Here is a 222,782-nt window from a genome sequence, read left to right as displayed (position 1 = left end):
GTTCCATTCGCTCCACCCCGCCGGGAACTGCCCCACGCGGTAGCCGCCGGGGCCGATATCCCACGGCTCCGCGATCAGCTTCACCCCGGCCAGCACCGGGTCCTGACGCATCGCGTCCAGGAAGCCCGATCCGCTGTCATAGCCGTGCGCTTCCCGCGCCAGTGTCGTTGCAAGATCGAAACGGAACCCGTCCACATGCATGTCCGTCACCCAGTGGCGCAAACTGTCCATGACCAGTTGCAATACACGCGGATGCGACAGATCCAGGGTATTTCCGGTACCGGTATGATCCAGGTAGAAGCGCTTGTCATGCGGATGGAGCTGATAGTAGCTGGCATTGTCGATCCCGCGGAACGACAGGGTCGGCCCCAGATGGTTACCCTCGCCCGTGTGATTATAGACCACGTCGAGGATCACTTCGATCCCGGCATCATGCAGGCGGGCCACCATGTTCTTGAATTCCCGCGTCGACCGGCCCGTCATGTAGCGCGGTTCGGGCGCGAAGAAGCAGATGCTGGCATAGCCCCAGTAATTATGCAGCGACCGTTCCACCAGGTGCCGGTCGTCGGTGAAGGCATGGACAGGCAGCAGTTCCACGGCCGTCACGCCCAGCGCCTTCAGATGATCGATCATGGGCTGGCTGGCCAGGCCTGTGAAGGTGCCCCGCAGGCCGGGCGCGATATCGGGATGGCGCAGCGTCTGGCCGCGCACATGCGCCTCGTAGATGATCATGTCGGTCCAGGGCACGCGCGGCCGGCGTTCCAGGCCCCAGGTGAAGGCAGGGTCGATCACCCGGCATTTCGGCATGCCGCGGGCATTGTCGCGCCGGTCGAAGGACAAATCCTCCTTCACCGCGCCGACGCGATAGCCGAAATGCGCGTCGGACCAGCGCAGCGGCCCTTCCAGCGCCTTGGCATAGGGATCCAGCAGCAGCTTGTTGGGATTGAAGCGGTGCCCGCGCGACGGATCGTAGGGCCCATGCACGCGATAGCCGTAGAGCAGGCCCGGCCGCGCCTCGGGCAGATAGGCATGCCAGACATCATCGGTGCATTCCGGCAGGGCGATGCGCTCGATCTCCCGGCTGCCCTCACTGTCGAACAGGCACAGTTCCACCTTTTCGGCATGGGCGGAGAACAGGGCGAAATTGACCCCCAGCCCGTCCCAGGTCGCCCCCAACGGGTCGGAACGTCCTGGCCAGACGATGGTGCGGGCGGCGCCGGTGGATCGCATGGGGGCGTGGATACCTTCCTTGCCAAATCATCGCCAGCAGCATGCCAACGATATTGCGTCGCGCCAAGAGGTTGCAGACGCTATCAGACCACACAAATTAACGAATCGGCTCCCCATCCGCCGCGATCGGCGTCACCGCCTTGCGGTGCAGCATGGTTTCCCGGTGCAGGATGTAGAGGCCGCTGGCCGCCACCACGGCGCACCCGGCCCAGATGGCCCGGTCAGGCACCTCGCCGAACAGGAAATAGCCGAATCCGACGGCCCAGACCATGGCCACATATTCGAACGGCGCCAGCAGCGACGGGGCAGCCAGCCGGAAGGCCTGGGTGAACAGGATCTGCGCCAGACCGCCGACAATGCCGATGAAGGCCAGCAGCAACAGCCCCGGCAGGTCGGGCGCTTTCCATTCCGGCAGCATGAACAGGCCGCTGACCACGGCCAGCGTCACCACGAAATAGAAGGTGATGGCGGCATTGGTTTCCGTCCGCGACAGGATGCGGACATAGAGCATGGACAGCGCATAGAAGGCGGCGGCCACCAGCGGCACCAGCGCCATGGCGCTGAACATGCCCTGGCCAGGCCGCAGCATGATCATCACCCCGCCGAACCCGACCAGCACGGCCAGCCAGCGTCGCCAGCCGACCTTTTCCTTCAGCACCGGCACGGACAGGGCCGTCATGAACAGGGGTGCCGCGAAGCTGATGGCATAGACATCGGCCAGCGGCATGCGGGCAAACGCATAGAAAAAGCCGAAGGCCGCCACCACCCCCATCAGGGACCGGCCCGCATGCGACAGCAGGCTGTCGGTGCGCAGCGCCCGCACCCCGCCCGACCGCGCGATCAGCAGCCCGATGGGCAGCATGGAGAACACGGCCCGGAAGAAGATGATCTGCCAGGTCCCGTAATCGGCTGAGACATACTTGATGGCGGCGTCCATCACGCCGAAACACAGGGTCGCCAGGACGAAGAAACCGATACCGGCCAGCGCGCGCCTGTCCATCGCCTATTCCACCCCGCGCCGCGAGGTCACCTGCCGGCCCAGCACGGTTTCACGGTAAAGGATGTAGAGCCCGCTGCCGATCACGATGGCCAGGCCGACGAACAGCGTCCGGTCCGGACGATCGCCGAAGATCAGGTAGCCGTAAAGGACGCCCCAGATGATCTGGGTATATTGGAACGGCGCTGCCACGGCGGCCGGCACCTTGCGGAACGAGGTCAGCAGGCAGACGAAGGCGATGCCGCACAGCGTGCCGCCCAGCATCGACAGCCCCAGGTCCGGCAGCGTGGGCATGCGCCCCAGCCAGGGCATCATGCCCCCGAACACCACCCCCGTCGTCAGGGTGGCATAGAAGGCGAAGGACACGCTGCTTTCGGTATTGCGGGCAAAGCGCGTGACCAGCATGCCGATCGAATAGAAGAAGGATGCCGCCAGCACGGCGAAGGAAGCGGTGGTGATCAACCCGCCGCCCGGCCGCAGCATGACCAGCACGCCGATGAAACCGACGCCAACGGCCGTCCAGCGCCGCCAGCCCACGGGCTCCTTCAGCATGGGCACGGCCAGCGCCGTGATGAACAGCGGCGCGGTGAAGGCCAGGGCATAGACATCCGCGATGGGCATGCGCGAATAGGCCCAGAAGGACAGGAAGCTGCTGATCACGCCACAGCCGGACCGGATGGCGTGATAGATCGGCTTGCGGGTGCGCAGGTTGTTGTAGAGCCCGCCCGTGATGGCGGCATAGATCAGGATCGGCCACAGCGCGAAGAAGCTGTTCAGCGCGATGACCTGCGGCACGCTGTATTCCCGGGCCAGCAGCTTCACCGTCACATCCATGACGCTGTAGAGCGCGAACGCCACGAAGGCGAGCGCGATACCCAGGGGGAAATTCTCCTCCCCGGACCGGTCCGACGGAACGGTGGCGGCAGTGGGCGGAACGGCGGTCATGAAAGGGCTACCGGGATCGGAAGGCAAGGAGACCGCAGGTTAATCCCACAGCCGCCACGCCCGGCAGCAGCACTTGCGCATGGCCCGCCTGCGTCGGCCGGAGAGAGGCGGCGGCATGACCCGCCGCCCCGGCGTCAGTCATCCAGTTCCGGCAGCTTCAGGTCGCGGGCCCCGGCATCCCGCACGTCGGTGGTGTTGGCACCGTCCAGGGCCAGGCCCGTGCAGACGGCCCCCGTCAGATCGGCGCTGATCAGTTCTGCCCCGCCCAGATCGGCATGGATCAGCCGCGCCTGCGCGAAGATGGCCTGGATGGCCTTCACCTTGCGCATGTCGGCGCCGGTCAGATCGGTCCGGTCGAAACGGGCCCGGCAGAGATTGGCCGGCCACAGGCGGACGGCATTGCTTTGTATCTGAACCGGCCCCATGTCGGCGCGGACCAGCACGCCCCCCGTCAGGGTGGCGCGTTCCAGCGAGGCACCGCGCAGATCAGCCGAGGTCAGGTCCGCATCCCGCAGATCGGCCAGCGACAGGTCGGCCATGGGCAGGGTGGCCCCGGACAGGTTGGCGCCGCGCAGCATGGTCCGCTGCATCAGCGCCGCCGACAGGATGCGGCCCGACAGGTCGCAGCCCGACATATCCACGCCCGACAGGTCGGCCCGGATGCCGTCGCGCCCCTGGCTGTCCACCCACACACGGTGGTCGGCCAGGATACGTTCCAGGTCGCGGCCGTCGGTCGACAATTCCCGCGCCAGGATGGCGCCCTCCAGATTGGCGGAACGGCGCGTCGCCTCGTCCATGATGACGCCGATCAGGTCGGCACCCAGGAAGCGGGTGGCATTCAGTTCCGCCCCCGTCAGGTTGGCCCCCGACAGCTTTGCCCCCGCCAGGTTCGCCTCCCGCAGGTCGGCACCCTGCATGTCACAGCCCGTCAGGTTGGAATTGGACAGGTTGGCCCGCACGAACTTGGTCCCGCGCAAGATGGCGTCGGTCAGGTCCGTCTGCATCACGAAGGCGTTGGATATCTTGGCGCGTGACAGGTCGGCGGCGCGGATCGTGGCCACCGACAGTTCGGTATTGACGGTGATGGCCTCGAACTCGTGCATGGCAATGTCGCCATTCTTGCGCACATGCATGATGGTGCCGTCGCGCAGGTCGCTGTCGGAAAGGATCGCCTCGGTCAGGACGGCACCGCGCAGGCACGCCCCGCGCAGGTCGGCCCGGCGCAGGTCCGCCCCCTCCAGGTTGGCCAGGCGCAGGTCGGCAGCATAGAAATTGGCCCCGACCAGGTTGGCCCCCTCCAGCCGCGTGCCGAACAGCTTGGCCCCCGACAGGTCGGCATCCGACAGGTCATAACCCGACAGATCCATGTGCGACAGGTCACGCAGCTTCAGATTGGCGCGCGCGCCCCCGGCCTGCCGACGCAGAAAGGCCCGGTGCCGGCTATGGACACCCTGCAATTCAGCAATCGTGATCCGCGACCGGTCCGGCCCGCGCCCGATCTCGCCGCTCATGTTCCCCCACTCCCCGAGACGGGAATATTGATAGCATGACCGACACGATCCGTCTCACCATGTCAATAGTCATGGACCATCGGCGTTCATGCTATCGGGTTCGCGACGAGTATTGGCGGCACAACCCGTTTGCCTGACCCTCGTCATCGGGCCTTCTTGTCCGGCCCTTGTCATGAGCAGCGCGGGACCCCGTCCCCCAGAGACGAAGGCCCCCGCATGGATTGACTCATTCCCCCACCGCCTGTATCTACCTGCCAACCCATGATGGGTGATCAATTCGGCACCGAGGTGCCCCGCCGGTCCGCGAGTGTCGCGCACTGGCGCTTTTGCGTTTGGGCGAAGCCCATCCGGAAAGGCCGCGGGGGACGGCTCGGCGCCAGAATGGAAGGCTGGCAATGTTCGACGGACTGACGGGACGGCTTGGCGACATTTTCGACCGCCTGCGCAAGCGCGGGGCGTTGTCGGAGGATGACGTCAACGCGGCACTGCGCGAGGTGCGCATCGCCCTGCTGGAAGCCGACGTTGCCCTGCCGGCCGTGAAATCCTTCATCCAGGGGGTGAAGGAGAAGGCCATCGGGACGGAGGTGCTGCGCGGCATCAATCCGGGCCAGATGGTCGTCAAGATCGTGCATGACCATCTGGTGGAACTGCTGGGCGCCCAGGTCGAGGACCTGGACCTGAACGCCGCCCCGCCGATCCCCATCCTGATGCTGGGCCTGCAGGGGTCGGGCAAGACCACCACATCGGCCAAGATCGCCGTCCGCCTGAAGAAACGCGACAAGAAGAAGGTGCTGCTGGCCTCGCTGGACACGCGCCGGCCGGCGGCACAGGAACAGTTGCGCATCCTGGGCGAACAGACCGGCGTGGCCAGCCTGCCGGTCATCCCCGGCCAGCAGCCGGTGGAGATCGCACGGCGCGCCATGGAGGTGGGCCGCCTGGAAGGCTATGACGTCGTCATCCTGGACACGGCCGGCCGCCTGGCCATCGACGAGGAGCTGATGGCCGAGGTCGTGGCCATCCGCGACGTGGCCCGCCCCGTGGAAAGCCTGCTGGTCGTCGATGCCATGACGGGCCAGGACGCCGTCACCGTCGCCACCAATTTCAACGAGCGTGTCGGCATCACCGGCATCGTCATGACCCGCATCGACGGCGATGCGCGCGGCGGTGCCGCCCTGTCGATGCGCCATGTGACGGGCAAGCCCATCAAGCTGATGGGCATGGGCGAGAAGACCGACGCGCTGGAGCCCTTCCACCCCGACCGTATCGCCGGCCGCATCCTGGGCATGGGCGACGTGGTCAGCCTGGTGGAAAAGGCCGCCGAGAGCATCGACAAGGAAGAAGCCGAGAAGCTGGCCCGCAAGCTGGAGAAGGGCGGCTTCGACCTGGATGACATGCTGTCCCAGATGCGCCAGATCTCCAAGCTGGGCGGCATGGGCGGGATGCTGAACCTGCTGCCCGGCATGGGCAAGATCAAGGATCAGCTGAAGGGCGCCAATATCGACGACAAGGTCCTGAAGCGCCAGGAAGCCATCATCCTGTCGATGACCAAGAAGGAACGCAAGAAGCCCGACATCCTGAACGCATCGCGCCGCCGGCGCATCGCGCTGGGGGCCGGGGTGACCGTTGCCGACGTGAACCGCCTGATCAAGCAGTATCAGGACATGTCGCAGATGATGAAGAAGATGAAGAAGCTGGGCCAGAAGGGCCTGATGCGCCAGGGCCTGGGCGCGCTGATGCCCAAGGGCATGCGGTGATGAGCGCCACCCTGGACATGGCGGCGGCGGACATGGCGGCGGCACGCCTGTCGCTGGACAGCCTGTGGTTCGATGCCACGCTGGCGGCCCTGCTGCATGCCATGAACAATGCCCTGTTCCCGGCCTTCCACACCGACGGGCCGCGCGTCCGCCGGCTGCTGGTGCTGGCCGGGTATGTGGCGGTCACGGTCCTGCTGTCGGCCCTGGCCGGCCGCGGCTGGGCGCTGGGCTTCCTGGCCGGCTCTGTGCTGCTGGTCTTCTATGTCCATGCCGTGTGGCTGCCCAACCATGGGGTCAATGGCTGGACGGGGGAGCCGCGGGAACGTTACCTGGCGCTGCTGCGCCGCAGGGAGCGCCCATGAACGCCCCTGTTGCGCACCGGCCTGCCCCCGACCATGCCACGCTGCTGACGCCGCGGCTGACGCTGCGCCCGCTTTCCATGGCCGATACCGGTGCCATGCACGCCATCTTCACCGATGCCGACAGCATGAAATACTGGTCGCATCCGCCGTTGACGCGGATCGAAGAGACGCGCGACAGCATGGAAAAGGCGCTGCTGGACGATGACACGACCCGGACATGGGCCGTGACCACCGACGGACAGGAATGCCTGGGCTGGGTCAGCCTGTTCGGCGTGCAGGACCGCGTGGGCTGGATCGGCTATATCCTGGCGCCTGCCGCGCGGGGCCGTGGCCTTGCCGAAGAAGCCGTCACCGCCGCCCTGAATTACGGTTTCGGCGCCTGGAACCTGCACCGCATCGCCGCCAATATCGATCCGCGCAACCACCGGTCCGCCGGCCTGCTGCTGCGCCTGGGCTTCACCTGGGAAGGCCATCAGCGGCAGGATTTCCGCTATGCCGGGGAATTCATCGATACGGGCATCTTCGCCATCCTGGCGGCCGACTGGCAGCAGCGGCGGGAAAACCCGCCGGCACCGCTGCCCGTGCTGCGCCACGGCCCGGCCGTGCTGCGTCCGCTGAAGGCGGGTGATGCCGATGCACTGCACGCCGCGTTCGGCGATGCGGACAGCATGCGCTACATGCCGCACGCCCATTACACCGAGATCGGGCAGACCCGGGACAAGATCCTGTCCATGGCCTCCGGCGCGCGCGGCGGCTGGCACTGGGCCATCACGACCGATGGCGGCACGGCACTGGGCTGGGCCCTGCTGCTGAAGGAGACGCCGGCACAGGTCAGCCTGGGCTACATGCTGGTCCCTGCCGCCCGCGGCAAGGGCCTGGCCAGGGCCGCGACCGCCGCCATGCTGCACCACGCCTTCACGGTTCTGCGGAAGAACCGGGTGGAGGCGGAGATCGACCCGCGCAACCATGCTTCCGCCGCCGTGCTGGAGGCGAACGGCTTCCTGCGCGAGGGTATCCGCCGGCAGGGCTATGCCCGGTCGCATGGCGAACTGGTCGATAATTGCCTTTACGGAATCCTGGCGTCCGAATGGACGGCAGCGAATGGCGGGGAGAACCCATGACCCGCCGTCACGAAATATCGTCGCCCGGCCCGATCTGGACCGCGACGGTTGCTTCTCATCCAGATCACATCCACATCATGAACAAGGAAGATTCCCATGTCCGTTAAGATCCGTCTGGCCCGTGGTGGTTCCAAGAAGCGTCCGTTCTACGCCATCGTCGTGGCCGACAGCCGCGCCCCGCGCGACGGCGCCTTCATCCAGAAGGTCGGCACCTACAACCCGATGCTGCCGAGCGACAACCCGGCCCGCGTCACCCTGAACGAGGAAGCCATCAAGGGCTGGCTGGCCAAGGGCGCCCAGCCGACCGACCGCGTCGCCAAGTTCCTGGGCAAGGCCAACCTGATCGAGGCTCCTGCCATCATCGAAAGCCCCAAGAAGTCCGCCCCGAAGGCCAAGGCCCAGGAGCGCGCCAAGCTGGCCGCCCAGGCCGCCGAGTAAGGCGCAGGGCTTTCCCGACGGACATGGATCGTTCCGCCCCCCTCATCCCGGCGCCCGCGCCAGGATGAGGGGGGAACGGGCCCTGTCCCGCGGGAGGGCATTGGAGCATCAAGATGACCGATCGCATTTGCGTGGCCCAGATCATTGGATCGCACGGGGTTCACGGCCGCCTGCGGGTGAAGAGCTTCACCGCCGACCCCGAGGCCGTGTTCGATTACAACCCGCTGACCGACGAGCCGGGCACGCGCAGCTTTACGCTCCGCATGACCGGTATGGGCAAGGACCATTTCCTGGTCGAGGCCGTGGGTGTGAAGGGCCGCGACGCCGCCGACGCACTGAAGGGCGTCCGGCTGTTCGTGCCGCGCGAGCGGCTGCCGGCGCTGGATGAGGAGGACGAGTTCTACCATGCCGACCTGATCGGCCTGGAAACCGTCACCCAGGGTGCCGATGGCGACGCCGCCTTCGGCACCATCAAGGCCATCCATGATTTCGGCGCCGGCGATGTGCTGGAACTGGTGCATGTGTCGGGCAAGACGGTGTTCATCCCGTTTTCCGCCACCTGCGTGCCCGTGGTCGATGTGAAGGCCGGCCGCATCGTCGTCGACCCGCCCGTCAACCTGTTCACCCCGGCCCGCCCGGACCCGGAAGAACTGGCGGAGATGGGCGGCAAGCTGACGCTGGACGATGAACCGGCGGACGACGAACCGGCGGACGACGAACCGGCCACCGAGGGCGGGCAGCCCGAAGGCCCGGAAACCGGCCTCAGCCGCTGATCCCATGACCTTGTCCCCCGCCCCTTCCTGGCACGTCACCGTGCTGACCCTGTTCCCGGAGATGTTTCCCGGGCCGCTGGGGCTCAGCCTTGCGGGAAAAGCGCTGGAAAAGGGCACCTGGACGCTGGAAAAGCTGGACATCCGATCGTTCACGCGCGATAAGCACCGCTCCGTGGACGATACCCCGTTCGGCGGCGGCCCCGGCATGGTCATGCGCCCGGATGTGCTCGATGCAGCCATCCATGATGCAAAGGCCAGGCAGGCGGCAGCCGGACTGAAACCGGGCCGGATCGTCTATCTTTCACCGCGTGGGCGCGTGTTGGACCAGGCGTTGGTGCGAGAGATCGCCAGCGAAGGGGCCCTGACATTGCTGTGCGGGCGGTATGAGGGGATCGACGAACGGGTGATCGAGGAACATCGCCTGGAGGAGGTCTCCTTAGGTGATTTCGTGCTGTCCGGTGGTGAACCGGCGGCCCTCTGTCTGATCGACGCCGTGGTCCGGCTTCTGCCGGGTGTCATGGGGAACGTCGAAACGGCGGGGGAAGAGAGTTTTGAACGGGGGTTGCTGGAATACCCCCATTATACGCGGCCACCCGTCTGGAATGGCCGTGCGGTGCCGGAGATCCTTTTATCCGGTCACCATGAGAAGGTCCGGGCATGGCGGCTCGAACAGGCGGAAAAGATCACACAGGCCCGACGGCCCGACCTGTGGTCCGACTACCTGGCAAGCCGCCCGGCCCCAAAGGTGAAGAAACGCCGAGCCCGCCGGGCATCGGCCGAGCCAACCAAAACCACCGAAACCCCGGACGGGAACGGTGGCAGTATCGAAGGATGAGTACCATGAACATTCTGCAGAAGCTGGAAGCCGAACAGGTCGCCAAGCTGTCCGAAGGCAAGACGATCCCGGCCTTTTCCCCCGGCGACACCGTCAAGGTGAACGTGAAGGTCGTCGAAGGCACGCGCGAGCGTATCCAGGCCTATGAAGGCGTGGTCATCGCCCGCAAGAACGCCGGCATCAATTCCAGCTTCACCGTCCGCAAGATTTCCTACGGCGAAGGCGTGGAGCGCGTGTTCCCGCTGTACAGCCCGCGCATCGATTCGATCGTGCTGGTCCGCCGCGGCGCCGTGCGTCGTGCCAAGCTGTATTACCTGCGTGGCCTGACCGGCAAGTCCGCCCGTATCGCCGAGCGCACGACGGGCCGTGGCATGCGCAATGGCCGCGCCATCGTCGATTGATCTCCAATCCCTTGGGATTGAAGGCAATGCCCCGCCGGTTCGCCCGGCGGGGCATTTTGTTTCAGCCCCACGGAGGGTCCGCCAACAGCCCCCCACACCCGATGGAATGGGGAACAGGGGTGGACAAGCGGGGTTGGTTGGTTGCACCATGACGCCCCGCGCAACCCTTCCGGCGTACTCCCATGTCGCTTCGCCATGGCGTCAGCATGCCACCCGCCACCGCCGCCGAATGCCGCAAGGATCTGCCGATCATGCTGCAGCCGTTGCTGCCCTGGTGGCGGGCCCTGCCGCGCGAGGGGCTGATGCCCCTGTGGACCGGCGAACTGGTGTTCGACCTCAAGCCGTGGCTGGCCTATCTGCTGATGGCCCGTTTCCCGCGTGACGGGCGGCCGCCCCGCTACACGCTCTACGGCACCGAACTGGTCGCCTTCGCCGGGCGCGACCTGACCGGCCTGGACCTTTACGACAGCGGTGATGTTCCCGGATTCCGCGAAACGGGGGATTCCTACATCACGGCACGCACCACGGGCCGCCCGCACTGGAGCCGGGTGCGCGTGGACCTGCCCGGCGCGCTGAAGGTGCGCTATGATCGGCTGCTGCTGCCATTCGCCTGTCTGGATGGCGACGCACGGGTGCTGGGCGCCATCCGCTTCGACCAGCACCTTCCCCGGCTGTGGGAAAGCGACGACATGGCCCTGACCATCGAGCAGGAAGCCCTGCTGGCCTGAACCCAAGTCCCGGTGATCACAACCGATCACCGGTATCTCAATCGCCACCCCGGTGAGTTGCTCTCACCGGGGTTTGGCATGAACCCCTTTACATCCGATATCGGATGTGTTTTCATCCGGCATCCTGTCTGCCGGAGTGCCCCGCCATGGAAATGAACCAGCCGTCCTGACCGCCGCCCCATCGGGGCTTGACTGGTTTGACCGGGGTTTCATCCATGCCGGATTGGCTTGTGGCCGGGGGGCTGTGCTTCACGCATGGCGGCGCCCGGCCCCTTCTCGACAACATCTCCCTTCGTATCGCATCGGAGCGCATCGCCCTGGTGGGCCCCAATGGCAGCGGCAAAAGCACGCTGCTGCGGCTCCTGTCGGGCAGCCTGCATGCCGAACGGGGGTCCGTGTCCAGACGCGGGCGGCTGTTCCACTGGCCACAGCATCCGCGCGGCGGGAAACGGGTGGGCAGCCTTCTGCCCGACGCCGGTGCGGGCCGCGCCGCGGCACTGGCCCGCCATGGGCTGCCTGCGGACCTGGCCCCCGACCTGCCGCTGGCCTGTCTGTCGGGCGGGCAGGTGGCGCGGTTGCGGCTGGCGGCCATCGCGGTGACGCAACCGCATCTCCTGATCCTGGACGAGCCGGGCAACGATCTGGATGCGGCGGGGCAGGTATTGCTGTCGGACCTGGTGGCGGGCTGGCGCGGCGGCCTGCTGCTGGTCAGTCATGATCGCCGCCTGCTGGCCCTGGCCGACCGCATCCTGGAACTGACACCCGGAGGGCTGACCAGCCATGGCGGCGGCCTGGCTGGCTTCCTGGCAACGCGGGCCGCCCAACGGCAGGCGGCCGAACGCGCGCTGGCCGATGCCACGCGGCAGGTCCGCCAGGCCCGGTCCGCCGCCCGCGAGGCCGAAGCCCGCGCCAGCCGCCGCAGCCGCGGCGGCCGGCAGGAAGCCGCCCGGGGCGCCAATGCGCCCATCCTGATGGGCCTGCGCCGCGACCGGGCGGAGAAGGCCGGATCGGCCCGCCGCATCAAGGCCGAACGGCAGACGGCAGCGGCGGCGCAGGCGCTGGACGCCGCCCGGGAAAGGCAGGAAAGGCCGCCCGCGCCGCTGGACATGGCCATCGCCCCCACGGGCCTGCCCCCGGGCCGCATGCTGTTGCGGGTGGAGGGCCTGTCCCTGGTCCGCGCCGGCCGCCGGCTGTGGCAGGATCTGTATTTCGACCTGACGGGACCGATCCGGCTGGCCGTGACGGGGCATAATGGTGCCGGCAAGAGCAGCCTGCTGGCCTGTCTGACCGGCACCCTGGACCCGGATGACGGATGCATCATCCGTGCGGCTGACCTGCGCCTTGCCTGCCTGGACCAGCGTCTGGGCTCTGGGGAAAGCGGCACACCCCTGTCGCTGGTTCGATCCCGGCATCCCGACCGGCCGGAAGGGGACATGCGTGCCGCCCTGGCCCGGTTCGGCTTCCGGGGGGCGGCATCGGAACAGCCCCTGGAACATCTGTCGGGCGGCTGGCGGGTCCGTGCCCATCTGTGTGCCGCCCTGGGTGGGCCCCGCCCGCCAAACCTGCTGCTGCTGGACGAGCCAACCAACCATCTGGATATGGAGGGGATGGAGGCCCTGCGTGATGCGCTGCTGGCCTATGATGGCGCGCTGGTGCTGGTCTGCCATGATGCGGATTTCCGGCGATCGGCCGGCATCACCCGGGAAATCGCCCTGGACGCCGTCACCCGGTAGCCGGCCGCGCCGCACATGGGCGTGGCGTCAAGTAGGCGTGGTGCCCGGTGGGCATGTCCAGGCAGAACCCAGTTCAGCGAGGGATACCCGGCGCGTGCCGGCTCCCTGGGATCAGGCTCCCCACCCGGCCGCGCTGGCCCCCTCCTGGCTGACGGCCTGGTCGCGGGCGGTCCGCAGGGTGGCGGTCAGCCGCCGCAGCCATGCATCCCCCTGCGTCCTGGCGGCCGGCAACTGACGGCGGCGGCGGGCAACGGCAAGACGCGCAACGGCGCATTGCATCCGCAACCGTTCCGCCCGCGCCCGGCGCAACACCCGTTGGAGACTATCCTCCCCACCTGCCAGCGCCACCGCCCGCGCCCGGCGCGGCGGGCGGCCGTCGTAACGGGCATGCAGGTCGGCCAACAGATCGACCGCGGAGAGCGGGAAAGCGGGGTCAGGGCTGGACATGCGGGGCGACTCCGGACGGCATCAGGGGCAGTACACGCAGCCTAGGCGCCGGACACGCCCCGCGTCAACGATTTAATTCCTAGGATTGCGATTCCAGCCATCCGACTCCCGGCCTGCCCATGCGACTCGGGTCGCCTGGAGCGACTGTCTCCGGACGGGGCGGCCGGAACCGGACATCCCGGGGTCGCACGGAGGCGGAGACGACGGACGCACGCGGAGGCTGCGCCCATGCCGCTTACTGGCTGGCCCACATGATGCGGGCGATCCAGGCGACATCCGCCATGGGCAGCGACCGGTCGGGGTGGGAGCGGTTCAGCGAGACCAGTTCCAACCGGTTGGCGGTCTGCCGCGCCAGTTGCTTGGCCATCACCTCCCCATCGCGGGTGCGCACGACGACCCGGTCGCCCCGGCGGACCGATGCGGCGGGAGAGACGATGATGATATCGCCGTCGCGATAGACCGGTTCCATACTGTCGCCCGAGACTTCCAGCGCATAGGCATGGTCGTCGGCGACATGGGGAAATTCAAGCTCGTCCCAGCCATTGCCGGCCGGATAACCCGCATCGTCGAAATAGCCGTCATTGCCGGCCTGGGCATAGCCGATCACAGGCACCCGGCGCATGGCGGCCGCGGACATGCCGGCCCCACCGCCCGTGCCGTCCCCTTCCTCCCCCGTCATGGCGACGAAGTCGGTGAAGCTGCTGCCCGTCGCCTCCAGCACCTTGGCGATGCTTTCCGTCGATGGCCAGCGCAGCTTGCCATCCGGCGTCATGCGCTTGGACTTGTTGAAGGTGGTCGGGTCCAGACCGCCGCGCTTGGCCAGCCCGGAAGCGGATAGGCCGTGCCGATGCGCCAGCCGGTCGATGGCCCGCCATATGTCGGAATGCTTGAGCATGGGAGAGTTATCCCAGAAACACCGACGCCTGTCCTTAGGATGATTTTCACATTGTTCTTGACATAGGAATTTAAACATGGAGTGATAAGGGAAACTTTCACACCCTCCCCTCGACCTGCCACGAAGGATGCTGCCCATGCCAGAGATCATCCCGCCCTTCCGCCCCGCGCGCCATCCGCCCGCCCCCCTGATGGGAACAACCCCCTTCGACAGCGCGGAGGAGGCCTGGTTCTGGTTCATCCTGGCCAATGAGGCACGGCTGGCGGGTGCGCGGGTCCGGGCCGGTCAGGGATTGTACAGCCGCCCGTGCGAGCCGCTGGACATCCTGCGCGTGACCGACCGGCTGCATCGTCAGCGCCGGCTGCTGCGCGACCATCTGCTGGTGCTGGCCCATTATGGCCGGCGCCAGATGGCCCCGGACCCGCACAGCCGGCGGGAGGCGCGCGACCATACGCTGTGGCGGGAAGCCTTCATGGCGCTGGCGCCGGTGCTGCGGGCCAAGGGCATCGTGCGATGACGCCGGCCCTGCTGGTTTTCTGCGCCGATACCGAGATCGCCTGGCTGCGCCGGCTGCTGCGGCCCGGTTTCCGGCATGTGTTCGTGGCCCTGCCTGTGCCCGGCGGCTGGATCACGGTCGATCCCCTGGCCACGCGGCTGGAGGTGGCGTTCCACCCCCTGGCCACGGACATGGACCTGGCGGGATGGTTCCGGGCACACGGCCATCTGGTGCTGCCCGTGCCGCGCCAGGCGCCGATACCGTCGCGGACGCTGCTGGCCCCCCTGACCTGCGTAAGCGTGGCCAAGCGGATTCTGGGCATCGACGCCCCGCTGGTCCTGACCCCCTGGCAGCTTTACCGCCATCTGGGCGGCGGCCGGCCCGTCCAGCCCCGGTCCCAGACCGGAACACCAAACACGATACAGGAACATCCGATCATGGCGCGTCTCGTCTCCACCCCCAAACCCCGTGCAACGGCCACCCCCGCTGTCGCCGCCCCTCTGCCGGCTGCCCCTCCCGTGCTGCCCGCCGCCGCGCCCGCCGCCGCCATCCCGGCGGCCACGGCGGGAGAGCAAAGCCTGCTGCGCCGGGCGACGGGCCGGGCCGGCACGGTCCTGACCGGCTGGCAGGGCGTACTCACGCCCGGCACGCTGGCGCCGACCCGCAAGACGCTGCTGGGGGAATGACGCATGGCCATCCCTCCCCCCTGAATATCGCCCCCGGCGACATGTCCAACGGCAGGGCCATGCCCGAAGGCGGCGCCATGCCCGAAGGCGACGTCTTGGCCGCCGCCCTGCTGGACCGCCATGACCGCGCGGCTGCGCGCCGGGCGGCGTGGGAGCCGCTGTGGCGGGAATGTTACGAACATGCCCTGCCCCAGCATGCCGCGTTCGAGACGGGCGGCGGCCCCGGCACGCGCCGGGGCGACCGGCTGTACGATGCCACCGCGGCCGACGCGGTGGACCAGTTGGCTGCCGCCCTGCTGGCCCAACTGACACCACCCTGGTCGCGCTGGACGGGCCTGGCCCCCGGCCCGGCGCTGGATGCGGATCTGGCAGCGGAACTGGCACCCCTGCTGCTGGCCGCGTCGGAGGAATTGCACGCCCAGATCGACCGTTCCAACTTCGCGGTGGAGGCACACCAGGCCTTTCTGGACGTGGTCACCGGCGGCACGGGCTGCCTGCTGGTGGAGGAAGCACCGCCGGGCGCGCCATCCGCCCTGCGCTTCACCGCCGTGCCGCTGGCCGACCTGGTGCTGGAGGAGGGGGAGGAAGGGCGCCTGGACCGCCTGTTCCGCCGCCAGCACCTGACCCTGGACGCCTTGCTGTCCCGCACGGCCCCGGACCGCCTGCCCGAAGGCGTGAAGCGCGACGGCGCCATAGACCCGGCCCGCCGCTTTCCCATCGTGGAAGCCATGACGCCGGAGGGCAACGGCTGGCGCTGGCGCCTCCTGCTGACGGGCGAACAGCCGGCCATCCTGGCCGACGGCCGTTTCACCGACATGCCCTTCATCACCTTCCGCTGGCTGAAAGCCCCCGGCGAAACCTATGGCCGCAGCCCCGTGATGAAGGCCCTGCCGGACATCAAGACGGCCAACAAGGTCGTCGAACTGGTCCTGAAGAACGCCTCCATCGCCGTCACCGGCATCTGGCAGGCTGATGATGACGGGGTGCTCAATCCCGGGGCCATCCGGTTGGTGCCGGGTACCATCATCCCCAAGGCCGTGGGGTCGGCCGGGCTGACGCCGCTGGCCAGTCCCGGACGGTTCGATGTCAGCCAGCTTGTGCTGGAAGATCTGCGCGCGCGCATCCGGCAGGCGCTTCTGGCCGACCGGCTGGGGCCGCTGCACGGTCCGCGCATGACGGCGACGGAGGTGCTGGAGCGCAGCGCGGAGGTGGCGCGCCTGCTGGGGGCGACGTTCGGGCGGCTGCAATCGGAATTGCTGGTGCCGCTGGTCCGGCGCTGCCTGTCCATCCTGCGCCGCCGGGGGGCCATCCCCGATATCGCAGCCGACGGGCGGCAGGTGCAGATCCGCATCCTGTCCCCGCTGGCCCGTGCCCAGGCCCAGCGGGATGCGGAGGCGACGCTGCGCTGGCTGGAAAGCGTTGCGGCCATGGGCACAGATGCGCTGGCCGTGGTGGACCTGCCCGCCTGCGCCCGGTTCCTGGCCGACGCCGCCGGGGTGCCGCCCACGCTGGTCCGCGCACCCTCTCCGGCCCCCGCCGGGATGGAGGTGGCCGATGGCTGATCCCGGCTGGCCCTGGGCCGGGATCGACGGCCCGGCGCCCGGCGACACCCGGCCCGCGGGGGATGCCCCGGCCGCGGGCGATGCCCTGGCCGCCGCCTGCGCCCGGCTGTTCGCCGGGGCGGACGGGCGGCTGCTGATGGCCCATCTCTGCCGGCTGACCCTGACCACGGCGCTGCCGCCCGGTGTGGACGGGGCCCGGCTGCGCCATCTGGAGGGCCAGCGGGCGCTGGTCCTGTCCCTTCGCCATCTGGCCGCACGCGGTGGCCTGTCCCCCCTTCCCCCCTCCCCTGAAGGACGATCATCCATGGAAACGACACCCCCGGCCGAAACCAGCGCACCCGCCGCGACCGATACCCCGCCCGAGCGCCCCGCGCACGTGCCTGTCAAGTTCTGGGACGCGCAGGCCGGAACCCTGCGTGTGGAGGCCCTGCTGAAATCCTATCTGGAACTGGAGCGCAAGCTGTCCGCCCCGCCCCTTGCCGAACCCCTTGCGGAAAAGCAGCAGGCGGGCGCATCACCGAGCGCACCGGCAGACGCCCCTGAACGGGTCGAGGATTATTGTATCCAGTGCGACCACGGGCTGTTCGAGCCGGACAGGGCGATCAACGAGCGTCTGCTGGCCGCCGGATACACGCCCGCCCAGGCCCAGCTTCTTTATGACCTGGCGGCGGAGCGGATGCTGCCGCTTCTGCGGGAGATGGCGGCCGGGTTCGAGGCGGACCGGGAGATGGAGAAGCTGGTCGCCCATTTCGGCGGGCCGGAGAAATGGCAGGACCTGTCCGGCCAGATCCTGGCCTGGGCCCGGCGCAACCTGCCGCCGCCGCTGGTGGCCGCCCTGTCCGGCACGGCCGATGGCGTGCTGGCCCTGCACCGGCTGATGGCCGATGGCGGGGGAGAGCCGAAGGTGCTGCGCCCCGGCGCCGGCGATGCCGGCGGGGAAGGTGACGACCTGAACCGCATGATCGCCGACCCACGCTACTGGCGCGACCGCGACCCGGCCTTCATCGCCCGCGTGACCGACGGGTTCCGGCAGAAATACGGGTGATATCAATCCGCCTTGACCCTCATTCGCCGGGCGCTGCCATCCGGCAGCTTGGCTGCGCGCCATGTGGCGCGCGGCGGCAGTCGCCGCCGTTGGTGTGAAAAGGACCGGCGGCGGGAAGGGGCACCCCCGCCGCCGGTCAGAACTGCCAGGTCACGGCCACGGCGCCATATTCATCGCCCTCGTCCTGACCCGCGAATTCCCGCGTGCGGAAGACATGGGTATAGGTGATGCGGGCACTGTGGATATTGACGGCGATGCCGGCCTGCAGGTCCGCGACCCAGGTCTTGCGGTCCACGGACCGGCTGTCGCGGAAGGTGTTGCCGTCCAGGAAGATGTTGCGGGCAACGGCCCGGCCCGAGATGCCCAGAAAGGCGTATAGCCCCACCGGATGGTTGGCATCGGGTTCGAAAAAGCCGCTGCCGGGCAGCGAGGGCTGGATGCGGGCCGGGCCGAAATCGGCCGGCAGGTGCCAGCCGGCGCGGAACATGAAGCCGGCATCGGCATAGGTCGCGATATTGCCCACCGCCCCGCCGATATGCGGCATCACATCCAGCCCGAAGCCTGTGCTTTCCAGCAGTTCGGACCGCCAGGCCCGCTGATAGGTGATGACGATCCCCGGCTCGTTATGGAGCTGGGTATCCCAGCCCATGGGCCGGGGCGCATCGGTCAGCCGGTGGACCAGCTTCTGCGCCGGCTCGGCCAGCGAGGCGGGGCCGACCATGCCCAGCGTCAACTGAAGCTGGTCCATGCGCCGGTTCGTCTCGTTGATCAGCCCGGCCGATCCGTGGAGCCAACCGGCATAGGGCCGTTCGCCGGGCGGCGGGTTGACCGCCTCGATATCGCTGGGCGTGTACATGTTCTGGCCCAGGGAGAAGACGGCCCGGACATGGCCGTCCTGGGCGAAGAAAGGCACCAGCCGCGCCCAGCGCCGCGTCCAGTCCGGCACCTCGTCCCGCGCCGTCGTCCAGACCGCCTGGACGCCGTTCGTGTAATGCCGGTCCAGATTGTAGAAAAGATCGTTTTCCAGGATCAGCGTCAGGGTACCCGTTTCCGCGCCGGCCGTGGGGCCGGTGATCTCCGCCGACGCCGGCAGGGCCAACAGCAGACCGGACAGCAGGACAGGCAAGCATTGAAAGGCACGCCGGAAGCGTGCCCGGGGACAGGCACGCCGGGAGCGTGCCCGGAAACTTGCGCGAAAGGCGGACATGGCGGGAACCGGTATGGTTAAGCGTTTCCTGAAGGAGGCTTTGGCCCCACGTCCCGCCCGCCGCAGTGATGCGCCTCACAGTGGCACCACGGCGCCGGCGCGGATTACACCCGCATGAACCGCCGGATCAGGGCGAAGGTGGTGGCCGGATCGTCGCGGAAGGTACCGTGGCCGCAATCGGGCAGGCGGTGCAGGCGGCTGATGGCCGCCGGCAGCAGGGCGATGATCTCCTCCGCGCATTCCCACGGCGTGATCGGGTCCTGGTCGCCGCACAGCGCCAGGACGGGGCTGGCCGCGGCCGGCAGGCTGTCGCGGAAATCCATGTCCCACATCTCTCCGCCCCGGCCTGAGAAATGTTCCAGCACGGCCGGCTTCATGATGGAACGGGCGCGGCCCGGCCCGTCCAGCGGTGCCTGCACCGTATAGAAGGGCATGACCCGGGCGGCGTAGCCGGCAACCTTGTCCGCCGTGAGGTCGGACCAGAAGGCGCGCGCCAGCGCCCCGACCTCCGGCCCTGCCCGCCGCGCGAACGCCCTTTCGATCAGGTCAAGCCGCATGCGCGCGGCCGTGGAGGACAGGATCACACCCGCCGCATGGCCGGGATGGCGGCGCATATATTCCTGCGCGACGAAGCCGCCGAAGCTGTTGCCCAGCACGAAGGGCTTCTCGATGCCCAGTGCATCGCAGAAGCCCTTCACGTCATCGGCCCATTGCGCCAGGGTCCAGGTGGAACGGTCGATGCCGCCGCTGCGCCCCTGGCCGCGATGGTCCAGATAGATCACCTGGGCATGTTCGGCCATGGCGGCGAAGGCGGGCTTGAAACTGGCATGGTCGAAGCCGGGGCCGCCATGCAGCAGCAGCAGGGTCGGCTTCTTGCGCAAGCTTCCACCGTCCGCCACCAGTTCCGCCCCTTCGACATCGAAATAGAGCGGCACGCCGTTTACCATCACCCGCATGGGTCGTATCTCCTGAAAAAACGGCCCGCTGAAAACGGCCGTCAATCAGGCATCATAGGCCCAGAAGATCGGGAAGATAATAGGTGCTGCTGCCGACCGTCAGATATTCGATGGCACCCGCGCCAATGATCGATCCGTTGAAGAAGTTGTTGATCTCGATGAGGTTGTTGAGAACACCATCATCCGCGTCAACCTCATCATATACACGAAGCGAATTTCCCACTCTCTCAAGGGAGATGTCACCAAATGTTCCAGTAATAATGAGTTTATCTGCCACACCCGACAAGTCGGATATAACATCATACCCACCATTTGTCAGGTTATGGTAGTAGGTGTCATCTCCTGCCCCACCCAGCAAATCGTCATTTCCACTTTCCCCATGAATGAAATCATTCCCTGTACCACCGGCGATGAAATCATTTCCGCTACCGCCATACATGGTATCTGATCCATCATCACCATATATGAAGTCATTTCCGTTCTCACCCATTATGAAATCATTACCGGTTCCGCCAAAAATTGTATCGGTACCGTTCCCACCATAGATGTCATCATCCCGGTCTCCCCCTATCAGGCGTCATTTCCATCAAGTCCTTGTATTATATTATCTTCTCCATTGTACCCGTAAAGCGTGTCACTACCGCTCCCGCCCTGGAAAAGCGCCATTTTTACCCTCCATTTGAGTTGAGTTGCAAAACTGAGTGTATTTTCCTCGTAGAAACCACTTTTATGGGTGATATCTTGCTGAGTCAATTCTAACTTGGAGACGGAAAATGATCGGAAAGATGGAACAAGGAAACAGCATTCAAGAAAATGCAAAAAACATTCTTGAGAATTCAGAGATGAATTCGAAAAATAATCCGGCAGTTTTTTTTAAAAAAACCTCTGATAACGACACCATACTTAAGAGTGTTATTGCAAACGGGTTGTCCGAAAATGCCATCGGATTGATCAGCCGATTGAGCGACGAGACACGCAACCTGATCGCCAAGGCATTGGATACCGGCACGCTTCAGCAGGACACGGTCATGCACGCGCTGAATTATTTCGCCAAGCTTGAGGTGAACCGGGAAGTCAATCCGTCTCACTCCCCGTCAGCGGCGGAGAATGGATTGACGGCAGCGACACAGGCGCTTGGGGCGGCCGAAGCGACGGGTAGCCACATGGCGATGGAACTGGCACAGGCCGGTTATGATCCCGAAGAGTATCGCAGGCAGTCCCATGAGCGCTGGGCGGAGGGAAGGCGTAACGGCGCGAGAGGCTACACGCTGGAGGAGTTGGGCGCCGGCGCCGCGCTGCGGGAGAGCGGGCTTGGCGCGATGATCGCCCGGGATGCCGGCATCGACCTGTCGAAAGGCGCATTGTAACAGGAATATCAGGGCGCATGAAAAGCGGACTTGCGCAAGCCCGCCAATGATTGAAGCAGCGCCAAGGGCCTGCCAGCTATTGCCGCAGAACCGATGCCGGTCGTACAAGCAGACAGCCGGATGAAGCCGGCGGACAGGGAAACGGGGCGAAGACCCGATCCATGCACGAGGAAGGCAATCGGACAATGCGACAGAAGATCCGGCGCGGGTTGGCCGCGCTGCTGCTGGGGGCGCTGACTTTCATGCCGATCATGACCGAAACGGCCGATGCGGCCGATATCCCGGGCGAGGCGCAGCCGGGCCGGGGCGACCGCCTGGTGGGGGCGAATTTCGCCGGCCGGTCGGAGATCATCGCCCGCAACGGGGCCGCCGCCACCAGCCAGCCACTGGCCACGCAGATCGCCATTTCCATCCTGATGAAGGGCGGCAGCGCCGTGGATGCGGCCATCGCCGCCAATGCGGCCCTGGGCCTGATGGAACCCACGGGCAGCGGCATGGGCGGCGACCTGTTCGCGCTGATCTGGGACCCGGCACAGAAGAAGGTTCTGGGCCTGAACGCCTCGGGCCGCGCGCCGGCCGGGCAAAGCCTGAAGGCGCTGACCCGGCGCCTGGGACCGGGCAAGCCCATCCCGTCGCACGGGTCCCTGTCCGTGACCGTGCCGGGGGCCGTGGATGGCTGGTTCGAGCTGCATGCCCGGTTCGGCAAGCTGCCGATGGCGGAGGTGCTGGCCCCTGCCATCGCCTATGCCCGCGACGGCTTCCCCCTGTCGCCCTTCATCGCCAGGGGCTGGGCCAACAATTTCCGCCGCTTCGACCAATTGTCCGACATCATCGAGGAAGGGGAGAATGCGCGGAAGACCTTCCTGATCGACGGCAAGCCGCCCGTCGCCGGCCAGATCTTCCGCAATCCCGACCTGGCCAATACCCTGTCCCTGCTGGCCGCGGGCGGGCGCGACGCCTATTACAAGGGCCAGATCGCCCGCACCATCGACGCCTATATGAAGCGTATCGGCGGCCCGCTGCGCTATGAGGATTTCGCCAGCCACAAGAGCCAGTGGGTGGAGCCGGTCTCCACCGGCTATCGCGGGTACGATGTCTGGCAGATCCCGCCCAACGGCCAGGGGCTGGCGACCTTGCAGATGCTGAACATCCTGGAAGGCTATGACCTGAAATCCATGGGCCATAACAGCGCCGATTTCATCCATGTCTCGGTGGAGGCCAAGAAGCTGGCCTTCGCCGACCGGTCGCGCTGGTATGCCGATCCCGATTTCGTGAAGCTGCCCATCGCCACCCTGGTTTCCAAGGATTATGCCGCCACACGCCGCGCGCTGATCGACATGGGCCGGGCCGGCACGCCGGAAACCGGCATCATGCCGGAAAGCCATGACACGATCTTCCTGTCCACGGCCGACAAGGACGGGCTGATGGTGGCGCTGATCCAGTCCAACTATCGCGGCATGGGGTCCGGCCTGGTGCCCGACGGGCTGGGCTTCATGCTGCAGGACCGGGGGGAGCAGTTCGCCCTGGACCCCGCGCATCCGAATGTCTATGCCCCCGGCAAGCGCCCGTTCCACACCATCATTCCCGGTTTCGTGACCAGGGATAACCAGCCCTTCGCCGCCTATGGCGTCATGGGCGGGGCCATGCAGCCGCAGGGCCATGTGCAGGTGCTGGTCAACATGATCGATTTCGGCATGAATGTGCAGGAGGCCGGCGACGCCGCCCGCTGGCAGCATGAGGGGTCGGCCGAGCCCACGGGGGAAAAGGGCGACGGGGCCGGCACCATCTATCTGGAACAGGGTGTGGCGCCCGCCGTTGCCGACGCCCTGCGCCAGCGGGGCCATAAGGTGGAGGTCAAGCCCGGCCTGCATTACGGCAGCTACGAGGCCATCGTGCGCGACCATGCCAACGGCGTGTACCGGGCCGGCACGGAAATGCGCGTGGACGGGCACGCGGCCGGCTACTGACCGGCCCTTCAGCCCCCGGTCACCCGGCAATCTGCCGGAGTGGCCGGGCCAGCGGGCCTCCAGCCCGGCCATGGCGGCCCGCCCCGGCCGGGGCCAGCGTCAAGGTTCGATCCTGCGGCCCCTGGGTCCCGGCTTTCGCCGGGATGCCGGGCGGGACGATCTGTTAGAAAACATCCGACATCTCCCATCCGAGCCGATCCCATGACCATCGATCCCGTCGCCCTGACCCAGGACCTGATCCGCTGTCCCAGCGTCACGCCCGCCGATGCAGGCGCGCTGGGCGTGCTGCAGGCCGTGCTGACGGATATGGGCTTTGCCTGCCGCCGTCTGGTGTTCGAGCAGGAGGGGACCGACCCGGTCGACAATCTGTATGCCCGGCTGGGCACGGCTGCGCCGAATTTCTGCTTCGCCGGCCATACTGATGTCGTGCCCGTGGGCGATGCCGCTGCCTGGACGGTCGATCCCTTCGGGGCGGAAATCACGGGCGGCAAGCTGTTCGGCCGCGGCACGGCCGACATGAAGGGCGCCATCGCGGCCTTCGTGGCGGCCGTGAAATCGTTCCTGGACCGCAATGGCACGCCGGACGGCTCCATCTCCCTGCTGATCACGGGGGACGAGGAGGGGCCCAGCATCAATGGCACGACCAAGGTGCTGGACTGGATGCGGGCAGAGGGGGAGGTGATCGACGCCTGTCTGGTGGGCGAACCCACCAACCCCCGCGCCCTGGGCGACATGATGAAGATCGGCCGGCGCGGATCGGTGACCATGACGCTGACCGCCTATGGCGCGCAGGGCCACGTCGCCTATCCGCATCTGGCCGACAATCCGCTGCCCCGCCTGACGCGGGCGCTGACCATGCTGGCCGAAAGCCCGCTGGACGAGGGGACGGCCCATTTCCAGCCCAGCACCCTGGCCCTGACCAGCATCGATGTCGCAAACCCGGCCAGCAATGTCATCCCCGCCAAGGGGACAGCCCGGTTCAACATCCGCTTCAACGACCTGCACACGCCGAAAAGCCTGGAGGCGCATGTCCGCGACGTGCTGGAGGAGGTGGGTGGCGCCTGGGACCTGAAGGTGCATGTCTCGGGCGAGGCCTTCCTGACCCCGCCGGGTGCGCTGGTGGCCACCGTGGCCGGGGCCGTGAAGGCCGTGACGGGCCGTGATCCCGAACTGTCGACGAGCGGCGGCACCTCCGATGCCCGCTTCATCAAGAATTTCTGCCCCGTCGTGGAATTCGGGCTGGTGGGCCAGACCATGCACAAGGTGGACGAGCATGTGGATGTCGCCGACATCCGCACGCTCGCCGCCATCTATGACCGGGTGCTGGCCGATTTCTTCGGCAAGGTGGCGGCGTGAACGCGCTGAAGGGCGCCCTGCGGCTGGCGGCACTGGATGCGCGCGGCATCGCGCTGATCGACCCGTCGGCGGCAGCGGCATGGCGCAGCCTGGTGCTGCTGGTGCCCGTGCTGCTGATCCAGGGCATGGTCGACCTCATGGCACCGCCGGCCAATGTCGATACGCAATCGAACATGCTGCTGTCCGCCATGGCCACGCTTGTGCAGATGACCGGCTATCTGCTGGCCGTTTCCAAGGTGCTGGAGGGGACGGGTCGCGGGGAACGGTTTGCCCTGTTCATGTCCACCTATAACGGCTGCAGCGTCATCTCCAGCGTGGTCTATGCGCTGGCCATCACGCTGGCCCTGCAGGCAAGCGACGCCGTGGCCGGTGGCATCGCCTTCGGCCTGATGTGCTGGGGGCTGTTCTATAGCTGGTTCAGCACGCGCGCCGCCCTGGATTGCCCCGGCACCACGGCCGTCGGCCTGGTGATGCTGGAGGTGCTGATCGCCATCCTGGTCCAGGGCACGGCCCTGCAACTGGTCATGGCCGCCGGGAAATAGGGCGTCACGTCCCCGGTGCGGGTTCCGGCGCCACATAGCGGAAGCTGATGCTGTGCGCCTGGGTGCCGTCACGCTCCGGCATGCGGGACTCGAACTTTGTCGTCTGGTTGGGGAACAGGCGGCGGACCGGCGGGATGATCCGCCAGGCGTACAATTCCTTGCCATCCTCCCCCAGGGCCACGGCCTGGATGTCGGGCACGCTGCGCTGACCCTCGGATTTATTGGCGATCTCCCCGGTCACGAACAGCAGGTTCACGCCCTCCACATCGCGGACCTCCACCTTCGTGGTCGCCGGATCGCCGGGGTCGGACAGGCCCGTGCCGGGCAATTCCGCCAGCCCCACCATCTCATACAGCAGGAAGGAAGCGGGCCAGGCCTGGATGATGCTGTCGCGCGCCATCACGATGCCGGTCCCCGCACCGCCCACGGCCAGAAGAACGGCGCCCCAGGCGATGATGGCCGCGCGGCGGACCTTCCCCCCCTTGCCCGGCAGGGCCGGCAGGTTGCTGCCCTTGGGCAGGGGACGGGGGCGGAAGGGCCGCGCCATGCCCAGATCGTCGGCGTCGGGCTGGAAATCCGCGGACTCGAAACCGCGGCTCAGCAGGTCGTCGCCTTCCGCGCCACCGGTCGCGGGCCTGTCGTCGAACAGGCTGGGCCGGGCGGGGGCGGGCGGTTCCGGTGGCGGGGGGGGCGCATTGCGGGCCGCGGGACGGGCCGGGGACCGGGCACCACCGCCACCCGGCCGTTCCACAATGGCCTTTGCCGGCGCTGGGGCCTTTGCCGGCGCGGGCGCGCGTTCGGCCCGGGCGGGGCGGGGCGGGGGGGCGGCCGCGTCGGGTTCGGCGAACCAGACATGGCCGCATTGCCCGCACTTGACCCGCCGGCCCTCTCCCAACAGCCGCGCGTCGAGCATGAAGCGTTTGGCGCAGGACGGGCAGGACAGGATCATCGCAAACGGGCGCCGGACATTGTTGCAGCAAGAGGGTGCCGGGCCGGATGGCCGATAGCACCCCATCCCTTCCTTATAGGCGGGTGCCATGGTCGGGCGCAAGGATGGGGGCGACGCCGGCCCCTATCTCCATCGGATGGGGGGGCTGCCCATCCCATCCTTTACGCCACGCGCGCCCCATGCCATTCCTGTGGGCACCCATCAAGATGGCGGCCCGCCCGCCGCTGCCAACCGGACAGGGGGATGATGAGCCGCCGCGCCCATTTCGACATTCCGTTGAGCCAGGACGCCACCGGCCGTTTCCTGCCCTGGATCATCGCGCTGATGGTCTATCTGGCGTCGCTGGCCCTGGCGGCCTCGCTGGTCCTGTCGGGACTGGCCCAGCGCTGGGACAGCGAATTGTCGTCCGGCGTGACGGTGCAGGTGGCGCCGACCGGCACCAGCAGCCCGGCCGAGCATGAGGACAGGGTGCGCCGGGTCATGGACGCCCTGGCGGCCAGCGCCTTCGTGGCCGACGCGCGGCGCGTGTCGAACGAGGATGCGCGCGCCCTGGTCGAACCCTGGCTGGGGGACGGGGCGCTGGTGGCCGAACTGCCGCTGCCGGCGCTGATCGATGTGCGGCTGAACGACGGGGCGGCCATTGCCGACCTGACCGGACAGCTCGACCGCGCCGCGCCGGGCGTGACGGTGGAGGACCCGGCCCGCTGGCTGGGCGACCTGCGCCGGCTGGCGCGCACGGTCCAGGCCCTGTCCATCGGCATCATCGGGCTGATCGGCGGGGCGGCCGTGGCCTCCATCATCTTCGCGGCCAGTTCCGGCTTCGCCGTCCACCGGGCGGAGGTGGAGCTTCTGCACGTCATGGGGGCCACCGACGGCTATGTCGCGCGCCAGTTCCAGTCCCACATGCTGCGCCAATCGCTGCTGGGCGGCGGGCTGGGGTTCCTGCTGGCGCTGCTGACCCTTTGGGGCCTGCAGCAGGCGGGGCGCGGGCTGGATGCCTCCCTGCTGCCCAACATGGCGCTGGGCGTGCGGGACTGGGCGTGGCTGCCGATGGTTCCCGTCGTGGCCTGTCTGCTCGCGGCGGGGACGGCCCGCATGACCGTGCTGCGCGCCCTGGGCCGGCTGCCGTGATCGCACGGGCCGTGCCGCGGGCAGCACTGGGCCCCCTGCTGACGATCACCCTGGCCTTCCTGCTCTGGCTGGCCGGGTTGTTCCTGTTCGCGGCCGCCCTGCCCCGCCAGGCACCGGAGGACGACATCACCACCGATGGCATCGTCGTGCTGACGGGCGGCAGCGAGCGGCTGACCGTGGGCTTCGACCTGCTGCGGGCCGGCAAGGCCCGCAAGCTGCTGATCAGCGGCGTCTATCGCGGGGTGGAGGTGCGGGAGCTGCTGGCCCTGTCCTCGCGCAGCGGACGCGACCTGGAATGCTGCGTCGATCTTGGCTACGACGCCGACGATACGGAGGGCAATGCCGTGGAGACGGCGCGCTGGATGGCCCAGGAAGGGTTCCGCAGCCTGCGCGTCGTCACGGCCAATTACCACATGCCACGCAGCCTGGTGGAATTCCGCCGCGTCTTGCCCGGCATCACGCTGGTCCCCCACCCCGTGACACCGCAGAAGGTGCGGCTGGACGGCTGGTGGGGCTGGCCCGGCACATCGGAACTGATCGTCAGCGAATACAACAAGTATCTGCTGGCCGTGGCGCGGGCCGCCCTGACGGGGTCGAACCCGCCCGACCCCTGACCTGCCGTCCCCCCTCGGGCCGCCCCCTCTGCGGCACGCCGCTGGACAGGCCCGGCGGCTTGGCGTTAATCCTGCGGGTGATGCCGTCCATACCGGGGCTTTACCGCATGCTGGCTCTGCGCTCTTTACTGTTCAACATCGCCTTCTTCACCTGGACGGCTATCTACTGCTTCGCGATCGTCTGGACCCTGCTGGCACCGCGCAAGGTGATGCTGGCCGCGATCCGGGCCTATATGCACAGCCTGGTCTTCCTGGAACGCACCATCATCGGCCTGCGGTACGAGGTGAAGGGGGCGGAGCATCTGCCCGTGGACGGCTGCTATCTGGTCGGGGCCAAGCACCAGTCCATGTGGGAGACGATGAAGCTGCACATCCTCTTCCACGACCCCGCCATCGTGCTGAAGCACGAACTGCTCTACATCCCCATCTGGGGCTGGTATGCGTGGCGGGCCGACCTGATCCCGGTCAAGCGCGGCCGGCGCGGGGCGGCGATCAATTCCCTGGTCGCCGGCGCCCGCCGGATGCGCGACATGGGGCGGGAGATCGTGATCTTCCCGCAGGGTACCCGCGTGGCCGTCGGCGAATACCGGCCCTACAAGGTCGGCATCGGCGTGCTGTACGAGGATCTGGGCGTGCCGCTGGTGCCCATGGCCGTGAATTCGGGTGTCTTCTGGGGCCGGCACAGCTTCATCAAGCGGCCGGGCCTGATCACCATCGAATTTCTGCCGCCCATCCCGCCCGGCCTGCCCAAGGATGTGGTCCTGTTCGAACTGGAAGCAAGGCTGGAAGCCGCCAGCAACCGGCTGGCCCTCGCCGCCGGCGGCCCGGCCACGCTGAACCCCCATGCGGCCGATCCGCGCGGTGCCGCCGGGCGTCCCCCCGCCGAGAACGAGGAATGACGGGAAGCCGCGCACCGGCCCTTATCCGCGTTCCTTGAAGCTGCGGAGCTGGGTGTTCATCTGCACCGCCAGATTGCTCATCCGGTTCGTGGCCTCGTTGTAGCGGGCCGTCAGTTCCGGTGTGAAATTGCCCTTGGCTTCCGCCTCCAGGCAGGTCAGGAATTCCTGCGTTTCCACGATATAGGCCTTTATGGCCTCCTGCGCGGCCGCCATTTCGCCGGCGGCGGCCGTCACCCCATCCGGCACGGTGGGCGCATCGCCGATATGGCATTCCCCCGCCGCCGCAGGCAGTGGCAGCAGGAACAGGGCATAGGCCAGCAGGGTGGCACGGATCGGCTTGGACGACATGCGGACACCTCCGGACGCGGTGGCATCATGACGGGTGCTTCCCGTCATGCGGTTGCAAGGTTCCTTGCGCAATGCGCCTTGCTGCACTGCGGCAATTCATTCCGATTTCCTGTATAAAATCATGACATGACCGGCCCGAAAATCAACAATCGCGGCCATTACTTTTGTGCATCGCAACCAACCCAAGCCATGCACGAAATATTGTCACAATCGGGTTTGATTTTTTCTCAAGCCTTGCCTGGATTTTTAATATTCTTTCCTGCAACGCCAGTCTGCGCGCGCTGGCCCGTCGCGCTGCCGCCCCTGTTACCGGGAACCGCTGCAGCGGCGACGGCCACCGCGCGCCACAGGGGCGCTGGCGATTGATACCCGGTGAGCGGTGGCGATCACCGGGAAACGGCATAGCTGTGGCGCCAATGCGGGCGGGACCGGCGGCACCATGCCGGGGATGCGCATGTTTTCCCTTGTCGCCGCCGCGCGGGAGCGCTTATCAAGCCGGCACAGGGGCGAACCGCATCTAACGTCAAGGATTGAAACCCGTGAGAAGGATCACTCTGCCGGCAGTGGCACTGCTGGCGGCTGCCGGTGTCGCCCACGCCGAGGACAAGCCATATCAGGACGGCGCCTATGTCGCCTCCTCCGTCGGTGCCTATCTGGGCAACGATTATGCCCGCAGCCCCCTGTGGGCGTTGGCCAAGGGCCAGGCGGACAAGAAGTTCAACGCCACGCTGGCCGCGGGCTACCGCCTGGACGATTTCCGCTTCGAGATCGAGGGCGGGTTCGGCCGCCTGGCCGATGTCAAGAGCACGCAGCCGGGCTTCTCCACCATCCCCGGCTTCCCCACCAATGGCGATGTGACCATGTGGACGGCACTGGCCGGCGCCTATGTCGACGTGCCGGTGACCCGCACCTACCAGCCCTATCTGGGCCTGGGCGGCGGTGTGGCCAGGCTGGACAGCGACAGCCGCCTGGTGCTGGTCAATGACGGCACCCATGCCGCCGCCTTCGGCGAGGTCGGGTTGAACATGGTGGTGTGGCGTGGGCTGACCATGGCCCCCGGCTACCGCTATCTCTGGGTCAATGCCAAGGGTGGCGGGGCCGACAATGTCAGCAGCCACATCGTCAAGCTGACGGCACGGGCCCGTTTCTGAACACCCGGCGCGATGCAGAGCGGCGGCGGGTTCGCACCCCGTCCGCCGCCGCACGCGGCAGGGATGCGCGACCACCCGGCCGATTCCCCTTTTCACGCGGGGCGAACGGGTCTATATAGCCATCATCTTTATCCCATACGGACCGGCCAGCGACCGACGTTGGCAGGCTGGTCTGCTTTGCGGGTGGGCCTTTGGCCCGCCTTTTTGTTTATCTGGGCTCCGCTTATCCGGCATCGGCCGGTGTGGCGGGTGGAGTTGGAACGCGAATGGACGTGCTGGAGCGCATCAGCGGCATCATCACCCCCCCGGTCGAGGCCATGGGGTATGAGATCGTGCGCCTGCAGATTTCCGGCGGGCTGCGCCCGACCCTTCAGATCATGGCCGACCGCGCCGATGGCGGGGCCATGACGGTGGAGGATTGCGCCGACATCTCCCATGCGGTTTCGGCCCTGCTGGACGTGGAGGACCCGATCACGGGTGCCTATACGCTGGAAGTGTCGAGCCCCGGCATCGACCGCCCGCTGACCCGCCTGAAGGATTTCGAGCGGTTCAAGGGGCTGGAGGCCCGGCTGGAGACGATCGTTCCGCTGGACGGGCGCAAGCGTTTCCGCGGCACCCTTTATGGTGTGGAGGGCGGAAACGTCCTGATCGCCCTGGATGCCGGCACCGCACAGCCGCCCAAGCGCAAGCCCGGCGCAAAGGTATCCGCCAAGGCCAAGCCGGTGGAGATCGACCCCGGCATGGTGGAGGTGGCGGAAATCCCCTTCGACCAGGTGGCCAAGGCCAGGCTGGAACTGACCGACGCGCTTCTGCAGGCCGCTGCGGCCGAACAGGGGCTGGCCGCCGGGACCGAGGGCGGACAGATGGATGTGGATGACACGGCCAAGCCTGTGAAACGCCCCAAGCCCGTGCATCCGGGGCCGAAAGCCGATCAGGCCCCCAAGAAGAAGGGTCCGGGGCGCTTCGCCCGCAAGGGCCCGGACGATGAGCAGCATATTGAGACCATAGATGGCCCGACCGACGCCGATACCGGCGCCGGAACGGTCTGACGATCAGGAATAGAAGGCAGGGTTCGCCAGGATGGAACTGCTTCAGGTAGCCGACGCGGTCGCCCGCGAGAAGAACATCGACAAGGAGCATGTGCTCGAAGCCATGGAGGAGGCCATCAAGAAGGCTGGCCGCTCCAAATACGGGCACGAGCATGACATCCGCGCCCGCATCGACCGCAAGACGGGCGATATCCAGCTGACCCGCCACATGGAAGTGGTGGAAGAGGTGGAGAACGAGGCGACCCAGGTCCCGCTGGCCAAGGCCCGCCGCAAGAATCCGCGGGCCGAGATCGGCGATTTCATCGTCGACCCGCTGCCCCCCATCGATTTCGGCCGCATCGCCGCCCAGACGGCCAAGCAAGTCATCGTGCAGAAGGTGCGCGAGGCTGAGCGCGAGCGGCAATATAACGAGTATATCGACCGCAAGGGCGAGATCGTGAACGGTCTGGTCAAGCGCGTCGAGTACGGCAATGTCACCGTCGACCTGGGCCGGGCGGAAGCCATCCTGCGCCGTGACGAGTGCCTGCCGCGTGAGCATTTCAAGGTCGGTGACCGGGTGCGCGCCTATATCTATGACGTGCGCAAGGAACCGCGCGGGCCGCAGATCTTCCTGTCGCGCACCCATCCCATGTTCATGGCCGGCCTGTTCAAGGCCGAAGTGCCGGAAATCTACGACGGCATCATCGAGATCAAGGCCGTGGCCCGCGATCCCGGCAGCCGCGCCAAGATCGCCGTCATTTCCAAGGACAGCTCGATCGACCCCGTGGGCGCCTGCGTCGGCATGCGCGGCAGCCGCGTTCAGGCCGTGGTGGGCGAGCTGCAGGGCGAGAAGATCGACATCATCCCCTGGAAGCCCGATCCGGCCACCTTCGTCGTCAACGCGCTGGCCCCGGCCGAGGTGGCCAAGGTCGTGCTGGACGACGAGGGCAACAAGATCGAGGTGGTGGTGCCCGACGACCAGCTTTCGCTGGCCATCGGCCGCCGTGGCCAGAATGTGCGTCTGGCCTCGCAGCTCACCGGCTGGACCATCGACATCATGACCGAGGCGGAGGAGCGCGAGCGCCGGCAGGCCGAGTTCTCGTCCCGCTCCTCGCTGTTCATGGAAGCCCTGGATGTCGACGACATGATCGCCCATCTGCTGGTGAACGAAGGCTTCACCTCGGTGGAGGAGATCGCCTTCGTCGATCTGGACGAACTGACCCGGATCGAGGCGTTCGACGAGGATGTGGCCGCCGAGCTGCAGAACCGTGCCGTCATCTTCCTGGAACAGCAGAACGAGATCCTGGACGGCAAGCGCCGCGAGCTGGGGGTGGAGGACGATGTCGCCGCCATCGAGGCGCTGACGCCCGCCATGCTGGTCAAGCTGGGTGAAAAGGACGTCCGCACGCTGGACGACCTGGCCGACCTGGCCGGCGACGAGTTGCTGGACATCATCGGCAAGGATGCCATGACGCTGGACGAGGCCAATGAGGTGATCATGGCCGCCCGCGCGCATTGGTTCGCCGAGGAGGAAGGGGCGGAGGGCTGAGGCCTTCCCTCCCTTCATGTGTGAGGTCATGGGGATCGGGGTCATGAGCGGCGGCAGTGAAGCGACGACCGGCTATCCGCCGGAACTCGATGCCGAGGCACAGGCCGACGAGCCGGAGGCCGTGGCGGGACGCAAAAGCCCGCTGCGCCGCTGCATCGCCAGCGGGAAGGTCCAGGACAAGGCGGGCATGGTCCGCTTCGTCATCGGGCCGGACCAGCAGGTGGTGCCCGACGTGGACGAAACCCTGCCCGGGCGCGGGCTGTGGTTGACGGCCGAGGTGGGTTTGGTTGAAAAGGCCCTGGCCAAGGGGCTTTTCGCCAAGGCAGCCCGCCGCGGTGTCAAACCCGTGCCGGACCTGTTGGCGCTGACGCGCCGGCTGATCCGGCGCCGCGCCCTGGGACTGGTCGGTCTTGCCCGGAAGGGCGGGGGCGCCCTGGCCGGGTTTGAAAAGGTACAGGCTGCATTGCGTTCCGGTTTCATCGGCCGGGCGGGCGGTGCGGGCCAAAAGAGTGTAGGATTGTGGTTGGAGGCATGTGACGGGTCCGACGATGGCCGGACCAAGTTGTATGCCTTGGCACAGGCGCGGGGCGTGCCGCTGGTCGATGTGTTCGATCGGGCGGAACTGGGTGCGGCCCTGGGTCGGGAAGAGGCGGTGCATGTTGTGCTGGCGGCCGGGCCGCTGGCAAAGCAGGTCCGCCGCGAGGTTGCACGGTTTTCCGCGCTTGGCGGGGCAGATGCCTGAGTTCTTGGGCATCTGGATAGGTTTCAACGGCTTACTGTCGGATTAGGGATGAGCGATACCAACGACCAGAACCGCGACAAGAAGGTGCTGACCCTGGGTGGTCGCGGCACGCTTGGACTGGGTGGGGCCAACAAGCCGAAGCAGGCGGCGGCCCCCGCACAGCAGGCAGGCGGCGCAGCAGGCACCGTGCGCCAAAGCTTTTCGCATGGGCGCGGCAAGGAAGTGGCGGTCGAGGTCAAGCGCAAGCGGACCTTCGAGAAGGGCGCCGTGCCCGGCGTGGCCGATGGCGGCGCCGCTGCCCGACGCGCGGCAGAGGGTGCGGCCGGTGGCCGTGGCCCGCAGCCGCGTGGCAACGCCCCCCGGCAGTTGAGCGACGCCGAGCGTGAAGCGCGCATCCGCGCCCTGCGGTCCGCCGCGGAGGCCGAGGATCGCCGCGTCACGGCCGAGGAGGAACGCGCCGCGCAGGAAGCCCTGGAGGCCGAAATCCGCGCCGCCGAGGAGGCCGAGGCCCGCGCTGCCGCGGAAGCCGATGCCGCCGTCGCGAGGGCCGCCGCCGATGCCGCCGCCGCCGAGCCGCTGGACGAGGACACGGTCCGCCGTCGCGAGATGGAGGAGCTGCGCGCCATCCAGGAGGCCGAGAAGGCCGCCGCCACGGAAGCCGAGCGCAAGCGCAAGGAAGCCGAGGACGCCCGCAAGGCCGAAGCCGCCAGCCGGTCGGAGACCAGCCGGTCCCGCCATGCCGCCCCGGCCGCCGGCAAGGAGGAGGAGCGCACACCCCGTCCGGCCGCGACCACGGATGCCGGCGGCGCTGCCCGTCCGGTGGCCCCGCGCCCCGCGGGCGACTTCGAGGATGAGGACGGTCCCCGCCGCGCCAAGGTCGCCGGCCCCGGCAAGGCCCCGGCCAAGGTTCCCGCAGCACCTGTCAAGGCGAAGGGTGACGACAAGCGCCGCGGCGGCAAGATGACCATCTCGCAGGCCCTGTCCGATGATGATGGCCGCCGCGGCCGGTCGATGGCCGCCGCAAAGCGCGCCCGCGAACGTGAGCGGCTGCGCCAGTTCGGCCGGCAGGAAACCCAGAAGGTGACGCGCGACGTGATCGTCCCGGAGGTCATCACGGTGGGCGATCTTGCCAACCGTATGGCCGAGCGCGGGGCCGACGTCGTGAAGACGCTGATGCGCATGGGCGTGATGGCCACCATCACCCAGACCATCGATGCCGACACGGCCGAGCTGGTCGTGCAGGAGATGGGCCATCGTCCGACCCGCGTGGCCGAGAGCGACGTGGAAATCGGCGTGAAGGGCGAGGTGGACCGCACCGAGGATCTGGTGTCGCGTCCCCCCGTCGTCACGGTCATGGGCCATGTCGACCACGGCAAGACCTCGCTGCTGGACGCGCTGCGCAAGACCGATGTGGCGGCCCGCGAGGCCGGCGGCATCACCCAGCATATCGGCGCCTATCAGGTGACGCTGGCGTCGGGGTCGAAGATCACCTTCATCGACACCCCGGGCCACGCCGCCTTCACCGAGATGCGGGCCCGTGGCGCCAACGTCACGGACGTGGTGGTGCTGGTCGTGGCGGCCGATGACGGCGTCATGCCGCAGACGATCGAGGCCATCCGCCATGCCAAGGCGGCGGGCGTGCCCATCATCGTCGCCATCAACAAGTGCGACCTGCCGGCCGCCCGGGCCGAGCGCGTGCGCCAGGAACTGCTCCAGCACGACCTGGTCGTCGAAAGCATGGGTGGCGAGGTCCTGGATGTGGAAGTGTCGGCCAAGGTCGGCCTCAACCTGGACAAGCTGGAAGAAGCCATCCTGCTGCAGGCCGAAATCCTGGAGCTGAAGGCCAACCCGGACCGCACCGCCGATGGCGTGGTGGTGGAAGCCAAGCTGGACAAGGGCCGTGGCCCCGTGGCCACCGTGCTGGTCAAGCGCGGCACCCTGCAGGTCGGTGACATCGTCGTGACCGGTTCCGAATGGGGCCGTGTCCGCGCCCTGGTCAATGACCGCGGCACCAATGTCACCGATGCCACCCCCGCCACCCCGGTGGAGGTGCTGGGCCTGGGCGGCGTGCCGCTGGCCGGTGAGGAAATGGTCGTGGTCGACAGCGAGAGCCGCGCCCGCGAAATCACCGAATATCGCGCCCGCAAGAAGCGCGAGGCCGAAAGCGCCAAGTCCGGCCGCGGTTCGCTGGAGCAGATGTTCAAGCAGATCCAGGCGGGCGAGGCCAAGGAACTGCCCATCGTCATCAAGGGCGACGTGCAGGGTTCGGTGGAGGCCATTTCCGGCGCGCTGGAGAAGCTGACGGCCGAACATACGGAAGTGAAGGTGCGCGTGCTGACGTCCGGCGTGGGCGCCATCACCGAAAGCGACATCACGCTGGCCAATGCCTCCAAGGGCCTGGTCGTGGGCTTCAATGTCCGCGCCAACCCGCAGGCCCGCGACATGGCCAAGCGCGATGGCGTGGAAATCCGCTACTACTCGATCATCTACAACATCATCGATGACGTGAAGCAGATGCTGACCGGCATGCTGTCGCCGACGCTGCGGGAGAAATTCCTGGGCAACGCGCAGATCCTGCAGGTCTTCAACATCACGAAGGTCGGCAAGGTTGCCGGCTGCCGCGTGAGCGAGGGCATCGTGAAGCGTGGCGCCAAGGTCCGCCTGCTGCGCGACAATGTGGTGATCCACGAGGGTACGCTGAAGACCCTGAAGCGCATGAAGGACGAAGTCCGCGAAGTGCGCGAAGGTTTCGAATGCGGCATGGCCTTCGAGAATTACGACGATATCCGCGAAGGCGACATCATCGAAGCCTTCGAGATGGAAGAGATCGCCCGCGCCCTGTAACCGGGTTCGGACGGGATATCGGAAAAGGCCGGCGGCCCGAACAGGGGCGCCGGCCTTTTCCTTTTCGCCCGGTGCCGCGAAGGTAGCGCCGTACAAGAGTGGTATGCCAACTCGCGATGAGGAGAACGCATCGCGCGTTGGTCCGGCGGCGACCGCGGCCGCGCCGCTCGTGCGGGGTAGCCAAGCCGATGAATGTTGGGGCCGGCGTGAAAAACCGGCGCCATAGGCCGTTCCCATTTCGATTTCAAGATGAAGGCCTCGCCATGGCCTCCATGTTTTCATCGCATGGCTTGTGTGATGAAACGCACATCGAACACCGTTCAAGTTCGGCTAAACAGTCTTCACCGCGATGACGTGGCTAGGTTTCAAACAAGAAATCGCCACAATTGCAATAACGAGTGAAGAAAGTGGTTCCAGGAATGCGCCATGAATTGGCGCCACAGGAAAGCTGTGTCACTGGAAACCTGAATGGAGAAATAAATGTCCCGTATTGCTTCTGCTCTGCTTGGTGGTGTTGCTCTGGTCGCCGTTGGCGCCGCTCCGTCGCTGGCGCAGTCGCCCTTCGATGGGGCCTATGTCGGCGCCTATACCGGCTACACCGACAATAACGCTTCGGCCGCCTCCGGCGCCGCGAATGCCAAGTTCGACAGCGACGGCTGGCTGTATGGTGCCTATGCCGGCTATGGCAAGACCTTCGACAGCTTTTATCTGGGCGGTGAAATCGACCTGGGCAGCGCCGACATCTCGGGCAAGGGCACCGTTGCCGGCCTGCCGACCTCGCTGTCGATGAATGAAAGCTACGGCATCTCGGCCCGTGCCGGCTATCTGATCAGCAATGACGCCCTGCTTTACGGCCGCGTCGGCTGGCAGCGGACCAATTATGAGGTTTCGGTCGGCTCCGGCGCCACCCGCATCAAGGCCGATGACACGCTGGACGGGCTGCGCCTGGGTGGTGGTCTGGAATATGCCCTGACGCAGAATGTCCTGGCCCGCGTGGAATACAACTACACGGACTATGACAAGACCAGGTTCGATGAGAACCAGATCCGCGTCGGCGTCGCCTACCGGTTCTGACGAGCCCCCGTCCCGCCCGCTCCCCACACCGGGCGGCACGCCAGGGCAGGCCCGGTAACGCCCTCAACGGACCTGCCCTTTTCAAGCCCCCGGCGCCAATCCCCAGGCGCCGGGGGTTTTTACATCATCCGCTTGGCCGGCCCGCACCCGTCAACCCCGGCCGGCCACGGCCCGGTCCCCGACATAGGGGTTGGATTGCCGCTCGCGCCCGAAGGTGGACAGGCCGCCATGACCCGGCAGGAACGTGATGTCATCGCCCAGCGGGAACAGCTTTTCGCGGATGGACCGGATCAGGTCATCCATGTTCCCGCCGGGAAAGTCCGTGCGGCCGATCGACCCTTCGAAGATCACATCGCCGACAATGGCGAACCGCGACGGCTCGTGGAAGAACACGACATGGCCGGGCGTGTGGCCGGGGCAATGGAAGACCTGCAGGGTCAGGTCCCCCACCGTGACGCTGTCGCCTTCCACCAGCCAGCGGTCGGGCGTGAAGGGACGGGCATAGGGCATGCCATAGCCGGCCCCGTGGTCCTTCAGCGCGATGATCCAGTAATTATCCTCGATGGCCGGACCTTCCACGGGCACGCCCAGCGCATCCTGCAGGTCGGCCACGGCCGCCGCATGGTCCACATGCCCGTGGGTGACCAGGATGCGCTCGACGGTCAGCCCGTTCTTGGCCACGGCCTGGCGGATCTGGTCCACCCCGCCGCCGGGGTCGATCACGGCGGCGCGCAACGTGCGCGTACACCAGATGATGGAGCAATTCTGCTGGAACGGGGTGACCGGAATGATCACAGCCTTCATCGGGGGTGTCGCACTCATTCCTTCACGCCTTCCGCCATATGGATTTCAGCACCGGATGCGTGGGTGACATCCGGCACCCCGGCTTGTCAACCACGTCATCCCGCATCACGCCCGCTATCACACAAGGCATCACACAAATTATCACACCCGGGCCGCCAGTTCGCCCAGGCCCCGGTCGCGGATGCCCAGTTGCGCCAGATGATCGATCAGGCTGGTCAGATAATCGATATTGCGGCCGGACATGCCGACCCCCTGGCGGATCAGCGCCGCCGTGCCATCCAGGCCCAGCCGGCCGCAATACTGTTCGTGCCGTGGGTTGGCCGTGAAAGCCAGGGCCTGCACATCGCCCCCTTGCGTGCCGACCCGCAGCCGGCGGGGGATATAGACGCTGTAGGCCATTTCCCGCTGCCACAGATAATCCAGCACGCCCGGCACCGCGTCGCCCGCCACGCGATAGACGCGGCCCCGGCAGGACCCGCCCCGGTCCAGCCCCAGCACGGCCCCCGGCCGTTCGGGCGTGCCGCGATGCTGGTGGCTGTAGATGCAGAAACCCCGGTGCCAGCCCCGCAGCAGCCCTTCACGCTGTTCCACGAAGGCGAAGCCCGGATTCCACATCAAGGAACCATAGGCGAAGACCCACAGGTCCGCACCGGGCGGGTGGTCGAAATCGGGAATGGGGGCCGTGTCGTTCATTCCAGGTTGCCGGTTCCATCTCGCAATCGCAAAATGGTACCGCAAGCCGGCGGCGGGCGGAACCGCCCTTGATGCCGATCAACCTTTCGCCAACGGAATCACCGCCATGCTGCGCCGTTACCGCCCGTTGTTCCTGGCCCTGTCAGTGGCCATCCTGCTGCTGCTGGCCTATACGGCCTTCTGGGCCACGGCCGCCGGCCGGCTGCGCACCGCGCTGGCCACCGCCCCCGAACAGGCGCTGGCCGGACAGGGCGTGGTGCTGGCCCTGGGGGACCCGGTGGTGGAGGGCTTCCCCCTGCACCTGACAGTGCGGCTGGCGGGCATGCGGGCGCAATGGCCCAGCGGCACCGTGGTGGAGAGCGGGCCGCTGGAACTGACGGCCTGGGCCTGGGCACCTTCGGATATCAAACTGGCCGGCAAGGGCCCGGTGCGGCTGGACCTGGCGGGGTCTTCCCGCCACGCGCCCGTGGCGGGTCAGGCCGCCGGCCTGACGGGCGCACTGATGCTGGGCACCGGCGGGCAAATCCGGTCCGCCACCTTGATGCTGGAACAGCCGCACACGGCCGCCGCCGGCGATCTGGGTCCCCTGGCAGCGGCCGCCGCGACCGTCACCTGGACAGCCCCTTTGAGGGCACCGGCCGGCCCGACCGATCCGCAGGGCCGGACCAGCCTGCTGATCCTGGGGCTGGACCTGCCGGGCGCCGTGCCGGCCCCGCTGGGCCGCCGGGTCGACCAGATCGCCCTGTCCTTCGAACCGCGCGGCCCCCTGCCCGCCGGGCCCGGTGCGGCGGGACTGGCGGCCTGGCGCGATGGGGGCGGAACCCTTGAAATCCTGGCCCTGCGCCTGTTGTGGAGCGGGATCGACATGCGGATGGAGGGCACGCTGGCCCTGGACCGCACCCTGCAGCCCGAAGGGGCCGGCACGGCCGAACTGTCGGGCAGCGACGCCCTGGTCGACATGATGGTTCGAAACGGCAGCCTGGAAGCAGGTCAGGGCGACGCCGTCAAGGCGGCCCTGGGCATGATGGCGCGGCGGACCGTCGACGGGCGGCATGCCGTGGCCGTGCCCGTCAGCCTGCAGGAAAGCAAGCTGTTCATCGGCCCGATCCCGGTGGCGACAGTGCCGCCCCTGTCATGGGATTGATATGCCGCTCCCCTCAGAGAATCCCGGTAGAGACCTCATATTTTCCTTTATTTTCAGATACTTAAACAAGAGATTTCGGGGATTCTCTGGTCATTTGGGTGTACCATCAATCATGGATGCCCCTTGTATGTCGGATTCAGCTGATCCGTGCGATGGTTTGGCTACGCCGCACGAAGGGCGCAGCGGCGGCCGCCGCATCACCCCAGCGGCGGAGTGACGCCACGGGGCAGCAGCAGCCAGTAGCGGCCCTGGCTTTTCATGAGGCCGGCGCGCTGCTCGGCTTCCGGACCGTGGCCCCAGAACACATCGCCGCGCACCGGGCCGCGGATGGCCCCGCCCGTATCCTGTGCCACCATCAGGCGGCGGATGCGGGTGTCGGCCGCCAGCGGGTCCTGTGCCTCCAGCCAGACGGGCACGCCATAGGCGATGAAGCTGCGGTCCACGGCCAGCGACCGGCCCGGCGTCAGGGCCACGCCCTGCGCACCCACCGGCCCCTCCCCTTCCAACTGGCGGAAGAAGACGAAGGACGGGTTGGTGTCCAGCAGCGCCTTGGCCTCGCCCGGATGGGCCTCCAGCCAGGCGCGGATGGATTGCATGGACACTTCCTCGCGGGTCAGCGCACCGCGCGCCACCAGTTCGCGGCCGATGGCGACATAAGGGTGCCCGTTCTGACCGTCATAACCGATGCGGATCTGGCTGCCGTCAGGCAGCGTCACGCGGCCCGAACCCTGTATCTGGACAAAGAAGGCATCCACCGGGTCATCGACATAGAGCAGTTCCAGGTTGCGGCCCGCCAGGGCCCCGCCCTCGATCGCCTTGCGGTCGGCGAAGGGCTTCAACTGCCCGTTCACGACCCGGCCGGCGATACGCTCCCCCTTCAGGTTGGGCCGGAATTCGCCCAGGTCGACCATCACAAGATCGCCCGGCCGCTTGTAGAGCGGGGTCTGATAGCGGCCCTGGCGGCGGAAGGAACCGCGCAGCGCGCTTTCGTAATAGCCCGTGAACAGTCCCTCGGCAGCACCATTGTCGCTGGCTGCCCAGGGCTGGAACAGGCTTTCCAGCACCTGGCGCGCAGCGGCATGATCACCGGCCGGCAACCGGGCCAGGGCGGCACAGGGCGCCGTCCAGTCGCCGATCCGGCCCATGGCCCCGTCGGGTCCCAGCGCGCGATCCGCGGGCTGCCTTCCCAGCCGCTCGCAGGATTTCAGCAGGGCTGGCAGGGCATCCGCCTGCCGGTCAGCCGTCCAGCCTGGCAGTTCGGCGAAGCTGGCGGGATGCAGCACCAGACGGGCCGGCGGCTTTTCGGGTTCCGGTGCCGGAACCGCCGGCAGGCGGGGCGGCTGGGCGCAGGCGGCCAGCAGGGCAAGGGCAAGGATGGCGGCGATACGGGAGATGGAACGATGCATCGATGGCGGCCTGTGGTCGGTGCGCACAATGAAAAGGGCGCCCGCAAGGGGGCGCCCTGGAAGATCGGTTCGCTGACAGCCCCCGTCAACCGCCGCTGCGCGTTTCGCTGAGCAGCCAGTTCGGGTCGCCGGAACGGGTATTGCGGCTGAAGGTCCAGATATCCGTCACTTCCTCGGGCTGGTTCTCGTCCCCGTCGACGATATTGCCCTGCGCATCGCGGGTGACATGGGTCTGGCGCGTCGTGAAGGTGACGGTACACAGCGCCGTGCGCCCTTCCATCCGGGCGGCCGACAGGTCGACCGCCTCGAAGCTGTGGATACGGCTTTCCAGCGTCTCCCCCGCGGCCTGACGGTCGCGGATGGCGCCGGCGAACCGGTCATAGACATCATCGGCCAGCAGCGGCCGCAGCGTCGGTGTATCACCCTGGGCATAGGCGTTGACGATCATTTCGAATGCCGCGCGCGCGCCCTGCAGGAAGGTGCGCTCGTTGAAATCCGGGTCGGCCGCACGGATCAGGCGCAGGCCATCGACCAGCGACACGGGCCCCGACGGATCGGCCGGCAGGGGCTCTCCCTCCGCCCCGTCGCGGCTGCGCGGCGGCAGCGGAATGACATTGTCGCTGTCCGGGCCATTGACGGTGGGTCCCGTCGACGAGCTGTCATTGCGCTGGGCGAACGGATTGGGGCGTTCCCGCTCCTCCCCATGGCGGCGGCCAAGGACATTGCGCAGGCGATAAATGAAGAACGCCGCGACCATCCCGAAAATCAGAATTTCCAGCCAGACGGCACCCATCGCATCACCCAATATCTGCCCTTGCACACGGCCCGGTGCGATCCCCATCTGACAGTCAGGCGGTCCTCGCCATCCGTCCGTCCGGGCGCTACCATTAACGAAGCCTGTTCGTTAGATAGGCCCTCAATCCGTAAAGAGCAAGGACAGCCATGCGTTTCCTGGTGCCATTACTCCTGTTGCCCCTGATCGAGATTGCCGGTTTCGCCTGGGTCGGGTCCCAGGTGGGCGCGGTGAGCACGGTGCTGCTCGTCGTGCTGTCGGGCATTGTCGGGGTGCTGCTGATCCAGCGCCAGGGGCTGGAAGGCGTGCGCCGGGCCCAGATCGGCCTGCAGACGGGCGAGGTGGCGCCCATGCGGGAGATGTTCGACGGGCTGTGCTTCGCCTTTGCCGGCATCCTGCTGGTGATCCCCGGCTTCTTCACCGACCTTCTGGCCCTGATCCTGTTCATTCCGGGGGTGCGGCGGGCGCTTCTGTCGCGCATGACCATCTTCATGGAGGTGAACGGCGCCCCCGTCCGGCCCCGCCCCGCCCCCGGCCGCACCACCATCATCGACGGCGATTTCCAGGATGTCTCCCGGCCGGAAGGCGGCGATGGCGCCCCGGTGGATGGCGCCCCCGTCATCGGCGACAGGGCCGGTGAGCTGCCCCCACCCGACAGCAAGTGGCGTCCCCCCGGTTCCCCCACCTGACGCGCAAAAGAAAGGCGCGGGTCCCGGGGTGGGAACCCGCGCCTTCTTCGGCCCGATGGGAGGCCTTGTTCAGAAGCGGACCAGACCGACCAGATCCTTCACCTCGTTCATGGTGCGGCCGGCGATCTCGCCCGCACGCTCCGCCCCGCGCTTCAGCAGCCGGTCCAGTTCGGCCCGGTCACCCAGCAGGCGGTTCATCTCACCGGCGATGGGGGCCAGCCTAGCAACGGCCAGATCAGCCAGCGCCCCCTTGAAGGCGCTGAACTGCTGCCCGCCGAATTCCGACAGCACGGCGGCCTTCGTCGTGTCCGACAGGGCGGCATAGATCGTCACCAGATTGGCGGCCTCCGGCCGGCCTTCCAGCCCCTCGGCCGCCGACGGCAGCGGTTCCGGATCGGTCTTGGCCTTGCGGATCTTCAGGGCGATCGTGTCGGCATCATCGGTCAGGTTGATGCGGCTGTACTCGCTCTCGTCGGACTTGGACATCTTCTTGGTGCCGTCGCGCAGGCTCATGACGCGCGTCGCCTCGCCCAGGATCTGCGGTTCCGGCAGGGGGAAGAAATCGTCCGCCTTGTAATAGCGGTTGAAGGCGCCGGCGATGTCCCGGGCCAGTTCCAGATGCTGCTTCTGGTCCTCGCCCACCGGCACATGCGTGGCCTTGTACAGCAGGATGTCGGCCGCCATCAGCACGGGATAGGCGTAAAGACCCAGGACGGCATTGTCCTTCTGCTTGCCCGCCTTCTCCTTGAACTGGGTCATGCGGTTCAGCCAGCCCAGCGGTGTATGGCAGGTCAATATCCAGTTCAGTTCGGCATGTCCCGGCACGGCCGACTGATTGAACAGGATGTTCTTCTCCGGATCGATGCCGGCGGCGATATAGGCCGCCGCGACCTCGCGGATGTTGGACCGCAGGGTTTCCGGGTCGTGGGCGATGGTCATGGCATGCATGTCGACCACGCAGAAGATGGCCTGCGCATCATGCTGCAGCTTCACCCAGTTCTTCAGCGCGCCCAGATAATTGCCGAGATGGAGCTGGCGGGTCGGCTGCATGCCGGAGAAGATAAGGGTCATCGCTATTCTCGAATGCTCGCTTGTGGAAGGCGAAATGCCGGGGAGCCTGTATCGCGTGCCAGCCGATGCCCGGTCAAGCGGCGGGAGGTGGATGGCTGCGCAGTCCTGGTGACCGCGACCCGCCGGCCGGTCCGCCATCATCCCGATGTCAGGATTTCCGATGTCAGGGTTTTGCGCCACCCCGCCGCAGCAGCCCCCTGATCTCTGCCGGGCGCGCCGCCCCCAGCAGGAAGCACAGCGCGAAATAGGTGACCGACGCGCCCGTGACGATGAGCGCCAGGGCCGCCACCTTGACCAGCCCCTGCCCGTCATAAAGCCACGGATGCAGCAGGCGGGCCAGGCCCCAGCCCGCCACCGCCAGCCCGGCGGCCGCCACGCCCATGCGCCACAGCCGCGCGGTCAGCCGCGCATCCAGCGCCAGCAACCCCCGCCGACGCAGACCGATGGCCAACAGCGCCACGTTCAGCCAAGCCGTCAGGCCCGGTGCCAGCGCCAGCCCCACATGGCCCAGCGGCCCGATCAGGGCCAGCGAGACGGCGATATTGCCCAGCAGGACGACGATGGCGATACGCACGGGCCCCTTCGTGTCCTGGCGCGCGAAATAGGCGGAAGACAGGATCTTGGCCGTGATGAAGGCCGGAATGCCGATGGCATAGGCCTGCAGGGCCGCCGCCGTGGCCGCCGTCGCCTCGGCCGTGAAGGCCCCGCCCTCGAACAGCACATGGATCAGCGGCCCGGGAATGGCCAGCAGGGCCACGGTGGCCGGCAGGCCCAGCAGGCCGGCGAATTCCAGCCCGCGCGACAGGCTGGCCTTCGCACCATCATGGTCCCCCGCCGCCATCTGCCGGGACAGGAGCGGCAGCAGGGCCGTGCCCACGGCAACGCCGATCACCGACATGGGCAACTGGTTCAGCCGGTCGGCATATTGCAGGTAGGATACGGCACCGGTCGGCAGCCAGGAGGCCAGGTTCGTGCCGATCAGCAGGTTGAACTGATAGACGCCGGCCCCCAGAATGCCCGGCGCCAGCAGGGCGAACAGCCGCTTCACCCGCGGCGTCAGGCGCGGCCGGCGCAGCGCCAGCCCCATGCCGGCCCGCCGGCAGGCCAGGATCATCCAGGCAAGCTGGGCCAGACCGGCCACAGGCACGCCATAGGCCAGCATCCAGTGCGCCTCCACCCCCAGCGGCCGCGACAGCAGCAGGCCGGAAATCTGGATGACGTTCAGCAGCACTGGCGCCGCCGCGAAAGGCCCGAACCGCCCGACGGCATTGAGTATTGATCCAAGAAGCGCCGTCAGAGAAATCAGCGCCAGATAGGGAAAAGTGATATAGGAAAGAGAGATGGCAAGCCGGAATTGTGCCGGATCATCGGTAAAGCCCGTGGCCAGTACGGCCACGACCCAGGGCATGGAAATCGCCATGATGATTGAGAAAACCATCAAGACAATGACCATGATGGCCAATGCCTCCTCCGCCAGGCCGCGCGCGCTGTCCTGCCCCTCCTTTTCCAGCGTGCCGCTGAACAGGGGCAGGAAGGCGGCCGTGAAGGCGCCCTCAGCAAACAAGGACCGGAACAGGTTGGGCAGGCGGAAGGCGACGAAGAACGCATCGGCCGCCATGCCCGTGCCCAGATAGCGGGCCATCAGCATGTCGCGCACGAAGCCCAGCACGCGGCTGACCATGGTGATGCCGCCGACGGTGGCGATGGCGCGGGCAAAGTTCATGGGGGTCGCTCAGGCTCCGGTGCGATGGAAATGCACCGTTTCAGCCCTTGAGACCGTCACCCCGGCGAAGGCCCGGGGTCCAGTATCGTGAAGCATGGTGCCTGGCAAACTGGACCCCGGCCTTCACCGGGGTGACGGTTGATGATTGGAGGAAGGAAGCTCCCCGCCCTCAATCCTTCAGGTCGGCCCAGAGTTCCTTGACCTTGGCGAAGAACCCCTCCGACTCGGGATTGTGGCCCTTCTCGGCGGCTTCCTTCTCAAACTCCCGCAGCAATTCCTGCTGGCGCTTGGTCAGGTTCACGGGCGTCTCGACCATCACATTGATGTACATGTCCCCCCGCGCCGGGCTGCGCAGAACGCTCATGCCCTTGGATTTCAGGCGGAACTGATGGCCCGTCTGCGTGCCGCCGGGCACGTTCACCTTGGCGCGGCTGCCATCGATGGTCGGTACCTCGATCGTGCCGCCCAGGGCCGCCGTCGTCATGGGGATGGGCACGCGGCAATGCAGGTTGGCGCCATCGCGCTGGAAGAACCGGTGCGGGCTGATCGACAGGAAGATATAGAGATCGCCCGGCGTGCCGCCACGCAGCCCCGCCTCTCCCTCCCCGGCCAGGCGGATGCGGGTGCCATCCTCCACGCCGGCCGGGATCGTGACCTGCAGGGTCTTCTCCTTGCGCACGCGGCCCTGGCCGCCGCAATGGCGGCAGGGGTCCTTGATCACCCGGCCGGCCCCGCCGCAGGTGGGGCAGGAACGCTCGATGGTGAAGAAGCCCTGCTGGGCCCGTACCTTGCCCGCCCCGTTGCAGGTGCCGCAGGTGGTGGGGCTGCTGCCCGTCTCCGCCCCGGACCCGCCGCAGGGATCGCACATGACGCTGGTCGGCACGCGCACCTGCGTGGCGGAGCCCTTGAAGGCGTCCTCCAGGCTGATTTCCAGGTTATAGCGCAAGTCCGCGCCGCGGTTGTTGGTCTGGCCGCCACGGCCGCCACGGCCCATGAACTCCCCGAACATCTCGTCGAAGATGTCGGCAAAGCCGCCGCCGAAATCGAAGCCGCCGGGCCCCGCACCGGGCCGCCCGCCGCCACCGCCCTCGAACGCGGCATGGCCGAACCGGTCATAGGCGGCGCGCTTCTGCTCGTCCTTCAGGCAATCATAGGCTTCGTTGATTTCCTTGAACTTCTGCTCGGCCGTCTTGTCACCCTGGTTGCGGTCCGGGTGGTACTGCATGGCCAGCTTGCGGTACGCCTTCTTCAGCTCATCGGCGTTGGCGGACTTGGCAACGCCGAGAACTTCGTAATAGTCGCGCTTGGACATGGGTGGCCTCTGTTCCTTCTCGCATCCGATCCGGCCGCCCTGTCACAGGCGCAGCCCCCGGACCTGAAGCCAATCCTCACAATTCCACGCCGGTGCCTGCCATGCAACAGGCCCGCCCGGGGAAACCGGGCGGGCCCGCACATGTTCCGGACCGGCGGTCCCGCCCCCGTCGGGGGTCAGGTCATCAGTTCTTCTTGCGGTCGTCGACTTCCTCGAAGTCGGCGTCCACGACCTTGTCGCCACCGGCCGCGTCATCGTCGCCGGCAGATGCCTGCGGACCATTCTCGGCGGCGCCGTCTTCCTGGCCGGCCTTGTACAGGGCCTCGCCCACCTTCATGCTGGCCTGGGCCAGCGCGTCGGTCTTGGCCTTGATCTCCGCGGCGTCATCCCCCCCCATCGCGGCCTTCAGGTCGGCGATGGCGGTTTCCACCGCGGCCTTGTCGGACGGGGAGATCTTGTCCTCATTGTCCTTCAGGGTGCGTTCGGTGGAATGGACCAGACCGTCGGCATGGTTCCTGGCTTCCACCAGTTCCTTGCGCTTCTTGTCTTCGGCCGCATGCTCCTCGGCATCCTTGACCATCTTCTGGATATCGGCGTCCGACAGGCCGCCCGACGCCTGGATGCGGATCACCTGCTCCTTGCCGGTGGCCTTGTCCTTGGCGCCGACATTGACGATGCCGTTCGCATCGATGTCGAAGGTCACCTCGATCTGCGGGACGCCGCGGGGGGCGGACGGGATGCCCATCAGGTCGAACTGGCCCAGCATCTTGTTGTCCGCGGCCATTTCGCGCTCACCCTGGAAGACGCGGATGGTCACGGCCGACTGGTTGTCCTCCGCCGTGGAGAACACCTGGGACTTCTTGGTCGGGATGGTCGTGTTGCGGTCGATCAGGCGGGTGAAGACGCCACCCAGCGTCTCGATACCCAGCGACAGCGGGGTGACGTCCAGCAGCAGCACGTCCTTGACGTCGCCCTTCAGGACCCCACCCTGGATGGCGGCACCGACGGCCACCACCTCGTCGGGATTCACGCCGCGGTTCGGCTCCTTGCCGAAAATCTGCTTCACGGTCTCGATGATCTTGGGCATGCGGGTCATGCCGCCGACCAGGATCACCTCGTCCACTTCCGACGCCTTCAGGCCGGCATCCTTCAGGGCCGCCTGGCAGGGGCCGACGGTGCGGCGCACCAGATCATCCACCAGGGCTTCCAGCTTGGCGCGGGTCAGCTTGATGTTCAGGTGCTTCGGGCCGGATGCATCGGCCGTGATGAAGGGCAGGTTGACTTCCGTCTGAACGGAGGAGGACAGCTCGATCTTGGCCTTTTCCGCGGCTTCCTTCAGGCGCTGCAGGGCCAGCCGATCCTTGCGCAGGTCGATGCCCTGCTCCTTCTGGAACTCCTCTGCCAGGTAATCGATGATCTTGCTGTCGAAATCCTCACCGCCCAGGAACGTGTCGCCGTTCGTGGACTTCACCTCGAACACGCCATCACCGATTTCCAGGATCGACACGTCGAACGTGCCGCCGCCAAGGTCGTACACGGCAATGGTGCCGGCGCCCTTCTTTTCCATGCCATAGGCCAGTGCGGCGGCCGTCGGCTCGTTGATGATGCGCAGCACTTCCAGACCGGCGATCTTGCCGGCATCCTTGGTGGCCTGGCGCTGGCTGTCGTTGAAATAGGCCGGAACGGTGATCACGGCCTGGGTGACCTTCTCGCCCAGATACGCCTCGGCCGTTTCCTTCATCTTCTGCAGGATGAAGGCGCTGACCTGGCTGGGGCTGTACTTGTCGCCCTGCGCCTCGACCCAGGCATCGCCATTGCCGCCCGACACGATCTTGTAAGGAACAAGGGCGCTGTCCTTCTTCGTCACCGGGTCGTCATAGCGGCGCCCGATCAGGCGCTTGATGGCGAACAGCGTATTGTCCGGGTTGGTGACGGCCTGGCGCTTCGCGGGCTGTCCCGTCAGCCGTTCACCGCTCTGGGTGAAGGCGACCATGGACGGCGTGGTGCGGGCACCTTCCGTATTCTCGATAACCTTGGCCTGCGTGCCTTCCATCACGGCCACGCAGGAATTGGTGGTGCCCAGATCGATACCGATAACCTTGCTCATGACGACCTCTCTTTTCCGGCAGACCGCCCGCGGCCCAAATGCCCTCCGGCACCGCGATATGGTCCCCAATGGTTCTGACTGCCGGGTCCGGCCATCCCTGGCCGGGGAACCCAGCCGGCACCGGAAGACCTTCCATGCCGACGCACAGCAGATATAGGCAGGCCCGCGACCATGCGCAACTGTCCTGCCTTCATCCCAAGTTCACAGTTTACGGCAGGGCTGCCTTTCCGTGCGCACGTATCCTTTCGATTCGCCCTGTCCGGAAGGGGTAAGCACCTCCCTACCCTTCCGATGGACCGGCGTTGCGGGAAGGCAATGCCCTTTTATCGCGCACTTTAAATAATCATCCAACGCCAATAGTTGTGAAAGACATCTTACAGCCAGTTGAACCAGCATATGTACTGCCTAAGGTGGTGTATATTTATTAATTCAAAATATTAATACGTTTACATATCCCTTTCCCTCCGGAAACGGTCTAATGTCATCCCTAACAAGATCAAATGATGCGGCATATGCCGATAATTGCTTGTGGGGGCTTGGGATCATGAGCTGTTTAACGGAAGATTTCGACAGTTCCACCCTGGCGGCCGCAGAGGAAGGCGGACCGGAAACGGCATTGGCCATCCGCCGCTGCCTGGAAAGCCTGGTCCAGGAAGCGAAGCGGGGACAGATGGAGGATCTTGCCGAGTTCCTGGCGCTGGCCGTTCTGGCCGCCGACGACGCAGCCCGTGCCCGGCGCAAGCGGCTGATGCGGGCGGCCCCCCCGGAAATGGGCGATCTCGCGCGGCGCAAGGTGGCGGGCACCTGCTGACTGACGCAATATGCCGGTGACGATGTGCCGGTGACGCTGGCATCACCCCGGCGACATGCCGGGAGGGGGCATCACCCCGGCGACATGCCGGGAGGGGGCATCACCCCGGCGACAGGCCGGGAGAGCCGGAACGCCGGGGTCATGCCACATATCAGAAGGCCGGTCAGAAGGCGGCGTGGAGCCGGTCCAGGTCCTGGTCGGTGAAGTCGTAGGTGGCGTTGCAGAACTCGCACGTCACGGCCACCACCCCGTCGATCCGCATGTCATCCAGCTCGGCGCGGTCCAGACTGCGCAGCACGTCGCCCACCCGCTCGCGGGAGCAGCGGCAGCCGGGCCGCAGGGCCGTGCGCGGGTGGATGCGGGGCTGTTCCTCATGGAACAGCCGGTAGATCAGCTCATTGGCGCCAAGCGTCGGGCTCAGCAGCTCATCCGCCGTCACTGTGTCCAGCAACAGGCCGGCGCGGTTCCAGTCCTCTTCCCGCACGCCGGCCTGATGCTCGGTGAAGATACCGGCATCCTCCGGCGGCAGGGCCTGCAGCATGATCGCCCCGCCCACCCAGCGCCCGTCGGCATCCTTGCCCACGAAGCTCTTGATGCTGGCCGCCAGTTGCTCGCTCTGCCGGAAATAATGGCGCACGGCCTCGGCCAGGGTGGCGCCGCGCAGTTCCACGATGCCCTGGTAGCGCTCGGTATGCTCGCCCTGGTCCACGGTGAAGGCGACATAGCCCGACCCCAGAAGGGAGCCCAGGTCGGGCTTGAACCCCCTGTGCCCGCGCTGTTCGGCCAGCCGTTCCAGATCAACCCGGGCATAGCCGCGCAGATCGCCGACGGAGGTGACGTCGGCAACCGTATAGGCCACGGGCCCGTCACCCTTGGTCTGCAAGGTGAAGATGCCGTCATATTTCAGGGAGGAAGCCAGGGTGGCCGCCAGCAGGATGGTGTCCGCCAGCAGCGGCGCCAGTTCCTCCGGATAGGCATGGCGGGTCAATATCTCGTCCAGCGCCGGCCCCAGCCGGATCAGCCGCCCGCGGAAGGAGCTGCTGTCCAGCTGGAACGGCTGGCAGATATCGAACTCGGCCGTCACTTCATCGGTGTCGTGGCGGGGCTGGCCCGCCACGGGGGGTACGGAATTCATCGGTTCAGACACCAGGTCAGGATGCCCTTCTGGGCGTGCATGCGGTTTTCCGCCTCGTCCCACACCGCGGATTGCGGGCCGTCGATGATGGCCGACGTCACCTCTTCCTCGCGATGGGCGGGCAGACAATGCATGAATATGGCGTCTTTTTTCGCCAGGCCCATGATGCGTTCGTTGACCTGGTATGGCTTCAGCAGATTGTGGCGGCGATGCGCATCCTTGTTGTGCATCGACACCCAGGTGTCGGTGACGATGGCATCGGCCCCGGCGGCGGCCGTTTCCACATCGCGGTGGATGGTGACACGGCCATTATGCGCCTTGATCCATTCCAGCGTCTGGTGGGTGGGCGACAATTCCGGCGGGCAGGCGATGCGCAGTTCGAAATCGAACAGCACGGCGGCATGCACCAGGCTTTCGCAGACATTGTTGGCATCGCCGGTCCAGCAGAAGACCGCATCCTTGATCGGGCCCTTGCGTTCCTCGTAGGTCAGGATGTCGGCCATGATCTGGACGGGGTGCGAGCTGTCGGTCAGGCCGTTGATGACGGGGACGGTCGCCGCCTCCGCCATTTCATGCAGCTTCGCCTCATGGTCGGTGCGCAGCATGATGATGTCGACATAGCGCGACAGGACGCGGGCCGTGTCGCCGATCGTCTCGCCATGGCCAAGCTGGATTTCCTTGCCGGTCAGGCAGATCACCTCGCCGCCCAACTGGCGCATCCCCACCTCGAACGACACGCGGGTGCGCGTGCTGGGCTTTTCGAAGATCAGCGCCAGCGTCTTGCCCAGCAGCGGGCGTTCCGATCCCTGGCCGCGCTTCATGAAGGCGGCGCGGTCCAGCATCTCGCGCAGTTCGTCCAGGCTGTGCCGGTGGATGTCCAGGAAATGGCGGGGGGTCTTGTCGATGGTCATTGCGCCAGCTCCTGGCAGGTCTTGTCGATGATGGCGACGGCTTCGGCGATTTCCGGCTCGCCGATGGTCAGCGGCGGCAGGATGCGGATGACATTATCCGCCGCGGGCACGACCAGCAGGCCGTTGCGGCGCAGGGCCGTCACCACGTCCCCGTTCGGTTTGACGCATTTCAGGCCCAGCATCAGGCCCTTGCCGCGCACATCGGCCAGCACGGCCGGATGGCGGGCCACCAGGGCGGCCAGGGCGGCCTCCAGCCTGGTGCCGGTCTCCGCCACCTTCTCCAGGAAGCCGGGGGCGGTGACCACGTCCAGCACGGCGTTGGCGACAGCCATGGCCAGCGGATTGCCGCCGAAGGTGCTGCCATGGGTGCCGGGCACCATGCCGGCGGCGGCCTTCTCGCTGACCAGGCAGGCGCCGACGGGAAAACCGCCGCCGATGCCCTTGGCGATGCACATGACATCGGGCGCCACATCCGCCCATTCATGGGCGAACAGCTTGCCGGTCCGCCCGACGCCGGTCTGGATTTCGTCGAAGACCAGCAGCAGGCCGAACTCGTCCGCCGCCTGGCGCAGCGCCCGCAGATAATCCGGGCTGGCGACGCGGATGCCGCCTTCGCCCAGGATCGGTTCCACGATGATGCCGGCCGTCTGCGGCGTGATGGCGGCGCGCAACTCGTTCAGGTTCTCGAACGGGACCTGGTCGAACGCATCCAGCAGCGGGCCGAATCCGCCCGTCATCTTTTCCGACCGGGCGGCGGCGATGGCTGTGGTGGAACGGCCGTGGAAGGCGCCGCCGACCACGATGAAGCGGGTCTTTTCCGGATGGCCCGTGTCATGATGGTACTTACGCACCGTCTTCACGGCGCATTCCCACGCTTCCACCCCGGAATTGGTGAAGAACATCGTGTCGGCGAAGGTCAGTTCCGTCAGCCGCCCGGCAAGCTGCTCCTGCCCCGCCACGCGGAACAGGTTGGATGTATGCCAGAGCTTGCCCGCCTGCTCGGTCAGCTTCTGCACCAGGTAAGGATGCGCGTGACCCAGGGCGTTCACCGCGATGCCGGCGGTGAAATCCAGGAATTGTCGGCCGTCCGTATCCCAGATATGGGCGCCTTCACCCCGCTCGAACACAATGTCGACGCGGGAATAGGTGGGCATCACGGCAGGGATCACGGCCTCAACTCCATTGAGCCATAGGGTTCGCAACGTGTCGGGCCCTATGCCCGCACGCCGGAACCGCGGACTATTGGGTGGGAGTGTCCGCCTGTCAACTTACCCCCATGCATCCCTCACGTGTCCTGGGCAAGAGCGTTGCGGTTTTAACCCTTTCAGCTTATGAATGAACGCGAAAGAACGGGCTGGTTAACACGCCGCCCATGGAAATCCGACCCAACCGGTCAGCCTCTGGCGGAGAGTATTGAGCCGATGCCCAACGATATCCTGGACCCGCGCAGTTTCCAGCGTCCCGGTTTGAGCGGTGCAGCGGAGGCGGCTGCGGATACGGGACCGTCGGCCGGCGGCATCACCACCATCGCTTCCGAGGCCCGGATCGAGGGGGCGAAGATTTCCCACTGCCATACGCTGCATGTGGCCGGACGCCTGGTCGACGTGACCCTGGTCGACATCAAGATCCTGGAAATCGCCGAGGGCGGCCATTTCGAGGGCACCGCCAATGTCGAGCAGATGCGCGTCAACGGCCGCGCCACGGGCACGATCGAGGTGTCGGGCATCCTGTCGGTGGGCGAGACGGGGAACCTGGAAGGCACCATCCGCTATGGCCGCATCAACATTGCCGATGGCGGCAGCGTGACCGGCTCCCTGCAGACCGGCAAGCCGCAATCCTGATCACCGGCGCGGGGTCGGTCGGCCCCGCGTGATGCACCCGCTTTTTTGGTGCGGCCGGCTTATCAGGGCCGGTCGCCACCCGTGCGGGCGGGTACGGCGAATTCCGGCCATTCCCGCGCCACGACCTCCCCATCGGCCGCCCAGGCGTGGCAGGTATCGATCATGGGCGGGCGCCGCGTGCGGGGTGGCGGGGTTTCCCCCCGGGCCGCCTGGGCGGCGCGCCGTTCCTGATCGCGGTCGTCCATCCAGGTGGCGATGGTCTGGAAGGCCGTGGTGGCCATGGGGCCCAGCAATTCCACCAGATGCGTGCAGCCTTCCGTTCCGCCCAGCCGTTCCTTCACGGCCGCGGTCCAGCCGCTGGCAATCGACAGGCCGACCAGACGCTGGAAATTGTCCGTGATTGCGGGACAAAGGCGATAGGGCGCGGCATCGGTGACCGCCACCACCGCCTGCACCGTCAACCGGCTGTCGAGTGTCAGGCGCATCCACATTTCATGCACGAAGGCGCCGGGCGGCAATTCCCCCCGGTCCCCTCGGAAAAAGGGATAATCCTTGGCATCCGTGATGTGGCCTTCGATGTCCCAAAGCCCGTCGGATCGCCGGTAGCCCTGGCAGGTCACCCGGCGCTGATGCATGCGTTCGCGCGGAACATCGGGCGGCGGCAAGGGCATGGGGTCACTCCCTTTATGGTGTGATGGGCGCTTTGCGCACAGCCGGCGGCAGGCGCCCGGCACCATTCTGGCGGCGGGAACGGGGCAGGGTCAAGGGCTTCCCTTTACGTTCCGGGAAGGTGGTTATTACCAACTTGCGATGAGTAGAACGCATCGCAAGTTGGTCCGGCGGCGATCGCCGCCGCGCCGCTCGTGCGGCGTCGCCAAGCCAACGAATGTTGGCGTCGGCGCAAGCCAACGAATGTTGGCGTCGGCGCAAGCCAACGAATGTTGGCGTCGGCCATTGAGTGCGGTGATCAGAACCAACAGGTTCTGATCACCGCAAAATAGTATAAGGCCATGCCGATCCCCCCGCGTATGGCACTTCTGCCGGATCGGCCCTTCGCCGTGGCCGCGATCCGCGATAAACAGGCCCATCGGAACAGACCCAGCAGGAGCCCCGCGCCATGCGCCCCACCGACCGCGTTTTCGTTGCCCTGGACATGCCGGAGACGGAGGGGGCGAAGGCCATGGCGGCACGTCTGGCCGGCCTGGTCGGCGGGGTGAAGCTGGGGCTGGAATTCTTCATGGCCCAGGGGCCGGCCGGCATCCGCGCGGTGGTGTCGGCGGGCGACCTGCCGCTGTTCCTGGACCTGAAGCTGCACGACATCCCCAATACGGTGGCGGGTGCCGTGCGTTCGGTGGCGCCGCTGGCCCCCACCTTCCTGACCATCCATGCCGGCGGCGGCCCGGCCATGGTCCGGGCAGCGGCCGACGCCGCGGCGGAGGAAGCCGCGCGGCTGGGCCTGGCCCGCATGCGCATCCTGGCCGTGACGGTCCTGACCAGCCTGTCGGATGAGGATCTGGCCGCCGTGGGCCAGGCCCTGCCCGCCGCCGATCAGGTGCGGCGCCTGGCCGCCATGGCCCATGCCAACGGGGCCGATGGCGTCGTCTGCTCCCCGGCGGAGGTGGCGCTGCTGCGCGCCGACCTGCCCGCCGATTTCACGCTGATGGTGCCGGGCATCCGCCCGTCCTGGGCCGCCGTCAACGACCAGAAGCGCGTGATGGGGCCGGGACAGGCCGTGGCCGCCGGGGCCGACCATCTGGTCATCGGCCGCCCCATCACGGCCGATCCCGATCCCGCCGCCGCATCCCGCCGCATCGCACAGGAACTGGGCGCATGAACATCCGGGCCAAGATCTGCGGCATCGGCACGCCGGAGGCGATGCAGGCGGCACTGGATGGCGGTGCGCGCTATGTCGGGCTGGTCTTCTTCCCCAGATCGCCGCGCAACGTGTCCATCGCCACGGCGGCGGAACTGTCGCGCATGGTCCGCACCGGCACGCGCGTCGTCGGCCTGTTCGTCGATCCGGCCGACGACATGCTGGCCGATGTGCTGGCCCAGGTGCCGCTGGACCTGATCCAGCTTCACGGGTCGGAGACGCCGGAACGGGTGGCCGCCATCAAGGCGCGCTTCGCCCTGCCCGTGCTGAAAGCCGTGAAGGTGGCGGAACCGGCCGATCTGGATGCGGCCAGGGCGTTCGAGGGCGTCGCCGACATGCTGCTGTTCGATGCCAAGCCGCCCAGGGGGGCCCTGCTGCCCGGTGGCAACGGGATCCGTTTCGACTGGTCGCTGCTGACGGGACGGCGCTGGGACTGTCCCTGGATGCTGTCGGGCGGCCTGGACCCCGACAATGTCGCCGACGCCGTCCGGGCAACGGGCGCCACGGCTGTGGATGTATCATCGGGTGTGGAGGATGCGCCCGGGCGCAAGAGCCCGGCCCGCATCCGCGCCTTCCTGACGGCTGTGGCCGGAATAAGGGGAACAGCATGACCGGCGCCGGTTTCACCCCGCCGCCGGGCGGCACCGTGGCCGGCTTCGGCCCGCCCGGCCTGTGGCTGCGGGCCCGCCGGCTGGACGATGCCGACGCCATGGCCGCCATGGCGTCGCTGCCGAAATTCAGGTACGGCACCCTGCGCCCGCCCTTTCCCGGTGTGGAGGGGACGCGCGCCTGGATGGAGAAGGGCGGGCCGGACGATCTGCACATCGTCGCCATCCTGGATGACCGGCTGGTGGGTGCCGCCAGCCTGGTGCGCCAGGGGGGCCGGCGCCGGCACGTGGCCGATTTCGCCATCGGCGTGCATGATGATGTGCAGGGGGCCGGCGTGGGCAAGGCCCTGACCCATGCCCTGGTCGATGCGGCGGACCGCTGGCTGGACCTGCATCGCGTGGAACTGACGGTCTTCGCCGACAATGCGGGCGCCATCAGCCTCTACCGGCGGTTCGGCTTCGTGGAGGAAGGACGCCTGCGCGACTATGCCTTCCGCGACGGCCGCTATGTGGACGCACTGTGCATGGGCCGTATCCGGTCCTGAATCCATAATACCGGCGGCCATGAAAAAAACCCCGCCGGCGAGACCGGCGGGGCGTCCTTTCAAGGCGGCCGCGGGGGGAGAGGTTCAGTCCTCCTCGCTGCCTTCCTCGGCATCGGCCTCGATCTGGTCGGCCAGGTCGCGCAGCATGTCGGCCACGTCTTCGTGGCTGGTTTCTTCCACGGCCTGGTTGACGGCCGCCTCGATCATGGCGATGGCCACATAGCCGGAAAGCGCGCCACCTTCCTTCATGGCCGCTTCAAGGTGCTTTTCCGCGACGTCGAGCGCCTTGTCGAAGAGCTGCTCTGCGGTGCTGGTTGGATCGGACATGGATGGTTCCCTTCCGGGCAAGATTGGTCGTTCGGTCCTTCTATCACCGTTTCGTCCGTCCGGCTTGCCAAAATCTTCGTCACCTCCTATGCCCCGGAAGAAGATTCCGTGAATGTCACGCCGGTGCCACCGGCCCAGGAAGAACCCCCATGGCCAGCCCCGCCCATACCACCTTCGAGCGCACCCGCCTGACCGATCCGGACCTGTTCCGGTTCTGGCAGGAGGATCGCGTGCGCTATGCCGACCTGGACCCGGTGGGCCATGCCAACAACAACGCCATCGGTACCTATTTCGAAAATGCGCGCGTCGGCCTTGTCTCCCATCTGGGCCTGCACGCCGCGGCGGGCACCTTCGCCGTGGTGCTGCGCCGGACCGATTTCGAATTTCTGGCGGAGGTGCATTATCCCTCGCCGTTGCGCACCGGCATGGGCATCATCGCCATCGGCAACAGTTCCATCACGGTCGGCGGTGGCCTGTTCGTGGAGGGCCGGCCCGTGGCCACCCACACGGCTATCCAGGTGCTGATCGATCCCGAAACCCGGCGGCCCGTGCGCGTGCCGGATGCGATGCGTGCCAACCTGGCCCCCTATCTGTTTTGACCCCCAGCGGAAAAAATCCCATGCCCCCCCGCAAGCCGCACGCCCGCCGCCCCGGTTCCCGTCCCGCCCAGCGCCCGGCACCCGAGCCGCCCACGCGCGGCCCCGTGGAGGTGGCGATCACGCGCCTCGGCGGCCGGGGCGACGGGCTGGCCGAATGGCAGGGCCACCGCCTCTATGTGCCGCAGACGCTGGTGGGCGACCGGCTGATGGTGAAGTTCGGCGCCCATCGCGGCGACGGATGGGAGGGGGTGCCCGTCTCCCTTCTGGCAGAGGGGCCGGGGCGGGCCGAACCGCCCTGCCCGCATTTCGGCAGTTGCGGCGGCTGCGTCGCCCAGCATATGGACGATGCGACCTATGCCACCTGGAAGCTGGAGGCGCTGACCACGGTGCTCGGGCGCTGCGGCCTGCTGGGGGACGGCGTGACGCTGCACCCGATGGCCCGGACCGAACCGGCCCAGCGCCGCCGCGCCGTGATGAATGCCGTGCGGCGGGGCAGCCGCGTCTGGCTGGGCTTCAACGAGGCGCATTCCCACCGGCTGGTCGATCTGTCCGCCTGTGCCGTGCTGGCCCCGCCGCTGACGGCCCTGATCGCCCCGCTGCGTGAGGCTCTGACACCGCTGCTGGCCGACGGGCAGTCGGTCGACGTGGCCCTGACCCTGCTGGATGACGGGGTCGATATTGTGCTGGAAGGGCTGGCCGCACCGGACCTGCGGACCCTGGAACATCTGGCCGGCTTCGCGCAGGCACAGGATCTGGCCCGCCTGTCCTGGCGCGCCCGGGACGGACAGCCGGCCGAGCCCGTGGCCCTGCGCCGGTCCGGCCTGCTGGGCTTCGGCGATGTCACCGTCTCGCCCGCGCCCGGCGCCTTCCTACAGGCCAGCCGGCAGGCAGAGAGCGCACTGGTCGCCGCCGTGCTGGGGGGTATCGGCCCGGCGACAGCGGTCGCAGACCTGTTTGCCGGCAGCGGCACCTTCACCTTTCCGCTGGCCGCCCACCTGTCGCCGGCCGGACATGTGCATGCCGTGGAGGGTGATCCGGCCGCCTTCGCCGCCCTGTCGGGCGGGTCGCGGCAGACACAGGGCCGGGTGACCGCGGAACGGCGCGACCTGTTCCGCGATCCGCTGGTGCCGTTCGACCTGGACCGGTTCCAGGCCGTTGTCTTCGACCCGCCGCGGGCCGGGGCCCAGGCACAGGCGGCACAGCTCGCGGCATCCGCTGTGCCCCGCGTGGTCGGCGTGTCCTGCAACCCGCTCAGCTTCGCCCGCGACGCCCAGATGCTGATCGATGGCGGCTACCGCCTGACCGACATCCTGCCCGTGGACCAGTTCCTGTGGTCGGCCCATATGGAACTGGTGGGCTGGTTCCAGCGCTGATCCCTGCGAACGGGGCGGGATGGCGGCATCAGGGGGTGACAACGATGCGGCCTTCCACCTTCCCGTTGCGCAGGCGGGTCAGCACGCTGTTGATATCGTCCAGCTTTTCGGTGGCCACCGTAGCCTTCACCTTGCCTTCCCCGGCAAACATCAGGGCCTCGGCCAGATCGGCGCGGGTGCCCACGATGGAGCCGCGGATCGTGATGCGATTCAGCACCACATCGAAGATGGGCACGGGAAAGTCGCCCGGCGGCAGCCCGACCAGGCTGATCGTGCCGCGGCGGCGGGTCATGCCGATGGCCTGGGCGAAGGCCGGGCGGCTGACGGCGGTGACCAGCACCCCGTGCGCCCCGCCGATACTGGCCTGAATCTCCTTCACGGGGTCGACCGTCGCGGCGTTCACGGTCAGGTCGGCGCCCAGCCGCCGGGCCAGGTCGAGCTTGCTGTCGGCCACGTCCACGGCCGCGACATGCAATCCCATGGCCTTGGCATATTGCACGGCCACATGGCCAAGCCCCCCGATACCGCTGATCACCACCCACTGGCCAGGGCGGGCATCCGTCTCCTTCAAGCCCTTATAGACGGTGACACCGGCGCACAGGATGGGCGCGATCTCCGCGAACCCGACATTGCCGGGCAGATGGCCGACATAGCCGGGATCGGCCAGCACATATTCGGCATAGCCGCCATTGACGGAATAACCCGTGTTCTGCTGTGCGGTACACAGCGTTTCCCAACCGGTCGTGCAATGTTCGCAATGACCACAGGCGGTATAGAGCCACGGCACGCCCACGCGGTCACCCTCGCGCACCTGCGTCACGCCGGCCCCGGCCGCCACGACGGTGCCCACCCCCTCGTGACCGGGGATGAAGGGCAGCGGCGGCTTGACGGGCCAGTCGCCGTCGGCGGCATGCAGGTCGGTATGGCAGACGCCCGACGCCGCGATCTTCACCAGGATCTGGCCCGGACCGGGACGGGGCACCGCCACCTCCTCCAGGTGCAGGGGTGCGCCATAGGCATGGACAATGGCGGCTTTCATCTTCTGCGGCAGCATGGGATCGCTTCCCCCTCTGGCTCAAGGCGGCTTGTGTCCGCCCGTTGCGGGATGAAGGCAGCATAGGGACCCCGCATGGCATGGCCATGATCCAGGTCAAACCCCTTCCTGAAGGAAACGGTTTTCCACGCACCGGGGTCCACCGGTGGGGCAAACGGGGGGTATGGCGGGGGAAAATGTGGCGCGCCCGGCAGGACTCGAACCTGCTGCCTCCAGTTTAGGAAACCGGCGCTCTATCCTGATGAGCTACGGACGCCAACCACGCCCCCCATATAGCGGCAATCGCGTGCAGGGGAAAGCCCCAAGCGTGGCCCGATCATGCCAGAAGGGCAGCCAGCACGCCGTTCAGCCGTTCCCGTCCGTCGGTGGTGGCGGCAAGCACGGCGCCGGCGCCATTGCCGCGCCATTCCAGCATACCATGGCGGATCAGGCCATCCAGCCGGCCGGCCGGCAGCCATTGGGCCAGCGGCCGGCCGGTTTCCGCCGCCACGCGCGCCAGGGGCACGCCTTCGGACAGGCGCAGGCCCATCATCAGCATTTCCGTCAGCCGGTCGGCGGCGGACACGGGCTCCAGGGGCTTGGCGCCCGTGCCCGCCGCCAGCGTGCGTTCCAGCCAGATTTCCGGCGCGCGGTGGGTGCGGGTGGCAACCTTGCCCTGGCCGGGCAGCGTCAGCCGCCCATGGGCGCCTGGCCCGATACCGGCATAATCGCCATACCGCCAATAGGTCAGGTTGTGGCGGCTCTCCTCGCCCGGCCGTGCATGGTTGGACACCTCGTAAGCAGGCAGGCCGGCGGCGTTCAGCACCTCCTGCGTGGCGGCATAAAGGTCGCCCTGCACCTCCTCCTCCGGCAGGACCAGGGCGCCGCGCGCATGCAGGGTGTGGAACTGCGTGCCCTCCTCGATGGTGAGCTGGTAGAGCGACAGGTGCCCCACGGCATGGTCCAGCGCACGGGACAGTTCCTGGCGCCAGGCTGCCACGGTCTGGTCCGGCCGGGCATAGATCAGGTCGAAGCTGTAGCGGGGAAAGATGGCGCGGGCCAGACCGATGGCGGCCAGCGCCTCCCCGGCCGAATGCCGGCGGCCCAAAGCCTTCAGGTCGGCATCGTTCAGGGCCTGGATGCCCAGGCTGACACGGTTGACACCGGCCGCGCGGAAGGCGCGGAACTTGTCCGCCTCCACGCTGGTCGGGTTGGCTTCCAGCGTCACCTCGGTGCCAGCCGGCAGGCCCCAGCGCTCATCCGCCCGGCGCAGGATGGCTTCCACCGTCGATGGCGGCATCAGGGATGGCGTGCCACCCCCGAAAAATACCGATGTCAGGGTGCGGCCGGGCGTCAGATCGGCGAAATGGTCCAGTTCGCGCAGCAGGGCTTCCGCCCAGCGCGGCTGGTCCACCTTTTCCCGCACATGGGAATTGAAGTCGCAATAGGGGCATTTGGACGCGCAGAACGGCCAATGCACATAAAGCGCGAAACCCGGATCGGGCGGGGTCGTCATTTCATATCATCCTGGGGGCCATCCTGGGGGGCCATCCTGGGGGGCCGGCCGCCTATTCCAGCACCTTGCCCGTGAAATCGCAAAGGTCGCGGACGATGCAGGCCGGGCAATCGGGCTTGCGCGCCTTGCAGACATAGCGGCCGTGCAGGATCAGCCAATGATGCGCATGCAGCCGCCAGGCGCGCGGCACCCGCTTCAGCAGCCCCTGTTCCACGGCCTCCACATCCTTGCCCGGCGCCAGGCCCGTCCGGTTGGAGACGCGGAAGATATGGGTATCGACGGCGATGGTCGGTTCCCCAAAGGCCACGTTCAGCACGACATTGGCCGTCTTGCGCCCGACGCCCGGCAGTTCCTCCAGCGCTTCGCGCTGACGCGGAACGGCACCGGCGTGCCTGTCCAGCAGAATCTCCGACAGCCGGATGACATTGGCGGCCTTGGTCTTGTAAAGGCCGATGGTCTTGATGTGGTCGCGCACCACGGCTTCGCCCAGCGCCACCATGGCCGTCGGGTTGTCCGCCTTTTCAAACAGGGCACGGGTGGCCTTGTTCACGCCCACATCGGTGGCCTGGGCCGACAGGACCACGGCGACCAGCAGCGTATAGGGATTGGAATATTCAAGCTCCGTCTTCGGTTCCGGGTCGCGTTCGGACAGGCGGCGGAAGAATTCGTCGATGGCGGCGCGCTTCAAGGGGAAAACCTGGACAAGGTGGGGGCGCCCCAGCATAGCGGGCCGCAGCGGCCACCGCAATCGGGCGCCCCTTCCCGGCCACCCTGCCCCGTCCGGCTCCGCCTGTCCTGTTTCTCCTGTCCGGCTCCGCCTTCCGGGCGCGCACACGCCCTTGCCGCGACACAGGCGTCGACCATATCGTAGCAGGCATGAATGATTTGGCCGTATCATCGCCGGATCCGCCGGCCACAGCATCAGCGCCGGAAATCCCGGCGGTGATCCTGTTCCGCGCCGTGATCCACCCGCATCGCAGCCTGAGCCCGGCCGGGTTCCGGCGGCTGATGTGGTGCGTGGGCGGCCTGAGCCTGGGCACCGGCCTGATCTTCTTCCTGAACGGCGCCTGGCCCGTGGTGGGCTTCATGGGGGTCGACGTGGCGCTGCTCTACTGGGCGTTCAAGGCCAGCTACCGCAGCGGGCACGCGCAGGAGACGGTGGAACTGACTGACAGGGCGCTGACCGTGGAACGGGTGGACCCGGCCGCCCGGCGGCAACGCTGGACCTTCCAGCCCACCTGGCTGCGCGTGCATCTGGACGACCCCATCCGCCCCGGCAGCCAGATCACCCTGTCCTCCCACGGGCGGCATCTCGTCGTGGGCAGCTATCTCTGCCTGGATGAACGGCAGGATTTCGCCCGCGCCCTGCGTGCTGCCCTGGATGATTGGCGGGGGCGGCGGCCGGGTGACCTGCCCGTCAGGTGATCGCGTCCAACTGCTCGTCGGAGAGATAGCCCGGCACCACGGTGACGGGGATGCGCAGGTTGCCCGACATCTGGCCCACCACGTGGCTGATCAGCGGCCCCGGCCCGCCGCGTCCCGTGCCCGCGGCCAGCACCAGGATGGAGATGCTGGGCTCCTCCTGGATCAGCTTGATCAGTTCCTCGCTGGTCTGCCCGTCGCGGATATAAAGGGAGGGGACGGAGCCGGCGATATCCACGACATCCTTGGCCAGGCGCTGCATCAATTGCTCCGCCTCCTCCCGCTGCTCCTGCTTCATCAATTCCTCGATGGCACCCCATTGCTGCAATTCCCCCGGCGGGATCACGTTCAACAGGGCGACGTGGCCGCCGGAATTGCGGGCGCGCCGGGCCGCGTAATGCAGGGCCACGGTCATTTCCTCGGTCTCGTCCACGACGACCAGGAAGATGCGGGCCTTTTCGCTCTGGCTCATCGGGTCCTCCAGGGGGAACAGATTCTGTCGGGTCTCAGGCATAAAGGGAATGCGTCAGGGTTTGCGGAACACGATGCCGGCCAGCCAGCCGGCCGTCACGGCCAGCATCACGCCCAGCACGGCATAAAAGACCGATTGCCGCTGGGCGAATTCATAGACATTGGCGGAAAAGCCGATCTTGGATACCAGCAGCGGCGTGGTCTGCGCACTGACCACGTCGCCATTGCGGATCAGGAAGACCGACGCCGTATAGGTCCCCGTGGCCACATTGGCCGGGAAATGGATGCGGGTGCGGAACAGGCGCTGACCCAGAAAGGAGACGGTACCCGTCTCCGTCGCGTAAAGCCCGGCCCGCTGCTTGTTGCGGATCAGGGCGGCACGGAACTCCGCCAGCATCTCCGGCGGCAGCTTGGCCCGTTCGGGCAGCAGGCGGACATAATCCAGCCCGATCTCGTGCCGCAGCAGCACGGGCGGCGGCACCACCCCGTCAAGCGGCGAGGTGACGGCGACCATGTAATAGGCCGGCACGCGCAGGAACACGACATCCTCGGTATTCACCCAGATGCCGGCCACCCGGTCCTTGCGCCGGACCGTCACCTCCCCCTCCGGCCCCTGCACCACGACCGCCACGTCGCCATCCCCGTCGACGGCGCCGAACAGCACGACATCGGTGCCCGTGAAACCCGTGGTGATGGCGATCAGGTGGCTGGACAGGTCGGCCACCAGCGACTGCCCCCAGGCCGGCCGGATGGCCAGCCACAGGCAGAGGCCCGCCAGCAGGGCGACGGGCAGGGCCGACCAGCGCCGCGCCGTCATGTCGCCACCGGCAGGGTGATGGAATAAAGGTCTTCCGGCCGGACGATCAGGTCCACGGCCAGCTTCACGGCCACGGCCAGCACCATCAGCGCCAGAAGGGCGCGCGCCTGCTCGCCCCGCAGCCTGGCCCCGGCGCGCGTGCCGAACTGCGCCCCGACCACGCCGCCGACCAGCAGCAGCAGGGCCAGGACGATATCGACCGTCTGGTTGCCCACCGCCTGCAGGAAAGCGGCAAGGCCCGTGGTGAAGATGATCTGGAACAGCGAGGTGCCGGCCACCAGCGCCGTCGGCATGCCCAGGACATAGATCATGGCCGGCACCAGCAGGAAGCCGCCGCCGATCCCCATGATGGCCACCAGCACACCGCCCACGAAGCCGATCAGCGCCGGCAGCAGCGCGGAGATGTAAAGGCGGGAACGCGGGAACCGCACCTTGAAGGGCAGACCGTGCAGCCAGGTATGGTGATGCAGCTTGGACCGGACGGGCTTTCCCCGGCCCTTCAGCATGGCGCGCACGCTTTCGGCCAGCATCAGGCTGCTGACCGTGCCCAGGAACAGCACATAGGAAAGCGAGATCACCAGATCGATATGGCCCAGCTTCTGCAAAAGCCCGAAAAGCCAGACGCCCAGACCCGTGCCCACCGTGCCGCCGGCCAGCATGACGCTGCCCAGCTTCACATCGACATTGTTGCGCCGCCAATGGGCCAGCACGCCCGACACGCTGGCCCCGACAAGCTGGTTGGCCTGGGTCCCCACGGCCACGGCCGGCGGCACGCCGATGAAGATCAGCAGCGGCGTCATCAGAAAGCCGCCGCCCACACCGAACAGCCCGGACAGGAACCCGACACCGCCACCCAGCATCAGGATCAACAGGGCGTTGACCGAGATTTCGGCGATCGGAAGGTAGATCTGCATGATCCCCAAGGGGCCGGTGGCGAGACGTCTTCCAACTTAACGCCCAAAGGGGCCGGAACCCAAGCGGCAAACGCTCATGCCGCCCACCCGCATGCCCATCCGCTATGCCGGCTGGGCCGCAACGCGCGCCAGGATAAGGCGCGCCGCCCCCTCCAGCCTTTCCGGCGTCATGCCCGTGCGGTGCCCCCTGTCGGCCTCGCGCACCTGATCCGGGAAGGGCGGGACATGGATGAACCCGGCCGGCAGATGGGGCCGGGCATGGCGGATGCCGAAGAAAAGATGGTTGCAGATATAGCCGCCGGCATCGCGGCTGGTCCTGACCGCAATGCCGGCGGCCCCCAGATCATCGATGATCGCGTCCAGTGGCAGCGACGACCAATAGCCCATGGGACCCGCCGGATCGATGGGACGATTGCGGCGCACCTGTCCGTCATTGTCGGGCGCCGTGCTGTCATCCAGGTTCAGGGCCAGCCGTTCGGGCCGGATGGCATCCGTGTCGTAAGCCAGGCCGAACATCACGACGGCATCCGGCGCCGTTGCCGCCACGGCGTCCAGCAGGGCCGGCACGGCCCCGTCGAATGTCACGGGCAGGGTGATGCCCGTGACATCCGCCCCGCCGATGCGCGCACCGTCAAGCCGTTCCGCCAGCCAGGCCGTGGGATTGGCCGCATGGTCCAGGAAAGGCGCGAAGCCGGTGACCAGAAGGCGCGTCACGGCCGGTCAAAGGCCCAGATCGGTCAGGGCCGACAGCAGGTCGCGCGGCTGCGCCAGACCGGCATGGGACTGGTCCGACGCGCCCACGACCAGCAACCGGTCGGCGGCGGCCGAAACACCCAGGCGCTGACCGAAGGAGGCCATGTCGTCGCGCGACGGCAGGACATCGATGCTGCCATGGCCATAGACCAGCACGGGCAGGACGCGCGTCCCGGCCGCCTGCTGTTCGACCAGCGCCGCGGCGGACAGCAGGGCCCGCCAGCAGGGGGTGCGGATGGCGGCCGGCTTGTCATCCGTCGCGTCCGCCCGCATTTCCGCGCCGGCGGCGCCCAGGCCCCAGCGACGGCCGCACAAATCCTCCGTCGCGACCAGGGCGACGACGGGCGTGGCGCCCCGCTGGTCGCTGGCCACGGCGATGATGCCCGACCCCTTGGCCACGGCCGGCGTGCGCACCGTCTGGCCGAACCGGCGGGACAGGGTGGACAGCACGGCTTCCACGGTCTGGGCCAGGGCCACATCGCCGGCCGGCTGGGCCAGACGGTTCCACGACCCGAAGACCAGGGCCGCCACATCCGCCGAGCCGGCAGCGGCCGGCGTGACGGCGGCCGGTGACGGCGCCGGGACCGGCCGCTGTTCCAGGGCGGCGATGCGCCGCGACAGATCGGCAATGGAAGGGGCCGGATCGGTGATGGCCGGACCCGCGGCCGGCCGGTCTTCCAGGGCCGCCAGACGGCGTTCCAGCGCCGCCAGGGCCGGGGACAGATCCACGGATGCCGGGATGGGGCCGGCAGGTGCCTCCCCATCGGTGACCGCCGGTGCCGGTGCCGGTGCCGGTGCCGGTGCCGGTGCCGGTCCATCGCGCAGGTCGGTGCGGATGTCACGCACATCCAGTTGCAGGTCGCGCACGGCACCCACCACCCGCATGATGCTTTCATGCACCTGGCTGATGATGACGTTGAGCTGGTCCTGCCCCACGAAGCCGCCCGTGGGCATGGGCAGGCTGGGCCCCTCCCCCTGCGCCATGGACTGACGCGCCGCGGCGATCCAGCTTTCCAGCCCGGCCACCCGGTTCAACAGGTCGCCCGTGGTCTTGGAGACGCGGTCCAGTTCCTCCGGATAGCGGGAGACCTGCTGACTGACCACACCCGTCAGGTGGGCCAGCCGTTCCCGCAATTCCTGGATGCTCTGGCCCAGGGCGTTGATCTTCATGGTTTCCGGCAACTGGACGACGGCGGAATGCATCGCCGCCAGGTCGGACCGGAAATCGCGCAGCCGCGAGCCCACATGCAGCGCCAGGTCACGGACGATGGTTTCCGCGTAATCGAACGGGTCGACCGATTCCTGGACCTGTCCCACCAGGGGGCCGCCGGTCTCCCCGGTTTCGACCGGCCGGCGCTCATCGGTGGTGTCGCTGGACGGCATGCTCATGGGGCGGCCTCGCTGGAGGAGAGTGTATCGTTCAGGGAAGCCAGGAGGCGGGCGCGGCGCGCTTCGGCATCCTGGCGGCCAAGGCGGGGAACGGCACCGCCAGGTGCCGCAGCGGCCGGCGCGGCGGCGCGCGGCGGGGGCAACGGTGCAGAAACGGGCTTCGCGCCATCCCCGTCGGCGGCATCCGGCCCGTCACCAGCCGCGGGCGCCGCGGCCGGCCGCGGTGATTCGGCCGAAAGGGGGGCAGGGAAACGCTGATGGGCGCGATCGGCGGACCGCCGACCGGCTCTGCCACGGAAGCGGGTTCGGCGGCAGGGGACGGGGCAGGCTTGCGCGGCGGGACAGCCGCCGCCGGCTGAGGCGGGGAAACCGCCGGGGACGGGCTCGGGCTCGGGGCCGGCGGCGGGACCAGATTTCCCGCCCGCGGCTGCAGCGACGACAGGGGCGGCACGATCGGCCCCTTGGGGATGACCAGCGCGCTGGCCCAATTCAAAGGCTCGGGGATGGCCCCGCCGGCCAGGTCGGTCAGCAGCTTGCGCAGGGCGGCCGCCTTGGTGCCCTTCATCGTCTCCACCCGGGTCTGTGCCTGATGGATCAGGCCGGGTCCGGCCGATAGCTGGAGGAAGTTCACCTGTTCGTGGGTCAGGCTTTCCAGCCGCCATGTCAGATCGTCCAGCAGGTCCTGGCCGCCCACGAATTGGTTCAGAAGCTCGATGATCGCCGTGACGACCGTGGCGTCACGCACGGCGCGGGAGGAAAAGACCGGACCGTTGACCGCCGGACCCGGCAGCGCTTCCAGGCTTGCCAGCGGGAAATCGGCCTCCGGCGGTGGCAGGGCGGTTTCCTCCACGACGCTGTCCTGACGCGGCGGTTCTTCCACCGGTGGCGGAGCCACGGGCGCCGGAGCCGCCGGCTGTGTCACCTCCGGCCGGGCGCCGGTCAGACGGCGCAGAAAAGAGCCAAGCATCGTGTTCTCCGCCATCCCAGGATCAGGGATGGGACCTCTTTGCCGACTTCCCGCACGACGCTGTCCGCGCCCTCGGGCAAGGAAGGCACAACGCATTTCATCCGCATGGCCCGGCGCTTCTCCACCCAGAACGTTCTCTTAGCCGTTATCGTTAGCACGTTCGGTCATATCGATGCAATTTCGCTACCTTGCCGGAGGCATTTTCCCGACAGGTGACGCGACGCGGCCGATGAGTGACACTTGTGTGAAATGCTTCACACTGGCGGCCGGACTGCGCCGCGTATGGGGTTGCCAATCCGGAGACGGCGGGCGCATCTTCGTCCGGATGAATGTTGTTTTGATCCACCGCAATTGGAAAGCCGGGACAACGCAATATTAACGACCGACGGAAGATAGTGCGACCAGCCCTCGGGCCGACCCATTCCATCATCGACAACCGGTGCCCTGTCCCGATGCCATTTCCCACTGCCCCCCATTGGACAGCCCCCGTCACGCCCGGCATTCCGGCCGAAGGCGCACCGGTCAATGGCGCATCTACCGAAGACGCAGGGACCGAGCAGATGGACATGATCCAGCCGCATGGCTGGCTGATGGTGCTGGATGCGCGCAGCCGCCTGCTGCTACAGGCCGGCGCCAACCTGCCCGACCTGCTGGGCCGGCCGCTGGACACGGCGCTGGGCCACCCCGTTGCCGACCTGCTGGGCCCCGCCGCCGCCCGGTCGCTGGACCGGGCCATCACCCAGGCGGGGCAGGATGCCATCGGGCCCCTGTCGCTGCGCGTGATGCGCAACGGGGTGCGGCAGCGCCTGATTGCACATGGTCATTGGGACGCCGCCGGCCTGATCCTGGAGATCGAGGCCACGCCGGCCGCCGGCGATGGCGCCATGCTGACGGCTGGTTTCGGGGCCTCATTGCGCCGGTATCGGCACATGGCCGACCTGGACAGCCTGGCGCAGGCCGCCGCCCATGACCTGCGCCGCCTGACGGGGTACGAACGGGTGTTGCTGATCCGCCTGGCCGACCGGCCGGAACCCGTGATCCTGGCCCAGGATGCGGCACCCGGCATTCCCGATCCGTCCGGTGTGGGCTTCGGCCCGCCGAGCGAGACGGAAAGGATGCTGCTGGAATTGAACCGGGCGCGTGTCATCCGCGACATGGCGGCCCCCGCCATCCCCGTCCTGCCGGCCGACAGCCCGCAGACAGCCCGGCGGGTGGACCTGCGCCGGGCCGCCCTGCGGGCACCGGCATCATCGCTGCGGACACGCGCGGCCTTGCGCGGCATGCGCGGGGTGATGGTGGTCGCCCTGTCGGTGGGCGGCCGGCTGTGGGGCTATCTCTGGTGTGAAAGCCGCACGCCGCGGGCGTTGACGCCCGCCATGCGCGCCCTGTGCGAAGGGCTGGGGGAGATTGTCGGCGCGCAGATCGCGGCGCTGGAGGAACGTGCGATGGCCGCCGCCCGCACCCGTGCGGCGCGGGGGATGGCCCGGCTGGGCCGGCATCTGCGCGAGGCGGTGGAACTGGCCGACGGCCTGCTGGTCGCGCGGGCCGACCTGACCGACATCATCCCGCATGACACGCTGATCATCGGGATCGACGGGGTGCAGCATGGTGGCGAAGGCGGTCCGCCGCTTTCCCACTGGCTGGATCTGCTGGCCTCCGATCAGGTGCTGCGGCGTGACGGCATCGCCTGGTGCGGCGGCCTGCTGGGCGTGACGGTCCCGGACGGCCAGGTCGTGCTGCTGCGCGACACGGGCATTCCCTGGACCGCCGCCGAGCTGGAGGCCGGGCAGGAACTGCACCATCTTCTGTCGGAACGGCAGGCGGAGATCTATCGCCGGCGGACCGAGCAAAGGCTTCATGTCCTGGCCCATTTCGACCCGGTGACAGGGCTGGCGAACCGCGCGCATCTGTTGCGGGCGCTGGATCAGGCATTGGGCGTGGACAGCGACGCCGCCATCACTGTCATCGGACTGGACCGGTTCCGCGCCATCAAGGCCGCCCTGGGGGAAGCCGATGCGGATGCGCTGCTGGCTGCCATCGCCAGCCGGCTGCGCACCTGCGTGCCGCCGGGCGACCTGCTGGGCCGCATCGACACGGGCGAATTCGCCGTCATCTCGTTCGAGAATGGCATGGACCGGGCCGACCGGCTGGCCCCGGCCGTGCGCGACGCGCTGCGCGCACCCCTTTCCGTGGCCGGACGCGAGATGTTCGTGACGGCCAGCCTGGGCGTCGTGTTCTGCGACGGCCGGGGCAACGACGCCCCCGCCCTGCTGCGCGACGCGGAGATCGCCAGCGCGGAGGCGGAAACGGCGGGCGGCAGCGGGCGGCGCGTGTTCGACGACGCCATGCGCGCCCGGCTGACACAACGCAACATCATCTATGACCGCCTGCGCCAGGCCATCTATTTCAGCAATGGCGTGCGCCCCGCCTTCCAGCCCATCGTCCGCCTGTCCGATGGCGAGCTGGTCGGGTTCGAGGCGCTGGCCCGCTGGACCGACCCCGAACATGGGCCCATCCCGCCATCCACCTTCGTGACGGTGGCCGAGCAGACGGGCCTGATCGTGCCGCTGGGCAACCAGATCCTGGTGCAGGCCTGCCGGCAGGCGGCCAAATGGAACCGCGACCGGACGGAGAAGCCGCTTTACGTATCCGTGAACCTGTCGCCCTATCAGCTCGACCCGTCGCGGCTGGATATCGTGCGCTGGGTGGCCGGCGTGCTGGACATGACCGAATGCAGGCCGGAATGGCTGCAGCTCGAAATCACGGAAAGCGGCCTGATCGGCCAGGGCGGGGAAGCGGTCTCCATCCTGAAGGGGCTGCGCGATCTGGGGATCGGGCTGGCCATCGACGATTTCGGCACGGGCTATTCCTCCCTGGCCTATCTTCAAAACCTGCCCGTCGACACGATCAAGATCGATCGCAGCTTCGTGACGGCCATGACCAGCGATCCCAAGGGCGTGGAACTGGTCAGCGCCATCCTGCACATCGTCGGCATCATGGAATTCGGCGTCGTCGCCGAAGGGGTGGAGACGGAGGAGCAGGCCCGGCTGCTGACGCAGATGGGCTGCGAGCGGGGCCAGGGATACCTGTTCTCCCGCCCGCTGGAAGCCGATGCGGCCCTGGCCATGGTGCATCACATGCCCGTCCTGTCCACGGCGCGGCCAAGGGCACCGATATTGCGGGCCGGCCGCTGGGGTTGAGCGCCGGCGGGGCTTGTCCTGGATCAAATGATGGCGCAAATCAGCGCAGGCGGCATGCCCGCCGGTGTGAAACCGGCCGGGCGCGTGCTACATAGGGACCACCATGCATCGTTTCGCCAATCCCGCCCGCTTCCTGCGCCTGGCCGCCCTGGTCCTGCCCTGGGCTTCGGTCCTGTCCGTCCTTCTGTTCGCCGCCGGCCTGTATCTGGGGCTGGTCGCCAGTCCCGGCGACTATCAGCAGGGTGACACGGTGCGCATCATGTATGTGCATGTGCCGGCCGCCTGGACCGCCATGTTCGCCTACAGCTCCATGGCCGTCGCGGCGGCCTGTGCCCTGGTCTGGCGTCATCCGCTGGCGGAGGTCTATTCCAAGGCCGCCGCCCCGCTGGGCGCCGGCTTCACCCTGCTGTGCCTAGTCACGGGCAGCCTGTGGGGGGAACCGATGTGGGGCACCTGGTGGGTGTGGGATGCGCGGCTGACCTCGGTGCTGATCCTGTTCTTCCTGTATCTGGGCTATATGGCGCTGGTCGATGCGTTCGATGATCCGCAGCGCGGCCACCGGGCGGGCTCGATCCTTCTACTGGTCGGCGCCATCAACGTGCCCATCATCAAATTCTCGGTCGACTGGTGGAACACGCTGCACCAGCCGGCCTCCGTCCTGCGCCTGGGCAAGCCGACCGTGCATCCCGACATGCTGTGGCCGCTGATGATCATGGGGGCAGCGTTCCTGACCTATTTCACGGCGACCGTCATCCTGCGCATGCGTGCCGAGCTGGCTGAACGGAAAATCCAGACCCTGCGTCTGACCCAGGCCGGGGGGGTGTGACATCATGGCCGAGTTCTTCCAGATGGGCGGTTACGCCATCTATGTCTGGTCCAGCTATGGCCTGGCGCTGGTGGTGCTGGGCGGATTGCTGGGCTTCAGCCTGGCCGGCCTGCGCCGCAAGGAACGGCTGCTGCGCATGCTGGAGGAAAGCCTGCCGCGCCGCCGCCGCCGCACGGACCGGCAGGACGCCGGTGGAGGGGACACGCCATGATGACGCGCAAGAAGCGCCGGCTCTATATGCTGCTGCTGGCCCTGGCCGGCCTGGGCACGGCGACGGCCCTGACGCTGACGGCCTTCGACGAGAACGTGGCCTTCTTCTTCTCCCCGTCCGATCTGGTCACCCGCCCGCCGGGCGACAAGCTGGTCCGTGTCGGCGGGCTGGTGGAAGGCGGCAGCGTCACGAAGCTGGATGATGGTGTGACCACGAACTTCATCATCACCGACACGGCCCACAGCGTGAAGGTGAGTTTCAGCGGCGCGCTGCCTGACCTGTTCCGTGAGGGCCAGGGCGTGCTGGCCGAAGGCCGGCTGGGCCCCGACGGCACGTTCCAGGCCCGTGAGATCCTGGCCCGCCATGACGAGAATTACATGCCCAAGGAAGTGGCCGACGCCCTGAAGGCATCGGGCGAGTTCCGTCCCGAGGTGCCGGGCCGTCCGGTCTACGGACCGGAAGGGAAGTAACCCGCACCCCGCCCCGCCCTTCCTTCCCCGGCCATGGGTTGCCGGATCGATGGGGAACGGGGAATGGCGGCGAAGCGCCAGGATGACGGCAGCCGGCCGCCACAAGGCAAAGCCCCCGAGCAGCGAGAAGAGCATGATCCCGGAGATCGGACATTACGCCCTGGTGCTGGCCCTGCTGCTGGCCATCGTCCAGTCCATCCTGTCGCTGGCCGGTGCGGCGCGCCGGGATACCGCCTGGATGGAAGCGGGGCGGATGGCGGCCTTCGCCCAGCTCGGCGTCGTGACGATCGCCTTCCTGGCCTTGATGCAGGCCTATGTCGTCTCGGATTTCTCCGTGCTGAACGTGGTGGAGAACAGCCACAGCCTGAAGCCCATGCTCTACAAGGTCTCCGGCGTCTGGGGCAATCATGAGGGCTCGATGCTGCTCTGGGTGCTGATGCTGGCCCTGTTCGGGGCGGCCGTGGCCTCCTTCGGCCGCAACATCCCGCCCACGCTGAAGGCCCGCGTGCTGGGGGTACAGGGGCTGATCGGCTTGGGTTTCCTGCTGTTCATGCTGCTGACCAGCAATCCCTTCGTCCGGATCGATCCGGCACCGCTGGACGGCAACGACCTCAACCCGCTGCTGCAGGACCCCGGTCTGGCCTTTCACCCGCCCTTCCTCTATCTGGGCTATGTCGGCTTTTCCGTCGCCTTCAGCTTCGCGGTGGCCGCCCTGATCGAGGGCCGGGTCGACCCGGCCTGGGGCCGCTGGGTCCGGCCCTGGACGCTGGTGGCCTGGGCGTCGCTGACCATGGGTATCGCCATGGGGTCCTGGTGGGCCTATTACGAGCTGGGATGGGGTGGCTGGTGGTTCTGGGACCCGGTTGAAAACGCTTCCCTGATGCCCTGGCTGGCCGGCACGGCCCTGCTGCATTCGGCCATCGTGGTGGAAAAGCGCGATGCCCTGAAGACCTGGACCATCCTGCTGGCCATCCTCACCTTCTCCCTGTCGCTGCTGGGCACCTTCCTGGTGCGTTCGGGCGTGCTGACCTCCGTCCATGCCTTTGCCGTCGATCCGCAGCGCGGCGTGGCCGTGCTGATCCTGCTGGGTCTGGCGACGGGCGGCGCGCTGCTGCTGTTCGCCCTGCGCGCCCATTCGCTGAAGGTGGGCGGCCTGTTCGCCCCGGTCAGCCGGGAAGGGGCGCTGGTGCTGAACAACCTGCTGCTGTCCGTGTCGGCGGCCGTGGTGCTGATCGGCACGCTGATGCCGCTGCTGCTGGATGTGTTCGGGCACAAGATTTCGGTCGGCGCGCCCTATTTCAACTTCATCACGCCGTTCCTGGCCATTCCGCTGGTCCTGTTCATGGCGGCGGGGCCCTTCCTGTCGTGGAAGCGGGCGGACCTGCCGGGCGTGCTGGGCCGGCTTTGGGTGGCGGGGCTGCTGACCGCCATCGTCGTGCTGGCGGCCCTGTGGCAACAGGGTGTGCGGCCCGTCATGGCCCTGGTCGGCATCGCCATGGCGGGCTGGGCCGTGTTCGGCGCGGTCTGGGAGATCGCCGACCGCGTGAAGCTGTTCCGCGTGCCCGCGCGTGACAGCCTGTCGCGCGCGCGCGGCCTGCCGCTGGGCGCCTGGGGCACGGCCACGGCCCATGCCGGCATGGGCATCGCCATCGCCGGCATGGTCGGCACCAGCTTCTGGCTGACCGAGGATGTCCGGGTGATGGGGATCGGCGATAAGGCCGCCATCGCCGGCTATGAATTGACCCTGGACAAGGTGGAGGATCTGCGGGTCGCCAATTACACGACCGAGATGGGCCATTTCACGGTCCGGCGCGACGGCCAGACCATCGCCACCCTGACCCCGGAACGCCGCTGGTATCCCGTCGCCAAGATGCAGACGACGGAAGCGGCCATCTACACGACCTTCGCCGCCGACCTCTATGCCGTCCTGGGCGAGCCCAATGGCGACGGCAAGGGCTGGGTCGTGCGGCTCTATCATCATCCGCTGGTGCCCTGGATCTGGATCGGCTCGCTGGTCATGGTCCTGGGCGGCCTGCTCAGCGTATCGGACCGGCGGCTTCGGGTCGGCGTGCCTGCGCGCCGGGCTGCCCCCGCCGTCTCCAACCTGCAACCCGCCGAGTAAGCGCCCATGAGTGCCGCCACCCGCCACCGCCTGCTGTTGCTGCTGCCGCTGGCCGTCTTCCTGGTCCTGGGCGGTTATTTCGCGCTGGGGCTGACCCGCGACCCGTCCAAGCTGCCTTCCGTGCTGATCGATAAGCCCGTCCCCGTCTTCGCCCTGCCCGGCGTGACGGAAGGGGGGCCGGGCCTGGCCAGCACCGACCTGACGGGACAGGTGCGGCTGGTCAATATCTTCGCCTCCTGGTGCGCGCCGTGCCGCGTGGAACATCCCCTGCTGATGCGCCTGGCCAAAGAAAAGGGCGTGGCCATCCACGGCATCAACTACAAGGACAAGCCCGAGGCGGCCCGGACCTTCCTGGCACAGTTGGGCGACCCTTATGTCAGTGTCGGCGCCGACCGCGATGGGCGCGTCGCCATCGATTTCGGTGTCTATGGCGTGCCGGAAACCTATGTCATCGACAGGCAAGGCCGCATCCGTCACCGCCATGTCGGGCCGCTGATGCCCCATGACCTGGAAGAGACGATCCTGCCCCTGGTGCGGGAATTGTCCAGATGACGGGCCGGTCCCTGTTCCGCCGGCATCGGACGGGCCTGATGGCCGCTACCCTGTGCCTGTCGCTGGCCCTGCCGGCCCTGGCCGTGCGGCCTGACGAAAAGCTGTCCGACCCGGCGCTGGAGGCGCGGGCGCGGGACATTTCCAGGGAACTCCGCTGCCTGGTCTGCCAGAACCAGTCGATCGACGACAGCGATGCCGATCTGGCCCGCGATCTGCGCGTGCTGGTGCGCGAACGGCTGGTGGCCGGCGACAGCGACCGGCAGGTGCTGGATTTCGTGACGGCGCGCTATGGCGATTTCGTGCTGCTGCGCCCACCCGTCACCAGCTACACGGCGGTATTGTGGGGCGGGCCCTTTGTGCTGCTGGTTCTGGCCGGGCTGGGCACGGCACTTTACCTGCGCCGAAGGCGGCAGGAGGTGGAGCAGACGCCGCCGCCCGCCCTGACGGCGGAAGAAGAGGCGCGGCTGCGCGCCCTGTTGGCCGATGACGAGGCGGGGGGGCGTAAATGATCATGTTCTGGTTGGTGGCCGCCAGCCTGACGGCGCTGGTCCTGCTGCCCCTGCTGCGGGCCCTGCTGCGGCCGGCACCGCCACCGGAAGGGGCGGCCGGCTTCGCCCGCTCCGTCTACGCCGCCCAGGTGTCGGAAATCGAGCGGGACACGGCCCGCGGCATCCTGACACCCGATCAGGCCCGCGCCGCGCGGGCCGAGGTGGGCCGCCGCCTGCTGTCCGCCGCCGACGAGGCGGAAAAGGCCGCGGCCGTGCGCACGGCGGGTCCGGCGGCGCGCACCGCCCTGCTGCTCACCCTGCTGCTGCCGGTGGGGGCCCTGGCCCTGTACCTGTCGGTGGGCAATCCCACCCTGCCCGGCCAGCCATTCGCCAGCCGCCCCGCGGAACGGCCCGTGCCGCCAGAGGTGCTGGAGGCCGTGGCCAAGCTGGAAGCCGCACTTGCCGCCAATCCCGATGATGCCGGCGGCTGGGGTCTGCTGGCCCAGACCTATGCCGCCATGGGCCGGACAGAGGAGGCGGCACAGGCCTGGCGGCATGTGTCGCGGCTGGCGCCCGATGATGTTTCGGTAAAATCCACCCTGGCAGAGGCGCTGACCCTGGCCGCCGACGGCATGGTGGGACCGGAAGCCGTCGGCCTGTTCACCCAGGCGGCCGACGCGGACCCGATGGATGCCCGCGCACGGTATTATCTGGGTGTGGCCCGCCTGCAGGCCGGGGACATCCGCGGGGCGCTGGACCGCTGGACGGCCCTGGTCGCCGACAGCCCCGCCGATGCGCCCTGGCTGCCGACCGTGCGGGACCGCATCGCATCGGCCGCCCGCACCGTGGGACTGGACCCCGCCGCCATCACGCCCGCCCCCCGCCCCGCCGCCAGCGCCCCGCAGGCCGCCGGCGGGTCCGGGGGATCGGCCCCCGCCCTTTCCCCGGAACAGATGCAGGCCATGGCCGGCATGGGGGAAGCCGAACAGCAGGCCACCATCAATGCCATGGTCGATGGGCTGGAAGCCCGCCTGCGCGATGAGCCGGGTGACGTCGAAGGCTGGCTGCGCCTGGCCCGCGCGCGGGAAGTGCAGGGCGACCTGGACGCCGCCCGCGCAGCGCTGCGCGGGGCCACCCGCGCCGATGCCGCCAACCTGCAGGCCTGGCTGGACCTGTCCCGCCTGACGGCACCGGACGATGGACAGACAGAAGGCGGGGCGGAATTCCTGGCCGCCATGGCCCGTGTCCTGGAGCTGTCGCCCGGCAATCCGCAGGCGCTGTACTATCTGGGCCAGCAGGCCGCCAACCAGGGGGACACGGCCCGCGCCCGCGACCTGTGGAACCGATTGCTGGCCCAAATCCCAGCCGATGCGCCGCAGCGGCCCGAATTGCAACGGCGGCTGGACCAGCTTCCATAGGCGGGGGCCATCGTGCCCCCGCCGGCCGAACCCAAGCCCAAGCGGCAAATGTCCGCGACATTCGCCGCATAATATGCGGTGAATATTTAACTTCGGGGCAAATTCGGGGTGAAAGCGCCAGAAGCCTGCGGATTCCGACGAAATCGGCCACCTATTCCGATTTGAAGTCGGGCCAGCGTTCCGATTTCAAATCGGTCCATTATTCCGGTCGATTTCGGCCGGTTGGATGAGATGCCCCTCGTGTCGAAATTGGTGATGTCACGGGGAGGGATGGGTGGTCAAGGTCGATAGGCCTGCTTGCCCTCCGGCCGCGCGTTTGCGCAGGCTTTCGCCGGCGAGGTCGAGGCGGTGGGCGGCGTGGATGACGCGGTCGAGGATGGCATCGGCCAGGGTGGGGCTGCCGATCAGGTCGTACCAGCGATCGACCGGGACCTGGCTGGTGATGAGCAGGGGCCCGCGCCCGTAACGGTCCTCGACAATCTCCAGCAGGTCCCAGCTCTGCTCCGGCGTCAGCGGCTCGGGTCCCCAATCATCCAGGATCAGCAACTGCACCCTGGCCAACGCCTGGAGGAGCTTGGCATAGCGGCCGTCGCCCCGGCCGAGCGCCAGGGTGGCGAACAATCGCGGCATGCGCTGGTAGAGGACAGACATGTTCTCCCGGCAGGCCTTCTGACCCAAGGCGCAGGCCAGCCAGCTCTTGCCGACCCCGGCGGGCCCGGTGATGATCAGGTTCTGGTGCTCGCGGATCCAGCTGCTGGTTGCCAGATGCAGGAACATGCTGCGGTCCAGACCGCGGGCGGCGCGGTAATCGACATCCTCAACGCAGGCATCATGGCGGAGCTTGGCCCGCCTGGCCCTTGCCTCGAACCGTTTCTGGTTGCGGGCGGTGATCTCCTGGTCGAGCAGCAGGCCGAGCCATTCGGCATGGCCGAGCGTGGCCGCCTCGGGATTGGCCGACAGGGCCTTGAACCCTTTCGCCATGCCGGGCAAGCCCAGTTCATGCAGCAGGTCGATGGTGGGATGGGACAGCATCAGGTATCTCCTCAGTGGTAATAGCCGGGGCCGCGCAGATTGCTGTGCAGCAGCGGCATTGTGTCGTCGGCCGGCTTGGCCGCCGGACGGTCGAGATTGTTGTCGAGGATGGAGGCGATGCTCCGGTAGGCCAGGGCGCCGATCTCCAGTGCCCGGGCGGAGACCGCCTCGGCCCGCACATTTCCGGCCCCGCGGTAAAGCCGCAGGATGCCCAGGCAATTGCGGAACGCCTGCTCGGGATGGCGGCGCTGCGCCAGGATGGCGGTGAACAGCCCGGCCGTGTTCGGCCCGATCCGGCCGGCCTCGGTCAGGAACCGCTCGGCCGACCAGTCGGCATAATGGCGATGATGGGCCGGCATATGGTCGGGGTCGGTCCCATGCCGGGGGCCGCCATAACGGCGGGCATGGGCAGCGATCCGCCGGCCACCGCGGAATATCTCTACCGTCCGCGCCGTCAGACGCACATCCACCTGCTGGCGGATCAGCATATGGGGGACCGAGTAATAGAAATGCTCGATGTCGACATGGTAATCGACCCCGACCCAGGCCAGCTTCCATTCGGCATATTCATAGGGCTCGGCCGGCAGGGGCGTCAGCGCCGGCCGCTCCACCGTATCGAACAGGTGCCGGCGGCTGACGCCGATCCGGCGCATCATATGGCCGTTCATCCGATCCAGCATCTCGCCGATCGCGGCATTGGCCTCGGCCAGCGAGAAGAATGTCCGGTGGCGCAGCCGACCCAGGATATAGGTCTGGGCAAACCGCACCCCGGCCTCCACCTTCGCCTTGTCCTTCGGGCGCGACGGCCGGGCCGGCAGCACGCTGAACCCGTAATGCGCCGCCAGGCAGCCATAGGTGCGGTTGATCTCCGGATCATAGAATGATGCCTTTTGGACGCCGGCCTTCAGATTGTCGGGCACCAGCCGCCGCGGCACCCCGCCCAGGAACGACAGGAGCCGGACATGCGCCCCGATCCAGTCCGGCAAAGCCTGGGTCCAGCAGGCCTCCGCATAGGTGAAGTTCGAGGCGCCCAGCACCGCCACGAACAATTCCGCCTCCTTGATCTCCCCCGTCACAGGATCGGCGATCGGCACCTTCTTGCCGGAGAAATCCACGAACAGCTTGTCGCCGGCCACATGGTGCTGGCGCATCGTCGGCGCCAGCCGGCGCTCGAATTCCCGGTAAAGCTCGCAGAACCGGCTGTAGCCGTACCCGGAGGGTTCAGCCCCACGGTACTCCTCCCACAGGATCAGCAGCGTCACACCCGGCCGCCGCATCTCCCGGGCCAGATGCGCCCAGTCCGGCTCGACACGCCGCCGCGCGCCAGGCTTGAAACCCGCCCGCACGAACAGAAGCTGCTCCAGGATCGCGTCCGTAATCTCATCCGGCAACGGCCAGCGCAGTCCCGCCGCCGCCAGCCGCTCCAGATAGTCCGTCATCGTGCTGCGCGCGACGCCGATCCGCTGGGCCAAGGCCCGGTCACTCATGCCGCCGGCAGACTTCAGCCGCAGCAGCTCTCTTATCTTCCGCATCGTCAGCCTCTTCGCCGGCATCCAAACCCTCCAATCCAAAAGGGCAAGGATGCGCCAGGGGTGCTGACACGGGGGGAATCTCAACCCAGCAAAACCGCCGCCTTCACGTCGGAAAATGGCCCGACTTCAAATCGGAACGCTGGACCGAATTCATCTCGGAATAGGTAGCCGATTTCGTCAGAATCCGCAGCTATCATTCAGCCTATTCCTGGCCAATCCGCCATGCGTTGCCGCTGGACCGCGATCTCTGAGCGGCTATCATACCAGCATGTATCAGACCTTTTGGCGACCCGTTGCCGCTGGACCGCGATCTCTGAGCGGCTATCATTGCTCGGCCAGGATGGCGGCCTCGATGCAGTTGCCGCTGGACCGCGATCTCTGAGCGGCTATCATTGTCGGCGCGCACCTGGTGGCGGCGTTGGGTTGCCGCTGGACCGCGATCTCTGAGCGGCTATCATCCGGCCGAAGGCGTGCCGGAGGACCCGCCGGTTGCCGCTGGACCGCGATCTCTGAGCGGCTATCATCAGCAGGTGGAGGCACCGTGGGGCGCCGGCGTTGCCGCTGGACCGCGATCTCTGAGCGGCTATCATCAATGACATACGGACCCATGGGCTTCTTGGGTTGCCGCTGGACCGCGATCTCTGAGCGGCTATCATTTTCAACTTCTTAGCCATGCTGTGTCCTCTCGTTGCCGCTGGACCGCGATCTCTGAGCGGCTATCATTCAGCGCCAAAGAGCATAGCGAACGGGTGAGTTGCCGCTGGACCGCGATCTCTGAGCGGCTATCATGGCTTCCTCCCCCGTATTGATGGCCATCACGTTGCCGCTGGACCGCGATCTCTGAGCGGCTATCATCGGGGACGCGACATCTGCGAGCCTTGGTGCGTTGCCGCTGGACCGCGATCTCTGAGCGGCTATCATTTCACGGGCTTCCGGTGCGGAGAACATTTTGTTGCCGCTGGACCGCGATCTCTGAGCGGCTATCATGTGGGGTGCAGCGTCTGCTCCCCCGGCTGCGTTGCCGCTGGACCGCGATCTCTGAGCGGCTATCATCCTCTGGGCGATTTCCGGCCGCAAGATGTGTTGCCGCTGGACCGCGATCTCTGAGCGGCTATCATTCGTCCGCGCCGGTAGCGCCGCCTTGGATCGTTGCCGCTGGACCGCGATCTCTGAGCGGCTATCATATGCCCCTTTGTAGGGCTAGCCGAAGAGCGGTTGCCGCTGGACCGCGATCTCTGAGCGGCTATCATCGAGTGGCGGTCGCTTCGCCGCCGGATGCGTTGCCGCTGGACCGCGATCTCTGAGCGGCTATCATACAGCGAAGGCCCGCACAACCGCCTGTGTGTTGCCGCTGGACCGCGATCTCTGAGCGGCTATCATCAACACACCCTTGTCAATGTCATTTGTACCGTTGCCGCTGGACCGCGATCTCTGAGCGGCTATCATTCATTGGGCGTTGGGTCAGTGCTGTGGACTGTTGCCGCTGGACCGCGATCTCTGAGCGGCTATCATCGCGCGGCGCGCTCTACCTGATCAGGCGAGTTGCCGCTGGACCGCGATCTCTGAGCGGCTATCATCATCGCGTTCGACGGCGCCGCCCCGCCCTCGTTGCCGCTGGACCGCGATCTCTGAGCGGCTATCATCAAGGCCGTGATGCTGCCCCGGCCGCCGGAGTTGCCGCTGGACCGCGATCTCTGAGCGGCTATCATGTGGCCGCGCGGTGGCGCGATTTTCTGGCCGTTGCCGCTGGACCGCGATCTCTGAGCGGCTATCATTTGACCGAGGAACTGATGGTGGCCTGTTTCGTTGCCGCTGGACCGCGATCTCTGAGCGGCTATCATTTCGCTTTTTGTCGTAGATGCGAGCAATTCGTTGCCGCTGGACCGCGATCTCTGAGCGGCTATCATCACCTCCGGGATCGGGGCGCTGACGGCATCGTTGCCGCTGGACCGCGATCTCTGAGCGGCTATCATATCACTCGGACAGCACGGTGCATTGCACGGTTGCCGCTGGACCGCGATCTCTGAGCGGCTATCATCCTTGCGTGTTGAAACCGGTGGCGCCGTGCGTTGCCGCTGGACCGCGATCTCTGAGCGGCTATCATAGATTCCAGGCCGCAAGACAGTAGACTACAGTTGCCGCTGGACCGCGATCTCTGAGCGGCTATCATTGCGAACGTGACGCCTAGATTGGCTCTTACGTTGCCGCTGGACCGCGATCTCTGAGCGGCTATCATTTGGATATGCTCTGGATCGTCTTGCTCAGTGTTGCCGCTGGACCGCGATCTCTGAGCGGCTATCATAGATGAGCCATCATGTCCTTGATGTTAAAGGACATGATGGCTTTTCTGCATCTGGAAACCTGGCCATATCCGTCAAAAAAGAGCGAGTTGGTCAGGGTTTTTCCTCGGTTTGCGGCGGCGCTGGCTGGAGAATCGCACGATATTCTCGTATTGCCGGTCGGTAAAAGTGAGTACATGCACCTCTCCCTGGGTTGGAAGGTTGCTCTCGATTCGCCGCATATAGGTCTCGAACTGCTCCTTGCCGCTGCAAAATCGGGCATAGACAGAGAATTGGCTCTTCTCAAAACCCTCGTCCAGAAGGAATTGCCGGAATTTCGTGGCGTCACGGGATTGCGCCTTCGAGGCGACGGGCAGGTCGAACATCACGAAAATCCACATGAGCCGATATCCGCTGAGTTGTGTGGCGGTCATGGCACCAGCCTGCCTAGATCGGCCACCGCTGCCGGCAGCGGTGGCGGCGGCAGTTCCAGCACATCCGCCCGGCCCACCGTGAAGGCGTTGGCCAGACTTTGGGCGGCGCGGGTGGCTGCCATTGTCACGGTGGTGGTACCGCCCGCCCCAGGCAGGTCGAATGCGATAAGGCTGGCATATGCGCGCTTTGCCACCGGGTCGACCGAGACGACACCCTTGTCCAGAAGCCGCAACGTCAAGGCATCTACCAGGGGCCGGAATGGCTCCACCAGGTCGTCCGCCAGGGTGAAGGCGTTGCCGCGATTGGCATGGTGGATACCGATTGATGGGTGCAGCCCCGCCGCGACGGCGGCGCGGGCACAGAGCGAGCGCATGACCGTATAACCGTAATTCAGCATGGCGTTGGCATCCGCCGCCTCCCGGTCACGCCGGAAATCCTCGCCCATCAGCAGGGGCCAATAACGGCGGGCGGCCTGCGCTTCGACATTGCCGGCATCGCCCGAAGTGACCTTGCGTATCAGAAGGTCGAAGGCGTCGGCGGGCTTGTCGTGGGCAACCAGCACCGCCCGTTGCCAGTCGATCTTGGCTACCACCACCCGCCGCCACAATTGCTTGACCAGGGGACGGCCTGCCTCCCATTGCGCGCGGAAGCGGGCGTTCTGAGCATGGTGCCCGTCGATAGGCAGGCAGAGTGCCACCGGCGCATGGTTGGAACCACACACCACCATGATGGCGCCCCGTTCCGCCAAGGCCACCAGCACGCTGGTGGTCCAGGTGACGCCATGGGCATGGACGATGACGGCCGCCACATCGTCCAGCGGGATGCGCCCCACTTCCTGCCTGTCCTCGCTGACCACCATGAATCCGCGATGGGCCGACAGGTGTCTTCCATCGGTGGCGATGTCGACGATCCGTTCCAGACCCATGGCCCACCTATCCCGTCAGCCTTCCGGCTTCGGCCGCGTCCGACGGCGGGTTTTGCGGGCGGGGAAGCCAGGATCCTGGACGCGCCCCAACTCGTCCACCCGCACCTGCCGCGCCTTCTGCCGCGACAGGCTGCCTGCGGCTGCAAAGACATAACGGAACGGATCACTATCGTTGGGCAACCCGTGGCGTTCCTTCAACTTGCCAGCCTCGTTCGGCTCGGCCAACACGATCTCCCCGCCCTGCCCGAACTTCACCACACGCAGCAGGCGCCGGCCACCGCCATCGGGCTCGATCGCAATCAGGTCGTCCTGCCGCAGGCTCAGCACCTTGCGCGCTGTCGGGCAGTCGCGGCGGATGGTGGATATCCATCCGGGCTGGTGGGCGTTGAACATGGTGACGACGTCGGCCTTCCAGCTTCCGTCCGGCAATTCCCAAACATCGTAGCGATAATTGCTGTCACCCTTGTAAGCCTTGTAGGGCACGCCATCGGGTCCGGCGATGGGAATGACCTTCAACCGCCCCGTCAACCGAAGACGCCGGATGCCCCGAAAATGCAGGGGGCCGAGTTCGGGAAAGCGCGAGAGCGCCTTCTCGAACTCCTTGCCTTCCTTGCCTTGCGTGAATTGCCGCAGGGCGGCACGCAGGTCCGGGTCACGGACATCATCGATATCGCCCGGCTTCAGGCCCATCAAGGGCTTGCGGACGACCACCAGATACCGCCCCTCCTTGTCCGCCGGACCGGCCAGCCCATAGGCCGTATCATTATGCAGCTTGCCCGCCGTCTGATCGCGGCCCTTGGCAAGACCCGCCTTGGAGGCCGTGCCATGGTCGGGACGGTGCCAGACGGTGATGAAAGCCAAGGTGCGGCGCAATTCCTCCCGGAAGCCTTCCCACGGGTCCGGGACGATCACCCGTTCCCGCCCCTCCCCTCCTTCCAGGGCCGAGGCGCGGGATATGCCCTGCAGAAGCGAGCGGTCGGTGACGGCTACAACGAAGGCGTCAATCGTGTGGTGGCGATGGTCCAGGCGGTTCTTGGTGCCGGCGAAATTATGATCGGGCAACAGTTCGTTCAGCCCCAGTTTGCGCCGTATCAATTCCGTCAGGCGGCCAGGGGAGACCCAGACATGGCCGCTGCCCTCCCCCTTCTCCGGGTAGAGCGCCTCCAGATATTCGCGCGCCAGCCGCGACATGTACTGGGTATCCACCAGGTGCCGGGCAATGAAACCACCCTTCTCGTCGAATTGCTTCATCGCGTCGGGTTCAAACCGCCAGCGCTTCTCCTTGGGCAGGCGCGCGGCACGCGCAGCGATGTCTGGCCAAAGGTCGGTATGGCCCCAAGCCTCATAGGGCGACATTTTCCGTTTGCGCCGGTTCCATTCGCGCAAGCACAGGATCTTGTTGCCGTTGCCATCGTCCCAGGTGGCGTCGAAGGGCAGGATATGGTCCACCTCGACCGCGTCGGAAAACAGCATGGAGGGTGAAATTTGCACCCCGCTATAGATGCAGCGGCGATCCAGGCAATTTTCGTCGTTTAACTCCTCCCACAGTTTCAGCCGCGCGCGGTTGGCGCCGGTGTTGGGCTGGCCCAGTTCGGCCAGCTTCTTCGACCGTGCCTCCGCCTTGACGCGGTTGCGATTGTTTTCCCGTGACAATCGCTGCTTCTCCTCCTCGGTCAGCTTCAGTTCCCGCCCCAGTTCGATAGCGATCTGTTCCGGCCGGCCATAGGTCTTGATCAATCGGTTGACGATGCGGCGTAGGCGGTTCAGCGCGATATGCACGGTGGGGTTGGTCAGACGGCCGATGCGCATTTCCTCCGGATCATTCTTCTCACCAGTGCCGGGCAGCAGGTGGCGTTCCAGGGTGACGCCGTAATAAGGCAGATCGGCCAGCACTTCGCCCGTGCGCATATCGCTGTGATGGCCCAATCCCGCCACCTCCACCGCCTCGCTATAAACAATCACGTTGGCCTGCAGCGCCTCGATCAGCCGCCGCGTCGCCGTTTCCCCGAAACGGCCGAAGCCCGACGGCAAGTGGGCCGCCGCAACCGCCCTGGCTTGCTCCGCGTCCAGCCCGTGCTCTTCGCGCAGCCAAGCATCCAGAAGTGTACCATCCTGCTCGTCGATCAGGCGGGACAGGATGGACCATTGCTTTTCCAGCGAGAAATGCGCCCAACGCGATCCGAAGCGGGTCTTGGCCGCCATCTGGGCAAAGACCTCGTCCCCCGCCAGATCCTTGCGGTTCTCCCCTTCCTTGTTGAAGCGGGCCTCGGGTTCCAGTTTCAATACCTTGCTGCGCAAGCTCTCGAAGCTGACCTTGGCCTTATCCTTCAGCTTCAACAACAGCAGGTCGCGCTGCTCGCACGTCAGCTTCGTCGCCACCTCTCCGGCCCGGACGACCCGCAACGCGTTCACCTCTTCCAACAGCCGGCGGCGCTGAAACAACGGATGGGCCTTGGGCAGGCGCGGCTCGCTGTTGAGCAGGGTGCATTTGCCGATCCGTGGCTCCTTCAATGGGCGCTGATGGAAGATAGCCTCATGCAGCAGCGCCCGGTTCTCCGGTGTCAGCAGGCCGGGATGATACGGAGCCTGCGCGTCCCAGATGGCCTCGAATTCCTCTTCCACCAGTTCGCGGCCGGGATAGAAATCATAGCCGTTACCCTTCGCCTCCTCCCCGGTTTCTGGACGCAGACGGGTGCGCACGCTGGGGATTTTGTTCTCATCCGGCGCCGACTCGCGGCGTCCATGTAGGAACTCACCCATGGTACGGGCGCCATCCTGTTCGATGGCTTCGCGCAGCCGGTTGATGCCCAGGGCGACCTTGCCCGCGTCATCGTCCGTGCCCCGGTCGGTCTTGCGATTCGACTTGAAGCCGCGGCGTTGGTTCAGGTGAAAGAAGGCACGGCCCAGATGGTGGGGCGGCAGCGCCTCGTCCAGGGCGCGGGTGCGCAGGGCATAAGGGTCCAGCAACTCCAGCGCCTTCGCCCTGGCGGGATCGGCGGGGAACAGGCCCGCCAGGGTCAGCCGCGCCAGCAGCTTGACCTGCCGCCCCAGAAACCGGTCGCGCCGCCGCCGCATGGCCCGCGCCGCGCGGCGTTCAACCCCCAATGGCGTTCCCTGTTGGTCGCCACGCGACGGCGCCCGGCCGTCACCGAAAATATGGCTGCCCGCGGCCAGGATACCGCTCGGAAAACCCTGTTCATCCAACAGGATAGCACACCACCCCAACGACCCCGCGCCCATGTCTAAGCCCAACCGCCAGCGCATTTCCCCTCCGGTTGTAAATTTAAGTTCTATGTGGGAAGATGCCATCCTTGACTTTGTCAATTTTAACCATAACGTCAAGTCTCAGCTTGATTGAGTGACATCCCCTCCAAAGGAAGAAACGAAATCAAGGTAGGCGTCGCTCACTATTAGAGTATTATTTCCTTCCACCGAAAGATACCCGACCATCGCGCAAACGATGGTCGGGTGACGCACTTCAATAAGCTGTGTTACTGGGAACACAAGCTCTATGTGTTGCAGCTTGACAAGTTCCTGATCTTATGTCTATGTACATTTTATCAGAGATCGCGGTCTGGCTGTTAACAAGCAGTCATCTGCACCAGATAAGGGCGGCGCTCCGGCGCCGCCTTTTTACTTTCTGACGTCGCCTTGCCCGTACCGCAACGCAACCTCCCCGTCCATGCCCCCCAACGGGTGGTGACAATCCAAGTATCCGGCGGGCATCTTCACGCGAAGTAGGATCTGCACAGGCCGCAGATTGCCGGTCAGTTTGTAAATGAGGGCAGCCTTGGTTTGTCGCAGGGAATGGGCTCATAATCCTCCCGGCGCGGGCCGATCCCTATTACCCATTCCTCGACGAGGCGCGCCTGCTGACAGGTGCTGATAGGCTTTGCGTGCGACCCGGCTGGGGAAGACGTAATCAGCAAGCGTCCCGCCCCGACGTTCCAGCCAAGCCCGGAGGCTCTTGCGGGCCGTTTCCATCAATTCGAACTGAACTGGCCGGCCTGTTTTCTTCTGAACAACCAGGGCACGAGACCGGATTTCCCCACCACGAACGATATCGCCGATCTTCATCCGGACAAGGTCGCAGCCACGTAGCTTGCTATCGATGGCCAGATCAAATAAAGCGCGGTCACGCAGCCGCTGCTGGTGGTCGAGCCAGAAACGGATGGTCTAGACCTGCTGTGGTTTCAGGGCCCGCTTGGCACCGATCCGCCTGCCAGCATTCCAAGGCTTGTTTCCTTTCGCGCCAGGATCAAACGCTGAACGTCCCATGACATCCTCCATCGCGGCCGTGTTTGACCCAACGGAAAGGTACGTCCATTGTCCGCCGTCAGCCCCCTATGGGACGGGCCACTTCTGTCCCATAGGGGCTGACGGCGGACAGGTCGGCAGCAACGTCTCGCTGTTGGCCGATCCGGATGGTGATGGCGTTGCCGACCTGACTATGATCATGGCCGGCATCACCAGTGCCGAACTGGTCTTGTAGTCAACGGAGGAGAGCCGACGGAAATATCGGCTCTCCTCCAGATTCTGTCAGACAAACTGTCCTTCGCCGGGCGACTTTGCATCCGTCCGGAATGTGCGTATACCATAGCAACCTGGACGAGTTGTTTGCCGGGTGGCTTTGCGAACAAGACACTCGTCCCAATGTCTGCTTACCGGGCGACCATTGCGACGGCGGAAAGGCTATAATGGGCGCGCAAAGCGCGCGGCGCCTAGGCCCGGGTCACCCAGCCCTAGTTCGGCATAGGGTGTGCCCTTCTTGCGCAGCAGGTCACGCACCGGAATGCCCATGCTGGCGATCAGCCCGACCAGCGTCTCCCGCACGGGCGGGGTCTTCAGGTACTCAATGATCGCCGGTTCCACCCCGCTGTTGCGGACCATGGTCAGGGGCTTGAGAGTGGTGAGGCTCACCTTTATGAAAGATCGCTCCGGCCCCACGCCCCACACGAGTCGAGGGGCGGGCCGACAGCCATGCAAACCTTGTAAAGCGGTGTCCCGTGGGATGTGGGGCCATCGGGGCATCACGGGCGATGGAGGGGTGATATAGATGCCGTCTTCGCCACTGGCCACCGCGCGGGTACACGACGTCCGGCACTTGGCCACCAGCGTGACCCAGGTTTTACCCGGCTTTTGTAGGGTGGGATGCTCAACCGTGGGGATGGCGTGGGGCAGGCCCAGTGGCTTGCCAGGGCGTTCGGCCCGGTAGGGCAAAAACACCAATGATTTCAAATGGTTGGCTGGCGCGCCCGAAAGGATTCGAACCTCTGACCCCCAAATTCGTAGTCTGGTGCTCTATCCAGCTGAGCTACGGGCGCATCGCCATGATCGACCGGGCTGGTGAAGATATTCGGAAATGGCGCGCCCGAAAGGATTCGAACCTCTGACCCCCAAATTCGTAGTCTGGTGCTCTATCCAGCTGAGCTACGGGCGCGCTGTCTTCCGATTTCCGGTTCCCGGGAAGGGCACCAGCCGGTGAGGTGCGGCTTTTATCCGATGCTGGCGGGGATTGCAACGGGATTCTGCGTCGCATGGGTGAGAGGCGGGCCGGCGTGGATTGCCGGGAAGCGTGTCATGGGATATTCCTGCCCGAAACCATGAAAGCAGGCCCGCCTTGAGCAACAAGATCCAGAACCCCGAAAAGAATTTCCCCGTCACCTGGGAGGAGTTGCACCGCAACGCCAAGGCCCTGGCCTGGCGGCTGGCCGACCATGCCAAATGGAAAGGCATCATCGCCATCACCCGCGGTGGCCTGGTGCCGGCCGCCATCATCGCACGCGAGCTTGATATCCGCGTGGTGGAGACCATTTCGGTCAAAAGCTATGACCACCAGACCCAGGGCGAGATCCGCGTGCTGAAGGCCGCATCCGCCGTGGAAGATGGCGGCAAGGACTGGCTGCTGATCGATGATCTGGTCGATACCGGAAAGACGGCGGCCCATGTGCGCAAGCTGCTGCCCCACGCCCATTTCGCCACCATCTATGCCAAGCCGGCGGGCCGGACGCTGGTGGATACCTTCATCACGGAAGTCAGCCAGGATACCTGGATCTTCTTCCCCTGGGACCTGCTGCCCGTCAGCTACCTGCAGATCGAGCGCTGAGCGGCCGGGCGAGACCAGCGGATATTGACGACATCCCCGTCGGGGGGCGCTGCCCGGTGGGCAGCGTTCCCGGTTCCCACCGGAACCGGCCCGGCCGTGTTCCGGCTCAATCCGGGCTCCTTCAATCCGGGTTCAGTTCAATCCGGGTTCAGCGTGTCGCGCAGGCGCGGCGCGCTTTCGATCATCTGCCGGGCGTCGGACCGGTCATTCGGCGATGTCATGGTACCGCCCATGCCGAACACCTGGTCCCCGCGCGGCGGCAGGGATGGCGGTGCCCCGAACTTGGCTTGCAGGCGCCGGTATTCCTTTTCGTGATATTCCAGCGATTCCTGGAAATCCGGCTCGCCATTGCGCGGTGCGGTCACGATCACCTCGTCCGTCACCTCTGCGGGCGGGGACGTCGGTTGCTGTGCCCAAGCCGGCATGGCCGGCAACAGCAGCAAACTGGCGAACAGGATGGGACGGACGACGGCGTTCATGGCGTGCCTCATCATTGTCAACCCATCATAGCAGAGATGGGCCCAAGGCGCGCGGTTTCACACCCGTCCAAAAGGCCAGACCCGGGCCGGATGGCCGAGACCGGCCGCCACCCCCTATTCCCATCCGCCTAGAAGAGGCCGCATACGCAGGCTTTCCTTGTTGCGCACGCGCACCTTGCCATGCACATGGTCCGGCATGGCATCGCGCGGCCCGCCGACGCGCACGGGGCGTTCGGCGAAGCGGCCGAGCGAGATCATGCGGTCATAGGTGACGATGGCCGCCGCCACCGAGACATTCACGCAGAACTTCGTGGGGATCTTCACGACATGGTCGCAGCGGGCCAGCATGGCGGGTGACAGGTTGCCCCGTTCCGGTCCGAACACATAGGCGGCGCGCAGCGGATGGCGGAAGCTGGGCAATTCGGCCGCATCATCGGTCAGTTCACAGCCGACAAGCTGGCATCCGGCCGGCAGCGCCATGTCGTCGATCGACCGCCAGCCATAATAGGGCACATGATCGACGCCGCCCGACGTGTCGGTGACGCGCAGCGCACCGGCATCGACCACGGCATTGACGGAAAAGACGAAGCTGGCACCGAACGCATGGCCCGTGCGCATGATGGTGCCGAGATTGCCGGCCTTGCTGATGCCTTCGGCGCCCAGGGCGAAATAACCGCGCATGATGATCCGATGCCACTGCGATGGAGGGGATGAAAAGGGGATGGAGGGTTTAGCGGGGATTCCTTGCACAGATCGGCCGGGCACGGCAAGGTTCGCCGCCCTGCCACCACCAATGTCCCCCCGTCATGACCGGTCCCGCCGATCCAAGTCCGCCCCATGTCCATGGACCCGGGTGCGGCCACGCGCCCCGCACGGGCGACGGGGCCGATCTCGCCGTGATGCTGCCCGACAACCGCACCAACCCGATCCTGGTGCAGCTCACGCGCGGTCCCATGGTGGAAAGCCTGCATCGCGGCCGCGCCGTGGCGGTGGGGGCCGACGGCGCGGTGCTGGGCGCCTGGGGCGACGTGAAGGCACTGGTCTATCCGCGATCGGCCAACAAGGCGATGCAGGCGCTGCCGCTGGTGGAAACGGGGGCGGCCGATGCCTTCGGCCTGGGGTCGGAGGAACTGGCCCTGGCCTGCGCCAGCCATGGCGGGGAGCCCATGCATACCGACCGCGTCAGCGCCTGGCTGGCCCGCCTGGGCCTGACGGCCGGCGATCTGGAATGCGGGACCCACACCCCCTACCACCCGCCCACGGCAGACGCGATGCTGCGCCGGGGCGAGGCGCCGACCCCGCTGCACAATAATTGCTCGGGCAAGCATGCCGGCATGCTGACGACGGCCCTGCACCGGGGCGAGACCATCCGGGGCTACGTGTCCTACCAGCATCGGGTGCAGCAACGCATCCTGGGCACGATCGAACAGGTGACGGCACAGGACCTGACCCGCGCGCCGTGGGGCACGGATGGCTGTTCCATCCCCACCATCGGCCTGCCACTGGAAGCGCTGGCCTTCGGCATGGCCCGGATGGCCGACCCGCAGGACCTGCCCCCGGCCCGCGCCGATGCCGCCACCCGCCTGCTGGATGCCTGGGGCCGGCATCCGGAACTGGTGGGCGGCACCGACACGTTCGACACGGGCTTCATGCGGGCCCTGTCGGGGCGCATCCTGTGCAAGGCCGGGGCGGAAGGTGTGTGCGTGGCCGTGATCCCGGACCAGGGCATCGCCGTGGCCGTGAAGATCGATGACGGGGCCGGCCGCGCCGCCGGCCCGGCCATGGCCCATGTGCTGCGCCGCCTGGATCTGGTGACGGCCGCCGAATGGACCGGGCTGGAAGAACTGGCCCACCCCGCCATCCGCAACCGGGCCGGTGCAAAGGTCGGGGGCCTGTCAGCGGGGTTCTGATACCCACTTGCGATGAGTAGAACGCATCGCAAGTGGGTCCGGCGGCGACGGCCGCCGCGCCGCACATGCGGCGTCGCCAAGCAACTGTTTTCATGCGGCGTAAGTTCTCTGATCGCGGATGATGGCATTGGCGAGGACGACGATCTTTCGCATGATGGCAACGAGGGCAACCTTTGGCTTCTTTCCAGCGGCGATGAGTTTTTTATAGAAGGCGGCCAAGGGTGGATTTCGCCGACTGGCGACGACGGCAGCCATGTAAAGGACGGTTCGGACAACGGGCCTTCCACCGTAGATGCTGCGCGGGCCATCGCGTTTGCCGCTCTGGTTATCCATCGGGGCAACGCCGGCCAGGGCGGCGACCTGATGTCGTGTCAGTGTGCCCAACTCCGGCATATGGGCCAGCAGGGTGGCCGCCAGCACCGGCCCGACAGCAGGAATGGACTGGAGCAGGTTGTCGTTGACCTTCAAGGTTTTGGATGCCGCGATCTGCTCGGCAATGCGCTTGTCGAGGCGCAGGATCAGCAGGGCGATGGCATCCAGGCGCCGCTTGGCCAAGCGGCGCAGTTCCGGATCCGCCAGGGTCTGGGCCTGGTTCCTGACCATGGTCTGCTCGTCGAGCAACTGGCGCCGGTAGGTGGCCAGTTCCGCCAGGACCTCCCGTTCCGGATCGGGTTGGTAGGCGGCTCCGGGGATCGCCTGGGCATAGGCGGCGATCATCCGGGCATCCAGCCGGTCATTCTTGGCCCAGCGTCCATGCGCCCTGGCAAAATGCCGGACCTTGCGAGGATCGACGAGGCGGACGGGAATGCCGGCTTTCGATAAAGCCTCCATGACCGGCCGCTCATAGCCACCACTGGCTTCCAGGACGACCTGCACGGCGCGCTTGCCACACCGTCGCCGAAGGAGACTGTAACCAGCCTCGGCATTCTCGACTTGGAAAGCCTCTCCTGTCTCGGCATCCAACCCGTCCAGACGGGCCTTGCTGACGTCCAGGGCGATGATAGAGTCCTGTTGTGCCATCTTCATACTCCCTGCCTTGCACGTACGGGGCTGCAACCCCAAGCAACTGTTCGGGTCAATGAAGGGGCCGACCGGAGAACCATGCTTGGCTACGGTGTATGATCTACCTTTCCACGGAGCGGTCTTCCGGACGGATCGCCGGCCGGGGCATGCCCCGGCCGGCGATCACACATCTTACTGACATTTCGAAAACACAAGCCAACGGATGTGGGCGCCGGCGCACGCCCACGGATGTGGGCGCCGGCGATTGAGAGCGGTGATCAGAACCAATAGGCTCTGGTCACCGCAAAATAGTATGAGGTCGGGGGCGCGGGCGCGTTACCGGCGTCCGCCGGCGGCGCGGGCCGGCGCGGCGCCCCAGCCGCGGCGCGTATCCTCGTCGAACAGCTCGGCCAGCTTCTCCATCATGGTGCCACCCAACTGTTCGGCATCGATGATCGTGACGGCCCGGCGGTAATAACGGGTGACGTCATGGCCGATGCCGATGGCGACCAGTTCGACGGGGCTGCGGGTCTCGATCCATTCGATGACGCTGCGCAGATGCTTTTCCAGGTAGGAGCCGCTGTTGACCGACAGCGTGCTGTCATCCACGGGGGCGCCGTCGCTGATCACCATCAGGATGCGGCGCTGTTCGGAACGGCCCAGCAGGCGGTTATGCGCCCACATCAGGGCCTCGCCGTCGATATTCTCCTTCAGGATGCCTTCGCGCAGCATCAGGCCCAGATTGCGGCGCACGCGGCGCCAGGGGGCGTCGGCCCCCTTATAGATGATGTGGCGCAGGTCGTTCAGGCGCCCCGGTGCCGGCGGCTTGCCGGCGGCGATCCAGTTTTCCCGCGATTGCCCGCCCTTCCAGGCGCGCGTCGTGAAGCCCAGGATCTCCACCTTCACGCCACAGCGTTCCAGCGTGCGTGACAGGATGTCGGCGCTCATGGCCGCGATGGAGATGGGCCGCCCACGCATCGATCCGGAATTGTCGATCAGCAACGTGACGACGGTATCACGGAAATCGGTCTCGTTCTCGCGCTTGAACGACAGGGGCATGGTGGGGTTGATGACGACACGGGCCAGCCGCGCCGCATCCAGCATCCCCTCCTCCAGGTCGAACTCCCAGGACCGGGTCTGCTTGGCCAGCAGGCGGCGCTGCAGGCGGTTGGCCAGCTTGGAGATCACGCCCTGCAGGTTCTGCAATTGCTGGTCCAGCATCAGGCGCAGGCGCGTCAGCTCGTCGGCGTCGCACAGGTCGGCGGCGTCCACCACCTCGTCGAAGGCGGTGGTATAGGGCTTGTAGGCCCCGGCGTCGGGCTCGTTTCGGCCGCGTTCGGCCCGCGGCCTGGTGCCGGGGGGACCCGGTTCCTCCGATCCCTCGCCCTCGCCCAACTCGCCTTCGGCCTGCTCCCCCTCCTCCCCGGCGCCCGCCTCCTCCGACCGGCGCTGCTGCTCCTGGTCCTGCATGTCCTGGGACTGATCCTCGCCGGACTGCTGCTGCCCGCCCTGGCCGTCCATCTCCTTGTCGTCGTCGCCGCCGCTGTCGGGGTTGTCCGGTGCGTCGTCCTGCTCCCCGTCCTGGCTGTCGGGCTCGGCCCCCACATCCATATCCATATCGGACAGCAGACGGCGCACGGCCCTTGCATAGGCGTCCTGGTTCTCCATCACGGCGGCCAGCCCGTCCAGCCCGTGGCCCAGCTTCTCCGCCACCTTGCCGCGCCAAAGATCGATGGCGGTCCGCGCGCTTTCCGGCGGCCTTGCGCCGGTCATCGCCTCGCGCGCCAGAAGGCGCAGCACATCGGGAACGGGCACCTGTTCGGGATCGTTGAGCCGGTCGAAGCCCAGGCGGCGATATTTCTCCTCCAGCGCGGCGGCAAGGTTGCCGGCCACGCCGGCCATCTGCGTGGCGCCGATGGCTTCCACCCGGGCCTGTTCCAGCGCATCGAAGGACAGGCGGGCCTGTTCGCTGACAGGCATGCGGTTGGCATGCACGGCCGCATCATGGTGGCGCAGGCGCAGGGCCGCGGCATCGGCGGAACCCCGGACATTGGCCACCTCGCGGGGGTTCAGGTCGCGCGGCGGCAGGGGCACGCGCACACGCGCACCGGCCAGCCCCGGCGGCTCCGACGAGAAACCAACCACCAGATCCTTGCGGTCGGCCATGGCCCGCAGGGTTGCGGTGGTCGCGCGCTTGAAGGTCTCGACGGGGGATTCCTGGGTCATGGGTCCGCTTCGATGCTGGTCTGCTGCCGATGGCGGCCATGCCGCCGGCACAAACAATAACGGATGGGCAGCTTCCCGCCCATCCGTTTCACCCGGTCGCCCCATCAACCCGGTACTGCGCCGATCAGCGGTCAGTTGCCCGACTGGATTCGCTCATTCAAGGCCTCGTTCTGGACGCGCTGCGTGTCCTCACGCTGCTGGCGGACGAATTCGGCCCATTCCGTGCGGGTCTTGCATACTTTCTTGGCACCCACGCGCGTACCCGTCGGGTTGTCGGTGCGGCAGATCAGCTTGCCGTCATCCGGCTTCACCTCTTCTGTCTTGCCCGTCGGCTTGTCCTGCGCCATCACCGGCCCGGACAGCAGCGGAAGGGCGGTCAACATGGCCGCCGCGACCGCCAAAAAGCGCTTCGTCATCCTCGCATTCTCCCAAAGTCCGAAATTTCAGCCCCGTGGGTGACGGTAACGGAAATCGGGGAAGCGGACAATTGGCTGTTTTCCAGGCAATCGCGCGGAAAAAAGGGGGTAGAAGGGGGAAACCGGCCCCAGCCGGCACGGGCCGAACATCGGGGTCCCCCGCGGCCGACCGGTACCCGGGCACCGGCCGGCCCTCCGGCCGGCATCCGGTGCTGCCCCGCGCAGACCCCCTGCGTCAGACCAGCGTGCCCTTGAAGGCGCCCGTCGGCAGTTCCTGGCCGAAACAGCGCTGGTAATATTCGGCCACCGTCGCGCGTTCCACCTCGTCGCACTTGTTGAGGAAGGAGACACGGAAGGCGAACCCGACATCACCGCCGAAAATGGCCGCGTTCTGAGCCCAGGTGATGACGGTGCGCGGGCTCATCACCGTGGAAATGTCGCCGGCGATGAAGCCGCTGCGCGTCATTTCCGCGAGGCGCACCATGGCGGCGACGGTGCCGCGCTGCGCGTCATTGTCGTAATCCGGCACCTTGGCCAGGATGATCCGCACCTCGTCGGCATGCGGCAGATAATTCAGGGTCGCCACGATGTTCCAGCGGTCCATCTGGCCCTGGTTGATCTGCTGGGTGCCGTGATAAAGGCCCGTCGTATCGCCCAGGCCCACGGTGTTGGCCGTGGCGAACAGACGGAAGGCGGGGTGCGGGCGGATGACCTTGTTCTGGTCCAGCAGGGTCAGCTTGCCTTCCACCTCCAGCACGCGCTGGATCACGAACATCACGTCGGGCCGGCCGGCGTCATATTCATCGAACACCACGGCGCAGGGGTGCTGAAGCGCCCAGGGCAGGATGCCCTCGCGGTATTCCGTCACCTGCTTGCCGTCGCGCAGCACGATGGCATCCTTGCCGATCAGGTCGATACGGCTGATGTGGCTGTCCAGGTTGACGCGGATGCAGGGCCAGTTGAGGCGGGCGGCAACCTGTTCGATATGGGTCGACTTGCCCGTGCCGTGATAGCCCTGGATCATGACGCGGCGGTTGTAGGCGAAGCCGGCCAGGATGGCCATCGTCGTCTCGCGGTCGAAGCGATAGGCCTTGTCCCGTTCCGGCACATGCTCGGTGGCGACCGAGAAGGCGGGAACGCGCATGTCGCTGTCGATACCGAAAACCTCGCGCACGGACACCGTGATGTCGGGCAGTTCGGGATGGGTGGCCGTGCTGTTGGATACCATGTCAGAAGCCATTCTTCACGTTTCGATCGGATGCCGGTTCAAGGGGATCGGGGGGGCTATTGCGCGCCGCCGCCATGGGCGGCCTTCAGCGTGTTATAGGCCAGGTTGATGGATTTCAGCTTTTCCTCCGCCTCTTTGGCGCCGCCATTGGCATCGGGGTGATGCAGCTTGGCAAGCTGGCGGTACCGCGCCTTGATGGTGGCGAAATCGGCATCGGGCCCCAGGTCCAGGACGGCCAGCGCCTCTTCCTCCGGGGTGCGCGGCCGGTGGCGCGGGGGACGGCGGGCTTCCCCCTCCTCCCCCGACCATTCGGCGCCGAAGGCGAAGCCGCCATTGAAGACCTTGTCGCGCATGTTGCGTTCGCGCGTGCGCCAGTCGCCCATGGGCCAGGTCGGTCGCTGCCAGGTCGTATCCTGCCGGACATGGCTCTCGATCTCCGTCTGGCTCATGCCGGCGTAATAGTCCCAGGACTTGTTGTATTCGCGCACATGCCCCAGGCAGAACCAGAAATATTCGTTCAGCCGGTTGCGCCCCTTGGGGGCACGGTGCTCGCCCGCCTCCAGACAACCGGGATGATCGCACGTCCGCACCTGCGTGCGTGACGCCTCCCGGAAATCGAAACTGAGGTCGGGCCTGTTCTTATGCATCGGCGAAGTATGGGGGGACGCCCCGCGCCTGACAAGCGAGACCCGACGAAAAGCCGATGCGCAGGAAGCGCTATTGTCAGGCGCGGCGCGTGTCGGCCAGGGCCACGGCCGCCAGGCCGGCGCCGATCAGGCCCAGCCCCGCTAGGTTGGTCAGGGTCAGGGGTTCCCCTAGCCAGAGCGCCGACACGACCAGCCCCACCACGGGCACCCCCAGCATGGCCAGCGAGGTGGTGATGGCCGGCAGGGCCCGGTTGACGGTGACCATGGCCCAGAAACAGAAGGCCGTGGCGATAGGACCGTTATAGACCAGCAGCACCACCAGATGCCCCGACCAGTCGATGCGCGACACATCCTCCAGCGCCAGGGCCACGGCCGTGGCCAGCAGGGCGGCCATGCCCATCTGCCAGGGGGCCAGGGTCAGGGGCGTGCCGATCCAGCGGTGGGCACGCACATGCACGATGTTCACCGCCCAGATCAGGGCCGCCAGCATCAGCAGCCCGTTGCCCAGCAGGACCGGCGGGGCGGCCCAGTCGAAGGCCGACGGGTTGAACAGCACCAGCACCCCGGCCAGCCCCACCAGCAGGCCCAGCGCCTTCAGCCAGCCGACCCTTTCCCCCAGGAAGACCAGGGCCAGCGGCACGACCCACAGCGGCGTGGTATAGGCCAGGATGCCGGCCCGGCCGGCCGGCACATGCTGCACCGCGACCGTGACCAGCAGCGTGAACACCGTCATCTGCATGAAGCCGACCGACAGCAGCAGCGGCAGGTCGCCCCGGTGCGGCACACGCAATTGCCGCGTGGCCGCCGCAAAGGCCAGCAGCGACAGCGCCCCCAGCAGCAGGCGGGAGGCGGCGAAGGTCAGCGGCGGCATATGGCCCACCACCTCCTTCATCACGGGCCAGTTGACGCCCCACAGCAGAATGACCAGCAGCAGCAGGACCAGCGCCGTGGACCGCGGGACCGGGCCCCCGCCCTGCCCGGCATCCCCGTCGGCTGCGGTCTTCGGCAGGCTGGTATCCGGCATGATGTTCCACTACCTCTTCAACCATGACGCCATGAAGGCCCCGCCGCGCGGGGCCGCACCCGAACCAGACGCCGAGGACCAGGATGACGACCTATGCGACCCGCATGCGGGACAAGCTGACACAGGCTCTAACCCCGCACAGCATGACCATCAAGGATGTCTCCCACCAGCATGCCGGCCATGCGGGTGCCGACCATCCGGGCGGGGAGACGCATTTCGATCTGGTGATCGTGTCGGACCGGTTCCAGGGCCTGTCGCGCGTGGCACGCCAGCGCCTGGTCTATGGCGCCGTCGCGGACGAGCTGGCCGAGCGCGTGCATGCCCTGTCCGTCCGGGCCCTGACACCGGCGGAAGCCGGGGCCGGCTGACCAGGGTGCTGCTATCCCTGCCGCGATCCTTGCCGCGACCCCTGCCGCGGTCGGTGCCGCGGTCGGTGCTGTGACCGAGCGTCGCAGGGTATTTTGCAGCGCAACATGACACTCTGATCCCTCAGACGAAGGCGCCCGGTCATCGGGGCCGGCGCCGAAGCGATGAGGGGACGGCCATGGCCCGCAGGTCCGCACCACCCTTGGCTATCCGCGGCGTGGAAGTCGCCGCGGAAATCGCCACCACCGGCCTTGTCATCGGGGAGACCCTGTGGGCGGCGCAGCAGACCATGTGTCTGCGCACCATCCGCCTGGCCGCCGCGGGCTGCGACCCGGCACGGCTGAAGGACCCCGAATTCACCACCATGGTCTGGGAAAAGATGGAAGCGGCGCTGGAGGCCCAGCGCGCGCTGACGGCCGGCATGTGGTCGCTTTGCGACATCTGGCTGGAATGGGCGGCCCAGCAGGCCATGGCCCAGGCCAAGGCCGGCATGTCCCTGGCGGCACCACCCGATCCCGTCCGCTATGGCGGGGCGGCCGGCAATTATGTGGAGACCAGCCTGAACGCCGCGGAGATCGCCTGTGGCCGCATGGCGCTGGAAGCCAGCCGCCTGGGCGGGCGCGGCATCGCCCCCTATCACCGTGCAACCAACCAGAACGCCCGGCGCCTTCTGGCGGGCGCCATGCGGAGGTGAAGGCCCGTCCGGGGCGGGCGCAAGCAGGGTTTCGATAAAAATCAATGCAGGGAGAGGGTATATGGGGCTTCTCACATACGGAAGGACAAAGCCTTTCAGCATGTTTCGTGGCATGATGTCGCGCAGGGACATGCCCGGAAATGAAGAGATGCCCGATACGATCCCGTCCGCCAATCCGCCCGGCACCACCGGCCCGGTCAAGCTGCACCCCGCCTCCGCCCGCCGGGGCGATGGCGTGCGCCATCCCGCCATCCCTGGCCGTGGCACCGTCACCAAGCGCCTGAACGCCCTGGTCGAACAGCATGATTGCAGCATCGACCGGCTGCGCCCGCCCGTGCTGGCCCTGCTGAAATCCGTGCTGGAGGAAGGGCGCGCCGCCATCCGGTCCCGGTTCGAGGCACGCCATCGCGGCGATGATTGCGTCCATCAGACGGCCAGGCTGACCGATGCCATCGTGCAGGCCCTGGCCGATTTCACGCTGGACCATGTCTATCCCACGGCCGAACTGACCAAGGGGGAACGGCTGGCCGTTGTAGCCATCGGCGGCTATGGCCGCGGGGAGATGGCGCCTTATTCCGATGTGGACCTGCTGTTCCTGCTGCCCTACAAGCGCACGCCGCGCGTGGAACAGGTGGTGGAGTACATGCTCTACCTGCTGTGGGACCTGGGCTGGAAGGTCGGGCATGCCGTGCGGTCGGTGGATGAATGCATCCGCCTGTCGCTGGAGGACATGACCATCCGCACCAGCCTGCTGGAAGCGCGGTTCCTGTGGGGGGAAGCGGTGCTGTTCAAGGAACTGCGCCAGCGCTTCGCCAGGGATGTGGTGGCCGCCACGGGAAGCGTCACCGCCTTCATCGAAGCCAAGATGGGGGAACGCAACGACCGCCACCGCAAGATGGGCGACAGCCGCTATGTGCTGGAACCCAACATCAAGGAGGGCAAGGGCGGCCTGCGCGACCTGCAGACCCTGTTCTGGATCGCCAAATACGCCTATCAGGTGGATGAGGTGGAGGGGCTGGTCGCCAAGGGCGTGCTTTTGGCAGAGGAAGCACAGCGCTTCGCCAAGGCGGAGTCCTTCCTGTGGGCCGCCCGCTGCCAGTTGCATTACCTGACGGGCCGGCAGGAAGACCGCCTGACCTTCGACATGCAGGCCGAGATGGCCCGCCGCCTGGGCTATACCGAGCATGCCGGCAGCAATGCCGTGGAACGGTTCATGAAGCATTACTTCATGACCGCCAAGGATGTCGGCGACCTGACCCGCATCTTCTGCGCCAACCTGGAGCAGGAGAACAAGCGCGTGCCGCGCTTCGCCTTCCTGCGCCGCGCCTTCGTGCGCGCCGATTTCGAGGGGTTCACCCTGGATGCCGGCCGCCTGAACGTGAAGTCCGACCGGCATTTCAAGGATCATCCCGTCGACATGATCCGCCTGTTCCATGTGGCGCAGGAAAACGAGCTGGACATCCATCCCAACGCCCTGCGGGCCATCACCCGCGCCCTGTCCAGCATCGGCACGAAGCTGCGGGAGGACAGGGAGGCCAACCGCCTGTTCCTGGAGATCCTGTCGTCGCGCAAGGACCCGGAAGTGGCGCTGCGCCGCATGAACGAGGCCGGCGTGCTGGGCCGGTTCGTGCCGGATTTCGGCCGCATCGTCGGCATGATGCAGTTCGACATGTACCATCATTTCACGGTGGACGAGCATACGCTGTTCGCCGTGGGCATCCTGCACCAGATCGAGCAGGGGAACCTGACGGGCGAGGTGCCGCTGGCGTCGGAGGTGATCCACACCGTCAATTCCCGCCGCGCGCTCTATGTCGCCATGCTGGTGCATGACATCGCCAAGGGCCGCGGCGGCGATCATTCCATCCTGGGCGCCAAGGTGGCGGAGAAACTGTGCCCCCGCCTGGGGATGAGCGAGGAGGAGACGGAGACCGTCGTCTGGCTGGTGCGCTGGCACCTGGCCATGTCGGCCACCGCCTTCAAGCGCGACCTGGATGACGAGGTGACGATCGGCAAGTTCGTCGACCTGGTGCAGAGCCCGGAGCGCCTGAAGCTGCTGTTGTGCCTGACCGTGGCCGATATCCGGGCCGTGGGTCCCGGCCGCTGGAACGGCTGGAAAGCCACGCTGCTGCGCCAGCTTTTCCGCCGGAGCGAGGAACACATGTCCGGCACCGTCGGCACCGAGGGGCGTGACGCCCGCGTGGCGGCGGCACAGGCCAGCCTGCGCACCGCCCTGACCGACTGGTCGGCAGACGATATCGACGCGCATCTGGCCCGTGCCTATCCCGCCTATTGGCTGGGCTTCAACACCCAGACGCTGGCCCACCACGCCCGCCTGATGCGCGAGGCCGAACGGACGCGCGCGCCGCTGACCCTGGATACGCGCATCGATCGTGGCCGGACCATCACGGAGGTGACCGTCTATACGGCCGACCATCCGGGCCTGTTCTCCCGCCTGGCGGGGGCGCTGGCCCTGGCCGGGGCGGATATCGTCAATGCCCGCATCTTCACCATGACCAACGGCATGGCGCTGGACGTGTTCACGGTGCATGCGGCCGGTGGCGGCGCGTTCGACAGCGGGGACAAGCTGGCACGCCTGTCGGTGATGGTGGACAAGGTGCTGGCCGGCGAATTGCGGCTGGCCGATGAGCTGGCCCGGCGCCGGCCGCCACAGACGGCGCGGACCCGCGCCTTCAAGGTGGCGCCGCGCGTGCTTGTGGACAATACCGCCACAGGCAACCACACGGTGATCGAGGTGAACGGCCGCGACCGGCCGGGCCTGCTCTATCTGCTGACCCGGACATTGACCCAGGCCAACCTGCAGATCGCCTCGGCCAAGATCTCCACCTATGGCAATGTCGCCATCGACGTGTTCTATGTGAAGGATGTGTTCGGCCTGAAGATCACGCACGAGCGCAAGCTGGCCGATATCCGCGCCTCCCTGCTGGCCGCCCTGGCCGAGCCGGAAGGGGAACCAGAGCCCGTGAAGCTGGCCAAGCCCCGTAGCAGGAAGGCCGCCTGACCGGCCGGCGGGCCGCGATCAGCCCGGGTCTGGCAGGGCCGCCTCCAGCCGGGGTGCGGCCCAGTCGATGAAGCGGCGCACGCGGGCCGACAGCAGCCGGGAATGCGGATAGACCATCTGGATGGGAATGTCCGGCGGCTCGAACGGCCGTAGCAGCCGGACAAGCCGCCCGTCGGCCAGCGCATCGGCCGCCTGGTAGTGCAGCAGCCGGGCGACGCCCAGGCCCTGCAGGCACATGTCGCAGTTCAGCTGGACCTGATTGGTGGCGACGCGGGCGGAAATGGCCGCCGCCACGCTGTCGTCCCCCACCTGGAAATGCCAGTGCCGGTCCTGCGGCAGAAAGGCGATGCAGTCCAGCGCCTGCAGATCCGACGGGTGTGCAACGGGTCCGGTGCCCTGCAGGAAATCCGGACTGGCGCAAACCACCTGCCGCGTGCGGCCCACCGTCTTCGCCACCATGGAACTGTCGGGCAGATGCCCGATCCGGATGGCCAGGTCCAGCCCTTCCTCCAGCAGGTCGACGACGCGGTCCAGCAGCAAAAGGTCGACGCGCATCGCCGGATGCTGCCGCAGGAAAGCCGCGACCAGCGGGGCGACATGGCGCCGGCCCAGTTCCACCGGCGCCGTCAGGCGCAGCAGACCGCCGGAACCCTGGCGGCGCGCATCGAACCGGTGTTCGACGGCATCGAACTCGGCCAGGATGCGCCGGCTCCATTCCAGGAACTCCGCGCCCTCATCGGTCAGCGCCAGTCGCCGGGTCGTGCGGTTCAAAAGCCGGGTACCCAGATGCGCTTCCAGCGCCGCCAGGGTCCGCACGACAGACGCCACCGATCGGCCTGTCTGCCCGGCCGCCGCACTCAGGCTGCCGGCATCGACGATGCGCACGAAGGTTGCCATGGCATTCAACCGGTCCAAACCATTCCTCCCGTCCGGGGCCGCCGACACCAACGCTGAAACATTTCGACCCTTGGTATTATTGCGCCAGCCGCACAGGTTCTGTCACCCCGCCGGCATTGGTCGCCAGCGCCCGGTCCGCCACATTGGGGACATCCGGAACCAACCGCAGGTCTTTCGATGAACATGCCCCTTTCCGGTCCGCCGGCCCCCGGCGGCAACCCGTCGCGCATCCTGGCCTATGATCATGTCGGCATCCGCGTCACCAACCGGCAGCGCGCCCTGGCTTTCTATGGGGCCCTGGGCTTCGTGCAAAGCGCCAGCTTCACCAGCCACGAAGCCAACGAGATGCTGAGCCCCGACGGGGTCCGCATCAACCTGATCTTCAACGGCGCCCGACGGCCGGAGGGCCGCAACGTCCTGCTGGACGAGCCCGTCAAGCTGCCCGGCATCACCCATCCCGCCTTCGTCACCGATGATCTGGATGCGCTGCAGGTGTGGCTGGGCCGGCAGGGCATTGCCATCACCGAAGGTCCGGTACGGATCGGTCCGCGCCGCGTGGCGCTGTTCATCCGCGACCCCGACGGCAACGTTCTGGAATTCAATCAACTGATCCAGCAGGAGGAAGCCGCGGCATGAGGCTCTACGATCTGGAACTGTCCGGCAATTGCTACAAGGTCCGGCTGTTCGCGGCCCTGGCCGGCATCGATCTGGACATCGTGCCCGTCGATGTCGCGGGCGGCGAGCATAAAAGGCCGCCGCTGCTGGACCTCAACCCCTGGGGACAGGTGCCCGTCCTGGTGGATGGCGACCGGATCCTGCGGGATTCCCAGGCCATCCTGGTCTATCTGGCAGGCACCCATGGCGGGGAGGCCTGGTGGCCGTCGGCACCCTTCCAGCAGGCAGAGGTCATGCAATGGCTGTCCACCGCTGCCAACGAGATTCAGCACGGTCCCTGCGCCGCGCGGCTGGTGGACAGGTTCGGCTATGCCATCGACAAGGCCGACACGCTGGCCAAGGCGGCGCGCATCCTGTCCCTGCTGGATGCCCATCTGGCCACGCATGACTGGCTGGCCGCCCGGCGCCCGACCATCGCGGAATGCGCCCTGTTCCCCTATGTGGCCCTGGCGCCCGAGGGTGGCATCGACCTGGCCCCCTATGCCCATGTCCGGCGCTGGATCGACCGGGTGAAGGCCCTGCCCGGCTATCGGCCCATGCCGGGCACGTGAGCCGGGCAGGGGCGTGGCGCGGACCATCATGTGAAAAGGCCGGCCGTCACAGGGGGGTGACGGCCGGCCTTTCCGACCTTCATCCGCAAAGCGCAACCGGGGTCAATGCCGGGCAGCCCCCGTGACCCACATGCCGACGATATCGGCGGCGGATGGCGCCATCGCCTCCGGATGGTGCCATTGATAGACGGCGACGGCGGCATCCATGCAATGGCTGTCGGGCACGCCGCGTGAGCGCATCTCCCGATAGGCGCGCGTCACGGCCGAGCGGCAGCAATCGCCGCTGCCGGCCGCGGGATGGTCAGCGCACGGGGGACCCAGGAATTCCTTCGGGATGCGGGTCACGGCGGATCAGACCTTGGAACCATGGCTGCCCGGCACATAGGTCCGCTCCACGATGGGACGGTCCTTGCGCACACCGTACAGCTCCAGCCGGTGGCCGATCAGGCGATAGCCCAGCTCGTCGGCGATCTTCTCCTTGATGAGTTCCAGTTCCTCGCTGGAGAATTCGACGACATTGCCCGTCTGCACATCGATCAGGTGATGATGGTGCTCATCGCGCGCCTCCTCGTACCGGGCGCGGCCGTCACCGAAATCCAGCCGCTCGATGACGTTGGCTTCCTCGAACAGCCGCATGGTGCGATAGACGGTGGCGATGGAGATGTGAGGGTCGATCTCCACGGCCCGTCGATACACCTGTTCCACGTCGGGATGATCCTGGCTGTCCGACAGCACACGGCTGATCACGCGCCGCTGTTCGGTCATTTTCAGACCCTTCTGGACACAAAGCTGTTCGAGGCGGGATGGCATGTCCGTCGTCTCCGATCCGGTCTACGGCAAAAATCATTTGCCCACATATGGACGATCCCGCCGGCCAGGGCGAGAGGATTTGCCATTATAATCCCATGCACCGGGATTATACACCGTCGGAATGGGTCATCCGGCCACCCAGCAGGGCCAGAAGGGCGGAAAGCTGGTCTGCCGACAGGTCGGCGATGCGGCGGGCCAGCAGGTTGGCGACCAGCGTATGGTCGGGCGACAGCCCGCCCGTGGCCACCGTCACGCGCGGGTCGCTCAGGGCTGCCAGCCGCTCCATCTCCTCCGCCTCGTCCCAGATCAGGCCGAAATAGGTGCAGATCTGACGCAGCAGCATGGGCGAGGGCAGGCCCTTGTGCCCATGTTCCAGCGCCGAGAGATAGGCGGAGGAGATTTCCAGCTCATCGGCCATCTGCTTCAGACTGACGCCCTTGCGGGCGCGCAGCAGGCGGACACGGTCACCAAAGGGGGTCATCGGCGCACAGGCGGGGAATGTTGAACCGGCTGGCAGCATAGCGGGGAATGCAGCGATCGGAAACGGCCGCAAGCACCGGCGGCGGGATGGGTACGGCCGGCACAACAACCCAGCGCCTTGACCGGACCCCTTCCCGTCCCTTACAAACCCACCCTTTTTGCCGGCAACGGGGATGGGTCATGGCGGCGTGCGGTCTGGATTTCGGCACCTCCAACTCCACCTTGGGCGTCGCGGATGGGCGGGGGCCGCGCATGCTGGCCCTGGAAGGCGGCCAGGCGACGCTGCCCAGCGCCATCTTTTTCGATTTCGAGGCGCACCGGCCCTGTTTCGGCCGGGCCGCCATCGCCGCCTATGTGGCGGGTGGCGACGGACGGCTGATGCGGTCCATCAAGTCGGTGCTGGGCACCAGCCTGATCGATGAGGAAACGTTGCTCGGCCGGCGCCGCGTCGGCTTCCGCGAGGTGATCGGGCTGGTCATCCGCCATATCCGCGAGGAGGGCGAACGCCAGTGCGGGCATGAACTGACCCATGTCGTCCATGGCCGGCCCGTGCATTTCGTGGATGGCGACGATGCCGCCGATGCCCGGGCCGAAGCCGCCCTGGCCGACATCGCGCGGGCCAGCGGCTTTCGCGACGTCAGCTTCCAGTACGAACCGATCGCCGCCGCCCTGGCCTATGAAGCGCAGATCAACGACGAACAGATCGCGCTGATAGCCGATATCGGCGGCGGCACGTCGGATTTCTCCATCGTGCGCATCGGGCCGGAGCGCGCCCGCCAGGCCGACCGGGCCGGCGACATCCTGGCCAATGACGGGTTGCGCATCGGGGGCACGGATTTCGACCGGCTGCTGAGCCTGGAAGCCGTGATGCCGCATCTGGGCTATCGCTCGCCCCTGCTGCGTGAAGGGCTGGTCACGCCCAACCATCTGTATGTCGATCTGGCGACCTGGGCCAAGATCAACTTCCTTTACGGTCCCGCCGTGCAGGCCGATGTGCAGCGGCTGGCCAGGGAGGCACGGCATCCCCACCTGATCCGGCGGCTTCTGACCGTGCTGGAGGAACATCTGGGCCATGCGCTGGCCATGAAGGTGGAGGAAGCCAAGATCGCCCTGTCGGACGCCGACACGCATGCCATCGACCTGTCCGTCGTGGAAGCGGGGCTGAAGGCGCCGGCGACACGCGCCCGCCTGGCCACCGCCGTCAGCGATCCCGTGGAGAGGCTGTCGGCCATGACGGCCGATTGCCTGCGCCAGGCCGGCCTGCAGGCCGATCAGGTGGATGCCGTGTTCCTGACGGGCGGGTCCACCCTGCTGCCCGCCGTGCGCGGCGCCATCACGGGCGCCCTGCCCGGCGCGCGCATCGTGGAAGGTGACAAGTTCGGTGCCGTCGGCCTGGGCCTGACCATCGAGGCGGGGCGGCGTTACCGCTGATACCGCTTCCCGGTGACCGCAACCGCTCGCCGGCCTTCAATCGCCAGCGCCCCCATCCCGTGAGATCGGCCACGCGCCACGGCACGAGTTGACGCACAGGCCGATGCCCCGGCCCCGGCGCCCTACATCGCAGCCCCACCCCTGCCGCCACCCGGCCGGCTGTTCAGCCCATGGGCGGAATAACGGGCCACGGCATCGAAGGCCGCCGACCTGAACTGACGCCGCCAGAGGACATAGGTGACAAGCACCACGGCCGCCATGAAGAGATAGGGATGGACCATCCATCCCAGGCTGGCGAAGGCATAATAATAGCCGCGCAGGCCGCGGTTGAAGCTGGTGATGGCCAGCGTCATCATCTTGGCGGCAGCCTTGGCCGTGATCATCGCCTCTTCCCCCGGTTCCAGGGGGGCGCCGCCGATCAGCGCGATCGTGTAGTTGAACTGCCGCACCGACCAGGTGAAGCTGAAGAAGCTGTAGATGAAGATACCCAGCAGCAACAGCAGCTTGCCTTCGAACACGGCCCGCGTCGTGGGCTGGGTGAAGCCGACATCCATGACGACATTATAGGCATTCTCCGACCCGGCCAGCACGCCCAGCAGGCCGGCCAGCACCAGCACCGTGGTGGAGGCGAAGAAGGAAATGCTGTGGATCAGGTGGCCGATCAGCATGCTGTCCATGACCCGGTTGTCCCGGAACAGCATGTTGGTCATCCAGCGGATGCGGATGCGCAGCATATGCTGGTTCAGGCTGGCGGGTGCCGCCTTCGCCCGGTCGGTCAGCCAGCCATAACCCCACCAGAACAGCCAGAACCAGGCCAGCGCCAGCCCGTCCAGCAGCGTCAGCGAGGTGAAAAGCGAGGGCATGGTGTGATCACCCCAGGCGATAGCGCGGCGCCACCAACCCGTTCAGATAGGATTTCAGTTCCGGCGTCAGCGGCTCGAACTTCAGTGACACGGAACGGGCCCCGCCGTCCAGCGCCATGACTTTGGCCTGGACCGGAACCGGGTCCCCGCCGCCCGGCGCCCCCACCAGAAGCGTGACCAGTTCACCTTCATGGTAGAGGCCGGGATCGGCGTCCAGCGAGATGCCGCCGAAGGACCAGTTGCGCGACCGCGCCGTGCCCTTGCGGCTGCCCACGGCGAGGGCGGGGTGGGTGAAACGGCGCAGGCGGCGGCGCTGCCGGGCATCGCCCTCCCCCGTGCGGGTGGCGCCGGCCAGATCCGCCCCGCGCATGTTCACGCCCGTGACAATGGCACCGGCCAGATCGGCCCGGCGCAGGATGGCACCGGAAAGCACGGCGTTGGTCAGGTCGGCCCCGCGCAGATTGGCGCCGTCCAGGTTGGCGGGCCAGGTTCGCCCGCCGGACATGGGCTGTGCCGTCAGTTGCACGCCGGCCAGATGCGCGTTTGACAGGTTGGCCCGGCGCAGCGTCGCCCCGGCCATGACCGATCCGTCCAGCACTGTGGTGGACAGGTCGCTATAGGAAAGGTCGGCCATTTCCAGCCGGTTGTCGGCCCAGTCGGCCGCCGACAACCTGCAGCGGCGCAGCCGGGCACCCGCCAGGTTGCGGCCATGCAGCATGGCGGGGTCCAGTTCCGCCATGTCCAGGTCCAGCCGCGCGCCCGTCGCACCGCTGCTTTCCACCCATTTCTCATGCGCGTCGACCAGGGCCTGCAGTTCCGCCGCGGGGATACGGCGGCGCGGCGGTTCGGCCAGCATGGTGGCCGCCCCGTCGGGCAGGTGCCGGCCGCGCGCCAGCATGTCGGCATCCACCACGGTGCCAGCCAGTTGCGCGCCCGACAGGTTGGCGCCCGACAGATCGACGCCCAGCATGACGCATTTCGACAGGTCGGCGCCCGACAGATCGGCATCCATCAGGTCGGCCCCCGTCAGGTCACAGCCCGTCAGCTTGGCCGAACACAGGATGGCGCGTTCCAGCCGCGCCTCCGTCAGCACGGCGGCCCCGTCGCAGCGCGTATTGCCACCATTGTCGGTCAGCGTGCCGGACCGGAAATCGGCCCCGCGCAGGATCACGTCGTTCAGGGTGGCCCGGTGCAGGTTCGCCCCGCGCAGATCGGCCCCCATCAGGTTGGCCCCTGTCAGTTCAGCCCCTTCCAGGTCGGCCCCGAACAGGTCGGCGCGGGCCAGGTCCGCCCCTTCCAGGTTGGCGCCGGACAGGCTGGCGCCGGCCAGCTTGGCTTCCGCCAGGCGGGCGCCCTTCAGCGACAGACCGGACAGGTCCTGGAACTGCAATTCCGCACGGCGCCCGCCCTTGCCGTCCAGCCATTGGCGATGAAGCTGGAATTCCTTGCGCAGGAAATCCAGGTCGCGGGCCGGCGGGGCTTGATCTTTCATGGCGGGGCACCCGGTTCGTGGTTTTTTCTTTCTGTTTCCACACCCTACGCTAGAGAAGGGTCGCCCACAATCGGGCCGGCGATGCATCCCGCGAATGGTTGACCCCGGCGGCCAATCGGCCATAATACGACCGTTCGTTCTTTTATGGAGCCTGCCAGCATGAGCCGCCGCAGCCGAACCTATGACTGGGATGTGACGCCCATCGACCCTGCCTTACTGGCGACACTGCCAGGGATCGATATCATCCGCCGCATCGCGCGCGGCGAACTGCCGCCGCCCAGCATGGCGGCCACGCTTGGCATGGACCTGGCGGAGGAGGAGATCGGCGAAGGTGCGGTCGTGTTCCGCGGGCGGCCCGGCGACCATGTGCTGAACCCGCTGGGCACCGTCCATGGCGGCTTCGCAGCCACCTTGCTGGACAGTGCCATGGGCTGCGCAGTGCATACGCTGCTGCCGGCGGCCGTGGGATACGGCACCGTCGAACTGAAGGTGAATTTCCTGCGCCCCCTCCTGCGCGATGCCGGCCTGGTCCGGGTGGAAGGCCGGGTGATCAATGCCGGCCGCACCCTGTACCTGGCCGAAGGCCGGCTGATCGGTGAGGATGATGGCCGGCTTTATGCCCATGGCACGGCCACGTGCATGGTGCATGCCGGCCGTTGACTGGTTACACTATTATTTATTCATCTTATGGTAGTTATCCTTGCAGCGGGCCGGGGGGACCGGCCTGCAGGTTCAGGGCGGCGGCGATGATATCGGGGCTGCCCGTGCCGTGGCCGGCGCGCACATGCCCTTCCTCCGTCGCGGCAAGCCGGTAGTAATTCACAAGGAACACGCGGATGGCCGCCGTCAGCGAGGCGGCGGCCGGCTTTCGTTCCACGATGCAGGTGCAGATATCGTGGACATTATAGCCTTCACGCGCCGCCACATCGGACAGCGCGTCCCACATTTCCGGTTCCATCCGCAGGCTGGTGCGCTTGCCCAGCACAACCACATTGCGGATGACCAGCGTACTGCTGCCGTCGGGCAGGTCTTCGCTGGTGAAGCGCTTGGAACGCGGTGGCAAGGGTGAACCTCCCGATCATTGGTCGTCGATGCCGGGCGTCGCCTGCGCATCAGCAACGCCCGCATAAACCAATATGCCAAGGCATATGACCTGTTCAATCAAAATCCGACCAAAGTCAGGATAAGGCAGGAATATTCCTGCATGCGCGCATCGGCACGCGGCGTTTCGGCGTGACGGGGCAGAGGGGAAAGCCACCCGAAGCGCCGGCCATCCCCGGCCCGCCCGCCATCGCAACCGGTTGCGGATCAGTCGCCCTGGGCTTCCAGCGCTTCCATGTCGGCGTCGCTGAAGCCGAAATGATGTCCGATCTCATGGATCAGCACATGGCGGATCAGATGGTCCAGATCCTCTCCGGTCTCGCACCAGTAATCCAGGATGGGGCGGCGATAGAGGAAGATCAGGTCGGGTTCCAGGCGCGGATGTGTCACGCTCTGCCACGGCATCCCGACCCCGCGATACAGACCCAGCAGATCGAACGGGCTTTCCAGGCCCATTTCGCGCTCTGTCTCCTCGTCGGGAAAATCCTCCACCCGGATCAGCACATTGCGCACATGGGCACGCAGCGCGTCGGGAATGGATTCCGCGGCGCGGGCAGCGATGCCTTCCATTTCGGACAGGGTCGGGGCGGTGGTGAAGCGGCGTAGCGAGGGCATGGGCATTTTCCGCGGGGTCTGCGGCGGTGGCGACGATCCGGCTTGACGCCGGACCCTCACCGGTCCACCAACGGACTAAGCAGGTTCCCCCAGATCGGGCCACACATGGCCCGGCCCGGAGCAGCCCGCTGACTCTATGATTTGCTGATCGTCCGAGCCCGCCCACGTGTGGGCGGCGTTCGGAAAATCTGCTTAGGCGATCCTGATCAGGTGGAACAGATGACACAATCCCAATTGGGCCGTCCAACCAAATTGGACAAGGAGGCCATCGCCGCATCGCTGGCCGGCCTGCCCGGCTGGACACTGCGTGCGGACGGGACGGCCATCGTCAAGGGCTTCCGGTTCAAGGATTTCAACGAGGCGTTCGGTTTCATGACGCGGGTGGCGTTGCTGGCCGACCGGATCGATCACCATCCCGAATGGTTCAATGTCTATAACCGCGTCGATGTGGTGCTGAACACCCATGATGCCGGCGGGGTGACCAGCCTGGATATCCAGATGGCCCTGTTCATGGAACAGGCGGCGGGCTGAGCGCCGGCGGCATCGCCGCCAGGAAAGCCATCAGCACCCTGGCGGCATTGCTGGCAGCCAATGCCATGAAAATGTGCATGCGGTTTTCGTCCGGGTCCGCGCCGGCCAGGTCCGACACGCTGCGGAACGCGATGAAGGGGATGCCGTTCTGTTCGGCCACCAGCGCCACGGCGGCACTTTCCATATCCACCACCTGCGCCCCGATCGTGCCGTTCAGATAGGCCCGCCAGCCTTCATTGTCGACGAAGGCCGGACCCGACACCCCGTCGCCGCCGACCAGCGCCCGCGGGGTGGTATCAAGGCATGTCTTGTTGGCGGCACACCGGTCCAGCTTCACACCCGGCACCACCTTGCCGGCCAGATCCATCAGGGCGGCATCGGCCTCGAACCAGAACTTACGCAGGGGTTCCGTCCGGCCCGGCACGCGGACATAGGCGTTGGAGGGCTGGATCGCCCCATGCGCCGGAAAGGGCAGGCTGGCCCAGGGCACGGGCCGCAGGGTGCCATCCGCGTCCTGCCGCACGAAATGGCTTTCCAGGAACTGGCCCCAGCGGCGCGGAACGGCCACGTCGCCGATATGCAGGCCGGCATCCAGCCCGCCGGCAATGCCGCTGAACAGCAGGGCATCCACCTGGAACCGGTCCAGCAGCATCTGCGTCGTCATGGCGGCATTGACCATGCTGACCCCCGACAGGACCAGCACGACGGGACGGCCGGCCAGCAGGCCCAGCGTGAAATCCACGCCATGCACGCTGACCATCCGCTTGTCCCGCGTGGCGGCCAGCAGCCCGACCAGTTCCGGAGCAAAGGCCGACATGATGGCCGTGCGCGGCACCTCATCCAGCCTTTCGGCCCGCGCGGGTGCCAGGAACAGCAGACAGGCTGCCAGGACGCAAAGCAGGCGTACCATCACCCTCACCCATGGTGCAGTGCAAGATGGCCTATGGTGGAAGGTGCCGGGGGCCGGCGTCAACCGGTAAGGAAACGATGCGCCAGGCGCCTGCCAGCCCATTCCACCCGCCCTTGTCCTGTCCCGGCCCCTGCCCGCCGCCGCCGTCAGGCCGCCTTCTTCACCCAGGCCTGCACCTGTTCGCCCAGCACATCCAGCGGCACCGCCCCCGTGCGCAGCACCACCTCGTGGAAGCCACGAAGGTCGAACTTGGCGCCCAGCGCCTTGCGGGCCTGATCGCGCAGGTCCAGCACGCGCAGCATGCCGACATAATAGCTGGTGGCCTGCCCCGGATTGACGATGTAGCGATCGACCTCCCGGATCACCTGGTCGCGGTTCAGCGGCGTGTTGGCCACGAAATAATCGATGGCCTGTCCACGGGTCCAGCGCTTGGCATGGATGCCGCTATCCACCACCAGGCGCACGGCGCGCCAGATTTGCGTCGTCAGCCGGCCAAAATCGGCATAGGGGTCCTGATAGAAGCCGAACTCCTTCGGCAGGCGCTCGGCATACAGGCCCCAGCCCTCGATATAGGCGCCGAAGAACGAATAACGGCGGAATTCCGGCACATCGCCCAGTTCCTGGGAAATGGCGATCTGCATGTGATGGCCGGGTATCGCCTCGTGATAGACGATGGCGTCGGCCTGCCATTTGGCCATTTCACGCATATCGGCCAGGTTGGCATAGAAGATGCCGGGACGCGAGCCGTCGGGTGCGGGGGAATTGTAGAAGGCCGGCGGGGCCGACCTTTCACGATAGGGCTCCACCCGCTTCACGATGACGGGCGCCTTGGGCTTGGTGATGAACCATTCGTCCAGCCGCTTGGCATAATCGGCAATCACCTGCTCGCAATGCGCCAGATAGGCGGCGCGGCCCGCATCATCATTGCTGAAATAGAATTGCGGATCGGTACGCAGATGCTCGAAGAACTGCGCCAGGGTGCCCTTGAACCCGACCTTCTGCATGATGCCATGCATGTCCTTCTGCAGAAGGTCGACATGCTCCAGGCCAAGCTGGTGTATTTCCGCAGGCGTCATGCGGGTCGTGGTCGAACGGGCCACGCAATATTGATAATAGGCCTCCCCGTCCGGCAATTTCCAAACGCCGTCATCATCCGTGGCCCGGGCCTCCAGCTTGGCCACGGCGGCGTCCAGCGCCTCATAGGCCGGCTTGACCTTGCCGGTCAGAATGGAAGCCGCTTCCGACACCAGCCGGGCCTTTTCCGCCTCGGGGATGGACAGGGCAGCGATCTTCTTCTTGAAATCGGCGTAAAGCGCGCTGTCCGGCCCCTGGTCGAAGGGAGCGCCGGTAATGACGGCCCGGATATCCCGGCGCATCTTGGCCAGGGAAAATTTCGGCGGGATGATGCCCCTGGCGGCGCTGTCCTCCCCGCGGTCGATATTCTGGCGGATGACGCGGGCAATGGCATTCAGGCGGGCCAGATAGGCCTGGGCGTCGGACAGATCGGCCACGGCATGCTGGTTGGCCAGAAAACTGGGCAGCCCGGTATGCCGGCCGTAAAGATGGTTCAGCGGATAATCATGCGCACGCCAGCGATGATCCTCGATGGCCTGCTCGCACCGCGCCTCGAACAGGCGGAAATTGAGCTGTTCGGCCGGGGGCAGCACCGCCGGGTCCCAGCCGGCGCGCAAACGGGACAGGGCCTGCTTCGTCCGTTCCGCCTCGGCATCGGCGAACCCGTCGCTGTCATCATCCAGCCGGTCGTAATTGGTCTTGCGGCCGCGGGCCGTCTGGGCCTGTGGGGACAGCGACAATTCCGCCTCATACACCTCCGCGAAGAAGGCATGCAGCGCCGCCACGTCGCCGGGCGATTTCGGCACGGCCGCATCGGTCAGCGCCAGCGGCCCCGGCGGCAGCAGAACCTGGGTCCAGGCGGGGCGGGACAAGGCCGTCAGTGAAATGGCGGCGGTGCCGGCCAGAAGCCGGCGGCGGGAAAGGGTGAGCATGATGGATTGCCTTTTTATCCGGTTATTGTCGCGCGCAGTGGGGTTCCCCCCTTGCCTCCCCCCCACGCCAGCCTGTCCGGTCGGGCGGCCCCGGGGGATCAATCTCAACCTTCAAACGGAAAAGGGGCCGGGCGATGTCACCGCCGGCCCCCGCCCCCTGCCCCTCACCGCGTGGCGGCGTAGCGGGCTTCCATCGCGTCCCACAGGGTGGCTTCGATGGCGGAACCGTCCAGCCGGTTGATCTCCTGGATACCTGTCGGGCTTGTGACGTTGATTTCCGTCAGATAGTCACCGATCACGTCGATGCCGACGAACAGCAGCCCCTGCTGGCGAAGCGTCGGGCCGATCGCCTCGCAGATCTCCTGCTCGCGTCGGGTCAGCGCGGTCTTGCCGGCACTGCCGCCGGCATGGAAATTGGCCCGTGCCTCCCCGTCCTGGGGGATGCGGGACACGGCACCCGCCGGCTTGCCATCCACCAGGATGATCCGCTTGTCGCCCTTGCGGATCTCCGGCAGGTATTTCTGGACGATCACCGGCTCACGGTAAAGCTGGGTGAAGGTCTCCAGCAGGGCGCCCAGATTCTCGTCATCGGGTTTCACGTGAAACACACCGGCCCCGCCATTGCCGTAAAGCGGCTTGACGATGATATCCTTCCATTCCGCCCGCGCGGCCAGCACCTCGTCACGGGATGAGGTGATGACGGTGGGCGGCATCAGGTCGGGAAAATGCGTGACGAACAGCTTTTCCGGCGCGTTGCGCACCGATGCCGGGTCGTTCACGACCAGCGTCTCGGGATGGATATGCTCCAGCAGATGCGTGGCCGTGATGTAGGCCATGTCGAAGGGCGGGTCCTGGCGCATCAGCACCATGTCCATATTGGACAGGTCCACCGTCTCTGCCGCACCCATGACATGATGGTTGCCACGCTCGCGCTGCACCTTCATGGGCCGGATGCGGGCGAACAGCCGGTTGCCGCGCAAAGCCAGGTCGCGCGGGTGGTAATGCCACAATTCATGGCCACGGCGCTGGGCCTCCAGCGCCATCATGAACGTGCTGTCGGTATCGATATTGATGGACTCGATCGGGTCCATCTGGATGGCGACCTTGAGGGTCATGGGGTCATCTCCGGCACGGGAAGGGGCGGACAGAATGGTATGAACAAGACATGGGGGCCGCACCCGCAGCGACGCCATGCGCGCCGTCACAGGCAAGGAGGTTCAATTCAGCCGGCTTCGCAACTGGCGCAGCAGCGCTTCGGTATTGTCCAGCAACCGGGCCGAGGCGCCCCGGTCGCGGCCCAGCCGCAGGAAATGCTCAAATGCCGCGATGCCGGCCGACAGATTGCCCAGATGCGCGTTCAGCAGGCCGGATTCCCGCCACAGCCCGATATGGTCCGGCGCGAACAGCAACATATCCTCCACCACAACCAGCGCCTTGCCGGGCTGGTCCGACGACAGGTGGCGGAGCTTCAGGTTGTTCTGCAGGCGCAAAAGCACTTCCCGGTTCGATACGGGTGCATAATGGTCGGGCGACAGTTCGGCTTCCAGCCCCTGGGACTGTTTCAGCAGGTCGCGCAGTTCGTGCGGTTCACGAGGCAGCATGCCATGGAACGGGTCCAGTATCTGCCGCCCGCCGCCATGGTCCAGCCGGATCAGAAAATGACCGGGAAAGTTCAGCCCCATCACAGTCCAGCCATTGGCCCGGGCCGCCACCATGGCCAGGATGCCCAGTGCCACGGGCAGGCCGCGGCGGCGGTCGATCACCCGGATCAGGTTGGCGTTCTGCAGGTCGGTATAGGTCTCGCTGTCGCCGGCATAGCCATGGGTTCCGGCCAGCACCTGTTCAAGCGCCGCCACCTTGCCCGCCAGGGACGGCAGATCGGGGCCCGATGCGACGGCACGGCCCAATTCCTCGCCCAGGGCCAGCAGATGGCGGCGATAGGCGGAAAGGTCGGCGACGGGGTGATCCAACAGGGCCAGCGCCAGGGCGACTTCACCCAGGTCGATCTGCTCATCCGCGATCCGGCCCGCATGGCGCAGGATCTCCAGGGCCTGTTGGCGTGACGTCACTGGCGGAACATGCTCATCCGATGGAGTAACCGCGTCTCCCATAGCGCAGCCGGGCCGGCAGTGTCGAGCAGAAGCATCAACCGGCCGGTTCCGTATTTCGGTAAAGGCGGATCAGACCCGGCGTCGCCATCTGTTGCGGCGGTGGGAAATTGCCCGTAAAAACTGCGTCGGGCCGATATATGGTTACCAAAACATTAATACCCCTTCTTAACATTGCCCCTGTGACCGGATACGATCGGCCCGGCAATCACGGCACAATCAGGCAGCGGAACGTCCCATGGTCAGCAAAGCCGTCATCGATACCGGCAATTCCCGTATCCGCCAGACGCCGAAAAGCATCGCCACACACCAGCGTATCATCGAGGCGGCAATCCGTTGCTTCCTGGAAATCGGCTATCACCGCACCACCACGTCGGAGATTGCCAAGCAGGCGCGGGTGACGCGCGGGGCGGTGCAATATTACTTCCCCACCACGCCAGAGGTGCTGCGCGCCACGGTGGACCATATCGTCCAGCATTTTCTGGATGATTTCCTGTCCCACACGGCCTCTTCCATCCATGAGGGGGGGGAGGGCCTGGACCAGGGGATCGACGCGCTGTGGAACGCGGCGCACAGCCCGCTATGGACCGTGTGGAAGGAACTGGAGGCTGCGGCCCGCACCGATGCCGAGCTTTCGGCCATCATGACGCCTGTCAAGGCCCGGTTCGCCGACCAGTGGGAAGAGATGGCCAAGGATCATTACGGCAGCTTCCTGGCCGCCGACCCCGTCAAGTTCGAGATGGGGCGTCACCTGACCTGGCAGTTCCTGCAGGCCATGGCCGGTAACCGGTTCGGGGAGGAGGACGAGGCGCTGAAGGCACGCATCCTGCCGGAATTCAAGCGCCTGATCCGCCATTACTGGGGCATTGCCGGCTGATCCTGGCCGATGGCTGCGGCGGGTCCGTGCGGTCATCGCAGGGAAAGGAACTTCAGCCCGCCGACACCGGCCAGGATCAACCCGACGCATGCCAGCCGTGCGGGGTCCGTCCCCTCCCCGTACAGGCGGATGCCGGCAATGACGCTGCCCACCGTGCCGATCCCGGTCCAGATGGCATAGGCGGTGCCCAGCGGCAGGCTGCGCATGGACAGCGACAGCAGCCACAGGCTGACCAGCATGAAGCCGATCGTCAGCAAGATGGGAAGCGGGCGGGTGAAACCCTGTGTGCCCTTCAGGGAGATGGCAAACGCGACCTCGAACAGGCCGGCGGTGAAAAGATAGACCCAGGCCATGGGAACCCCCATCACGCGCAGGGCCGTCCCCGCCTGTTCACCCGTTTCCGGGTGGTAAACCGTCCGGGGTCGTCCCCGACGGGCGCCGGCAGGCGTGCCGACGCACAGGGAAATGGCACCGGCAGGCAGGCCGTTCAACCACCCCGGACGGCATGGCATCCATGCCACCCCGCCAGACCAGCGGGCCACGTGATAAAAACTGTTTTGACAGAAAGACTTACTTGCGCACTTTCCTCGTGTTGGGCAATCTGGAAGCGTTGAATGAAGGCGGCCATGGGACCAGGCTTTCACCCCATCGCAAAACGTTATGGCGAAACGTTGGGGACGGCCGGTAACCGCCAACAGGCGCCGCCATCCCAAGGGGGACCCAAGGGGGGACAGACAGGCATGACCAAGTCGGAACTGATCCAGCGGCTGGCCGAACGCAATCCGCATCTTTACCAGCGCGATGTCGAAAAGATCGTCACCACGATCTTCGATGAGATAACCGAGGCGCTGGCCCGGGGCGACCGGGTCGAATTGCGCGGCTTCGGGGCTTTTTCCGTCAAGCAGCGTGATGCCCGCACCGGCCGCAACCCCCGCACCGGCGAAAGCGTGGAAGTGGATGAGAAGGTCATCCCCTTCTTCAAGACCGGCAAGCAGCTCCGCGAACGGCTGAATACCGACGAATGACACCGGCGGCACGGGGTCGGCGGCATGGGGTTTCCCTCTGCCATCCCTGCCATGATGCCGCCCCCCGGCGATCTCCGACGATCACCGGGTCAGGGACCTGTCACCCTGTTCGGGTCCTCCATGCTCGGGTAGGCAGCGGATCATACCATCGGCCAGAATATCTGACCGATGGTATGGCGGCGCCGGCGATCGAGGATGGCGATCAAAGCCAACAAGCGCTGACCGCCGCAAAACGGTATGCGTGGCCGACGATCACTCATTCATGCCGACAGTATCAGATGATCTCGCACACATCCTCGAAATCGAACCGGGGGCTGCGCGCAAACAGGGCGGCCGGGTCGCCATAGCCCAGATTGCACAGGAAATTGATCTTGTACCGGCCATCGGGGAAGAATTCCGCATTCACCAGTTCGGGATTGAAGCCCGACATGGGGCCACAATCCAGGCCCACGGCACGCGCCGCCAGAATGAAATAGCCGGCCTGCAGGGTGGCATTGCGGAAGGCGGTTTCCTGGGCGACGGCCGGGGCCGCGAACCAGGGGCGCGCATCGGTATGCGGAAACAGCCGCGGCAGATGGTCGGCAAACCGGCTGTCATAGGCCAGCAGCGCGGTGACGGGGGCCGCCATGGTCTTGTCCAGGTTGCCTGCGGACAGGGCCGGACGCAGCCTTTCCTTCGCCGCGGGCGTGGTCAGGAACACAGTGCGCAGCGGACTGCAATTGGCACTGGTTGGCCCCCACCTGACCAGATCGTGGATCTGCCGCAGCAGATCCGGATCGACCGGCCGGTCGGTGAAACCATTATGGGTGCGGGCGGCGCGGAATAGCTGATCCAGCGCCGCGTCTTCCAGCATATGCGTCATGACAGGTCCTTTCATGATCCCGGAACATGCCCGTGATATCGGGCCCTGCAACCGGGAACAAGTGGCAAGACCTTCACCGGCGCATGGATGCCGGCACCACCCCTTCATTGCGCGGAGCGGAAACCGTGGCGAGGGCAGGCTGCGGCCCGTCGCCGGCGGGCAAGGGCCCCAGCACCTCTTCCATCAGATCGGCGCTCAACATGGCCGCATCGAAATCCGACAGGCTGTTGACACGGATCAGGGACCGGATGGTGCGGACATAATCCTCCCCCCGTTCCGAATAGGCGGTCAGCGCCGTGGCCAGCATCAGGCCGCTGATCGGCTTTTCCTGGGCCCGCAGGCTGGCGCGCATCTGCCGGAACTGGGCATAGGCGCGGTGGGTGTTGAGATTATGGACATAGCTGTCGACGCTCCCCTTCGGGGCATCGAACGCCCGGAACCGGTGGGTCTCGCCGGGCTGGCGATTGCGGGGAACGATGCCGGCATGTTCGGTGTTCCAGGTAAGCTGACCGAACAGGGCATTGCCCCGCTGCGCGAAGCGGGAGGTGCCCCAGCCGCTTTCCTCTGCCGCCTGGGCCAGGGCCAGGGACGCCGGAATGACATCCACCCGCTGAAGAAGGCCCTTGATGTTGATTTCCGCACTGGGCTTCATGCCATAGTGTTCCGCCAGATCGGCCAGCCAGAGCCGGTCATGGGGGGCCAGCGCCTCCCCCGACTGCCGCACGGCAAGCAACCGTTCCAGACGGTGGCGATCCTGCTCGATCCGCTCGTTCGCCATCAAGATCAGCGGCAGCAGCGTCTTCACGAACAGTGCCTTGCGATCCTGTGTGCTTTCCAGGGTCGTGATGCCGGTGGGCAGGTCGGTCAGGACCAGGCGCGGCACGGTCATCTCCCCGCTGCGCACGGCATCGATCCGGTATTCCCGGGCATGGAAAAGGTCCAGCGTGGAACGCGCATCCAGCTTGAAATCCGGATCATGGCGAACGCTGGTGGCGATCTGGACCTTGAAGCCCGGATCAGGCCGCAGAACCGGCAACATGAATTCCCGTACCGCTCCACCAACCGACCAGCTCGACGCCGACAGGAAGATGGTGGAAGGCAGAATGGCAACCAGAAGCAGGAACAGGGCCGAAACGCCCCATATGCGGGCAGCCGTACCCCGGGGGCTGTCAAAGCCCTCGCTCGCGTCTGTCAGCATTTAAGTTTCAACCCCTTACAGTCCAAGCCGAAAGGACCTCCCGCGCTGCCATCCGTTGGGCGCGCGTCCAGTCCATTTTGCCGGAGCAAACTCCGCACTTTGGCCCTATGGCCCGTAATGGGGCCGGCCCTAAAGCGTCAGAGGCAACAAGCCCGGAACCGCCCCTTCCTGGGGTATCCTTTGTCCGGGCTTCATGCCGGCGGGGTCCATTCACCCCTGGGGGTACGCCCCCCGGCACTGCATCTGCCGGTCCATTGCGTCCAAATTTTGGCACCGTCAACGGACCGGAGGCGGACATTACCGGATTTGCTGTACCTCGACAACCTCCGGAATGTAATAGCGGAGCATGTTTTCTATGCCGGCCTTCAAAGTGGCCGTGCTGCTGGGGCAACCGGCACATGCCCCCTTCATGGCCAGATAGACCACGCCCTTGTCAAAACCATGGAACGTGATGTCGCCGCCATCCTGGGCAACGGCCGGCCGCACCTTGGCGTCCAGCAGTTCCTTGATCTGGGCGACGATCTCGTCGTCATCCTCGTTGATGGCGTTGTCGTCGGCCTGTTCGGACAGCAATACGGGCTTGCCCGTCGCGAAATGCTCCATGATGGCGCCCAGGATGCCGGGCTTCATCACATACCAATCGCGGCTTTCGTCCTTGGTCACGGTGATGAAATCACCGGCCAGGAAAACGCGCCGTACCCCTTCCACCGCAAACAGCCGGTCGGCAAGGGGGGAACGGGCCGCCGCATCGGCAGCATCGGTGAAGTCGGCCGTCCCGGTTCCCAGCACGTCACGGCCCGGCAGGAACTTCAGCGTGGCCGGGTTCGGGGTCTCTTCGGTCTGGATGAACATGGTCGATTATCCTGATCATGCCGTCGTCAGCATCGGCGACCCCGAAGGTGGGACCGTTCACCGGCATAATCAAGCGCCGACAGCGTGCTGCATGGCAGCCACCGCCATGCGTCGGTGGGGACAATGGTCCTGGCCGGCCGGACAGAACCGCTGGCCGAAACCCGCGCAGATGCCCGGTCTGCCAGCCAGCGCCTGACGGATCAGCGGGGCCAGATCAGCCCCGTCCAGGTCCGTCTCCGTCTCCAGCGACAGCGATATGACCCCCGCACGACCGGCCCGCTCCTGCCAGCCGGGCAGGAAATCGGCCCAGGCGGGACGCAGCAGGGGGCGGGGCGTGACGGGCAGGATGGCCAGGCCGGCCGCACGCACACCCCGCAGCACATGGTCAATGGCGGGCAACCCGCCGCCGGTGAAGCCCGGCACCGGCAGGTGGGTGGCCAGGACCTGCGCCGCCGGCAGGTTCAGCAGGCGGGCCAGTTCATCGGCCAGGCGCCGCATCTGCCAGCCCAGCGGATCATCCTTTGCCCGCCCCATGCCCGGTGCCACCAGCATCAGCATGGCCCGGCCCGCCGGATCGGCCGTGGCCAGGGCTCGTGCTGCCCGGTCCGCCAGGCGCCGCAGAAGGGCCGGATCGGTCGGATGACAACACAGGATGCTGGCCGGGGCCATCAGCCCGGCCTGGCGGGCCGCCTGTTGCCAAGCATCGATGGCGAGACCGTTCAAGCCCCCGCTGAACAGGGATGATGGCGGTACCACGATGATGCGGTCGGGCTGAAAAAGGGCGACATCATGGGCGATGGCCACCGCTGAAGGCGGTGCGAACAGGCTGGCTGCGAAGATGCGCAGCGCCCCCTCCTCCCACAAGGCGCCTTCCAGGGCCGTGGCCATCGGATCGTCAGCATCCTGTGCATCACCGACCGGATAATGCCGGGCCAGGTGGCGGGCCCGGATGGCCTGAAGGGCGCGGACCGGGGGTGATGCAAGGGGTGATGGCGGCCGCACACGCCGCGCCGCCATCAGGGCCATGAAATAGGCCTGAACCTGATCCTGCCCGGCAGGCTGGCCTGGCTGCACCAGCACGATGGCAATGCGATCACGCCTGACAGAAAGGGCCATCGGCAGAACAGGACAAAGGGTTGTTGCAGATCAGCCCCTTGTCGCAGCCCGCCAATCCCGGATCAACCCGGCCAAACGGGATACGTTTTCCGGTGGCGTTTCCTTGATGATGCCATGACCCAGATTGAAGATGAACGGACCCTTGCCCAGTGTCTCCAGCAGGGAGAGAACCGCCCTGTCCATGGCCTCGCCGCCGGCGATCAGCAGGACGGGATCCAGGTTGCCCTGCACGGCCACCCTGCCCTGCAGGTTGGTCGCGGCCCAGGCCGCAGGCACGCCCGGGTCCAGGGACACGCCGTCGATGCCGGCCTGATCGACGTAGGATTGGAGGTTCAGGCCGGCCAGACGCGGGAAGCCGATGACGGGTATGCCCGGATGCCGTTCCTTCAGTGCCGCTGTGATGCGCCGCGTGGGGGCGACCACGAAGCGCTGGAAATCATCGGCGGACAGTACCCCGGCCCAACTGTCGAAAAGCTGGACCAGTTCGGCGCCGGCCTTGATCTGCATGGACAGGTATTCGATGGTCGCCGTGACCAGGATGTCGATCAGACGGTCGAAGCCAGCCGGGTCGGTATAGGCGAAGCGCTTCACATGCGCATATTCCTTGGACCCTGCACCTTCCACCATGTAGCAGGCCACGGTCCATGGCGATCCGGCGAACCCGATCAGGGCCGTCCGGTCGTCCAGGGCGGCCCGGATGCGTGACACGGTTTCATAAACAGGTGCCGCCCGGCCGTGCAGGCTGTCCAGATCAAGCTTCGTCAGGCCCTGCTGATCGCGGATGGCATCAAGCTGGGGCCCTTCCCCTTCCGCGAACCGCAGCCCCTGGCCCAGGGCCCAGGGCACGATCAGGATGTCGGAAAACAGGATGGCTGCGTCCATGCCATAGCGACGCAATGGCTGCAGCGTCACCTCGCAGGCCAGTTCCGGGTTCATGCACAGGTCCAGGAAGCCTCCGGCCCTGGCCCGCACTTCCCTGTATTCGGGAAGATAGCGGCCTGCCTGCCGCATCAGCCAGAAGGGCGGGGTCTCCTGAGCGTGACCGGCAAGGGCTGCCAGCATCTTCTTCGGCGAGGGGGAAGTGGTAAGCGTCATGGCGAGAACCTGGATATCAAGGGAACCGGACGGGTCCGGACTTTATCCCATGCCCTTCCTTAACTCTTACTTTTTTTGAATAAAGGATTGGTGGTGTAGTAGAGCCTGTGGATAACGGGAATTCAGTTTTGTCCGCATGTTTTTCCACATCTTCCGGATTTTCGGCGGCATGTGGAAAAAACATGTGGACAAATGTCCGGGCAACAGGCTGAAAGGCCTGGATTTCCGCGGGTTCTGGCGATGGTTGCGAGATGGGGAAAAAATTCGTCCCACTTCCGATTCGTCCTTGATTCCCAGATGGACCCCCGCAACTAATCCCCTGACTGCAAACCGGCCTGACAAACTGCGCGCTTGCCAGGGATGGAATGGGCCGGTTACCCATCATCGGGTCGTTTGCGCACATTCCTCCCCCAGATATCCCCAGGAGCGGTCCCCAGGATGTATCCAGGCAGTTCCTTCGATCCCCCGCCTTCCCGTCCGCCGACGCCGAAGAGCTTTCACCTGCATCTCGTGTCCGATGCCACGGGCGAGACGATCAACTCTGTCGCGCGCGCCTGCGTCAGCCAGTTCGATCAGGTCGACCCGATCGAGCATTTCTGGAACCTTGTCCGCACCGAACGGCAGTTGGATATGGTGCTGGAGGGCATCCGGGAAAATCCCGGGCTCGTCATGTACACGCTGGTGAACGAGAAGCTGCGCCGCAAATTGCAGGAGACCTGCCGCGAACTGGCGGTGCCCAGCATTTCGGTGCTGGACCCGCTGATCAACGCGCTGGGCACCTATCTCGGCCTGCAGAGCCAGAGCAAGCCGGGCCGGCAACATGCCCTGACCGCGGAATATTTCGGCCGCATCGATGCCATGGATTTCGCGCTCAACCATGATGACGGGCAGAGCGCCTGGGGATTGCATGATGCCGATGTGATCCTGGTCGGGGTCAGCCGCACGTCCAAGACGCCGACCTGCATCTATCTGGCCAATCGCGGCATCAAGGCGGCGAACATCCCTTATGTACCGGGATGCCCCCTGCCCCCCGAACTGGACCAGTTGACCCGGCCCCTGATCGTGGGCCTGTCCAAGGACCCGGAGCGGCTGGTGCAGATCCGCCGCAACCGGCTGAAACTGCTGAACCAGGGCGACAACACATCCTATACCGACCCTGAAAAGGTGCGGGAGGAATTGCTGGAGGCACGCCGCCTGTTCACCCGCAAGGGCTGGGCCGTCATCGACGTGTCGCGCCGGTCGATCGAGGAAACGGCGGCAGAGGTGCTGATGCTGCTGGCCCGCCGCCGCCCGCATGTCGTGCCCGTCGGCCTGCCCCCGGTGCAGGGGGGCGGCTGATGCCTTCGTTCCTGACGACGGAACCCGTCATCCTGGCATCGGCCAGCGCGTCCCGCCGCCGCATGCTGGAAGCCGCAGGCGTGGAGGTGCATGCCGAGGCCGCCCGTGTGGATGAGGAGGAAATGAAGCTGTCCGGCAAGGCCGCCGGCATGACCCCGCCGGAGGTGGCGGAAGCGCTGGCCGATCTGAAGGCATCGAAGCTGGCCCGCAAATACGTTGCCGGCTATGTGGTCGGAGGCGACCAGATGCTGGAATGCGACGGCCGCTGGTTCGACAAGCCGGCCGACCGCGCCGATGCCGCCAGCCATCTGCGGCTGCTGTCCGGCCGGACCCATACGCTTTATTCGGCGGTGGTGGTTTTCCACAATGGTGCCCGCGTCTGGCACCATATCGATCACGCCACGCTGACCATGCGCACCCTTACGGATGCCTTCATCGAACGATACCTGGATGCGGCCGGGGATGCCGTGCTGTCCTGCGCCGGCGCCTATCAGGTGGAAGGGCTGGGCGCACAGCTTTTCAATCGCGTCCGGGGCGACCATTTCACCATCCAGGGCCTGCCCCTGCTGCCGTTGCTGGATTTCCTGCGCGTGCGGCATGTGTTGCCGGCCTGATCAGGGGATTACCATATGCTGACCGGCAAGGGTCTGATCGCAGGCGTCATGGGATGGCCTGTCGGCCATTCGCGCAGCCCCCTTCTGCATGGATACTGGCTGCGCCATTACGGGATCGATGGCGCTTATATCCCGCTGGCCACGCCGCCGGAGCGGGCGGAACAGGCCTTGCGCGCCCTGCCCGCCCTGGGCCTGCGCGGATGCAATGTCACGATCCCTTATAAGGAACTGGCCTTCCGCATCGTCGACCGGCTGGATCCGTGCGCCCGGCGCATCGGTGCCGTCAACACGGTGATCGTGGCCCCGGATGGAACGCTGGAAGGCCGCAATACGGACGGTTTCGGCTTCTGGGAGAATCTGGCGGCCAGTAGTCCCCCTGCCTGGTCCGTCACCCGGGGGCCTTCCGTCGTGCTGGGGGCCGGTGGTGCGGCCCGTGGTGTGGTTGTCGCCCTGCTGGATGCCGGGGCGCCGGAAATACGGTTGTTGAACCGCACACAGGCCCGTGCCGCGGAAATCGCGGCCGATCTGGGCGACCCGCGTATCCGGGTGGGTGACTGGAATGACCGGTCGCGCGCGTTGGACGGTGCCGTCCTGCTGGTGAACAGCACCAGCCAGGGCATGACCGGCTATCCGCCGCTGGAGATTGATCTGGCCGCCCTGCCCCCCGATGCCATTGTGACGGATATCGTCTATGTGCCCCTGGTCACCCCCCTGCTGCTGGCCGCACAGGCGCGGGGCAACCCGGTGGTGGACGGGTTGGGCATGTTGCTGCATCAGGCCCGGCCCGGCTTTCACGCCTGGTTCGGCACGGATCCGCAGGTGACGGACGATCTGCGCCGTTTCGTGCTGGATCCCCGATGATCATTCTGGGTCTGACCGGGTCGATCGGCATGGGAAAGTCCACGGCGGCAGCCATGCTGCGCCGGCTGGGCTGTCCCGTGCATGATGCCGATGCCGCCGTTCACCGCCTTTATGCGCGTGGCGGGGCGGCCGTGCCGCGCATTGCCGCCCTGTTTCCCCAGGCGATCAAGGATGGCGCGGTGGACCGTGTGGCCCTGTCGGCCGCCGTGCTGGGGCAACCGGCCGCATTGCGACGGCTGGAAGCCGCGGTCCATCCGCTGACACGGGCCGATGCCGATGCCTTCCTTAAACGCTGTGCCCGCCGGCGCGTGCCGCTGGTGGTCATGGATATCCCGCTTCTGTACGAAACGGGGGGGGAACGGCGGGTCGACGCGGTGGCTGTGGTCAGTGCGCCCGGCTTTGTCCAACGTGCCCGTGTCCTGGCCCGGCCCGGCATGGATCCGGTCAAGCTGGCCAATATCCTGTCACGTCAGGTGCCAGACCGCATCAAGCGCCGGCGGGCCGATTTCGTGGTTCCCACCGGCCTGGGCCGGCGCTTGACCTTGCTGCGCCTGGCCCGCATCGTGGCGGCGTTGAAGCGGCGTCGGGGCCGTGTCTGGTCCCCGCACCGTCCCTGGCCCGGCAGTCGCGGGCATGCCCCCCAACGGAAGGCCTGACCCTATGCGCGAGATCGTGCTGGATACGGAAACAACCGGCATCGATGCCCTGAACGGGGATCGGGTTGTTGAAATCGGCTGTGTGGAACTGTTCAACCATGTGGCCACGGGCAACCACTATCACACCTATCTGAACCCGGAACGCGACATGCCGGCGGAGGCTGAAGCCGTGCATGGCTTGTCGGCGACATTTCTGGCCGACAAGCCGCTCTTCGCCGCCGTCGCGGGTGATTTCCTGGAATTCATCCAGGACAGCCAGCTTGTCATCCACAATGCTTCCTTTGATATCGGCTTCCTGAACGCCGAGCTGGCGCGCCTGGGCATGCGCAAGCTGGGCAACCCGGTGGTCGATACGGTGAAGATCGCCCGCAAGCGCTTTCCGGGCGCGCCGGCCAGCCTTGACGCACTGTGCCGGCGCTTCAACATAGACAATTCCAACCGCACCCTGCATGGCGCCCTGCTGGACAGCCAGTTGCTGGCAGAGGTTTATCTGGAGCTTATGGGGGGCCGGCAGCCTGATCTGGTGCTGGCCAATAATCCGGCCCTGACCCAGCCCATGCTGGATACGCCTGCCGTGACTGCGGCCCGCCCGGTTCGTCCGGCCCGGCCGCACGCCCCCTCGGCCGAGGAGGTGGCGGCGCACGAGGCCTTCGTGAAAGGTATCAAGAACGCACTCTGGAATGCCGGTTGAGGAATGCGGTCGAGCGATGTTTCACGTGAAACATCGCTCGACCGCTCAGGGCAGAAGGATGGTGGCCCCCGTCGTGCCACGGGATTCCAACGCGCGGTGGGCGGCTGCGGCATCCCGCAGGGCGAAGCGCTGGTTGATATTCACCTTCACCTTGCCGTCGCGCACCATGACGAAAAGTTCCTCGGCCATGGCCAGCAACTCTTCCCGTGTGCCGGCATAATGCTGCACGGAAGGGCGGGTCAGGTACAGGCCGCCCTTCCGGTTCAGCAGACCGATATCGAAGGGCGGAACCGCCCCGCTGGCATTGCCGAAGCTGACCATCAATCCGCGCCGGCGCAGGCAGTCCAGGGACAGGTCAAACGTGTCCTTTCCCACCCCGTCATAGACGACATCCACCCCCTGCCCGTCCGTGATTTCCCTGACCCGGTCCACGACATCTTCACCCCGGTAGATGATCACGTGGTGGCAGCCATGGGCGCGGGCCAGTTCCGCCTTCTCTGCGGTGCCGACCGTGCCGATCACCGTGGCGCCAAGGACATTGGCCCATTGGCTGGCCAGCAGACCGACACCGCCGGCTGCGGCGTGGATCAGGATTCTGTCACCGGGCTGGACGCGGTGGGTCTGTCGCAGCAGATATTGCGCGGTCAGCCCCTGCAGCAGCATGGCGGCCGCCAGTTCATCCTCGATCCAGTCGGGCAACCGGATCAGCTTGTCGGCGGGAATCAGGCGCCGCTCGGCATAGGCACCAAGGGGTGACTGTCCATAGCCGACGCGGTCCCCGGGGGCGATATCCGTGACATCCTCGCCCACCGCCTCCACGATCCCGGCGCCTTCCATGCCGGGCACAAGCGGCAGCGGAGCCGGATAAAGACCGGTGCGGTAATAGACATCGATGAAATTGAGCCCGATGGCCGTATGACGGATCAGGGCCTCCCCGGGGCCCGGTGGGCCGACAATGACGGGCTCCCAGCCCAGAACGTCCGGGCCGCCGTGCTGCCGGATCACAATGGCATTGGTCATGGCATATCCTGAAAAAAAGGGCGGACCATCGGTCCGCCCCAGCGATCAGCAGCCGGATCAGGCCAGATGCTTCTTGAAGAACTCTGCCGTGCGCGTGTGGGCCAGGCTGGCATCCTCTTCATGATAATGCTGGCCGCCGATGCGGGTGAAGGCATGATCCCGTTCAGGATAGACATGCACTTCCACCAGGAAGTTGCCGGCGACGGCTTCCTTGATCACTGTCTGCGCCTCCTGCGGGACGAACCCGTCCTTGCCGGCGATATGCATCAGCAGCGGCTTGGTGATGGCGGGCACCTCCGCAATATCCTTGTCGATACCCACCCCGTAATAGGAGACGGAGGCATCGACATCGGTGCGGGTGGCCATCAGATAGGCCAGCTTGCCACCCAGGCAGAAACCGACACAGCCGACCTTGCCCGTCACACCCGGATATTTGCGCAGGTGGGCGAGCGTGGTGGCCAGATCTTCCACCCCTTTCACCTCGTTGAAGCCCTGATAGAGCTCGAACGCCTTCTTCCATTCGGCTTCGGTCTGGTCGGTAATCTGGATACCCGGTTCCTGCCGCCAGAACAGGTCGGGTGCGATGGCGAAATAGCCGTCCGCCGCCAGCTTGTCGCAGATGGCGCGGACATTGGCATTCACACCGAAGATTTCCTGGATGACCACCACGCCGGGGCCACTGCCGCTGGCCGGGGTCGCCAGATAGGCGCTGAAGGAGCCGTCATCGCTTTGGATCGAAAGGTCGGTCATGGACATATCCTTCTGCAAAAGACCTGCATGAAATGAAAGGCACTTTATCCGTCCAACAGGGCGGCAAGGTCTGTGGCCCGCGTCACGGGGGCCGAACAATGCTGTTCCTGACAAAGATAAGCGGTGGGACGGTTTTCAACCATTGTTTTACCTGCGGCAGGATGCTGCGGGGAAGAAAAAACCCTACCATCTGTATGGTGGATGAGGATCAGGTTGGGACGGGACCGTTTCTGCACTTCCTGCTTCAACGCTTCCGTGTCGGAATGGTTCATGTGACCAATAATAATAACAGTCTGCCCATGCAGGATCTGGTCGATGCCGTTCAGAAAACCGGCCAGGGGGAAGAAGTTGCGGCCGACCTCTCCGGCAAAGGCCGTGATCAGGGCATCGGCGCGCTGGCGCCAGAGATCATCGCCCGTGATCAGCCATAGCCGGCCGAACAGCCCGACCAGTGTGCCATTGCCGGCAGGCACGGCATTGTCATGTGTATGGCGTGGCCGGCGGATCAGATCATCGGCATCTGCGGCCGTGGTGAAATAGCCACCATCGGTCTCATCCCTGAAATACTCCTCCACCTTCTCCAGCCAGGTGATGACCCGGGTCAGATATTCCGGCCGGCCCGTCACTTCATGCAGGGTAAGGGCGGCGCGGGCCATGTTGGCATGATCCTCCAATGTGCCGCGGTGCCGGGCTTGCCCGTCGCGCCATCCATGCCACAGGCGCCCGTCGGTGGTGGTCATCGCGTCCACCACGAAGTCAAAGGCCTGTGCTGCCGATTGCAGCCATTCCGGCCTGTCGAACAGGGTCGCGGCGCGGGCCATGGCGTGGATCATCAAGCCGTTCCAATCGGCCAGCACCTTGTCATCCCAGCCGGGGCGCACCCGTCCGGCCCGGGCTGCCAGCAGGATATGCCGGCACCGGGCCAGTCTTCCTTCCGTTTCAGGATCGGCCAGCCCGTCCTCCCGCATCCGGTTGAGGATCGTATGCCCTTCCCAGTTCCCGTCCGCCGTCACGCCATAGATATGGCAGAACAGGTCGGCGTCATCGGCCGGCAGCAGGCGACGGATTTCACTTTCGTTCCAGACATAGAAGCGGCCTTCCTCTCCTTCGCTGTCGGCGTCCAGCGATGCGGCGAAACCGCCGCCCTCGGCCACCATTTCCCGGCGCACCCATTCCACCGTTTCGTGGATGCGCGCCGCAAGCAGCGGATCGCGCCCGTCCTGCCAGACGCTCAGCATCAGATCGACCAACTGGGCATTGTCGTAGAGCATCTTCTCGAAATGCGGGACCAGCCATTCCGCATCAACGGAATACCGGGCAAAGCCGCCGCCGAGATGATCGTAGATGCCGCCATTGGCCATGCGGATCAGGCTTTTCCGAACCGCTTCGGCATGATCGGCCCGCCCTGTGCGCCGGTGGGCGCGCCATAGCAGTTCAAGAATGCCGGGCTGTGGAAATTTCGGCGCCCCGCCGATGCCGCCCCATACCGGATCGATCTCCTGTACGAGCCGATCCGCCACCTGGTCCAGCGTATCGGCACGGATCGCATCACCTGGCTGCCCCGCCGCCAGATTGTCCATGGCCCGAGCCAGGGCCTGGACGTTGCGCCCGACCTTTTCGGGCTCGTCGGCATAAGTCTGGGCGACGGTGCGCAGCACCTCCGGAAAGCCCGGCCGGCCCCACCGCCGTTCGGGGGGGAAATAGGTGCCGCCCCAGAAGGGGTGACCGTCGGGTGTCAGGAACATGGTCAGCGGCCAGCCCCCCTGCTGACCCAGCAGGGCCAGTGCCTGCTGATAGATATGATCCAGGTCGGGGCGTTCCTCCCGATCGACCTTGATATTCACAAACAGCCCGTTCATCAGCCGTGCAATGGCTGGATTCTCGAAACTTTCATGTGCCATGACATGGCACCAGTGGCATGCGGCATAGCCGACGGACAGCAGGATGGGCTTGCCCTCCCGCCGGGCCTTCTCCAATGCCTCCGATCCCCAGCCCATCCAGTCTACGGGATTGTCCATGTGCTGGCGCAGATAGGGGCTGGTTTCAAGATGCAGTCGGTTGCCGGCACCGCGTTGGGTATCGGAATGGGGCGTTGCCATGGGTCATCCTCTGGCTGGACCGGGCCATCATGGTGTCGATCCGTGACGGGCTGATGAAGAACAGATAGTTTATCCTTGTGTCGAACCCAGGGTGGGGGAAAAATCCCGACGCGACAGGGGTCTGATCGGGAGAATGCCGGCATGAAGGTCACCATCGATATCGACTGCACGCCGCAGGAGGCCCGGACCTTTCTGGGCCTGCCCGACGTCCAGCCCATGCAGGAAGCATTGATGCGGCAGATGCAGGAGCAGATGTCGGCCAACCTGCGGGCCATGGACCCGGAAACCATGCTAAACACCTGGCTGCCCATGGGGCTGCAGGGGTTCGAGCAGTTCCAGAAACTCATGTGGTCGCAGATGTCCAATGCCATGGGCGGGGCGACCACGAAGGATGGCAAGAAGTGAGTGATACTGTGGAAATCAGTGACGCCGTGAAGGATGACCCGGCCCCCTATTACCGGGCGCACGTCTTCGTTTGCACGAACGAGCGGGAGCCGGGGCATCCCCGTGGCTGCTGTCGGGAAAAAGGCGGCGATGCACTGCGCGACTATATGAAGAAGAAGGCCACGGGCCTGGGCCTGGGCAAGGCCGTGCGCATCAACAATGCCGGCTGCCTGGACCGTTGCGAACTGGGACCGGTGCTGGTCATCTATCCCGAGGGCGTCTGGTATGGCGTGACCAGCAAGGCCGATATCGATGAGGTGTTGCAGACCCATCTGGTGGAAGGAAAGCGTGTTGAGCGGTTGATGCTGCTGCCCGGTGACAAACTGCCGGCGGATGTCGCGGCGCGCCGGGGGGCAGCGGCGGAATGATGTTTCACGTGAAACACGCCTGATGCGCGACGACACCATCTTTGCCCTGGCATCTGCCCCCGGCCGCGCCGGGGTGCAGGTGATCCGCATCTCCGGCCCCGGTTCCGGGCCGGCCCTGTCGGGCCTGACCGGGCGGTCGTTGCCACCTCCCCGGCTGGCGCAATTGGCGGGGCTGCGCGACCCGGCCACAGGTGAATTGTTCGACAAGGCGCTGGTGCTGTTCTTCGCTGCCCCTGCCAGTTTCACCGGTGAGGATGTGGTGGAACTGCATCTGCATGGCGGCCGCGCCGTGCTGTCCGCTGCCACCCAGGCCTTGTCCGGGCTGGGCCTGCGCGTGGCTGAACCGGGGGAGTTCAGCCGCAGGGCCTTTGAACATGGCAAGCTGGATCTGACCGAAGCGGAAGCCATCGCCGATCTGGTGGACGCCGAAACGGCGGCGCAGCGGCGTCAGGCCCTGCGGCAGATGGAAGGGGTGCTGGGCCAGCTTTATGATGGCTGGCGGCATCGTCTGACCCGCGCCCTGGCGCATCTGGAAGCCGATATCGACTTTCCAGAGGAGGATTTGCCCGGTGGCCTTTCCGATACCGTGCGCCCGCTGGTGGAAGGGCTGGCGGCGGAACTGACGGTGCATCTGGCCGATCAGGGGCGGGGCGAGCGGCTGCGCGACGGCATCTCCATCGCCATCCTGGGGGCGCCGAATGCCGGCAAATCCAGCCTGCTGAACGCCATTGCCCGACGGGACGTGGCCATCGTCTCCAACCAGGCCGGCACCACCCGCGATGTGATCGAGGTGCAGTTGGACCTGGGCGGCTATCCCGTGGTGCTGGCCGACACGGCTGGCCTGCGCGACGCCGCCGACCAGATTGAGAGCGAAGGCATTCGCCGGGCCCTGGACAGGGCGGCACGTGCGGACCTGAAGCTGCTGGTCTTCGATGGCAGCCGGGCGCCGGATGCCGCGACGCTGGCCCTGATCGATGACGACGCGCTGCTGGTGATGAACAAGCTGGATATGACGGATGACCTGCCCGCCCTGCCGGGCCGCGCGGCCCTGCGGGTTTCGGCGCGCACGGGTGATGGTTTGCCGGCCCTTCTTTCCGCACTGGAGGCGGCGGTCGCCGCCCGGTACGCACCATCCAGCGCCCCTGCCCTGACCCGTGCCCGGCATCGCTCGGCGCTGGAGGAATGCCGGGAGGATTTATGCCGGGCGCTGCAGGCCCCGCTGCCCGAACTGGCGGCGGAGGATGTGCGCCTGGCCGTCCGGGCACTGGGCCGGATCACCGGCCGGGTCGATGTTGAGGATCTGCTGGACGTGATCTTCCGTGATTTCTGCATCGGGAAGTGATGGCAGGGTCGGTCTTTTGTCCCTGGCATAAAATCCGGCGCGGCCTTATCTTCCGGGCCCATGCAGCACTATGATGTGATCGTGGTGGGCGGCGGCCATGCGGGATGCGAGGCGGCTGCCGCGGCGGCGCGTGCGGGGGCCCGCACGGCGCTGGTGACCCACAAGACGGAAACCATTGGCGAGATGTCGTGCAACCCGGCCATCGGCGGGTTGGGCAAGGGCCATCTCGTGCGGGAGATCGATGCGCTGGACGGTGTCATGGGCCGGGTGACGGACCAGGGCGGCATTCAGTTCCGTGTGCTGAACCGGTCGAAGGGTCCGGCCGTGCGCGGCCCGCGCGCCCAGGCCGATCGCAAGCTCTATCGCCAGGCAATGCAGAAGGCCCTGGCCGAACAGCCGGGCCTGGACATCATCGCCGCCGCTGCGGAAGACCTGATCATCGATGCATCAGGCGCGTGCGCCGGCATCGTCACGGGGGATGGCCGGCAGATCAAGGCCGGTGCCGTCGTGCTGACCACGGGCACCTTCCTGCGCGGTCTGATCCATATCGGGGAGGAGAAGATCCCCGCGGGCCGTGTCGGCGAGGCGCCGGCGGTGGGCCTGTCGCTGACGCTGGAGCGTCTGGGGTTCAATCTCGGCCGGCTGAAGACGGGGACCCCGCCGCGTCTGGATGGCAGGACCATTGATTGGTCCGGGCTGGAGATGCAGCCGGGCGACGATCCGCCGCCCCCCTTCTCCACCCTGACGGACCGGATCACGACGCCGCAGATCGACTGCGCGATCACCTATACCAATGAGGCGGTTCACCGGGTCATCCGGGAGAATATCCACCGCGCGCCGATGTATTCCGGCCAGATCGAGGGGGTGGGACCGCGCTATTGTCCCAGTGTGGAGGACAAGGTCGTCCGGTTCGCCGACAAGGAGCGCCACCAGATTTTTCTGGAGCCGGAGGGGCTGGATGACGACACGGTCTATCCCAACGGTATCTCCACCTCGCTGCCGCGCGACGTGCAACTGGCCATCCTGAAGAACATTCCCGGTCTGGAGCATGTGCGCATGATCCGGCCCGGCTATGCCATTGAGTATGATTATGTCGACCCGCGGGAACTGACCCGCACGCTGGAGACCCGCCGCCTGCCCCGCCTGTTCCTGGCTGGCCAGATCAACGGCACCACCGGCTATGAGGAGGCCGCGGCCCAGGGGCTGGTGGCCGGGGTGAATGCTGCGCTGGCCGTGGCCGGTTCCCCGCCCTTCGTGCTGGACCGTGCCGAGGCCTATATCGGTGTGCTGATCGACGACCTGATCACCCGCGGCACGTCGGAACCCTATCGCATGTTCACCAGCCGGGCGGAATATCGCCTGTTGTTGCGGGCCGACAATGCCGACCAGCGCCTGACGGACCGGGGGGTGGCCCTGGGCATCGTCGGTGCCGCACGCCGGACGCATTGGACGGAGAAGAAAGCCGCCCTTCTGACGGCGCGGGAGATGGTTACCGGCCTGTCGGCCACCCCGAACGAACTGGCCCGGCACGGGCTTCATATCAACAAGGACGGGGTGCGCCGCACGGCATTGGACCTTCTGCGCTATCCGGAGATCGACTTTCCCCGCCTTTGCACCATCTGGCCGCAGCTTTCGAGCCTGTCGGCCGACATTGCCGAGCAGGTGGAGATCGATGGCAAATATGCCGGCTATCTGGACCGGCAGGAAGCGGATATCCGTGCCTTCCGCAAGGATGAGGCTTTGGACCTGCCGCCGGACCTGGACCCGGACACCATCGCGTCCCTGTCGGCCGAAATCCGGCAGAAGCTGAAAACGAACCGGCCGGCCACGCTGGGGGCAGCTGCACGTATTCCGGGCATGACGCCGGCTGCTCTCACCGCTTTGTTGCGCCATGTGCGCAAGCGGGTCGGTGCGGCCTGATACCATGCGGCCTGTTAGCAGGCAGCCTGATACTATTGCCGCGAAAGGCTGTCGTGCCCCGGACGTTCTTCTGTCCGGGGCCGGGTGCTGTTATACAGGTCCCCTGTTCCTCATCCCAGCACGGGCCCGTTCCTTGTCCAGACCCGCACCGATGACACAAGCCCAGTTCCAGACCCGCTTCGATGTTTCACGTGAAACACTGGAGAGGCTGGAGGTCTATGCGGCGCATCTGCGCAAATGGAACCCCGCCATCAATCTGGTTTCCAAGACGACGCTGGACGATCTCTGGACACGCCACCTAGCCGACAGCGCGCAGGTTTTCGCCCTGCTGCCGGCCGGCACACAGGTGCTGGTGGATCTGGGGTCTGGTGCCGGCTTTCCCGGTCTGGTTCTGGCGATCATGGGTGTTCCGGCGGTGCATCTGGTCGAATTGGATGTTCGCAAGGCGGCCTTTCTGCGGGAGGTGGCAAGGGTTACCGCTGCCCCCGCGACGGTCCACCCCGTGCGGATCGAGGTTGCGGACACGCCGCCGGCCGATGTCGTCTCTGCCCGTGCGCTGGCCGAACTCGATCTTCTGCTGCCCTGGGCGCATGGCTTGCTGAAGCCGGGGGGTGCCTGCCTATTCCCGAAGGGCAGGACAGCGGAGGATGAATTGACCGCGGTCGCCAATTCCTGGAATATGCAGGTCGAGCGGTTCCCAAGCCAGACCGACCCGGCGGGAACCATCCTGCGGATCACTGGTCTCTCCCGGAAATGAACCGGCCTCGCCACCAGCCGAACGACAGAGGTTGAACGACAGTGCCGAGCGCCGCCATGCCCCTCCCCGCCCATCGTGCCCGTGTCATCGCCCTTGCCAACCAGAAGGGCGGCGTGGGCAAGACAACGACCACCATCAATCTGGCCACGGCCCTGGCCGCCGTGGGCAAGCGCGTGCTGATCATCGACAATGATCCGCAGGGCAATGCCTCCACCGGCCTGGGTATCCCGCAGAGCAACCGCGAGTTCGGCATCTATGACCTGCTGTTCGCCGACCTGACGGTGGAAGAGGTGGCGGTGGCCACGTCGGTCCCCGGCCTGTGGGTGGTTACGGCCAATGTCGACCTGTCGGGGGCGGAGGTGGAACTGGTCAATGTCGACCGGCGGGAATTCCGGCTGAAGGACAGCCTGGAACGCTCATCGGGCGGGTTCGACTATATCCTCATCGATTGCCCGCCGGCCCTGGGCCTGCTGACCCTGAATGCGCTGGCCGCGGCCGATGCCGTGCTTGTCCCTTTGCAGTGCGAATTCTATGCCCTGGAAGGGCTGTCGCACCTGATCCGCACCATCGAGCGCGTGAAACGCGCCTTCAACCCCTCGCTGGATATCAACGGCGTGGTCCTGACGATGTTCGACCGTCGCAACAACCTGTCCGACATGGTGGCCGCCGATGTGCGTGGCTTCTTCGGTGAAAAGGTTTATGAGACGGTGATCCCCCGCAATGTGCGGGTGTCCGAGGCGCCAAGCCATGGCAAGCCTGTGCTTCTGTACGACCACAAGTCGGCCGGGGCGCAGGCCTATATCCATCTGGCGGGCGAGATGTTGAAGCGCGAGCGGAAGCGGCAGTTGGCTTATGGATGAACCGAAGAAGAATGCGCGAACCGGTCTTGGCCGCGGCCTGTCGGCCCTGTTCGGGGAGGCGGTGGGAGCGGAGGAGGAGCAGCAGGTCGACCGGGTGCGTCTGACCCGCCTGTTGCCCATTGATCAGGTTCATCCCGGCAAGTTCCAGCCACGCCGCCGCTTCGATGAGGAAGCGCTGACGGCGCTGGTCGACAGCGTGCGGGAGCGCGGCATCCTGCAGCCGCTGCTGGTGCGCAAGGACCCCGGTGCCGGCCCCGGCCAGACCAGCTATGAGATCATCGCCGGCGAGCGTCGCTGGCGCGCAGCGCAGCTTGCCGGCCTGCACGAGGTACCGGTCCTGGTCCGCACCCTGACGGATCGGGAGGCGCTGGAAATCGCGCTGATCGAGAACATCCAGCGTTCCGACCTGACGCCCCTGGAAGAGGCGGAGGGGTACAAGCGCCTGATGGACGAGTTCAGCCACACGCAGGAGGACCTTGCCCGTTCCGTCGGCAAGAGCCGCAGCCATGTGGCCAACATGCTGCGCCTGCTGGCCCTGCCGGATGAGGTGAAGCAAATGGTGCAGGACGGCATCCTGTCCATGGGCCATGCCCGCGCCCTGCTGACCGCGCCCGATCCCGTGGCCGCCGCGCATGAGGTGGTCAAGCGGGAACTGAACGTGCGCCAGACCGAGGCGCTGGTGAAGCAGATGGCGGCGGAGCCGCTGGAGCTGACCCAGCCCGTCAAGGAGAAGGCGCCGGATACGGTGGCGCTGGAGCGTGAGGTATCGCTGGCCCTGGGGCTGAAAGTGTCGCTGAAGGGCGACGGCAAGAAGGGCACGCTGCAGATCCATTATCGCACGCTGGACCAGTTGGACGGCGTGCTGAATTGTATCCTGCGGCGGGGATGAGAGGGACAGGCGCTGTCCCCGTCACAGCAGGCATTACCGGGGCAGGCCTGCGCCCGGTGGAAACCACAAGCAATCCGGGGACGAGATGACCGAAAGCAGCCAGATCGGGGCAGAGGCCGCTTCCTTTTTCAATGGCTACAGCACGGCCTTCGCGGCCTATGATGCGGACCGCCTTGTCACCCTGTTCGATCGGCCGCTGACCGTTCTGGCCGCTGCCGGCTCCGCCATCCATGCCGATGATGCGGCGGTGCGCGCCTATGTCGACGGCATGTTCGACACCTATCATGGCATCGGCCTCGCCTGGCCTGTTCCGGCCGCCGTCTGGGCCTGGCCCTGTGGCGAAAATCTGGCGCGGGCCGAGGTCCTGTGGCTGCTTCGCTCCAAGGATCGTGAAGAGATCATGCGCTTTTCCACCTCCTATGTCCTGCGCCGCGCGGGTGCGGAGGGCTGGCGCGTTGCCGTCGTGATTTCATATGAGGAGCCGGTGAAGCTGCCGGCCGGTGGCAATGGTGCGGATTGATGCCATCCCTGCCCCTGGTGCTGCTGCCGGACAGGCTGGGCGTCTGCAGGCTGGCTGCTGAGGCGCCCCTGCCCGCCTGGGTCGCAGGGCCCGGCTTTGCCAGCATCACGCGCACGGCCGATGAAGTGTCCATCGTTGTGGACCAGGGCCGCGTACCGGCCGACGTGGCGATGGTGGGTGGCTGGCGGGCGCTGAAGGTCCGGGGCCCGCTTGATTTCGGCCTGACGGGTATTCTGGCCGCCCTGGCGGTGCCCCTGGCCGATGCCGGGATCAGCCTGTTCGCCATCGCGACCTATGACACCGATTATATCCTGGTGCAGCAGGATGCCCTGGACAGGGCCATCACCGCGCTGACGGCGGCCGGTCACCATATGGTGGCATGAGGCAAAGGCAGGTTTTGGCCCGGCTGGAATGGCCGGCTTTCAGCGCCGTGCCAGTTGCGCCAGTTGGAAGAAGGCGCGGGCGCAGATGGTTTCGTCGGGCATATGGGTGCGTTTGCACTCCGCCTCCGCCTCCACCAGCCGATCCAGGGCCTGATGCAGCTTGGGCAGGGTCCAGAGGCGTATCTGCGCCGTCAGGACGGGTTCCAGCTTGAAGAAGACGGGTGGGCGCAGCGCCTTCACGGCGGCCTGCGGGGTCTGGCCCTTGGCCACATGGGCCACGGCCATGTGCAGGCGCTGGAAATAGCGCTGGCCGGCGCGGAGCAGAGCCACGGTGGCCGTGCCATCGGCAAAAAGCCGCTGCAGGGCGCGGTCGACCTCCGCCATGTCACCGCCGGCGGCGGCCTGGGCCGGTTCGTCCAGGTCCAGCGCGGCGCTGTCACCGATGATGGCGCGGACATCGGCCATGGTCACCTGTCGCTGACCCAGCATGTACAGCGCCAGCTTGTCGATTTCCCCACGCGCCATGGCCCGGTCGCCCACAAGGTTGCCGGCCAGCCAGTCGCGGGCATCGGGGTCGATCTGCAGGCCATGATCAGACAGCATGCGTCCGATGGTGCCAGCCAGTTCCTGTTCCCCTTCAACATAGCAGGCGATGGCGGCGGCATGATCGCCGGCATCTTCCACGGCCTTGCGCAGCTTCGACCGGGCGTCCAGTTCCCCCGCCTCCACCACCAGCAACGTGTCGCCGGCGGGAAAATTCTTCAGCAAGGCGGTGATGGTGGGGGCCAGCTTGTCGTCGGCGTCCCGGATGCGCACCACACGCCGCCCGCCCGTCAGGGCGATGGCCGATACCTCGTCCCCCAACCGGGCCGGGTCGCCCGTGACCTGATCGGCCTTCATCTCCGTCACGCGGAACGGGTCGGACAAATCCTCGCAGGCCGACTGCGCCGCCGCCTTTCCCCGTTCCCGTACCAGGCCCAGGTCGGGGCCATAAAGCAGAACCAGCCGGGTGGCGGGCGGCGGGCGCTTGGCAAAGGCTTCGGCGTTGCGCGGCTGGACCTTCATCGCCCGGGTGCCCTCCCCTTACGGTTGCTGCTGTTCGCGCGCGAAATACAGCGACAGGCGCGTGCGGATATCGTCGGCCAGTTCCGTCAGGCCGCGATCATAGGCATCCTGGCGCGAGGCCAGCACCGCGAACTGACTGTCCAGCAGGTTGAAGCTGATCACCGACCGGGAGAAGGTGCGGTAGACCACCTGGCCGTTATGGGTGTCGATCAGTTCGTAGCTGGCCTGCAGGCGCAGGCGGGCGCGGGTGGCCGTGGCATCCTTCTGGATGCCCAGTTCCTCTTCCATGGCCGACAGGGAGACGGCCAGCCGGTAGCGCGGATCGGAAGGCCGGCCATCGGTATAGAACCGGTCGATCAGGTTGTTGCGCAGGATCTGGCCATTGCGATCGACGATGGGGTCGATCTGCACATTGGCCAGCGCGGCGCCGACGGGGCCCTGCTGGCCGGCTGTCCCATAGACCGGCTTGAACCCGCAAGCCCCCAGCACCACCGGCGACAGGGCGAGCAGCAGGGCGGCAGCGATGGAGGAGAGACGGTGGGACATGGGCGCGCCTGGCGTTCGAGTGGGTGCATCCTGTTCTATCGCCTTTCCGCCGAAACGGAAATCCAGACGATAGGCCCGGTAGGTTTGAGTCTTGGTCCAATTATTTTCCGGGTCTTTAGCCCCGGAACCGCCATAGTGCGGTGAAAACGGACCCGGAAGATTGAGGCAAGACTCAAGCTTCCGGGTCCTCGCTTCCCTACACGACGATATTGACGATACGGTTGGGCACCACGATGACCTTGCGCGGCTCCTTGCCATCCATGGCGCGCTGCACATTGGCGTCGGCCAGAGCGGCGGCCTTCGCCTCCTCCTGTGCGATGTCGCGGGCCAGTGTCAGGGTGGCGCGCAGCTTGCCATTGACCTGAACGGCCACGGTCACGCTGTCATCGATGACCAGCGAAGGGTCGGCGGCCGGCCAGGCCCTTTCGACCAGCAGGTCGGCATGGCCCAACGCCGCCCACATTTCCTGTGCCAGATGCGGCATGATGGGCTGGACGATCTGGGCCATGTATTCCAGCGCCTCGCGACCGGCCCAGGCCTCGTCGGCGGGAACCCCGTCCTTGGCCGCCTTCACCGTCAGCTTGGAGAAGGCATCCCCCAGGGCGTTGGTGAAGGTGCGCAGCTTGGCCACCGCACTGTTGAAGCGATAGGCCTCCACATCCTCGCCCACGGCGGCCGCGGCCTTGTGCGCGGCGCGGCGGATGGCCGTGGCGTCGGCGCCGAAGCTCTCCGGCGCGGCGGTTCCGGCGGCCGGCAGGGTGAAGCCCGGCTCCGTCACAAGGCGCCACAGGCGGTTGATATAGCGCCAGGCGCCGTCGATGCCGGCCTCCGTCCATTCCAGATCGCGGTCGGGGGGGCTGTCGGACATCATGAACAGGCGGGCGGCATCGGCGCCATAGCTGCCGATGATGCCTTCCGGGTCCACGACATTCTTCTTCGACTTGGACATCTTGATCACGGGGCCGACCGTGATGGGCGATCCGTCGGCGATCCGGGTGGCCTTGCCCCCCTGGATGTCGACATCGACCGGGAACACCCACTTGCCGTCGGTGTCCTGGAAGGTGGCGTGGGTGACCATGCCCTGGGTGAACAGGCCGCCGAACGGCTCCGGCAGGTCGAGATAGCCGCAATGCGACAGGGCGCGCGTCCAGAAGCGGGAATAGAGCAGGTGAAGCACGGCATGCTCGATGCCACCGATATAATTATCGACGGGCAGCCAGTATTTCACCAGTTCCTTGTCGAAGGCGACCTCCTCGTTGCGCGGATCGGCGAAGCGCAGGAAATACCAGCTCGACTCGATGAACGTGTCGAACGTGTCCGTCTCCCGCTCCGCATCCTTGCCGCAGCAGGGGCATTTCACATGCTTCCAGGTGGCATGGCGGGCCAGCGGGTTGCCGGCGGCATCAAAGGTGACATCGGCCGGCAGCGTGACGGGAAGCTGATCTTCCGGCACCGGCACCACGCCGCAATCCGGGCAATGGATGATGGGAATGGGGCAGCCCCAATAGCGCTGGCGCGACACGCCCCAGTCGCGCAGGCGGAACATGGTCGTCCCCTGCCCCCTGCCCAGCGTTTCGATCTTCGCGACGGCCGCCTTCTTGCCCTCTTCCACGGACAGGCCGTCCAGGAAATCGGAATTGCGGAGGCTGCCCGGGCCGGTATAGGCCTCGGTCCCTACCGCGAAACTGGCCGCGTCCTCCCCCTCGGGCACGACGACGGGCTTCACGGGCAGGTCATACTTGCGGGCGAAATCCAGGTCGCGCTGGTCATGGGCGGGGCAGCCGAAGATGGCGCCCGTGCCATATTCCATCAGCACGAAATTGGCGACATAGACGGGCAGGTTCCAGCCCTTCACGAAGGGATGCTCCGCCGTCACCGGCGTGCGCCAGCCCTTCTTTTCCGCCTGTTCCAGCGTGGCTTCGCTGGTGCCCATGCGGTTGCATTCGGCGATGAACGCGGCCAGGCCGGCATCGCTTTCCGCCAGCCTGGCGGCCAGCGGATGGTTGGGGCTGATGGCGACAAAGCTGGCCCCGAACAGCGTGTCGGGCCGGGTGGTGAAGACCTCAAGATCCTCATGCCCGTCCGACATCTGGAAGAAGAAGCGGCAGCCCGTGGACTTGCCGATCCAGTTCTCCTGCATGATGCGGACTTTTTCGGGCCAGCGATCCAGGGTCGTGATGGCCGACAGCAGCTCGTCGGCGAAATGGGTGATCTTCAGGAACCACTGGGAAAGCTTGCGCTTTTCCACCAGCGCGCCCGTGCGCCAGCCGCGCCCGTCGATCACCTGTTCATTGGCCAGGACGGTATTGTCCACGGGGTCCCAGTTGACCCAGCTTTCCTTGCGATAGGCCAGACCTGCCTTCAGGAAATCCAGGAACATCTTCTGTTCGAACCGGTAATATTCCGGCCGGCAGGTGGCGATCTCGCGTTCCCAGTCGATGGCCAGGCCCATCGTCTTCAACTGGGCGCGCATGGCCTTGATGTTCTCATAGGTCCAGGTGCCGGGGTGGGTATTGCGCTCCAGTGCGGCGTTTTCCGCCGGCAGGCCGAACGCATCCCAGCCCATCGGGTGCAGGACGTTGAAGCCCTTGGCCCGCTTGTAGCGGGCGATCACATCGCCGATCGTGTAATTGCGCACATGGCCCATATGGATGCGCCCCGACGGATAGGGGAACATCTCCAGCACGTAGGTCTTGGGCTTGGACGGATCGGCGGTGACGGCGAAGCTGCGGCGCTCGTCCCAGACGGATTGCCACTTGGCTTCGGTTTCGCGGACATTGTAGCGGGACATGGGGATAGGCCTGTCGAACGGGTGTCGCTTCGCCGGGCGTCACCCGTGACAGGGGCCGATGCCCGGCGCTGATGCAAAAGCCTCAGGGCCGGTGACCGCGGGCCCGGCACCGTCCCGGTGCCATACCGTTGCGGTGCCATGGGCCGGGGGCACGGGGATGCGCCCGCCCGGCGCCTGAGGGTAAACCTTAATTCGTCGGCGCGGCCGACTGCTGGCGTAGCTGACGGGCGCGGGTCAGGATGCTGTCTTCCAGTTGCGTGCCGGTTTCGGCCGCGACGGCCACATCCGTCCACAGGCCGTTGCGCAGTTCCTGGCGGAACACGGTGGCGCGCACGCCATCGGCGCGAAGGGCTGCGTCCAGGATATAGAGATTGACCTTGAACCGCTCGCTGGGGGTGGCCGGCGGGCTGTACCAGTCGGTCAGGATCACACCGCCATAGGGGTCGGCCTGCACGATGGGCATGAAGGTCAGCGTGTCCAGTGCCGCGCGCCACAGGAAGGCGTTCACGGTCACGGTGCCGGCGGGCCGTGCCGCGGCATTCATGCCGGCCTGGCCCTCGCTGTTCTGGCGCAGGATCTGGGTGTCGGGCGCCTCGGGCTCCCCGGACCCCAGGCCCAGCCAGGAACAGCCGGCAAGCCCCAGCACCAGGCTGCCCAACAGGGCGGAACGACCAATCACGGACAGGGCACGCAAGGACATGGGATGACCACCTGGATAACGCCAGCGGAGGAATTGAGCCATCCTTAGAGCAAAAAAGCCGGCACTAGGCAAGGCCGGGCGGTCGCATCCAGGAAGGTTGACGCTGCTTACACGGCAATCAAGGCGGGATTCTGGCGCCGGAAACCGTAAAAGCCCGGCAGACGGGCCGCTTCGCGCCACCATGGGCCGCCGGCCTACAGCAGTTCGGCATAGACCGCCAGCGTGGCGGCGCACATGCCGGCCTTGGTGAAATTGGCGCGCACATGGCGCATGCCATCCATTCCCACCGCCTGGCGCTGCAAAGGGTCCAGGTCCAGGGCGGCACGGATGGCACCGGCCAGGGCCTCGGGATCATTGGGGGGCACGACCAGCCCCGTCTCCCCGTTGATCACCGTCTCCTTCACCGCACCCAGGTCGGACACGATGACGGGCCGGCCCATGGCCTGCGCCTCGGCGATGACGCGGCCGAAGGCTTCCGGCTCGATGGAGGCGTTGACCACGATGTCGGACAGCATATAGGCCGCCGCCATGTCATTGCAGTGGCCGGCGATGGTGACCTGCCCGCCCAGGTTCAGCATGCGGATATGGTCTTCCAGTTCCTGGCGGTAATTGTTGCGGCCCTGGTCGTCGCCGACCAGCACGGCGCGCACATCGGGGCGGCCCAGCCGGGCGATGGCGTCGATCAGCACCCCCTGGCCCTTCCAGCGCGTCAGCCGGCCCGGCAGCAGCACGATCCGCTGATGTTCCGGCAGGCGCCATTGCTGTATCAGTTGCGCCATGCGGGCCTGCGTCACCTTGTCGGGCGACATGATGTCCACATCGACGCCGCGATGGATCAGGCGCAGCCGGTCGGCCTCCACGCCATAGCTTTCGGTCACGTGTTGCTGGACAAAGCCGGACACGGCGATGATCCGGTCCCCCTTGGCCATGACGCTGTTATACCATTTCTTCAGCCGGCCCTTGTAATTGTAGGGGGCGTGGAAGGTGGTGACGAAGGGGATGCGGGCCCCGCGGGCCGCCCACCAGGCGCTCCAGGCCGGGGCGCGGGAGCGCGCATGGATCAGATCCACGCCATGTTCGGCGATCAGTGCGCGCAGCCGCCCGGCATTGCGCCACATGGTGAAGGGGTTCTTCGACTGCACCGGCATCTGGATGTGGCGGGCGCCGTGACGGTCCAGCTCGCGCGCCATGGGGCCGCCGGCCGACACGACGATGGCCGTTCCCCCGGCGCGCTGGATGGCCGCCGCCATGTCGATGCAGCCGCGTTCCGCCCCGCCGGTCACCAGGGTCGGGATCACCTGCAGGATCACGGGCTTCCCGCCGCCGAACAGGGTGGCGACATCGTGGCCGGGATTTACCGGATGCTGTTCGCCGTGTAGGGTGCCGGCGTCTTCATGGGGTGGCATGGGTACAGTCGCAACAGGGGAAAATAAAAAGGGAAAGGGGCCATGGGCCTGGAACCGCCGATACATAGCCTGGATCGGGCCGATACCACCATAGCCTATCGCCGCAGCCCTGGGTGCGGGCCGGGGCTGGTCTTCCTGACGGGTTTCCGGTCCGACATGGGCGGCATCAAGGCGGTGGCCCTGGAACGCTGGGCGCGCGACCAGGGCCGGGCCTTCGTGCGCTTCGATTATCACGCCCATGGCGCCAGCGGCGGCGACTGGGCCGACGGCAGCATCGGCCGCTGGCGCGACGATGCGCTGGCCGTGCTGGACCGGCTGACGGACGGGCCGCAGATACTGGTCGGCTCCTCCATGGGGGGCTGGATCGCCCTGCTGCTGGCGCTGGCGCGGCCGGATAGGGTGGCCGGCCTGATGGGCATCGCCCCGGCCCCGGATTTCACCGAACGGATGATCCGCCCGCGCCTGGGCGATGGCGAGCGGACGGCCCTGGAGCGCGACGGCAGGTTCATCGCCCCGTCGGCCTACGATCCGGCGGGATATCCCATCACCCGCCACCTGCTGGAGGAGGCGCGGGCCCATCTGCTGCTGCCGGGGCCCGTCGGCGTGGGCTGCCCTGTGCGCCTGCTGCACGGGCAGCGCGACCCGGATGTCCCCTGGCAGACCAGCCTGGACCTGGCCGCGGTGCTGGAGAGCCCCGATGTGCAGGTGACGCTGGTCAAGGATGGCGATCACCGCCTGTCGCGCGACGGCGACATCGCCCTGATGCTGCGCCTGGTGGAAGGGCTGGTCCGCGACGTGGCGGCCGATCCTTGCGGGATCTGACCGCCGGCGCGCATGCCGCCTGCCCCCGTCAAAGATCCAGATCGACCATGACGGGAACATGGTCGCTGGGCTTGGGTTCCCAGCCGCGCGCCTCACGCAGGGCCATCTGGCCCTTCAGCTTGCCGGCCAGCGGCGGGGTGACCCAGATATGATCCAGCCGCCGCCCCTTGTTGGAAGCGTTCCAGTCCGCGGCGCGGTAGGACCACCAGCTATAAAGCTTCTGGTCGGCCGGCACGAAATGGCGCACGGCATCGACCCAGTCCAGGCCGGCCTGGACGCTGCCCAGCTTCTCCACCTCGATCGGCGTGTGGGACACCACGTCCAGAAGCTGCTTGTGCGACCAGACATCATGTTCCAGCGGGGCGATGTTCAGATCGCCCACCAGCACCATGGGGCGGTCCCTGCTGCGCGTGGCGGCGAACCAATCGCGCATCTCGTCCAGGTACTGGAGCTTGTGCGCGAACTTGTCGTTCAGCGCCGGATCGGGAATGTCGCCACCGGCCGGCACATAGAAATTATGCACCTCCAGCCCGCTTTCCAGCGTGGCCATGACGTGGCGGCAATCCTCTTTGCCGCAGCTATGCCGGATCTCCTGCCCCCGGAAGGGCAGGCGCGACAGGATCGCGACGCCGTTATAGCTTTTCATGCCGTTGATATGCTGGTGGATATAGCCGCGGTCGGCAAAGGCGCCGCGTGGAAAGGCATCGTCCACCACCTTGGTTTCCTGCAGGCACAGGATGTCGGGGGCATATTCGTCCAGCAGCTTCATCACCAGATCGATGCGAAGACGGACGGAATTGATGTTCCAGGTGGCGATACGCACGGGCGGCAACCTTTGTCCAGGGCGGTGATCTTATCCGCAAAGAGCTTTAGGCGGGCGGGCCGCCCCTGTCCAGACCGGCGATTGGCCGGAACCGGACGGGATTGCCGCCCCTGTCGCAGGCGTGATATCGCTTGGCGCACGCGGCCACGGCCGCGCCGGGCCGTGATGTCATGCCCGCCATCGTCCAGCACCCCGGATCATGACCCCTGCCCGCCCCCGCCCCGCCATATCCGCCACCCTGATCGGGATGGCGTTCCTGGCCTTTGTCAGCCTGGGCCTGCCCGACGGGCTGCCGGGCGTCACCTGGCCCTTCATCCGGGAAAGCTTCGACCGGCCGCTGGGCAATCTCGGCATCCTGCTGGTCTGCGCCACGGGCGGCTATCTGTTCAGCGGGCTGGCCGGGGGCAGCATCGTGCGGCGTACCGGCCTGGGGCTGGTGCTGGTTCTGTCCAGCCTGGCCATGACGCTTTCCCTTCTCACCTATGCCCTGTCGCCCTCCTTCCATGTGCTGATACCGGCGGCCGTGCTGGGCGGGCTGGCCAGCGGGGCCATCGATACGGGCATCAACCTGTACGGGGCGCGGCGCTTTTCCCCCCGCGTCATGAACTGGTTGCACGGGTCCTGGGGGCTGGGGGCCACGGCGGGGCCGCTGCTGGTGACGGCGGCCATCACCACGGGGGCCGGCTGGCGCTGGGGTTATGGCGTGATCGCGCTGATCATGGCTGCCATGTCGGTGATGTTCCTGGCGACCATGCGGCGTTGGGGGGAAGGACGCGGGGGGGCCGGCGGCGGTGACGGCACCACGCCCGTGGCGCCCTTCACGGCGGCCCTGCGCCATCCGGTGATCTGGCTGAACGCCGCCCTGTTCATGGTCTATTGCGGGGTGGAGATGGCGGCCGGCCAGTGGCTGTTCACGCTGCTCACCCGCCAGCACGGGATCGAGGTGGGGATGGCCGGCACCATCGCCGGCCTTTACTGGGGATCGCTGACCTTCGGACGGCTGGTGTTCGGCCAGGTGACGGCTCGTGTGCGGCCCCTGACGGCGCTGCGCATCGGGCTGGGCATTGCCCTTTTCTGCGCGCTGCTGTTCGCCTGGTTCCCCACGCCGGCTGTGGGCATGGCGGCGGCGCTGGGCCTTGGCTTCGGACTGGCCCCCACCTTTCCCATGCTGGTGTCGCTGACGCCTATCCGCGTGGGCGATGCCATCGCCCCGCATGCCGTGGGGTTCCAGATGACGGCGGCCGGCACGGGTGCGACCGTGCTGCCGGGCCTGCTGGGCTGGCTGGCCCAGCATCTGGGCCTGATCGTCCTGCCCCTGTGGCTGGTGGCCGGCATGGTGATCCTGATCGCCCTGCAGGAATTCACCGAACGGGTCGTGCGCCGGCGGGCCCTGGCCGCGTCGCGCGCGGCGGCTTCGGCCTGAGCCGCCACCGGATGGCGGCATATACGGGTTGCAGGAATGGTGGATGCGCCGGGGCGGCCGCACCTTTATCATTCTGTCCCGTTGGTGCCCGTTTTTGTAATCTTTTATCGCGCACCGTCTTTTATCGTGAACCGGTTGAAGGAAGACCCCCGTGCCGCAGCTTCGTTCCCGCAAGAGCACTCATGGCCGCAACATGGCCGGCGCCCGTGGCCTTTGGCGCGCTACCGGCATGAAGGACGAGGATTTCGGCAAGCCCATCGTGGCCATTGCCAATTCCTTCACCCAGTTCGTACCCGGCCATGTGCATCTGAAGGATCTGGGACAGCTTGTGGCCGGCCAGGTGGAGGCGGCCGGCGGCGTGGCCAAGGAATTCAACACCATCGCGGTGGATGACGGCATCGCCATGGGCCATGACGGCATGCTCTATTCCCTGCCCTCGCGCGAGGTGATTGCGGATGCCGTGGAATACATGGTCAACGCCCATTGCGCCGATGCGCTGGTCTGCATCTCCAACTGCGACAAGATCACGCCCGGCATGCTGATGGCCGCGCTGCGCCTGAACATCCCCACCATCTTCGTGTCGGGCGGCCCGATGGAGGCCGGGAAGGCCAATGTCAAGGGCAAGGACATCGCCATCGACCTGATCGACGCCATGGTCGCCGCAGCCGATGACAAATATACCGATGAGGAGGTGCAGGTCATCGAGCGGTCGGCCTGCCCCACCTGCGGTTCCTGCTCGGGCATGTTCACGGCCAATTCCATGAACTGCCTGACGGAGGCTCTGGGCCTGGCGCTGCCGGGCAACGGCACCGTGGTGGCCACCCATTCGGCCCGCCGCGCCCTGTTCGAGGAAGCGGGCCGCCGCATCGTCGGCCTGGCCAAGCGTTATTATGAGGGGGACGACGAGGGCGTGCTGCCCCGGTCCATCGCCAGCTTCAAGGCATTTGAGAACGCCATCGCGCTGGACATCGCCATGGGCGGGTCGACCAACACGGTGCTGCATCTGCTGGCCGCCGCGAACGAGGGCGAGGTGGATTTCACCATGGCCGACATCGACCGCCTGTCGCGCCGCGTGCCCAACATCTGCAAGGTGGCTCCCGCCGTGGCCGATGTGCATATCGAGGATGTGCATCGGGCCGGCGGCATCATGTCCATCCTGGGCGAGCTGGCCCGCGGCGGCCTGCTGCACACCGATGTGCGCCGCGTCGATGCCGACAGCCTGGCCGACGCACTGGCCCGCTGGGACGTGGCCGTCACCGACAATCCCGAGGTGCATCAATTCTTCAAGGCGGCACCCGGCGGCGTGCGCACCACCATCGCCTTCAGCCAGTCCAGCCGCTATCACGACCTGGACCTGGACCGGGCCGGGGGCGTGATCCGGTCGGTCGGCAACGCCTTCAGCAAGGATGGCGGCCTGGCCGTGCTGTTCGGTAATCTGGCGGTGGATGGCTGCATCGTGAAGACGGCGGGCGTCGACGCCTCCGCCCTGGTCTTCGCCGGCCCCGCCCGCGTGTTCGAAAGCCAGGATGCGGCCGTCAGCGCCATCCTGGGCAACCGCATCAATGCGGGCGATGTCGTGCTGATCCGCTATGAAGGGCCCAAGGGCGGGCCCGGCATGCAGGAGATGCTGTATCCGACCAGCTATCTGAAGTCCAAGGGGCTGGGCAAGGTCTGCGCGCTGATCACCGATGGCCGCTTCTCCGGCGGCACGTCGGGCCTGTCCATCGGGCATGCCAGCCCCGAAGCCGCGGAGGGCGGCACCATCGGCCTGGTGGAGGAAGGCGACCGGATCGAGATCGACATCCCCAACCGCCGCATCCATCTGGCCGTGCCGGATACCGAACTGGCCCGCCGCCGCGACGCGATGGAGGCCAGGGGCCTGGACGCCTGGCAGCCGGCGGCCCCCCGGGAACGCCATGTCAGTCAGGCGCTGAAGGCCTATGCCGCCCTGACCACCTCGGCGGCCCGCGGCGCGGTGCGCGATGTCAGCCAGCTCAACCGCCGCAAGTAATACTATTTTGCGGTGACCAGAACCTATTGGTTCTGGTCACCGCCCTCAATTGCCGGCGCCAACATTCGTTGGCTTGGCTGCGCCGCACGAGCGGCGCGGCGGCAGTCGCCGCCGGACCAACTTGCGATGAGTTCTACTCATCGCAAGTTGGTATAACGCTTCGGCCGGGTTAGGGCTTCGGCCGGGTGCCCCCGGACGTCTGCCGGATGTCAGGGAGCGCCCTGTCCGCCCGTCACGGGCGGCAGGCCGATGGCGGTCAGTTCCCGGTCCAGAAGCCGCCATTGTTCTTCCGCCGGCCAATGGTCGCGGTCGAAGAATGCCTGGGTGGCCACCCCATGGACCAGGATCAGCAGGCGGCGCGCCCCGGCCCGCGCCTGCGCCTCGTCCAGCCCGTGATCGGCCAGCAGCGCGGCGAGCCGGTCGGTGATCTGACGGGTGACCCGCTTCTGTTCGGCGGCAAAGGCCGGGTTGGCGATGGCCATGGACCAGAAGGTGACCCAGACCCGCCAGTTGCCCCGCTGGTCTGCCGTCAATGGCAGCAGGGCCGCGAGATAACCGCGCAGCCCGCCCCCTTCCGGCGCCGTCAGGGCCGCTTCCATCCGCTGTCGTGCCCGCATCAGCGTGGACCGGTAGGTGTGGGACAGCAGGTCGGCCCTGGATGTGAATAAATGGCTGATGATGGCCGTGCTGTAGCCGGCGGCCCGTGCCACGTCGCGCACCGTCACCGCGTCGATCCCCCGGCACGTGATTAGCTCGGCCGTCGCTTCTGCCACGGCGCGTCGGCAGGCTTCGTGATCCACCACAGCCGGCATCGCAGTTCCTGTAACGCTGGTTATATCAGACATTCGTTATACAACGGGTGTCGGACAACAATGCCGTCCGGGGAACCAGGATGGAAGGCCGGAACCTGTCCGTCAGACATGGTGTCCACCCCGCAGTAAACCCCTGTTCCGGGCGGGGCCTTGCTGCTATGGTGGCGCCCCCTCCGGCCAGCCGGCGGGGGAGATTGTCGCCAACAGCAACGTTTCCGGACATCGCCCTTGCGTGGGATATTTCCGGGGACGACAACCAACCGGACCCAGGATGAAGATCACCATCGAACGTGCCGCCCTGCTTCGCTCCCTCGGGCATGTGCAGAGCGTTGTCGAACGGCGTAACACCATCCCGGTCCTGTCCAACGTGCTGTTGCGGGCGGAAAACAGCGAATTGTCGCTGATCGCCACCGACATGGATCTGGAGATCGTGGAGAGCGTGCCGGCGGAGATTGCCCGGCCCGGATCGGCCACGGCCCCCGCCCACACGCTCTATGACATCGCCCGCAAGCTGCCGGACGGCAGCCAGGTGGAGCTGGATGCCACGGGGGACGTGCTGACGCTGCGGTCCGGCCGGTCGAAGTTCCAGCTTGGCACGCTGCCCGTGGATGATTTCCCGCAGATGACGCAGGGTGATCTGGCGCACCGATTCGAACTGCCGGTATCGGCCCTGAAGGCGCTGATCGACCGGACGAAGTTCGCCATCAGCACCGAGGAGACCCGGTATTACCTGAACGGCATCTATGTGCATGCGCCCAAGCCCAAGGGCGGGGAAGGTACCGCCCTGCGCGCCGTGGCCACCGATGGTCACCGCCTGGCCCGGGTGGAGGTTCCCCTGCCGGAGGGGGCGGCCGCCATCCCCGGCGTGATCGTGCCGCGCAAGACCGTGCTGGAAGTGCGCAAGCTTCTGGACGAGGTGGCGGGCAATATCCTGGTGCAGCTTTCCGAAACCAAGGTGCGCTTCGCCTTCGACAGCATCGTGCTGACCAGCAAGCTCATCGACGGCACTTTCCCCGATTATGAGCGGGTCATCCCGGCCGGCAACGACAAGGTGCTGGAGGTCAAGGCCAAGGAATTTGCCGCCGCCGTCGACCGCGTCGCCACCATCTCCACGGAGAAGTCGCGGGCCGTGAAGCTGGCGCTGGGCGCCCAGACGCTGACCCTGTCGGCCAGTTCCGCCGATGCCGGTTCCGCCACGGAGGAACTGGAGGTCGCCTATGACGCGGCCCCGATGGAGATCGGGTTCAACAGCCGTTACCTGCTGGACATCACGGGCCAGATCGAAAGCGACAAGGCCCGGTTCCAGATGGCCGACGGCGCCTCGCCCACCATCGTCAGCGATGCCGATGACGCCTCCGCGCTCTACGTGCTGATGCCGATGCGCGTGTGACAAGGGGCTTTGCGGGGGCTTTGCAGCCGGAGCCGGGGTGGCCCGCTGGCGGCCGGCGGATGCATGTTCTGCCGGCTGAACCCCACCCCCTTCCGGCGGCCTCCCGAATGACAAGGTCATGAGCCTTCCCAGCCTGGCCGTCACCCGCCTGACGGTGACCCGTTTCCGGTCCTATGCCAGCGCGCGTCTGGAATGCGATGCGCGGCCTGTCGTGCTGACGGGGGAGAATGGCGCCGGCAAGACCAATATCCTGGAAGCCGTCAGTTTCCTGGCGCCCGGCCGCGGCATGCGCCGGGCCAAACTGTCGGAGGTCGAGCGTGTGGGCGACAGCGCGGCCGCCGACTGGACCGGCGGTCCCGGCTGGGCCATCGCGGCCAGTGTGGCGACGGCCGCCGGCCCGGTGGAGATCGGCACGGGCCGCGACCCCGGCGCGGGGGAGAGCGAGCGGCGGCTGGTCCAGATCGATGGCCGGCCCGCCAGGGGCCAGATCGCGCTTGCCGACCATATCTGCGTCGTCTGGCTGACCCCGCAGATGGACCGCCTGTTCCTGGAAGGCTCGGCGGGGCGCCGGCGCTTCCTGGACCGGCTGGTCTTCGGTTTCGATCCCGGTCATGCCGGACGGCTGACCAAGTACGAGAATGCGATGCGGGAACGCTCCCGCATCCTGCGCGACGGGCCCGTCGATCCCGCCTGGCTCGGCACGCTGGAAGGCCAGATGGCGGAAATGGGCGTCGCGGTCGCCGCCGCGCGTGCCGATATGGCAAGGCGTCTGGAAGTGGCGGCGGCGCAGGGGGTGGGGCCCTTTCCGGCCCCCGGCATCGCCATGACGGGGGCCATCGACGCCCTGCTGGCCGGCCGGCCGGCGCTGGAAGCCGAAGAGGCTTTCCGCAGGGCCCTGGCCGAGGGAAGGCGGGTGGATGCCGTGGCCGGCGGTGCCACCATCGGCCCGCACCGTTCCGACCTCTCCGTCACCCATCGCGCCAAGGACATGCCCGCCGAGCTGGGCAGCACGGGCGAGCAGAAGGCGCTGCTGATCGCCATCGTGCTGGCCAACGCCCGGCTGATGCGGGCGGAAACGGGCAAGGCCCCGCTGCTGCTGCTGGACGAGGTGGCCGCCCATCTGGATGAAGGCCGCCGCCTGGCCCTGTTCGACGAGATTCTGGCCACCGGCAGCCAGGCCTGGATGACGGGCACCGATGCCGCCATCTTCCGCCCGCTGGGGGCGTCCGCCACCCATGTCACGGTCGCGCAATCGCGGCTGTGCCATGCGGAATTCTGACAGCGATAATACGCTTTTACCCCTGTTCAACGGTACTTTCTGCTACACTCCGGCACCATGACGAATACCGAACACACCCCCTCCGCCACCCCCTCCGTTTCCGCCGCTGCCGAGGAATACGGGGCCAGTTCCATCAAGGTGCTGAAGGGGCTGGACGCCGTCCGCAAGCGCCCCGGCATGTATATCGGCGACACCGATGACGGGTCGGGCCTGCACCACATGGTGTATGAGGTCGTGGACAATGCCATCGACGAGGCGCTGGCCGGCCACGCGGACAAGGTTGAGGTCTGCCTGAACGCCGACGGATCGGTCACCGTGCGGGACAATGGGCGCGGCATCCCCGTGGGTATCCACGAGGGGGAGGGCGTGTCGGCGGCAGAGGTCATCATGACCCAGCTGCATGCCGGCGGGAAATTCGACCAGAACAGCTACAAGGTATCCGGCGGCCTGCATGGGGTGGGCGTGTCGGTGGTGAACGCGCTGTCGGAAATCCTCGACCTGCGCATCTGGCGCCAGGGCCGGGTCTGGGAAATGCGTTTCGCCCATGGCGACGCCACGGCCCCGCTGGCCGATGTCGGCCCCGCACCCCTGATTGCCGACGGCAAGCGCGCCGGTCAGGTCCTGACGGGGACGGAGGTTACCTTCCTGCCGTCCAAGGCCACCTTCACCAGGACCGAGTTTGATTTCCAGACGCTGGAACACCGGCTGCGGGAGCTGGCCTTCCTCAATTCCGGCGTGCTGATCGTCTTCACCGACGCGCGCGGGGTGGAGCCGAAGACGGTCGAACTGTTCTACGAGGGCGGGCTGGAGGCGTTCGTCGCCTATCTGGACCGGTCCAAGACGGCCCTGCACAAGCCCGGCATCTATACCAAGGGGGAACGCGCGTCGGAGGCGGGCGTGCCCATCGGTGTGGAAGTGTCGCTTCAGTGGAACGACAGCTATCACGAGACGACGCTGTGTTTCACCAACAACATCCCGCAGCGCGACGGCGGCACCCATCTGGCCGGCTTCCGCGCCGCATTGACCCGCACGGTCAACAAATATGCGGAAGAAAGCGGCATCCTGAAGAAGGAGAAGGTGGCGCTGTCGGGCGACGACATGCGCGAAGGCCTGACCTGCATCATCTCCGTCAAGGTGCCGGACCCCAAATTCTCCAGCCAGACCAAGGACAAGCTGGTCTCGTCCGAAGTGCGTCCGGTGGTGGAGGCGATCTGCGCCGATGCGCTGTCCACCTGGTTCGAGGAGCATCCCGGCGATGCCCGCAAGATCGTGGGCAAGGTGGTGGAAGCCGCCGCCGCGCGCGAGGCGGCCCGCAAGGCGCGCGAACTGACCCGCCGCAAGGGGGCCCTGGACATGGCCAGCCTGCCCGGCAAGCTGGCCGATTGCCAGGAACGTGATCCGGCCCTGTCCGAACTGTTCATCGTGGAGGGGGATTCGGCCGGCGGGTCGGCCAAGCAGGGCCGGTCGCGTCAGAACCAGGCCATCCTGCCGCTGCGTGGCAAGATCCTGAACGTGGAGCGGGCGCGCTTCGACAAGATGCTGTCCTCGGCCGAAATCGGCACGCTGATTGCCGCACTGGGCACCGGCATCGGGCGTGACGAGTTCAATATCGAAAAGGCGCGCTACCACAAGATCATCATCATGACGGACGCCGACGTGGACGGCGCCCATATCCGCACCCTGCTGCTGACCTTCTTCTACCGGCAGATGCCGGACATCATCGAAAAGGGTTACCTGTACATCGCGCAGCCGCCGCTTTACCGCGTGAAGCGCGGCACGGCCAAGGAACGTTACCTGAAGGATGACCGCGCGCTGGAGGATTACCTGATCAACCAGGGCACGGACGATGTCTTCCTGGTCGCCCCCGACGGCAATGCCAGGGGCGGCGACGAACTGCGCGGTCTGGTCGAACAGGCCCGCGCCGCCCGGTCCGCGATCCAGGCCCTGTCGCGCAAGGCCGGGAACCGTGACGTGGTGGAACAGGCGGCCATTGTCGGCGCCCTGTCGCTCCGCCTGCTGGACGACCCGGCGCGTACCGCGCTGCTGGCCGACCGGGTGGCCGAGCGGCTGAACATCCTGGCCCGCGACCGCGCCCTGGCCATGGGCGACAGTGTGGCCAGCGATGCCACGCCGGCCGCCATCGGCGGCTGGCAGGGCACGGCGGACGCCGACGGCATCGTGCTGCTGCGCACGCGCCGCGGCGTGACCCATCGCCATGTGCTGGATGCCGACCTGCTGAAAAGCGTGGAGGCAAGGCGGCTGGACGCCATGCAGGATTATCTGTCGACCACCTATGGCATCGCCGGAACGCTGCGCCACCGGGTGAAGGACCTGCGGCTTGTCACCGGGCCATCCTCTCTGTTCGAGGGGGTGATCGACCAGGGGCGCCATGGCATGACCATCCAGCGCTATAAGGGCCTGGGCGAGATGAACCCCGACCAGCTGTGGGAAACCACGCTGGACCCGGCCGTCCGCTCGCTTCTGCAGGTCAAGGTCAACCATGCCGATGATGCGGAGGATGTGTTCAGCACCCTGATGGGCGACGTGGTGGAACCCCGCCGTGCCTTCATCCAGGAAAACGCGCTGAAGGTGGCGAACCTGGACGTCTGACCAGCGGCGGGCGGGAATGGGCCGCAGGCGGCCCGGGCTGATTGCCCGCACAGGCGCAAATTCGGATGACAGAACAGGTGTCCCGCGACCGGGACGGCTGTGGCAAGGATGATGGCAGATGGCGAACGGCTGGTCCGAAGGGTATATGGCGGAAACCAACTATACCCATGGCTTTTACCGGGAGCTGAGCCCGAGCCTGCTGGCCGTCGCGGCCCTTGCTGCCAACCAGACGGCCCCCGATCCGGCCAAGCCGCTGACCTATTGCGAGCTGGGCTGCGGACAGGGGGTCACGGTGAACCTGCTGGCCGCCGCCAACCCTGATATCCAGTTTTATGCCAATGATTTCAATCCGTCGCAGATCGCCGATGCCCAGGCGCTGGCGGCGGAGGCCGGTACGGCCAATATTCATTTCCTGAATGACAGCTTTGCCGAGATGGCGGCGCGCACGGACCTGCCGGATTTCGACATCATTGTCCTGCACGGCATCTATAGCTGGATCAGTGCCGAGAACCGGCGCCACATCGTGGCATTCATCGCCCGGCGGCTGAAGGTCGGCGGGCTGGTCTATATTTCCTACAACACCCTGCCGGGCTGGGCGGTGATGCTGCCCCTGCAGCGGCTGCTGATGGATCAGCCCCTGGGTGGCGATATACCGGTCCTGGCCCGGATCGAACAGGCGTTGAAGGCCGCGGAAACGCTGGCCGATGGCAATGCCCGATATTTCCAGGCCAATCCCGGTGTCGCCGCCCGGATGAAGCAGATCAGGACCCAGCCGCGCGCCTATGTCGCCCATGAATATTTCAATCGGCACTGGACCCCGATGTACCATGCGGACGTCGTGGAGGATTTGGCGGCGATCAAGCTGACCTGGATCGCGACGGCGCGTCCCCTCGACGGGATCGATAATCTGCAATTCACTACGGAGCAATTGGCTCTGCTGAACAATGTGGAGAACAGGACGCGGCGCGAGGGGCTGAAGGATTACATCCTGAACCAGCAATTCAGACGCGACCTGTTCGTGAAGGGGCCCATACCCCTTCATGGTCTCCGCAGCGAGACGATATGGCGGGAAACACCCTTCGTCCTGACGGTTGGCGAAGCCAGCCTGCGGGATCTGAAGATCGCGACCCCGATGGGTGAGTTGAGCGCCAGTTCTTCGATCTTCCCGCCCATCATCCGGCATCTGGCCACCGGTCCCGTCACGGCGGGGGAACTGGCGGCTGCGCTCCCCCAACTCTCCTTCGGACAGATCTGCCAGACCCTGACCATTCTCGCCTCTCAGGATAATGCGCATCCCTGCGTCGCGCCGGAAAAGGCTGCTGCGGCCAAGCCGCACACCGATCGTTTCAACCGGGCCGTGCTGGCGCGGGCCCGGTTCTCCGCCGATATCGGTGTGCTGGCCTCTCCCCTGACCGGGGGCGGCTTCCTGATGGATCAGATGACCCAGATGCTGTTCTCGGCCCATCTGGCGGGCGTTGACGCCGTGGCATCGGTCTGGAGCCATATGCGCGCAAGCAACCAGCGCTTCTCCCAGGACGGCCAGATGATCGTGGAGGAGGAGGCCAATATCGCCGAACTCCGCCGTCGCGACGCCACGTTCACGAATGAGACCTGGCCGGTCCTGAAAAGGCTTCAGATCGTCTGATACCAGCTTGTGATACCAGCTTGCGATGAGTGGAATTCACCGCAAAACGGTATGATATGCCCCCCGACGTCCTGGCCGTCGCCCGGCATCATACCCGGCGGAACAGGTCCAGCAACCGTCGGGCGGCGGCGCCCGGCGTGATCGCACCGGCGGCCGTTGCGGCTTCCAGCCCCGGCAATTCGGCGCGGACCGCCCCGTCCGCCTGGAACGCGGACAGCAGGTTCTCGCGGATCTCGTTCCACATCCAGGCCCGGGCCTGATCGGCGCGGCGGCGGTCGATATCGCCGCTGTCATCCAGGATGCGGCGATAATCGCCGATGCTGTCCCAGACCCCGTCGATACCGGCATTGTTCAACGCCGAACAGGACAGAACGGGCACCCGCCAACTGGCATTGGCCGGGCGCAGCAGGGCCAGCGCATGACGATACTCAGCCACGGCGTGGCGTGCGGCATTGGCCAGATCGCCATCGGCCTTGTTGACGACGATCATGTCGGCCAACTCGACAATGCCCTTCTTGATGCCCTGAAGCTCGTCCCCGCCCGCCGGCGGCAGCAGCAGCAGGAACAGGTCGACCATGTCGGCCACCGCTGTTTCCGACTGCCCCACGCCGACGGTTTCGATGATCACGACGCCGAAGCCGGCCGCCTCCACCAGCAGCATCGCCTCGCGCGTGCGCCGGGCCACGCCGCCCAGCGTGGCCCCGGCGGGTGACGGACGGATGAAGGCGCGGGTGTCGCGCGACAGCATCTCCATCCGGGTCTTGTCGCCCAGGATCGATCCGCCCGTGCGCTGGCTGGTCGGGTCGATGGCCAGCACGGCAACCTTGTGCCCCTGGCCGATGACATGCAGGCCGAACGCCTCGATGAAGGTCGATTTGCCGACACCGGGCACGCCGGAAATGCCCACCCGCACCCCCTTGCCGGTATGGGGCAGCACGGTGGCCAGCAAGGATTCCGCCTGGGCGCGGTGATCGGGCCGCGTGCTTTCCACCAGCGTGATGGCCTGTGCCAGGGCGCGGCGGTCGCCGGCCAGGACGCGGTCGGCCAGATCGGCAACGGGCAGGGCATCGGGCATCGGGGGCCTCCTGTCATCGGACGGGCGCCATGCGGCGGCGGGCGGGGCGCGTAATGTGGCGCGCCGCATCGGCCTAGTCAAATCGCATGGGGGATGCGGAACATGCATCCACCTTTGTACATGGCCGTCTGTGTGGGTTTTCCCGGCACAGCACCTGTGTTCTGCTGGGCAAGTCGCAAACCGTGCCGACGGATCGCCCCATGGTCATTTCCGCCGCCAGTACCAGCAGCAATGCCGCGATCGGCCCGGCCCGGCCCGTCGCGCTCCCGCCGCTGCGCCATTGGCTGGCCCGGCTGTTCCGCCGCCGGGTGCGGGCCTGCCCGCCGCTGGCCGGTGTCGCGGCCCGCATCAATGAACAGGTTTTGGCCGTCACATCCGTGAACGGGGCCGGTTTCAGCGTGCTGGGCTATCGCGGCCTGCTGAACCCGCAGGACCGGTTCAGCTTCACGCTGACCCTGGACGGGCTGGATATTGCCGGTGATGCGGTCGTTGCCTGGCGCCGGGATGGGCGCCGCGATGGCGGCATGGGCATCGCCTTCTACGGCCTGTCCGCGGCCGAACGCGGACGGCTTGCACAATGGCTGACCGGTCGGGATGGCTGAACGCCGTGGCGGCTGGCCGGCCCGGCACCGCCGTCATCGCCGATGATAGTGCCGTTCACGGCACCGCGGCGGCACGGCGCCGGTCGCGCGCGATGTCCAGGAACACATCCTCCAGATTGCCGCGCCCGTAGCGGGCCAGCAGGTCGGCCGGCGTGCCGCGGTCCACGATGCGCCCGCCCTTCATCATCAGCACCCGGTCGCACAGCCGCTCCACCTCCGCCATGTTGTGGCTGGCCAGCAGGATGGTGGCGCCCGTGCGCGCCCGGTAGCGTTCCAGGAAGCCGCGCACCCAGTCGGCCGTGTCCGGGTCCAGGCTGGCCGTCGGCTCGTCCAGCAGCAGCAATTCCGGATCGTTCAGCAGCGCCTTGGCCAGGGCCACGCGCGTCTTCTGCCCCGCCGACAGGTTGCCGGACGGGCGCGACAGGATGGACACCAGGTCCAGTTCCTCCGCCATGCGGCCGATCCGCTGCTTCAGGCCCGTCAGCCCGTACAGATGACCATAGACGGTCAGGTTCTCCCGCACGGTCAGCCGGTGGGGCAGATCGACATAGGGGCTGGAAAAGTTCATCCGCGGCAGCACGCGATACCGTTCCGTCAGCATGTCATGGCCCAGCACCCGGACGATCCCGTCCGACGGCAGCAGCAGGCCCAGCAGGATGGAGATGGTGGTCGTCTTGCCGGCGCCGTTGCCGCCCAGCAGCGCGACCGTGCTGCCTGCCGGCACATCGAAACTGATGGCGTCCAGGGCTTTATGGGCGTCGAACCTTTTGGTCAGGCCTTCGACATGGATGGCGGGAACGGCGGAACGGTCATCGGGCGGCATGGAACGTCGTATGGCCTTCTGGCGGGCGGGAACGTAGAGTGCGGGGCCCCGTCTTGGTGGTTACCGGTTGAGCATGGGATATAGGGATGAGCGAGGCAATCACCAACAGCACAACGCCCCGGCCGGCCCCGCATCTGGCCGCGTCGGAAGGCCGCGTCAGCGCCCGGACCCTGATCACCATCCGCTGGATCGCGGTGGCGGGCCAGTTCGCGACCCTGACCACGGTCATGACCCTGTTCGAGTTCGACCTGCGGCTGGTGCATGCCCTGGCGGGGGTCGCGGTGTCGGTCCTGATCAATCTGCATGCTGCCCGGCGGCTGGCGGCCCATCCCTTCCTGGGCGACCGCGAGGCGGTGCTCTACCTTGCCTATGACATGGTGCAACTGGCCGTCCTGCTCTATCTGACGGGCGGGCTGGACAATCCGTTCGCGGTGCTGATGCTGGCACCGCTGACCGTGGCGGCCAGCACGCTGGGCCGCAATGCCGTCATCCTGCTGACGGCGCTGGCCGTGGCCTGCTTCACGGGGCTGGCGCTGGCCGCCTTGCCGCTGCCCTGGCCGGGGGCGGAGCCGGCGGGGCTGCCGGCGCTCTACCGGTTCGGGGTATGGGCGGCGCTGACCCTGTCGGCGGGCTTCATCGCCGCCTATCTCTATCAGGTGGCCGACGGTGCCCGCCGCCTGTCGGCCGCACTCAACGCCAGCCAGGATGCGCTGGCCCGGGCGCAGCGTGTTTCGGCGGTGGGCGCGCTGGCCGCCGCCGCCGCGCACGAACTGGGCAGCCCGCTGGGCACCATCGCCGTGGTGGCCAAGGAACTGGCCCGCGACATTCCGTCCGACAGCCCCATCGCGGAGGATGTGGCCCTGCTGCAAAGCCAGGTCGCCCGTTGCCGCGACATCCTGGCCGAATTGTCGCGGCGGCCGGGCGATCGGGGCGGGGCGGAACCCATCGTGCCGCTGGCCGCGCTGATCGAAACGACGGCCAGCCCCTATGCCCGCCACGGCATCGATCTGGTCATCGATACAGTGGGGGAACCGGAAGACGGGGCCCCCCAGGTGCAGTCGGTGCCGGAAATGGTGCATGGGCTGGCCAATATCCTTCAGAACGCCATGCAGTTCGCCGCGTCCCGCGTGACGGTCACGGCCGATTGGGCGCCGCCGGGCCTGACGCTCACGGTGCGCGACGATGGGCCGGGATATCCGCCCACGCTGGTCGGCCGGCTGGGCGAACCCTATGTCAGCGGGCGCAATCCCCAGGCGCGCGAAGCGGCCGGGAACATGGGGCTGGGCCTGTTCATCGCGCAGACCCTGCTTGAACGTTCCGGGGCCACGGTCCGATACGCCAATGGCAAGTCGGGCGGCGCCGTGGTAGCCATCCGCTGGAAACATCCTACATTCACCGTGTAGAAACCTTTGCTGATCTAGAAGAGCCCAACCGAAAAAGGGGGGACCCCGTGATGACGGACCAATCGCTGGAAACGGCGGAGCAGCCGAAGCTGACCTTCACCGGCGATGCCTCGCGCAGCCTGCTGATCGTCGATGACGACGCGCCCTTCCGCACCCGCCTGGCCCGGGCCATGGAACGGCGTGGCTTCGATGTGGTGGCCGTGGATGGCGTGCATCTGGGGATCGAGGTGGCGCATGAAAGCGCACCGCGCTTCGCCGTCGTGGATCTGCGCCTGGGCGACGGCTCGGGCCTGGACGTGGTCAAGGCCCTGCGCGATGCCCGGCCCGATGCCCGCGTCGTCATGCTGACCGGCTATGGCAATATCGCCACGGCCGTGGCCGCCGTGAAGTTCGGCGCCGTGGATTACCTGCCCAAGCCCGCCGATGCCGATGCCGTGGAAGCGGCCCTGCTGACCGATGGTCCCCTGCCCCCGCCGCCGGAAAGCCCGATGTCGGCCGACCGCGTCCGCTGGGAGCATATCCAGCGCGTTTTCGAACAATGCGACCGCAACGTGTCCGAAACGGCCCGCCGTCTGAAGATGCATCGCCGCACCCTGCAGCGCATCTTGAACAAGCACGCGCCCAAGGCCTGATACCGCCCTGCGATCCGTCCCGTTCATCGCGGTCCGGTCGGGCAGGGTGGCGCCTGATAGGTGGGCGACCGCCGGTCCGCACATAAAAAAAGCCCCGGCGAAAGCCGGGGCCACGAAGGTCAGGGAGGAGAAGCAGGGAGCTCGTATACCGGTAACGGCTGACGTGCCGTGCCGTTCCCGACATCTCCATGAAACCCCTCAAAAATGTTCGCGATTGGACCCGTGCGGGGACAAACGAAGACAATATGGCGGCCCCGCGCCGTATCGCCGCCATATTTCCGCCGGCTGTGGACGGGGGGCGCCCGGCCAAACGGGGCGTCATACTGCGTTGCGGTGACCAGAACCTGTTGGCTCTGATCACCGCCCTCAAATGCCGGCGCCAACATCCGTTGGCTTGGGCACGCCGCACGAGCGGTGCTGTGGCGGTCGCCGCCGGACCAATTTGCGATGCGTTCCACTTACCGCAATCTGGTATCATTCCCCGCGCAACAGGCGCCGGATGGCCCGGGCCAGCATCTCATACGGGTCTTCGCCCCGGTCACGGGCCGCGCGCTTCACCTGGTCCTGAAAGCCGCGGTCGGCCGCCTGGCGCCGCATCCGCTCCACTTCCGCCTGCCGGATGCGCCCGTCCAGTTCACCGGCGGCCGGCGGTACGGGCGATGCTGCCGGCGGCTGTCGTGAAGGGGGGCGGCGGACGGCCATGCGGGTGTCCCCCTATCCACCCTCATTCCCCGACATAGGTCGTGCCGGAACCGGTATTGCGCACATTGGCCTGGCCCTGATGTCGGGCGATATAGACATTGCCGGATCCGCTGGCCGAAATGCGGGGATCGTGCGCCGTGCCGTTGAACTCGAACTTGCCGGACCCGGTCAGGGTAAGCTGCAGGGGTTCGGCATCACCCTCCCCGATGCTGACGCGGCCGGCGCCGGGGAAATCCGCCTTCACGGCCCCGTTGACGCGGCCGATATCGATTTCTGCCTGGCCCGGCAGCGACAGGGTCAGCCCGTCATTGACCCGGCCCAGCGACACGGTGCCACGGCCCCGCACCTCGATCTGTGCGGTTTCCACCCGTTCCACCGACAATTCGCCCATGCCGGAAACGCCGAACCGCAACGGCCCGTCAACGCGCTGCACGGAAACCGATCCCCGTTCCTGGATATCGACCGACAGGGCATCGACCCGCTCGGCCGAAATGTCGCCGCGCTTCAACTGCACGGTCAGCTTGCCGCCCGACCGGCCGCCGACATTCAAGTCACCGGTCAGGCCGACCACGGTCAGGTCCCCCTTGTCCGGCATGGTCAGGTTGATTTCCGCCGGCCGGCCACCCTCGATCGCCCGTACCGTCAGCACCCCGTCGCGGACCTCGGCATTCATGCCGCCGCCTTCCACCTCCAGCCTGACCTTGCTGGCACGGCTGGACCGTTCGACGGTGATGTTGCCGGTGATGTTGGCGAACTGCACGCCCTTTGGCGCGTCGAAGCTTTGCAGGAAGCTGCCGCCTTCCGGGTCGCTGTTGATGTTCACGCCGGTGCCGCCACCCGCACCGGATGCGGCGCCGGACGCGGCGGCGACCCCCATTTCAGCGATGCGCAGGGCGCCCTGGGCGATGGCCGGCATCTCCCGCCCCTCGGCCTGAAGGCGCTCGCGCGCCTCGGCCAGGCCGCGCTGGGCTTCCGCCAGCCCTTGCTGTGCGGCGCGCAGCGCCTCCATGCGCGTGGCATCCATATCGACGCCGCGCATGGCCTCCTGCACGGCCCGCTCGATCTCCGCCGGATCCACATTCGCCCGCACATCGGGGCTGCGCGGGGCGGCCGGCATCGGGGGCAAAGGGGGCATCGGCGGAGCGGGCGGTATCGGGGCGACGATCCGGAAAGGCGAGTTGCCCTTGTCACCCGCGTCGCCGGCCAGCACGCTCCACCCCATGACGCCCAAGGCGACCAGGATGGCGGCGATGCCGCCCGCCGGTATGCCCGGGGTAAGGCGCGGCCGGCCTGAAGGGCTGGGCGGCGGGTTGCTGGACAGGGTGCCATCCATGGGTCGCTTCCTGTGTCTCATCGCTTCCGGTATCTCGCCTTGGGACTATGCGGCTGCCCGGTGCCCCCTGTCCGCCGCATTTGCAGGGGGGTTACAAATTTCCGCGCGCTGTAACCGATGATAGCGCGCCTGTTACCGTCGCTTAACTCTTCATACGCCAGCCCGATGCATAAAGCCGTGTCGCCAGCGCATAGAGCAGCACGATGCTGGCCAGAAGGAACAGGGCCGACAGGGCGGGGGATTGTGACGCGGCCCCCAGCATGCCGTGCCGGAACCCCTCCATGGCGTGATAGATGGGGTTCAGCTTCACGATCGTGGCCAGCAGGGGCGGCATGGCGTCCACCGGCGCGAACAGGCCCGACAGGAAGGAGAGCGGCGTGAACAGGAAGGTGAAATAGGCCGAGATATGGTCCCATTTCGTGCTGGCCAGCCCGCACAGAAGACCGCACAGCGCCATGAACAGCGCCCCCGCCAGGGCGAAACCCAGGGCCATCAGCGGATGCTCCACCGGCAGCGGCCAGAACAGCAGGGAAGCGAGCCAGACCACCAGCCCGCTGCCCATGCCCGCCACCACACCGGCCAGCAGATAGGCCGGCACCGTTTCCCGCGCGCCGATGGGGGCCATCAGCTCGTCGATGATATGGCCTTCGATCTTGCTGTATAGCAGCATGAAGCCGCCATTTTCCGCCGCGCGCAGCAGGATGGACAGCATGATCAGGCCCGGCACCAGATAGGTCAGCACGGCATCGCCATGCGGCGTGCCCCGCTGCGGTCCCAGCCCGAACAGGAAGCAGACGAAATAGATCATGGCCATCAACGCCGGCGCGATCAGGAAGGCGGCGGCCATCTTGACCATGCGCCGCAGTTCCCGCTGGCATAATGTGGCGAAGGCGACCCAGTGGAATGGCGGCACCCGCCGGTCGATGCCGGCATTGAAGGCCCCGGCCGGGCGGTGGCCCTGATCCATCGACATGAAAGGCGCGCTCCTGGTCCGGTTGCGGCCGTCAGGCCTTCAGCTTGTATCCGCGGGCGATCATGCGCCAGGCGACAAGGCCCAGCAGCAGGTTGATGCCCAGCATCACCAGGATGCCCGTGCCCAGCGTGCCGTCCGTCTGGCCGATGAAGCCATAGCGGAACCCGTCGATGAAATAGAAGAACGGGTTCAGATGGGCGATGAAACGGAAGGTCGGTGGCACGCTTTCGATGGAATAGAAGGTGCCCGACAGAAACGACAGGGGCGTGACGATGAAATTCGTCACCACGGCCATATGGTCGAACTTGTCGGCCCAGATGCCGCCGATCAGGCCCAGCAGCGCCAGCAACGAGGCGGCGGCCACGCCATGGAACAGGATGAACCCGATCGAATGCACCGTCAGCGGCACGAACAGCGTGATGGCCAGCGCCGTCACCAGCCCCACCATGGCCCCGCGCACCACCCCGCCGATGACATAGGCCGCCGTCAGTTCCAGGGCCGAAATGGGCGGCATCAGCACATCGACGATGTTGCCCTGCACCTTCGACACCAGGACGGAGGAGGAGGAATTGGCGAAGGCGTTCTGCGCAATGGCCATCATGATCAGGCCCGGCGCCAGGAACAGCAGGAAGGGCACATCCCCCACCGTCCGCACCACGCCCCCCAGGGCCAGTGCGAACACGGCATAGAACAGCAGCGTGGTGACCACCGGTGCCGCCACGGTCTGGACCCAGACCTTCAGGAACCGGTGGATTTCCTTGCGGATCAGCGTGGCTAGGCCGATCCAGTTGACGGCGCCGACATGGCGGGGCATGGGGATTGTCGGTTGCGACATGGGACGGTCGGAACTTTCGTGTCGGATCGCGGGCCGGGAACCGGCAGCGTTTCGGGGGACAGTATACGGGCAGCACGCCGTCGGCAACGCTACCCCGTTCAGCAGGGGCATGGCAGTGACGGACGACACGCGCAAGACGGCCGGCGGTCAGAAGGTGAAACGGGTGACCCCGGCCTATCTGGACCGGGCTGCCCTGCATTACCTGGAACGGTTCGCCAGTTCCGCCGCCAATCTGCGCCGTGTGCTGTTGCGCCGGGTCGATGCGTCGGCCCGTGCGCATGGCACCGACCCGGCAGAGGGCCGGGAATGGGTGGAGGCGCTGATCACCCGTTACCAGTCCAGCGGCCTGCTCAACGATACGCTCTATGCGGAGATGAAGGCATCCGGTCTGCAGCGCCGCGGCGGGTCCACCCGCACGATCCGGCAGAAGCTGCTGGCCCGGGGGCTGGCGGAGGAACAGGTCACTGCCGCCCTGTCCGGCCTGGAAGGATCGCAGGACGGGCAGGCCGATCTGATGGCCGCCATCGCCTATGCCCGCCGTCGCCGGCTGGGCGCCTTCCGGCCCGACCGCGACGGCACGGGCACCGCACGGGAAGACCGCCGCAACAAGGATGTCGCGGCCATGGCCCGGGCGGGATTCGATCTGGAAACGGCGCGGCGTGTCATCGACGCCGATGATCCGGAAGGGCTGGCACCCTGACGGGCGGCGCCCTGTCACCGGCCGCCTGTCTCAGCAGACCGGTTTCAGCAGCGGTTTCACAGTGATGGTTTCACAGTGAAGGTTTCACAGTGATGGTTTCACAATGGCGGTTTCAGGGAAGGGCGGGGGCTCATGCCCCCCAATAGCGCACCTTGCCCGTATCGACATGCACGAAGCCGGATTTCGAATAGATGCCGACGCCACCCAGGCGCAGGCCCGCGGCTTCCTGCCGGATGCGGGCCAGCTGCCGGCCCGGCATGGTGATGTCGATGGCCTTGCCGACCATGTGCAGGCTCTTGGTCGCCACCCCGTCGGACTTCGACGCCAGCATGGCGTTGGTCTTGGGGCAGCGATAGCCGGAAATGACATGGAACGGGTCGTCGCTGCGCAGCCGCTGGCGCAACTGGAACAGCAGGTCCATCAGCTTGGGGTCCATCGTCCCAACCTCGCCCGTGCGCCAGTCCCGCAGCATCTGGTTGATGTCGGACAGGGCGCCCTTGTCATAGGTGCCGTTGGCGTAATAGGTGACCCGCAGCTTCTCCTTCGTGTGCAGCGACATGAAGGACAGGGACCGGCGCGCGGCATTGACCGACGCGGCGTCGGCGGGGCTGGTCAGGATGGTGGGGGCCGCGATGGCCGCTCCGGCGCCCAGGAAAAGACCCCCCAGGCCGCGCAGGAAACCGCGCCGGCCGGACATCTCGTTCAGGGCGAGGGGGTCACTGTGAGAGGGAGCTGTTCCGGCGGCGGATGAAAGGTCCGCACCGCTTTCGATGGTCAGGTCGCCAGTGGGTCGGTCGCCAATGGGTCGGTCGGTCTTCAGCGGCCGTGCCACCATGCCCCCAATCTCCTCAAACGCTGGACGGCACCCCCTGCGTCCGTTGCGCCGGGGACACTCTCTTTCGCAATGTCATCGAATGTTCCCGCGCCACAAGCAGGACACAATTGCACTCATGGCAGAACAGCCGGACCGGTGCAAGGGGGAAATGCCCGGTCCGGCCGGTGGTTCAAAGGGGATCGGCCGGGGTCTGGCCCGGTGCCGATCCGCCGGGCGCCATGCGGGCCTCGGCCTCCACAGCGTCCCATTTCACCTGGGAAGCGCGCATCGCGGTGGCCAGCTTGCGATCGCGGCCATAGATGTCGGAGCGGAAATGGGTGCTTCCATCGTCGGCAACGAAGGCTGTGACATATGAGATATGGATGGGGATCGGCTGCTTCAGGCGCACCACCGTGCGCTGGCCGCTGGCCAGGGCGGTATCCAGCCGGGCGCGGGGCCAGTCGACCGTGCCGGTCAGCCGCAGTATGGTTTCCGCCACGTCGAACGGATGCTCCACCCGGATGCAGCCATGGCTGAAACTGCGGCTGGCGCGGTTGAACAGGCTCTTGGCCGGCGTGTCGTGCAGATAGACGTCGAACTGGTTGGGGAACATCATCTTGATGCGCCCCAGGCTGTTATGGTCGCCGGGTTTCTGTCGCACGCGGTAAGGCAGGCTGGTCATATGGGCCCAGTCCAGCGAGGCGGGATTGATGGGTACGGCCGTTTCCGACCAGTCGGACAGCAGCTCGTACCCGTGCGCGGCAAGATAGGAGGGGTCGCGCCTGGCCTTGGGGAATATCTCCTTGCGCACGATGCTGCTCGGCACGTGCCAGTAGGGATTGACCTCCAGATAGCTCATGTTGCGGGAAAAGACCGGCGTGCGGGTCGAACTGGCCCCCACCACGACCCTGGCCTCGTGGACCACATTGCCCTGGTCGAAGATGGACAGGTGGAAGGCGGCCAGATTGACCAGGATATAGGCCCGGCCCATATCCACGGGCATCCAGCGCCAGCGTTCCATGTTCAGCGCGATCTGGGCCACCCGCTGGTCGGCCGTGATGTTCAGCGCCAGCAGGGTCTGCCGGCCCAGCACCCCGTCGGGCTCGAGCCCGTGACGCTGCTGAAAGCGCTTCAGGGCCGCCACCGTGGCATCATCGAAGAAATCGGCATCGGCCGGAACCGGGGCGCCGGCCGGCAACTCGCCCGTGACGCGCAGCCGGGCCCTGAGGGCCGGCAGGCGCGGATCGCTGTTGCCGGGCTTCAGCGAGGCATCGGCCGGGGGCACGGGCTTCCAGCCGCCCGCGGCGGCCAGTTCGCGATAATGCTGCAGGGCGGTTTTCAGCCGCTGATACTCGGCCCGGCGCGGGGGCAGGCCCGCCAGTTCCGCAGCGGGGTCCTCCACCCCGGTCAGCCGGTTCAGCAGGGCCAGCGGGTCGATCTCGCGCTTTTCGACGTAAAGCTCGCTGTCAATCGACATGGGCGCCAGCCGGCCCGTGGCCAGGTCGCGGCCGTAATCCAGCGCGCCGTGCGACAGGAGCACTTCCAGTTCGGCCAGCGCATCGGGGCTGTCGCCGCGCTCCATCAGGTTGCGGATACGGGCCACACCGTAATCGGCGGGGTTCAACCCTTCCGAGGGCGCCTTCTGCAGCGCGACCAGCAGCAGGCCGGCACGGGCCGTGGGCCGGCCCTCCTCGATCCAGGCGGGCCTGTACTGGCGCTGTTCATAGAAGCGGTCCAGCGTCAGCAGGTCCTGGCTGTCGCGGTCGGTTTCCGGCGTGCCGATACCGCCGGTCAGCCTTTGCTGCAGGGCCTGGGTGAAATCCCTGGCGCCAACGGGGGCCGGGCTGGAAAAGGACAGCAGGACGGCCAGCAGCCCGGCCCCGACACAACGCCATGCAACAGAACGCACCCTCATCTCCGCCGGCTGTTCCGCAATCGCAACAGCCTAGCATCGGTGGGGCTGGTTGGTACAGGTGACCGTCCGGCCAAGCCGGTACTACGCCCGATGGCCGCCCCCGATGATCAACCCGTCGGCGGGTGATCATCGGGGGCGGCCATCGGGGGCAGCGGTTGATCACCGTGTCGGGCGCGGGGTCGGGCCGGAATAATCGTAGAAGCCACGGCCGACCTTGCGGCCCAGCCAGCCCGCCTCGACATATTTCACCATCAGCGGGCAGGGGCGGTACTTGCTGTCGGCCAGCCCTTCATAAAGGACCTGCATGATGGACAGGCAGGTGTCCAGGCCGATGAAGTCGGCCAGTTCCAGCGGGCCCATGGGATGATTGGCGCCCAGCTTCATGGCCGTGTCGATGGCCTCCACCCCGCCCACGCCCTCGTAAAGGGTATAGACGGCTTCGTTGATCATCGGCAGCAGGATGCGGTTGACGATGAAGGCCGGAAAATCCTCCGCGATGGCGGCCGTCTTGCCCAGCTTGACCGTCAGCGCCTTGATGGACTGGAAGGTCTCGTCATCGGTGGCGATGCCGCGGATGATCTCCACCAGCTGCATCACCGGCACCGGGTTCATGAAATGCATGCCGATGAACCTGGCCGGCCGGTCGGTGGCGGCGGCCAGACGGGTGATGGAAATGGAACTGGTGTTGGTGGCGATGATGGCCGTGGGCGACAGGTTCGGCACCAGCGCCTTCAGGATCATGCGCTTGACCTCTTCGGCCTCCGTCGCCGCCTCGATCACCAGATCGCTGTCATGGAAGACGGACAGGTCCGTGCCCGTGACGATGCGGGCGAGTGCGGCATCCTTGTCCGCTTCGGACAGCTTGCCCTTGGCGACCTGCCGGTCGAGGTTCCGGGCGATGCCGGCCACCGATTTGGTGAGCTGTTCGGCATTGATGTCCGACAGGACGACCGACAGGCCGGCCACGGCGCATACCTGCACGATGCCGCTGCCCATCTGACCGGCCCCGATCACGCCCACTTTCTCGATCATCGCAAGTCCCCATGAAGGGTTGGAAGCCAGAAGAACCCCCCATGCGCGGGGGGATAGTCCAATGTCGCACGGGCCGGACCCGACCGTCCCGCAAGACATTTGTCACATAATGATTATCGACAGGGGGGGCGCGGCCGGTTCCCGTCTTCCGGGCACCCGGCCGCTTTCCCTCAGCCTGCGATTTTCTCGGTGAGTTCGGGTACGATCTTGAAGAGGTCGCCGACGATTCCATAGTCGGCGACCTGGAACATGGGAGCCTCTTCGTCCTTGTTGATGGCGACGATGACCTTGCTGTCCTTCATGCCGGCCAGGTGCTGGATGGCGCCGGAGATGCCGACGGCGATGTAGAGTTCCGGGGCGACGATCTTGCCGGTCTGGCCGACCTGATAATCGTTGGGCACGAAGCCGGCATCCACCGCCGCGCGGGAGGCGCCGACGGCGGCGCCCAGCTTGTCGGCCAGCGCGTCCAGCAGCGGGAAATTGTCGCCCGACTGCATGCCGCGCCCGCCCGACACGATGACCCGCGCGCTGGTCAGTTCCGGCCGTTCAGACTTGGTCAGCTCCGCCGACACGAAGCGCGACAGCCCGGCATCGCCCGTGGCAGCCAGGGCCTCCACATGGCCCGAACCGCCCGTCTCCGCCACCGCCTCGAACGCCGTGCCGCGCACCGTCACCACCTTGATCGCGTCCGACGATTTCACCGTCGCGATCGCGTTGCCGGCATAGATCGGCCGCTCGAACGTGTCGCCATCCACCACGGCGCTGATCTCGCTGATCTGCTGCACGTCCAGCAAGGCCGCCACACGCGGCGCCAGGTTCTTGCCAAAGGTCGTGGCCGGGAACAGCACATGGCCGTACCCGCCCGCCTTCACCGCCGCCACCACCAGCGGCGCATAATTCTCCGCCAGCGGATGGGCATATTCCGCCGCATCCGCCACCAGCGCCTTCGTCACGCCGGCAGCAGAAGCCGCCGCCGCGCCCGCCGCGCCCACGCCCGATCCGGCCACCAGCACATCCGTCTGACCGCCGATCTTCGCCGCCGCACCCAGAACCGTCAGGGTCGGCTTCTTCACGGAACCGTCCGACGGCTCCGCAACAACCAGAATGCTCATGTCGCTTATCCTTTGAAGACGGTATCGCGGATCAGATGACCCGGGCTTCGTCGCGCAGCCTGGCCACAAGCTCGTCGACGCTGGCGACCTTCACCCCGCCCTTGCGCTTGGGCGGCTCCGTCACCTTCAGCACCGTCAGGCGCGGCGCAATGTCAACGCCCAGCGCATCCGGCGCCAGCGTCTCGATCGGCTTCTTCTTCGCCTTCATGATGTTCGGCAGCGAGGCATAGCGCGGCTCGTTCAGGCGAAGGTCCGTCGTCACAACCGCCGGCAGCGTCAGATCGACCGTCTCAAGACCGCCGTCGATCTCCCGCGTCACGCCGATCCTGCCATCGCCCGGCTCAACCTTCGACGCGAACGTACCCTGGCTCCACCCCAGAAGGGCCGCCAGAGCCTGGCCCGTCTGGTTGCTGTCATCGTCGATCGCCTGCTTGCCCAGGATCACCAGATCCGGGCTCTCCTTCTCAACGACCGCCTTCAGAAGCTTGGCAACCGCAAGAGGCTGGACCTCCCCGTCGGCCTGCACCAGCACACCACGGTCCCCACCCATCGCAAGCGCCGTCCGGATCGTCTCCTGCGACGCTGCAGGACCAATCGAAACAACCACGATCTCAGAGGCCTTCCCAGCCTCCTTCAAACGAACCGCAGCCTCAACCGCGATCTCGTCAAACGGGTTCATCGACATCTTGACATTCGACAGCTCAACACCGCTGCTGTCGGGCTTAACGCGGATCTTGACGTTGTAGTCAACGACACGCTTAACGGCGACCAGTACTTTCATTGGCGATCCCCTCGCATGATACCGGACGGTGGATGGTCCCCGCCCCTTTCACTCTCGGCGTTCAGCCGTTCATTCAACCTGGGCATAAGATTGGGCATTCACCGCCCGCCGTCCAGCCCGCAGATCGGGCAGGGACCTTAGATTTGCTGCAGCGCACATGTCAATAGAGTGCGTCCGGTAGTGCTGAAACGAAATTTCATTACCCAGCGCACACGAACGCATGGCTGCAGGACAGAAACAGATTTCCCTTTACGTAATGGTAAGATACCGGACAGGGGCAGGATTTCAAGGGCTTTCACCCCCTTCCCATGATGCCAGACCCCGTGTCGGCCCCGCCTCACCCCCGCGTCAGGCCGGGTACCCACAGCACATCGGCGGCCCCCTTGTCGTTCAGCCAGCGGCCCAGAACGAACAAGTGATCAGACAGGCGATTGATATATTTGAGCGCAGGCGCGCCCACGGTCTCGGTGAGTGCCAGTTCGGTCATCTCCCGCTCGGCCCGGCGGGCCACGGTGCGGGCCTGGTGCAGATAGGCCGCCGCCGGCCGGCCGCCGGGCAGGATGAAGCTGTTCAGCGGGGCCAGATCGGCATTCATGCGGTCGATCTCCGCCTCCAGCCTGTCCACCTGCACATCAACGATCCGCAGGGGCGGGTAAGGGGGATCGTCCGCCTCCGGCGTACACAGGTCGGCCCCCAGATCGAACAGGTCGTTCTGGATGCGCCCCAGCATGGCATCGGCATCCGCCAGGACGGGATCGTCCCCCGCCTTTGCCCCCGTATGCAGCCGGGCAATGCCCAGGATGGCGTTCGCCTCGTCCACCGTGCCATAGGCGGCGACGCGCAGGGCGTGCTTGGCCACGCGGCTGCCATCCCCCAGCGATGTCTGTCCCTTGTCGCCGCCACGGGTATAGATGCGGGTCAGGCGGACCATGGGGAAAACCTTTCTTGCGCGGGGGGCAGACAAAAAGGGGGCGTCCCGGCAGGGCGCTCAGGAGGCCAGGAAGACCAGGATGAACAGCAGGATGGCGGCGACCTGCAGGCGGATGCGCCACCACATCAGCCGGTTGCCGTACCTGGCATTGAATTCGCCGCCGCGGGCCATGGCGAACAGGCCGATCACCAGCACAGCCAGCGTGGCGATCATGGCCAGGACCATGAGGAAGATCAGAAAGCCGTTCATGCCGGCAGATATAGCGCGTCGGGAGCGGCCCGCACAGGGGGCATGAAAAGGGAAAACGCGCTGGCGGGCCGGCGACAGCCGGTCTCCGATCCTGCTATAGCTCCCGCAGGGCCGAACCATCGGAAAGACAGCATGTCCCGCACCGAAGCCGCCACCCCGTCCCGCCGCCAGGCCGGCATTCCCTTCATCCTGGTGACGGTGTTCCTGGATGTGCTGACCTTCGGTCTGGTGATCCCCGTCCTGCCCGGGCTGGTCCGGCATTTCAGCGGGGATGAGGCGTCGGCGGCGTGGTGGATGGGGCTGATGGTGGCCAGCTTCTCCATCATGCAGTTCCTGTTCGCGCCGGCATTGGGTGCCCTGTCGGACCGGTTCGGCCGTCGCCGGGTCATCCTGGCATCGGTGGCGGGGGCGGGCATCGACCATCTGTTCATGGCCTTCGCGCCGGGGCTGGGCTGGCTGCTGGCCGCCCGGCTGGTCGCCGGACTGACGGCGGCCAACATCACGGCCGCCAATGCCTATATCGCCGATATCAGCGGACCGGCGGACCGGGCCCGCAATTTCGGCATGATGGGGGCGGCCTTCGGGCTGGGCTTCATCGCGGGGCCGGCGCTGGGCGGCCTGCTGGGGGAGATCGACCTGCGCCTGCCCTTCATGGCGGCGGCCGGGCTGGCGGGCCTGAACTTCCTTTACGGGCTGTTCGTGCTGCCGGAATCGCTGGACCCGGCCAACCGCCGGCCCTTCCGCTGGGCGCGCGCCAATCCGGTGGGCAGCCTGAAGGCGCTGGCCCGCCATCCCGTCGTGCTGGGTCTGGCCGCTTCGCGCACCTGCATGGTGCTGGCGATGGGGATCATGCAGACGGTCTGGGTGCTTTATACGAGCAATCGCTTCGGCTGGAGCGAGCTGGACAACGGCCTGTCGCTGGCCGCCGTCGGTCTGGCGACGGTCGTGGTACAGGGGGTGCTGATCGCGCGCATCGTCCGCCGCCTGGGCGAGGCGCGGACAGTGCTGCTGGGCATCACGCTGGAAATGGTGGCCTATATCGGCTATGGCACCGCCACGGCAGGTATGGTCTTCTACGGCTTCATCCTGGTCCATGCGTTCAGCGGGATCAGTTCGCCCGCCATACAGAGCGTCGTGGCCCGCACCGTCGGAGCCGACGAGCAGGGGGCCGTGCAGGGGGCGTTCGCCAGCGTGCAGAGCCTGACCTTCATCGTGGCCCCGCTGATCGGGGCCGATCTGTTTGCCCGTTTCACGGCGGCCGGGGCCGTGGTCCCCGTGCCGGGCATGCCCTTCTATGTCGGGGCGGCGACACTGGCGCTGGCCGGGCTGATCGCCGCCTGGGCCCTGCGCCGCGCCCCTGCCGCCGGCCCCACCAGCCCCCCGCGGGAGACCGCCTGATGTCCGCCGATGCCATCCTTCCCGGTTTCCTGCGCCATGTGCAGGCCTGCAACCGGCATGACCTGACGGGTTTCCGGCCCTTTGCCGTCGGGGGCCGGACGGTCGGCCATGTGCGGCCCGGCTTTTTGCGCAAGCTGTCGGCCATGGGGCCGCCCTTCGTTGCGGATGGCGACGGGCTGGCCCTGCATCCGGGCCTGGAAAGCCCGGCCGGCCGGACGCGGGCAATGTCGCAGGCGCTGGCCCGCCTCGTGGATGAAGGGGAAATCCCGCCGCTGCGGGGGGAGATGTATGCCGTCGGTCCGGGCTGGGGCCGGCCCGCGCTGATGGAGATGGACCGGGCGGCGGTGCCCTTTTTCGGGGTCACGGCCTATGGGCTGCATGTCAACGGCTTCGTCCGCCGGCCCGACGGCATCCATCTCTGGGTCGCCAGGCGTTCCGCTGACCGGGCCGTGGCGCCCGGCCGTTACGACAATCTGGTGGCAGGCGGGCAGCCGGCCGGCCTGAGCCTGGCGGAAAACCTGGTGAAGGAGGCGGGGGAGGAAGCCGCCCTGCCCCCGGCCCTGGCCCGCCGGGCCGTGCCCGTGGGAGCCGTCACCTATCTGATGGAGCAGCCCCATGGCCTGAAGCCCGACGTGCTGTTCCTGTACGACCTGGAACTGCCGGCCGATTTCATCCCGCACAATACCGACGGGGAGGTGGAACGGTTCGAGCTCTGGCCCCTGTCGCGCGTGGCGGCCAGCGTGCGCGACAGCGACGACTGGAAGTTCAATGTCAACCTGACGGTCATCGACTTTCTGATCCGCCATGGCTGGCTGACCCCGGCGCATCCCGAATATCTGGACCTGTGCCAGGGTTTGCGGCGGCCGCTTTTCCCGGTAGCTCCGGATTATACCAATCCGCCGAAGGTTTGACCTTTGGCGGATTGGAGGCCGCCGACCGGCGGCCCGGCGCCCATGCGCCGCAAGCCAAGCAACTGTTTTCATGCGGCGTAAGTTCTCTGATCGCGGATGATGGCATTGGCGAGGACGACGATCTTTCGCATGATGGCAACGAGGGCAACCTTTGGCTTCTTTCCAGCGGCGATGAGTTTTTTATAGAAGGCGGCCAAGGGTGGATTTCGCCGACTGGCGACGACGGCAGCCATGTAAAGGACGGTTCGGACAACGGGCCTTCCACCGTAGATGCTGCGCGGGCCATCGCGTTTGCCGCTCTGGTTATCCATCGGGGCAACGCCGGCCAGGGCGGCGACCTGATGTCGTGTCAGTGTGCCCAACTCCGGCATATGGGCCAGCAGGGTGGCCGCCAGCACCGGCCCGACAGCAGGAATGGACTGGAGCAGGTTGTCGTTGACCTTCAAGGTTTTGGATGCCGCGATCTGCTCGGCAATGCGCTTGTCGAGGCGCAGGATCAGCAGGGCGATGGCATCCAGGCGCCGCTTGGCCAAGCGGCGCAGTTCCGGATCCGCCAGGGTCTGGGCCTGGTTCCTGACCATGGTCTGCTCGTCGAGCAACTGGCGCCGGTAGGTGGCCAGTTCCGCCAGGACCTCCCGTTCCGGATCGGGTTGGTAGGCGGCTCCGGGGATCGCCTGGGCATAGGCGGCGATCATCCGGGCATCCAGCCGGTCATTCTTGGCCCAGCGTCCATGCGCCCTGGCAAAATGCCGGACCTTGCGAGGATCGACGAGGCGGACGGGAATGCCGGCTTTCGATAAAGCCTCCATGACCGGCCGCTCATAGCCACCACTGGCTTCCAGGACGACCTGCACGGCGCGCTTGCCACACCGTCGCCGAAGGAGACTGTAACCAGCCTCGGCATTCTCGACTTGGAAAGCCTCTCCTGTCTCGGCATCCAACCCGTCCAGACGGGCCTTGCTGACGTCCAGGGCGATGATAGAGTCCTGTTGTGCCATCTTCATACTCCCTGCCTTGCACGTACGGGGCTGCAACCCCAAGCAACTGTTCGGGTCAATGAAGGGGCCGACCGGAGAACCATGCTTGGCTACGGTGTATGATCTACCTTTCCACGGAGCGGTCTTCCGGACGGATCGCCGGCCGGGGCATGCCCCGGCCGGCGATCACACATCTTACTGACATTTCGAAAACACAAGCCGACGGATGTCGGCGCCCGGCGATTGAGGGCGCACGAAGTCTCCGTTGATCGGTCACGATCAAGGGAGATTGGTATTAGAGCTTATACCATCCGTCAAAGGTCAAACCTTCGGCGGATCGGTACTATCGGTTCCACGAAGCGCCGCGGCGGCAGTCGCCGCCGATACCAACGGTCGAGATATTTCGACCGTTGGTATTACCCCAGCGCCTCGTTGAAATCGTCCAGCAGGGCGGCGATGCGGTCGCCATCGGTCTGGCCCATGATCATGTCCGCGCGCCGCGTGGCCTCCCCCAGGTCCAGGCCGCGCACGCGGCGCTTGACCAGCGGCAGGTGGGCGGGTGCCATGGACAGTTCGCGCACACCCAGCCCCAGCAGCAGCGCCGCATAGCGCGCATCGCCGGCCATCTCCCCGCAGACGGAAACCGGGATCTTCGCCCGCCGGGCGGCATCCACCGCGAACTGAACCAGGCGCAGCACGGCCGGATGCAGCGGGTCGTAGAGATAGGCCACCTGCTCGTCGCCGCGATCGATGGCCAGCGTGTACTGGATCAGGTCGTTCGTCCCGATCGCGAAGAAATCGGATACCGATGCCAGACTGTCGGCCGCCAGGGCGGCGCCCGGTATCTCGATCATGGCCCCCAGCGGCGGCAGCGGGTCGGCGATGGCATGACCGCGCCGGACCAGCCGGCGGGCCACGGCGCGCAGCAATTCCCGCACCCGCCGCATTTCCGACGGCTGCGAGATCATGGGCACCAGGATGCGCAGCGGCCCGTGGGCACTGGCCCGCAGCATGGCGGCCAACTGCGCTTCCAGCAGTTTCGGTTCCTTCAGCCCCAGGCGGATGGCGCGCAGGCCCAGTGCCGGGTTGGCCGGCGTGGCGAACCGGTCGGCCAGCGCGCCGGCCAGCTTCTCCCCGCCCACATCCAGGGTGCGGGCCGTGACGGGCCGCCCCTCCATGGCGATGACCAGGTCGCGCAGCACCTCGTACTGCTCCTCCTCCCCCGGCAGGTCGTCGCGGTTCATGTAGAGGAACTCGGTCCGCAGCAGACCGATGCCCCCGGCCCCGCCATCGCGCGCGCCATCCAGCTCCCGCGGCAGTTCCAGATTGGCGTGCAGGGTGATCGCGGCGCCGTCCCGCGTCACCGACGCCAGGCCGGCCATGGCCTTCAACTGTTCCCGCTCGGCCCGCCACAGGCTCCGGCGCTGGCGGTAATCGGCAAGCACATCGGCCGGCGGATTGATCAGCACCCGCCCCGCGCGCCCGTCGATCACGACGAGGTCGCCCGTCTGCACGCCCTGCAGCAGACCGGCCGCACCCAGCACCGCCGGCAGGCCCAGCGACCGGGCCATGATCGCCGTATGCCCCTCCGCCCCCCCCAGCACGGTGGCGAAGCCGCCGATGCGGCGCGGGTCCAGCAGGGCCGTGTCGGACGGCGACAGTTCCTCCGCCAGGATGATGGCGCCGTCGGGCAGGCGGGAGAAGGCCTGGTAGGGGGTTTCCATCAGGTTGCGGATCAGCCGTCGTCCCACCTCCCGCACATCGGCGACGCGGGCGGCCAGATAGGCGTCGTCCATCGCGGCGAAGCTTTGCGCCAGGACGGTGATTTCCTGCTGTACGGCCAATTCGGCGTTCTGCCGCTCTTCCCGGATGCGCCGTTCCACGCCCCGGATCAGGCGGGAGCCGGACAGCATGGCCTGATGCGCATCCAGCAGGATGGCAATGTCCGACGCGGCGTCCGCGGGCAGCGACCCGGCCTTGGATTTCAGCTTGCCGATCTGGCGGCGCGCCTTGTCCACGGCCTCGTGAAAGCGCGCCACCTCCTCTGCCACGCCATCGGCGGCCAGGCAATATTCGGGCACCTGAAGGGCGCCCGCCTCCATGACATGGGCCGGGCCGATGGCGATGCCGGCGGACACGCCCAGGCCGCGCAGCATGCGCTGGGCCGTGGGGCCATCCCCCGCGCCGTCGCGGGGTGGATGGTTTCGCGTCGTCATGGGCGGGTCACTCCCCGAAAAATCCTCAATCCTCACCGAACTTGTCGTCGACCAGGATGGTCAGCGCGTCGAGCGCCTCCCGTGCCTGCCGTCCGGCGGCGCGGATCTTGATGGTGGTGTCGATGCTGGCCGCCAGCATCATCAGCCCCATGATCGACACGCCCGACACGATGTTGTCACAGCGCTCCACCTCCACCTGCGCGTCATATTCGCCGGCCAGCCGCACGAATTTGGCGGCGGCGCGGGCATGCAGGCCCCGGCGGTTGCGGATCAGGACGGTGCGGGACAGCGCGTCGGGGGGCAGGGTGCTTTCGCTCATGGGAGGAAGGGTTCCGTCAGGTCAGTCGGACAGCAGGGCCGAGGCGACATTGATGTATTTACGCCCCGCCTCCTGGGCGGCGGCGACACTGTCCTTCAGGCCGGCGCCCGTCTTGCGGACGGAGGCCAGCTTGATCAGCATGGGCAGGTTCATGCCGGCGATCACCTCCACCTTGGCGCGGTCCATGATGGAGATGGCCAGGTTGGACGGCGTGCCGCCGAACATGTCGGTCAGCACGACGACCCCGTCGCCCGTATCGCATCCGGCGACATTGGCCAGGATGTCGTTGCGCCGCTGTTCCATATCGTCTTCCGGGCCGATGCAGACGGCGCAAACCTGCTTCTGCGGGCCCACCACATGTTCCAGGGCGGCAATGAATTCCACGGCGAGATTGCCGTGGGTGACCAGGACCAAGCCAATCATGCGCTTTCCCTCGGGTTCGTGCCGGTTGCCGCCCTGTCCTCCGGGACGGTCGCGGCCTGTTCCTTGCGGTCGAGATCGCGATGCGCCTCGCCCACCTTGTATCCCCGTTCCTTCAGCCAGTTGGCAAGGCCGTGGGTGATGAAGACCGACCGGTGCCGCCCGCCCGTACAGCCGATGGCGATGGTCAGGTAATGCTTGCCTTCCCGCACATAGCGGGGCAGCAGCGGTTCCAGCAGCCGGGTCAGGTTGCCGAAGAATTCCGCATAGTCGGGATCGCGGGTGATGTAATCCGCCACGGGCTGGTCCAGGCCCGACAGCGGGCGCAGGTTCTTGTCCCAATGCGGATTGTCCAGGAAGCGGACATCGAAGACCAGGTCGGCCTCCCGCGGGACGCCATGGCGGAAGGAGAAGCTGGTGACGAAGATCTTCAGCCCCGGCCCGCCATTCAGATGGAACAGCCCCGCCAGATGACGCCGCGCGTCATGGACGGAGAAATGGGTGGTGTCCAGCACCTCGTCCGCGGCATCGCGCAGGGGCTGCATCAGCACACGTTCCACCGCCACGCCGTCCAGCACGGGGCGGTCGGCCGCCAGCGGATGGGGACGCCGCGTTTCGGTATAGCGCCGCTGGATCGCGTCGGCATGCGCATCCAGGAACAGCAGGCGCACATGCAGATCGGCCCGTTCCCGCAAGATGGCAATCTGCGCCAGCAGGTCCTGGGTGTCGAAATCGCGGGTGCGGCTGTCGATGCCGATGACCAGCGGCCGGTCATGCGTCTGGCTGACCAGCGGCTGGAGCAGCGACAGGCGCAGGTTGTCCACCGCCTCGTAGCCCAGATCCTCCAGGCATTTCATGGCCGTGGACAGGCCGCTGCCCGACATGCCGGTGACGACGACGACGGGCAGCCGGCCGTCGGGCCCCAGGGGGGAGGTGCCGTTCATGCCCGCCCCCCGGCGCCGGTCCTGGCCCCGGCGAGGGTCCCGGCCTGCCAGGCCGCCTCGCCCGGGACCAGGGGCCAGCCCTTGGCCAGCGCCGCCATGGCCAGGCGCAGCTTGGCAGGGGTGGAGGCGTGGAAGGCGTCCAGGGTCAGGCGCGGCAGGATCACCCCGGCCAGGGTCTCGCATGCGGGCAGGGGCAGGCGTTCGCCGGGCCCATCAAGATCCACGACCAGGACAAGCGGGGCCCGGTCGACCGACGGCACCGGCAGGATGCCCAGCCCCCGCACCTCGATCAGGCCGGCGAGCGCCTGCGGGGCGCGGGCCAGCAGACGGCCGTCGCCGCCGCGAACCAGATCGACCCTGTCATCGGCAACCAGTTGTGCCCCGGCATCGATCAGCCGCAGGGCCAGATCGGATTTGCCCGCCCCCGATGCACCCCGCAGCAGCAGGGCCATGCCATCGATGGCGACACAGCTTGCATATATCTGGACCATGATCACCCGCGCGATCGGATCAAAAGCCAGGGCCGGCAATGCCCCGCCGCCCATCCGCAACACGTCCCGGCATCCGTGCCATCCCGCCCGAGTTCGACTGGAACGATCTTCTTAGCAAACCCGGGCGCCGGGGGCGAGGGTTATCGGCGGCACGGCCGCACGTGCCGCAGGAAGGTGGTTGTATCCTTTGCGGTTTCCCGCAATAGCCCGATGGGCCGTCCGTTATCCGGCCGCAAGCGCGGCCAGGGAAACGGCCGCCTGGGCGGGGTGGGGCTGGTGCGCGTCCAGCCCCCCTTCCCTGGAAGGTTCGCACGGCCTATCACTGGGGCCGCCTTTCTTCGTTCAGCAGGCGTCCATCTTGCCCGAGCTACTGCCCACCGACATCCTCGCCTTCCTGGCCATCGCAGCATTGCTGGCGGGCTTCATCGATGCCATCGCGGGCGGCGGCGGGCTGATCACCATTCCGGCCCTGCTGTCGGCCGGCATCCCGCCCGCCGCGGCGCTGGCCACCAACAAGCTGCAGGGCAGCTTCGGCACGGCCATGGCCACGCTGACCTTCTGGCGGGCGGGGCAGATTGAACTGAAGACCATGGCCATGCCCGTCGCCTGCGTCTTCGTGGGGTCCGCCACGGGCACGGCGCTGGTCCAGGTGACGGGCACGGGCTTCATGACCGCCGTGATTCCCGTGCTTCTGGTGGCCATCGCCGTCTATTTCCTGCTGAGCCCGCGGGTGGGGGACATGGAGGCCAGGGCGCGCCTGTCGCTGCCGGCCTTCAGCCTGACCGTGGGCCTTGCCGTGGGCTTCTATGACGGGTTCTTCGGTCCGGGCACGGGCAGCTTTTTCGCGCTGGGCTGCGTGGCGCTGCTGGGCATGAACATGCGCCGCGCCACGGCCAACACCAAGCTGCTGAACTTCACCAGCAATGTCGTCAGCCTGGGCGTCTTCGCGCTGGGCGGGCAGATCGTCTGGACGGCGGGGCTGGTGATGGCGGTGGCGCAGGTGGCCGGGGCCTGGGCCGGCAGCCATGCCACGATCCGGTTCGGCACGCGGCTGGTCCGCCCGCTGCTGGTCATCGTCTGTCTGGCCATGACCATCCGCCTGGTGGCACAACCCGATCATCCCCTCTATCTTCTGCTGCGCGGCCTGTTCGCCGCCTGACCGACCGGAGCCCTGGCCCATGCTGGACCTGACCGACAGCCAGATCGACCGCTATGCCCGCCACATCATGCTGCGGGAAGTCGGCGGGGAGGGGCAGTCGAAGCTCCTCTCCTCCGCCGTCCTGGTCGTGGGGGCCGGGGGGCTGGGGGCACCCCTGCTGCTTTACCTGGCCGCCGCCGGGGTGGGGCGAATCGGCATCGTCGATGATGACGTGGTCGACCTGTCGAACCTGCAGCGCCAGGTGATCCACGACACGGCCGGCATCGGCGTGTCCAAGGTGGACAGTGCGGCTGCCCGCATCGCCGCCATCAATCCCGACGTGAAGGTGGATATCCACCGGACACGCCTGAACCGGTCCAATGTGCTGGATATCCTGGCTGGCTATGACGTGGTGGCCGACGGCACCGATAATTTCGCCACCCGCTTCCTGTTGAACGATGCCTGCTTCCTGGCCGGCAAGGTGCTGGTCAGCGCCGCCATGCTGCGCTTCGACGGGCAATTATCCACCTTCAAGGCGCATCTGGGCGACCCGCACCCCTGTTACCGCTGCGTGTTCCGCGAGCCGCCGCCCCCCGGCATGGTCCCTTCCTGCTCCGAAGGCGGGGTGCTGGGGGCCCTGGCCGGGTCCATGGGCAGTTTGCAGGCCGTGGAGGTGCTGAAGGAACTGTTGGGCATCGGCGACAGCCTGTCGGGCCGGCTGCTGATGTATTCGGCCCTGGAAACGGGATTCCGCAGCGTGAAGATCCGGCGCGATCCCGACTGCCCCACCTGCGGCACAAATCCCGCCTACAAGGACCTGTCGCATCATCCGTTCTGAACAGCAGAGGGAGTGATCCCCATGTCCGCAAGCCTGCAGGGTCTTGCCCTGGTCATCCAGTCCGGCGGCTTCGACCGGGTGCATTACGCCCTGGTCATGGCCGCCGCCGCCGTGGCCACCGACCGGCCCGTCACCCTGTTCTTCACGGGCCGCGCCCTGCCGTCGCTGCTGGCCGGGGACGGCTGGAAGCGGCTGGACTTTTCCGATGATGGCACCAGCCCGGAGGCGCGTGACGCCACCCTGGCGCATCGTGGCGTCGGCACGTTCGATGAATTGCTGACGGCCTGTGCCGAACTGGGCGCCCGCTTCCTGGCCTGCGAGATGGGCTGGCGCGCGCTGGGCATCCGCGAACCCCGCCTGCGCCCTGACCTGGCGGTGGAGACGACAGGCATGGTCACCCTGCTGGGCGGGGTACGGCCGGGGGACCAACTGGTCTTCATCTGACGACCGGGCCAAATGCAAGACGCCCTGCGGGCGGCGACACTGTCCCCACGTCCCGCCCTGCGGGCGGCGACACTGTCCCCACGTCCCGCCCTGCGGGCGGCGACACTGTCCCCACGTCCCGCCCTGCGGGCGGCACATTCCGCCCCTGTGGCAAAACCGGTTTCCCCACCGGCTGCCGGCACGATAGGGTCGCACCCGGTTTTCCGGTTGCGGCAGGGGTGGGGGATATGGTGACGGCAACGGATGTGACGGCATTGACAATCGTGCCGCCGGCCCATCCGCTGGTCGGGCGCGTCGTGCCCCCGGGGTCGAAATCCATCACCAACCGCGCCCTGCTGGTCGCGGCCCTGGCAAGCGGCACCAGCCGCCTGACCGGCGCGCTGAAAAGCGACGACACAAGCCACATGGCCAATGCCCTGCGGCAGATGGGCGTGACGATCGCGGAACCGGATGCCACCAGCTTCGTCGTGACCGGCACGGGCCGCCTGACGGCGCCAGAGGGGCCGCTGTTCCTGGGCAATGCCGGCACGGCCACCCGTTTCCTGACGGCCGCCGTGGCCAGCGTGGAGGGCACGGTCGTCGTGGATGGCGACACGCACATGCGCAAGCGGCCCATCGCACCGCTTGTAACCGCGCTGACGGCACTGGGGGTGGATCTGGTGGCGCCGACGGGGTGCCCCCCCGTCACGGTGCGTGGCACGGGTGCGCTGCCCGGCGGGCGGGTGGAGATCGATGCCGGCCTGTCCAGCCAGTATGTCAGCGCCATCCTGATGGCGGCGGCCTGTTCCACCGGACCCGTCGATATCGCCCTGACGGGGGCGGAGATCGGGGCCCGTGGCTATATCGACCTGACGCTGGCCACCATGCGGGCCTTTGGCGCCGATGTGGAACAGGTGGATGCCGGCACCTGGCGGGTGCGGCCCACGGGATACCGCGCCGCCGATTACGTGATCGAACCCGATGCGTCGGCCGCCACCTATCTGTGGGCGGCGGCGGTGCTGACGGGCGGGAATATCGACCTGGGCGTGCCGGCCGATGCCTTCACCCAGCCTGATGCCTGCGCGCGCGACGTGATCGCGCGCTTCCCCGACATGCCGGCCGTCATCGACGGCGCGCAGATGCAGGACGCCGTGCCGACGCTGGCCGTGCTGGCCGCCTTCAACAACAATCCCGTCCGGTTCGTGGGCATTTCCAACCTGCGGGTGAAGGAATGCGACCGCATCCGGGCGCTGTCGACCGAACTGGCGAAGATCCGCCCCGGCCTGGCGCGGGAGGAGGGGGACGACCTGATCGTGGCGGCCGATCCGGCGCTGGCCGGACAGGACCTGCCCGCCGATATCCATACCTATGCCGATCATCGCATCGCCATGTCCTTCGCGCTGGCCGGCCTGAAGATCCGTGGCATCACCATCCTGGACCCCGGTTGCGTGGCCAAGACCTATCCCGGCTACTGGGACGCGCTGCGGTCGCTGGGCGTGGAACTGAGCCTGCGTGGCTGATCCAGCCGCTCGGGGTTGCACCCCGGTGCCATGGCATGTGCGCGCCGGGGCGGGCCTGTGCTATCACCGGTGTCCCGTTCCACCTGGAGCCCCGTGCCACCATGCCCGAATTGCCCGAGGTTGAAACCGTCCGCCGCGGCCTCGCCATGAAGCTGGAGGGGCGGCGGCTGGTGCGGGTGGACCAGCACCGGCCCGACCTGCGCTTTCCGCTGCCTGCGGATTTCGCCCGGCGCCTGACGGGGCGACAGGTCCTGTCGCTCGACCGGCGCGCCAAATACATCCTGATCCGCGTGGAAGGCGGGCTGGTCTGGATGATCCATCTGGGCATGTCGGGCAGCATGGTGGTGAAGCCCGGCCCGGCCGCCGCCCCGGCGGCGCACGACCATCTGGTCTTCCACACCGATGATGGCTGGGTCGTCACCTATAACGATATCCGGCGTTTCGGCTTCATGGACCTGTTCGACGAAACGGGGATGGAGGCGCACCCCATGCTGTCCGCCCTGGGGCCGGAACCGCTGGGCAACGGCTTCCATGCCGCGGGCCTGTCGGCGCGGCTGGCAGGCCGGGCCGGGCCCATCAAATCATTGCTGCTGGACCAGAAGGTGGTGGCAGGGCTGGGCAACATCTATGTCTGCGAGGCGTTGTACCGGGCCGGCATCGACCCGACGCGCACGGGCGCCAGCGTGGCCGGTGCCGATGCCGAACGGCTGGTGCCCATCATCCGCGACGTGCTGAACGAGGCCATCGCCGCCGGCGGATCGAGCTTGCGCGATTTCGTGCAGTCCGACGGCGAACTGGGCTATTTCCAGCACAGCTTCCAGGTCTATGGCCGGGAGGGGGAGGGTTGCGGCCGGTGCGACTGCGATGTCGGGGTCACCGGCGGCGTGGCCCGCATCACCCAGGCCGGGCGGTCCACTTTTTTCTGTGCGCGGCGGCAGCGGTAAGGTATCCAGTTGGATACCATGACGCACCTGATCCGGGGGCCGCGCGCCCTGCTTTCCGCCGTGCTGTTCATCTTTGCCTGCGGGCTGGCGCCCGTCCCGGCCCTGGCCGCTTTCGTGCCGGGGACAGAGGATGTGCCCCTGGCGCCGGGCCTGGTCGCCGCACCCGACGATGCGCTGGTCTTCGACAATCCGACCGGCCGCATCGTGCAATCCACCGCCACGGGCCAGGCCGGCATCGACGCCGTCACCCGCTTTTATGCCGAAACCCTGCCCCAGCTTGGCTGGACACGCGGGGCCGATGGCCGCTGGACCCGCCAGGCCGAGGTGCTGGATATCGCCATCCAGCCCCAGGGCGGGCGCCTGACCGTGCGCTTCCAACTGTCCCCGCGCGACCCCGCCCCCTGATGCAACCCGGTCCGATCAACGGGTGGGGTGGTCAAATGAAGCGGGCAACAATATAGATTGTTTTACTGGCCGGCTTCTGATGCGCATGCGCCGTGGACTCCGGTTCGACTCGGGGTGCCGCCGGCTGCTGCTTGCCAGACAAGCAAGTTTCGTATGGTGGCTTTGCGGGCGCCGGCTTGACGAGGGCGTGGGCCGCCTGTATAAGCGCCGCTTCCTACGGCACTTCCATGTCCCGCGTAAAGGTTACCCATGGCCAATCATAAGTCCGCTGAGAAGCGCATCCGTCAGACCGCCACCCGGACTGAGATCAACCGCGCCCGCGTCAGCCGCATCCGCACCTTCCTGAAGAAGGTTGAGACCGCCATCGCGTCCGGCGACAAGTCCGCCGCTGCCGAGGCCTTCAAGCAGGCCCAGCCCGAGATGATGCGCGGCGCCTCCAAGGGCGTGCTGCATGCCAACACCGTCTCGCGCAAGCTGTCGCGCCTGTCGGGCCGTATCAAGGCCCTGGGCTGATCCTTGTCGCCGTAGAGAGACCCGCGCGGTGCGCTTCGCCCGCGCGGTTTTCTTTGTCGGCATGCAGGGTTCGGTATCAAGGGGCGAGGCCATGCAGACCCGCGCCGAAATCGTGACGGCCGGCTGAAGCCGGAGCGAACGAATTTTGCTTTTTTCGGCGTTCCCCTTTCAGTCCCGTTGCGACTCTGCCCCCACCCCTCTAGCATCCCTGCTCCGCCGGTTCGCGCGGGTAATGGAAGCAATGCAGACGGGTGCATGACGCCTTTGGATAGCAATCCAGTCAGGCATCACTGGTAATCGACCCGTAATCACGGTTCAATGCCGGTTCCCGCCAGTGTGCGGCCATTTCTTGAAATTCGCCTATACGAAGGGGGTATTCCACTTGGTGGCTCCCGTCGTTATGGTTTTTTATTTCCGCCACCGTCCAGATTACCCGCCAAACAGGGTGAACCGAACATAAGGATGGGGCAAGGTGCCGGATGATCGGTGCCAGAGGGGAACTGGGAGCTGATTGTCGGGTGACGCCGGGTGGGCGGCATCGGCAGGGGACCGTCGGGAACGGTGCCGGCCTGATGCCTGTTCGCAGGGTGATGCCTATTCTATTATGGATGGCCGTTCCGCCGGCTTTGTACGGCGGGCGTCCATGTTGGGCCTTGGGGCGGGGAGCAACGGACGAATGTCGGTGCAGGGTTCGCTGGATCAACAGTGGGCGCGGGTGCGGGGCCGGTTGAAGGACGAGGTGGGGGAAACCGCCTACCGTTCCTGGCTGAAGCCGCTGACCGTCGGCTCCCTGGATGGCGGACAGCTTCGCATCCTGGTGCCGACGCGCTTCATGCGCGACTGGATCCGCACCCATTATGCCGACCGTATCCGCGTGTTGTTCGCCAACGAGAATCCGGGCGTCCAGTCGGTGGACATCGTGGTGGCCAGTGCCGCCCGGTCCGAACCGGCGCCCGCCGTCGCCGCCAACGATGCGCCCCTGCCCCCCGCCGCGCCGGCCCCGGAACCCGTGACCGAGCTGGTGATCGAGCCGGTGGCCACGCTGACCGTGACGGAAGACCGCACCGACGAGATGTCGGCCCCGCTGGATCCGCGCTTCACCTTCGAGAATTTCGTGGTGGGCAAGCCGAACGAGCTTGCCTTTGCCGCCGCCCGTCGCGTGGCCGATGCGCAGGCGGTGCCCTTCAACCCGCTGTTCCTTTACGGTGGCGTGGGGCTGGGCAAGACGCACCTGATGCATGCCATCGCCTGGGCCATCCGCAAGAAGGACCCGGCACGCCGTGTGATCTATCTCTCGGCCGAAAAATTCATGTACCAGTTCATCCGGGCGCTGCGCTTCAAGGACACGATGGCCTTCAAGGAGCAGTTCCGCTCGGTCGACGTGCTGATGATCGATGATGTGCAGTTCATCTCCGGCAAGGACAGCACGCAGGAGGAGTTCTTCCACACCTTCAACGCCCTGGTGGATCAGAACCGCCAGGTCATCATCAGCGCCGACAAGAGCCCGTCGGACCTGGAGGGCATGGAGGAACGGCTTCGCTCGCGCCTGGGCTGGGGCCTGGTGGCCGATATCCACCCCACCACCTATGAGCTGCGTCTGGGCATCCTGGGCCAGAAGGCCGACCGGATCGGGGCCAAGGTGCCGCCGAAGGTCCTGGAATTCCTGGCCCACAAGATCACCAGCAATGTGCGTGAGCTGGAAGGGGCGCTGAACCGCATCGTCGCCCATGCCGAACTGGTGGGGCGTGCCATCACGCTGGAATCGGCGCAGGACGTGCTGCACGACCTGCTGCGCGCCAGCAACCGGCGCGTGACGATCGAGGAGATTCAGAAGAAGGTCGCCGAGCATTTCAATATCCGCCTGGCGGATATGAGCAGCGCGCGCCGCGCCCGCGCGGTCGCCCGGCCGCGGCAGGTGGCCATGTATCTGGCCAAGCAGCTGACCCAGCGCTCCCTGCCGGAGATCGGGCGGAAGTTCGGTGACCGCGACCACACCACCGTCATGCATGCCGTGCGCAAGGTGGACGAACTGTGCGGCACGGACCCGGCCTTCGCCGAGGATGTCGAACTGCTGCGCCGCATGCTGGAAGGCTGACCGGCAGCCGTTCTGCCACCCGCGGTGCCGCCGCCAATTCCCTTGCCAACCCTGCGGGGCGGTGCTTCCCTTTTTCAAGGCACTGGGCTGAAAATACCAGGAGAGCGGAAGATGCGGGGACCCTTGTCCCGCTGGCTTGGGTCCCGCTGGCTGGCCATGCTGCTGGCCGTGTTCCTGCCGGCATTGCAGGCCGGGGCGGAGGAGGGCAGGGCCGCAGGGCCGGCCGTCGTGCGCGTCTCCGATTGGCGCGCCCCGGGGGAGGAGCAGCGGCCCGACTATTTCCACGACCTGTTCCGCCGCCTGATGGCGGAGACCGCGGCCGAACATGGCCCCGTGCGTATCGAACCCGTGCGGGACCGGCTGTCCCAGACCCGGCTTCTGGCGGAAGTGCGGGCCGGGCGCATTGATGTCACCTGGAGTGCCACGAGCAGCAGCCGGGAACGGGCGATACGGCCCGTGCGCATCCCCATCGACATGGGATTGATCGGCCAGCGCGTGCCTGTCATCCGGGCAGACCGGGCCGCGGATTTCGCCCGTGTCCACACGCTGGAGGATTTGCAGCGCTTCACGGCCTGCCAGGGCGCGCAATGGCCCGACGCCGACATTCTGGCGGCCGCCGGGCTACCGCAGGTGACCAATGTGCATTTCGACCAGCTTTACGCCATGCTGCGGGCCGGCCGCTGCGATTATTTCGCGCGCGGCGTGGCAGAGGTGGCGGGCGAGGTTGCCATCTGGGGCGGGAAAGACCTGCTGGTCTTTGATCGGCTGGTCATCGCCTATCCGATGCCCGTCTATTTCTTCGTTGCGCCGGGGCGTGAAGAACTGGCGCGGCGGCTGGAACAGGGGCTGCGGTCCATGCTGGCCAGCGGTGCGCTGCGCGATATGCTGTCCACCCATCCGTCCACGCGCGGTGCCTTCCCGCTGGAACGGTTCAACGAGGCCGTGGTGATCCGCCTGCCCAACCCGACCCTGCCGCCGGAGACGCCGCTGGGGGAGGCCGGGCTATGGCTGGGCGTGGGCAAGCAGGGGGCGTCCTGAACGCGCTTGCGTCGGGGCGGACCCTGAACGATCATGGAACATTGCCTTCACCCGAACCCGTTCCGCCCCGCCTTGCCCCGTCCCGTTCCCCCGCCGCCGACGGCCTCGCCGGCCCGCCCCGCCGCCCCCGATTCGGGGGCGTTGCTGTTGGCTGCCGTGACGGCATTGTCGGCCCAGCACGGGCGGCAGGGCGCGGCGCTGGTGCAGATGGTGGTGCGCGCCTGGTGGCAGGCGCTGGACACGGGCCTGGACCTGGCGCCGCCGCCGGCCCTGCGCGGGGCGGTGGCGCTGGATGCGGGGGTGGCGGCGGTCGCCCGCGATTATGCCACCGTCCTGGCCCCCCTGCCTGTCGCCCTGGTCGCCGACCGCATCGGGGCCCTGCATGCCGGCCTGATGCCGGCGGAGGAACGGGCGCGCGCCGGCGTCTATTACACCCCGCCGGCCCTGGCGGACCGGCTGGTCGATCTGGCCGCAGCGGGCAAGGTGGACTGGACGACCGCCCGCGTGCTGGACCCCGCGGCCGGCTGCGGCGCCTTTCTGGTGCCCGTCGCCCTGCGCATGGCGGCGGCGCTGAAGGGGGTGGAGCCGGCCATCGCCGCCCGGTCCATCGCCACGCGCCTGCGCGGGCTGGAACTGGACCCCATGGCGGCCTGGATTTCCGGGGTGATGGTGGAGGCGGCGCTGCTGCCCCTGCTGCGTGGCACGGGCCAGCGCCTGTCCCCCTGTCTGGCGGCGGATGCGCTGGCTGTACCGGAACGGGCCGAATTCGACCTGGTGATCGGCAACCCGCCCTATGGCCGGCTGACGCTGGAGCCGGCATTGCGCGCCCGGTTCGCGCGCAGCCTTTACGGCCATGCCAATCTCTATGGCCTGTTCATGGATCTGGCCGTGCGCCTGGCCGCACCGGGCGGGCTGATCGCGTTCCTCACCCCCTCCTCCTTCCTGGCGGGGGACTATTTCAAGCATCTGCGCCGCACCCTGACCGAACTGGCCCCGCCCGTGTCGCTGGATTTCGTCGATGAGCGCCGGGGCGTGTTCGACAATGTGCTGCAGGAGACGGTGCTGGCCACCTATCGCCGGGCCGGCGGTCGCCGCCGGCGGCCGCCCCGCGCCCTGGTCAACATGATCCGGGCCGGCGGGGGCGGGGGGGACTGTCCATCCGGCCGGCCGGGTCCTTCACCCTGCCGGCGGAACCGACGGCCCCCTGGATATTGCCGCGCCATGCGGGGGAATCCGGGCTGGCGACGCGGCTGCGCACGCTGGACAGCCGGCTGGCCGATTGGGGCTATCGCGTGGCCACGGGCCCCCTGGTCTGGAACCGTTACAAGCCGCAGATATCGGACCGGGCCGGCCGCGGTGCCGTGCCCCTTGTCTGGGCGGAAAGCGTCACGCCGGATGGCCGCTTCGCCTATCGCTGTGAAAAGGCCAACCACAAGCCCTGGTTCCACCCGGCCCCGTCCGGGGATGAATGGCTGCTGGTCCGCCGGCCCTGCGTGCTTTTGCAGCGCACGACGGCCAAGGAGCAGGCGCGCCGCCTGATCGCGGCCGAAATGCCCGCCAGCTTCCTGAAACCGTACCCGCGCGGGGTCGCGGTCGAAAACCATCTCAACATGCTGTTGCCCACGGGCGACGGGGTGCCGCCGGTCAGTCCGGCTGTGCTGGCGGCCTTCCTGAACAGCCGGGCGGCCGACCGCGCGTTCCGCTGCCTGTCCGGTTCCGTCGCCGTCTCCGCCTATGAGCTGGAGGCCCTGCCCCTGCCCCATCCCGCCATGCTGAAGGAACTGGCGGCGCTGGTGGCGGCGGGTGCGCCGCGCGACCCGCTGGACCAGGCGGCCGACCGGCTTTACGGGCTTTGAGGCATGGATGTTCTGCCGCCCCTGCTGGACCGGGCGGAGGTGGCCCGCCGCCTGCGCCAGATATTTCCCGACGGCACGCCGGAACGCGACAAATGCATCCGTGACGCCGCCGCGGCGACCGTCGCCGCCTTTCTCTATGTCGGGGCGGTGGAAGGGACCGATATCTGGCTGAACCCCGTGCATGTGGTGCGCCTGGGCGATACGCGCATGCTGTTTTCGGCCGATCCCTTATCGCGTGCCGACTATGCCCGCGCGCCCAAGGCCAGCGGCGAACGCTGGTACCAGGACAATAGCCGCGAGCAGGTCCGCGACGAGGTGATCCGCCAGGGCCTGATCCCCAACGGTGCCGTTATCGAGCGGCAGGGCGTGCCCACCACTTCTTCCAAGCCGCGTTATGCGCTGACGGCGGAATTCGCGGCCCTGTTCGATCCGGGGCTGCGCGATGCGGCCCTGGCCGCCGCGGCGCGGGCCTGGGCCGATGCCACGCTGAACCCCATGGCGCTGGCCCGCATCGTCAGCCTGCGCGGCTCGGGCGATCGCGACGGGGCCGACGTGCTGGTACGCTTCCCCAACGGGGAGACGCGGCTGCTGGCGCCGGGCCCCAGCAGCCGCATCGCGCGCGCCGTGGTGGAGGATTTCGCCCCCCGCTTCCTGGCCGATCCCGTGGTGCTCTGGCTGTCGGAAAGTGCCGCGAAGGTCGCCGCGCGGGACGAGGGCTGGATCCGGCGCCTGCGCCTGCGCATCACGCCGGACCGCACCCTGCCCGACATCATCCTGCTGGACCGCGGCCGCAGTGCGGCCGACCTGATGCTGGTCTTCGTGGAGGTGGTGGCCACCGATGGCCCCGTGACGGAACAGCGGGCCCGCGCCTTTCTGGAGATCGCGGCGGAGGGCGGGTTCGATCCGTCCCGCGTCGCCTGCATCACGGCCTTCCTGGACCGCGACCGGCCGGAGGTGAAGAAGGCGATGCCGTCCCTGGCCTGGGGCGGGCATGCCTGGTTCGCGTCCGAGCCCGACCGGTTGCTGCGCCTGTTGCCGGCACCGGGCCGGCTGGCGGGCATGGGCTGATCAGGCGCCCTCGGCCAGTTCCTGCAGGCTCTCGATGTCGTTCAGGCGGACCTTGCCGCCTTCCAGCAGCGAGATGGCGCGGCTGGTCTTCAACTGTGTGAAGGTGCGGCTGACCGTTTCCGTGGTCAGGCCCAGATAATCGGCGATGTCCGACCGGCTCATCGGCACATGCACGGGGTTTTCCTTGTAGCCGCGGCGCCGGGCGCGCTCCGACAGCATCAGCAGGAAGGAGGCGATGCGCTCCCTGGCATTCTTGCGGCCCAGCAGCAGCATCTGGTCCTGTGCCGCGGCCAGCTCGCTGGACGCCATGGCGAACAGGCGGCGCTGCATCTTGGGATAATCCTCCAGCAGCGATTCCAGCCGGCGACGGGGGAAACGGCACAAGGTGGCCTGCGTCACCAACTCGGCCGAATAGGCATAGGTGTCGTTGATGGACAGGCCCAGGAAATCGCCGGGCAGAAGGAAGCCCGTGATCTGCCGCCGGCCGTCGGGCAGCAGCTTGTAGAGCTTCATGGTGCCGGCGGTGACGTTGAACAGCGCATCGGCGCAGTCGCCTTCCCCGAACAAGGTGTGGCCCGCCTCCACCTTGACCGACACCAGGATGTCGGCCAGGCGTTTCAATTCGTCGGCTTCCAGCGCGGAACAGACGGACATGCTGCGTACGGGGCAGACATTGCAGGGGGAGACGTCCACCTTCGCCGCAATCGCGCCGTCGCGCGTGCACGCATGTTCCGCCAATGCCATGTCAGGCCCCCCGATTAAGCATCACCTCCGGGATATCATCCCCGGCACAGCATGCGCCCAAAGAACATGTCCCCGCAACACAGCTTGATGCGCGAGTATGTGCCCTTCTTGTTCGCCAGCCAATCGAAGGATTTCATAATGATTGGCTGATGAACATATATCCGAAGGACTAGGCGCATCGTGGCGACGGCGCCTTGATCCATATCAAGGCGGGGGCGCGGCATTATCGGTTACCCGTTGCAAGCCGCCGTCATAAACCCCGCCGGCGGGACCGTTCAAGCAGACAGAGACATCGCCGTGCTTATATCGCCGGAACGGGTGACCATGTCCGACCGTTTTTCCGTCAAGCCGCTGGACCGCCGCCGGGTCGACCAGGCCTGGCCCCTCGTGCAGACAGGCAGGGCCGCGCACGACCGGGATGCCTGGCGTACCTATGCGGGAACGCTTCTGGCCCTGGCCGACAGCGGCCTGCGCACCGTGGAGGGCGACCATGGCTATATCCATGGCATCTATGCCTTCCAGGCGCTGCCCAGCCCCAAGCATGGCAAGGTGCTGCAGGTGGACATGTTCCTGGCGCTGGACCTGATCGAGCCGGAGGCCGCCATCGACCTGCTGCTGAACGACATGGATTCGGTGGCGGCCGATCTGGGCTGCGGGGCCGTGCATCTGCACCTGCCCCAGCGCGAAGGCATCGGAGCCAGCGTGTCCATGGCCCTGGCCCGCGCCCTGGACCATGGCCATTACCGCGAGGATCTGCGCCTGTGCCGGCCGCTGGTCTGACCGGCATGGCCGCCGCTTGAGCCAGGGGAGGTGCGGCGGTATTTTCCGCGCCACCTTGTAAAGCTCTGCCCGCCGGGACCGCCCAGACCATGTCCGATGCCACCAAACCCGCCGCCCTGCCCGTGATCCGCATCCAGGCCGGGCGGCACAAGCGTGCCCAGCACGGCCATCCCTGGGTCTATTCCAACGAAGTGGACATGGACAAGGCGGCGAAGGCGCTGCCGGCCGGGTCGGTGGTGCGTGTCACCGATGCCGGCGGGGCCACCCTGGGCATCGCCACCTTCAACCCGCATACGCTGATCGCCGCGCGCTTCCTGTCCCGCGACCCGGCGGCGGTGATCGATACCGGCTTCTTCGTGCGCCGCATCCGCCGCGCCCTGGAAATCCGCGAGCGGCTGTTCGATCGCCCCTATTACCGGCTGGTCCATGCCGAAAGCGACGGGCTGCCGTCGCTGATCATCGACCGGTACGGCGACGTGGTGGTGGTGCAGGCCAACAATGTGGCCATGGACCGCCGTATCCCCATGATTCTGGCCGCACTGGACGAGGTGTTGAACCCACGCGCCGTCGTGCTGCGCAATGACAGCACCGCCCGGTCCTATGAAGGGCTGGAGGAAGAGGTGCGGGTGGCCAAGGGCAGCGTCGACGGGTTGATCCCGGTGGAGGAGAACGGTGCCACCTTCTTCGCCGACCTGTCGGCCGGGCAGAAGACGGGCTGGTTCTTCGACCAGCGCGACAACCGCGCCTTCATCGCCGACCTGTGCCGGGGCAAATCGACGGTCGACTTCTACACCTATGCCGGCGGGTTCGGGGTGCTGGCCGCCCGGCGCGGGGCCAGCGAGGTCACGCTGGTCGACCGGTCCGCCCTCTCATTGTCCATCGCCATGAAGGCGGCAGAGGCCAATGGCGTGGCCGACCGGGTGACGGCGCAGAAGGGTGACGCCTTCAACCTGATGGACCAGTGGGTGGCCGAGGGGCGCACCTTCGACGTGGTGATCGCCGATCCGCCGGCCTTCGTGAAGTCGCGCAAGGATCTGGCCGTGGGCAGCCGCGCCTATCGCCGCATGACGAAGGCCGCGGCAAGGCTGGTGGCGCCCGGCGGCATGCTGCTGGTGGCAAGCTGCTCGCACAACATGGAACCGCCCCTGTTCCATCAGGAGGTGGCGCGCGGCCTGGGAGAGGCGGGCCGCCAGGGCCGCATCCTGCGCTTTGCCGGGGCCGGTCCCGACCATCCCGTCCATCCGCTGCTGCCGGAAACGCAGTACCTGAAGGCCATGGTGTTCGCGCTGGATTGACACGCGCCGACGAAGGCGCGTGTCGGGGAAAAGTTGATGCGGGTAAATCTTCGTTAAAACTTTTCAACCGATATTGGGGGGGAGCCGGCGTGTGGACCGGTGGCACGGAACCGCACGCCTTCCCCCTGTCCCTGGTCGGCGGACAGGGGTTCGACCCCCTGGTCGGCAAGGGTCTGCAGCAGCAGCGCAATGCTGCCGCGGTGGGGGTCGTGGCGCCCCGACTCGAAATCGCGCACCGTGCTGCGCGACAGGCCGGAAGCCTGCGCCAACTGTTCCTGGCTCCAGTCCAGAAGCCCGCGTGCCGCCCGGCATTGCGCCGGAGAAAGTTCATGAGGCACCGGTTGTAATCCCGATTATCTCAACCATATTGGGCGATATTGTATTAAAAGGTTGAAAGGTCAAGGGCGGGGGCGCCGGAACCGCACCGTTGGCCCGGATGAAAGGTAGTCTCGACAATGCATGACGTGCCCCTGATCACCATGATCGTGACGGCCCTGGCACTGGCCTTCATTTTCGGTGCCCTTGCCCAGAAGCTGAAGATTTCACCGCTGGTGGGCTACCTGGTGGCGGGGGTCGTGATCGGGCCGGGCACGCCGGGCTATGTCGCCGACATGAACATCGCACCGCAACTGGCGGAGATCGGCGTCATCCTGCTGATGTTCGGCGTGGGCCTGCATTTTTCGGTCAAGGATCTGATGTCGGTGAAGGGCATCGCCATCCCCGGCGCCATCGGACAGATCGGTCTGGCGACGCTGATGGGCATGGGCCTGTCCTGGGCGCTGGGCTGGACAATGGGGGCGGGTCTGGTGTTCGGCCTGGCACTGTCGGTGGCGTCGACCGTGGTGCTGCTGCGCGCGCTGCAGGAACGGCGTCTGGTGGAAAGCAAGCGGGGCCGCATCGCCATCGGCTGGCTGATCGTGGAAGACCTGGCCATGGTGCTGGCCCTGGTGCTGCTGCCGGCCCTGGCCGGCCTGCTGGGTGACCAGGCCGGGGCGCCGGGAACGGACGGGGTCGCGGCTGCCCGCCTGTCCGGCAGCGACCTGCTGACCGTCATCGCCATCACCCTGGCCAAGGTCGCGGCCTTCGTGGTCCTGATGCTGGTGGTCGGCAAGCGGGTTATTCCCTGGATCCTGCACGAGATCGCGCATAGCGGCTCGCGGGAGCTGTTCCGGCTGGCCGTGCTGGCCATCGCCCTTGGGGTGGCCTATGGCGCCTCCGTCCTGTTCGGGGTGTCGTTCGCGCTGGGCGCCTTCTTTGCGGGCATGGTGCTGTCCGGGTCGCCGCTCAGCCATCGCGCGGCGGAGGAATCGCTGCCGCTGCGCGACGCCTTCGCGGTGCTGTTCTTCGTGTCGGTCGGCATGATGTTCGATCCGGCGATCATCCTGGAACGGCCGCTGTCCGTGCTGGCCACGGTGCTGATCATCGTGGTGGGCAAGTCGATTGCGGCCTACATGATCGTGCTGGCCTTCGGCCATCCGCGCAGCACGGCGCTGACCATTTCCGCCAGCCTGGCGCAGATCGGCGAATTCTCCTTCATCCTGGCGGCGCTGGGCGTGTCGCTGGGCCTGTTGCCGACGGAAGGGCAGGATCTGGTGCTGGTCGGTGCCATCCTGTCGATCCTGTTGAACCCGGTCATGTTCACGCTGATCGACAAGTTCGGCCACCGGCTGGAACCGGGCGGCGATCTGGCGGCCCCGGTGCCGGTGGAGGCGACGCGCGAGCCCATCGCCCCCACCAGCCTGACCAACCATGCCATCATCATCGGCCATGGGCGGGTCGGCAGCCTGATTTCCGCCCATCTGCGCGACCAGGGCATCCCCTATCTGGTGGTGGAGGACAACCAGAAGCGGGTCGATGCCCTGCGCGAGGACGGGGTGGAGGTTCTGCAGGGCAATGCGGTGCTGCCGGAGATGCTGCAGGCCGTCAATATCGGCGGCGCCCGTCTGATGTTCATCGCCATCCCCGGCTCGTTCGAGGCGGGGCAGATCATCCGGCAGACGCGGCTGGCCAATTCCAGCCTGCGGATCATCGCCCGCGCCCATGCCGACGAGGAGGTGACCTATCTGACCCAGAACGGCGCCAGCGTCGTGGTCATGGGCGAGCGGGAGACGGCGCGCGGCATGATCGCCGAGGGGCTGGCCGAGCCGCCGGCCGACGAAGCGCCGGCGGGCCCCGCCCCCATCAATCCGGCCCCCCTGCCATCGCCCGCGTGACGGCAGTCGCTGCCGGGTGCCGCCCCCCGGCGCATGTGCAGGGCCGCTTCAGAAGCCGGCGGCCGACGCCACCGTGAAGGCGGGCGGCGGCGGGGTCTGCCGCCGGGGCACGGGCACGCCATCCTTCCACAAGGACAGATGCCGGGCGGCGTCGGCCGCGGCCTGGATGTCGGCGACGGGGTCGCCCGGCACCAGCAGCAGGTCGGCGGCGGCCCCGGCCACGATCCGCCCGCGATGGGGGAAGTCCAGCAGGTCGGCGGCCACGCTGGTGCCCGCCTTCAGGGCGGCCAGCGGGTCCATGCCCAGGGTCACCATGTGACCCAGTTCCCGGGCATTCTCCCCATGGTGGTTGCCGGGCGTGCCGGCATCGGTTCCCATGGCGACCACGCCGCCGGCCGCCACGAAACGCCCGAAACTGTCGAAATGCATGGCACCGAACCGTTCGGCCTTGTCCCGCACGAAGGCAGGCAGCCGGTCCTTCATCTCCAGCAGCGCCATCATGGCCGACAGGGTGGGGACCAGCCGCACCCCCTGATCGATCATGATGGCGATCTGTGCATCGGTCAGTTCGAACCCGTGTTCGATACTGTCTACCCCGGCCGCCACGGCCCGCGCGATGCCGCGGGCGCCCTGTGCATGGGCCGTCACCTTCAGGCCGAAATCATGGGCCATGCCCACGGCGGCGGCCATTTCGGCCTGCGCGGGATGCGGCGCCATCGGATCGACGCCGCCCGTCAGCACGCCGCCCGTGGCGATCAGCTTGATGCAGTCGGCCCCGTGCTTCACGTTGGCGCGCACGGCGCGCAGCCAGTCGGTTTCCCCGTCGCATTCAAAGCCCAGCCAGGCCCCGTGACCGCCCGTGATGGTCAGCACCTTGCCGGCACAGCGCATGGCGGGACCCTGGTGCCGGCCGGCGCGGATGGCGTCGCGCACGGCGATTTCAAGCCATTCCACCCCGCCCAGGTCGCGCATGGCGGTCACGCCGCCAGCCAGGGTCGCCTGGGCATTTTCCAGCAGGCGCAGCGTCAGGTCGCCCATCGGGCGTTGGCGCAGGGTCGTGACCACATCCCCCGTGGCTTCCAGGGCCAGATGCACATGCGCATCCACCAGCCCCGGCATCAGCGTAGCCCCCGTCGTGTCGTGCCGGGGGCCGGCATAACCGGCGAAATCCGCCAAGGGCGACACCGAGGCGATCCGCCCGTCGGAAACCAGCACGCCCAGCCCGTCGCGCGGGGCCGACAGCCCGTCGAAGACGCGGCCGCCGGAGAAGAGGAGCTGATCGGACATGACGGGTACCCTGCCGTTATGGATGGACGGCCGGCACTGTAGCGGCAAACGGACCCGAAATCACGGACCGGGGACCACCAGCGCCGTCACCCGGTCGACGGGGGAGGCGGCGATCATCAGCACATGCCGCCCGGCTGCCAGGGGAAAATCGACGATCTTGCGGATGCCTGTGCAGGCCGGCCCATGGCCATGCGCGACGGAGGCGATGGAGGCCCCGTCCCGCACGATATCGACCCAGGCGGCACTGCCCAGCGCCACGCGATAGGTGCCGGCCCGCGCGATATCCAGCGTGAGCAGGCCGGCATGGCTTTCCGGCTTGCCGTCCCGGCCGGGTGTCACGGGGAAGTCCACGGTGCCGGACGGGCGCAGTGCCAGTTCCACGGCGGTGCCGATCATGACGGCCGGGGCATCGGCCACGGTCACCGCTGCCGGCAGGCCGCCCTGCGCCGGCGCCGTCCAGGCTGCCAGTTCCGGCGGGGGCGGCACGGTCCCGCCCGCGCAATCCGCCGCTTCCCCGGCGGCCAGCGGGGGAGAAGCCAGGATGGTGACGGCCAGTGAAAGGCCCCGCAACATATGGCGCAAGATCCGTCCTCCCTCATCGATATATCTGCATGGATATAACGATATCCGGACGATAAAATCCAGGCTCAACCGCCATCGGGGCAGGCGAGGGGCAGGGAGGGGGAACGGGTGTGGCCGGTCAGGCCTTTGGCAGCATCACGGGCGTGGCATAGGCGCCGATGGGCAGCACATGGGACGCCGCCTCGCCCAGGCGCTGCCGGACGGTGGTCAGGCGGGGATCGTCGCCCGCGACGAAGCTCTCCACCTCCACCAGATGCACCGATCCGCCGCCGTTGGGCTGGTGATGGGTGCGGAACTGCAAGGTGGTAAAGCCCGCGGCCTCCAGCACGTCCTTCAACCGGCCGCGGCTGACATCCTGGGGCACTTCCAGGGCCAGCAGGGTCCGGTCGTCGCCCGTTTCCTCCATCGGGACGGCGGCCAGCACCAGGGCATCGCCGCCTTCGCGGCCGACACTCTGCCCGGTCGTGCGCAGGAAGGGCAGGCGGGCGACGACACGCGGCGTCTTGCCGTCGGGCGACAGGATGAAACGCCACCAGGGGTCGTTATCATCCTCTTCCGGCCAGGGCACGACGGCGAGCGTCGCGGTGCCGTCGGAGACGGCACGCAGCGCCGACATAGGGGTGTTCACGGCAATCGCCGGCGTGGTGCTGCCGAAATGGTCGCGGGCATTGTCCCACAGGGCGCCGCGCTCCTCGTTCGGGCAGACGACGGCCATGGCCAGTGGCCCCTGGATGCGGGTCAGGGCGGCGATCATTTCCCGCCACATGCGCACGATGGCGTTCACCGGGAAGGCACCGCCATGGCGGGCAACCAGGTTGCGCACGATCTCCGCCTCGCGGGCGGGGCGGATGAAGGGGCGGCCGGGCGGCTTTACCTTGGCCACCTCCTCCACCACCTGTGCGCGACGCATCAGCAACTGATGGATGGTGGAATCGATCTCGTCGATCTCGCGGCGCAAATCGTCCAGGGTGGGTTTCGCAGGCATGGAGGGCCGGGCATGGTCCTTTAAGGGGCGGATAGTATTAGGCGGGATGACCACCCGAAATCAAAGGAAACATTGCCGCGCGGCGCCCGCCCGCACCCGGCCCGGCACCTCGGGCCCGGTACGGGCGGGCCGTCCGGGTTCCCGGTCACGCGCGCCTTGGGCGGATTTTCCAAACGCCGCCCCCAAAGGGGCGGGCCCGGACGATCTGTAACCCTGCTGAGGGCCGCCCGGCCCTGCGCCGGTGCGATATCGTGGCTGAGCAGCCCCTTCGTGCGCCGGCCGCGCACATCGCCTGGCGGATCGGGGATGATGGTGTGCCGCCCGGCGCCCGGCCGCATCGGTGGCCCGGCATGGGCCTGTGCGGGTCTGCCATGCGTGTCCGGGGGGCAGAGGGTGTGGCTGGCTCCACCTTGCATTGCTGCGGTGCGGCTAAGGAAATTTCGTATAGTCCATACAGAAGGTTATAAATGAACTTTTCCCCTTGTTCGCCATCCGGAATGGATGCACAGTTTTTTTACGGTTCGGTGGCGATCGGATGACAAACAGCCCCCCAGCGCATTCCCCATCCGGATTGTCGCCGGACCGGCCCTTTTCCTTGGACCCCGCGCGTTCCCTTCGGGGGCGCGCCCTGTAATGGGAGGCCGTGACGTGATCCAACCCAAACGCGCCTATGCCGAAATGGCCGGCAATCTGCGTCAGGCGCGTCAGCGCCTGGAAAGGCTGGAATATGTATCGACGGCCCTGATGGGATTGTCGCTGGCCCTGCTTGTGGGGGCGGCGATGATGTGAGGGCGGGCGGTCTCTCCGTGCCGCCCGCCCGATTGCCCTGTTCCGCGTATTTTCTGCTAACCTGTACGGCCCCGGCATCGTCCGGGGCCGTTTCTTATTCCATATCCTTGATCAGTCCTGCCATTCGAAGAACGGGAAGTGAAGCCGTGCGATACCTGTCCTGGATCCTGACCCTGCCGCTGACGGCCGTGGCCATTTCGTTCGCCGTCAGCAACATGATGCCGGTGCAGCTTGGCCTGTGGCCTTTCGTCGGCACGGTGGAGGTGCCGGCCTTCGCGCTGGTCCTGGTCACGCTGGTTGTTGGCTTCCTGGCGGGGGGGATCACGGTCTGGTTCGGCCAGCACGGCCACCGCAAGGCCGGGCGACAGCATCAGGCCCGCGCCGACCGCCTGCAAAAGGAACTGGACGCGCTGCGCGCCACGACCGGCAGCGTTCCGCCGGCCGCCAGCCTGCGCTGAACGGGCGTCGGCCCCGGCAATGCCTCGGGCGGTTGCCATCCGGCCGTCCTGCACGCACAATGCCCTGGAACAAGTGTTTGAATTTCGGTTTCTTCCGGGGAGGGGAAAGGCATGGACGAGGCGGCCGGTCGCGCGACGCTGACATTGGCGGAATATCAGGCGGCCCTGGGCACGGAAATGGGGGTGTCGGACTGGCTGGTGGTGGATCAGGGCATGATCGACCGGTTCGCCGACCTGACGGGTGACCACCAGTTCATCCATGTCGATCCGGTGCGGGCCGCGGGCACGCCGCTGGGCGGCACGGTGGCGCATGGTTTCCTGACCCTGTCGCTGCTGGGCCATTTGGGCCAGCAGATGGTGAAGCCCCTGGCCGGGGCCGCCATGATGCTGAATTACGGCTTCGACCGGCTGCGCTTCCTGGCGCCGGTCCGCAGTGGCCGGCGGATTCGCGGCCGGCTTTCCCTGCTGGGCATGGAAATGAAGGGGCCGGGCCAGTATCTGGTCCGCTATGGCGTGACGGTGGAACTGGAAGGGTCGGAAAAACCGGCGCTGGCCGCCGAATGGCTGGTCCTGATGGTGACGGGGCCGGCGGGGTAGGGCTTGCGGGGGGCTGGCTTCCGTCCCCCTGTCGCCGCTATCCTGCGCGGGCGCGAGATTTCTGCCAGGAAAGCGGCCCATGACCAGCGATTTTCCCAACCTGTCCGTCCTGAACCATCCGCTGATCCAGCACAAGCTGTCGATGATGCGGGACAGGACGCGGTCGACCATGGGGTTCCGGCAGTTGCTGCGCGAGATCGCCCTGCTGATGGGGTACGAGATCACGCGCGACCTGCCCCTGACCACCGAGCGGATCGAAACCCCGCTCTGCCCCATGGACGCCCCCGTGATCGAAGGCCGGAAGCTGGCCGTGGTGCCCATCCTGCGCGCCGGGCTGGTGATGGCCGAAGGGTTGCTGGAACTGGTGCCGGCGGCGCGGGAAGGGCATATCGGCCTTTACCGCGATCATGAAACCAAACGCCCCGTGGAATATCTGGTGAAGCTGCCCGACCCGGCCGGGCGCCTGTTCATCCTGGTCGATCCCATGCTGGCCACGGGCCATTCGGCCGTGCATGCCGTGGATGTGCTGAACCGTCACGGGGTGGATGACAGTCAGATCCGCTTCATGGCCCTGGTCTCCGCCCCGGAAGGGGTGCGCACCTTCCACGCCGCGCATCCCGACGTGCCCGTCTTCACCGCCGCCCTGGACAGCCACCTGAACGAGAATGCCTATATCGTGCCGGGCCTGGGCGATGCGGGCGACCGGCTGTTCGGAACCAAATAGGGAACCACCAGCGGGATTCGGCCCGCGAATCGATGTTCGCCTATTGTTCCGGGCGTCCGTGTCCGGCATGCTGCCGCTTCGGTTCCACCGGACAAGATGCGTATCCATGCCGCCCATCACCATGGCCCAGGCCCTGGCCTTCCGCCTGGACCGCCAGCACCTGACCCGGCCCGCCCCCGACGCGCTGGCCGCGGCGCACAGCCTGATCGGGGCGCAGGCACAGGTACAGTCGGCGGCCCTGCTGCAATTGCGGGCGCGGGCCGACGGGGGGGGCCGATGATGCGGCCATCGGCCGGGCGCTGTTCACCGACCGGACCCTGGTGAAGCTGTGGGCCCACCGGTCCACCCTGCACCTGATGCCGGCCGCGGACCTGCCCATGCTGCTGGGCGTGCGCCGGCAGCAGGTGGCCGGGTATCACAGTTGGTACGCCAAGGAGGGGTTGAGCCGGGAGCAGGTGGATATCCTGGTCGGTGCGGTCGTGGAACAGCTTGTCCAGGGGCCGCACAGCCGCATGGACCTGTCGCGCCGGCTGGTGCCGCGGCTGGGCGAATGGGCGCGGCCCATGCTGGAACATAGCTGGGGCGGCATCATCAAGCTGGCCTGCGCACTGGGCCACGTCTGTCACGGCCCGGCGGAAAAGGAACAGGGCGACGGCGCGCGCGAGGCACTGTTCGTCGGCCTGGATCATTGGCTGGGCCAGCCCCTGCCGCCGGTCGACGGGCGGCAGGCCATGGCCGATCTTCTGCGGCGATACCTTGCCGTGTTCGGCCCCGCCACGCGCGCGGATTTCCGCAAGTTCGCCGGCGGCTATGCCGAACCGGTGCATAACGCCTTTGCCGACCTGGCCGGGGAGATGGCGGTGATCGACCTGGATGGCAAGCCCGCCCATATCCTGTCCCGCGATCTGGACGCGCTGGCCGGGGCGGCACCGGCGCCCGGCCAGATCAACGTGCTGGGCCTGTTCGACCCCTATCTGCTGGCCCATAATGATACGCGGCAATATCTGGATGACCGGTTCCGGCCGGCCGTTTATCGCACGGCCGGCTGGATCAGCCCGGTCATCCTGCGCCAGGGCCGCGTGGTTGCCACCTGGACGCACCGGCGCGTGGCAGGACCCAAGGGGTGCGGCGCCTGGGAGGTGACGGTATCCCCCCTGGAAAGGGTCTATCGCAAGGAACTGCCGGCCATCACGCGCGGCCTTCGCCGCCTGTCGGGCGGGCTGCCCGTCACCGTCACCGGGGTCTGATGCAAGGGGCCATGCCCCCCATCAGGCCGCCACGCCGGGCAAGGGCAGTTCCGTCGTCTCCTTCACGGTGGAGACGGCGATCATGCTGTTGATCTCGCGCACGCCCGGCAGCTTGGACAGTTTTTCGAAGAACAGCGCCTCATAGGCTTCGATATCGCGCGTCACGATGCGCAGCAGGAAATCCACCTGCCCCATCAGCACGAAACATTCCTGCACTTCCGGGATGCGGCGGATCCGCTCGCGGAAATCATCCAGCAGGTCGCCGCTATGCGCCTCCAGCTTCACATGGCTGAAGATCAGCACGTTCAGCCCGATGGCCTTGCGGTTCAGCAGGGCCACGCGGCGGGTGATCACCTCCTCCTGCTCCAGCCGCTGGATGCGGCGCCAGCAGGGGCTCTGGCTCAACCCCACCTTCTCCGCCACCTGGGCGGCGGTGGCGGAACCGTCCTTTTGCAGGCAATCAAGAATGCGCCAATCCAAGGCATCCAGGGGCTTCTGCATTTTTCTTCTCCTGAAATCACATATCAAGCATTGATCATGCGCAGACTATGATGGGCGGGCCAAACTTGCAAAGAAATGCCCCGGTCTTTGCCCTATTGTCCGGGTGACCGCGAAAGGCGGCACCCACCCCAGACCGGAGCCACGGAGATGAGCACCCCCTACCCCGCCAGCCTGACCGTCTATCGTGACGAGGCGACCGGCGCGCAGATTGCGCTGGCCGTTCACCGGCCGGCCGGCGGGGCGATTACGCCCGTGCCGTGGCAGCGGCTGCCCGGTGCCGATCTGGAAGAGGCGGTGGACGCCGCCCTGCGCGCCGCCCGCGCCAACCGGGCCTTCGCCATGGTCGTCCCCGGTGATCGGGGGCGTGATGTCGCCGATCCCGTCGGTGTGCTGTCGCGCTGCCTTGTCCGGGCCGACCTGGACCGGCTGTCGATCGGACCGGAGATGCGCGGGGCCAGCAAGCAGACCCCCGCTCTGGCCCCCGTCCTGGCTGCGGAGTGAGCATGATGAGCGTTGTTCCCGCCCTGGCCCCGCCGCCGGCCGAAGCCCGGCCGACCGATCCCAACCGCACGGCCTGCTTCGCCGTGCTGGCCGAACCCGATCCGGCCAGCCTGCCGCGCGTGCTGGAGTTCTTTGCCAAGCGCGGGCTGGTGCCCGCCTCGGTCCAGTCGCGCCTGTTCGAGGCGGATGAAAGCCTGCATGTCGATGTGCAGGTCCGCACGCTGACGCGCGACGAGTCGGACTATATCGCCCGCTGCCTGCGGGCCATGCCGCTGGTCCGGCAGGTGCTGACGTCGGAACGCCACCGCATGGTCGAAGCCGGTGCGCTGTCCGCCTGACACCCCTCTGCCTTGATCAGAATCTGGTGTTCTGATCAAGGGCATCCCCAGGTGCCGGGCGCCGGGCCGGCAGTCGCCGGCCTAGTGTCGGGCGCCGCCATCCGGCGGCCTAGTGTTGGGCGCCGCCATCCGGCGGCTTGCGGCGCATGGGCGCCGGGCCGGCAGTCGCCAGCCTATACCAGGAGCATGAGTGATAAATTCATGCCCCTGGTATTATTCCGCATACAGCGCCAGACAGGCGGCCGGGGGTGGCGGCGGTGGTTTGGGCGGGCCCGTGGATGGGGGCGGGGGCAGGAACCAGCTTGCCAGTTCCTCCCCGCAGCCATCGCCGGGGGGCGGCTCTTCCTGCCGTTCACATTGCACGGCATCGGCGGGACAGGCCAGCCGCACATGCAGGTGGGCGGCATGGCCGAACCAGGGCCGCAGCTTGCGCAGCCATGACCGGTCGCCCGTCGCCTGTTCGCAGGCGGCCTGTTTTATGGCGGGGTTCACGAAGATGCGGGTGACCTGCGCATCCATCGCCGCCAGTTCCAGAAGCCTTTGCTGCGCCGGGCCGAAACGGGCCGGGTTCACCCGCTGGTGCCGGGTATCGACCATGCCGGGCAGGTCTTCCCGTTCCCGTTGGGCGATGGGCAGCAGAGGCAGGTCGAGAGCGAACCAGATATCGGCGTCCAGGCCCGACTGGTGGCTGGCATGCCCCGTCGCCATGCGGCCGCCGCGCGGCATGGACATGTCACCGATGGCCAGCCGGCCCATTCCGTCGGCCTCCACCCGCGCGCCCAGGCGCGTCAGATAGGCGATCAGGTCGGGATGGCCCCAGTTGCGGCGGCGCGACAGGTTCAGGACCTGGAAACCCGGCCCGTCGGCCGGCAACGCCACCGCCCCACGCACGCAGCCATTGGCATAGGCGCCGATCGGCTCGGCGGGGCCCCCTGCCGGCTGGCGCAGATGTTCGGGCCGGACAGGAGCCGGCGGCTGTTGCCCGCTCTCGTCCCCGGCGCCACCCCGGCCCCCTGGCCCCCCAGCCACGGCCGGGCAGGCGCCCAGCAGCAAGGCCAGCAGGCCCAGGAAGCCGGCACGCGGCCCCCCTTTCCCATTGCGACCCTGGTGCTGGCGGCGTGCGGTGGCCATGGAGGCTCAGGCCTGCTTGGCGTCGATGATCGACCGGCGAATGGCGCGGGTCCGCGTGAACAGGCTTTCCAGCTTCTCCCCCTCGCCCCAGCGGATGGCGCGCTGCAGGGCCGTCAGGTCCTCGGTGAAGCGCTGGATCACCTCCAGCACGGCTTCGCGGTTGTTCAGGAAGATGTCGCGCCACATTACCGGATCGCTGGCCGCGATGCGGGTGAAATCCCGGAAGCCCGAGGCGGAGAAGCGGATCACCTCCGACTTCATCTGTTCTTCCAGGTCGGTGGCCGTGCCGACGATGGTATAGGCGATCAGGTGGGGCAGATGGCTGGTGATGGCCAGCACCCGGTCGTGATGGGCCGGCTCCATCACCTCCATCTGACTGCCGCATCCGGCCCAGAAGGCCGTCAGCCGGTCCAGCGCCTCCGGGTTGGTGCCCGGCAGGGGGGTCAGGATGCACCAGCGGCCCTTGAACAGGGCGGCGAAGCCGCTGTCCGGGCCGGAATGTTCGGTGCCGGCCAGCGGGTGGCCGGGGATGAAATGCACGCCGTCGGGCACATGCGGCCCGATATCGCGGATCACCGACATCTTGACCGACCCGACATCGGTCAGGATGGTGCCTTCGCGCAGATGCGGCCCGATCAGGGCGCCCAGGTCGGCGAAGGCACCGATCGGCGTGGCCAGCACCACCAGATCGCACTCCGACACCAGGGCGGGGTCGGTGCCGGCCTTGTCGGCCAGCCCCAGTTCCAGCACCCGGTCGCAGACGGCCTGTGCCCGGTCCACGCAGGTCACGGCCCCGGCCAGCCCCGGATATTCGACCACGCAGCGGGCGATCGAGGAACCGATCAGGCCGAAGCCGACGATGGCGACACGGGCGAACAGGGGCGTGGTCATGGCAAAGGGCCTTGGGTGGAAAACGGAAGCCGGTCCCGTTCACTATCACGCGGGCAGGCGGGCGTCCAAGCCGAAGGCGGTGGAGTGCCCGAGTCGAAGGCGGTGGAGTGCCCGAGCCGGAGGGGGCGGTCGCGGCGGCAGCGCCGGGTTCTTTGCTGATCGTTTGCAATCAGGCGACGCTTGCGTACCAGCGGTTGCGGGGCGTTTGGCGCCGTCCCATACTGACCCTCTTCTTGGGGGAGGGAAGGGGAAGAACCATGTATAACGACGATGATCTGGATGCAGCGGTCGCGGCCGGCGTGCTGTCCCGCCAGAATGTGGAGGGTCTGCGCCATTTCATGGCGACCCGCCGCGCCGACCAGCAAGGGGGGGAACATGAGCGGTTCCGCCTGCTGACCGGTTTCAACGATATTTTCGTATCGGTCGGCGTGGTGCTGATCCTGGCGGCCGTGGGGTTCCTGGGCGGCCGGGTGCATGGCGCCCTGGGGGCGGCCGGAATCGCGGCGGCAAGCTGGCTGCTGGCTGAATATTTCACCCGCCGCCTGCGCCTGTCCCTGACCAGCATCGTGCTGCTGCTGGGCTTCGCCTCGGGGCTGCTGATCGCCACCCTGACCGGCCTGCTCGACCTGTTCGGGCTGAAGAATATCAGCAGCCCGCTCGATGCCACGGGCGCCGCTGCGGTGGCCGCCATCGTGGCTTGTGTCGGCGTCTGGCTGCACTGGCGGCGTTTCATGGTGCCCGTCACGGTCGCGGCCGGCACCGCCATCGGGCTGCTGGCCTTGCTGGCCCTGCTGCTGACCCTGGCGCCGTCGCTGAAGGAGATGCTGCTGGTTCTGGTTCTGGCCGCCGGGCTGGCCATGTTCGCCGTCGCCATGTATTGGGACGGCCAGGATCGCGGCCGGCAGACGCGCCGGTCCGACGTGGCTTTCTGGCTGCACCTGTCGGCAGCACCCCTGATCATCCACCCCGTCTTTTCCTGGGTCGGGGTGAACGGGGCCGTGCAGGCGGTGGACCCCGGTCTGGCGCTGGTCACCTGCATCGGCACCTATGTGGCGCTGGGGCTGGTGTCGCTGGCCATCGACCGGCGGGCCATGCTGGTGTCGGCCCTGGTCTATGTGATCTATGCGTTGATGGGCCTGTTTTCCATGGCCGGTGCCGCCAACGAGGTGACCTTCGCGCTGGCGGCCCTGGTGATCGGTTCGGGCCTGCTGCTGCTGTCGGCCCGCTGGGATGCCGCCCGCCGTCTGCTGGTCGGGCATATGCCGTCCGGGCTGCAGGGCCTGCTGCCCGTGGTGCGCTGAGGCCGGGGGTGGGGCTCAAGCGGCCGGGTTCAAGAAGGGTGGGGCGCCCGGGGGCCGCCACCCTCACCCGCAATAGTTCCCTGTCTCCCGCCGTCGTCGCCGTGCTAGGCAGGTTCCTCCAGGCCGGGCCATGTGTGGCCCGGCCTGGAGGAACCTGCCGACTCCATGGTTTGCAGATTTTCCGAGCCCGCCCATCTGTGGGCGGAGTTCGGAAAATCTGCTTAGGCACGATGCCCGGATGCATTTTGTGTGAAAGCCCGGTCTTCGGGGTCCCATCCCCCGCCAGGCATAAGGATTGATGTGATGAGCAAGCGACGTGACGGCGGCAGCCATGCCGCCAAGGGCCCCAGCCAGCGCCAGTTGCGCGTGGGCGAGGAAATCCGCCACACCCTGGCCGATATCTTCCGCCGGGGGGAATTCCGCGATCCGGAACTGATGGATCTGAACGTCACCGTGTCGGAAGTCCGGATCAGCCCGGACCTGAAGAACGCCACGGCTTTCGTCATGCCGCTGGGCGGGGCCAAGCCGGAACTGGTCGCGGCGCTGAACCGGGCCGCGGCCTTCCTGCGCACCCAGGTCGCGCATGAGATCCGGCTGCCCTATGCCCCGCGCCTGTCCTTCCAGCTTGATACCAGCTTCGATTACGCGGAGAAGATCGACCGGCTGCTGCACGACCCGCATGTCGCGCGTGACATGGGCGCGGGTGCCGCCGGCATCGCGGACGCGGACCCCGACGATGGGGATGCGCAGGACCGGGATACGCGGGAGGACGGGGCCGGGGACGATCATGGCGCGTAAGCGCAAGGGCGTTCCCCGCCATGGCTGGCTGGTGCTGGACAAGCCCGGCACCATGACCAGCACGCAGGCCATGGCCAAGGTCCGCTGGCTGATGAAGGCGGAGAAGGCGGGCCATGGCGGCACGCTGGACCCCATCGCCACGGGCATCCTGCCCATCGCCTTCGGCGAGGCGACGAAGACCGTCCAATATGCCATGGACGGACACAAGACCTATCGATTCGTCTGCAGGTTCGGGGAGGCGACGGACACCGACGACCGCGCCGGGCAGGTCATCGCCACCAGCCCCGTGCGCCCCACCGATGCGCAGATCGAAAAGGCGCTGGAGGCGTTCCAGGGTCTGATCACCCAGGTCCCCCCCAATATTCCGCCATCAAGGTCGATGGCGAGCGCGCCTATGACCTGGCGCGGGAGGGGGAGGCCGTGGAACTGGCCGCCCGCACCGTCCGCATCGACGGTTTCCACCTCACCGGCCGGCCGGATGCCGACCATGCCGAATTCGAGGTGGAATGCGGCAAGGGCACCTATATGCGGTCACTGGCCCGCGATCTGGCCCGGGCCGTCGGCACGGTCGGTCATATCACGGTACTGCGCCGGCTGTCCGTCGGGCCCTTCAGCCTGAAGGACGCGGTCACCCTGGAACAGCTTGAACAGGTCGTGGCGGATGGCGTGCCGGACAGCCTGCTGCTGCCCGTGGCCGCCCCGCTGGACCGGCTGCCCGCCATCGACCTTACGTCCGTGGAGGCCGAACGGCTGCGCCATGGCCAGGCGGTCTCCCTGCTGCGCCGGGCCGACCTGACCCGGCTGGAAACCTTGCGCGACGGGGCGGGCGGCGACGGCGCGGCACTGGCCCTGTGCGAGGGATTGCCCGTCGCGCTTGTCCGGCTGGACGGGGCGGAAATCCGCCCGGCCCGGGTACTTAATCTCTAACCCTCCGGCTCTGACCCGGCGGTCCGCTGGCCAGGACGGGTCGGCGATATGTTATTCCCTATAATCTTTCCCTGATCGGTTGTCTCCCGTCCCCATCCATTGATGGCGGTGGATGGGAGAACCGCAGGCGGCGGGCGGTTCGGGACGGGGCCGTGCCGCGGCACAGCCCGGCGCGCCCGCCAGGATGGCCGCACCGACATGGGGGGCATGGGAAGGGCCCCCCGGTGATGCTTCTTGGTTAACAAGGCTTTCGGCCGTTTGCGCCCTTTGCCGTTCCTTGTCCCGATGCTTCCCCCGGCCCGCCGCCTGCCGCGCGCCCACGCTATCGCCGGGCTGCTGCGACGGCTATGCCCTGCCGGGCCGGCTTGTGACGGTCTTGCGGCCGGGCGATTCCAACCCTTCACCGATCGTCCCTGGTCAGTATTTTTGTGCAATTTTGGTTCCGCCGAGCGATCATTTGCGTAACTATCTGAAAAATATGGATTTGATCAGAAACCTTTCGGTTATCGACTGGTATTGATATGGGGCATAATTACTTGTATAACCATACTCACAAAACATAAACACAGGGGGGAAAGATGAATACCCGGCTTCTCGGCACTAGCCTGCTCACGATCGGCCTGCTGTCGCAGGCCCCTGCCGCCATCGCGCAGGCATCCGGCGAATTCGAACTGGAAGAAATCATTGTCACGGCCCAGCGGCGGGCCCAGGGGCTGGCGGAGGTTCCGATCTCCATCAGCGTCGTCGACGGGCAGGAGCTGGAGCGTGCCGGCATCAGCAAGGTCGAGGACCTTTACGCCATCGCGCCATCGCTGTCCTTCTCCCCGGCCCAATCCTCCTCCGGGGCGGGCCTGCGCATCCGTGGTGTCGGCAGCGCGGCGTTCGGGTCGGCGACGGAACCCAGCGTGTCGACCATCGTGGACGGCATCGTCGCGGGGCCCGGCGGATCGGCGCTGGTCGATTTCTTCGATGTCGAGCGGATCGAGGTGCTGCGCGGCCCGCAGGGCACGCTGTTCGGCAAGAACTCCTCCGCCGGTGCCATCAATATCGTCAGCCGCGCGCCGACCAATGAATTTTCCGGCTATGTGAATGCCCGATACGGCGCCAAGCTGCAGGAAACGCGGCTGGAAGGCGCCCTGAGCGGGCCGGTCAGCGAGAATGTCCGGGCGCGCATCGCCGGTTACCGGATGAACCAGGGCAAGGGACAGGTCTATAACCCCGTCCGCGACACCGACGAGAACAAGCGCGAGCGCTGGGGCATCCGCCTGCGCGGCGACATGGATGTCGGCGCCACCAGCATCCAGCTGATCGCCCAGTACGAGGAGCAGGACAATGCCTGCTGCCGGACCAGCTTCTATGGGCTGGACCCCCGCGCCTACGGGGCGCTGACCCGGCTTTATCTGCTGCCCCGGCTGGCGGCCAACGGCGTGGTGCCCGGCCCGGACAACCGTGTCTCGCTGGCCGATGGCCCGCTCAACGAGCAGACGGAAACCATGCAGTTGACCGGCACGGTCAGCCACCAGTTCACCAATGGCGTCACGCTGCGCTCCATCACGGGCTATCGGACCTGGAAGGAACTGGACACGATCGATGTCGATGGCGTCGATGTGAATATCGGCAACGACCCCCGCCAGCAGCGCGACCTGGAACTGTTCAGCGAGGAAATCCAGCTTCTGTCGCCGGACGGGGACCGGTTCGGCTGGGTGCTGGGCGCCTACTACTACCATCACACGCTGAAATCCAACACGATCACGGCCGGCGGCGGCGGCACGATCCTGGGCCAGACATCGACCCAGGGCATCGGCACGACGAAGACCAACAATTACGCCCTGTTCGCCGACGGTACCTATGATCTGGACGATCAATGGCAGATGTTCGCGGGCCTGCGCGGCCTCTACGAGGACCTGTCGGTCAACTCCTATCGCAGCGGCAACTATTTCGCCTTCACGCCCGGCACGTTCCAGGGATCGATCAAGACCGACGACACCAACTGGGTCGGCCGGGCCGGCATCCGCTTCACGCCCGAACGGCGGCAGAGCTTCTATCTCTCCGTTTCCCGCGGGTACAAGGGCCGGGCCATCGACAACAATACGGGCAATGTCTTCTTCCTGAACCCCGAGCGGGCCGTGCTGGACCCGGAAACGGTCCTGTCCTATGAACTGGGCGCCCGGACGAGCTGGTGGCAGAACCGTGTGACCTTCAACGCCACCCTGTTCTACAGCGATTTCAGCGACTATCAGGCCTCCTCCTTCGACAATGTCACCTCCTCCCAGATCCTGCGCAACGCCGGCAAGCTGCGCAGCAAGGGGGTCGAGATGGATTTCTCGGTGAAGCCCTGGGAAGGCGGCAGCCTTTCCGGCGGGGCGGCCTTCGTGGACGCCATCTTCAAGGAATATCGCGGCGCGCCCTGCACCTCGGTTCAGAACGCCACGGCCACCTGCCCGGTGGGCGGCCAGGACCTGTCGGGCCGGCCGCTCTCCAACAATCCGCGCTGGCAGTTCAGCGTGCGCGGCCAGCAGGATTTCGAACTGGGCGGCGGCCAGGAAGCCTATGTGCGGGGTGAATATAACTGGCGCGATGCCGTCGTCTATGGTGGCGACCTGAATCCGGCGACGCGCCAGGCCGCCTTCGGTGTCGCCAATTTCCGTGCGGGCGTCAGCTTCGCCGATGGCCAGTACGAACTGTCGGGCTTCGTGGAGAATGCCTTCGACAAGAGCTATGCGCTGCGCATCTATGACTCGCCGGGCTTCACAGGCTCCTATTCCGCCTTCTTCGGTCCCTCGCGGACCTGGGGTGCCGAATTGCGGGCGCGGTTCTGAACCAGGGATAAGGCAAAGAAAGGGTTTAGGGATGGAAGACAATCCGGAAATGACCCGTCGCACGTTGATGGGTGCCTCCATGGCGGCGCTGGGCCTCTCGGCGATGCCGCTGGCCGGTGCCGGCGCCGCGACCGAGCGGCCGATCCGCATCCGGCACTATGTGCTGGCCACCCATGACATGGAATTCGTGTGCGACCAGATCTATGAGGTGCTGGGCCTGCCCCCCATGCCCAGGAAGGAAGGGCCGGGCGTCACGGAGCAGTATGGTTTCTACAGCACCATGCTGAAGGTGGGGACGACCATGATCGAGGTCGTCCAGCCCATCAAGCCCGACCATCTGCTGAACCGCTGGTTCGATGAACGCGGCGGCGATGGCGGCTTCATGGTGGTGATGCAGACCTTCGACCCCGACGCGCTGAAGGCGCGCGCCGCGGCGGAGGGGCTGGCCCTGACGCGGGACATGATGTTCAAGGGGCAGCACATGCTCCAGTTCGACTACAAGCATTTCGGCACGCATTTCGAACTCTACAAATACACCCCCGAGGAGGATTGGTGGGGTGATCCGCGCAACCGCCCCTATCCCGACGCCCGCGTGGCGTCCGACGTGGTGGGCGGCGAGATCGCGGTGGAGGACCCCGAGGCCATCGCCGCGCAGACGGCCCGGCTGTTCCTGGCCCGGCAGGAGGGGACGCGCGTCCATTTCGAGGACCGGACCCTGAATTTCGTGGAGGCCAAGGGCCAGTGGCGCGGCCTGGTGGCGCTGGACCTGAAGGCGCGGGAAAAGGTGCGGGTCGGTGACTGGGCCCGCATCGGCGGCGTCAAGCTGCGCTTCGTATAAGGGAGGGACGGATGAGCGAGACCAAACCGCACGTGATCCGCCACTATGTCCTGGCCAGCCCCGACATCGATGCCGTATCGGCCCGGATACAGTCCTTCCTGAAGATCGCGCCCGGCCACCGCCACGACATGGGCGAGATTCTGGGCTTCCGCAACGAGATGATGATGATCGGCCCGACGATGTTCGAACTCGTCCAGCCGGTGAAACCCGACCACCGCCTGCATCGCTGGTTTGCCGAGAAGGGCGGGGAGGGCGGCTACATGATCGTCTTCCAGACCTTCGACGCCGAGGCCTTCCGTGAGCGGGCGGCGGCGGAGAAGCTGCGCCTGACCCGCGACATGCTGTTCCGTGGCCAGGATATGATCCAGTTCGATCCCAAGCGGTTCGGCACCTATCTGGAAACCTACAGATATTCGCTGCCGAACGGCTGGTGGGGGGACCCGGTGGGCCGTGATTATGCCCGCAGCGGTGTGGCGTCGGACATTGTGGCCGCCGATGTCGCGGTTGATGCCGCCCCCCCGGCGGAAATCGCCGCCCAGGTGGGCCGGGTGTTCCAGTCCCCCGTGGAAGGAAGCCAGGTGCATTTCCAGGGCAAGCGCGTCCGTTTCGTCCCGGCCGCGGGACGCACCGGCCTTGCCGCACTGGATTTCCAGGCCATCGACCGGTCCGCGGCCGGCACGACGGCCCGCATCTGCAACCTGGATTTCCGTCTGGTATAGTTTCGGCCCGGTCCGCCGATGGTTCTGGCCCAGGGGGGGCCGGAACCAGTCATCCCCCTTCACGCGCAAGGTATCCGTTCCTTGCGCGTGCTTTTTCATGCCTGGCGACAGGATGAAGGCTTCGGCTGCATCAATCATCCTGGAAAATTGCCTCGATCGGCTGGCCGAACAGCCGGGCGATGGCAAAGGCCAGCGGCAGGCTGGGGTCATAGCGGCCATTTTCCAGGGCATTCACGGTCTGCCGCGATACGGCGAGCTTCTCGCCGAGATCGCCCTGCGACCAGCCGCGCTCGGCCCGCAGATCCTTCAATCGGTTCTTCATGTCCCCACCCGTCAGCGATAGCGGTAGCGGGCAACGCCCTGGCCGATGACCCAGAGGCCGGCCATCAGGGGCCAGATGACGAACATCGACAGTTTCGGCAAGCCGGCACCTTCCAGGAAGCCATAGCTGAAGGTCAGCATCGCGGTGGCGGCGAAGGAAAAGGCAATCGCCTCGAACTGCAGCCGGCGCTGGAACTCGTCCATCCGGCGGATATGCCGGGTGATCGCCCACAGGATGGCCACACAGGGCAGCATGGGTAGCAGGGCCGTCGGCACCAGCCATGCATCGGGCACCATCCCCGATTTCACCGCATGGTTGGTGCCCAGCAGCATGCCGGCATAGGCGATGCCGGCGATCAGTTCGATGGCGCAGCGGCGCAAAACAAGCATTGTCCCCTCCATATGTAAAGTATGTTTTACATATGGAGAATGTCGCTCCGGCTTGTCAAGCATGCTTTACATGGAAAGTGTACTTTCCATCAATCCCCCTGTGCCGGCGGTTCCAGGGTCAGGACCCAGCGCGCCTCGCCGGGCAGGAACGGGGTCGGCCGCCCTTCCTGCCAGTCGGCATGACCCGCCAGATAATAGGGGGAGAGCGGGTGGCCGCTCTGGCTGCCGGGCATATGGAAATAGCCGTCGGCCTCGTGGCCGGGGGACACGGCGAATCGCTCGCTGGCCCCGAAGCCCGGTCCCTGGACGCGGGGCATCAGGGTGTCGCCGGGCAGGCTGCGTTCCGGGGGATCGGTCAACCAGCCCACGGGTGGCAGGATGCGGGCCAGCGGATGCTGCACGGCCGACACGTTGCGCTGGCCCCAGGTGAAGCGGTCCAGACCGCCGGCCGTTGCGACCTCCGTCTCCATCCGGGCCAGGGCGGCGTCGATCAGGGCATCCCAGTCATCATATCCCGGCGGCACCAGGCCGGCCGGCCGTTCCACCAGCAGCCGGCGCAGCGGCGCCTCCTGCTGACGGGCCGCCCGGTTGCGGGGCGCTTCCTTTTCCAGCCCCAGATAGGCGCCATAGGTGGTCCCCGCCAGGGCGGAACGGAAGGCCCGCACCAGGCGGTAGCCCGTGCTGTCCGGTATGGCCCGTCCGCCCCAGTTCTCCACGGCTGCCTGCCATCCCGCCAGGCCGGGCCGGTCCTGGCGCGCCCGCAGCGCGGCCAGCAATTGCGCCTGCCAGAAATCCAGGGTGGCGGCGCGGTCGTCCAGTTGGATGGCCAGCATGTCGGTGGGCAGGAAACGGTCACGCGCGAACAGCGCGTCGCGGATCTGTCCCTGGCGTCCGCCCATGTCATAGCCGCCATCGCCCAGCAGGGCATAGGCCTCGCCCCCCACGATGCGGGCATTGGCGGTCCAGATACGGCCATCTTCCGGATTGGCGATGACGGGCACCTGTTCGGGCGGCAGCAAGCCGTGCCAGCCGCGCGTGCCGTCGGCCCAGCTTTCCGGTTGCTGCCCATCGGTGCCGAACCGGGCCGGCACGGCCCCCATGATGGTCCAGGCGACATTGCCGTCCGCATCGCCCACGATCAGGTTCTGCTGCGGCTGCCGGGCGGCGTGGGCCTGGATGATGGCATCGGGGACCGACGCGGCGCGCTCCAGCCCCAGCATGCCGGTCATGTTGATGGCATCCGGTTCATGCGCCGTCCAGCGCAGGGCGATGCGGGTTCCGTCCTCCCGCGTTTCCACCACGGGGCCCCAGATCGTCTCCTCGATCACCATCGGTTCGCAATCGCCCCAGGCGGGGCAGATTTCCTCCGTCACGCGGGTCAGCGGCTTGGGCCCGCCGGGCGTGCGGTACTGGTCCGGCGCGCCGTCCACGGGTTCCAGCACGATGGCGTCGGCCGTGTCGATATAGGAATTGGTGTAGCCCCAGGCCACCTTGCCATTGCTGCCCGCCACCACCAGCGGCATGCCGGGCAGGGTGACGCCCGTGACGTCCAGCGGCTCCGGCCCTGTCTGGCGCAGGCGGGCGCGGTACCAGATGCCCGGCACGGTGACGCCCAGATGCATGTCATTGGCCACCAGCGCCGCCCCGGTGGCGGTCAGCGCCCCGCCCACGGCCCAGCCGTTGCTGCCGGGGCTGGGACCTTCGGCGGGCCAGGGGGTACGGGTGCGTGCCTGGCGCAGATGGTCGGGCAGGCCGGCCGGCATGTCGGGTTGCGGCAGGGCGCTGCCATCCAGGGCGGAATCCAGCGGCGTGCCGCCCGGATAAAGGAACGCCGCCAGCTCGGGCCCCAGCCTTTCCCACACCTGGGCGCGGATGCGGTCGCCCAGTGCCTTGTCGTCCTGAAGGTCCAGATACATGGAATAGACGGCCAGGATGCTGTCTTCCACCTGCCAGGGCCGGGGAGAGGACAGCAGCAGCGTATATTCGAAGGGCCGCCCGCCCAGCGCGGCAAGCCCCTGGTTGACGCCATCGGCATAGGCTTCCAGCAGGCGGCGATGTTCCGGGGTGGCGGTGGCCAGCGCCTGCTGGGCGCGATGGCGGAACCGGTGCAGCCGGCGCTGCCGGTCGATATTCTTCACCACCTCCACCGGGCCCAGCAGGGCCGACAGCTCGCCGGCCGAGGACCGGCGGATCAGGTCCATCTGAAAGAACCGTTCCTGGCCATGCAGGAAGCCCAGCGCCCGGGCCAGGTCGTCGCGGCTGCCGGCTTCCAGCACGGGCACGCCCTGGGCATCGCGGCCGATGGCGACGGCGCCCGTCAGGCCCTGAACCGGATGCGCGCCCTCCAGCAAGGGTCGGGAAGCGTAAAGATTGATGGTGAAGGCCCCGGCCGTCAGGGCCACGACGCCCATAAGCCCCACGACACCATAGCCCAGGCCACGCACCCAGCCGCGTCCCCGTCCCCGTCTCCTTGCACGCGCCACCATCGCCCCCGTTGCGGTTCCGTCGTCGGTGAAGGGCGCAGTTTCCATTTTGGTTAAGGGCTCGGCAAGGAATTAAGGCGTCCTGCCCATGAATGTATCCATCACCCATTTTTGCGATTGATTCTCATTTCCATATTCATTATGCAATTAAGAACTGTTCGCAAATGAGCGCGGAGTGGGAAGTGAAGCGGTTGACGATGACGGCGCTGCCCGTGGTGATGGCGGCCATGACGATGCCGGCCTGGGGCCAGGCGACGGAAGTGGCGATGGCGGGCGCCGATATGCAGGTCAGTGAGATCACGGTGATCGCCACCCGCACGCCCAAGGAAACGGTGGACGCTCCGGCCACGGTCAGCGTCATCGGCGAGGAGAAGGTGAAGGACCGGCTGGTCACCGACATCAAGGACCTGGTCCGCTACGAACCCGGCGTGTCCGTGCGTTCCTCCCCCGCCCGGTTCACGGCGGCCGGTGCCAGCACGGGCCGCGACGGCAACAGCGGCTTCAACATCCGCGGCCTGGAAGGCAACCGCGTGCTGATCCAGACAGACGGCATCCGCGCACCCGACGCCTTCGCTTTCGGCGGCCAGTCGGTGGGGCGCGGCGACTATGTTGATCTGGATCTGCTGAAGTCGGTGGAAATCCTGCGTGGCCCCGCCTCTGCGCTTTACGGATCGGACGGGCTGGCCGGTGCCGTCAGCTTCGTCACCAAGGACCCGGAAGATCTGATCCGGGACGGCAAGGCCTATGGCGGCGAGGTGAAGGTCGGCTACAGCGATGCGGACCGGAGCTGGGGCAAGGGCTTTGTCCTGGCGGGCCGGGCCGGCCAATGGTCGGCGATGCTGGCCTATAACCGCCGCGACGGCAAGGAGACGGAGAACCAGGGCACGATCCGCACGGGCGACAGCACCCGCACGGCGGCCAATCCGCAGGATATCGGCGACAATTCGGCGCTGGCCAAGCTGGTCTGGCGGCCCAATGCCGACCATGTGCTGCGCCTGACCTATGAATTGTTCGACCATGACATGACGGCCGACGTGCTGACGGCCGTGGCGCCCGTGCCGACGGCATCGACAAGCACCCTGTCATTGCAGGCCCATGACACGGCCCGGCGCGACCGGGTCAGCCTGGACCATCGCTATGACCCGGCCGATGGCGGCTTCATCGACAGCCTGCACTGGACGCTTTACCGCCAGGACAGCGAGACGCGCCAATATTCGGCCGAAGACCGCTACACGGCGGCCGACCGGCTGCGCATCAACACTTTCGACAACAAGGTCACGGGCATCAATGCCGATGCCACGACGCGCTTCACAGGCGGCGGCATCAGCCACCTTCTGGTCTATGGCGGCGATTATTCGCTGACCCGGCAGGTGGGAACGCGCGACGGCACCATCCCGCCGGCCGGCGAGACCTATCCCACGCGCGCCTTCCCGACCACCGACCATGTCCTGGCCGGTCTGTTCATCCAGGATGAGATCAGCCTCCTGAACGGCTCCCTGTCACTGTATCCGGCCCTGCGCTACGATTATTACAAGATCGACCCCAAGAATGATCCGCTGTTCATCGGCACCCCGACGGGGCAGAGCGACGACCATTTCTCCCCGAAATTCGCCGCCCTCTACTGGCTTTCCGACGGGGCCGGGCTGTTCGCCAATTATGCGGAAGGCTTCAAGGCCCCCGCGCCCAGCCAGGTGAATAACGGTTTCAGCAATCCCATCCAGAACTATCGCTCCATCTCCAATCCCGACCTGAAGCCGGAAAGCAGCCGGACGGTGGAACTGGGCGTGCGCCTGCGGGGCGGCGGCTGGCAGGCTTCCGTCACGGGCTTCAAGGGCTGGTACGATGATTTCATCGAACAGATCTTCGTGTCCGGGAACTTCACGGCCGCCAACCCCGCCACCTATCAGTATGTCAACCTCAGCAAGGTCACGATCCGCGGGGTCGAGGGCAAGGCGACGGTGGAACTGGGGGAGGGTTTCGGCCTGCTGGCCGCCGCCTCCTATGCCAAGGGCGACCAGACATCGGGCGGG

220 protein-coding genes, 3 tRNA genes, 1 pseudogene and 1 CRISPR repeat array (2 of these 225 running past the window's edge) are annotated in these 222,782 nt (G+C 66.9%); of the genes and pseudogenes, 115 read left to right on the top strand and 109 right to left on the bottom strand.

What is annotated here, in order from left to right; translation table 11 throughout:
* From glgX to ABC728_RS16060, 4 genes are all read right to left on the bottom strand, one after another.
* Positions 1-1,230, bottom strand: the 5' portion of a protein-coding gene (gene glgX, locus ABC728_RS16075) for a glycogen debranching protein GlgX (protein WP_416619361.1). 978 nt of this gene lie to the left of the window's left edge; 1,230 of the gene's 2,208 nt are visible here — the first part of the coding sequence; the start codon lies at positions 1,228-1,230; its stop codon lies beyond the left edge, outside the window.
* 97 nt (positions 1,231-1,327) lie between these two features.
* Positions 1,328-2,230: a DMT family transporter gene (locus ABC728_RS16070; protein WP_416619360.1), complete on the bottom strand. Its 903-nt coding sequence runs from the start codon at positions 2,228-2,230 to the stop codon at positions 1,328-1,330.
* Between the two features lie 3 nt (positions 2,231-2,233).
* Complete coding sequence (locus tag ABC728_RS16065; protein WP_416619359.1) at positions 2,234-3,172, bottom strand: DMT family transporter; 939 nt, start codon at positions 3,170-3,172, stop codon at positions 2,234-2,236.
* Between the two features lie 134 nt (positions 3,173-3,306).
* Positions 3,307-4,683 (bottom strand): pentapeptide repeat-containing protein, encoded by a 1,377-nt coding sequence (locus ABC728_RS16060; RefSeq protein ID WP_416619358.1) that lies wholly within the window; start codon positions 4,681-4,683, stop codon positions 3,307-3,309.
* Between the two features lie 395 nt (positions 4,684-5,078).
* On the opposite strand from ABC728_RS16060, the gene ffh reads away from it, so the two are divergent.
* The 9 genes from ffh to ABC728_RS16015 all read left to right on the top strand — a co-directional run bounded on the left by ffh (position 5,079) and on the right by ABC728_RS16015 (position 12,828).
* Positions 5,079-6,437, top strand: coding sequence for a signal recognition particle protein (ffh, locus tag ABC728_RS16055; RefSeq protein WP_416619357.1), 1,359 nt, complete (start codon positions 5,079-5,081; stop codon positions 6,435-6,437).
* The gene (locus tag ABC728_RS16050; protein WP_416619356.1) at positions 6,437-6,799 is read left to right on the top strand and encodes a hypothetical protein; all 363 of its coding nucleotides are present in this window, start codon (positions 6,437-6,439) and stop codon (positions 6,797-6,799) included. The genes ffh and ABC728_RS16050 overlap by 1 nt, the downstream gene beginning before the upstream one ends.
* A complete protein-coding gene (locus tag ABC728_RS16045) occupies positions 6,796-7,920 on the top strand; it encodes a GNAT family N-acetyltransferase (protein WP_416619355.1) in 1,125 nt (374 codons plus the stop codon). The genes ABC728_RS16050 and ABC728_RS16045 overlap by 4 nt, the downstream gene beginning before the upstream one ends.
* A gap of 96 nt (positions 7,921-8,016) precedes the next feature.
* Entirely contained in the window at positions 8,017-8,358 is a 342-nt protein-coding gene (gene rpsP, locus ABC728_RS16040; protein WP_416619354.1) for a 30S ribosomal protein S16, read from the top strand.
* 113 nt (positions 8,359-8,471) lie between these two features.
* On the top strand, positions 8,472-9,131 hold the full coding sequence (gene rimM, locus ABC728_RS16035; RefSeq protein WP_416619353.1) for a ribosome maturation factor RimM: 660 nt from the start codon (positions 8,472-8,474) through the stop codon (positions 9,129-9,131).
* Between the two features lie 4 nt (positions 9,132-9,135).
* Entirely contained in the window at positions 9,136-9,966 is an 831-nt protein-coding gene (gene trmD, locus ABC728_RS16030) for a tRNA (guanosine(37)-N1)-methyltransferase TrmD (RefSeq protein ID WP_416619352.1), read from the top strand.
* Positions 9,967-9,971: 5 nt separating this feature from the next.
* A complete protein-coding gene (gene rplS, locus ABC728_RS16025) occupies positions 9,972-10,367 on the top strand; it encodes a 50S ribosomal protein L19 (RefSeq protein WP_416619351.1) in 396 nt (131 codons plus the stop codon).
* A gap of 182 nt (positions 10,368-10,549) precedes the next feature.
* The gene (locus tag ABC728_RS16020) at positions 10,550-11,095 is read left to right on the top strand and encodes a hypothetical protein (RefSeq protein ID WP_416619350.1); all 546 of its coding nucleotides are present in this window, start codon (positions 10,550-10,552) and stop codon (positions 11,093-11,095) included.
* 215 nt (positions 11,096-11,310) lie between these two features.
* A complete protein-coding gene (locus ABC728_RS16015) occupies positions 11,311-12,828 on the top strand; it encodes an ATP-binding cassette domain-containing protein (RefSeq protein WP_416619349.1) in 1,518 nt (505 codons plus the stop codon).
* Between the two features lie 111 nt (positions 12,829-12,939).
* Here the strand turns inward: ABC728_RS16015 and ABC728_RS16010 are convergent, their stop codons facing one another.
* Together ABC728_RS16010 and ABC728_RS16005 are read right to left on the bottom strand one after the other, a co-directional pair.
* Positions 12,940-13,275, bottom strand: a complete 336-nt coding sequence (locus tag ABC728_RS16010; protein WP_416619348.1) for a hypothetical protein — start codon at positions 13,273-13,275, stop codon at positions 12,940-12,942.
* Positions 13,276-13,510: 235 nt separating this feature from the next.
* Positions 13,511-14,170: a S24 family peptidase gene (locus ABC728_RS16005; RefSeq protein WP_416619347.1), complete on the bottom strand. Its 660-nt coding sequence runs from the start codon at positions 14,168-14,170 to the stop codon at positions 13,511-13,513.
* 136 nt (positions 14,171-14,306) lie between these two features.
* On the opposite strand from ABC728_RS16005, the gene ABC728_RS16000 reads away from it, so the two are divergent.
* The 4 genes from ABC728_RS16000 to ABC728_RS15985 are packed head-to-tail and all read left to right on the top strand — an operon-like array spanning position 14,307 to position 17,959.
* Positions 14,307-14,687: a hypothetical protein gene (locus tag ABC728_RS16000; RefSeq protein ID WP_416619346.1), complete on the top strand. Its 381-nt coding sequence runs from the start codon at positions 14,307-14,309 to the stop codon at positions 14,685-14,687.
* Positions 14,684-15,352: a hypothetical protein gene (locus tag ABC728_RS15995; RefSeq protein ID WP_416619345.1), complete on the top strand. Its 669-nt coding sequence runs from the start codon at positions 14,684-14,686 to the stop codon at positions 15,350-15,352. Before ABC728_RS16000 ends, ABC728_RS15995 begins: the two co-directional genes overlap by 4 nt.
* Positions 15,349-16,914 carry a portal protein gene (locus tag ABC728_RS15990; RefSeq protein ID WP_445376607.1) on the top strand — a complete coding sequence of 522 codons (1,566 nt, stop codon included), beginning with the start codon at positions 15,349-15,351 and terminating at the stop codon, positions 16,912-16,914. The genes ABC728_RS15995 and ABC728_RS15990 overlap by 4 nt, the downstream gene beginning before the upstream one ends.
* On the top strand, positions 16,907-17,959 hold the full coding sequence (locus ABC728_RS15985) for a capsid assembly protein (RefSeq protein WP_445376606.1): 1,053 nt from the start codon (positions 16,907-16,909) through the stop codon (positions 17,957-17,959). Before ABC728_RS15990 ends, ABC728_RS15985 begins: the two co-directional genes overlap by 8 nt.
* Before the next feature lie 136 nt (positions 17,960-18,095).
* Here the strand turns inward: ABC728_RS15985 and ABC728_RS15980 are convergent, their stop codons facing one another.
* From ABC728_RS15980 to ABC728_RS15970, 3 genes are all read right to left on the bottom strand, one after another.
* Positions 18,096-19,085, bottom strand: a complete 990-nt coding sequence (locus ABC728_RS15980; protein ID WP_416619341.1) for a lipid A deacylase LpxR family protein — start codon at positions 19,083-19,085, stop codon at positions 18,096-18,098.
* A gap of 185 nt (positions 19,086-19,270) precedes the next feature.
* Complete coding sequence (locus ABC728_RS15975; protein WP_416619340.1) at positions 19,271-20,122, bottom strand: alpha/beta fold hydrolase; 852 nt, start codon at positions 20,120-20,122, stop codon at positions 19,271-19,273.
* 52 nt (positions 20,123-20,174) lie between these two features.
* Entirely contained in the window at positions 20,175-20,612 is a 438-nt protein-coding gene (locus tag ABC728_RS15970) for a calcium-binding protein (protein WP_445376605.1), read from the bottom strand.
* A gap of 283 nt (positions 20,613-20,895) precedes the next feature.
* On the opposite strand from ABC728_RS15970, the gene ABC728_RS15965 reads away from it, so the two are divergent.
* The 4 genes from ABC728_RS15965 (at position 20,896) to ABC728_RS15950 (ending at position 25,354) form a co-directional block, all read left to right on the top strand.
* The gene (locus ABC728_RS15965) at positions 20,896-21,489 is read left to right on the top strand and encodes a hypothetical protein (protein ID WP_416619339.1); all 594 of its coding nucleotides are present in this window, start codon (positions 20,896-20,898) and stop codon (positions 21,487-21,489) included.
* Between the two features lie 185 nt (positions 21,490-21,674).
* A complete protein-coding gene (ggt, locus tag ABC728_RS15960; protein WP_416619338.1) occupies positions 21,675-23,456 on the top strand; it encodes a gamma-glutamyltransferase in 1,782 nt (593 codons plus the stop codon).
* A 201-nt stretch (positions 23,457-23,657) separates the two neighbouring features.
* Positions 23,658-24,812, top strand: a complete 1,155-nt coding sequence (gene dapE, locus ABC728_RS15955; RefSeq protein ID WP_416619337.1) for a succinyl-diaminopimelate desuccinylase — start codon at positions 23,658-23,660, stop codon at positions 24,810-24,812.
* Positions 24,809-25,354 carry a hypothetical protein gene (locus tag ABC728_RS15950; protein WP_416619336.1) on the top strand — a complete coding sequence of 182 codons (546 nt, stop codon included), beginning with the start codon at positions 24,809-24,811 and terminating at the stop codon, positions 25,352-25,354. The genes dapE and ABC728_RS15950 overlap by 4 nt, the downstream gene beginning before the upstream one ends.
* Positions 25,355-25,358: 4 nt before the next feature.
* Here ABC728_RS15950 and ABC728_RS15945 read toward each other — a convergent pair whose 3' ends face one another.
* The gene (locus tag ABC728_RS15945; RefSeq protein WP_416619335.1) at positions 25,359-26,303 is read right to left on the bottom strand and encodes a zinc-ribbon domain-containing protein; all 945 of its coding nucleotides are present in this window, start codon (positions 26,301-26,303) and stop codon (positions 25,359-25,361) included.
* Between the two features lie 243 nt (positions 26,304-26,546).
* Between ABC728_RS15945 and ABC728_RS15940 the strand changes: the two genes are divergently transcribed.
* The 3 genes from ABC728_RS15940 (at position 26,547) to ABC728_RS15930 (ending at position 28,947) form a co-directional block, all read left to right on the top strand.
* On the top strand, positions 26,547-27,434 hold the full coding sequence (locus ABC728_RS15940; RefSeq protein ID WP_416619334.1) for a cell division protein FtsX: 888 nt from the start codon (positions 26,547-26,549) through the stop codon (positions 27,432-27,434).
* On the top strand, positions 27,431-28,048 hold the full coding sequence (locus ABC728_RS15935; RefSeq protein ID WP_416619333.1) for a YdcF family protein: 618 nt from the start codon (positions 27,431-27,433) through the stop codon (positions 28,046-28,048). The genes ABC728_RS15940 and ABC728_RS15935 overlap by 4 nt, the downstream gene beginning before the upstream one ends.
* A gap of 80 nt (positions 28,049-28,128) precedes the next feature.
* On the top strand, positions 28,129-28,947 hold the full coding sequence (locus ABC728_RS15930; RefSeq protein ID WP_445376604.1) for a lysophospholipid acyltransferase family protein: 819 nt from the start codon (positions 28,129-28,131) through the stop codon (positions 28,945-28,947).
* Positions 28,948-28,968: 21 nt separating this feature from the next.
* Here ABC728_RS15930 and ABC728_RS15925 read toward each other — a convergent pair whose 3' ends face one another.
* Complete coding sequence (locus ABC728_RS15925) at positions 28,969-29,295, bottom strand: hypothetical protein (protein WP_416619331.1); 327 nt, start codon at positions 29,293-29,295, stop codon at positions 28,969-28,971.
* 539 nt (positions 29,296-29,834) lie between these two features.
* On the opposite strand from ABC728_RS15925, the gene ABC728_RS15920 reads away from it, so the two are divergent.
* The 6 genes from ABC728_RS15920 (at position 29,835) to ABC728_RS15895 (ending at position 37,683) form a co-directional block, all read left to right on the top strand.
* Positions 29,835-30,446 carry an outer membrane beta-barrel protein gene (locus tag ABC728_RS15920; RefSeq protein WP_416619330.1) on the top strand — a complete coding sequence of 204 codons (612 nt, stop codon included), beginning with the start codon at positions 29,835-29,837 and terminating at the stop codon, positions 30,444-30,446.
* A 266-nt stretch (positions 30,447-30,712) separates the two neighbouring features.
* A complete protein-coding gene (gene rimP, locus ABC728_RS15915; RefSeq protein WP_416619329.1) occupies positions 30,713-31,495 on the top strand; it encodes a ribosome maturation factor RimP in 783 nt (260 codons plus the stop codon).
* Positions 31,496-31,526: 31 nt separating this feature from the next.
* On the top strand, positions 31,527-33,023 hold the full coding sequence (gene nusA / locus ABC728_RS15910) for a transcription termination factor NusA (RefSeq protein ID WP_416619328.1): 1,497 nt from the start codon (positions 31,527-31,529) through the stop codon (positions 33,021-33,023).
* Positions 33,024-33,066: 43 nt separating this feature from the next.
* Positions 33,067-33,765, top strand: a complete 699-nt coding sequence (locus ABC728_RS15905; RefSeq protein WP_416619327.1) for an RNA-binding protein — start codon at positions 33,067-33,069, stop codon at positions 33,763-33,765.
* Positions 33,766-33,813: 48 nt separating this feature from the next.
* On the top strand, positions 33,814-36,609 hold the full coding sequence (gene infB, locus ABC728_RS15900) for a translation initiation factor IF-2 (protein ID WP_416619326.1): 2,796 nt from the start codon (positions 33,814-33,816) through the stop codon (positions 36,607-36,609).
* Positions 36,610-37,089: 480 nt separating this feature from the next.
* Positions 37,090-37,683, top strand: coding sequence for an outer membrane protein (locus ABC728_RS15895; RefSeq protein ID WP_416619325.1), 594 nt, complete (start codon positions 37,090-37,092; stop codon positions 37,681-37,683).
* Positions 37,684-37,833: 150 nt separating this feature from the next.
* On the opposite strand, the gene ABC728_RS15890 is transcribed toward ABC728_RS15895, so the two are convergent.
* Both ABC728_RS15890 and ABC728_RS15885 read right to left on the bottom strand, forming a co-directional pair.
* Positions 37,834-38,505, bottom strand: a complete 672-nt coding sequence (locus tag ABC728_RS15890) for an MBL fold metallo-hydrolase (RefSeq protein WP_416619324.1) — start codon at positions 38,503-38,505, stop codon at positions 37,834-37,836.
* 123 nt (positions 38,506-38,628) lie between these two features.
* Entirely contained in the window at positions 38,629-39,180 is a 552-nt protein-coding gene (locus ABC728_RS15885; protein ID WP_416619323.1) for a gamma-glutamylcyclotransferase, read from the bottom strand.
* 106 nt (positions 39,181-39,286) lie between these two features.
* Between ABC728_RS15885 and ABC728_RS15880 the strand changes: the two genes are divergently transcribed.
* The gene (locus ABC728_RS15880; protein WP_416619322.1) at positions 39,287-40,324 is read left to right on the top strand and encodes a DUF2125 domain-containing protein; all 1,038 of its coding nucleotides are present in this window, start codon (positions 39,287-39,289) and stop codon (positions 40,322-40,324) included.
* A gap of 197 nt (positions 40,325-40,521) precedes the next feature.
* On the opposite strand, the gene mltA is transcribed toward ABC728_RS15880, so the two are convergent.
* Both mltA and ABC728_RS15870 read right to left on the bottom strand, forming a co-directional pair.
* Complete coding sequence (gene mltA, locus ABC728_RS15875) at positions 40,522-41,730, bottom strand: murein transglycosylase A (RefSeq protein ID WP_416619321.1); 1,209 nt, start codon at positions 41,728-41,730, stop codon at positions 40,522-40,524.
* Positions 41,731-41,815: 85 nt separating this feature from the next.
* Positions 41,816-42,571 (bottom strand): Tim44/TimA family putative adaptor protein, encoded by a 756-nt coding sequence (locus ABC728_RS15870; RefSeq protein ID WP_416619320.1) that lies wholly within the window; start codon positions 42,569-42,571, stop codon positions 41,816-41,818.
* A gap of 101 nt (positions 42,572-42,672) precedes the next feature.
* On the opposite strand from ABC728_RS15870, the gene ABC728_RS15865 reads away from it, so the two are divergent.
* The gene (locus ABC728_RS15865; protein WP_416619319.1) at positions 42,673-43,212 is read left to right on the top strand and encodes an FxsA family protein; all 540 of its coding nucleotides are present in this window, start codon (positions 42,673-42,675) and stop codon (positions 43,210-43,212) included.
* A 69-nt stretch (positions 43,213-43,281) separates the two neighbouring features.
* Here the strand turns inward: ABC728_RS15865 and trpS are convergent, their stop codons facing one another.
* The 4 genes from trpS to dnaK form a co-directional block, all read right to left on the bottom strand.
* Positions 43,282-44,283, bottom strand: a complete 1,002-nt coding sequence (gene trpS / locus ABC728_RS15860) for a tryptophan--tRNA ligase (protein WP_416619318.1) — start codon at positions 44,281-44,283, stop codon at positions 43,282-43,284.
* A 163-nt stretch (positions 44,284-44,446) separates the two neighbouring features.
* Positions 44,447-46,006, bottom strand: coding sequence for a murein biosynthesis integral membrane protein MurJ (murJ, locus tag ABC728_RS15855; RefSeq protein WP_416619317.1), 1,560 nt, complete (start codon positions 46,004-46,006; stop codon positions 44,447-44,449).
* A gap of 169 nt (positions 46,007-46,175) precedes the next feature.
* Positions 46,176-47,318: a molecular chaperone DnaJ gene (gene dnaJ / locus ABC728_RS15850; RefSeq protein ID WP_416619316.1), complete on the bottom strand. Its 1,143-nt coding sequence runs from the start codon at positions 47,316-47,318 to the stop codon at positions 46,176-46,178.
* 184 nt (positions 47,319-47,502) lie between these two features.
* Complete coding sequence (dnaK, locus tag ABC728_RS15845) at positions 47,503-49,425, bottom strand: molecular chaperone DnaK (RefSeq protein ID WP_416619315.1); 1,923 nt, start codon at positions 49,423-49,425, stop codon at positions 47,503-47,505.
* 544 nt (positions 49,426-49,969) lie between these two features.
* On the opposite strand from dnaK, the gene ABC728_RS15840 reads away from it, so the two are divergent.
* Positions 49,970-50,236 carry a hypothetical protein gene (locus tag ABC728_RS15840; protein WP_416619314.1) on the top strand — a complete coding sequence of 89 codons (267 nt, stop codon included), beginning with the start codon at positions 49,970-49,972 and terminating at the stop codon, positions 50,234-50,236.
* Between the two features lie 163 nt (positions 50,237-50,399).
* Here the strand turns inward: ABC728_RS15840 and hslO are convergent, their stop codons facing one another.
* From hslO to ABC728_RS15825, 3 genes are read right to left on the bottom strand one after another with little or no spacing between them, the layout of a single operon-like run.
* Positions 50,400-51,371 carry an Hsp33 family molecular chaperone HslO gene (hslO, locus tag ABC728_RS15835; RefSeq protein WP_416619313.1) on the bottom strand — a complete coding sequence of 324 codons (972 nt, stop codon included), beginning with the start codon at positions 51,369-51,371 and terminating at the stop codon, positions 50,400-50,402.
* Positions 51,368-52,282, bottom strand: coding sequence for an ornithine carbamoyltransferase (gene argF, locus ABC728_RS15830; RefSeq protein ID WP_416619312.1), 915 nt, complete (start codon positions 52,280-52,282; stop codon positions 51,368-51,370). Before argF ends, hslO begins: the two co-directional genes overlap by 4 nt.
* Complete coding sequence (locus ABC728_RS15825) at positions 52,279-53,451, bottom strand: aspartate aminotransferase family protein (RefSeq protein ID WP_445376603.1); 1,173 nt, start codon at positions 53,449-53,451, stop codon at positions 52,279-52,281. Before ABC728_RS15825 ends, argF begins: the two co-directional genes overlap by 4 nt.
* Before the next feature lie 252 nt (positions 53,452-53,703).
* Here ABC728_RS15825 and ABC728_RS15820 point away from each other — a divergent pair, with 252 nt between their 5' ends.
* A complete protein-coding gene (locus tag ABC728_RS15820; RefSeq protein WP_416619310.1) occupies positions 53,704-54,123 on the top strand; it encodes a bactofilin family protein in 420 nt (139 codons plus the stop codon).
* 62 nt (positions 54,124-54,185) lie between these two features.
* On the opposite strand, the gene ABC728_RS15815 is transcribed toward ABC728_RS15820, so the two are convergent.
* The gene (locus tag ABC728_RS15815; RefSeq protein ID WP_416619309.1) at positions 54,186-54,794 is read right to left on the bottom strand and encodes a DUF2889 domain-containing protein; all 609 of its coding nucleotides are present in this window, start codon (positions 54,792-54,794) and stop codon (positions 54,186-54,188) included.
* A gap of 446 nt (positions 54,795-55,240) precedes the next feature.
* Here ABC728_RS15815 and pyrF point away from each other — a divergent pair, with 446 nt between their 5' ends.
* The 3 genes from pyrF to ABC728_RS15800 are packed head-to-tail and all read left to right on the top strand — an operon-like array spanning position 55,241 to position 57,149.
* Complete coding sequence (gene pyrF, locus ABC728_RS15810) at positions 55,241-55,957, top strand: orotidine-5'-phosphate decarboxylase (RefSeq protein ID WP_416619308.1); 717 nt, start codon at positions 55,241-55,243, stop codon at positions 55,955-55,957.
* Positions 55,954-56,607 (top strand): phosphoribosylanthranilate isomerase, encoded by a 654-nt coding sequence (locus ABC728_RS15805; RefSeq protein WP_416619307.1) that lies wholly within the window; start codon positions 55,954-55,956, stop codon positions 56,605-56,607. Before pyrF ends, ABC728_RS15805 begins: the two co-directional genes overlap by 4 nt.
* A complete protein-coding gene (locus tag ABC728_RS15800) occupies positions 56,604-57,149 on the top strand; it encodes a GNAT family N-acetyltransferase (protein WP_416619306.1) in 546 nt (181 codons plus the stop codon). Before ABC728_RS15805 ends, ABC728_RS15800 begins: the two co-directional genes overlap by 4 nt.
* An 84-nt stretch (positions 57,150-57,233) precedes the next feature.
* Here ABC728_RS15800 and ABC728_RS15795 read toward each other — a convergent pair whose 3' ends face one another.
* A complete protein-coding gene (locus ABC728_RS15795) occupies positions 57,234-57,476 on the bottom strand; it encodes a hypothetical protein (protein WP_416619305.1) in 243 nt (80 codons plus the stop codon).
* Between the two features lie 149 nt (positions 57,477-57,625).
* Here ABC728_RS15795 and ABC728_RS15790 point away from each other — a divergent pair, with 149 nt between their 5' ends.
* Positions 57,626-58,075, top strand: a complete 450-nt coding sequence (locus ABC728_RS15790) for an acyl-CoA thioesterase (RefSeq protein WP_416619304.1) — start codon at positions 57,626-57,628, stop codon at positions 58,073-58,075.
* 20 nt (positions 58,076-58,095) lie between these two features.
* Complete coding sequence (locus tag ABC728_RS15785) at positions 58,096-59,448, top strand: class I SAM-dependent RNA methyltransferase (RefSeq protein ID WP_416619303.1); 1,353 nt, start codon at positions 58,096-58,098, stop codon at positions 59,446-59,448.
* 28 nt (positions 59,449-59,476) lie between these two features.
* On the opposite strand, the gene adhP is transcribed toward ABC728_RS15785, so the two are convergent.
* From adhP to nth, 4 genes are all read right to left on the bottom strand, one after another.
* On the bottom strand, positions 59,477-60,502 hold the full coding sequence (gene adhP / locus ABC728_RS15780; RefSeq protein WP_416619302.1) for an alcohol dehydrogenase AdhP: 1,026 nt from the start codon (positions 60,500-60,502) through the stop codon (positions 59,477-59,479).
* A gap of 179 nt (positions 60,503-60,681) precedes the next feature.
* Positions 60,682-60,758 (bottom strand) — tRNA-Arg (locus tag ABC728_RS15775).
* 60 nt (positions 60,759-60,818) lie between these two features.
* Entirely contained in the window at positions 60,819-61,997 is a 1,179-nt protein-coding gene (gene hemW, locus ABC728_RS15770) for a radical SAM family heme chaperone HemW (RefSeq protein ID WP_416619301.1), read from the bottom strand.
* Between the two features lie 52 nt (positions 61,998-62,049).
* Positions 62,050-62,685, bottom strand: coding sequence for an endonuclease III (gene nth, locus ABC728_RS15765; RefSeq protein WP_416619300.1), 636 nt, complete (start codon positions 62,683-62,685; stop codon positions 62,050-62,052).
* 254 nt (positions 62,686-62,939) lie between these two features.
* Between nth and ABC728_RS15760 the strand changes: the two genes are divergently transcribed.
* Entirely contained in the window at positions 62,940-63,422 is a 483-nt protein-coding gene (locus ABC728_RS15760; protein ID WP_416619299.1) for a DUF2244 domain-containing protein, read from the top strand.
* Here ABC728_RS15760 and ABC728_RS15755 read toward each other — a convergent pair.
* From ABC728_RS15755 to ABC728_RS15730, 6 genes are all read right to left on the bottom strand, one after another.
* Entirely contained in the window at positions 63,415-63,891 is a 477-nt protein-coding gene (locus ABC728_RS15755) for a universal stress protein (RefSeq protein WP_416619298.1), read from the bottom strand. The genes ABC728_RS15760 and ABC728_RS15755 overlap by 8 nt on opposite strands.
* 54 nt (positions 63,892-63,945) lie before the next feature.
* Positions 63,946-64,707: a TIGR02186 family protein gene (locus tag ABC728_RS15750; protein ID WP_416619297.1), complete on the bottom strand. Its 762-nt coding sequence runs from the start codon at positions 64,705-64,707 to the stop codon at positions 63,946-63,948.
* The gene (locus ABC728_RS15745; RefSeq protein ID WP_416619296.1) at positions 64,704-65,621 is read right to left on the bottom strand and encodes a sulfite exporter TauE/SafE family protein; all 918 of its coding nucleotides are present in this window, start codon (positions 65,619-65,621) and stop codon (positions 64,704-64,706) included. Before ABC728_RS15745 ends, ABC728_RS15750 begins: the two co-directional genes overlap by 4 nt.
* Positions 65,622-65,723: 102 nt before the next feature.
* Positions 65,724-66,335 carry a pyroglutamyl-peptidase I family protein gene (locus tag ABC728_RS15740; RefSeq protein WP_416619295.1) on the bottom strand — a complete coding sequence of 204 codons (612 nt, stop codon included), beginning with the start codon at positions 66,333-66,335 and terminating at the stop codon, positions 65,724-65,726.
* Between the two features lie 6 nt (positions 66,336-66,341).
* Positions 66,342-67,763 carry a hypothetical protein gene (locus tag ABC728_RS15735; RefSeq protein WP_416619294.1) on the bottom strand — a complete coding sequence of 474 codons (1,422 nt, stop codon included), beginning with the start codon at positions 67,761-67,763 and terminating at the stop codon, positions 66,342-66,344.
* 31 nt (positions 67,764-67,794) lie between these two features.
* On the bottom strand, positions 67,795-68,730 hold the full coding sequence (locus ABC728_RS15730; RefSeq protein ID WP_445376602.1) for a hypothetical protein: 936 nt from the start codon (positions 68,728-68,730) through the stop codon (positions 67,795-67,797).
* A 560-nt stretch (positions 68,731-69,290) separates the two neighbouring features.
* Between ABC728_RS15730 and ABC728_RS15725 the strand changes: the two genes are divergently transcribed.
* From ABC728_RS15725 to ccmI, 8 genes are all read left to right on the top strand, one after another.
* The gene (locus ABC728_RS15725) at positions 69,291-71,930 is read left to right on the top strand and encodes an EAL domain-containing protein (RefSeq protein WP_416619292.1); all 2,640 of its coding nucleotides are present in this window, start codon (positions 69,291-69,293) and stop codon (positions 71,928-71,930) included.
* Between the two features lie 103 nt (positions 71,931-72,033).
* Positions 72,034-72,756 carry a heme ABC transporter permease gene (locus tag ABC728_RS15720; protein ID WP_416619291.1) on the top strand — a complete coding sequence of 241 codons (723 nt, stop codon included), beginning with the start codon at positions 72,034-72,036 and terminating at the stop codon, positions 72,754-72,756.
* A 4-nt stretch (positions 72,757-72,760) separates the two neighbouring features.
* Positions 72,761-72,967, top strand: coding sequence for a heme exporter protein CcmD (gene ccmD, locus ABC728_RS15715; RefSeq protein ID WP_416619290.1), 207 nt, complete (start codon positions 72,761-72,763; stop codon positions 72,965-72,967).
* Positions 72,967-73,437 (top strand): cytochrome c maturation protein CcmE, encoded by a 471-nt coding sequence (gene ccmE / locus ABC728_RS15710; protein WP_416619558.1) that lies wholly within the window; start codon positions 72,967-72,969, stop codon positions 73,435-73,437. The genes ccmD and ccmE overlap by 1 nt, the downstream gene beginning before the upstream one ends.
* 133 nt (positions 73,438-73,570) lie before the next feature.
* On the top strand, positions 73,571-75,559 hold the full coding sequence (locus ABC728_RS15705; RefSeq protein ID WP_416619289.1) for a heme lyase CcmF/NrfE family subunit: 1,989 nt from the start codon (positions 73,571-73,573) through the stop codon (positions 75,557-75,559).
* A 6-nt stretch (positions 75,560-75,565) separates the two neighbouring features.
* Positions 75,566-76,111 (top strand): DsbE family thiol:disulfide interchange protein, encoded by a 546-nt coding sequence (locus ABC728_RS15700; RefSeq protein ID WP_416619288.1) that lies wholly within the window; start codon positions 75,566-75,568, stop codon positions 76,109-76,111.
* Positions 76,108-76,620 (top strand): cytochrome c-type biogenesis protein, encoded by a 513-nt coding sequence (locus ABC728_RS15695; protein WP_416619287.1) that lies wholly within the window; start codon positions 76,108-76,110, stop codon positions 76,618-76,620. The genes ABC728_RS15700 and ABC728_RS15695 overlap by 4 nt, the downstream gene beginning before the upstream one ends.
* The gene (gene ccmI / locus ABC728_RS15690) at positions 76,617-78,017 is read left to right on the top strand and encodes a c-type cytochrome biogenesis protein CcmI (protein ID WP_416619286.1); all 1,401 of its coding nucleotides are present in this window, start codon (positions 76,617-76,619) and stop codon (positions 78,015-78,017) included. The genes ABC728_RS15695 and ccmI overlap by 4 nt, the downstream gene beginning before the upstream one ends.
* A gap of 258 nt (positions 78,018-78,275) precedes the next feature.
* Here ccmI and istB read toward each other — a convergent pair whose 3' ends face one another.
* The 6 genes from istB to ABC728_RS15660 form a co-directional block, all read right to left on the bottom strand.
* Positions 78,276-79,049, bottom strand: coding sequence for an IS21-like element helper ATPase IstB (gene istB / locus ABC728_RS15685; RefSeq protein ID WP_416619285.1), 774 nt, complete (start codon positions 79,047-79,049; stop codon positions 78,276-78,278).
* Positions 79,050-79,060: 11 nt separating this feature from the next.
* Positions 79,061-80,581: an IS21 family transposase gene (gene istA, locus ABC728_RS15680; protein ID WP_416619284.1), complete on the bottom strand. Its 1,521-nt coding sequence runs from the start codon at positions 80,579-80,581 to the stop codon at positions 79,061-79,063.
* Positions 80,582-80,807: 226 nt separating this feature from the next.
* Positions 80,808-82,883: a CRISPR direct-repeat array (repeat unit 36 nt; unit sequence GTTGCCGCTGGACCGCGATCTCTGAGCGGCTATCAT).
* Positions 82,884-82,955: 72 nt separating this feature from the next.
* Positions 82,956-83,294 carry a CRISPR-associated endonuclease Cas2 gene (cas2, locus tag ABC728_RS15675; RefSeq protein ID WP_416619283.1) on the bottom strand — a complete coding sequence of 113 codons (339 nt, stop codon included), beginning with the start codon at positions 83,292-83,294 and terminating at the stop codon, positions 82,956-82,958.
* Entirely contained in the window at positions 83,291-84,220 is a 930-nt protein-coding gene (cas1, locus tag ABC728_RS15670) for a type II CRISPR-associated endonuclease Cas1 (protein ID WP_416619282.1), read from the bottom strand. Before cas1 ends, cas2 begins: the two co-directional genes overlap by 4 nt.
* Before the next feature lie 15 nt (positions 84,221-84,235).
* Positions 84,236-87,424, bottom strand: a complete 3,189-nt coding sequence (gene cas9, locus ABC728_RS15665) for a type II CRISPR RNA-guided endonuclease Cas9 (RefSeq protein WP_445376601.1) — start codon at positions 87,422-87,424, stop codon at positions 84,236-84,238.
* Positions 87,425-88,033: 609 nt separating this feature from the next.
* A complete protein-coding gene (locus ABC728_RS15660; protein WP_445376648.1) occupies positions 88,034-88,333 on the bottom strand; it encodes a hypothetical protein in 300 nt (99 codons plus the stop codon).
* Positions 88,334-88,496: 163 nt separating this feature from the next.
* Between ABC728_RS15660 and ABC728_RS15655 the strand changes: the two genes are divergently transcribed.
* Positions 88,497-88,712 carry a hypothetical protein gene (locus tag ABC728_RS15655; protein ID WP_416619280.1) on the top strand — a complete coding sequence of 72 codons (216 nt, stop codon included), beginning with the start codon at positions 88,497-88,499 and terminating at the stop codon, positions 88,710-88,712.
* A gap of 200 nt (positions 88,713-88,912) precedes the next feature.
* Here the strand turns inward: ABC728_RS15655 and ABC728_RS15650 are convergent, their stop codons facing one another.
* From ABC728_RS15650 to ABC728_RS15640, 3 genes are all read right to left on the bottom strand, one after another.
* Positions 88,913-89,140, bottom strand: a complete 228-nt coding sequence (locus ABC728_RS15650) for a hypothetical protein (protein WP_445376600.1) — start codon at positions 89,138-89,140, stop codon at positions 88,913-88,915.
* A gap of 327 nt (positions 89,141-89,467) precedes the next feature.
* Positions 89,468-89,544: transfer RNA gene (locus tag ABC728_RS15645), tRNA-Arg, on the bottom strand.
* 39 nt (positions 89,545-89,583) lie between these two features.
* Positions 89,584-89,660, bottom strand: a tRNA-Arg gene (locus ABC728_RS15640).
* A gap of 180 nt (positions 89,661-89,840) precedes the next feature.
* Here ABC728_RS15640 and gpt point away from each other — a divergent pair.
* Entirely contained in the window at positions 89,841-90,326 is a 486-nt protein-coding gene (gpt, locus tag ABC728_RS15635; protein WP_416619279.1) for a xanthine phosphoribosyltransferase, read from the top strand.
* A 137-nt stretch (positions 90,327-90,463) separates the two neighbouring features.
* Here gpt and ABC728_RS15630 read toward each other — a convergent pair whose 3' ends face one another.
* Both ABC728_RS15630 and ABC728_RS15625 read right to left on the bottom strand, forming a co-directional pair.
* A complete protein-coding gene (locus ABC728_RS15630; protein ID WP_416619278.1) occupies positions 90,464-90,805 on the bottom strand; it encodes a hypothetical protein in 342 nt (113 codons plus the stop codon).
* A gap of 114 nt (positions 90,806-90,919) precedes the next feature.
* Positions 90,920-91,486: a TrmH family RNA methyltransferase gene (locus tag ABC728_RS15625; RefSeq protein WP_416619277.1), complete on the bottom strand. Its 567-nt coding sequence runs from the start codon at positions 91,484-91,486 to the stop codon at positions 90,920-90,922.
* A 218-nt stretch (positions 91,487-91,704) separates the two neighbouring features.
* On the opposite strand from ABC728_RS15625, the gene ABC728_RS15620 reads away from it, so the two are divergent.
* Positions 91,705-92,715: an asparaginase gene (locus ABC728_RS15620; RefSeq protein WP_416619276.1), complete on the top strand. Its 1,011-nt coding sequence runs from the start codon at positions 91,705-91,707 to the stop codon at positions 92,713-92,715.
* 90 nt (positions 92,716-92,805) lie between these two features.
* On the opposite strand, the gene ABC728_RS15615 is transcribed toward ABC728_RS15620, so the two are convergent.
* From ABC728_RS15615 to ABC728_RS15590, 6 genes are all read right to left on the bottom strand, one after another.
* Positions 92,806-93,741, bottom strand: a complete 936-nt coding sequence (locus ABC728_RS15615) for an IS110 family transposase (RefSeq protein ID WP_445376291.1) — start codon at positions 93,739-93,741, stop codon at positions 92,806-92,808.
* Positions 93,742-94,053: 312 nt separating this feature from the next.
* The gene (cobT, locus tag ABC728_RS15610) at positions 94,054-95,943 is read right to left on the bottom strand and encodes a cobaltochelatase subunit CobT (protein ID WP_416621003.1); all 1,890 of its coding nucleotides are present in this window, start codon (positions 95,941-95,943) and stop codon (positions 94,054-94,056) included.
* 131 nt (positions 95,944-96,074) lie between these two features.
* Positions 96,075-96,359, bottom strand: a complete 285-nt coding sequence (locus ABC728_RS15605; protein ID WP_416621002.1) for a hypothetical protein — start codon at positions 96,357-96,359, stop codon at positions 96,075-96,077.
* A 235-nt stretch (positions 96,360-96,594) separates the two neighbouring features.
* Positions 96,595-97,599 (bottom strand): cobaltochelatase subunit CobS, encoded by a 1,005-nt coding sequence (gene cobS / locus ABC728_RS15600; protein ID WP_416621001.1) that lies wholly within the window; start codon positions 97,597-97,599, stop codon positions 96,595-96,597.
* A gap of 44 nt (positions 97,600-97,643) precedes the next feature.
* Positions 97,644-98,234, bottom strand: coding sequence for a J domain-containing protein (locus ABC728_RS15595; protein ID WP_416621000.1), 591 nt, complete (start codon positions 98,232-98,234; stop codon positions 97,644-97,646).
* Positions 98,235-98,310: 76 nt separating this feature from the next.
* Entirely contained in the window at positions 98,311-99,258 is a 948-nt protein-coding gene (locus ABC728_RS15590; protein WP_416620999.1) for a DMT family transporter, read from the bottom strand.
* Between the two features lie 83 nt (positions 99,259-99,341).
* On the opposite strand from ABC728_RS15590, the gene ABC728_RS15585 reads away from it, so the two are divergent.
* From ABC728_RS15585 to ABC728_RS15575, 3 genes are all read left to right on the top strand, one after another.
* Positions 99,342-99,626 (top strand): BolA family protein, encoded by a 285-nt coding sequence (locus ABC728_RS15585; RefSeq protein WP_416620998.1) that lies wholly within the window; start codon positions 99,342-99,344, stop codon positions 99,624-99,626.
* Positions 99,627-99,802: 176 nt separating this feature from the next.
* A complete protein-coding gene (locus tag ABC728_RS15580; protein WP_416620997.1) occupies positions 99,803-100,318 on the top strand; it encodes a hypothetical protein in 516 nt (171 codons plus the stop codon).
* Positions 100,319-100,466: 148 nt separating this feature from the next.
* Positions 100,467-103,337: a [protein-PII] uridylyltransferase gene (locus ABC728_RS15575; protein ID WP_416620996.1), complete on the top strand. Its 2,871-nt coding sequence runs from the start codon at positions 100,467-100,469 to the stop codon at positions 103,335-103,337.
* An 18-nt stretch (positions 103,338-103,355) separates the two neighbouring features.
* Here the strand turns inward: ABC728_RS15575 and ABC728_RS15570 are convergent, their stop codons facing one another.
* Positions 103,356-104,252 carry a LysR family transcriptional regulator gene (locus ABC728_RS15570; protein WP_445376599.1) on the bottom strand — a complete coding sequence of 299 codons (897 nt, stop codon included), beginning with the start codon at positions 104,250-104,252 and terminating at the stop codon, positions 103,356-103,358.
* 159 nt (positions 104,253-104,411) lie between these two features.
* Between ABC728_RS15570 and ABC728_RS15565 the strand changes: the two genes are divergently transcribed.
* On the top strand, positions 104,412-104,870 hold the full coding sequence (locus tag ABC728_RS15565) for a VOC family protein (protein WP_416620994.1): 459 nt from the start codon (positions 104,412-104,414) through the stop codon (positions 104,868-104,870).
* Entirely contained in the window at positions 104,867-105,460 is a 594-nt protein-coding gene (locus ABC728_RS15560; protein ID WP_416620993.1) for a glutathione S-transferase family protein, read from the top strand. The genes ABC728_RS15565 and ABC728_RS15560 overlap by 4 nt, the downstream gene beginning before the upstream one ends.
* 102 nt (positions 105,461-105,562) lie before the next feature.
* On the opposite strand, the gene ABC728_RS15555 is transcribed toward ABC728_RS15560, so the two are convergent.
* The 3 genes from ABC728_RS15555 to ABC728_RS15545 form a co-directional block, all read right to left on the bottom strand.
* Positions 105,563-105,805 carry a hypothetical protein gene (locus ABC728_RS15555; protein WP_416620992.1) on the bottom strand — a complete coding sequence of 81 codons (243 nt, stop codon included), beginning with the start codon at positions 105,803-105,805 and terminating at the stop codon, positions 105,563-105,565.
* Between the two features lie 6 nt (positions 105,806-105,811).
* Positions 105,812-106,270 carry a Fur family transcriptional regulator gene (locus ABC728_RS15550; RefSeq protein WP_416620991.1) on the bottom strand — a complete coding sequence of 153 codons (459 nt, stop codon included), beginning with the start codon at positions 106,268-106,270 and terminating at the stop codon, positions 105,812-105,814.
* Positions 106,271-106,376: 106 nt separating this feature from the next.
* Positions 106,377-106,751 carry a helix-turn-helix domain-containing protein gene (locus tag ABC728_RS15545; protein WP_416620990.1) on the bottom strand — a complete coding sequence of 125 codons (375 nt, stop codon included), beginning with the start codon at positions 106,749-106,751 and terminating at the stop codon, positions 106,377-106,379.
* A 179-nt stretch (positions 106,752-106,930) separates the two neighbouring features.
* Between ABC728_RS15545 and ABC728_RS15540 the strand changes: the two genes are divergently transcribed.
* Positions 106,931-108,181 carry an Hsp70 family protein gene (locus tag ABC728_RS15540; RefSeq protein ID WP_416620989.1) on the top strand — a complete coding sequence of 417 codons (1,251 nt, stop codon included), beginning with the start codon at positions 106,931-106,933 and terminating at the stop codon, positions 108,179-108,181.
* A 122-nt stretch (positions 108,182-108,303) separates the two neighbouring features.
* On the opposite strand, the gene ABC728_RS15535 is transcribed toward ABC728_RS15540, so the two are convergent.
* Together ABC728_RS15535 and ABC728_RS15530 are read right to left on the bottom strand one after the other, a co-directional pair.
* Positions 108,304-109,044 (bottom strand): DUF599 domain-containing protein, encoded by a 741-nt coding sequence (locus ABC728_RS15535; protein ID WP_416620988.1) that lies wholly within the window; start codon positions 109,042-109,044, stop codon positions 108,304-108,306.
* Positions 109,045-109,051: 7 nt separating this feature from the next.
* Positions 109,052-110,536, bottom strand: coding sequence for a pentapeptide repeat-containing protein (locus ABC728_RS15530; protein WP_416620987.1), 1,485 nt, complete (start codon positions 110,534-110,536; stop codon positions 109,052-109,054).
* A gap of 159 nt (positions 110,537-110,695) precedes the next feature.
* Between ABC728_RS15530 and ABC728_RS15525 the strand changes: the two genes are divergently transcribed.
* On the top strand, positions 110,696-111,196 hold the full coding sequence (locus ABC728_RS15525; RefSeq protein WP_416620986.1) for a PaaI family thioesterase: 501 nt from the start codon (positions 110,696-110,698) through the stop codon (positions 111,194-111,196).
* A gap of 34 nt (positions 111,197-111,230) precedes the next feature.
* Here ABC728_RS15525 and ABC728_RS15520 read toward each other — a convergent pair whose 3' ends face one another.
* Positions 111,231-111,599 (bottom strand): ribbon-helix-helix domain-containing protein, encoded by a 369-nt coding sequence (locus ABC728_RS15520; protein WP_416620985.1) that lies wholly within the window; start codon positions 111,597-111,599, stop codon positions 111,231-111,233.
* 18 nt (positions 111,600-111,617) lie between these two features.
* On the opposite strand from ABC728_RS15520, the gene ABC728_RS15515 reads away from it, so the two are divergent.
* Positions 111,618-111,773 (top strand): hypothetical protein, encoded by a 156-nt coding sequence (locus tag ABC728_RS15515; RefSeq protein ID WP_416620984.1) that lies wholly within the window; start codon positions 111,618-111,620, stop codon positions 111,771-111,773.
* A 71-nt stretch (positions 111,774-111,844) separates the two neighbouring features.
* Here ABC728_RS15515 and ABC728_RS15510 read toward each other — a convergent pair whose 3' ends face one another.
* Complete coding sequence (locus ABC728_RS15510) at positions 111,845-112,252, bottom strand: metallopeptidase family protein (protein ID WP_416620983.1); 408 nt, start codon at positions 112,250-112,252, stop codon at positions 111,845-111,847.
* 219 nt (positions 112,253-112,471) lie between these two features.
* Between ABC728_RS15510 and ABC728_RS15505 the strand changes: the two genes are divergently transcribed.
* Positions 112,472-112,783 (top strand): 4a-hydroxytetrahydrobiopterin dehydratase, encoded by a 312-nt coding sequence (locus tag ABC728_RS15505; protein WP_416620982.1) that lies wholly within the window; start codon positions 112,472-112,474, stop codon positions 112,781-112,783.
* Here ABC728_RS15505 and ABC728_RS15500 read toward each other — a convergent pair.
* The 4 genes from ABC728_RS15500 to ABC728_RS15485 all read right to left on the bottom strand — a co-directional run bounded on the left by ABC728_RS15500 (position 112,761) and on the right by ABC728_RS15485 (position 117,768).
* On the bottom strand, positions 112,761-113,693 hold the full coding sequence (locus tag ABC728_RS15500; protein ID WP_416620981.1) for a 5'-methylthioadenosine/S-adenosylhomocysteine nucleosidase: 933 nt from the start codon (positions 113,691-113,693) through the stop codon (positions 112,761-112,763). The two genes, ABC728_RS15505 and ABC728_RS15500, sit on opposite strands and share 23 nt — an antisense overlap.
* Positions 113,694-113,839: 146 nt before the next feature.
* The gene (locus tag ABC728_RS15495; protein ID WP_416620980.1) at positions 113,840-115,699 is read right to left on the bottom strand and encodes a DUF885 domain-containing protein; all 1,860 of its coding nucleotides are present in this window, start codon (positions 115,697-115,699) and stop codon (positions 113,840-113,842) included.
* Positions 115,700-115,863: 164 nt separating this feature from the next.
* Positions 115,864-116,814, bottom strand: coding sequence for a glutathione synthase (gshB, locus tag ABC728_RS15490; protein WP_416620979.1), 951 nt, complete (start codon positions 116,812-116,814; stop codon positions 115,864-115,866).
* Between the two features lie 102 nt (positions 116,815-116,916).
* Positions 116,917-117,768 carry a SirB1 family protein gene (locus ABC728_RS15485; protein WP_416620978.1) on the bottom strand — a complete coding sequence of 284 codons (852 nt, stop codon included), beginning with the start codon at positions 117,766-117,768 and terminating at the stop codon, positions 116,917-116,919.
* A gap of 277 nt (positions 117,769-118,045) precedes the next feature.
* Between ABC728_RS15485 and ABC728_RS15480 the strand changes: the two genes are divergently transcribed.
* Positions 118,046-118,684, top strand: a complete 639-nt coding sequence (locus tag ABC728_RS15480) for a TetR/AcrR family transcriptional regulator (RefSeq protein ID WP_416620977.1) — start codon at positions 118,046-118,048, stop codon at positions 118,682-118,684.
* Between the two features lie 32 nt (positions 118,685-118,716).
* On the opposite strand, the gene ABC728_RS15475 is transcribed toward ABC728_RS15480, so the two are convergent.
* On the bottom strand, positions 118,717-119,196 hold the full coding sequence (locus ABC728_RS15475; RefSeq protein WP_445376598.1) for a DMT family transporter: 480 nt from the start codon (positions 119,194-119,196) through the stop codon (positions 118,717-118,719).
* Positions 119,197-119,424: 228 nt separating this feature from the next.
* Here ABC728_RS15475 and ihfB point away from each other — a divergent pair, with 228 nt between their 5' ends.
* Positions 119,425-119,709 (top strand): integration host factor subunit beta, encoded by a 285-nt coding sequence (gene ihfB / locus ABC728_RS15470; RefSeq protein ID WP_416620976.1) that lies wholly within the window; start codon positions 119,425-119,427, stop codon positions 119,707-119,709.
* 274 nt (positions 119,710-119,983) lie between these two features.
* On the opposite strand, the gene ABC728_RS15465 is transcribed toward ihfB, so the two are convergent.
* The 5 genes from ABC728_RS15465 to hemE form a co-directional block, all read right to left on the bottom strand.
* Positions 119,984-120,571 (bottom strand): malonic semialdehyde reductase, encoded by a 588-nt coding sequence (locus ABC728_RS15465; protein ID WP_416620975.1) that lies wholly within the window; start codon positions 120,569-120,571, stop codon positions 119,984-119,986.
* A 73-nt stretch (positions 120,572-120,644) separates the two neighbouring features.
* On the bottom strand, positions 120,645-121,769 hold the full coding sequence (locus tag ABC728_RS15460) for a glucosaminidase domain-containing protein (RefSeq protein WP_416620974.1): 1,125 nt from the start codon (positions 121,767-121,769) through the stop codon (positions 120,645-120,647).
* Positions 121,770-122,066: 297 nt separating this feature from the next.
* Positions 122,067-122,621 (bottom strand): NifU family protein, encoded by a 555-nt coding sequence (locus ABC728_RS15455; RefSeq protein WP_416620973.1) that lies wholly within the window; start codon positions 122,619-122,621, stop codon positions 122,067-122,069.
* A 69-nt stretch (positions 122,622-122,690) separates the two neighbouring features.
* On the bottom strand, positions 122,691-123,737 hold the full coding sequence (locus tag ABC728_RS15450) for a ferrochelatase (protein WP_416620972.1): 1,047 nt from the start codon (positions 123,735-123,737) through the stop codon (positions 122,691-122,693).
* A 30-nt stretch (positions 123,738-123,767) separates the two neighbouring features.
* The gene (gene hemE, locus ABC728_RS15445; protein WP_416620971.1) at positions 123,768-124,832 is read right to left on the bottom strand and encodes a uroporphyrinogen decarboxylase; all 1,065 of its coding nucleotides are present in this window, start codon (positions 124,830-124,832) and stop codon (positions 123,768-123,770) included.
* A gap of 438 nt (positions 124,833-125,270) precedes the next feature.
* Here hemE and ABC728_RS15440 point away from each other — a divergent pair, with 438 nt between their 5' ends.
* The 5 genes from ABC728_RS15440 to dnaQ are packed head-to-tail and all read left to right on the top strand — an operon-like array spanning position 125,271 to position 128,992.
* Positions 125,271-126,170 (top strand): pyruvate, water dikinase regulatory protein, encoded by a 900-nt coding sequence (locus ABC728_RS15440; protein ID WP_416620970.1) that lies wholly within the window; start codon positions 125,271-125,273, stop codon positions 126,168-126,170.
* Positions 126,170-126,784, top strand: a complete 615-nt coding sequence (locus tag ABC728_RS15435) for a Maf family protein (protein ID WP_416620969.1) — start codon at positions 126,170-126,172, stop codon at positions 126,782-126,784. Before ABC728_RS15440 ends, ABC728_RS15435 begins: the two co-directional genes overlap by 1 nt.
* A gap of 15 nt (positions 126,785-126,799) precedes the next feature.
* Entirely contained in the window at positions 126,800-127,645 is an 846-nt protein-coding gene (locus ABC728_RS15430; RefSeq protein ID WP_416620968.1) for a shikimate dehydrogenase, read from the top strand.
* Positions 127,642-128,301 carry a dephospho-CoA kinase gene (coaE, locus tag ABC728_RS15425; protein WP_416620967.1) on the top strand — a complete coding sequence of 220 codons (660 nt, stop codon included), beginning with the start codon at positions 127,642-127,644 and terminating at the stop codon, positions 128,299-128,301. Before ABC728_RS15430 ends, coaE begins: the two co-directional genes overlap by 4 nt.
* 4 nt (positions 128,302-128,305) lie before the next feature.
* Entirely contained in the window at positions 128,306-128,992 is a 687-nt protein-coding gene (dnaQ, locus tag ABC728_RS15420) for a DNA polymerase III subunit epsilon (protein WP_416620966.1), read from the top strand.
* A gap of 45 nt (positions 128,993-129,037) precedes the next feature.
* On the opposite strand, the gene ABC728_RS15415 is transcribed toward dnaQ, so the two are convergent.
* From ABC728_RS15415 to ABC728_RS15405, 3 genes are read right to left on the bottom strand one after another with little or no spacing between them, the layout of a single operon-like run.
* The gene (locus ABC728_RS15415) at positions 129,038-130,012 is read right to left on the bottom strand and encodes a quinone oxidoreductase family protein (RefSeq protein WP_416620965.1); all 975 of its coding nucleotides are present in this window, start codon (positions 130,010-130,012) and stop codon (positions 129,038-129,040) included.
* Positions 130,013-130,069: 57 nt separating this feature from the next.
* Complete coding sequence (locus ABC728_RS15410) at positions 130,070-130,762, bottom strand: dienelactone hydrolase family protein (protein ID WP_416620964.1); 693 nt, start codon at positions 130,760-130,762, stop codon at positions 130,070-130,072.
* 44 nt (positions 130,763-130,806) lie between these two features.
* Positions 130,807-132,861, bottom strand: coding sequence for a thioredoxin domain-containing protein (locus ABC728_RS15405; RefSeq protein WP_416620963.1), 2,055 nt, complete (start codon positions 132,859-132,861; stop codon positions 130,807-130,809).
* A gap of 141 nt (positions 132,862-133,002) precedes the next feature.
* Here ABC728_RS15405 and ABC728_RS15400 point away from each other — a divergent pair, with 141 nt between their 5' ends.
* The 9 genes from ABC728_RS15400 to ABC728_RS15360 all read left to right on the top strand — a co-directional run bounded on the left by ABC728_RS15400 (position 133,003) and on the right by ABC728_RS15360 (position 140,344).
* Positions 133,003-133,266, top strand: coding sequence for a DUF6489 family protein (locus tag ABC728_RS15400; RefSeq protein ID WP_416620962.1), 264 nt, complete (start codon positions 133,003-133,005; stop codon positions 133,264-133,266).
* Positions 133,263-133,673 (top strand): (2Fe-2S) ferredoxin domain-containing protein, encoded by a 411-nt coding sequence (locus ABC728_RS15395; RefSeq protein WP_416620961.1) that lies wholly within the window; start codon positions 133,263-133,265, stop codon positions 133,671-133,673. Before ABC728_RS15400 ends, ABC728_RS15395 begins: the two co-directional genes overlap by 4 nt.
* A gap of 22 nt (positions 133,674-133,695) precedes the next feature.
* The gene (gene mnmE / locus ABC728_RS15390) at positions 133,696-135,015 is read left to right on the top strand and encodes a tRNA uridine-5-carboxymethylaminomethyl(34) synthesis GTPase MnmE (protein WP_416620960.1); all 1,320 of its coding nucleotides are present in this window, start codon (positions 133,696-133,698) and stop codon (positions 135,013-135,015) included.
* A gap of 60 nt (positions 135,016-135,075) precedes the next feature.
* Positions 135,076-136,935 carry a tRNA uridine-5-carboxymethylaminomethyl(34) synthesis enzyme MnmG gene (gene mnmG, locus ABC728_RS15385; RefSeq protein ID WP_416620959.1) on the top strand — a complete coding sequence of 620 codons (1,860 nt, stop codon included), beginning with the start codon at positions 135,076-135,078 and terminating at the stop codon, positions 136,933-136,935.
* A 151-nt stretch (positions 136,936-137,086) separates the two neighbouring features.
* Positions 137,087-137,692 carry a 16S rRNA (guanine(527)-N(7))-methyltransferase RsmG gene (gene rsmG / locus ABC728_RS15380; RefSeq protein ID WP_445376597.1) on the top strand — a complete coding sequence of 202 codons (606 nt, stop codon included), beginning with the start codon at positions 137,087-137,089 and terminating at the stop codon, positions 137,690-137,692.
* Positions 137,693-137,748: 56 nt separating this feature from the next.
* Entirely contained in the window at positions 137,749-138,552 is an 804-nt protein-coding gene (locus ABC728_RS15375; RefSeq protein ID WP_416620957.1) for a ParA family protein, read from the top strand.
* The gene (locus ABC728_RS15370; RefSeq protein ID WP_445376596.1) at positions 138,545-139,441 is read left to right on the top strand and encodes a ParB/RepB/Spo0J family partition protein; all 897 of its coding nucleotides are present in this window, start codon (positions 138,545-138,547) and stop codon (positions 139,439-139,441) included. Before ABC728_RS15375 ends, ABC728_RS15370 begins: the two co-directional genes overlap by 8 nt.
* Before the next feature lie 85 nt (positions 139,442-139,526).
* Positions 139,527-139,961: a DUF6841 family protein gene (locus ABC728_RS15365; RefSeq protein WP_416620955.1), complete on the top strand. Its 435-nt coding sequence runs from the start codon at positions 139,527-139,529 to the stop codon at positions 139,959-139,961.
* Complete coding sequence (locus ABC728_RS15360) at positions 139,961-140,344, top strand: ACT domain-containing protein (protein ID WP_416620954.1); 384 nt, start codon at positions 139,961-139,963, stop codon at positions 140,342-140,344. The genes ABC728_RS15365 and ABC728_RS15360 overlap by 1 nt, the downstream gene beginning before the upstream one ends.
* A 39-nt stretch (positions 140,345-140,383) precedes the next feature.
* Here the strand turns inward: ABC728_RS15360 and holA are convergent, their stop codons facing one another.
* The 5 genes from holA to ABC728_RS15335 form a co-directional block, all read right to left on the bottom strand.
* The gene (holA, locus tag ABC728_RS15355) at positions 140,384-141,409 is read right to left on the bottom strand and encodes a DNA polymerase III subunit delta (RefSeq protein ID WP_416620953.1); all 1,026 of its coding nucleotides are present in this window, start codon (positions 141,407-141,409) and stop codon (positions 140,384-140,386) included.
* Positions 141,410-141,427: 18 nt separating this feature from the next.
* Complete coding sequence (lptE, locus tag ABC728_RS15350) at positions 141,428-141,955, bottom strand: LPS assembly lipoprotein LptE (RefSeq protein WP_416620952.1); 528 nt, start codon at positions 141,953-141,955, stop codon at positions 141,428-141,430.
* A 196-nt stretch (positions 141,956-142,151) separates the two neighbouring features.
* Positions 142,152-144,746, bottom strand: a complete 2,595-nt coding sequence (leuS, locus tag ABC728_RS15345) for a leucine--tRNA ligase (RefSeq protein ID WP_416620951.1) — start codon at positions 144,744-144,746, stop codon at positions 142,152-142,154.
* Between the two features lie 187 nt (positions 144,747-144,933).
* On the bottom strand, positions 144,934-145,446 hold the full coding sequence (locus ABC728_RS15340) for a DUF3576 domain-containing protein (RefSeq protein ID WP_416620950.1): 513 nt from the start codon (positions 145,444-145,446) through the stop codon (positions 144,934-144,936).
* Positions 145,447-145,640: 194 nt separating this feature from the next.
* Complete coding sequence (locus ABC728_RS15335) at positions 145,641-146,852, bottom strand: glycosyltransferase family 4 protein (protein WP_416620949.1); 1,212 nt, start codon at positions 146,850-146,852, stop codon at positions 145,641-145,643.
* Positions 146,853-146,894: 42 nt separating this feature from the next.
* Here ABC728_RS15335 and ABC728_RS15330 point away from each other — a divergent pair, with 42 nt between their 5' ends.
* Positions 146,895-147,674, top strand: a complete 780-nt coding sequence (locus ABC728_RS15330; RefSeq protein WP_416620948.1) for an alpha/beta fold hydrolase — start codon at positions 146,895-146,897, stop codon at positions 147,672-147,674.
* A 28-nt stretch (positions 147,675-147,702) separates the two neighbouring features.
* Here the strand turns inward: ABC728_RS15330 and xth are convergent, their stop codons facing one another.
* A complete protein-coding gene (xth, locus tag ABC728_RS15325; RefSeq protein ID WP_416620947.1) occupies positions 147,703-148,497 on the bottom strand; it encodes an exodeoxyribonuclease III in 795 nt (264 codons plus the stop codon).
* 199 nt (positions 148,498-148,696) lie between these two features.
* Here xth and ABC728_RS15320 point away from each other — a divergent pair, with 199 nt between their 5' ends.
* Complete coding sequence (locus ABC728_RS15320; RefSeq protein ID WP_416620946.1) at positions 148,697-149,920, top strand: MFS transporter; 1,224 nt, start codon at positions 148,697-148,699, stop codon at positions 149,918-149,920.
* 151 nt (positions 149,921-150,071) lie between these two features.
* On the top strand, positions 150,072-151,931 hold the full coding sequence (gene ilvD, locus ABC728_RS15315) for a dihydroxy-acid dehydratase (protein ID WP_416620945.1): 1,860 nt from the start codon (positions 150,072-150,074) through the stop codon (positions 151,929-151,931).
* Positions 151,932-152,140: 209 nt separating this feature from the next.
* On the opposite strand, the gene ABC728_RS15310 is transcribed toward ilvD, so the two are convergent.
* Positions 152,141-152,743, bottom strand: a complete 603-nt coding sequence (locus ABC728_RS15310) for a TetR/AcrR family transcriptional regulator (protein WP_416620944.1) — start codon at positions 152,741-152,743, stop codon at positions 152,141-152,143.
* 271 nt (positions 152,744-153,014) lie between these two features.
* Here ABC728_RS15310 and dnaN point away from each other — a divergent pair, with 271 nt between their 5' ends.
* The 4 genes from dnaN to ABC728_RS15290 all read left to right on the top strand — a co-directional run bounded on the left by dnaN (position 153,015) and on the right by ABC728_RS15290 (position 159,667).
* On the top strand, positions 153,015-154,133 hold the full coding sequence (gene dnaN, locus ABC728_RS15305) for a DNA polymerase III subunit beta (RefSeq protein ID WP_416620943.1): 1,119 nt from the start codon (positions 153,015-153,017) through the stop codon (positions 154,131-154,133).
* A 118-nt stretch (positions 154,134-154,251) separates the two neighbouring features.
* Positions 154,252-155,412, top strand: coding sequence for a DNA replication/repair protein RecF (gene recF / locus ABC728_RS15300; protein WP_416620942.1), 1,161 nt, complete (start codon positions 154,252-154,254; stop codon positions 155,410-155,412).
* Between the two features lie 57 nt (positions 155,413-155,469).
* Complete coding sequence (gyrB, locus tag ABC728_RS15295) at positions 155,470-158,022, top strand: DNA topoisomerase (ATP-hydrolyzing) subunit B (protein WP_416620941.1); 2,553 nt, start codon at positions 155,470-155,472, stop codon at positions 158,020-158,022.
* Between the two features lie 118 nt (positions 158,023-158,140).
* Complete coding sequence (locus ABC728_RS15290) at positions 158,141-159,667, top strand: class I SAM-dependent methyltransferase (protein ID WP_416620940.1); 1,527 nt, start codon at positions 158,141-158,143, stop codon at positions 159,665-159,667.
* Positions 159,668-159,755: 88 nt separating this feature from the next.
* On the opposite strand, the gene meaB is transcribed toward ABC728_RS15290, so the two are convergent.
* Entirely contained in the window at positions 159,756-160,742 is a 987-nt protein-coding gene (gene meaB / locus ABC728_RS15285) for a methylmalonyl Co-A mutase-associated GTPase MeaB (RefSeq protein WP_416620939.1), read from the bottom strand.
* 200 nt (positions 160,743-160,942) lie between these two features.
* Here meaB and ABC728_RS15280 point away from each other — a divergent pair, with 200 nt between their 5' ends.
* A complete protein-coding gene (locus ABC728_RS15280; RefSeq protein WP_416620938.1) occupies positions 160,943-161,344 on the top strand; it encodes a PilZ domain-containing protein in 402 nt (133 codons plus the stop codon).
* 55 nt (positions 161,345-161,399) lie between these two features.
* Here the strand turns inward: ABC728_RS15280 and ABC728_RS15275 are convergent, their stop codons facing one another.
* Positions 161,400-162,167, bottom strand: coding sequence for an ABC transporter ATP-binding protein (locus ABC728_RS15275; RefSeq protein WP_416620937.1), 768 nt, complete (start codon positions 162,165-162,167; stop codon positions 161,400-161,402).
* An 86-nt stretch (positions 162,168-162,253) separates the two neighbouring features.
* Here ABC728_RS15275 and ABC728_RS15270 point away from each other — a divergent pair, with 86 nt between their 5' ends.
* Both ABC728_RS15270 and ABC728_RS15265 read left to right on the top strand, forming a co-directional pair.
* The gene (locus ABC728_RS15270; protein WP_416620936.1) at positions 162,254-163,570 is read left to right on the top strand and encodes an ActS/PrrB/RegB family redox-sensitive histidine kinase; all 1,317 of its coding nucleotides are present in this window, start codon (positions 162,254-162,256) and stop codon (positions 163,568-163,570) included.
* A gap of 50 nt (positions 163,571-163,620) precedes the next feature.
* The gene (locus tag ABC728_RS15265; protein ID WP_416620935.1) at positions 163,621-164,202 is read left to right on the top strand and encodes an ActR/PrrA/RegA family redox response regulator transcription factor; all 582 of its coding nucleotides are present in this window, start codon (positions 163,621-163,623) and stop codon (positions 164,200-164,202) included.
* Positions 164,203-164,676: 474 nt separating this feature from the next.
* Here ABC728_RS15265 and ABC728_RS15260 read toward each other — a convergent pair whose 3' ends face one another.
* From ABC728_RS15260 to ABC728_RS15245, 4 genes are all read right to left on the bottom strand, one after another.
* Positions 164,677-164,904 carry a hypothetical protein gene (locus tag ABC728_RS15260; protein WP_416620934.1) on the bottom strand — a complete coding sequence of 76 codons (228 nt, stop codon included), beginning with the start codon at positions 164,902-164,904 and terminating at the stop codon, positions 164,677-164,679.
* 22 nt (positions 164,905-164,926) lie between these two features.
* Positions 164,927-166,237 carry a GIN domain-containing protein gene (locus ABC728_RS15255; protein ID WP_416620933.1) on the bottom strand — a complete coding sequence of 437 codons (1,311 nt, stop codon included), beginning with the start codon at positions 166,235-166,237 and terminating at the stop codon, positions 164,927-164,929.
* Between the two features lie 142 nt (positions 166,238-166,379).
* Positions 166,380-167,210, bottom strand: a complete 831-nt coding sequence (locus ABC728_RS15250; protein ID WP_416620932.1) for an ABC transporter permease — start codon at positions 167,208-167,210, stop codon at positions 166,380-166,382.
* Positions 167,211-167,241: 31 nt separating this feature from the next.
* Positions 167,242-168,045, bottom strand: a complete 804-nt coding sequence (locus ABC728_RS15245; protein WP_416620931.1) for an ABC transporter permease — start codon at positions 168,043-168,045, stop codon at positions 167,242-167,244.
* 115 nt (positions 168,046-168,160) lie between these two features.
* Between ABC728_RS15245 and ABC728_RS15240 the strand changes: the two genes are divergently transcribed.
* Positions 168,161-168,745: a regulatory protein RecX gene (locus tag ABC728_RS15240; protein ID WP_416620930.1), complete on the top strand. Its 585-nt coding sequence runs from the start codon at positions 168,161-168,163 to the stop codon at positions 168,743-168,745.
* Between the two features lie 130 nt (positions 168,746-168,875).
* Here ABC728_RS15240 and ABC728_RS15235 read toward each other — a convergent pair whose 3' ends face one another.
* The 7 genes from ABC728_RS15235 to ABC728_RS15205 form a co-directional block, all read right to left on the bottom strand.
* The gene (locus tag ABC728_RS15235) at positions 168,876-169,580 is read right to left on the bottom strand and encodes a YcbK family protein (RefSeq protein ID WP_416620929.1); all 705 of its coding nucleotides are present in this window, start codon (positions 169,578-169,580) and stop codon (positions 168,876-168,878) included.
* Positions 169,581-169,749: 169 nt separating this feature from the next.
* Positions 169,750-171,468: a L,D-transpeptidase family protein gene (locus tag ABC728_RS15230; RefSeq protein WP_416620928.1), complete on the bottom strand. Its 1,719-nt coding sequence runs from the start codon at positions 171,466-171,468 to the stop codon at positions 169,750-169,752.
* A gap of 165 nt (positions 171,469-171,633) precedes the next feature.
* Positions 171,634-172,506 (bottom strand): 3-hydroxybutyryl-CoA dehydrogenase, encoded by an 873-nt coding sequence (locus tag ABC728_RS15225; RefSeq protein ID WP_416620927.1) that lies wholly within the window; start codon positions 172,504-172,506, stop codon positions 171,634-171,636.
* 170 nt (positions 172,507-172,676) lie between these two features.
* A complete protein-coding gene (locus ABC728_RS15220; RefSeq protein ID WP_416622361.1) occupies positions 172,677-173,618 on the bottom strand; it encodes an electron transfer flavoprotein subunit alpha/FixB family protein in 942 nt (313 codons plus the stop codon).
* Positions 173,619-173,649: 31 nt separating this feature from the next.
* Positions 173,650-174,399: an electron transfer flavoprotein subunit beta/FixA family protein gene (locus tag ABC728_RS15215; RefSeq protein WP_445376595.1), complete on the bottom strand. Its 750-nt coding sequence runs from the start codon at positions 174,397-174,399 to the stop codon at positions 173,650-173,652.
* Positions 174,400-174,736: 337 nt separating this feature from the next.
* Complete coding sequence (locus tag ABC728_RS15210) at positions 174,737-175,330, bottom strand: cob(I)yrinic acid a,c-diamide adenosyltransferase (protein ID WP_416622337.1); 594 nt, start codon at positions 175,328-175,330, stop codon at positions 174,737-174,739.
* A gap of 57 nt (positions 175,331-175,387) precedes the next feature.
* Positions 175,388-175,579 (bottom strand): twin transmembrane helix small protein, encoded by a 192-nt coding sequence (locus ABC728_RS15205; RefSeq protein ID WP_416622338.1) that lies wholly within the window; start codon positions 175,577-175,579, stop codon positions 175,388-175,390.
* Positions 175,580-175,711: 132 nt separating this feature from the next.
* Between ABC728_RS15205 and ABC728_RS15200 the strand changes: the two genes are divergently transcribed.
* Both ABC728_RS15200 and ABC728_RS15195 read left to right on the top strand, forming a co-directional pair.
* On the top strand, positions 175,712-176,977 hold the full coding sequence (locus ABC728_RS15200) for a TCR/Tet family MFS transporter (RefSeq protein WP_416622339.1): 1,266 nt from the start codon (positions 175,712-175,714) through the stop codon (positions 176,975-176,977).
* Complete coding sequence (locus ABC728_RS15195) at positions 176,977-177,888, top strand: DUF4743 domain-containing protein (RefSeq protein WP_416622340.1); 912 nt, start codon at positions 176,977-176,979, stop codon at positions 177,886-177,888. Before ABC728_RS15200 ends, ABC728_RS15195 begins: the two co-directional genes overlap by 1 nt.
* A gap of 68 nt (positions 177,889-177,956) precedes the next feature.
* Here the strand turns inward: ABC728_RS15195 and ABC728_RS15190 are convergent, their stop codons facing one another.
* The 6 genes from ABC728_RS15190 to ABC728_RS15165 form a co-directional block, all read right to left on the bottom strand.
* On the bottom strand, positions 177,957-178,892 hold the full coding sequence (locus ABC728_RS15190) for an IS110 family transposase (RefSeq protein WP_445376291.1): 936 nt from the start codon (positions 178,890-178,892) through the stop codon (positions 177,957-177,959).
* 389 nt (positions 178,893-179,281) lie between these two features.
* Positions 179,282-181,081: a phosphoenolpyruvate--protein phosphotransferase gene (gene ptsP, locus ABC728_RS15185; RefSeq protein WP_445376594.1), complete on the bottom strand. Its 1,800-nt coding sequence runs from the start codon at positions 181,079-181,081 to the stop codon at positions 179,282-179,284.
* A 25-nt stretch (positions 181,082-181,106) separates the two neighbouring features.
* Positions 181,107-181,400, bottom strand: a complete 294-nt coding sequence (locus ABC728_RS15180) for an HPr family phosphocarrier protein (protein ID WP_416620922.1) — start codon at positions 181,398-181,400, stop codon at positions 181,107-181,109.
* 21 nt (positions 181,401-181,421) lie between these two features.
* Entirely contained in the window at positions 181,422-181,823 is a 402-nt protein-coding gene (locus ABC728_RS15175; RefSeq protein ID WP_416620921.1) for a PTS sugar transporter subunit IIA, read from the bottom strand.
* The gene (rapZ, locus tag ABC728_RS15170; RefSeq protein ID WP_416620920.1) at positions 181,820-182,764 is read right to left on the bottom strand and encodes an RNase adapter RapZ; all 945 of its coding nucleotides are present in this window, start codon (positions 182,762-182,764) and stop codon (positions 181,820-181,822) included. The genes ABC728_RS15175 and rapZ overlap by 4 nt, the downstream gene beginning before the upstream one ends.
* Positions 182,761-183,309: an HPr kinase/phosphorylase gene (locus ABC728_RS15165; RefSeq protein WP_416620926.1), complete on the bottom strand. Its 549-nt coding sequence runs from the start codon at positions 183,307-183,309 to the stop codon at positions 182,761-182,763. The genes rapZ and ABC728_RS15165 overlap by 4 nt, the downstream gene beginning before the upstream one ends.
* A 304-nt stretch (positions 183,310-183,613) precedes the next feature.
* Between ABC728_RS15165 and ABC728_RS15160 the strand changes: the two genes are divergently transcribed.
* From ABC728_RS15160 to ABC728_RS15105, 12 genes are all read left to right on the top strand, one after another.
* Positions 183,614-184,414, top strand: coding sequence for a TSUP family transporter (locus ABC728_RS15160; RefSeq protein WP_416620919.1), 801 nt, complete (start codon positions 183,614-183,616; stop codon positions 184,412-184,414).
* Positions 184,415-184,436: 22 nt separating this feature from the next.
* Entirely contained in the window at positions 184,437-185,231 is a 795-nt protein-coding gene (gene moeB / locus ABC728_RS15155) for a molybdopterin-synthase adenylyltransferase MoeB (protein WP_416620925.1), read from the top strand.
* Positions 185,232-185,252: 21 nt separating this feature from the next.
* Positions 185,253-185,675, top strand: coding sequence for a hypothetical protein (locus tag ABC728_RS15150; RefSeq protein WP_416620918.1), 423 nt, complete (start codon positions 185,253-185,255; stop codon positions 185,673-185,675).
* A gap of 227 nt (positions 185,676-185,902) precedes the next feature.
* A complete protein-coding gene (gene aroA, locus ABC728_RS15145) occupies positions 185,903-187,174 on the top strand; it encodes a 3-phosphoshikimate 1-carboxyvinyltransferase (RefSeq protein WP_416620917.1) in 1,272 nt (423 codons plus the stop codon).
* Between the two features lie 101 nt (positions 187,175-187,275).
* Positions 187,276-188,118 carry a bifunctional DNA-formamidopyrimidine glycosylase/DNA-(apurinic or apyrimidinic site) lyase gene (mutM, locus tag ABC728_RS15140; protein WP_416620916.1) on the top strand — a complete coding sequence of 281 codons (843 nt, stop codon included), beginning with the start codon at positions 187,276-187,278 and terminating at the stop codon, positions 188,116-188,118.
* A gap of 18 nt (positions 188,119-188,136) precedes the next feature.
* Positions 188,137-188,523, top strand: coding sequence for a hypothetical protein (locus tag ABC728_RS15135; RefSeq protein ID WP_416620915.1), 387 nt, complete (start codon positions 188,137-188,139; stop codon positions 188,521-188,523).
* A gap of 249 nt (positions 188,524-188,772) precedes the next feature.
* Positions 188,773-189,036, top strand: a complete 264-nt coding sequence (gene rpsT / locus ABC728_RS15130; RefSeq protein WP_416620914.1) for a 30S ribosomal protein S20 — start codon at positions 188,773-188,775, stop codon at positions 189,034-189,036.
* A 676-nt stretch (positions 189,037-189,712) separates the two neighbouring features.
* Positions 189,713-191,131 (top strand): chromosomal replication initiator protein DnaA, encoded by a 1,419-nt coding sequence (gene dnaA / locus ABC728_RS15125; protein WP_416620913.1) that lies wholly within the window; start codon positions 189,713-189,715, stop codon positions 191,129-191,131.
* A gap of 111 nt (positions 191,132-191,242) precedes the next feature.
* The gene (locus ABC728_RS15120; RefSeq protein WP_416620912.1) at positions 191,243-192,169 is read left to right on the top strand and encodes a substrate-binding periplasmic protein; all 927 of its coding nucleotides are present in this window, start codon (positions 191,243-191,245) and stop codon (positions 192,167-192,169) included.
* A 33-nt stretch (positions 192,170-192,202) separates the two neighbouring features.
* Entirely contained in the window at positions 192,203-193,708 is a 1,506-nt protein-coding gene (locus ABC728_RS15115; protein ID WP_445376593.1) for an HsdM family class I SAM-dependent methyltransferase, read from the top strand.
* A complete protein-coding gene (locus tag ABC728_RS15110; protein WP_445376592.1) occupies positions 193,663-194,025 on the top strand; it encodes a hypothetical protein in 363 nt (120 codons plus the stop codon). Before ABC728_RS15115 ends, ABC728_RS15110 begins: the two co-directional genes overlap by 46 nt.
* Before the next feature lie 3 nt (positions 194,026-194,028).
* The gene (locus ABC728_RS15105; protein ID WP_416620910.1) at positions 194,029-195,093 is read left to right on the top strand and encodes a BsuBI/PstI family type II restriction endonuclease; all 1,065 of its coding nucleotides are present in this window, start codon (positions 194,029-194,031) and stop codon (positions 195,091-195,093) included.
* Here ABC728_RS15105 and ABC728_RS15100 read toward each other — a convergent pair whose 3' ends face one another.
* Positions 195,094-195,837 (bottom strand): Crp/Fnr family transcriptional regulator, encoded by a 744-nt coding sequence (locus ABC728_RS15100; protein ID WP_445376591.1) that lies wholly within the window; start codon positions 195,835-195,837, stop codon positions 195,094-195,096.
* A 324-nt stretch (positions 195,838-196,161) separates the two neighbouring features.
* Between ABC728_RS15100 and ABC728_RS15095 the strand changes: the two genes are divergently transcribed.
* Positions 196,162-196,617 carry a hypothetical protein gene (locus ABC728_RS15095; RefSeq protein WP_416620908.1) on the top strand — a complete coding sequence of 152 codons (456 nt, stop codon included), beginning with the start codon at positions 196,162-196,164 and terminating at the stop codon, positions 196,615-196,617.
* A gap of 89 nt (positions 196,618-196,706) precedes the next feature.
* The gene (locus tag ABC728_RS15090) at positions 196,707-197,912 is read left to right on the top strand and encodes a class I SAM-dependent rRNA methyltransferase (protein ID WP_416620907.1); all 1,206 of its coding nucleotides are present in this window, start codon (positions 196,707-196,709) and stop codon (positions 197,910-197,912) included.
* A 53-nt stretch (positions 197,913-197,965) separates the two neighbouring features.
* Here ABC728_RS15090 and ABC728_RS15085 read toward each other — a convergent pair whose 3' ends face one another.
* Positions 197,966-198,250, bottom strand: coding sequence for a helix-turn-helix domain-containing protein (locus ABC728_RS15085; protein ID WP_416620906.1), 285 nt, complete (start codon positions 198,248-198,250; stop codon positions 197,966-197,968).
* A gap of 117 nt (positions 198,251-198,367) precedes the next feature.
* Between ABC728_RS15085 and ybaL the strand changes: the two genes are divergently transcribed.
* Positions 198,368-200,125, top strand: coding sequence for a YbaL family putative K(+) efflux transporter (gene ybaL / locus ABC728_RS15080; RefSeq protein ID WP_416620905.1), 1,758 nt, complete (start codon positions 198,368-198,370; stop codon positions 200,123-200,125).
* Between the two features lie 48 nt (positions 200,126-200,173).
* On the opposite strand, the gene ABC728_RS15075 is transcribed toward ybaL, so the two are convergent.
* The 3 genes from ABC728_RS15075 to ABC728_RS15065 form a co-directional block, all read right to left on the bottom strand.
* Positions 200,174-201,412 carry a metal-dependent hydrolase family protein gene (locus ABC728_RS15075; protein WP_416620904.1) on the bottom strand — a complete coding sequence of 413 codons (1,239 nt, stop codon included), beginning with the start codon at positions 201,410-201,412 and terminating at the stop codon, positions 200,174-200,176.
* 60 nt (positions 201,413-201,472) lie between these two features.
* A complete protein-coding gene (locus tag ABC728_RS15070; protein WP_416620903.1) occupies positions 201,473-201,994 on the bottom strand; it encodes a hypothetical protein in 522 nt (173 codons plus the stop codon).
* Positions 201,995-202,112: 118 nt separating this feature from the next.
* Positions 202,113-202,979 carry a chorismate mutase gene (locus tag ABC728_RS15065; protein WP_416620902.1) on the bottom strand — a complete coding sequence of 289 codons (867 nt, stop codon included), beginning with the start codon at positions 202,977-202,979 and terminating at the stop codon, positions 202,113-202,115.
* A gap of 648 nt (positions 202,980-203,627) precedes the next feature.
* Here ABC728_RS15065 and ABC728_RS15060 point away from each other — a divergent pair.
* The 6 genes from ABC728_RS15060 to ABC728_RS15035 all read left to right on the top strand — a co-directional run bounded on the left by ABC728_RS15060 (position 203,628) and on the right by ABC728_RS15035 (position 206,794).
* On the top strand, positions 203,628-203,768 hold the full coding sequence (locus ABC728_RS15060; RefSeq protein WP_416620901.1) for a hypothetical protein: 141 nt from the start codon (positions 203,628-203,630) through the stop codon (positions 203,766-203,768).
* Positions 203,769-203,914: 146 nt separating this feature from the next.
* Positions 203,915-204,226, top strand: a complete 312-nt coding sequence (locus ABC728_RS15055) for a LapA family protein (protein ID WP_416620900.1) — start codon at positions 203,915-203,917, stop codon at positions 204,224-204,226.
* A gap of 111 nt (positions 204,227-204,337) precedes the next feature.
* On the top strand, positions 204,338-204,823 hold the full coding sequence (locus tag ABC728_RS15050; protein ID WP_416620899.1) for a MaoC family dehydratase: 486 nt from the start codon (positions 204,338-204,340) through the stop codon (positions 204,821-204,823).
* A gap of 79 nt (positions 204,824-204,902) precedes the next feature.
* Positions 204,903-205,547, top strand: coding sequence for a uracil phosphoribosyltransferase (upp, locus tag ABC728_RS15045; RefSeq protein WP_416620898.1), 645 nt, complete (start codon positions 204,903-204,905; stop codon positions 205,545-205,547).
* 106 nt (positions 205,548-205,653) lie between these two features.
* Complete coding sequence (locus ABC728_RS15040; RefSeq protein WP_416620897.1) at positions 205,654-205,827, top strand: hypothetical protein; 174 nt, start codon at positions 205,654-205,656, stop codon at positions 205,825-205,827.
* A gap of 40 nt (positions 205,828-205,867) precedes the next feature.
* The gene (locus tag ABC728_RS15035) at positions 205,868-206,794 is read left to right on the top strand and encodes a DNA glycosylase AlkZ-like family protein (protein ID WP_416620896.1); all 927 of its coding nucleotides are present in this window, start codon (positions 205,868-205,870) and stop codon (positions 206,792-206,794) included.
* A 21-nt stretch (positions 206,795-206,815) separates the two neighbouring features.
* On the opposite strand, the gene ABC728_RS15030 is transcribed toward ABC728_RS15035, so the two are convergent.
* Positions 206,816-207,295, bottom strand: a complete 480-nt coding sequence (locus ABC728_RS15030; RefSeq protein WP_416620895.1) for an Lrp/AsnC family transcriptional regulator — start codon at positions 207,293-207,295, stop codon at positions 206,816-206,818.
* A gap of 147 nt (positions 207,296-207,442) precedes the next feature.
* Between ABC728_RS15030 and ABC728_RS15025 the strand changes: the two genes are divergently transcribed.
* Together ABC728_RS15025 and ABC728_RS15020 are read left to right on the top strand one after the other, a co-directional pair.
* Positions 207,443-207,796: a hypothetical protein gene (locus ABC728_RS15025; RefSeq protein WP_416620894.1), complete on the top strand. Its 354-nt coding sequence runs from the start codon at positions 207,443-207,445 to the stop codon at positions 207,794-207,796.
* A 2-nt stretch (positions 207,797-207,798) separates the two neighbouring features.
* Entirely contained in the window at positions 207,799-208,134 is a 336-nt protein-coding gene (locus ABC728_RS15020; RefSeq protein ID WP_416620893.1) for a hypothetical protein, read from the top strand.
* A 213-nt stretch (positions 208,135-208,347) separates the two neighbouring features.
* Here ABC728_RS15020 and mepA read toward each other — a convergent pair whose 3' ends face one another.
* Positions 208,348-209,265 (bottom strand): penicillin-insensitive murein endopeptidase, encoded by a 918-nt coding sequence (mepA, locus tag ABC728_RS15015; RefSeq protein WP_416620892.1) that lies wholly within the window; start codon positions 209,263-209,265, stop codon positions 208,348-208,350.
* A 6-nt stretch (positions 209,266-209,271) separates the two neighbouring features.
* Entirely contained in the window at positions 209,272-210,156 is an 885-nt protein-coding gene (locus tag ABC728_RS15010) for a prephenate/arogenate dehydrogenase family protein (RefSeq protein WP_416620891.1), read from the bottom strand.
* Positions 210,157-210,413: 257 nt separating this feature from the next.
* Between ABC728_RS15010 and ABC728_RS15005 the strand changes: the two genes are divergently transcribed.
* The 6 genes and pseudogenes from ABC728_RS15005 (at position 210,414) to ABC728_RS14980 (ending at position 217,558) form a co-directional block, all read left to right on the top strand.
* The gene (locus ABC728_RS15005; protein WP_416620890.1) at positions 210,414-211,457 is read left to right on the top strand and encodes a hypothetical protein; all 1,044 of its coding nucleotides are present in this window, start codon (positions 210,414-210,416) and stop codon (positions 211,455-211,457) included.
* Positions 211,458-211,760: 303 nt separating this feature from the next.
* Positions 211,761-212,255, top strand: a complete 495-nt coding sequence (gene rbfA / locus ABC728_RS15000) for a 30S ribosome-binding factor RbfA (protein WP_416620889.1) — start codon at positions 211,761-211,763, stop codon at positions 212,253-212,255.
* Positions 212,245-213,182 (top strand): annotated as a pseudogene (gene truB / locus ABC728_RS14995) (tRNA pseudouridine(55) synthase TruB). The gene rbfA and the pseudogene truB overlap by 11 nt, the downstream one beginning before the upstream one ends.
* 578 nt (positions 213,183-213,760) lie before the next feature.
* Entirely contained in the window at positions 213,761-216,001 is a 2,241-nt protein-coding gene (locus tag ABC728_RS14990; RefSeq protein ID WP_445376590.1) for a TonB-dependent receptor, read from the top strand.
* A 49-nt stretch (positions 216,002-216,050) separates the two neighbouring features.
* Positions 216,051-216,839: a VOC family protein gene (locus tag ABC728_RS14985; RefSeq protein ID WP_416620886.1), complete on the top strand. Its 789-nt coding sequence runs from the start codon at positions 216,051-216,053 to the stop codon at positions 216,837-216,839.
* Positions 216,840-216,850: 11 nt separating this feature from the next.
* Positions 216,851-217,558 (top strand): VOC family protein, encoded by a 708-nt coding sequence (locus tag ABC728_RS14980; protein WP_416620885.1) that lies wholly within the window; start codon positions 216,851-216,853, stop codon positions 217,556-217,558.
* A 130-nt stretch (positions 217,559-217,688) separates the two neighbouring features.
* On the opposite strand, the gene ABC728_RS14975 is transcribed toward ABC728_RS14980, so the two are convergent.
* From ABC728_RS14975 to ABC728_RS14965, 3 genes are all read right to left on the bottom strand, one after another.
* Positions 217,689-217,880 carry a helix-turn-helix transcriptional regulator gene (locus ABC728_RS14975; RefSeq protein WP_416620884.1) on the bottom strand — a complete coding sequence of 64 codons (192 nt, stop codon included), beginning with the start codon at positions 217,878-217,880 and terminating at the stop codon, positions 217,689-217,691.
* An 11-nt stretch (positions 217,881-217,891) separates the two neighbouring features.
* A complete protein-coding gene (locus ABC728_RS14970; RefSeq protein WP_416620883.1) occupies positions 217,892-218,269 on the bottom strand; it encodes a hypothetical protein in 378 nt (125 codons plus the stop codon).
* A gap of 89 nt (positions 218,270-218,358) precedes the next feature.
* Positions 218,359-220,800, bottom strand: coding sequence for a penicillin acylase family protein (locus ABC728_RS14965; protein WP_416620882.1), 2,442 nt, complete (start codon positions 220,798-220,800; stop codon positions 218,359-218,361).
* Positions 220,801-220,916: 116 nt separating this feature from the next.
* Between ABC728_RS14965 and ABC728_RS14960 the strand changes: the two genes are divergently transcribed.
* Positions 220,917-222,782, top strand: partial view of a TonB-dependent hemoglobin/transferrin/lactoferrin family receptor gene (locus ABC728_RS14960; RefSeq protein ID WP_416620881.1) — the 5' portion only. The gene runs 366 nt beyond the window's last position; the window shows 1,866 of its 2,232 coding nt (coding positions 1-1,866); it begins with the start codon at positions 220,917-220,919; the stop codon falls past the right edge of the window.

The sequence above is a fragment of the Niveispirillum fermenti genome (assembly GCF_052474395.1).
This window is presented reverse-complemented; position numbering and strand designations above follow the sequence as displayed.

Bases quoted from the DNA above. Each gene is read 5' to 3' on its own strand.
- ABC728_RS16070 (WP_416619360.1), bottom strand. From the start codon at position 2,230: ATGGACAGGCGCGCGCTGGCCGGTATCGGTTTCTTCGTCCTGGCGACC.
- ABC728_RS16065 (WP_416619359.1), bottom strand. From the start codon at position 3,172: ATGACCGCCGTTCCGCCCACTGCCGCCACCGTTCCGTCGGACCGGTCC.
- ABC728_RS16060 (WP_416619358.1), bottom strand. From the start codon at position 4,683: ATGAGCGGCGAGATCGGGCGCGGGCCGGACCGGTCGCGGATCACGATT.
- ffh (WP_416619357.1), top strand. From the start codon at position 5,079: ATGTTCGACGGACTGACGGGACGGCTTGGCGACATTTTCGACCGCCTG.
- ABC728_RS16050 (WP_416619356.1), top strand. From the start codon at position 6,437: ATGAGCGCCACCCTGGACATGGCGGCGGCGGACATGGCGGCGGCACGC.
- ABC728_RS16045 (WP_416619355.1), top strand. From the start codon at position 6,796: ATGAACGCCCCTGTTGCGCACCGGCCTGCCCCCGACCATGCCACGCTG.
- rpsP (WP_416619354.1), top strand. From the start codon at position 8,017: ATGTCCGTTAAGATCCGTCTGGCCCGTGGTGGTTCCAAGAAGCGTCCG.
- rimM (WP_416619353.1), top strand. From the start codon at position 8,472: ATGACCGATCGCATTTGCGTGGCCCAGATCATTGGATCGCACGGGGTT.
- trmD (WP_416619352.1), top strand. From the start codon at position 9,136: ATGACCTTGTCCCCCGCCCCTTCCTGGCACGTCACCGTGCTGACCCTG.
- rplS (WP_416619351.1), top strand. From the start codon at position 9,972: ATGAACATTCTGCAGAAGCTGGAAGCCGAACAGGTCGCCAAGCTGTCC.
- ABC728_RS16020 (WP_416619350.1), top strand. From the start codon at position 10,550: ATGTCGCTTCGCCATGGCGTCAGCATGCCACCCGCCACCGCCGCCGAA.
- ABC728_RS16015 (WP_416619349.1), top strand. From the start codon at position 11,311: ATGCCGGATTGGCTTGTGGCCGGGGGGCTGTGCTTCACGCATGGCGGC.
- ABC728_RS16010 (WP_416619348.1), bottom strand. From the start codon at position 13,275: ATGTCCAGCCCTGACCCCGCTTTCCCGCTCTCCGCGGTCGATCTGTTG.
- ABC728_RS16005 (WP_416619347.1), bottom strand. From the start codon at position 14,170: ATGCTCAAGCATTCCGACATATGGCGGGCCATCGACCGGCTGGCGCAT.
- ABC728_RS16000 (WP_416619346.1), top strand. From the start codon at position 14,307: ATGCCAGAGATCATCCCGCCCTTCCGCCCCGCGCGCCATCCGCCCGCC.
- ABC728_RS15995 (WP_416619345.1), top strand. From the start codon at position 14,684: ATGACGCCGGCCCTGCTGGTTTTCTGCGCCGATACCGAGATCGCCTGG.
- ABC728_RS15990 (WP_445376607.1), top strand. From the start codon at position 15,349: ATGACGCATGGCCATCCCTCCCCCCTGAATATCGCCCCCGGCGACATG.
- ABC728_RS15985 (WP_445376606.1), top strand. From the start codon at position 16,907: ATGGCTGATCCCGGCTGGCCCTGGGCCGGGATCGACGGCCCGGCGCCC.
- ABC728_RS15975 (WP_416619340.1), bottom strand. From the start codon at position 20,122: ATGCGGGTGATGGTAAACGGCGTGCCGCTCTATTTCGATGTCGAAGGG.
- ABC728_RS15970 (WP_445376605.1), bottom strand. From the start codon at position 20,612: ATGGGTGAGAACGGAAATGACTTCATATATGGTGATGATGGATCAGAT.
- ABC728_RS15965 (WP_416619339.1), top strand. From the start codon at position 20,896: ATGATCGGAAAGATGGAACAAGGAAACAGCATTCAAGAAAATGCAAAA.
- ggt (WP_416619338.1), top strand. From the start codon at position 21,675: ATGCGACAGAAGATCCGGCGCGGGTTGGCCGCGCTGCTGCTGGGGGCG.
- dapE (WP_416619337.1), top strand. From the start codon at position 23,658: ATGACCATCGATCCCGTCGCCCTGACCCAGGACCTGATCCGCTGTCCC.
- ABC728_RS15945 (WP_416619335.1), bottom strand. From the start codon at position 26,303: ATGATCCTGTCCTGCCCGTCCTGCGCCAAACGCTTCATGCTCGACGCG.
- ABC728_RS15940 (WP_416619334.1), top strand. From the start codon at position 26,547: ATGATGAGCCGCCGCGCCCATTTCGACATTCCGTTGAGCCAGGACGCC.
- ABC728_RS15930 (WP_445376604.1), top strand. From the start codon at position 28,129: ATGCCGTCCATACCGGGGCTTTACCGCATGCTGGCTCTGCGCTCTTTA.
- ABC728_RS15925 (WP_416619331.1), bottom strand. From the start codon at position 29,295: ATGTCGTCCAAGCCGATCCGTGCCACCCTGCTGGCCTATGCCCTGTTC.
- rimP (WP_416619329.1), top strand. From the start codon at position 30,713: ATGGACGTGCTGGAGCGCATCAGCGGCATCATCACCCCCCCGGTCGAG.
- nusA (WP_416619328.1), top strand. From the start codon at position 31,527: ATGGAACTGCTTCAGGTAGCCGACGCGGTCGCCCGCGAGAAGAACATC.
- ABC728_RS15905 (WP_416619327.1), top strand. From the start codon at position 33,067: ATGAGCGGCGGCAGTGAAGCGACGACCGGCTATCCGCCGGAACTCGAT.
- infB (WP_416619326.1), top strand. From the start codon at position 33,814: ATGAGCGATACCAACGACCAGAACCGCGACAAGAAGGTGCTGACCCTG.
- ABC728_RS15895 (WP_416619325.1), top strand. From the start codon at position 37,090: ATGTCCCGTATTGCTTCTGCTCTGCTTGGTGGTGTTGCTCTGGTCGCC.
- ABC728_RS15890 (WP_416619324.1), bottom strand. From the start codon at position 38,505: ATGAGTGCGACACCCCCGATGAAGGCTGTGATCATTCCGGTCACCCCG.
- ABC728_RS15885 (WP_416619323.1), bottom strand. From the start codon at position 39,180: ATGAACGACACGGCCCCCATTCCCGATTTCGACCACCCGCCCGGTGCG.
- ABC728_RS15880 (WP_416619322.1), top strand. From the start codon at position 39,287: ATGCTGCGCCGTTACCGCCCGTTGTTCCTGGCCCTGTCAGTGGCCATC.
- mltA (WP_416619321.1), bottom strand. From the start codon at position 41,730: ATGCATCGTTCCATCTCCCGTATCGCCGCCATCCTTGCCCTTGCCCTG.
- ABC728_RS15870 (WP_416619320.1), bottom strand. From the start codon at position 42,571: ATGGGGATCGCACCGGGCCGTGTGCAAGGGCAGATATTGGGTGATGCG.
- ABC728_RS15865 (WP_416619319.1), top strand. From the start codon at position 42,673: ATGCGTTTCCTGGTGCCATTACTCCTGTTGCCCCTGATCGAGATTGCC.
- trpS (WP_416619318.1), bottom strand. From the start codon at position 44,283: ATGACCCTTATCTTCTCCGGCATGCAGCCGACCCGCCAGCTCCATCTC.
- murJ (WP_416619317.1), bottom strand. From the start codon at position 46,006: ATGAACTTTGCCCGCGCCATCGCCACCGTCGGCGGCATCACCATGGTC.
- dnaJ (WP_416619316.1), bottom strand. From the start codon at position 47,318: ATGTCCAAGCGCGACTATTACGAAGTTCTCGGCGTTGCCAAGTCCGCC.
- dnaK (WP_416619315.1), bottom strand. From the start codon at position 49,425: ATGAGCAAGGTTATCGGTATCGATCTGGGCACCACCAATTCCTGCGTG.
- ABC728_RS15840 (WP_416619314.1), top strand. From the start codon at position 49,970: ATGAGCTGTTTAACGGAAGATTTCGACAGTTCCACCCTGGCGGCCGCA.
- hslO (WP_416619313.1), bottom strand. From the start codon at position 51,371: ATGAATTCCGTACCCCCCGTGGCGGGCCAGCCCCGCCACGACACCGAT.
- argF (WP_416619312.1), bottom strand. From the start codon at position 52,282: ATGACCATCGACAAGACCCCCCGCCATTTCCTGGACATCCACCGGCAC.
- ABC728_RS15820 (WP_416619310.1), top strand. From the start codon at position 53,704: ATGCCCAACGATATCCTGGACCCGCGCAGTTTCCAGCGTCCCGGTTTG.
- ABC728_RS15815 (WP_416619309.1), bottom strand. From the start codon at position 54,794: ATGCCCTTGCCGCCGCCCGATGTTCCGCGCGAACGCATGCATCAGCGC.
- pyrF (WP_416619308.1), top strand. From the start codon at position 55,241: ATGCGCCCCACCGACCGCGTTTTCGTTGCCCTGGACATGCCGGAGACG.
- ABC728_RS15805 (WP_416619307.1), top strand. From the start codon at position 55,954: ATGAACATCCGGGCCAAGATCTGCGGCATCGGCACGCCGGAGGCGATG.
- ABC728_RS15800 (WP_416619306.1), top strand. From the start codon at position 56,604: ATGACCGGCGCCGGTTTCACCCCGCCGCCGGGCGGCACCGTGGCCGGC.
- ABC728_RS15795 (WP_416619305.1), bottom strand. From the start codon at position 57,476: ATGTCCGATCCAACCAGCACCGCAGAGCAGCTCTTCGACAAGGCGCTC.
- ABC728_RS15790 (WP_416619304.1), top strand. From the start codon at position 57,626: ATGGCCAGCCCCGCCCATACCACCTTCGAGCGCACCCGCCTGACCGAT.
- ABC728_RS15785 (WP_416619303.1), top strand. From the start codon at position 58,096: ATGCCCCCCCGCAAGCCGCACGCCCGCCGCCCCGGTTCCCGTCCCGCC.
- adhP (WP_416619302.1), bottom strand. From the start codon at position 60,502: ATGCTGCCGCAGAAGATGAAAGCCGCCATTGTCCATGCCTATGGCGCA.
- hemW (WP_416619301.1), bottom strand. From the start codon at position 61,997: ATGACGACCCCGCCCGATCCGGGTTTCGCGCTTTATGTGCATTGGCCG.
- ABC728_RS15755 (WP_416619298.1), bottom strand. From the start codon at position 63,891: ATGAGCCAGAGCGAAAAGGCCCGCATCTTCCTGGTCGTCGTGGACGAG.
- ABC728_RS15750 (WP_416619297.1), bottom strand. From the start codon at position 64,707: ATGACGGCGCGGCGCTGGTCGGCCCTGCCCGTCGCCCTGCTGGCGGGC.
- ABC728_RS15745 (WP_416619296.1), bottom strand. From the start codon at position 65,621: ATGCAGATCTACCTTCCGATCGCCGAAATCTCGGTCAACGCCCTGTTG.
- ABC728_RS15735 (WP_416619294.1), bottom strand. From the start codon at position 67,763: ATGAGCATGCCGTCCAGCGACACCACCGATGAGCGCCGGCCGGTCGAA.
- ABC728_RS15730 (WP_445376602.1), bottom strand. From the start codon at position 68,730: ATGCTTGGCTCTTTTCTGCGCCGTCTGACCGGCGCCCGGCCGGAGGTG.
- ABC728_RS15725 (WP_416619292.1), top strand. From the start codon at position 69,291: ATGGACATGATCCAGCCGCATGGCTGGCTGATGGTGCTGGATGCGCGC.
- ABC728_RS15720 (WP_416619291.1), top strand. From the start codon at position 72,034: ATGCATCGTTTCGCCAATCCCGCCCGCTTCCTGCGCCTGGCCGCCCTG.
- ccmD (WP_416619290.1), top strand. From the start codon at position 72,761: ATGGCCGAGTTCTTCCAGATGGGCGGTTACGCCATCTATGTCTGGTCC.
- ccmE (WP_416619558.1), top strand. From the start codon at position 72,967: ATGACGCGCAAGAAGCGCCGGCTCTATATGCTGCTGCTGGCCCTGGCC.
- ABC728_RS15705 (WP_416619289.1), top strand. From the start codon at position 73,571: ATGATCCCGGAGATCGGACATTACGCCCTGGTGCTGGCCCTGCTGCTG.
- ABC728_RS15700 (WP_416619288.1), top strand. From the start codon at position 75,566: ATGAGTGCCGCCACCCGCCACCGCCTGCTGTTGCTGCTGCCGCTGGCC.
- ABC728_RS15695 (WP_416619287.1), top strand. From the start codon at position 76,108: ATGACGGGCCGGTCCCTGTTCCGCCGGCATCGGACGGGCCTGATGGCC.
- ccmI (WP_416619286.1), top strand. From the start codon at position 76,617: ATGATCATGTTCTGGTTGGTGGCCGCCAGCCTGACGGCGCTGGTCCTG.
- istB (WP_416619285.1), bottom strand. From the start codon at position 79,049: ATGCTGTCCCATCCCACCATCGACCTGCTGCATGAACTGGGCTTGCCC.
- istA (WP_416619284.1), bottom strand. From the start codon at position 80,581: ATGCGGAAGATAAGAGAGCTGCTGCGGCTGAAGTCTGCCGGCGGCATG.
- cas2 (WP_416619283.1), bottom strand. From the start codon at position 83,294: ATGACCGCCACACAACTCAGCGGATATCGGCTCATGTGGATTTTCGTG.
- cas1 (WP_416619282.1), bottom strand. From the start codon at position 84,220: ATGGGTCTGGAACGGATCGTCGACATCGCCACCGATGGAAGACACCTG.
- ABC728_RS15655 (WP_416619280.1), top strand. From the start codon at position 88,497: ATGACATCCTCCATCGCGGCCGTGTTTGACCCAACGGAAAGGTACGTC.
- ABC728_RS15630 (WP_416619278.1), bottom strand. From the start codon at position 90,805: ATGAACGCCGTCGTCCGTCCCATCCTGTTCGCCAGTTTGCTGCTGTTG.
- ABC728_RS15625 (WP_416619277.1), bottom strand. From the start codon at position 91,486: ATGCGCGGTTATTTCGCCCTGGGCGCCGAAGGCATCAGCAAGGCCGGC.
- ABC728_RS15620 (WP_416619276.1), top strand. From the start codon at position 91,705: ATGCTGCCCGACAACCGCACCAACCCGATCCTGGTGCAGCTCACGCGC.
- ABC728_RS15615 (WP_445376291.1), bottom strand. From the start codon at position 93,741: ATGAAGATGGCACAACAGGACTCTATCATCGCCCTGGACGTCAGCAAG.
- cobT (WP_416621003.1), bottom strand. From the start codon at position 95,943: ATGACCCAGGAATCCCCCGTCGAGACCTTCAAGCGCGCGACCACCGCA.
- ABC728_RS15605 (WP_416621002.1), bottom strand. From the start codon at position 96,359: ATGACGAAGCGCTTTTTGGCGGTCGCGGCGGCCATGTTGACCGCCCTT.
- cobS (WP_416621001.1), bottom strand. From the start codon at position 97,599: ATGGCTTCTGACATGGTATCCAACAGCACGGCCACCCATCCCGAACTG.
- ABC728_RS15595 (WP_416621000.1), bottom strand. From the start codon at position 98,234: ATGCATAAGAACAGGCCCGACCTCAGTTTCGATTTCCGGGAGGCGTCA.
- ABC728_RS15590 (WP_416620999.1), bottom strand. From the start codon at position 99,258: ATGCCGGATACCAGCCTGCCGAAGACCGCAGCCGACGGGGATGCCGGG.
- ABC728_RS15585 (WP_416620998.1), top strand. From the start codon at position 99,342: ATGACGACCTATGCGACCCGCATGCGGGACAAGCTGACACAGGCTCTA.
- ABC728_RS15580 (WP_416620997.1), top strand. From the start codon at position 99,803: ATGGCCCGCAGGTCCGCACCACCCTTGGCTATCCGCGGCGTGGAAGTC.
- ABC728_RS15575 (WP_416620996.1), top strand. From the start codon at position 100,467: ATGCCCGATACGATCCCGTCCGCCAATCCGCCCGGCACCACCGGCCCG.
- ABC728_RS15565 (WP_416620994.1), top strand. From the start codon at position 104,412: ATGAACATGCCCCTTTCCGGTCCGCCGGCCCCCGGCGGCAACCCGTCG.
- ABC728_RS15560 (WP_416620993.1), top strand. From the start codon at position 104,867: ATGAGGCTCTACGATCTGGAACTGTCCGGCAATTGCTACAAGGTCCGG.
- ABC728_RS15550 (WP_416620991.1), bottom strand. From the start codon at position 106,270: ATGCCATCCCGCCTCGAACAGCTTTGTGTCCAGAAGGGTCTGAAAATG.
- ABC728_RS15545 (WP_416620990.1), bottom strand. From the start codon at position 106,751: ATGACCCCCTTTGGTGACCGTGTCCGCCTGCTGCGCGCCCGCAAGGGC.
- ABC728_RS15540 (WP_416620989.1), top strand. From the start codon at position 106,931: ATGGCGGCGTGCGGTCTGGATTTCGGCACCTCCAACTCCACCTTGGGC.
- ABC728_RS15535 (WP_416620988.1), bottom strand. From the start codon at position 109,044: ATGCCCTCGCTTTTCACCTCGCTGACGCTGCTGGACGGGCTGGCGCTG.
- ABC728_RS15530 (WP_416620987.1), bottom strand. From the start codon at position 110,536: ATGAAAGATCAAGCCCCGCCGGCCCGCGACCTGGATTTCCTGCGCAAG.
- ABC728_RS15525 (WP_416620986.1), top strand. From the start codon at position 110,696: ATGAGCCGCCGCAGCCGAACCTATGACTGGGATGTGACGCCCATCGAC.
- ABC728_RS15510 (WP_416620983.1), bottom strand. From the start codon at position 112,252: ATGCCCTCGCTACGCCGCTTCACCACCGCCCCGACCCTGTCCGAAATG.
- ABC728_RS15505 (WP_416620982.1), top strand. From the start codon at position 112,472: ATGACACAATCCCAATTGGGCCGTCCAACCAAATTGGACAAGGAGGCC.
- ABC728_RS15500 (WP_416620981.1), bottom strand. From the start codon at position 113,693: ATGGTACGCCTGCTTTGCGTCCTGGCAGCCTGTCTGCTGTTCCTGGCA.
- ABC728_RS15495 (WP_416620980.1), bottom strand. From the start codon at position 115,699: ATGCTCACCCTTTCCCGCCGCCGGCTTCTGGCCGGCACCGCCGCCATT.
- gshB (WP_416620979.1), bottom strand. From the start codon at position 116,814: ATGACCCTCAAGGTCGCCATCCAGATGGACCCGATCGAGTCCATCAAT.
- ABC728_RS15480 (WP_416620977.1), top strand. From the start codon at position 118,046: ATGGTCAGCAAAGCCGTCATCGATACCGGCAATTCCCGTATCCGCCAG.
- ABC728_RS15475 (WP_445376598.1), bottom strand. From the start codon at position 119,196: ATGCCATGCCGTCCGGGGTGGTTGAACGGCCTGCCTGCCGGTGCCATT.
- ihfB (WP_416620976.1), top strand. From the start codon at position 119,425: ATGACCAAGTCGGAACTGATCCAGCGGCTGGCCGAACGCAATCCGCAT.
- ABC728_RS15465 (WP_416620975.1), bottom strand. From the start codon at position 120,571: ATGACGCATATGCTGGAAGACGCGGCGCTGGATCAGCTATTCCGCGCC.
- ABC728_RS15460 (WP_416620974.1), bottom strand. From the start codon at position 121,769: ATGCTGACAGACGCGAGCGAGGGCTTTGACAGCCCCCGGGGTACGGCT.
- ABC728_RS15455 (WP_416620973.1), bottom strand. From the start codon at position 122,621: ATGTTCATCCAGACCGAAGAGACCCCGAACCCGGCCACGCTGAAGTTC.
- ABC728_RS15450 (WP_416620972.1), bottom strand. From the start codon at position 123,737: ATGGCCCTTTCTGTCAGGCGTGATCGCATTGCCATCGTGCTGGTGCAG.
- hemE (WP_416620971.1), bottom strand. From the start codon at position 124,832: ATGACGCTTACCACTTCCCCCTCGCCGAAGAAGATGCTGGCAGCCCTT.
- ABC728_RS15440 (WP_416620970.1), top strand. From the start codon at position 125,271: ATGTATCCAGGCAGTTCCTTCGATCCCCCGCCTTCCCGTCCGCCGACG.
- ABC728_RS15435 (WP_416620969.1), top strand. From the start codon at position 126,170: ATGCCTTCGTTCCTGACGACGGAACCCGTCATCCTGGCATCGGCCAGC.
- ABC728_RS15430 (WP_416620968.1), top strand. From the start codon at position 126,800: ATGCTGACCGGCAAGGGTCTGATCGCAGGCGTCATGGGATGGCCTGTC.
- coaE (WP_416620967.1), top strand. From the start codon at position 127,642: ATGATCATTCTGGGTCTGACCGGGTCGATCGGCATGGGAAAGTCCACG.
- dnaQ (WP_416620966.1), top strand. From the start codon at position 128,306: ATGCGCGAGATCGTGCTGGATACGGAAACAACCGGCATCGATGCCCTG.
- ABC728_RS15415 (WP_416620965.1), bottom strand. From the start codon at position 130,012: ATGACCAATGCCATTGTGATCCGGCAGCACGGCGGCCCGGACGTTCTG.
- ABC728_RS15410 (WP_416620964.1), bottom strand. From the start codon at position 130,762: ATGACCGACCTTTCGATCCAAAGCGATGACGGCTCCTTCAGCGCCTAT.
- ABC728_RS15405 (WP_416620963.1), bottom strand. From the start codon at position 132,861: ATGGCAACGCCCCATTCCGATACCCAACGCGGTGCCGGCAACCGACTG.
- ABC728_RS15400 (WP_416620962.1), top strand. From the start codon at position 133,003: ATGAAGGTCACCATCGATATCGACTGCACGCCGCAGGAGGCCCGGACC.
- mnmE (WP_416620960.1), top strand. From the start codon at position 133,696: ATGCGCGACGACACCATCTTTGCCCTGGCATCTGCCCCCGGCCGCGCC.
- mnmG (WP_416620959.1), top strand. From the start codon at position 135,076: ATGCAGCACTATGATGTGATCGTGGTGGGCGGCGGCCATGCGGGATGC.
- rsmG (WP_445376597.1), top strand. From the start codon at position 137,087: ATGACACAAGCCCAGTTCCAGACCCGCTTCGATGTTTCACGTGAAACA.
- ABC728_RS15375 (WP_416620957.1), top strand. From the start codon at position 137,749: ATGCCCCTCCCCGCCCATCGTGCCCGTGTCATCGCCCTTGCCAACCAG.
- ABC728_RS15370 (WP_445376596.1), top strand. From the start codon at position 138,545: ATGGATGAACCGAAGAAGAATGCGCGAACCGGTCTTGGCCGCGGCCTG.
- ABC728_RS15365 (WP_416620955.1), top strand. From the start codon at position 139,527: ATGACCGAAAGCAGCCAGATCGGGGCAGAGGCCGCTTCCTTTTTCAAT.
- ABC728_RS15360 (WP_416620954.1), top strand. From the start codon at position 139,961: ATGCCATCCCTGCCCCTGGTGCTGCTGCCGGACAGGCTGGGCGTCTGC.
- holA (WP_416620953.1), bottom strand. From the start codon at position 141,409: ATGAAGGTCCAGCCGCGCAACGCCGAAGCCTTTGCCAAGCGCCCGCCG.
- lptE (WP_416620952.1), bottom strand. From the start codon at position 141,955: ATGTCCCACCGTCTCTCCTCCATCGCTGCCGCCCTGCTGCTCGCCCTG.
- leuS (WP_416620951.1), bottom strand. From the start codon at position 144,746: ATGTCCCGCTACAATGTCCGCGAAACCGAAGCCAAGTGGCAATCCGTC.
- ABC728_RS15340 (WP_416620950.1), bottom strand. From the start codon at position 145,446: ATGTCCTTGCGTGCCCTGTCCGTGATTGGTCGTTCCGCCCTGTTGGGC.
- ABC728_RS15335 (WP_416620949.1), bottom strand. From the start codon at position 146,852: ATGCCACCCCATGAAGACGCCGGCACCCTACACGGCGAACAGCATCCG.
- ABC728_RS15330 (WP_416620948.1), top strand. From the start codon at position 146,895: ATGGGCCTGGAACCGCCGATACATAGCCTGGATCGGGCCGATACCACC.
- ABC728_RS15320 (WP_416620946.1), top strand. From the start codon at position 148,697: ATGACCCCTGCCCGCCCCCGCCCCGCCATATCCGCCACCCTGATCGGG.
- ABC728_RS15310 (WP_416620944.1), bottom strand. From the start codon at position 152,743: ATGCCGGCTGTGGTGGATCACGAAGCCTGCCGACGCGCCGTGGCAGAA.
- dnaN (WP_416620943.1), top strand. From the start codon at position 153,015: ATGAAGATCACCATCGAACGTGCCGCCCTGCTTCGCTCCCTCGGGCAT.
- recF (WP_416620942.1), top strand. From the start codon at position 154,252: ATGAGCCTTCCCAGCCTGGCCGTCACCCGCCTGACGGTGACCCGTTTC.
- gyrB (WP_416620941.1), top strand. From the start codon at position 155,470: ATGACGAATACCGAACACACCCCCTCCGCCACCCCCTCCGTTTCCGCC.
- ABC728_RS15290 (WP_416620940.1), top strand. From the start codon at position 158,141: ATGGCGAACGGCTGGTCCGAAGGGTATATGGCGGAAACCAACTATACC.
- meaB (WP_416620939.1), bottom strand. From the start codon at position 160,742: ATGCCCGATGCCCTGCCCGTTGCCGATCTGGCCGACCGCGTCCTGGCC.
- ABC728_RS15280 (WP_416620938.1), top strand. From the start codon at position 160,943: ATGGTCATTTCCGCCGCCAGTACCAGCAGCAATGCCGCGATCGGCCCG.
- ABC728_RS15275 (WP_416620937.1), bottom strand. From the start codon at position 162,167: ATGCCGCCCGATGACCGTTCCGCCGTTCCCGCCATCCATGTCGAAGGC.
- ABC728_RS15270 (WP_416620936.1), top strand. From the start codon at position 162,254: ATGAGCGAGGCAATCACCAACAGCACAACGCCCCGGCCGGCCCCGCAT.
- ABC728_RS15265 (WP_416620935.1), top strand. From the start codon at position 163,621: ATGACGGACCAATCGCTGGAAACGGCGGAGCAGCCGAAGCTGACCTTC.
- ABC728_RS15260 (WP_416620934.1), bottom strand. From the start codon at position 164,904: ATGGCCGTCCGCCGCCCCCCTTCACGACAGCCGCCGGCAGCATCGCCC.
- ABC728_RS15255 (WP_416620933.1), bottom strand. From the start codon at position 166,237: ATGGATGGCACCCTGTCCAGCAACCCGCCGCCCAGCCCTTCAGGCCGG.
- ABC728_RS15250 (WP_416620932.1), bottom strand. From the start codon at position 167,210: ATGTCGATGGATCAGGGCCACCGCCCGGCCGGGGCCTTCAATGCCGGC.
- ABC728_RS15245 (WP_416620931.1), bottom strand. From the start codon at position 168,045: ATGTCGCAACCGACAATCCCCATGCCCCGCCATGTCGGCGCCGTCAAC.
- ABC728_RS15235 (WP_416620929.1), bottom strand. From the start codon at position 169,580: ATGGTGGCACGGCCGCTGAAGACCGACCGACCCATTGGCGACCGACCC.
- ABC728_RS15225 (WP_416620927.1), bottom strand. From the start codon at position 172,506: ATGATCGAGAAAGTGGGCGTGATCGGGGCCGGTCAGATGGGCAGCGGC.
- ABC728_RS15220 (WP_416622361.1), bottom strand. From the start codon at position 173,618: ATGAGCATTCTGGTTGTTGCGGAGCCGTCGGACGGTTCCGTGAAGAAG.
- ABC728_RS15215 (WP_445376595.1), bottom strand. From the start codon at position 174,399: ATGAAAGTACTGGTCGCCGTTAAGCGTGTCGTTGACTACAACGTCAAG.
- ABC728_RS15210 (WP_416622337.1), bottom strand. From the start codon at position 175,330: ATGGTCCGCCTGACCCGCATCTATACCCGTGGCGGCGACAAGGGACAG.
- ABC728_RS15205 (WP_416622338.1), bottom strand. From the start codon at position 175,579: ATGAACGGCTTTCTGATCTTCCTCATGGTCCTGGCCATGATCGCCACG.
- ABC728_RS15200 (WP_416622339.1), top strand. From the start codon at position 175,712: ATGTCCCGCACCGAAGCCGCCACCCCGTCCCGCCGCCAGGCCGGCATT.
- ABC728_RS15195 (WP_416622340.1), top strand. From the start codon at position 176,977: ATGTCCGCCGATGCCATCCTTCCCGGTTTCCTGCGCCATGTGCAGGCC.
- ABC728_RS15190 (WP_445376291.1), bottom strand. From the start codon at position 178,892: ATGAAGATGGCACAACAGGACTCTATCATCGCCCTGGACGTCAGCAAG.
- ptsP (WP_445376594.1), bottom strand. From the start codon at position 181,081: ATGACGACGCGAAACCATCCACCCCGCGACGGCGCGGGGGATGGCCCC.
- ABC728_RS15180 (WP_416620922.1), bottom strand. From the start codon at position 181,400: ATGAGCGAAAGCACCCTGCCCCCCGACGCGCTGTCCCGCACCGTCCTG.
- ABC728_RS15175 (WP_416620921.1), bottom strand. From the start codon at position 181,823: ATGATTGGCTTGGTCCTGGTCACCCACGGCAATCTCGCCGTGGAATTC.
- rapZ (WP_416620920.1), bottom strand. From the start codon at position 182,764: ATGAACGGCACCTCCCCCCTGGGGCCCGACGGCCGGCTGCCCGTCGTC.
- ABC728_RS15165 (WP_416620926.1), bottom strand. From the start codon at position 183,309: ATGGGCGGCGGGGCATTGCCGGCCCTGGCTTTTGATCCGATCGCGCGG.
- ABC728_RS15150 (WP_416620918.1), top strand. From the start codon at position 185,253: ATGTCCGCAAGCCTGCAGGGTCTTGCCCTGGTCATCCAGTCCGGCGGC.
- aroA (WP_416620917.1), top strand. From the start codon at position 185,903: ATGGTGACGGCAACGGATGTGACGGCATTGACAATCGTGCCGCCGGCC.
- mutM (WP_416620916.1), top strand. From the start codon at position 187,276: ATGCCCGAATTGCCCGAGGTTGAAACCGTCCGCCGCGGCCTCGCCATG.
- ABC728_RS15135 (WP_416620915.1), top strand. From the start codon at position 188,137: ATGACGCACCTGATCCGGGGGCCGCGCGCCCTGCTTTCCGCCGTGCTG.
- rpsT (WP_416620914.1), top strand. From the start codon at position 188,773: ATGGCCAATCATAAGTCCGCTGAGAAGCGCATCCGTCAGACCGCCACC.
- dnaA (WP_416620913.1), top strand. From the start codon at position 189,713: ATGTCGGTGCAGGGTTCGCTGGATCAACAGTGGGCGCGGGTGCGGGGC.
- ABC728_RS15120 (WP_416620912.1), top strand. From the start codon at position 191,243: ATGCGGGGACCCTTGTCCCGCTGGCTTGGGTCCCGCTGGCTGGCCATG.
- ABC728_RS15115 (WP_445376593.1), top strand. From the start codon at position 192,203: ATGGAACATTGCCTTCACCCGAACCCGTTCCGCCCCGCCTTGCCCCGT.
- ABC728_RS15105 (WP_416620910.1), top strand. From the start codon at position 194,029: ATGGATGTTCTGCCGCCCCTGCTGGACCGGGCGGAGGTGGCCCGCCGC.
- ABC728_RS15100 (WP_445376591.1), bottom strand. From the start codon at position 195,837: ATGGCATTGGCGGAACATGCGTGCACGCGCGACGGCGCGATTGCGGCG.
- ABC728_RS15095 (WP_416620908.1), top strand. From the start codon at position 196,162: ATGTCCGACCGTTTTTCCGTCAAGCCGCTGGACCGCCGCCGGGTCGAC.
- ABC728_RS15090 (WP_416620907.1), top strand. From the start codon at position 196,707: ATGTCCGATGCCACCAAACCCGCCGCCCTGCCCGTGATCCGCATCCAG.
- ybaL (WP_416620905.1), top strand. From the start codon at position 198,368: ATGCATGACGTGCCCCTGATCACCATGATCGTGACGGCCCTGGCACTG.
- ABC728_RS15075 (WP_416620904.1), bottom strand. From the start codon at position 201,412: ATGTCCGATCAGCTCCTCTTCTCCGGCGGCCGCGTCTTCGACGGGCTG.
- ABC728_RS15065 (WP_416620902.1), bottom strand. From the start codon at position 202,979: ATGCCTGCGAAACCCACCCTGGACGATTTGCGCCGCGAGATCGACGAG.
- ABC728_RS15050 (WP_416620899.1), top strand. From the start codon at position 204,338: ATGGACGAGGCGGCCGGTCGCGCGACGCTGACATTGGCGGAATATCAG.
- upp (WP_416620898.1), top strand. From the start codon at position 204,903: ATGACCAGCGATTTTCCCAACCTGTCCGTCCTGAACCATCCGCTGATC.
- ABC728_RS15040 (WP_416620897.1), top strand. From the start codon at position 205,654: ATGCCGCCCATCACCATGGCCCAGGCCCTGGCCTTCCGCCTGGACCGC.
- ABC728_RS15030 (WP_416620895.1), bottom strand. From the start codon at position 207,295: ATGCAGAAGCCCCTGGATGCCTTGGATTGGCGCATTCTTGATTGCCTG.
- ABC728_RS15025 (WP_416620894.1), top strand. From the start codon at position 207,443: ATGAGCACCCCCTACCCCGCCAGCCTGACCGTCTATCGTGACGAGGCG.
- ABC728_RS15020 (WP_416620893.1), top strand. From the start codon at position 207,799: ATGATGAGCGTTGTTCCCGCCCTGGCCCCGCCGCCGGCCGAAGCCCGG.
- mepA (WP_416620892.1), bottom strand. From the start codon at position 209,265: ATGGCCACCGCACGCCGCCAGCACCAGGGTCGCAATGGGAAAGGGGGG.
- ABC728_RS15010 (WP_416620891.1), bottom strand. From the start codon at position 210,156: ATGACCACGCCCCTGTTCGCCCGTGTCGCCATCGTCGGCTTCGGCCTG.
- ABC728_RS15005 (WP_416620890.1), top strand. From the start codon at position 210,414: ATGTATAACGACGATGATCTGGATGCAGCGGTCGCGGCCGGCGTGCTG.
- rbfA (WP_416620889.1), top strand. From the start codon at position 211,761: ATGAGCAAGCGACGTGACGGCGGCAGCCATGCCGCCAAGGGCCCCAGC.
- ABC728_RS14990 (WP_445376590.1), top strand. From the start codon at position 213,761: ATGAATACCCGGCTTCTCGGCACTAGCCTGCTCACGATCGGCCTGCTG.
- ABC728_RS14985 (WP_416620886.1), top strand. From the start codon at position 216,051: ATGACCCGTCGCACGTTGATGGGTGCCTCCATGGCGGCGCTGGGCCTC.
- ABC728_RS14980 (WP_416620885.1), top strand. From the start codon at position 216,851: ATGAGCGAGACCAAACCGCACGTGATCCGCCACTATGTCCTGGCCAGC.
- ABC728_RS14975 (WP_416620884.1), bottom strand. From the start codon at position 217,880: ATGAAGAACCGATTGAAGGATCTGCGGGCCGAGCGCGGCTGGTCGCAG.
- ABC728_RS14970 (WP_416620883.1), bottom strand. From the start codon at position 218,269: ATGCTTGTTTTGCGCCGCTGCGCCATCGAACTGATCGCCGGCATCGCC.
- ABC728_RS14965 (WP_416620882.1), bottom strand. From the start codon at position 220,800: ATGGAAACTGCGCCCTTCACCGACGACGGAACCGCAACGGGGGCGATG.